We start from the raw sequence: 166647 nt of genomic DNA on the forward strand, positions 1-166647 counted from the left end.
CGCCAGCCTGGGCGGTGGCGGCTATGGCGGTTTTGCTGTCGGGCCTGTTGTGGTTTTTCCTGAATGAGACCGAAACCGAACCCGTTGCGCAGCTTGCTGCGGTGACCAGCGATGAGAAAGTCGAAAAAGTTCTGCCCGATGGCAGTACGGTTTTGCTCAATAAAGGCAGTAAGTTAACGTATCCCGAAAAATTTGACGAAGACAGCCGCGAAGTTCAGCTGGTTGGTGAAGCGTTCTTCGATATAAAACCCGATCCGTCAAAACCGTTCCGGATTCACGTTCGCAACACCACCGTGCAGGTTTTAGGTACTTCGTTCAGTATTCGGGCGTATACCAACGACGTGCGCGTGGCCGTCCGCACCGGGAAGGTGAAGTTTTCGGCAAAAAATAAGGAGATTACCCTGGTCAAGAACGAGCAGGCTACGTTCGATGCGGTCAAGGACACGCTCATTCGGGCACCCAAAATCGATGCCAATGCGATGACCTTCCAAACCGGTCGATTGGTGTTTGAAAATGAGCCTTTGAGCAAAGTCGTAAAAACACTCAATGAAGTGTATCATGCCGATATCCACCTGGCCCGTGCGGAGTTAGGTGATCGTGTATTTTCCTGGACCGCAGAAAACGAGAATTTAGATTTTGTGCTCAGAATGACTGCCGAAACGATGAAGTTGAGGATTTGCCGGGATGGAGAGCGGATTATTCTGAATGATCACCCCTGTGAATAAAATCATGAAAATGCTGGTTTTCGTAGGGGTATTGGTTTTCCTGGGTGTCATCCACCCAACAATTCCACTCTATAATGTACCCTGTTCGTTTTTTACTTTTACTGATTTGTTGCGGCTGGCTGCGCACGGCATTCGCACAATCGATACCCCCGCTGGAACGGGTGGTATCGGTTGATTTTACGAATGAACGACTTGATAAAGCGTTAAAAGCAATCAGTACCAAAGGCCAATTCTCTTTTGCCTACGATGCGGCCATCATCAATTCCGCCAGTACATTAACCCTGCGCTCAACCAACTCAGTCCGAACTGTACTGAACCAGATTTTTCGCGGAACCATCACGTATAAAACGCGCGGAAACCACATCATTCTGCAAAAAGCGGAGGTGCCGGAAGAAGCGCCCAAAAGTTTTATTCTGGACGGGTACATCACGGACCGACAGACCGGCCAGAAAGTCAGCCAGGTGAGTATTTATGAAAAAACGACCCTGGCGTCGACCGTTTCGAATCCGTACGGCTATTACCGCATCAAATTGTCGACGGCCATTCCGAGTGTCAAACTGGAAGTGCGCCGGAAGTACTACTTTTCGGAAACCGTCTCGATCAACGCCCGGCAGACACATAAGCTCGACATCGGCTTAACGCCTTTGCCTTCGCAGGAAACGTTGCAACCCCTGACAGCCCGTATTTCCATTGATACCACCCGCCCCACGGTTATTATTCCGCAACCAGTGGCTGTGACTATTCCGGTCGATTCAACACCCCCGCCAGCCAGCACACCGGGCACCAAAATCTGGGACCGCAGCAAGTCGGTTTTATCGGAAACCCGGGACGATTTTGCCGATTGGTTCAAAACAACCCGGCAGGCTATTCACGACGCCAACCTGGCGGGCGATACCATTTACCGGAGTATGCAGTTTTCGCTGTTTCCCTTCGTGGGTACGAACCACACCCTGAGCGGGCGGGTCATTAATTCGGTGTCCTTCAACCTGGTTGCGGGCTATTCACTGGGTGTTCGGACGCTGGAAATTGGCGGGTTTCTGAACATGGTTCGGGGCGATGTTGACGGCGTTCAGATTAGCGGTTTTGCCAATGCGATTGGTGAAAACGTCAACGGCGTTCAGGTTGCCGGTTTTTTCAATGGCGTCCGGAAAAATGTGTTGGGCGTGCAGGGGGCGGGTTTCGGAAATACCGTGCTGGGTGAGGTGAAAGGGATTCAGGCCGCCGGTTTTTACAACATGACCATGGGCGACATGATGGAAAGTATTCAGGGGGCGGGTTTTGGGAACATCACCGTCGGCCACATGAGTGGTTTTCAATTGGCCGGTTTTACCAACGTCGCGGCCCGTTCGATGACTGGTTTCCAACTGGCTGGTTTTGGGAATATTACGGGCGGGCGAATGACCGGTTTTCAGCTGGCCGGTTTTACGAACATGACCATCGGCGAACAGGCGGGCTGGCAACTGAGCGGGTTTCTGAACTACGCGAACCATGTTGTCCGGGGGCACCAGATGGCGCTGGTCAACATTGCCGGATCATCCGAAACCACACCGTACGGCTTGTTCAGCTACGTGCACCACAACGGTTACCGGCGGCTGGAAATTTCTTCGGATGAAGTGATGACCACCAACCTGACGTTTAAGACGGGCGTTCGACGGTTCTACAACATTTTTACGGGCGGTACTAATTTTGGACAACCCGGAAAACCGCTCTGGAATCTGGGGTATGGTTTCGGAACGGCGGTGGATCTGCGACGCGGCTGGATGCTGAATTTTGACCTGACTGGCAATGTGCTCAGCGACCAGACCCGGTATTACTGGGACGCCTGGAATACCCTGATCCGGTTCAATCTGGGCGTTGAGAAAAAATTGTCGCCCCGGTTTGCGCTGGCCGTTGGGCCATCGGTCAACTGGTTCCTGAGCGATTATTACCGCACGAAACCGGTCACCCGATTTGATGTGCCGCTGTTCACCCATCCCGACGGATTGATTGATGTGTTTTCAACGGGCTGGGTTGGGGTCCAGGCGGCCATTCGGATTTGTAATCCGTAGCATCAGCCTACGCAAAAAAACGGTCGGCAAGGTGGGAATTGTCGACCGTTTTTGTTTGGTTTGAGAAATAGCACCTTAATTGTTTTACGCGAATGACAGAAGCAAGTAAGAATTTTCTCTACGCCTATTTGAACAATGCCTCGCCCACGGGTTTTGAATCGTCGGGGCAGCAAATCTGGCTGGATTACCTCAAACCTTACATTGACGAGTATATTGTCGATACGTACGGAACGGTGGTGGGCGTCATCAACGGCGGTACGGAATCTGCCGATCAACAACCGTATAAAGTAGTAATTGAAGCCCATTCCGACGAGATTTCGTGGTTTGTTAACTTCATTTCCGACGATGGCTACCTTTACGTTCGGCGCAACGGTGGTTCCGACGCCCTGATTGCTCCTTCGATGCGGGTCGATCTGCACACGGCCAACGGCATTGTAAAAGGCGTATTCGGCTGGCCTGCTATCCACGTCCGGGATCTGGCAAAAGACGCAGCTCCGAAAGTAACGGATCTGTTCATTGACGTGGGCGCGCAAACCAAGCAGGAAGTGCTCGACATGGGTATTCATGTCGGTACGGTTTGTACCTTTTCCGATGGATTGTTTGAACTCAATAACCGCTATTATGTGGGCCGTGCGCTCGACAACCGCATGGGCGGTTTTATGATTGCCGAAGTAGCGCGTTTGCTAAAAGAAAACAAGGTCCGGTTGCCGTATACGCTGTACATCGTCAATGCGGTACAGGAGGAAATTGGCTTGCGGGGTGCGGAAATGATTGCTCGGCGGCTGAAACCGGATCTGGCCATCATCACGGATGTTACGCACGATACGCAATCGCCCAAATACGATAAAAAGGAGCAGGGCGACCTGAAAGCGGGCGGTGGCCCGGTGATCTGCTACGGTCCGGCGGTGCAGAATAAGGTGCGTGACTTTATCATTCAGGTGGCACAGGACCAGGAGATTGCGTTTCAACGGCAGGCCGTTAGCCGGTCGACCGGAACCGATACCGATTCGTTTGCGTACGCAGCAGAGGGTAGTGCGTCGGCTCTGATTTCGCTCCCGTTGAAATACATGCATACTACGGTTGAAACCGTGCACATGGATGATGTACAAGCCGTCATCAAACTGATTTACGAAACGTTGCTGGCCGTTAAAGGCAACGAAGATTTCCGGTATCTGAAGTAAGAAAAAACCGGATGGAAAGCCGTCTGTTCCATTTTGGGGCAGACGGCTTTCCTTTTTGGCGAACCACCAACTGAATGATTGGTAATCAGATTGTTTACGCCATTATTATCAAATTGTTAAGATTGTGTAAACCATAGGAGTCATTCATTACGGCATTGTAAATTTGAATCGTCAACACAATGTTTACTATGAAGCGGCTCCGAGTCGTTATTGGCCTGACGGTCAGTTTATTGATACTCGCTTTCTCGTTTTCTTTCGCCCAGACCTCCTTGACGCCATCGACTCCCTGGGGAAGCTGGTTCATCGGAACGGTTCAGCTGCCGGGCGGCAACGACAAATGGGGAGGCTTTGCCGAGGTTCAGGCGAGAAGCAACGCGGCTTTCCAGCAGTTTTTCTACCGGGAATTGAAAGGTGGCATCAGCTACGACCTTAGCCAGCACTTTACGTTTACGCTGGCTGGCGGGCATTACGCTACGTACGATTACCACGAGCTTTCTGACGGTCCGCTGAACACTGAAAAACGGTTTTGGCAGCAATTGGTGGTCAATCAACACCTTTCCCGGCTGAAGTTTGAACACCGGTACCGCATCGAACAGCGCTGGTTTACCAACCGCGACGGTTCTACGCCGTTTCGCAACCGGATTCGTTACCGGCTGAACATGTTCGTGCCGTTGAACAAGCCAACCATCACGACCGGAACGGTTTTTCTGTCGCTTTTTGATGAGCTTTTCCTGAATCCCAAAGGCCCGACCTTCGAGCGGAATCGGGTGTATGCCGGGGTGGGCTACCAGCTGGACAAACACTGGATCATACAGACGGGCTGGGTCAATCAGACCAATTACAGCCCGGCTTCGTTTGAAAAAGGGATTTTTACCCCCCAATCCGCAACGGGGAAGAACAACATTCTGCTGTCGGTAACCTACCGGTTAGGGACCAAAAAGAACACGGGTCCGTCCTATAAACTGCCGTCGCAGGCCGACTGATCAGGCCAGAATCGGTTTCACTACTTTCCCGGCCACGTCGGTCAGACGGTAACGCCGTCCCTGGAACTTGAAGACCAGCTTTTCGTGATCGAGGCCCAGCAGGTGCAGAATCGTGGCCTGCAAATCGTGCACGTGAACCGGTTCCTTGACGATGTTGTAGCTAAAATCGTCGGTCTGTCCGTACGTCATGCCTTTTTTGATGCCTCCGCCGGTCAGCCAGATCGTAAAGCAGCGCGGGTGGTGATCGCGGCCGTAGTTATCTTTGGTAAGCTTGCCCTGCGAATAGTTGGTCCGGCCAAATTCACCGCCGAAAATCACCAACGTATCGTCCAACAATCCCCGTTGTTTCAGGTCTTTCACGAGGGCCGCCGTCGGTTGATCAACCGAATCAGCCATGATTTTGATGTCTTTGGGTAAATTCCCATGCTGATCCCAACCTTGGTGGTAGAGTTGAATAAACCGTACGTCTTTCTCCGCTAATTTGCGGGCTAACAGGCAATTGGCGGCATACGTACCCGGTTTTCGGCTTTCGGGGCCGTACAGGTCGAAAATGTAATCCGGTTCTTTCGAAATGTCGAGCGTTTCGGGCACGGACGTTTGCATCCGATACGCCATTTCGTACTGCTGCATCCGGCTGTTTATTTCGGGATCCAGAACGTGTTTGTATTGGTCTTCAGATAGTTTCGCCAGGTAATTCAGCATCATCCGCCGGGAGGTTTTATCGACGCCCTCGGGGTTGTTGAGGTAGAAAATCGGATCGGGGCCCGACCGGAACACCACGCCCTGGTGCGTTGACGGAATAAAACCGTTGCTCCACAATTTGGCGTAAAGCGGTTGGTCGCCGTTGCGCGCGCGCGACAGCAGCACCACAAAAGCGGGCAGATTTTTGTTCTCCGAGCCTAGCCCGTAACTCACCCACGAACCCATCGAAGGCCGTCCGCCGATCTGGTTGCCCGTCTGAATAAAGGTAACGGCGGGGTCGTGGTTGATGTGTTCGGTGTGCATTGATTTGATGAAGCACAGCTCGTCAACCATCGTCGTGTGGTGCGGCAACAGTTCACTGACCCAGGCGCGGCTTTTGCCGTACTGCGCAAACTTATACACGGATGCCGCCAACGGAAATGAGCTTTGCCCCGCCGACATCCCCGTCAGCCGCTGCCCCTGGCGGACGGATTCGGGCAGGTTCTTACCCCAGAGTTGTTCCAGCTTCGGCTTGTAATCAAAGGTTTCCAGCTGCGACGGCGCTCCGCTTTGCAACAGGTAAATGACCCGTTTTATTTTGGCCGGAAAGTGGGGCAAGCCGACGCCCGGATCGGGCGTCGCTGCGGCCAGGTTGTTGGGTAACAGGGAAGAGAGAGCCGCAGCGCCCAAGCCCAGTCCACTGCTTTGCAGAAACGTCCGGCGACTCATTTCGTCGTGAATGCGGTCTTGCAACTCGTTGGTCATGATACTTAGCGTTTGATCGTGGCTTCGTCGTAATTCAAAATCGTATTGGCCACCAGCGTGTAAGCCGCCAGTTCTGGGCCTTTCAGGCTTGGGTCGCGCTCAAATTCCCCGGTTTTCAGCAACGACTCGGCCTGCTCCGGGGCGTTACTAAAACGCTGGTAAGCTTTCTGATACAGTTCGTTCATCAACGCCAGCTCCCGAGGGCGCGGTTTTCGGGAAATCGCCGATAAAAAGAAATGCCGGATGCGTGCGTTGGGACTGGATTGGGTGCGCATGGTTTGCTGGGCCAGTACCCGCGCGGCTTCTACAAACTGCGGGTCGTTGAGCGTGACCAGTGCCTGCAAAGGGGTCGCGGTTTTTTGTCGCCGAACGGTGCACAAACTCCGGTCGGGCGAGTCGAAATTGAGCATCATGGGCGGGGGGCTGGTTCGTTTCCAGATGGTGTACAGGCTGCGTCGGTACAAACTATCGCCGTGTTGCTGCACGTAGCGGATCGTGTTGCGGGTCGCCAGCGCTTCCCAGATGCCGGCGGGTTGGTAGGGGTAAACGCTGGGCCCTCCGATCTGGCGTACGAGCAGGCCACTGGCAGCCAGGGCATTGTCGCGGACCTGTTCGGAGGATAGTTGGTAACTGCTGCCCCGGGTAAGCCACTTGTTGTCGGGGTCCCGTTCGATCTCCTCCGACGTGGCTTTGGACGATTGTTGGTAAGTAGCTGATAGCACCAGACGTTTGATGAATTTCTTGGTGTCCCAGTTATCCTGCCGGAACTGAACCGCCAGCCAATCGAGCAGTTCGGGATGCGACGGTAAATCGCCCTGGCTGCCGAAATCTTCCTGGGTTTTGACCAAACCGTTGCCAAAGTAATTCTGCCACAATCGGTTGACCATCACCCGGGCGAAAAGGGGATTACTCTCATCGAGCAGCCACCGGGCTAACCCCAAACGGTTTTGTGGATAATGGGCGGGGAGTGTCCCGAGCCGAAGCGGAGTCTGGGCTGTAACCGGTTGGCCCGGCGCATCGTAGACACCCCGGTTAAGAATGAAACTTTTCCGCTGCTGGTGAGCGGGCAGTTCCTGCATCACCATCACCTCGGGAATATCCGACAAAACCGCTACTTCCTGCCCCCGCAAGGCGGACAAATGCCGTCTGGTCTGGGCATATACCGAATCGGCCGTCAGCAGGTAATGTTCGAAAAGTGTCTGGCGTTGCGTTGCGGTTCGTTGCGGAGCCGAAACTTGGAGTAAACCGTTGACCGGATCGGGCCTGCCCGCCAGCGATTGAACTTCCAGTGCCGATAGTTGACGGTTGTAAATCCGAAGCTCGTCGACACCCACATCGTGCAGCGTTTTTTCCTGGGAGTCATGGCCGAGTTCAAACCCGTAGAACTTGCCCAGTTTGTTGGAGTTGAACTCGCCGTGCAGCAGTCCTTTGGTCAGGTTATCGGTGATGGTGCGCATCTGGGCGGGTTGGCCATCCACAAAAAAACGTACCCCGGCGGCTTTGGCGCTACCATCGTAGGTCAGCGTCAGGTTTTGCCAGCGGTTGAGCTGAAGTTTATTTGTCGTTTTGAGTTCGATGCAGTTGGCGGGCCAGACGTAACTGAGCAAAACCGTCAGCGTCTGGTCCGGATTCAACCTGACCGAATACCCCCGGTAGCCCTCATTGGCGTAATTGGTTCGGCGGAAAACCGCTCCCTCCACGCCTTTTTGCATGGGATTGACCCAAATGCTGACCGAGAATTCCTGATTCCGTTCGAAATTCAGTCCTTTGCCAAACCGCTTTGGAGACTCCACCAGTTTTCCTTTGATCCGGTCTACTTCTTCTGACAGAATGCCGATGCCACAATCGCCCCGCAGCGTTATAGCCTGACCAACCCGTCCTGTCATTGGCAGCGGTTTTCGCTCTTTATCGCCAGTAACAAAAGCGGTAAATTCTTTCTTCCCCCGATTTTCGTACGAATCGTTTACGCCAGAATCCAGCGGCAGATGAACCAGCAAGCCCTGATCCAGGGTCGAGAAAGTGGACGGGTGCGAGGCCCATTGCTCAAACGGCTTTTGGTAAAGTTCGGGCTGTAAGCGGTTTTTGGTTTGTTGAATCCGGGTGCGGATAAATTTCAACGTTTGCTCGGCCTCAGCAGACGGCAGCATCACGGTGGGGCAGGCTTCGCCGTTGTGCGTAATCTGGCCGGTTTCCTTGTTTTGGTTAAAAAACGCAAACAGCGAATAGTAATCTTTCTGACTGATCGGATCGTATTTGTGGTCGTGGCAGCGGGCGCACTCCATCGTCAGGCCGAGAAAGGCTTTGCCAAAAGTGTTGGCGCGGTCGGCGACGTATTCAATGCGGTATTCTTCCGGTACAATCCCGTTTTCGCCACTTTGGGCGTGCAGCCGATTGAAAGCCGTCGCCAGAATCTTTTCCCGCTGAATTGTCGGGGTTTTTGATGCGGGCATCAGATCACCGGCCAATTGGTACTGCACAAACTGGTCGAACGGCAGATTCTGGTTGAATGAGTTGATAACCCAGTCGCGGTACGGAAACGCGTTGCGCATCGGATCATCCTGATAACCCTGCGAATCGGCAAAACGGGCCAGATCGAGCCAGCTTACGGCCTGTTGCTCACCGTAATGCGGAGACGCCAGTAGCTTGTTTACCACTCGTTCGTAAGCGTCCGGCGATTGATCATTTTCAAAAGCCTCAACCTCGGCGGGCGTGGGCGGTAGTCCCGTCAAATCCAGGTAAATCCGGCGGAGCAACGTGGCTTTTTCGGCCTGCGGTGACGGTTTTAGCCCCAGTTCCTTCATTTTCGCCAGCGTAAACCGGTCGATTTCGTTACGAACCCACTTGGTTTCTTCATCGGATGTAAGCCCCCAGCGCGCCAAAAAACTTTGCCCGACGCGTGGCACAGTTGGTTTTTCGATCTTTGTCAGTGACCAGTGTTCCTTGTATTCGGCACCTTGCTCAATCCATTTGATGAGAACGGCTTTCTCGTCCGCGCTCAGCGTCAGGTTCGACGCAGGGGTAGGCATTACCTCCTCCGGGTTGTGGCTCAGAATCCGTTTTACCAGTTCACTTTTGGCTATGCTGCCCGGTACGATGGCCCGACGCCCTTCTTTGTTTTCGAGCGTGGCCTCCTCAAAATTCGCCAGTTGTAAACCGCCCTCTATTTTGGCTTTGTCGGGACCGTGGCACTTGAAGCAACGGTCTGAGATGATGGGTCGGACGTGCAGATTATAATCCACCGTCTGGGGTGTTTTCTCCAGCGCCACTTGCACGTCGTCCGGGAGTTGGTCAGTCTGGCAACCCATCAAGCCCAAAATCGTCAGAATTGTCAGAAAGCCAATCGTTTTCATGCGCTATCGAACCGTAAAGCACCAGGATAAAATTGGTGGCTTATTATACTAAGTTGTGCCTGGTATCTAAAGAACTGAAGCGCTCGTTCTTACTAATTTCTGATAAAGAATAACGGTATTATTGTCAATTCATTCGGTTCGATCGTAACGTTCCCCGTTGTGGCGCGTACGGATTTCTTTCCTGCCGGTTGGAACGGGATTGCGGTCCGCTGCCAAACCGCCGTAGATTGTAGGTAAAACTCAGCATGAAATACCGGTTGAGTACCTGGCTGGTGGTTTCTTCCGTATAGGTTTCGGTCACATTCCGGTTGACACTACGGTTTTGGTTCAGCAAATCATAAACCTGCAAGCGGAGTTCACCCTGTTTGTTTTTGAAAAACTGCCGCGTGAGAGCCATGTTCCAGAGGGCAAAGTTTTGTACCGATCCCGCTGATTTGCCCGAATAATTATTGTAGGTAATGTCCGTTGTAATGACCAGCCGGAACGGGAGTTGATAATAAAGGTCTCCGCTGATCGATTTGTTGAAAAATTCCGTGTTCTGGGATGACTGAAGGGAGTATGATGCTGTCTGATAACTTAGGTTTCCGCTGAGGCCAAATTCCAGTTTTTCGTCAAAGTTTGAATTAATGCGGGCGCCCTGGCTCACTGTCCAGTTTCGCGAGCGGTTGAGCTGATTATTCACCAGACTAACCCCCCGGTTGAAGTTCGCATTGCTGGTCAGGTTGACATTGGCTTTCAGTGCCTGAATGCGTCGGCCCAGCGCCAGAAAACCGGTTACATTATAAAAACCGTTGGTGTTGACGGGTTGCGTAGTTTGTGCTCCCTGACTGCTGAAGGTGCTGGCATTGACAATTTTGTTGTTCGTCTGGCTGGCGTTCAGCGTGGCAAATACGGAGCGGAAGTTTGTTGACTGGAAGTTGTTGTAATTCAGTGAGATGGTGTTGGTGAATTCCTGTTTCAGATTGGGATTGCCCAGTCGGATGTTCAACGGGTTGGTGTTGTCGGGCACTGGTTGCAGTTGCGAGACTGATGGAGCATTGGTCCGGCTGCGGTAACTGAACCGTAGTGAGCGGTTTTTGCTGAAGGTGTACGTGAACGTGGCGTTGGGCAGCAGGTTGGTGAAGCTCTTGCGTAACTCCGTATCGGTTGTCTGGTTATTGCTTTGCAAGGCCGCTTGCTGGACGTCAAAGCCGATGGCGTACGAGTACTTCAGCCGCTTTGTTTGCAGCATTGAACCAACGCGATTGGTCTGGTAGGTGTTGACAAAATTGTTGCTTAGGATTGGGTTCAAAACCGTATAGGAACCGGTTGCTTCATCGTAGTCGTTTACTGTTCGGTTGGAGGAATTGCGGTTATTGGAGTAATTGTAGTGAAATTCCAGGGTTTTGCTGAGCGACAATGGCTCCGTGTAAGCCAGATTGATCGTGTTGGTGACCGATTTACTGATTTGCTCATTTCGTTGATTAATCGTTAGCTTCCGTCCGCCCGTTTCGCCGAAAAACTCGTTGACCGACTGATTATACCCGTCGGTATGCTGGTTGTTGACGGCGATGTTCCAATTCAGTGAAAGTGTCCGTCCTCTGCGGTTGAATTTCCGCATCAGTAGGGCATTGTTGTTTCCTGAAATACCGTTTCCGGTCGAATTGTAGCGCGTGTTGCTCGCGTTGATCAGGTTGGTGGAATCCGCAAAACCACCGGTGCCAATGGCGTCGCTGGTCGCGGTTTGGGATTGGTTGCGGCTTTGATAGGCGGAGTTTTGGACGGTAAAGCCGGGTTCGATCCGCAGCGTAGTCATTGAGTCGATCCGGTAATTCAGCCGCATATTAAACCGGTGGCTGGTGGTCTGGTTGCGTGATGCCGTGTTCTGCCTGACCTGGTACGATGTATCGGGTAGAGCGTACTGGCGACGACTTTGCTGATCAATGGTCGTGTTCAGGTCGTTCAGAAAATAACTGGCAGCGAGGTCGACCTTTTTGCCCCATTCGTTGCGGTAATTTAACCCGCCGGCCAGCGTTCGGGTGATGGCATTGGAGTTGCCACCAAAACCCCCACTTCCGCGTCCATCGGCTATCATGATGCCTCCACCGCCAAAATTAGCACCCAGCCCGGCTCCGCCCCCGAACAGGCTCTGACCCGTAAAGCCCTGTTGATTTACATTATTGGCCTGGCCGACCAGCGAAATTTGTTGCGTACCATTGAACCGGTTCAGGTTCAGGCGGGCGGCATACCGTATGGCATCGTTGGTTTCATTCGGTCCTGCACCCACCGCTTGCTGGCCAAAATAGCCTTTACGTTTGTCTTTTTTGGTGACAAGGTTAATGGTTTTGCTGCGGTCGCCGTCGTCGATACCCGAAAATTGCGCCTGGTCGGACTGCTGATCAAAGAGCTGCACCTTGTCGATGATGTCGGCGGGCAGGTTGCGGGTTGCCATTTTGGGATCGTTACCAAAGAACGGTTTACCATCGACCAGCACTTTTTTCACTTCCTGCCCCTGTGCCTTGATGGTGCCGTCGCGGTCTACTTCTACGCCCGGCAGTTTTTTCAGCATGTTTTCCACCATCGCGTTGGGCTGCGTTTTGAACGAGTCCGCATTGAACTCCACCGTATCCTGTTTGATCGTGATCGGCGGACCTTCCTGCTTGACAACAACCTCTTTCAGGTCAACGGCCTGAGTGGTCAGTTCAAACCGGCCAGCCTGAACCGACGGTTGGTGGGCGGTTACCGAAATGCCCTTTGATTTGTTGCGGTATCCCACGTACGTCACCAGCAGCCGGTAAGTGCCAACGGCAATCTTATTAAACGTAAACTCCCCTTCTCGATTGGTAATCATGAACGCAACGACCGACGAATCGCGAACCGACAGCAGCGAAACCGTGGCTTCCAGGAGTGGTTTACGCGTGGTTGAGTCGATAACCGTTCCCCGAATCTGAGACTGTGCTTCTGCAACCGTAAGGCTGATGAATACCAGAAGAGTAAGGAGTAAAAAACGCATCGTTCTTTCTGACTTGTTGTTTAAGTGCAATCCGTTCGAGTTGGCGATGGCATCAGCTGATGTTAATTACGGTTTTGGAATTGATTCAGCATGTTCTGGTGCATGTCGGCCATCGCCTTCTGCCGAATCGTGTTCAATTCTTCGGACGTCACCTTTTGCGCATCTTTTGGTGGTTGCAAGGTACTTTCCTCTACCTTTTCGTCTACAATCCGGGTCGCTTGATAGGCTTCGTTATCGCTTTCAATTTGCAGCACTACCCCTTTTTCGGGCGTCAGGCTGGCCACGGGCGAATAAGTGAACGCTAATTCGGTAGTATACCATACCGTATAAGTCAGATTCCGGAACGGAACCGTTGCTTTCTGGCAGGTGTACCCCGCAATTTTTTTCGTTTTGCCCGATTCCTGCCAACCCATTGACCGATTGAGGGGCTTTTCTGTCAGGTAGTGTCTAGTCACAGAATCTTTTTGTACGCTAACCACCTCGACGGTTTTGAGGGTCGCCAGATTCCAGAAAACGCTCCGCTCAAATGGCCGTCCGCTGATATTTTGGTGGTTGCGGCTCTGCCTGCCATCAGGACCACCGGCTCCGGGGCCATCGCCCTGCGGGAATTGCCGGATCGTGATACCGCCCGTACTGCGATCCTGTTCTTCTTTGCCATAGGAGCCGGAAAAAACAAAATAATGTGCAAACAGGCGGGTGTCGGGTAGGTCGAGCTGGGGCGCATCAGCACTGCCTGGCCGGACTTCCTGCCCGTTAATTACCACGCGCATTTGTGACGGATCGACCTTTTGCATGACTTCGTACGTGATTCGGCCGGATTTAGGCTGGGCCAAAACCGTCGGTGCGCCTAGTCCCAGACCGCAGATGGTAAGGATGACAAATCGAAGAATCTTCATGAGAAAACGGAATTGAGTGGCTGACAAAATGACCGTACAAAGATGCAGCGGGGGCTTGTAAAGCACTGTTATTTAATGTTAACGTATGTTAAGGATAGGGAGCTTGCAGCAAGTGGGGGCTGATCCTTTGTTCGTTCGCAAAAACAGGAAGGTTTATTCTTGCCTTGCTAGGAGTTTTTAGTAAGTTTAGGGGTCGTTGAAGATTGAGTATAAATTCTATACTAAGTAAACGAGTCTACTTAGTATTTATTTGCATGGGGTGCAGTGCCTATTGTTTTATTTCTACTCCATTTTCAGTGCTCTGAGTCGCTGTTATACAAGTTTTTAGCTGCTAGCATCTTCCCGATGAGTTAATAGATCAACAACCACTTTTTTACTTTTTCATGAAAGCACTTATCCGTATATTCTTAGTACCACTTAGTTTGTTCATGATTCTTGGGGCTTGCTCGGTGCAGGATCACCTGGCACCCGTACCGTTATCGAATCCGTATGAAAATTGTTTGCTCTCGCAAGTGCGTGAGGTAGAAAAGCGTAAGCTTTTACCCGGAGAAGATGTAAAAATTGGGGATAACTTTTTGTCCAGTGAGTATGTCAAAGTAAGTGACATTGTGGAAATCGATGGGGAGCGGTATGCCTTGGCTTCCTCCAACGAGAATAGCTATTGGTACAACTATGACGCGAAGAAAAGGCTGGTTGAACAGACTCAATCCAAACCTTTAGTAAGAGGGCTGGAAAAAAATACGTATAACTACACGCCCGGTCAATTGAGTGTAAAATTTGTGCACGAAGGCTGGCCGAGCGAAACCCGGGAGTATACCTATACGCTGGATCAGCACGGTTTTATCCCCAAAACCGGCGTCGTCTACGACAGCGAAGGCTATGTAGTAGAAAACGAGTATGGGCAAAAAATAACAATTTCTGGAGGAAACGCAGTGAAATCAGAAGGGACTGGTAGCGTTGCCACCTCAGATTTCGATGTGACTAAAATGAATATTCCCAACCCTACACCTTTCATTAGTAAGACAGACCGGAACTTGTTGATGAAAACAGTCATTGTCAATAACAATGGTAATACAGTTGGTCTCACCGAATACAGATATACGTTTGACGGCCAGGGTAAAGTCACTCGCAGAATTCGCATCAGTCGATTTGAGCGTACTTTCATTGATATTACCGAGTATGTTTATAGCTGCCAATAACTCAGCGGAAAACTGAGCAATTGATTTAAATTGAAGGAAAATCACCACGGTAGGAGTGCGTACTTTGGAGGGATTCTTCCACCATTGCTCTTCTCCAATAAAATACCGGGAGTTGGGTTTATTTCTCTCAAGAATTCTTCGTAAGTACTCGATTTTGACATATCACTCAATTTGATTGAATGTTTGCGACCTAAAACCTAATTTTAGGAAAAACGAAACGTGTATAAAATGAACTTCTGTATTGATTTTATTCCCTTCTCTAAACCTACGGAGAAGTATCCCTGGGCTATGCTCTATGTATTTGGGCCATCGTTTCATGACGGAGTTTTTATTTCCTGGAATTAAGCGGTCGGCCAGCAAAGAAGTATTGACTATCTGATGGAACTATTATGGGGCACAGGATACTGTCACCGCTTTATGTCAGAAGAGTAATCGCTATCTGCGCCTGTGTTGGGTTGCTCGTCGTACTTCTGAATCTGGCCGTTGTTTTTTATGGAACGGTTTTGTACGGTTTTGCTTTTCTTTCCAATTACCTGAAACCCCGCTCGCCAGTGCAACAGCTAGGAGGTGTTGTTAACCTGGCGAATGTTAAAGCGGCTTTTCTGTACGTGGTCGTTTTGGTGATTGCGTTAGGGTTAATGGGCTATGAACTCAAAACGATAAACCAGGTGTGGCGCAGGAAGGATGCGTAAGACCTTACGCCTTCATGCTCATAAGCTACAGGCAGTTTACAGAGGGGGCAGATGAGCTGCCCCTTTCTTTTTTCTCTTTTAACTAGGTTCTTAACGAGACTATGCTGTGCTTTCCATCAAATGGAGGCCGTGAATTTTACTTTTTAGGAGATGGCAAGTCGCTGATATCCGCCAGTTTATCGAAGTAATTGACAAACGTAATCCCTTCTTCGCCTTTGCTGTCGGGCCAATATTCCAGCGCAATCACAATGGTTGGCTTTTCCCATACTTTGAAAAATTCGGCTTTCTCTAAAGCGGCCAGGTGATTGGCCTGGGCGGGAGCTGCCTGACTGAGTTCGGCAAGGTCAGGTGTTTGGATGGGCGGTCCATTTTCTTTAGTCAGGATTTCATCGAGCTGGTAGTAAGCCACATTCGCAGCTTTTTCGGTGGCTTTCCGGGGGACATAACGGTATTCGATCCGGACTAATTTGTTGTTTAGAAAGTGGTACGTCAACCGGCAGATATTTTCGCCGAATCGCACACTGGGGTACTGAATAAACTCCGGCTTGACAGCGATCGGTTTAAGCTTTTTTTCCGTGGTAATTACCTGTTGCCGGGACATTCCCCAGGTCGTATTTCTTAAAGAAGGATCGGTTTGCCCCCAGGTAACCAAGGGAAAGATGAGCAGCAGAAAAAAGAACCTATAGTTCATGAGGCTGAAAGCAATACACGGATAAAGCAAGCTGTACGGTAGGCCAGCACTGTCGTGCCGAAAAGCCATAGAAGACCAGCGTTGCCCAATCCCAATACGGTTGTTGTATGCAAATGAAAGGGGAAAGATAAGGATGAGAAATGAGATTTTGGCAGATTCTGGATGAATAATTGAGCGGGGCCGTTGATGGGTGCATTTACCCCGACGTTCCTCCATAAACGTACCCTAAATTCGTTGGCTGTGCGGCCAGGTAGGTCACAGTACCGCCGACGAAGTCTGCATGCCGGAATAAGGCCAAGCCGTTTTTTTCTGAAAATACACTTATCCCTGGAGTACGCGATTCTCGGAAGCTACGGTTGGGTGGAATGATCCACTATCTCTGTTCGGTTAGCAGACGCAGCTAAAAGATAGGAACCAGAAGCAGGGAATCTGATTATTTAGGCTGTTTTTTTTCGGTCATCCAGTTCGTAATGATGGAAAGCGGCCAGAAGATGGTAGACACAATTGCCTTATTCCAATTGGGTTTGCCAGGAGCCCGTAACGCTTTCATGGAATAATACGCTAATACAACGCCTGAAATGAGCCATGCAATTGCCATATCGCTGTGAGTTTTGTTAATGAAAATTGTGAAAAAAAACTCGTATTATCAATAAAGTAGCGGCCTTATTGATCCAGTATGATACGCCATTACTAAACAAATTTTAAATCTGTACGGATACGGTTTAATAACGTACCGGTGATCTAATAGTTTTGGGCATGTAGTAAACGGTTAAAAAAATAAACCCGGCGAACTAGCCGGGCGATGTTTTTGAAAATAGGACAGAGAATAAGATCCGTTTTAATTCATCCTAACCATATACTGTTCTGGTCAATTTAATTTGCTAATATCTACGAATGCAATGGGCGAATCGATTGCGGTGTCAGCAAATACGGGAAATTTCCCGGAGAACTGGCAGCGTAATCGGCTGAAACCAACCGTTTGTTAGGCTGCTGCAATGGTGTATTCCATCGGTTTTGGGAGCGTTTAGAAACAAGCAACCATGTCCGAAGGTATTTTCCAGACATGGTTGAGTTGGTGCGTTAGTTGGCCGGGTAATGCCAGTCGCCGGATACAATCCGCTTTGTCCCCATCAGGTCGGTGTATTCGAGCCGTAAATCTTTGGGGTCGCAGTCGGTGATTCCGGCGGGCAGGGTTAGCCATTCAAACGTTGTTTCGCGGCCTTTTAGCGGTAATGTCTGACTCCAGCCGGGGAGTTTAACGTGCGTGATTTTCAGTTCCCGGTTTTCATTTTCATCCTGCGCAAAATAGCAGGCATTCACCAGCACATCCCGGCCCGCCGACAGAATCCACAAGGGTGGAAACTTCTGTGCATACCCGGCATTGGCCCGGTTTGGGTCTCCGTCGAACTCGTTGAGGTAATTTTTAAAGGGAAATCCAATCCAATAGTCGGCATGTTTTTGGAAAAACGGCACCAGCAGATTTTGCGAGCGATGACGCCCTTTCAGGATAAACTCAATGGGGCCTTTGGCCGAGACGCCCCCTTTCTGATCCCGGCCAAATTCGTAGGGGCCTTCCGCCGACCAGAACCACAGCGCCGTGAAAGCCGACCGGCTGATGACTACATTTTCGATCATTTGCGGATGGAGCGGTCGGTCACCAAACTCGTTGCCGGGCGCAAAACCCAGCGTTTCGGTATCGTGCCGGAGGTATTCCGACATCTCGACGTTCTTGAAAACCGCGGTTTTCTGGGATTTGCGCCGGCGCGGCTGTCCATCGTTGAGCGCAAAACCGTAGGATTGAATGGCTGACAGGGTGTACGTTGGAAAGAGCATGGCTACGTCGGCTTCCTTTTGGTTGCTGACCTTCGGATCGATGCCTTTCAAGCGAACCTGCTGTCCGTACAAGGTTCCGGTATGGTCGGTGGTTCGCGTCCGGCGCACTCCATTTTCCAGGATGTACTTGCCGTTGGCGTCTTTGTCATACCACGATTCGTGCGACCAGGTGCAGCGGGAATAATTGCCGTTGCCCACAAAACCGCCCAGGGTTGCCAAAGCCTGGATGTAGGGATGTTCACTGGCGCTGTAGGGACGGTTTGGGTCATTGCTCGTCAGGTAGTTAGACAGCTGGCTGCGGTCTTCCTTGTTCCAGAGTCTGCCCCCGCCTTCGATCAGCCCATCGGAATAAGCCATGATGCGGATCGGCATGCCTTCCAAAGCGGCAATGCGGCCGACAGCCAGGTACAGCAGCCCGAGCATCCGGTATTGGTCGGCAATGCGTCCGTTGTGCGGAGGAATGGGACTATTGATGTTTTCAACGGCTGGATATTGCTCGGTTTCGATATCAAAACTCACCAGGTCAACACCGACGCCCTGGCCGCCCTGGGTTTTGATTTCGTCCCACATGAAGGGCGCCATGTAATTAATCGTTGCCGGGTCAATGATCATGCGGTGCTTGACTTGTCCATCTACTTTGGGACCCGCGTGCAACGCCCGCAGACGGATCACCCGCGGATCCTTCTCACCCACTTTTTGGGCCAACTGATCGGCCCAGATCCCCGCCAGTTTGTAAACGGTGGCATCCCCGATCATCACCGCCCGTTTTGACCGGGGCAGGTTTTGGCGGGTAAAATAGCCGCTCATACGCAGCCGGGGTGAGGGAAATACGTGCGTGGCGCCCCGGCTTAATACGTCAAATTCAGCAGACGGCAAAAAGAACGGACCGTCATAAACAAAGGGAAAAACCGGGGTGCTGGCGAAGGCTGGAAACCGGTTGAGGTTAACCACAAACCGGGCTTTCTGCTCGGCAAATGGGTAATTGTTCTGCAAAACCTGGCGGGCATTGGGATTGGTGCGGCCCAAGGTCACGGGGGCAGACGTGATCACGGCGGTTCCCTGGTAATCGACGGTTGGCAGTCGGGAACCGGGCCGAGGCTGGCTGCCGGTCGGATGCGCGGCTAAGGTGCCGACACTATCAATTCCTGAGTGCTGGGTGGTGAAAGCGGATTGATTGGGCCACTCGTAAATCAATGCAGCATTCGGTGGTAAAAACGGTTTAACCGCAGAACGGTCATTTTGGGGATTGGGTCGATCGGGTGTGTGGAAGGTAAGTGCCAGTAACCCAATGAGAAAAGCGGTGGAATGCATAGGATGTTGGTTTGGCGGAAAACTCATTCACCGTCGGTTAAGCGGTGAGTGGTGGCAGTTATCAGGATTGCCCCGCCCTTATGGAACGTTAAATAACCATATATACTGTTAATGAATGTTAACGGTTTTTAAGATCGACCCGAAAAGCTGATATTTTTGACTTATATGAAAAAGCGAATCCGGTCGATTTTCGTGCTGATGATGGTTTGCATCCTGGGCGTTATGGCCTTTCAGGCTTACTGGCTGTATACCAGTTATCAGCTTCACGAGCAGCAGTTTCGGCGAACGGTGCGGAGCGCGTTTATTTCGGCGGTGGAAAAGCAGCAGATCAACCAGGCCCGGCAGTTGTTTCGGGGGGAAGTGCCCGCCGATCAAAAACGCTGGCGGTTTCATTTTCGGGACCTGGAACCGGAAGATGGAGTTGAAGAACAAATTATCATAAAGCAGCGGAAGGATAGCATTTTGGTGCGAACCAACGGTTCGAAAAGCAATGTACGGGTCGTACGACAGCCCCGCGACCGTATTTTTATGGATACGCTGGCCCGAAAAATCTCCAATATGATCATTCTGGATTGGGCGGGTGGCCAACAGTTTAACCTGAAAAAGTTTGATTCAACCTACCGGGCGGAATTGCGGCTTCGGGATGTTGACGCTACGTATCAGCTTGACACCATTCAGTTGCAGCCGGAGTTACTCCAAAAGCAGATGGCCATGCTGACGCCCACAGCCTGGCCGGTAAAAACCCCGCCCATGCCGATCAACCCGGTAAAAAAACAGTTTTTGCAGGCGTCATTCAGCAGCTCATCGGGCTACATGCTGCGGAAAATGGGGTGGCCGTTGGCGGCATCGGCCCTGTTGCTGGCGCTGACCACCTGGTGCTTTCTTTACATGTTGTCAACAATTCTGAAGCAGAAAAAACTCTCGGAGATCAAGAATGATTTTATCAATAACATGACTCACGAGTTGAAAACGCCCATTGCTACGGTTTCGGCGGCTGTGGAAGCGTTGCAGAACTTTGGCGCGCTGGCTGATCCGAAGAAAACGCAGACGTACCTGGGGATTTCTAAAAATGAACTGCAACGGCTGTCGGAGCTGGTTGAGAAGGTGCTGAACATGGCGGTCGATGAAAAGAAGGAGCTGGAACTGCACCGCGAATGGATCAAACCCGCCGAATTGATTCAGGAAGTAGTTGGTAACCATCAACTGAAAGCGCGGTCGGGCGAACCGGCCAAGACGGTTGCCATTGCCGTGTCGAGCGAGCCGGACGAGAGGCCGGTACAGGCCGACCGGCTGCACGTTGCAAATGCCATTAACAACCTGATTGATAATGCAATCAAATATTCTGCGGATTCGGTTCAGATTCGGATCAGCAGCCGAATTGATGAGCAGGGCTGGCAACTGACCGTGCGAGACAACGGCAACGGGATCCCAAGTGCATACCACGAAGCCATCTTCGACCGGTTTTTTCGGGTTCCGACGGGAAATCTGCATCCGGTGAAAGGATTCGGTCTGGGACTGTCATATGTCCGGCAGGTGATCGAAAAACACGGCGGTCGCATCAGGGTGTCGAGCGAACTGGGGCGGGGAAGTGAATTTACGATCTGGATTCCTAATTTGTCGAAAAAAAGGAATAACGACGGGGGGGAACCCTTGATGAACCCTGATGATCGCTGAGTAAAAACTCGTTTAAAACATGCCAACCATTCTTTTGATCGAAGATGAACTCGCCCTGGGCATGATTGTCCGCGATAGCCTGGAGGTGCGGGGTTTTACGGTTTTGTACGCGGCTGACGGGGAAGAAGGATACGCACTGTTCAGGCAACATCACCCCGATGCCATAGTAGCCGATGTGATGATGCCCAAGCTCGACGGTTTTACGCTGGCCGAGCGCATTCGCCAAACCGACCGGGATGTTCCGATTATTTTTCTGACCGCCCGCTCGCAAACCGCCGATGTGGTGCGCGGCTTTGAGTTGGGGGGCAACGATTACCTCAAAAAACCGTTTAGCATCGATGAACTGATTGTTCGCATCAAAGCGCTGCTGAGCCGAAACCGTGGGAGTGACCCGACGATTGCCGGTCGCTTGCCTATTGGTCGCTACCAATTCGATTACCCTAAACAGAAATTGGCGTTACAAGGACAGGAAATACCGATGTCGCACCGCGAAGCCGAGCTGCTGAAACGGCTTTATGAGCAGCGCAACCAGGTGTTGGAGCGCTCTGCCGTGCTGATGGAACTCTGGGGCGACGATAGTTTTTTCAATGGTCGAAGCCTGGATGTGTTCATTACGCGGTTGCGACGGTATCTGAGGGACGATCCTCAGGTACAGATTGTTAATGTGCGGGGCGTGGGGTATAAGCTGATTGTTTGAAACTTACTCTTCCGACGACGGCAGTTGTGACAACGTTTCCTGCTCGCTTAACCAATGGCTGGCGTCGGCGTTTGGGTTTTCGCGGAGGTAGCGGGCCAGGCGATGGGCCGTTTCAAACGAAAACTGCGGCACCAGATCGACAATGGGATACTGGTAAATCAGTCCCGGTTTGTTGGTTTTAACCTTCCTGACTTTTAGCAGAAAAGGCAGGTACTGCACACTGCCAAATAGTTTTCGGTACTCATCAAACTTGTTGCGGAGGTTCGGGATGGTGGTCTGAACGGCGCGTGTGCTGAATTGCCAGTAACCCAGCAACGGGATGTCCCGGATCACAAACCGCAGGGTCAGCACCGGCAACCACTTGATGAGTTTGACTTTGGCTGGATGAAGGTTCTTTTGTAAAAAAGCTACGGTTTCGTCCATGATGAACGGCCGACGTTCGGTGGTGGTAACCACGTATTTTTTCAGTTCATCGTTCCAGATGTGAAAAGTGTGGTTGTCGCCATAACCAAATAGTTTACCATCGGCGGTGCGAATTTCCAGTCGCTCGTTGCAGACAATTTCTTCCTGGTCGGAGAAAAACAGAATGGGAAGTTCGGTAATGGTTTCTCCGTAGACTTTATGAACCACATCGGCGTAATCCCCGCGAATGCGAAAACTGTCAATGCTGCTGGGAACAACCTGTCCTGACCGCTCTACTTTCTCTCCCACGGCAATCCGCCCTAATTCTGTCAGCGCCGACGATGGCGACGGGTTGTTCTCCGATTGAATGCGCATAGTGTTGTTTACTTCTGTACGTTCAACAAATATAGAAAATTGACGAGAGGTTTTCGTACTTCAAAAGGGTACTGTTGGCCGGTTTTGCCAATTTTGACAAGATTATCCCATTTTTTTGTTCACGATAATGAAAACCGCAAATTATCCACCCCAACGCATCGTTTCGGTGGTTCCTTCCCAAACCGAATTGCTTTTTGATCTGGGACTGGATCGGGAGATTGTGGGTGTTACCAAGTTCTGCGCCCATCCGGCCAGTCAGGTGAAAAAGAAAACCGTTGTGGGTGGTACCAAAACCCTGCACCTTGAGCGTATTCATGCCCTGAAACCAGATTTTGTTTTGGCAAATAGGGAGGAAAATACCCGTGAACAGGTGGAAGAACTGCAACGGTTTTATCCGGTTCACGTAACGGACCTACAGACCGTAGCCGGAGCACTGGCAATGATCCAGGAAGTGGGCCAGTTGGTCGGAAAGGCCGGACCGGCAAACGCGTTGGCGCAGGAGATCGAAAATGCCTTCCGCTGCGCGGGATTTGTGATTTCGCGCCGGGCAACCCCCTTGGCGTCCGGCAAACTGTCAGTAGCCTATTTGATCTGGCGAAAACCGTACATGGCAGCGGCCAGTCAGACGTTCATTCATTCCATGTTGGAAACGGCCGGTTTTCAGCCTGCTTTTGGCGGATTGACCCGCTACCCTGAGGTAACCGAAGCCGATCTGCAGGCTTGTCAACCCAACTTGATTTTCCTGTCCTCAGAACCGTATCCGTTTTCCCAAAAACACACCGCCGAATTGCAGCAAATTTGTCCTGATGCGCGGATTGTGTTGGTTGATGGTGAGCTGTTTAGCTGGTACGGTAGCCGGATGCTGAAAGCACCTAATTACCTCCGGACGTTGCGGCAGGAGCTGGGTTTAGAGTAAAACTGTCTCGGTTTGGCCGTCGGAAAAGCGCGCGGATTTAACCGCCCCTGTGCCCTGGAAGTAATAGCGAAGACCAACAATTTTGCCCGGATCGCGGTTAAATTTCCCTTCATAGGCACGTTGGCCGTTGACCAGAACCGTTACTTGCCTGTCTTTTACCTCGCAACGCACGCGCACCCAATCCGAAAAATCGACGCCAAACCCAGAAAGGTCGTTGGTTTTACCCGAAACCGCATGCTCGGCAAAGGAAAGAAACAATTGGCCCACGCAGCCTTTCACCGATAGCGGAATCAGGTGGATACCATTGGAGCAAAGCAGCATAATACCCGTTTGCTGGCATACGGCCCCGTGGCGGTTGAACGTGCTTTTAAGTTCCGTTTCAAAGACAAAATTACTACCCGACAATTCGCCCAGCGGCTGGACATAGTGCAGAGTGACCTGCGGAACGGCTTGCTGGAGATCGATGCCTTGTCCGTTCAGGTTGGCTTCGGTTAGCGCAACGGTTTGGTTTCGACGAATTTGCTGGTCCGGAAAATAAACGGGTATTGAATCGTAGTTGACTGTGCCAAGCCAGCCGTCGGTAGTAATGTAGAGATCATGTTCGCGCACGATCGAATCGTTCAGAACAAGTTTGGCGCGGAAATAACCGGGGTAATAATAGGTGCTGGCGTACTGTTGCCCGTTTTTATCGACCCGAAACCGCAGTTTGGGGTTCCAGCTTTGCTGAATGAAAACACTGTCGGCGTTCGAATCGCGGGCGTCGTACCGGAACAAAACCGTGTTGGGCAGGCCCGTTGCTACAGGGTGGCTGGTAAACGAAATCGCGCCGTATTCCAGCGGTTTAACCCGGTTCTGGAACGCCCAGATACTGACCAAACCTGCCACAACCAGCGCTCCAACCCGCCACGGCCAGCGCCGGGCTACGGATCGGTTTGGCAAAGCCCGAGCGGGTGGTTCGGAAAGATCTTGGGTTGAAACAGCGGTTTGGACGGCAGAGGATGGTTGTTGAAACGACCGCCAGTTTTCGTAACCGACAAACTGCGCCAATGTATTGAGCGTCGTGGCTGTGGGCGCGCTATCGTAGCGCACCTTACCCCAGATTCGTTTCAGCGTGCTGACGCTGAGCGAGACGCCGGTTTCGGTCAATATGCGCTCACTCAGGGCTTCGAAATCCCCGTTCTGCCAATGCTGGCCGTTGCCCCAGCCCACTTTTTTTTCAATCAGGGACCGGCATCGTTGCAAACTGTCGTTTTCTGAAACCATTGATAATCAGTATGAATCAACTTGAACGGATTTGAACAAGGGCCGACGCTTCAACTCTTATGGGCTTTCTTCACCTTTGTCGGGATCATTTATTCCTTCAACCAAAGTTACGTAAACCGACATGAAAAAATTGCTCATTCTTACAACATTGCTTATGATCGCTCAACTCACTTTTGCGCAGGACGACAAGTCGAAACGACCCAGTCCGCCCGCACAAGCCCGGCAAACCGTGGGTGGTAAAACCATCACCATCGACTACAGCCAGCCATCGGTGAAAGGCCGGAACGTTTGGGACCCGGCGGGCAAGGTGGCTCCAGCCGGACAGGTCTGGCGTACGGGAGCCAATGAAACCACGACTATTGAATTCTCCGACGGCGTAACGCTAGAAGGAAAAACCGTTCCGAAGGGCAAATACGCCCTCTTTACCATTCCGGGCGAAAAGAACTGGACTGTCATTCTCAACAAAACCATCAAGTGGGGCGCGTTCAGCTACAAGCAGGATGAGGACGTGCTGCGGGTGACCGTACCGGTGAAGAAGGCATCGGCATTTCAGGAAAAATTCACGATTGCTATTAACCCCAAGGGGGTTGTTTCGCTGGTTTGGGCAGATACGAAAGTCGATTTTAAGGTAAAGTGACCCATGCGCTATATCGTTTTCTGGCTGCTTAATTGCGTGGCTATTGCGGCCACTGGCCAGCCGACCGAAAAGATTCCGTACGGATCCAACCCCAAAGCGGGACAGTATGTACAAGTGGGCGATGCCAAAATCTATTACGAGGTGTATGGGCAAGGCCGACCGCTGGTTTTGCTGCACGGCGGTTTGCTCGGATACATCGACGAGTACCGGGATTTGATTCCGCGCCTGAGCCGTGAATTTCAAGTGATTGCTATCGCAACACGCGGACACGGCAAATCGGAAGTGGGCACTAAACCGTATTCGTACCGGCTTTTTGCAGAAGACGCCCACACCGTGATCCGAACCGTCACGCAGGACAGCGCGATTGTGATTGGGTTTAGCGACGGTGCCATTGCTTCCTATATTCTGGCGGCCGAACACCCGGAACTGGTGCGAAAAAACGTGGCTATTGGCGGGGGACCGTTGGGAATTGGCGACTATACGGCGGAACAACACGATTTCTGGCTTCAGTTGACAGATGAAAAGATGGAGAAATTCTTACCGGGTTTTATAGCGCAACGCAAGAAGTTGATGCCTCAACCGCAGCAGTGGGACCGGTTTTTGAGCGAATTGAAAAAAGCCTGGAGTGAACCAACGTACATTGACAAAGCCGCTTTGAAAACCATCAAATGCCCGGTGCTGATTGCCGCCGGAGATCATGACGGTGCAACGGAAAGGTTTGTAAATATCTACAAATCATTGCCCAATGCTCAACTGGCCATCATTCCGGGTTCGGGCCATGTGGTGTTGACAACCAAACCGCAGTTGATGTACGATCTCATCCATCCGTTTATTACCCAAAAATAAAGCATCACCGCTTGCACCAAGTGCAAGTAGTGAGCTTTTTAATCGATAAGTAGTTGAAAATGAAATACAATAACAAGAAAGACCAGTTTGCCCTGTGGGTGTTTACCCTACTTACCGTATCTTGTGCCTTCGGGCAGGGACAACCAGATGAACGAAAGATTGAGCTGACGGAGCTGGCGAAAAAAGGCGCGTTTCGGCTCGAAAACCGCACGGTACAGACGTTGACGGACGGAAACCGGCATGGCGTTCGGCTGGATGAGAAACCCGGTGCCAATGAAGGCGTTGCGTGGCTGCCCAAAACGACATTCACGCAGGGAACCATCGAGGTTGATATGCGGGGTAAAGACGTTTTGCAGCGGAGTTTTGTAGGCATAGCTTTTCACGGCTCCAGTGAGCGGAATTACGACGCCATTTATTTCCGCCCATTCAATTTTCGGTCGACGGACCCTGTTCGGCGCATACATGCTGTGCAGTACATTTCGCTCCCGAACTACGATTGGCCTACTTTGCGCAAGGATTTTCCGGATCAGTACGAAAAAAGCATCGATCCGGCTCCCGACCCTAACGAGTGGTTTCACGTCCGGATTGTCGTTGATAATGAAACCATTCAAGTTTTTGTTAACGACATCGCCACGCCCAGCCTGACCGTAAAAAAGCTGGGCGAGCGTCGCGAGGGCCTAATTGGTTTGTGGGTTGGGGCCTCATCAGGTGGTGATTTTGCTAACCTGAAAATCACGCCAAACCCATAATCGCTAGCCGACACGTCTACGGACTTGATGCTGGGTAATCCCAGGCTGCAATCGGAGTTGCCCGGGGAAAGCATTTCAGGCTTTTGGGGTGCTCGGCTTTTGGCGTATCTTCGTGGGTGATGGCGACGAATAATACACTCTCGGTTGGTTCTTTTAATCTGGTTTTGTTTGCAGCCCGGCAGAAAGGCGCCGATGCTGCGGCCTTGTGCCGAACCGTGGGTGTTGATCCCGCCATGCTGCGGAACCCCGACGAGCGGATTCCGATTCGGGCGATGCAGGCGCTCTGGCGCGAGATTATCGCACTGACTAATGACCCATATCTGTCGCTTCGCATTGGCGAAATGATTAATCCGACGGCTGTGGGGGTATTGGCGTATGTGATGATGCACTGCCCGACGCTGGGTAAGGCGTTGGAAAAACTCTGCGAATACCAGGCCATTGTCTGCGAAGGCGTTCAAACTGTAGGACAGCGGGAGGGAGGGCTGTATCGCCTTGTGCTGCATATCACCTCTGAAGATATTATCTACCCCGAACACGTGCTCAATTCCGAGCTGGTGGTGTATTTGTCGGCCATCCGGGCGTTGACGGGGCATTTTGTTACACCGGAAGCGGTGACGTTTGAGTACCCACGTCCATTGGATAGCAGCGAACACGAACGGGTTTTTGCGCCGGCTACGCCGGTGTTCGATGCGAAAGAAACGGCTTTGGTGCTGGATGCTGCCTGGTTGGATACGCCGGTGCTGAACGCCAATCCCGGCCTGTTTCCGCTGTTTGAGCAGCACGCGATGGAGCTTCTGCGGAAATTACAGGAGCGGGCGTTGGTTGGGCGGGTGAAGGGTGAGATTGTCGCTTTGCTGAAAGGAGAGGAACCCACGCTGGCGACGGTTGCCGATCGGCTGGCAATGGGGGTCCGAACGCTCCAATTGCACCTGAAAAGTGAGGGCGTTACCTACCAGCAGTTGCTGGACGAAGTTCGTCATGACCTGGCTATCCGGCACCTTCGCGAACCCCATTTTAGTACCACCGATATTGCGTATTTGCTGGGCTTCTCAGAACCCAGTGTCTTTTACCGAACCTTTAAGAAATGGACGGGTTCGACCCCCGGTGCGTACCGGACCGAAGCACTTCGTCAGTCGGCTTAACGGTTCTTGCCGATGCGACCCAGGTGGGTGTTTTCAAAACCGTCGGTGTATTTCAGGCCGTAACCAAAAAGTCGGTCCATGGCCGAATGGCTAAACAGCACTACACCCGCCAGCATCAAAACCGGATTAGCCAGCAAAGCGCCCATCAAGCCAATCGTGGTGGCGACGCCCTTATGGTGGAAAAAATTATAGGTGTATGCACCAATGCGTGGATTGATGAGGTAGCCGAGCATACTCAGATCGGGCAGGAGCAGCAGGGCCGGAAACCACCACCAGGCAAACGGCAATTGGGTAAACAGACCAATGGTGAGCACGAATTGAGCACCTTCTTCGAGTTTTAAAAGCGATTTCATGATTGTAAAGGTGTCGTTTGTATGACACAAAGGTCCGCCGAAAAAACCGCTGCGAAGGTGACCGAACATGAAAACTCCCATGACCAAAAACGAAAAAGAGTCTTTCATTCACCCGTGGTAAACGGGTGAATAGCAATCGAGGATGGCCCAGGCAAAAGCGGTTGGAGCACTGGCCTAAACGAATCAGAAAGGAATAAGTACGTGTTAGAAAATCGCTTATATCTAGGCCATTAAGCTGATCGTTAGTCCCTTGCGCAGGGTGTTGTGTACTTCGGCCACCTGGTCGGTGTGGCGGATCAGCGCATCGATTTCGGTGGGTGTGGCATCGGCGGTGACCTGGGCTTTGTATTGAAAGTTGGAACCGGGTTCGCCATCGGCCCCAAACTCGCCGGTGACCTCTACTTCAACGCCCGAAATCGTCAGGTAGCGTTTGGTGGCTTCCCGGTAAATATCGTTGCAGAAGCAGGTGGCCAGTGCCAACAGCAAAAGCTCCCCACCATTGATGGATGAGCCGTAGCCCGACGGTTTCGGGGCAATTTGCACGGACCGGGCCGCGTCGTTGGTCTGGACGATGATATCGTGCTGATTCAACGTGCTATGGATGCGGGCGGACATTTTCATCGTGGAGCGATTTAGGTTATAAGGATTGTGTAATCACTTGCTGCGTTTCGGTATCAAGGAGCAGCAGACCTTCTTTGGTGCCATTAAGCTCCCCCAATAAGGCACCCTGTGTGCTCCAAATTGCGCTTTTGCCTCCTGAAACAAAGTCGTCACTTGGTCCGACGCTGTTGGCCATCAAAACCGTCATGGAATAGTTGCTAGCGATGTTGGCCAGCGTTTGGGCGGCTTTTTCGACTCCGCTGGCGGTTTTGGCAACGCTGACCAGGTAGATGGATGCGCCCAGTTGGTGCGCGTTCAGCGCGTGCTCAGGCACAGACAACTCGTAGCAGATAGCTAGTGCCACCGTTGGTTGGTTGCGCAGCAGAACCGATGCGTTCTGGCCGCTGATGAAAAACGGTTTTTCGTCGGCATGCAGGTATTTTTTGGAATACAGTTGCGAAGGCTGATTGGCAGTGAAAAGCACCATTGTGATGCAGATGCCTGCTTCGTTGCGCGTTGGCACGCCGATACCGATTGTTAGGTTATGGGCGTCGCTCAGTTGCTGAAAAACCGCAAACCGTTCGTCGTCAGGCGTTGTGGCCAGCTCATTGGCGAGGGTTGGTTCGTAGCCCGTTATTGATAACTCCGGAAAAATGATTACATCTGCTTGCAGAGAAACGGCCCGCTTAATGAACCGTTGGTGTTTCTCAATATTCTCCGAAACGGCTCCTCTGACGGGACGGGTTTGGGCGACGCAAAGTTTCATGGTAGCGTAAATGTGTTAACGAGAAGCCTCCACGGCAAGATAATTCACGATTTATCGAAGACATCCTTACTCCACCCGCGGAAATCGTAGTATTTACTTTTGGGCTCGCCGGTTAGTCCATTAACGCCTATTTTGCGGGGTAAATAATAACCGTGGATGTACAAAACCGGAAGCGTAAAAGCACCAAGAACAATGAAGGCAACCGTTCTGCCAACGAGAAGTGAAAGCGATGTGATGAATACAAGGGTAAAAAGGTATTTGCCGACTCTTCGCCATTTGGGGGTTTGTTCTTCGAACTGGCCGAACAGAATGTTGCCCAGGGCATAAATAGCGCTGACGATGGCAACTTCAACCCAAAGCGTTTCGGTGCTCCACATACAGGTAATGATTTTACGCCAATACAGTTTATTCTACTCTCAAATGGAATTTTTCGTCGCCTATCTGAAAATAATAAATCTCTTCCAGAACGTAGAAATCTCATCCTGCACCCGACAAAATCGATTGACAGCGAACCCGCTCAGTTTTCCAGCGGGTTCACAATCGGAAAACCGCTGCGACCGCCGGTTTTGACGTTATTAATTTACTCAGTAGCAGCGTGTAATGCCAAAACTATTGACGGAACGGTTCTCAACCACGAGTTTAAGGCTAGGTTCCAGCTCAATTTCCGTTCACCGTTTGTCTGATGCCCTCTGCGGGTGGAGTTGGTGGCAGGTTGAAGGCGTTCTGGAATTTGCTGCTGTCGAAAAAATAGTCGCGGTCGTACTGGTACGCCATTTCCGGAAATTCACGCATGATCGGAACAAATAAGCCAACCAGACGGATCATCCAGATCGGCAGTGCCTGAATCTTCGGTTTGACGTTCATTTCGTTTGCCATGAGTTCAATCCATTGCTGGCCGGTCAAGGGCGTTGGATCGGTGGGCAGGTGCCAGACCTGGTTGTAAGCACTGGTGGTGTTGCCGAGCAGGGCCGTAGCTTTGGCGGCATCGGGTGTATAAGTAAACGAGTGGATTTTGTCAGTTCGGGCGAACCAGTTGGCGGCTTTTTTCTGCCGAAAATTTTTCAGAACGGTTTCCACCATCAGGCTTTTTTCATTGTTTGGGCCGTAGAAATCGGCCGCCCGGGCAATGAGTGCGGTCAGGGTACCCCGTTTCACTTCGTCCATCAGCATACCGGCGATTTCGGCCCGAACGTTTCCCTTCCGGCTGACCGGATTGATGGGACTTTCTTCGGTCATGTGGCCAAGGCCCGCCGGATCATACAAATACACGTTGTCGAAGAAAACGAGTTTGGCACCGTACTGCTTGCAGGCGTCGATTGTATTGCGCATCAACGCGGGCCACTTCGCGCGCCAGACCTTGTGGTTGTACGCAAAGCCTACGGTCAGATAAACCACCTCCGAACCTTCCACGGCTTTGAACACCTGGCTGCGATCCGAGAGATCGGTGGGAAACAGCTCGTCGGTTGGGTTAGTCTTTTTCGGATTACGGCTCACGAGCCGAATCCGGTCGGTGTACCTGGGCAATTCTTTGGCCAGTTCGCTGCCAATAGTTCCTCCGGCGCCTAAAATCGTTTGCATTTTCTTTTCCTGTTACGTACAGGGCAAAGGTCAGCAGGAAACCGCAGGCAGGGTATGACGAATGATGCAAATAAAGATGACTAAAAGCGAAAGAATGAGGAGGGCGGCTCAAATGCTAGGGCAAAAGGCTTCCACCTGTTATTCGTTTGTCATGTATTTACTCTTCAGCAGGTCGGCAATGGATGTGAAAGCCACCCTGTCTTTCTGATAACCGTAGGCTTGTTGCAGCGTCTGAATCTTGTTGTTGTCGCCCATAGCCAGATCGACATCCTCCATCGTAAACTGGCAGGGATGTTCGTACCCTGCAGCGTGTGAGATGTCGAGAATTTCTTTTGTCAGGGTTTTGATGTAGTGGTAAAACCGTTCGCTTTTCAAAGCGGGGTCGATGCCGGACTGAAGCCATTTGCTCTGTGTAGCCACGCCTGACGGGCAGCGGTTGGTGTGACAGATCTGGGCCTGAATGCAGCCAATGGAGAGCATGGCTTCCCGGCCCACGTTGATCAGGTCGGCCCCCATCGCAAACGCCATTACCGCCGATTCGGGTAGCCCCAGTTTTCCGGATGCAATGAAGGTGATTCGGCTCGTCAGTCCGCGTTTCTGAAAAATCTGGTAAACTTTGGAAAAACCGTAGACGAAGGGCAGGGAAACGTGGTCGGCGAAGGCCGGAGGAGCTGCTCCCGTGCCTCCTTCGCCACCATCAATGGTGATAAAGTCTGGTCCGGTGTTTGTTTGCAGCATGTAGTCGGCGAGTTCTTCCCAAAGTTCGAGTTTTCCCACGGCCGACTTGATACCCACGGGTAACCCTGTGTTTTCGGCCATAGCTTCAATGAAGGCCACCATGCTTGGAATATCGGAAAAGGCGCTGTGAGCCGCCGGCGAAATAACATCTTTGCCCATGGGCACGTGCCGGATTTCCGAAATCTCGGCGGTGATTTTGGCCGCGGGCAACACGCCCCCTTTACCGGGTTTGGCACCCTGCGATAATTTCAGTTCCAGCATTCGGATGAAGGGATTGGTGTCCACCAGCTTCACCAATTTTTCCATCACAAAATTGCCGTCATCATCCCGGATGCCGAAATAGGAGGTTCCGATGTTTACCACAACATCCGCTCCGAATTTATGGTAGGACGATACACCCCCTTCGCCGGTGTTGTGATAACAGCCAAATTTTTTAGCGCCCTTGTTCAGCGATTCGATGGCCCGGGCCGATAGCGATCCAAAGCTCATGCCGCTAATGTTGACGATGGAGCGCGGGTGGTACGGTCGCCGGCGGTTGTGCGAAAGACCAATGACCTTGGCCGCCGGGGCGGAATACGGGTTGTGGAAATTCGGATTGCCGGAGGGCAACGTCAGGGGAAGCAGGGCCGGTTTGATAAAGATATAACCCGCGCTAGTAATGTCCTGGTCGGTGCCGAATCCCTGAAAATTATTTTCTTTTTTCGACGACGCGTAGATCCAGGCCCGTTGCTGCCGGTTGAAGGGCAATTCTTCCCGGTTGTTGGCAACAATATACTGGCGAAGTTCCGGACCAAAGCTTTCCAGAAAATAGCGGATGTTGCCGACAACCGGAAAATTATGACGAATAGTATGTTTTTTTTGGGTTACATCGTACAAAGCCACGAGGGCCAGGCCGATCAGGAGCCATCCCCACCAGGCAATGCTCCCCAGAGTCGTTAACAGCAGTTCCAAGATTGTACAGTGTTCAGTGAGCGCCGTAAAAATACGGAAAACCGCTCAGGGGTACACCCTGCAAAGGTACTTTTCTCGGCAACTACCCGTATCGTTGACCGTCGGCCCACCGACGAATCGTCTCAACCGACTGGAGTGACGGTAGCTACGCGGGCCATATCGTCCCAAAACGAAGGGTAGGATTTGGCTACTACGCCCGGTTCTTCAATTACTACTTCCTGGCGCATCGCAATCGGCGCAAAGGCCATGGCCATGCGGTGATCATCGTAGGTGGCGAAGGTGGGCGTTTGGGCGACGGTTTCGTTCTGCCGGACTTCGTACCGCGTGTTTTTTTCTACTTCCACCAATTCGGCGCCCACTTTTTTCAACTCAGTTTGGAGAGCCAAAACGCGGTCAGTCTCCTTGATTTTCAGGCTTTCGATGCCCGTTAGCGTTAGCGGGATGTTTTTGATGGCGCAGCACACGGCCACGGTTTGGGCCAGATCGGGGCAGTCTGTAAAATCCCAGGCCAATGACGGCTGCGACGGAATTTTGGTCAGAACAACACCCTGGCTGGTGAACGTACTCTCGACCCCGAGCGGGCGCATGATGTCCACAATGGCGCTGTCGCCCTGCAACGAATTTTCTTTCAGCCCCAGCAGTTCGATCTCCGAGGTTTCGTCTTCGGCCAGCGCCAGCATGCTGAACCAGTAGCTCGCACCCGACCAGTCGGACTCAATGGCGTAGTCGGTGGGAACGTAAGGGGTGGGGGGCACCGTAATGGTTTTGGTGCTCCAGTCGGCCAGCGTCGTTACGCCGAACGCTTCCATTTGCCGCAGGGTCATTTCGATGTACGGGCGTGATCCTACATCGCCGGTTAGTTCGAGAACCAGGCCGTGGGGCAGGAGGGGCGCAATCATCAGCAGGGCCGAAATGTACTGGCTGCTTACATCACCCCGGATGGACAAACGGTTGGTTCCGTTGCTTGCAAATCCATTCAGGGCCAGGGGCGGAAAACCGTCCTTGTTGACATAATCGATGTTGGCCCCCAGCGCCCGCAAGGCATCCACCAGAATACCGATCGGTCGCTCGCACATGCGGGGCGTTCCGGTCATGGTTTTGTGCTGATTAGTGACCGAAAAATAGGCCGTCAGAAACCGCATGGTCGTTCCGGCATCCAGCACATCGGCAACGGGATCTTCCGATTGTAGGAGTCGGATCATGGTCTGTGAGTCGCGGGCAGCCGATACATTATGCAGGTTTCCACGAAAACCGGTTAAGGCATTGATGATCAGGGCGCGGTTGCACTCACTTTTGGAAGATGCCAGGGGAATAGTTGCCCGAATGGGTCCGGTGGGCGGGGTCAGACGTACAGCGTTCAAAACTAGGTCGAATTGGTGAAATTTTTCGCAAAACTACGGAGAGGAAGGGAGAAATGGATGAGGAATTATGAATGATGAACGAGGAATGATGGATGGCGAATAACAAACACACTGGCCACGCCACCGAAAAGTTCTCATACTTCAGCTTTTTTAATTTGTAAACCGCTGAAAGCTAGTATGTTTCCATGACTTTTAGCCGGTTGTTCTTGTTGATTCGATAACGCGGATGGCTTAATTTATAGCAAATGGCTCCCAACGCCATCATAACGGCGGGCGTTTTTAATGCGCGGGGGTCGGCGGCCAATGATCTCCGCTCGCGGGATACATTAACCACATCCGCTACGAAAAAGATCGTTCCGGCAATCGGGAAAAGATACGTGCCCTGGGTAATGAATGGAATCTGACGGTGGATATAAATCTTCTGGATTTTGTCGAGCCGAAAATGAGTGACCTCGGGGAGAAATGTATTGGGGTCTTCCAGAATCAACACCAGCGATGTGTCGGTTACCTGATAGATGTTGTCCCGGTATTTTTGACCGTTGTAGCGAAACTTGATTTCTTCGTTCGGAAAAAAACGATGCCGCTGAAAGCCGCCGATGCGCCCGGTAACATCCAGCGCCAGGTATTTTTGCCCCGGTTTGAGCAAGGCTACGTACGGGGATTTCTGCTTGATCATCAGCGAATCAATAGAGAGCGTGTCGGTCTGGGCGTAAACCAACTGGATCAGAAAAAGCAGAAAAACCGTAGTGAGCAGGCGATGGATCATATATTATAAACCGCAAATCGAAGAAAAGTTACCCTTTGTGCCCTCTTAATTTTTGCAAAAATGGTACGACCGCGTTCCAAAATGATAACCGTAATTTGGGTGTTTTAGTGAGCTATGTCAGTACTTTTTACAAAACTGTTTTGCTTTGGGCAATGAAACAAGGGCACAAAGACGGGCCTCATGCCCTTATTCCATTGATCGATCTTTCTACTGGGCGTTGACGAGCTGCCGCCCTTTGGGGTATTTAACCGTGTAGCGGAACACCAGTTCCCGGCTTTCATTGGGCTTAAGGGCCAGATTCCAGGTCAGGCGACCGGTTTCGGCGTTGCGCTCAGCTCCGGAGCTTTCATCCAATTCCACCTCAATCCGGCTGTCGGTAGAAACCGGAATCTGGTCGTAAAGGGTTAAATTAACCGGCTCGGCCTTGGTATTCCGTACGGTTATCTTGTAACTATAGCTGTCGCGAACGGACGAGCTCAAGCCTTTGCGGCTGCTGAAATCCTGCGTTTTCTCCCGCTTTACAATAATCTTCTTATCGCGCCCGAGGCCGAGCGTCAGGGTATCGCCCGCTTGTTGCAGATTCACCTGTGATTCGCCAACGTAGGTACCTTCAAAATAGGTGCGGGCTGTGCCGTTGAGCAGATTCAATTTTTCCCAGCCCGAAAGTGTGGCCACCAAAAAGGCATCCGAGTCCATTTTGGGCGTGGCCGTATACCGGTAAGTGGCCGGAAGCTCGCCGGTTTGGATGTCAACAACCTGCGGGCGGTTGTTGGCCAGAATGGTATAAGGAATGGAAATCTGAAAGTTGACGCTGGTGGGCTGGTCACTGACCTGCGTAAAATTAGCCGTACTGGCTAAATCGGCAACCGCTGCCGGGGCCGCAGCGGCTTCATCGGCGACGGCTGATTCGGCCTGCCGGGTCAACATTTTCGGACGAGCCGATTGGGCAACCGGCACGGGACGCGGTTCGTAGAAAATCACAAATTGGGTTTCCAACTGCGGCTGGTTACCGGACAGCGCCGGGTTCGAAGTGGAAAGCGTCAGCCGGACGTTTTGCCAGTCGAAACCCGTATTCTGATATACCTGGGCTTTGTAGGCCAGCGTGGCCGGGCTTTTGGTGTCGCGTACTCGAATGTCGTAAAAAGGAACCCAGCCTGCGTTGTTGACTACATAGTTTAGCTCAAGATCAACGGCGGTACGGTTTTTTGACACCAGAGTCACTTCAATTTCGCCGACGGGTCGCTCGCGTTTGGCGTTCTGTTCGCGTACCTGCCCTTCGAGCCGGTCTACTTTTTGTTTCTGGTCCTTAAGTTGCTTTTCCAAAGCCAGCAGTTTTTTGCCCACGTCGGTCAGGCGCTGGCGGAAAAAGTCGGCCATATCGTTCACTTCTTTCACAGAGGTGCCTTTTTCGGAACCGACTTTCTGGTTGGCCAGGACCATCTTTTTCTCATTGTCGAGCACTTCTTTCTGGAGGTTGAAACCGTCGAACACATCACGGGCGATGCGCAGGGAATCTTCCAGCCGTTGCAGCGAAACCGGTTTGGTAACTTTGGTCAGAAAATTAGTCCGGAACTGAACCCCCTGAATCACCGCATCGCCTTTTCCACGGACCTGAATGCTTTGCGGATCGGTTTGGGCCGACGCATTATCGATAATCAGCCGAGTGGTGCCCGGCTGGATGGTGGTTCGGGCCTGGGCGGTCAACTGGGCGCGATTCAGGAAAACCGTTACGTGCTGAACCGTTGAGGTAATTCGCTGTTCGTCGTCCTGAGCCTGCGCAAATGAAAGCCAAAAACAGCCCCAAATAAATAATGTGAGTTTTTTCATGTGTCAATGACGGGGATAAATCAATTAAGATTTAGATGCCATCGGAAGCGGATTCGTTTAATCTGTGCTCTATTTTTGTGCAAAAACAAAACCCGTACACCGGTTTTACGGTGGATAATCCGCATCAAAACCATAAAGTCGGCTGTTGCCGGCTGCTTCAAGCGCTACCTAAATGACTCCCGTTCAGCAACTCAAGACATTTACTAAACAGATTTTTCGCCAGATTGGCTTTTCAGAAGCCGATGCTGACCTCGCCACGACCGTATTGGTGCAGGCCGATCTTCGGGGCGTCGACTCGCACGGCGTCGCCCGGCTGGCGGGTTACGTACGGTTGTACGACCACGGCCGGTTGAATCCGACCCCCGATATCCGGATTGTTCATGAAACACCGTCAACCGCTGTGGTCGATGGCGATCGGGGCGTTGGATTGGTGGTGGGGCCGAAAGCCATGCAGATTGCCATCGAAAAGGCGCGCGTGGCCGGAACGGGCTGGGTCGCCGTACGCAATTCCAACCACTTCGGTATTGCGGGTTACCACGCCATGCTAGCCCTTGAGCACGATATGATTGGGATGACCATGACGAACGCGGCTCCGCTGGTGGCGCCGACGTTTTCGCTGGATAAGTTGTTGGGAACCAATCCGATTGCTGTGGCCGTGCCTGCCCTGACGCAGCCGCCCTTTGTGGCCGACTTTGCCTCGACGGCGGTGGCCTATGGCAAAATGGAAATATTACAGCGGAAAGGGCAGGAAGCTCCACTGGGGTGGGCGCAGGATGCGCAGGGGCAACCATCGACGGATTCGAATCCGATCCGGAACGGCGGGGCGTTGTTGCCGCTGGGTTCCGACCGCGAACACGGCAGTCACAAAGGATACGGTTTGGGGGCGATTGTCGATATTTTCTCCGGCGTTTTGTCAGGAGCCAATTACGGTCCGTGGGTGCCGCCCTTCGCTACCGCCGGTTTTATGGCTGCGCAGGAAGGTGTTGGGGCCGGAACCGGACACTTTTTTGGCGCTATGCGCGTGGATGCTTTCCGGCCTGTCGACGAGTTTAAGCAGCACATGGACAACTGGATTAGGGCTTTTCGGGGCGCGCGGGCGGTGGAAGGCAGGCAGGTCCTGATTCCCGGAGATCCGGAGCGCGAGATGGAAGCCGAGCGCGAACAGCACGGGTTGCCATTGATCGAACCCGTAATGCAGAGTTTACGTGAATTGGCGGATCGGTTTGGGGTGAAATGGGAATAGGTGATAATCGCACAAAATGAACTCACCACAGCCCAAATCATTGCAGATTCTGTTGGCTTTTGCTGCCATCTATATCATTTGGGGATCGACTTTTCTGGCGGCATTGATTGGCCTGGAAAGCATTCCGCCGTTTCTGATGGCGTCACTCCGTTTTTGTATGGCGGGCGTTTTGCTGTTTAGCTGGTGTTTGCTGAACGGTAAAGCCGGGCTGACGAAGCAAACCGTGGGGCGAAATGCGTTGAGTGGGGTTCTGATGCTGTTTGGTGGAACGGTTTCGGTTATCTGGGCCGAGCAGTTTATTCCGTCCGGTCTGGCGGCCATCCTGGTTACAACCCTGCCGTTCTGGTTTGTTATTCTGGATCGTCGGCAATGGCCCAATTATTTTGCCAGCTGGCTGATCCCCGGTGGGTTGGTGATCGGGTTTGTCGGAGTGCTGATGTTGCTGGTGCAGCCGGAGCAGTCCGTGCAGCAACCGCCACCGACCGGTACATACTGGATGAGTATTGTGGTGTTACTAATCGGCGGAATATTCTGGACAACGGGTTCGCTGTATGCCAAATACAAACCGGCGTTGGCTTCGACCGAATTAAACGGGAGTCTTCAGCTGTTGTCGGCGGGTATTTTCAGCGGAGCAGTCAGTGTGATGGCCGGGGAACTCACGGACTTTCAGATTGCCCAGGTGACTATTCGGTCGTGGTGGGCATTGGGCTATATGGTGCTGATGGGATCGGTGATTACCTATATGGCCTATTTGTGGCTTTTGAAAGTTCGCCCGCCCGCGGTGGTCAGCACCTACGCGTACGTGAATCCAATCATTGCCGTTTTGTTGGGCTGGCTGTTTGCCAACGAATCCCTTTCCCTGCGGCAGGTGCTGGCGCTGGTGGTGATTCTGGCCGGGGTTTTGCTGGTCAATTTACCCAAGTACCAAACCGTTCGGCCAACGTCGGGATCAAAAGAATGATTTGTTGGTACAAAATGCCCATCCTTACTACCTTTGTAGGTCTAATCGATTGTTTAATATGTCTCGTAAGTTTGTCGCTGCCGTTCTGATTATTGTATCGGTTTTACTGGCAACGTTTTCGTTTTATGGTTGGCAGATTGTCAAAACCCCCAATTTGCAGGTTGGTGAAAATGATAAAGATTTTGAACTGCTGATTCCGCGGGGCGCTACGTTTGAAACCGTCATGGATTCGCTCAATGCCCATGAGGTGATCAATGATAAAACCTCCTTCCGCTTTCTGGCCCGTTTCATGAAATACACAGACAATGTGAAGCATGGGCGGTACGTCATCGAGAAAGAGATGACCAATCAGGACGCAATTCGTAAACTGCGGTCGGGGGCGCAAGATCCCCTGAATCTAACCTTTAACAACATCCGTCTGAAAGATGAATTGATTGGCAAGCTGGGCAGCAAATTTGAATTTGGGCCGCAGAAGCTGGATTCGTTGCTGAAAGACCCGGCGGTTTGTGCACACTATGGGTTTGACACCACCACCATTATGTGCATGTTTTTGCCGAACACCTACGAATTTTTCTGGACCACCAGTGCCGAGAATTTCCTGGACCGGATGGGCAAGGAATACAAAAAGTTCTGGACCCCCGAACGGCAACAAAAGGCCAAGGATATGGGCCTGAGCCAGACGCAGGTGCAAACGCTGGCATCCATTGTTGAGTCGGAGAGTAAAAAGAACGACGAAAAACCGCGCGTAGCCGGGGTTTATTTCAACCGGTTGAAGAGAGGAATGTTGCTGGAAGCCGATCCGACGCTGGTTTTTGCGCACCGCGATTTTACCATCCGGCGGGTGCTGAACGTTCATAAGCAGATCGATTCGCCCTACAACACCTACCGTTTCAAAGGATTACCCCCGGGGCCGATCAATCTGCCGACGCTGAGTTCGATTGATGCCGTATTGAACCACGAAAACCACGATTACCTGTATTTTGTTGCCCGGGCCGATTTCTCCGGTTATCACACTTTTGCCAAAACTTACGAAGAACATCTGAATAATGCCCGGATGTATCATGCCGAGTTGAACAAACGCGGGATTATGAAATGAGAGAAAAAGTGAGATAGGAGAAGAAAGATTGATGACCTGAAAACGGTCAGTTCTTCTGCTCTTGTCTAAGCTGGCCTGTCTATAAAAACATGTTCAAATTTGATGTTCCACCCATCCGGGTCCGTTACGCTGACACCGATCAGATGGGGTATGTATATTACGGTAATTACGCCCGGTATTACGAAATCGGTCGGGTCGAAGCGCTGCGAAGCCTGGGGTTTCATTACAAGGAAATGGAGGTTTCGGGCGTGATGATGCCGGTTTACGAAAACCGTTCACGGTATTTGCGTCCGGCCCGCTACGATGATATGCTGACCATTCGGGTGACGATCCGGGAGCTGCCGGGCGTCCGCATTACGTTTTACTACGACATTTATAACCAGCATGGCGAACACCTCAATACGGGCGAAACTACGCTGGTTTTCATGCTGGTGGGTTCCGGACGTTTAACCAAAGCGCCAACAGATCTGATGGAAAAGCTCAAACCTTTTTTTGAACCAGCGGTTTAATTTTTGTCAGTAACGATACTCCATCATGTTGGAAAAATTGATGCAGTATAACGCCGTTCAGCGCGTTATTATCTTTCTGCAAAAACGTAACGCGTTTGATTCCAAGCAAAATTGGTTTGATTTCCTTCGGAATTTCATTCCGAGAATAACGGACAACGACACCAGCGAACGGGCGTCTTCGGCTGCCTATAGCCTGATTCTGGCGGTTTTTCCGGCGGTCATTTTTTTATTTACGCTAATCCCGTTGGTGCCGATCCCAAACCTGGAAGATCAGGTAATGGATTTTTTCTCACAGGTCCTGCCAGCTTCGACTTATGAGACGGTAAAAACTACGATTTACGATATCATCAGCCGACCACGGGGCAACGTGCTTTCGTTCGGGTTTTTGCTGGCGCTGTACGCGGCTACCAACGGCGTTTTGTCGCTGATGATGGCCTTTAACTCGTCGCATACCACGGGCGGTCGTGGTTTTCTGAAAACGCGGCTCATTGCTTTTGGACTGACGATCATGCTGGCAGTGGCCCTTTTTCTGGCCATTGCAGTGCTGGTGGTTGGGGGGGTAATTACCGATTACCTGCAGCGCATCCAGATTCTGGATAATATTGTAGTGACCCGCCTGTTGGGCCTGGCTCGTTATCTGCTGGTTTTTGCGGTGTTTGTCGCGGCCATCTCGGTCATCTATAAGTTTGCCCCCGACAAGGATATGAAGTGGAAGTTTATTACGCCCGGCGGAGTGATTGCCTCGGTGCTTGTTGTTCTGACAACGTACGGTTTCTCCTTCTACGTTTCCAATTTTGCGTCCTACAACAAACTGTACGGGTCAATCGGAACCCTGATCGTTTTAATGATCTGGATTAATCTGGTCTGTTTATTATTGATTATTGGGTTCGATATGAACGTAGCCCTTTACCAGGTTGATAAAGCAAAAGTCCGTAGTCCGGCGATCGAACAATAAATGCTCCCCAAACCGCTTAGAGAGCATTTACAATAACCCTAACCCAAAAATCACAAGCCAAGCTTTTGTTGGAGCGCTGACTGTTTCTTGTACTTACTACGAGAGGAAAAACCGTGCCAGAGGCAAATGAATGTGATTATCTGGTCTTGGTTGGTAAACTGAAAAGTGGTAAAATGTTTATGCCTAAAAGGTTGGTATATAGCGTGTTGATCAGGTTTTTAAATGGAAAATAAAGTGCGAAGTCAACCTTTTTACTTACCTCGACCAGCCTCACCGTTTGCTCAATTTTAGTGCAGCAATCCGCTTAATATTGCTTAGTATTGTCTTCAAAGAGACTACACTCTTTGTTTGATAATTATTCATTCTTCATCATCATTATGGCTGAAACTCTTGAGGCTTCATCGCACGGCTTACTAGCCGATTATCTGTCGTCGATTCGGCCTTTGGTAACAGTTATCTGTACGATTTATAATCACGAACGGTTTATTACGGCTTCGTTGCAATCCGTACTGGATCAGAGTTATTCGGCGATTGAGCTGATTGTCATTGACAACAACAGTACGGATGGATCGGTTGCCCGTGTTGAGGAGCTAAGGCAAACGCATCCACAAATTAAGCTGCTGCAAAACCGGGAAAACCTCGGCATTTGCCGGGCTTTTAACCAGGGACTAAGCATAGCCAACGGGCGTTACGTCATTGATCTGTCGGCGGATGATGTGATGCATCGCGACCGGGTTGCCCGGCAGGTGACGGCTTTCGAGCGGTTGCCGGGTGATTACGCCGTTCTGTTCAGCAATGCGGCTTTTATCGACGAAGATAGCCAGTTGACGGGGTATCATTATCCCATCAATCAAAGTGGAATGGCTACGGTGAACGTCCCTTCGGGCTGGATTTTCAAAGATATTCTGACCTCTTATTTCGTATCGACACCGACGATGATGATGCGGAAAGATGTGCTGGAGAGCTTGGGCGGTTATGATGAATCGCTCAGTTACGAAGATTTCGATTTTTGGGTTCGGACTGCCCGTCATTACCGGTATTACTACCAGGATGAGGTGCTGACGAGTAAACGGGTCCTCCGGCAATCGCTTTCCACTCAGTTCAACAATCGTCATAATTTGCTGCTGGCTTCTACTCTGAAGGTCTGTTACAAAGCGTTCGACCAGTGTCAGTCGGCGGAAGAATACAGCGCCCTGGCCCAGCGGATTCGCTGGTTTATTCGCCAATGTTTTTATACCGAGCAGTTTGCGCTCGCTTTCCGGTACAAGGAGTTGCTGGAGTTCATGGAGCAGCCGGATTTTCGGACCGCTTTTGTGTTGCGGTTGTGCCAATGGCAAATTCCCGTCAATGGCGTCTACCGGCGGTACGTGCACTGGCAGCAAAACCGGCAGCGGAGCCGGAGCGAAGTTCGGACAACGTTTTGAATGCTTGAAAAGAAATCGGTTTTTGCAACCATATTGTTGCTGGTTAGTTAATTCATAAACCACCGATTGTCTATGTCAGCCGAATTTTTGCAGATTCACCCCGATACCCCGGAAGAACGAAAAATCCGTCATGTGGTCGATGTGCTTCGCGATGGTGGTGTCATTATTTATCCAACCGATACTATTTATGGATTGGGGTGCGACATTCACAACACACGCGCCATTGAACGGGTTGCGCGCATCAAAGGCATCAAACCCCAAAAAAACGATTTTTCGTTCATTTGTCACGACCTGAGCCACATCGCCGATTACGCGCGGGTGAGTAATCAGGCCTTTAAACTGATGAAACGTCTGTTGCCGGGACCTTACACTTTTATTCTGGACGTAAGCAACCGGGTACCGAAAATCCTGCACACCAACAAGCGGACCGTTGGCATTCGGATTCCTGATCACGCCATTCCGCGCCAAATTGTGAAAGAGCTGGGAAATCCGATCATCACAACAACCATCAAGGATATTGAAGACGAGATTGTTCCGTATATCACGGACCCCGAGATCATTTTTGAACGGTTTCAGCACCTGGTTGATATTGTGATTGACGGGGGAATGGGGGGGAATAAACCTTCTACGATTATCAATGCAACTACCGACGATTTCGAACTGGTGCGGCAGGGTTTGGGTGATTGGGAAGAATAAGTGCCCTGAACTAAAATAAATTAATACTCGCTCATTATTTTTTGGAATCCTGTTTCGATTTACGGTAGAGTTTCTATTTTTGGCAGCACGTACCTGCTTACGAGAACTCCATTGCCGGTTTATTCAATCGATTATAAAGAAGAGGACTGACAACCGCAGGTATAAATGATCAACATTCTATTCACAATCTTACTTAAAAAACAGTGGTAAACGGAGGGTGTAAGGCGTGCCGGATGGCATGGAAAATGGTTGCAGTAGCTTCAATTTTAATTCAATTCAATGCGTTAAGTGGTTGTTCAACCAGCACCGGTACTGGCAACGGCAACGAAACAACCAGTACTGACAGCAGCGCAGCAAGTGCAACTACCCCCGCGAAAGATTCAGGGGCAACAGCACCCGCTTCGCCGGTTACATCCGCTGATACGGTTGCCGAAACGGATCCGTTGAAAGCCGATACGCTGAGATTTAGCGGCACACTGCCCGATACACTTTTGCCGAAACACCGGATTCTGGCGTATTACGGAAATCCGCACTCGACCCGGATGGGCGCGTTGGGGGAATACCCCCGGAAAGAAATGCTTCGTCGGCTGGACAATGAAGCCGCCCGCTGGCAGAAAGCAGACCCATCAAAACCCATTGTGAAAGCATTACACCTGGTGGCGATTTCGGCCCAGGGCACTCCGCAGAAAGACGGAAAATACCGGCTGCGGATGAGTGATAAAACCATCCGGAAAGTGATTAGCTGGGGCGCGCAGCACGGTGCTATCGTTTTTCTGGATATTCAGGTTGGGCTGGCCGATCTGAAGGGTGAAATGGCGTTTCTGGAAAAATACCTGAAGTTGCCCTATGTGCATTTGGGGATTGATCCGGAATTCTCCATGAAATCGGGCGCTAAACCGGGCACGCGAATCGGGACCTATGATGCCGCGGATATCAACGATGCAGTCCAGTTTTTAAGCCGGATTGTAAAGGAAAACAACCTGCCGCCGAAAGTGCTGGTGGTGCATCGGTTTACGCAACGGATGGTGACCAATTATAAGAATATTAAGTTGGATCCGCGGGTAGCCATTGTAATGGATATGGACGGCTGGGGACCGCCTTCGCTTAAAATTGATTCGTACCGGGATTATATTGTCAAAGAACCAGTGCAGTACACGGGCTTCAAACTATTCTACAAAAACGATCTGAAGAAAGTTGATAATCGCTCAAAGCATAAATCCCCACACGTGATGGAGCCAGAAGAAGTACTGGCGCTCGATCCGAAACCCCTCTATATTCAATACCAATAAGGAGGTAGCGTTAAAATAGTAAGAGTTAGAAGTTAAAAGTAAAGGCTCCGTCTTCGTGCGTTGGCCTATCGCCAGACGGCCTACTTTTAATTTTTAACTCTTATTTATTCTTAACTCTTTTCACCATTTCACCTGCGTTTTTACATATTTCTCCCGCTGGTGTTTCCAGCGTTTGTGCGACCATAACCAGTCAGAAGGCGCTTTTCGAATGGTTTGCTCCAGCAAATCGCGATACCGATTGATAATTTCGCCCTGGGGAATAGTCTCATATGGAGGTTGGGCAATGAGGTGGAAGGTCATCGTATAAAATCCCCGTTTTACACGTACCATTTCAATATAAAAGACCGGTAGATTAAAACTGCGGGCGAGCCGCTCTGTGCCCGGGTAGAAAGGCGTTTCCTGGTGCAGAAAAGAAGTCCAGTAGCCGTATTCAGGCTGGTCGGGGATTTGATCGGCAACCAGGGCAATGAGCCGGGGTTCCTGGCGTCGGGCTACCATCTGGCGTAGCAACGTTTGCATCGGCACGGGCGTGGCTCCAAATCGGGAACGAATGTGCCGGACGATGGCCTCGGACCGTTCATTGTTCAGTTTTTTATAAACCGCATCAGCCGGCATGCCGTTAACGACCGATGCCGACGGAGCCCATTCCCAATTACACTGGTGCGAAGCCATTATCAAAACGGCTTGTCCCCGTTCCAAGTAAGAACGTACCTCTTCGGGATTGGTAAAGGTGACCCGTTTTTTGAGCTCTGCAATGGACAGGGTCGGTAATTTCACGGTTTCTACCAAAACATCAGCAAAGTTTCGGTAAAATTTTTTGGCAATTTGTTGCCGTTCCGTATCCGATTTCAGGGGAAATGAACGTTCTAAATTCGTAAGAATGACGCGTTTTCGATAGCGGATTACGTAGGCCAAGATATAAAACAAAAGGTCGGCAATTACGTAGAAAACGGTAAGCGGTAAACGAGAAAGCAATCGAAAGAAAAATAGTCCCATTAGAAAAGTAGCCTCTGATTTAGCAAAAGCACGCCAGCAAATTAAAATTTTGCCAAACCGTTTGCTTGTTCAATGCGAAATTCATTTATTTGATAGTATCAACGCATCGAGTAATATTGGAAAAGTACCACGTTGGGCATGTAAGTCAGGGCATTCGGATTGAATTACATTATCTGCCCAGTTTGACTTATTTCACCGCACTCTTACCCTTCGATACCGTTTGGCTGGAAGCAGCCGAACATTATGGAAAGCAAAGTTACAGAAATCGGTGTTATGTCCTGACGGCAAATGGCATCGACCGGCTGACGGTACCGGTACGCAATGGTACACACAAACAGTTGATCCGGGAGGTACAGATCGACGACCGGCAAGCCTGGAGAGATCGCCAGTGGCGGTGTTTGGTAACGGCTTACAGCAAAGCTCCATTTTTTGAGTATTATGCTGATGAACTGGAATCGGTACTGCGCCGAAAATGGGATTATCTATTTGACTTGAACCTGGAGTTGCTGACATTATGTCTGAAATGGCTGGGCTGGCAGAAAAATCTGGTATTAACTGAATCCTTTGATAAACAGGCTGGTACGGGTATTCTGGATGCTCATTCAAAAATAGATGGGCGCGAAGCATTACAAAATGGCAGGTTTTATCATCCGGTAGCGTACCAGCAGAACTTTGGCAGTGTATTTGTACCAGATTTGAGTATTCTGGATTTGATTTTCTGCCAGGGAACCGCAGCTTCAGATCTTTTGAGGCAGTCGCTGATACAGTGAACAATACTGAAAAAATTTTCGTTAGTACGGAAAGACGCAATTACAATACAACCCTAAGCGAATGGAAGCTAAATTTTCGAACCGAGTTAAAGAAGTTATCTCGCTCAGCAGAGAGGAAGCCCTGCGTCTGGGTCATGATTACATAGGTACAGAGCATCTGCTGCTGGGTATGATTCGGGAAGGCGAAGGGGTAGCCGTTGGGTTATTGAAAAAATTGGGCATTTCATTGGACGAGCTCCGGGTAACCATCGAGCAGGCGACCAAAGGAACCGCAACCAACAATGTCAAAAATCTGGCTAATATTCCACTCACCCGCCAGTCTGAAAAAGTACTTAAAATCACCTATCTGGAAGCCAAAATCTTCAAAAGCCCGCTGATTGGCACCGAGCACCTGCTGTTGTCCATTCTGCGCGACGAAGATAATGTTGCGACCCAGATTCTGAACAAATTTAATGTCAACTACGAGGTTATAAAGGAAATGCTGGAATATCAATCTTCTGGTACACGTCCGCATATGGGCCCCGAAACGGATGACGACGACAACGACCGCGGCATGTTCGGTGGCAGCAGCTCCGGTTCGGGCAAAGATCCGAAAGGGTCGGAGAAGTCGCGGACGCCGGTTCTGGACAACTTCGGACGTGACCTAACGAAACTGGCCGAATTAGGTAAACTTGACCCGATTGTCGGCCGTGAAAAAGAAATTGAGCGCGTGGCCCAGATTTTGAGCCGCCGGAAAAAGAACAACCCGATCCTGATTGGTGAACCGGGCGTTGGTAAAACCGCAATCGCGGAGGGTCTGGCGCTGCGTATCGTTCAGAAGAAAGTATCGCGGGTGTTGTTTGGCAAACGCGTAGTGACGCTGGATCTGGCTTCGCTGGTAGCCGGCACCAAATACCGTGGTCAGTTTGAAGAGCGCATGAAAGCGGTCATGAACGAGCTGGAAAAATCACCGGAAGTGATTCTGTTCATCGATGAGTTGCATACCATCGTGGGCGCGGGTGGTGCTTCGGGTTCGCTCGATGCTTCCAACATGTTTAAACCAGCTCTGGCGCGCGGTGACATTCAATGTATTGGTGCCACGACGCTGGACGAATACCGCCAGTATATCGAAAAAGATGGCGCACTGGCCCGCCGGTTCCAGGTTGTCATGGTGGACGCTACCTCAGTAGAGGAAACCATCGAAATCCTGAACAACATTAAAGATAAGTACGAAGATCACCACCACGTCAACTACACACCGGAAGCGGTTGAAGCGGCTGTGAAATTGTCGGAGCGTTACATCTCTGACCGATTCCTGCCCGATAAAGCCATCGACGTACTGGATGAAGTGGGGGCTCGCGTACACATCTCCAACATCTCGGTTCCCGAAGATATCCTGAAGCTGGAAGAAAGCATTGAGAATATCAAGAAGGAGAAAAACCAGGTGGTGAAGAGCCAGAAATACGAAGAAGCCGCTCAGTTGCGCGACAAGGAAAAACGCCTGATTGATCAGCTGGACCGTGCGAAACAAGCCTGGGAAGAAGAAACCAAGAAGAAACGCTACACGGTAACGGAAGAAAACGTGGCCGAAGTAGTAGCGATGATGACGGGTATTCCGACCAACCGGGTGGCTACCAACGAAGGCGCTAAACTGCTGAACATGTCGGATCAATTGACGGGTCGCGTGATTGGTCAGGACAAAGCGGTTCAGAAACTGGTGAAAGCCATTCAGCGGACGCGCGTTGGTTTGAAAGATCCGAAAAAACCGATCGGTTCATTCATCTTCCTCGGCCCAACCGGGGTTGGTAAAACCGAGTTGGCGAAGGTACTGGCTTCGTACCTCTTCGACAAAGAAGATGCGCTGGTGCGGATCGATATGTCGGAATACATGGAAAAATTCAGCGTAAGCCGTCTGGTCGGAGCTCCTCCGGGCTATGTGGGTTACGAAGAAGGTGGTCAGCTGACCGAAAAAATCCGCCGGAAACCGTATTCGGTTGTGCTGCTGGATGAGATTGAGAAAGCCCACCCGGATGTATTCAACATCCTGCTGCAAGTGCTGGATGACGGTATTCTGACTGATGGTCTGGGTCGCCGGGTTGATTTCCGGAACACGATCATCATCATGACCTCGAACATTGGGGTTCGTGATCTCAAAGATTTCGGAACCGGTATCGGTTTTGCCACCCGTGGCAAGTCCGAAAATCAGGATGAAATCATGAAGAGTACCATTCAGAACGCCCTGCGGAAAGCTTTCTCGCCGGAGTTCCTGAACCGTCTGGACGATGTGATTGTGTTTAACTCGCTGCAACGCGAAGACATTCACAAAATCATTGACCTGATGCTGGGCAAACTGCTGGGCCGGGTAACGAGCCTGGGATACAACGTTGAACTGACCGAAAAAGCGAAAGACTTCCTGTCAGAAAAAGGCTACGATCCCCAGTACGGTGCTCGTCCGCTGAGCCGGGCCATTCAGAAATACCTCGAAGATCCCGTGGCGGAAGAAATTCTGAAAGGCGATCTGAAAGATGGGGATGTAATCATGGCCGATTATGATGACAACGGAGAAAACCTCATCATCACGGTGAAGAAGCAGGAAACCGTTGCGGAATAAGCAAAATACCATACTACAATAGGAAATAGGCAGGACGAAAATCCTGCCTATTTTTTTGCGCAATCGGGAAGCGCAAATTGACCGTATTTCCCGGATGAACGGTATTATTATTGCTACAGATCGGCCGTAACTCAACTGTATGAAAATCGCTACGGCTTTTCTGAAGATTCTCTTCTTCTATTTTCTTGTGCCTGCTTCCAATGCCCAAACGGAACCAGGGCGTGCTTTCTGGAGCGGAAATGTCCAACTCAATACAACCCAACTGGCAGGCGAATACCCCAATGGCTACACGCGCCGGAGTCCGCAGCTTTCGTTTGCCTTGACGCACGGCGCTTTCCTGGATAATGGATGGTTGTTGGGGGTAACTCTGAGCGGGTCCTATTACAAACAGATCAATGCCAACACGATCCCGTTGGACCAGAAATACGGGCGGGGTGGTTTGTCGGTTTTTGCCCGGAAATACTGGGGAGCCAACAACTGGCGGATTTATGCAGGTGGTGGAATTGGCGGCAGCGTCGATCAGTTCCGCCAGCAGATGTACGATGTAACAACGAGCATTCGAACCGAAAACAAGACCAACACGCACCAGATTTCACCTTTCACGCAAATTGGCGGAGTTTATTTTCTGAACAGCCGCTGGGGCCTGGAGCTGACGACAACCAGCACGGTTTTTCCGTTTACATTCAGCAGCCTGACCGCCGGACTGATTTATATGACGGGTTCCACAAAATCCGAGCGGAAGATTCTGGACGCGACGCCACCAACGGTTGGGTCACAGGCTCGGGCGGGACGGTTTACGGTGGGGGCAAGCATTGTTTTTTCCGGGCGAACGGAAGAGTTTAACAACCGGATTTCGGAGGCCCAAAGCCTGATGGCGGCTCCGGCCATTGGCGTTTTTGTGGCCAATAATTTGTTAGTGGGAATTTCCGTACCCATCACCTGGAGCCATAACAGCGGGACGAGTAAAACGGTTGAAACCAGCCTGGGGTTCGCTCCTTACGTGCGGGCCTATCTGTCCAATACCCGTCTGCGTCCCTACATTGGAGCAACCTATAGCCACTCAGCTTATTTTTTTCAGCAGGATGATTTTCCCCGGGAAGAAATCAACCGGACGGCGGGCGGAACGCTGAACGGCGGACTAGCCTACCTGCTGGGTCAGCACTTTATTGCCGAAGCTAATTTGCTCAATCTGAATTTTAGTAAACAGACGCAAAACAATGATTTGAAAAACGGCTTGTGGCTGCAAGGGGTACAGGCTACAACTTCTCCCGCGTTTTCGGTGCAGTACGTTTTCTGATCCAATACTTGTATTTAGTACGCTAAGGCTCTGGCAGTTGCTCAAAAAGCAGCGCCTGGAGCCTTAACTATTTTTAACAACATAATTTCATGTATTTATCAATAAATTCGGTTACATTTTCTGCCATGAACCGAAAAGAAACACAACATGAAAAAAACAGTACTGATAGGATATTTGTCGGTCATCGCAACGCTCGCGTACGCTCAGACCGACAAAGGACAGGGAATCTGGACGGGAGGTTTATCATTCACCCAAGAGTCGTTGAAGGATGAAGCATCCACAAACCGGTATTTGAACCGTACGTCACAGGGTATTTTTACGGTGAGACGTGGGATTTTTTTTAAGGACAATTGGTTGGCAGGTGGTGAATTGAGTTTCGGATATAATTCTTATCATAACAGGTGGGCATACACAAATCAACCTGAAAAAACGAGCAACTCCGCTGGTTTGTATTCAGGACTTTCTGGATTTGTTCGACGTTACTGGGGAAAAGCGAAGTGGCGGGTATTTACGGGAGGGGGCGTATCGCTGAGTTATAGCAATAATAAATATGATGGTAGTAATCCACAAGGTTCAGATGGAAATTCGTTTGGAGTTTCCCCTTTTTTTCAAGTGGGCGCAAACTATTATCTGACCGATCGGATTGGATTAGAGGCATCGACAAGCTCTAATTCTTTTCCGTTTTTATTCAATGGCGTAGGAATTGGACTGGTTATCTTGACAGGAGGAGTCAACAATAATGCGACCGAAACGTACGACGCACCCCAAACGCAAAAAGGTCGGTGGGTGTTGGGGGGGACATTCCGATTTTATACGTCGGGATCGAAGCCCAATCTTCCCGGGGAGGAAGCAAGCCGCTCCAATGAGTATGAAGTAAGTCCTTCTGTCGGTTGGTTTGTGCGGAAAAATCTTCTACTTGGCGTTTCGGTGCCGTTGAAGTGGAGAACTTACCAAGGTGGTTCTAGTTTTTCCTATGGAGTGAATCCTTATTTAAAAAAATACATTACTGATAATCGATTGCGTCCGTTTATGGCTGGAGATTTATCGTATGTATCAACTACGGAAAAGTATCCTACTACTAGCATTACAAATCAACAGGCTGGAATTTCGGTTGGTGCCGGGTTAGCGTATCTGTTGGGCGAACGATTCATCATAGAAGCCCAGTTGGGTAGGCTTTCGTTCAGCAAACGGTTTGTCCCGGAAGCAGATAGTTTTAAACAATGGACAGGCGGTTTAGCCGCTACCTTACAACCTACGTTTACACTCAACTATGTTTTTGACTAACCAACGTTGCTCAAGGCCTGACAGGTTTCAACACCTGTCAGGTTTGCAGGCGATTTAAGATACCACTAAACCGCCTTCAATAACTTCATGCCAAAGCCCGGCGCTGATGACGGAATCAGCTTGCCTTTCTCAAGTCGGTGGGTCCCAAAATCCACATCTTCACTCGTGGCCGGAACACCTTCGATGGTAACCGTATTGCCCAGCGCCCCGGTCAAATGGGCGCAGTAGTACGATTTTAGCAGTTCACCAAAAGCGTGCGGAGACGACTGAATGCCCATCTTTTTGAGCTCCGGCATGATTTTCCGCCAGGGTGTGAAACCGTAGCCGATGATGTCGGTCAGGTGAACATCCAGGAGTTTTTGTTCTTCCAGTTCGCGCAGCAACTTCTGATCGGGGTTGGCTTCTCCGTCGGCCAGCAATGTTTTAACGCGATTTTCTTTCAGCCAGGTCCGGAGCTTTCGGTAATCCGCCACGGTTTCGGCAAAGGGCTCTTCCACCCAGAACAGCGGTATGTCGCCGATGCCTTTGATGTAGTCAATGATGCCATCGACCGTAAAACCGTCGTTGCCATCCACCAGAATTTCGACATCCGGAAAAGTTTTGGCCACCAGCTTTGTCACTTCGATATCGCGTTGGAGTCCGTCAGCGCGTGGCATCCAGATGTTTCCGCGCCCGATTTTCAGCTTAAACTGCCGGTAGCCAAGTTTATAATCCTGGTTGCAGGCTTCCAGAATCTTATCCATGCCGTTGGCAACGGTTTTCACCGGGCCTTCCTTCGGCTCCAGTTCCTCAAAATAGATCATACCGCTGTAACACTTGGTTGTGATGGGTTTTTTCTGCCCCATCAGTTCGTAGACGGGTTTGTTCAGAATCACACCCGCCAGATCATGCAGCGGTACATCGAAAGGAAGGGCTTTGGGGTCCGTGACGCCTTCCGACGGGAGAAAAACCTCCGATACCCGTTTCCCTTTCAGGTAAGCAATGGCTTCATCCTGCCTGCGCCCGTGCATTCCCCAGCCTTTTGCGCCCTGGTCCGTCGTGAGCTGGCAAACACTGACGTTAGGGCCGTAACCGTGAATATCCCGACGGGCATTTTTACCAACAAAGCGCGGCCACTTAAGCTGAACCTGCGTGTAAGAGATGTCCGTAATTTTATGGTTCACCAGTTCATTGGCGGCAGACTGGTGCAGTAGCCAGTTGGTAGCCTGAGCGGAAAGGGGAGAACTCAGAAGGGCGCTTGATGCGGTTCCGGCGGTTAGTCGGCGGATAAACGTTCTTCGTTTCATGAAAAGCAGGTTTAGAACTTGGGTAAACAAGTTACTGAACCCCTGGAAGATACCCAAATCGTTGCTACTGTAACCGGCAAGAATCTATTTCAAGGCCTTCGCGCATTCTTCAACTTTATCGGTATTGATAAAGTCTACACCGATTTTGTCGAGTTGTTTCCAGGCATTCGGATTATCGGGTGCACCCCAGAAACGAATCGGTTTGTCTTGATTATGAGCCCGTTTGATAAACCGTTTCAGCGTTTCCCGATCGCGGTCGGAGAGTTCCCCTTCGCCATTCCAGCGGGAGTAGCTTTGGAACGCATCGCTGAAAAGGGCGACGTGTTTGATGGTTTCGTCGTCGTACAGCTCACTGGGCCGCCCGTCGAACAGAATGTACGGAGGGTAGTCGATCCAGTTGGCAATGGGCGGGCGGTTGCCACTGATAACCAGTTGAATCGCCATTGGATTCATGTTCCGGTCGAAGCAGGTGCGGTAGGGCGCTACGGCTTTTTCCAGTTCCTTGATGGCCTCCACGCCATTGTCTTTCACGTCGATCAGCAGCTGAAAGGTGTATTTCCGGTCGTCGCTGACCGATCCGGCCGAGTAACGGTTTTTATGTTGCCCAAACAGGGCCGCAATCGGTTTTAGGTACAGAGAATCCAGCGTACGGCCGGGGCGGGTCTGGGATTTATCGTGCGCAACGAGTAACTTACCGTCAACCAGGTATACGTCGGCTTCGATCGAACCGGCGCGGTGGCGAATGGCCGCCGTGAGCGGTTCCGGCTTTTCATAGTCGTTGTGGGAATGGATTTGCTGGGCGATACTTTGCAAACTGGTGCAAATGGTCAGACAAATGAATGCAAAACGTATCATGTTGGGTAGGGTAGGAAGTACGGTGAAGCTGTGATGGGTTTGGTTTATTCCGGTACGATTCCGTTGGTTTCGGATGCATGCTTCCGGCCAGACCGGAAACTGTTTGTGTAAATACGTTGCAACGTTTCGAGCAAAAGTAGTCGGATGATCGAATATATACTACTATTTTTGCGGCCAATCTTTTTAACCCTCGTTACTCCTAAATTACTCCATGAGTTTACTGCAAGGAAAAGTTGCGTTAATTACCGGAGCCTCTCGAGGCATTGGCCGCGCCATCGCTACCCGTTTTGCCCAGGAAGGTGCCAGTATTGCGTTTACGTATCTCTCAAGTGTCGAAAAAGGGCAGGCCCTGGAAGCAGAGCTGGCGGCTTTTGGTGGAAAAGTCAAAGGTTACCGTTCGGACGCATCGGACTTTAAAGCCGCTGAAGACCTGGTTACCCAGATTTTGGCCGACTTTGGCACTATAGATGCGGTAGTCAACAACGCCGGAATCACCCGCGACGGTTTGCTGATGCGGATGACCGAAGAACAATGGGATGTTGTTATCAACGTTAATCTAAAGTCGGTCTTTAACCTGACCAAAGCTGTCATTAAGCCGATGATGAAAGCCAAAAAAGGCTCCATCATCAACCTGACTTCGGTGGTGGGACTTCGGGGAAATGCCGGGCAAGCCAATTATGCGGCTTCCAAGGCCGGCATCATTGGTTTTACCAAATCAGTGGCCCTGGAACTGGGTTCGCGCAACATCCGTTCGAACGCCATTGCTCCGGGTTTTATTGAAACCGAAATGACTGGCGAAATCAACGAAAAAGCCATGGAAGAATGGAAGCAGGCTATTCCGCTCAAGCGCGGTGGCCAACCGGAAGAGGTTGCCGATTGCGCCCTGTTCCTGGCTTCCGACCTGTCGCGCTACATCACCGGCCAGGTGTTGCAGGTTGACGGGGGAATGCTAACTTAAGTGATGAATGATGAATTATGAACGATAAATTGGAGGTCGATCAGTCGGCACTAATTCCATGAACTCATAATTCATTGTTCATAATTCATCATTCAAAAAGATGCGCTCCGAACTGTATTTTCAATCGTCTCCCTGGTGGATACTGCTCTGTCTGGCAGTGGGAGCGGCTTATGCCTTTTTCCTGTACCAGCCAAATGCGGGGTGGAGTCAGCGGATGAATCTTTCGCTGGCGGCTTTCCGGTTTCTGGTAGCCAGCCTGGTGTGTTTTCTGCTGCTCAATCCGCTGATTCGCAGTATACAAACGATTACGGAAAAACCGAAAGTCGTGCTGGCGATTGACAATTCGGAGTCGATGACCGTGGGAGGGAAAGCTCAACTGGATCGGGCGCTGGAAGCCGCAGCCGAATTGCGGGAGCGATTGACGGGCGAGGATATCGACGTGGCGGTACAAACCCTGGGTGACAGCCTGGTGAGTGGTGACCTGAAAACGATTCCGTTCAACCAGCAGTCGACGGATCTGTCGGGTATGCTGGGTGGGATTCGGAATGCGTACGAAGGTCGTAACCTGACGGACGTAATCCTGATTTCTGACGGCATTGCCAATCAGGGCCTTTCGCCGACTTTTGGCCGCTATAATTTTGCGGTACATACCGTCGGCATCGGCGATACGATTCCGAAACGGGATGTGCTGCTGAAAGATGCAGTTGCCAACAAAATTGCCTACCTCGGCAACCAGTTTCCCATTCAGGCCGATGTGGCCAGCTATGGGTTTCAGGGGGGGATTGGCACGGTGGTGTTGCGGCAAAATGGGCGGGAGCTAAGTCGGCAGACGGTAAATTTCAGCCGTCCCGAAACGTTCCAGCAACTGACTTTTCAGACCTCATCCAGTCAGAAGGGAATGCAGCACTACGTGGTGGAAGTGTTACCTCAGCAGGGCGAATTTACCCCGCGCAACAACCGCCGGGATGTGTACATTGATATCATTGACGGGAAGGAGAAAATCCTGTTGCTGGCGCTCAGTCCGCATCCGGACGTGAAAGCGTTGCGCAGCTTAATCGAGAAAAATCAGAATTACGAGCTTGATATTCGTATTCTGAACGGTGGAACGGCCGAGATTCCGGATAAAGCGTACGATTTAGTGATTCTGCACCAGCTACCCGATAACCAAAACGCCGGAGCGGCTGTTGTGCAACGGGCGTTGCAGAAAAATACACCCGCCCTCTTTATTCTGGGTAATCAGTCGGGTTTGCAATCGTTCAACGGGTTGAACCCTGTGCTTCAGGTAGTGGCCGGTGGGGGGCAAACCGATAAAGTGACAGGCCGGTTCAATGCCGATTTCCGGCAGTTGAATCTGGATGCGCAAAAACTGTCGTTGCTGGATCGGCTGCCGCCAATGATGGTTCCGTTTGGTGATTACAAACTGTTGCCGGGCAGTGAAGTCGTTTTGTGGCAGCAGGTGGGCAGTGTCCGGACGGGTAAACCGTTGCTGGCCCTGAATAGCTCATCGACCCGCAAAGCCGCCGTGTTGGCCGGAGAAGGCATGTGGGAGTGGCGGCTCGAAGAATTTGCCCTGACGGACAACCAGACCGTGGTGGATGAGTTACTCCAGAAGGTAATGCAATTGGTTTCCATCAAAGAAGATCGGCGCAAGCTGCGGGTGTATCCTATCCGCAATGAATTTCTGGCGGGTGAAAAAGTGACGTTCGAAACGGAAATGTACAATGACATTTACGAAAAGTTGTTTGACCGTCCGGTGAACCTGGAAATTACCAACGAACGGGCCATTCCGCGGAGTTTTACCTATACGCCAACGGCCAGCAATTCCCGGTTCGAAGTCAGCAATTTGCCCGAGGGCGTTTACAAATTTCGGGCAACGGCTTCGCTCAATGGACGGTCTGAAGTGGCCACCGGCGAGTTTCTGGTGCGCGAACAGCAATTTGAAGCCATCAATACCACGGCGGATCACCTGATGCTTCGGCAGTTGGCGCAGCAAACAGGGGGCCGCTTTTACAATGCCGCAACGCTGACCTCTTTGGCGAACGATCTGGTGGATCGGAAACCAGCCGGAAAGCTAAGCAGCAATGAAGAATTGAACGAACTGATCAATTTACGCTGGCTATTCTTCCTGATTGTTCTCTTAATCAGCGTGGAGTGGGGCCTGCGAAAGTATCATGGAGCATATTAACAGACGACTTGTACGAAGCAGAACGATATGGACGGTTTTAGTGCTTTTAGTATTTCTTCATTTTTCCATCCCTAACGCAATTGCCCAGGATTCTACGCGGGCCGTGCCGGAAAACGAACCCTGCTACCGGTGTCGGCTGCGGGGCCTGATTATTGGCGAAACTGTTGCCTACGGCGCCACCCTTTACGGTTTGAGCCGGGCCTGGTACAACAATCCGCTGACGAACTTTACATTTTTCAATGATAATCACGAGTGGTTGCAGATTGATAAAGTAGGGCACATGCTGACGGCTTACCAGATCGCCCGGGTCTCGGCGGAAGCTTATCAGTGGGCCGGATTATCGGATCGAAAAGCGGCCCTCTACGCCGGTTTGACGGGGATCATCTTTCAAACGCCCATCGAAATTCTGGACGGTTTTTCGCCCGAATACGGTTTTTCCTACGGTGATATGATCGCCAACGTAGTCGGGCCGGCCTTGTATACGGGGCAGTACCTGGCCTGGGGGGAGTTGCGGATTCAGCCGAAATTTTCGTTTCACCACACGCCCCTGGCCAAAGAACGGCCGAATTTGCTCGGCAAACAGTGGTACGAGCGCTGGTTGAAAGATTATAACGGACAGGCCTACTGGCTATCCGTCAATCCGTCTTTATTTGGCAGCCGTGAGTCCAAATTTCCTAAATGGTTAAACATTGCGGTGGGGTATGGTATTCATGATATGGTGTCGGCCGAATTCGACAAGAGCGTTGAAATGGGGTTTCGCCCCTATCGACAGTATTATCTTTCGCTGGATGTAGATTTCACGCGAATCAAAACCCGGAGTAAAGCGTTAAAAACGGTTTTCTTTTTGCTAAATACCCTAAAAATGCCAGCACCCACCCTCGAGTACAACGGTCGGAACGGTTTTCGTTTTCACGCGTTATATTTCTAACAAAAATGCACCTGCGGCTTAGACCCCGTGGGTAAAGACCAGTGATTTTATGAATATTGGCGATAAAGTACGAATGCTGAGGGCGAAGGAACAGGGCGTGGTGACGCGCTTTCTGCCCGGCAATCAGGTCGAAATTGAAATTGAAGACGGTTTTCGGATTCCGGTTTTGCGGTCTGAAATCGTGGTGGTATCACCGATGGAAGCCGCGCGGTTTAAGGCGGCTCCTTCGCTCGAGCCCCAGAAATCGTCGAAGTCCGACATCATTAGTAATGCCGGAATTTATCTGGCCTTTGTGCCCCAGACCGAGCGGGGGGCTACGCGGGAAGTGGCGGTATATCTAATCAATAATACCGACTGGGACCTGCCATTTACCCTCGGCGAAGAGCAGAATAATCGTTACATTGGGTTGCATTCGGGTGTTTTGAGTGCGCGATCCTTCAATAAGTTTGCCCGGCAATATTCCCTTTCTACGCTTGATAACTGGCCGACTTTTCTGATACAGGCCCTGTGGTTCCGGGCGGGGGGCGCTAACTTGCGGGAGCCGTTGATCAAACGGCTGAAGTGCCGGGCGCAGACTTTTCAGGCGCATAGCGGAGTTGTGCCGGTACTGAATCAAACCGGGCACGTCTATCAGTTGGATATTGAAGAACCGGCGAAGAAAGAAAAGGAGCCCGCAAAACCCGTAGATGCCGCAGCACTACGAAATAGTTTGTTGGGGTTGTCCGATAAAAAGGAATCCTCGGCGGTTGTGCGTCCGTCTTCCATTATTGACCTGCATATTGAAAAGCTGCTGCCCAATGGTTTCGGAAATCGAACGAATACCGAACTGCTGGATGTGCAGATTCAGGAGTTTGAGCGAAACCTGGAAAATGCGATTGCCAGCGGTATGGACGACATTACGTTTATTCACGGCGTGGGTAATGGCGTGCTGCGGAATGAACTCCACCGGCGGCTGGGCAAAAATCCGAGCGTTTCCTATTTCGAAGACGCTCAGAAGGAAAAATTTGGCTATGGGGCAACCAAGGTTAAGATTAAATAAAAATATTTTCATTACATTGGCCCCGCTACGTTGCCTGGTGTTGATCGTACTGATTGTTCAGGCTTGTAAACCATCCACCACCACCAACCCGAAGGCACCGAAAGCTGCTTATTCGGTAACCAAAATGGACGTACAGAACGACAAATTTTTATCGACTGTCAATATTCCTGTATCCATTGCGCTGGCCGATGTCGAGCGGCAAATCAATAGTCAGGTAACGGGCCTGATTTATGAAGACAACAGTCTGACTGATAACGACAATGATCAGTTTATGACCAAAGTCTGGAAGCGGGCTCCAATTCATGTATCAGCTCACGATAGTGTTTTTACGTTCCAGGTTCCGCTGAAAATTTGGGCGAAAGCCGGTATGAAAGTGCTGGGCTTTACGCAATTTCAGGAAACGGAATTCGAGTTAGATCTTCGCTTTGCAACGCGTTTCTCCATTGATCGGGACTGGACGGTTAATACCCAAACCACGGCCCAGGGGTATGACTGGGTGAAAAAACCGTCGCTCAGAATTGTGGGGTTGGCTATTCCGGTGACCAGCATCGTTGGGCGCATCATCGACAAAAATCTGGGTAAAATAAGCAAGGCACTGGATGAGCAGGTTCGCAAGGAGATTGATCTGCGGACCCCGGTGTTGAATGCCTGGAATACCGTTCGACAACCGTATCTAATCTCCGAAAAATACCGTACCTGGCTGCTGGTGGTACCCAAACGCATTCTGATTACTCCTTTTCGCTTCGAAAAAGGAGCGATTCGCTCGAGCATTGGCATCGAAGGCTATACCCTGACCCAGACGGGCACAAAGCCAGATGTTCGACCGGCGGTTACGATTCCGGAATTAGTAGTCTCAAAAGAAATTCCTGACCAGTTTCGCATTGGGTTGCTGAGTGAAGCGACTTACGCCGAAGCGACAAAGATTGTATCGGAAGAATTTGTGGGCAAGTCGTACGATTTTCGGGATGGCCGCTATAAAATTACCATCACCGATATTGATTTGTACGGACAGAACAATAACCTGATCATCAAAGCTACGTTGCAGGGCAGTTTGAACGGTGCCGTCTATTTGCGGGGGCGGCCTTATTATGATGCTCAATCCCGCACAATTTCGTTGCAGGATTTGCAGTATGATCTCGACACCCGGAATATCCTGTATCGAACGGCCAACTGGTTGTTGCAGGGAAGTTTTACACGCACCCTGGAAAAACAGCTGACAATTCCGGTTGGCGATCAGATTGATGAGGCTCGAAAATCTTTTCAGGCTCGTTTAACGAACAATCAGGTGACTAAGGGAGTTGTTATCAACGGTAAACTTGAACAAGTAACGCCCGATCAGGTTTATTTGACGCAGGAGTCACTGCTGGCAGTCGTTTATGTGTCAGGAAAGGTCAATTTGAAAGTACAGGGATTGTAGTTTGGAAGGATTCCTGCTTTTTTTTAGACAATAGGCTCGAAAAATTTGCAGTTTTTTGATGCCAGGTTTTTAAAGAACCTAAGTATTTATAGATTTGCGGTATTCACGGAATGGCAACCGACGCGAGATAAATTGTCTTATCGCTCCGGGACGTATAAACGAATCGGGGAGGAAAGTCCGGACAGCATAGAGTACCATACTTCCTAACGGGAAGGCAAACGGCGGGAAACGGTCGTTTGACAGAAAGTGCCACAGAAAATATACCGCCGAAATTTGTCTTCGGACACATTTTGGTAAGGGTGAAAAGGTAGGGTAAGAGCCTACCGACCGGCTGGTGACAGGCGGGGCATGGTAAACCTTATGGGCTGAAAGATCAAATAGGCATTGGAATGGGGGCTACTCGTTCCTGTAATTTCGGAGTAATTCGGGATGAAGCCAATGCGGGTAGATCGATAGAGTTTCGAAGTGATTCGGAATCGAGATAAATGATAAGATTCTGAAACCGTTGTTTCGACAGCGGGATCGGAAACAGAATCCGGCTTATAGATTTATTTCGCGGGGGTTGCCGCTGATAATGAAATCAGTAGTTTTTAATACAGCTTATCAACGTACGGTAGGCTGGGCGATTGTTCTACGTAAAAGGCTTATGAATTAAACCTGAGTTCTCATGAAGAAAATTTCCATTTTCGCTTCTCTGACGCTTTTGTTATTAACGCAGGCTGTCGGGTATGCTCAAACTGACACCACCAGCTCCTCCGCCGGGACATCCACACGTAACCGATCTTACGAAGGCGACTACAAAATGAATACCTGGTCTGTGACCGTCACGCCCGCCCTTACTCGTTTCTTTGGTGATCTGGACAATTACGGTTTCTTCCGGGCATTTCCGGAACGAGGCCCTCGCCAGAAAACAACTGGTGCTGTGGGAATTGCCATCAACAAACAATTGACGCATCTTTTTGGAGCATCAGCCGAATTTAATATTGGTTCGCTCCGGGGGTCTAAAGAAGCACTTTACAACGCTTGGTTCCGTTCGAACTTCCTGCAAGGAACATTGAACGCCAATGTGAACATGAAATCGCTGCTGTTTGGCACCCGGAAACTGAAGCGCTGGAAATGGGATATTCAGGCTGGTGCTGGTTTGATGTGGTTCGACACGCGGGTTTATGACCTGTCCAACGATCAGATGATTCGCTATTCGAACGACCGTCGCGATTACAGCTCTGTTACGCAGGGCCGCTGGGAAGCCGATGGTTCGGTGTACACCCGCGAATTCGTATTCCCGGTTGGTACGGCACTGCACTACGAGTTGACTCCTCGTCTGGACATTGGTTTGGATGCAACGCTGTATAACGTCAATACCGAAAAACTGGATATGACGGTAGGTGGGGTTGACAACTCAAAAGCGAACAATGTCTACGGCTGGAGACGCGGTGATTCCAATTTGGACAAATGGGCTCGTCTGGGTCTATCAATTACCTACAAAATTGGCAAATCGGCCGTGAAAGTAGGAAAAGATGGTGTTTACGATCCGGCCAAAGGCCGCTACCACCTGCGTTGGGCTGATCCTAAAGATCTAATCAAAGAACCGTACAACCCAACGATGAACGATGCCGATTCGATTGCGAAAGCCAACATGCCCAAGCCGGTCGATCCGCGTCTGTATACCGATTCAGACAACGACGGTGTTGCCGACTTGTTTGACAAAGAAGCCAATACACCCGCTGGTAGTGTAGTTTCAGGTGCCGGGGTTGCGATGAACCTGGATAGTATCATCAGCTCGATTCTGCGTGGTAAATTTGCGCCGGAATGCGAAGCGCTGTTCAGTAACATCGAATTTGATACCGACAAATCGACAATTCGTCCGGCTTCGCAGGATATCATGAAGAAAGTAGTTGAACTGCTGAACGTGAAAACTAACTGCGGTATTATTCTGGTAGGACACGCCGATTACCGTGCTTCTTACGGATACAACATGCAGCTGTCGAGACGTCGGGTTGATGCGGCAAAACGCTACCTGACGCGGGCCGGTCTGACGGATCCAAGCCGGGTAACGGTTGAATACTACGGTGAGTACCGTCCGATTGCTCCGAACACAACGGGCGACAACCTGCAGCGAAACCGCCGGGTCGAAATCAAGATTGTTCCAATGAACATGCTCCGGTCGCCGTACCAATCCGGCCAACGGCTTGACACGAGAGAGCCCCGATAAATCAAGGATTTCTTTCTGAACAAAACCCCGGCTTCGGTCGGGGTTTTTTCGTTTAAGCGGGTACGACAGCCCTTAAAAATTGATTCTATATTCTGGCGTCAATAGAAGTTATTGTAAGGAATAATGCGTACCTTTGCCCCCTAATTCAATCGAAGAACGGTAGTTCGATCAAAACGAAAGCCGCTTCTTTAAGACTAACAAACCAATAAAATGGCAGTTAAAATCCGTTTATCGCGTCGGGGACGCAAAAAACTGGCTATTTACGATATCGTAATAGCCGATGCCAGAGCACCACGGGATGGTCGCTTTATTGAAAAAATCGGTTCGTATAACCCAAACACCGATCCGTCAACGGTTTCGCTGAAAAGCGACCGGGCTGTTGACTGGTTGTTGAAAGGAGCTCAACCAACCGATACTGCTCGTTCGATTTTGTCGCATGAAGGTGTTATGTTGAAAAAACACCTGCAAGTTGGCGTCATCAAAGGAGCTATTACCCAAGAACAGGCTGATACTAAATTCGAAGACTGGAAACAGGGTAAAGAAGGCCGTAAGCAAGGCGCTGCCGATGTTAAATCACAACAGAAAGCCGATGATAAAAAGGCTCGTCTGGAAGCTGAGAAGAAAGTGAATGACGCACGTGCTGAGGCCATTGCAAAGAAAAATGTAGTTGCCGAACCCGTAGCCGAAGCACCGGCTGAAGAAGCCGCTGAGGCACCGGCTGCTGAAGAAGAAGCAGCACAGGAGTAATCCTTCTAAACGAATTGAATGGGCAACTGACAGAAATCTGTTTCTTGAAATGGATTTTTGTCAGTTGTTCTTTTATACAGACCTGTCCCGACTAATCAATCGGGATGAAAAATAGGCAGAATCGTGACTAAAGACGATTGTTTTCAACTAGGCAAAATTACCAAAACGCACGGGGTTCGGGGAGAATTGGTTTTCTTTCTGGATGTGGACATGCCTGAACTGTACTCCGGAATGGACTCAGTTCTGATTGAAGTAAAGGGTGATTTGGTTCCGTATTTTATTGAGTCGATTTCGATCAACCGCAACCGGGGAATTGTAGCACTGGAAGGCGTAGAAACGATTGAGGAAGCCCAAAAGCTCATTAACTGCGACCTGTATCTGCCCCTCGACAACCTGGATGAACTGGAAGAAGGCCAGTTTTACTTTCACGAAATTGTTGGATTTCGCGTGCACGACGAGACACTGGGTGAATTAGGAACCGTTCGAACGGTTTATAACGTGGCTCCGCAGAATCTGATTTCAATGGATTATCAAGGTAAGGAAGTGCTGATTCCGGTGAATGATGAATTGACTCCTTCGGCGGATAAAGAAAAGAAGATTCTACATGTTCGGCTGCCGGAAGGGCTGGTTGATATTTACCTGAATGAACCTTCGGCCCGGGACAAACAGAGCAAAGAAGAAGCTGACGAAGAGGACGCACTCGATGAGGATTGATATTTTAACTTGTCTGCCCCGCTTGCTGGACAGCTTTTTTGCCCATTCTATTCTGCAACGTGCGCAGCAGGGCGGTTTTGTGGAGGTCGTCGTACACGATTTGCGGGAGTATTCCCTTGATAAACACCGCCGGGTAGACGATTATGCGTTTGGGGGAGGAGCAGGCATGGTGATGTCCATTGAGCCTATTGCTCGTTGTATTCGGGCGCTACAGGCGGATCGGCAGTACGATGAGGTCATTTACGTAACGCCGGATGGCGAGCGGTTTGAACAACGTACCGCCAACCGACTGTCGTTGACTCAGAACCTCATCATTCTGTGTGGCCATTACAAGGGCGTTGACGAGCGGGTTCGCGAGCTTTTTGTCACTAAAGAGATCAGCGTAGGTGATTATGTGTTGTCGGGGGGCGAACTCCCCGCAGCCCTGATTTCTGATGCCATCATTCGGTTGTTACCGGGCGTTTTGAACGATGAAACATCGGCCCTGACGGATTCGTTTCAGGACGACTTGTTGGCTCCTCCGGTGTATACCCGGCCCGCCGACTTTGAAGGCCATGCCGTGCCCGACATCTTGCTGTCGGGACACGAGGCCAAAATTAATGAATGGCGTTTTGAAAAAGCCCTGGAACGGACCCGGCAACGGCGACCGGATTTGCTGTCCTAAGGGGTTGAGACCAGGCTAGGACGACGAGTTATTGTCTTGCTGTTCGCGTTCCCGGCGTCGCTGTTCGCGCCGTTCGCGCCGTAACTGCCGCCGTGTTTTGGGAACTGAATCCTGCTGAATGGTCTGGTTTCGGCTATCTTCCTGTACGGGTGTCACTACTTCCGGTTCGGTACGCTCCCGGCCAAAAACCCGGCGGAAAAAGTCATTGATGCCGTTCGCTCCTTCCTCGGTTTGCTCATCCGGTATCATCAGGGAATCGATTTCGACAGAATCGGCGGGGGCTACTTCCTGCCGTAATCCTTCGCGCAGCCGCACGCCATAAAAACCATAGGCGGTGGTATCATACGGCGTCAGGCCACGGGAGGCCATAATCCGGCCAATGAGCCTGAAATAACCCCGCACGTACGTTTTGACGGAGCCATCCGGATAAAAGCGACTGAGTGTTGCTTTAGGGGATGGAACGACGTACGAGAGCAGAATGCTTTCTCCAATGCTCAGGTTGGAAGGGCTTTTGGCAAAATAATACCGTGATGCTTCGCCAATACCGTAGATGTTGCGGCCCCATTCAATAAAGTTGAGGTAAATCTCGTACATCCGCTCTTTGCTGATAATTCGCTGGTTCTCGATTAGCCAGACAATCAGGATTTCTTCCACCTTGCGGGAGATCGTCTTATTCCGATTCAGAAAGGCATTCTTAACGAACTGCATGGAAATGGTACTGGCTCCCCGTTTGAATTTCTTCGTTTTGAAGTTGGTCGCAATAGAGAGCCGGAATGCCTTTTCGTTAAAACCCTTGTGGGTGAAAAAGTTGTAATCTTCTGCCGTTAGAACGGCATTGCGCAGGTTGGGCGAAATCTGGTTTAAAGGGGTGAAGTCCGGATTGGCTGGGCCGACAATGAACTTACGAACTAGTTTATCCTTTTCGTAGACCTCGTGTTCGAAAGGCTGATTAACCCGACTGAAATCTTCCTTTCCAAATTTCAGAATTTTAAACTGATCGGGCGTCAGGCCCGAGTAAAACTCCACAGAATCCGGAAGCGAGCTGTCCAGGTGCAAAACCGCATCGTATTTCAGCTTGCCAGATACCTTCATGCCCTCCAGCGATTCAAAAAGTCCCTGAGGAAACGAATCAAATACATCCTGGGCTTCGAGCGGATCGGTATGCAGTTGGACATCGTAGATTTTAACGGGCGAAACCGTGTACTTGATGAATGGACGCGCTTTGGCTTTTCCCAGGTAAATGGTCGAAGAACTGTCGATCCCGATGTAATTCTCACCGAAAAACAGATTGGCATCCATCGCGGCATTTTTCACCACCACATCGCCCAGAGCAATAGCCGGGTGGTTAATGCGCAAATTCCGAACGGCACCGGTGCCTTCAATTTTAAACTCCCCACCGGAGCTGGCTACGTCCCGCAGTTCGGCCCGCAGGGTGTCAACCTGTAATTTAAGCTTAAACCGTTGTTCGAGGTAGGGGAGCTCCAGCGGCTTTCCATCGGCATACAGCGCTACATTGGCTTCCTGATCAGCAGCGGCCACCGTTCCGGCCAGGTGCCAGACCGATTCGCCATCGTTGACCCGAATGGTCGACGTCAATTCTTCATCGTCAATGGTAGCGGTTTCGGTTAAAAACCGAATTTGCCGGTCGTCGTCCGTCAAACGAAGTTCCAGATTCTGGATGTCCATATTATCCGGAATTTTGGACAGCAGGTTGTCAACCAGGTTTTCGGCTACCACGGCCAGATCAATGCGCCGGGAACTGATTTCCGGCGCAGACGTTGCAGCTACGGACGAATCTTTCTTTTGTGATTTGGAGAGGAAATCAACATTGGTGGTGCTATCGCGTCGGACGACGTGGGCGAGGCCATTTTGCAGCGTGAGTGACGAAACCGCAACCCGTCCAACAAGTAAAGGCCAGATGCTGACGCCCACTTCGGTTTTTTCAATCCGCAACAGACTATCCCGGTCCTGGGGAACAACCGCGACATCAGAAAATGCAACGGTCGATAAACCGGTGAACTGCGCTTTGCCAATAGTGATATTCAGATCATAATCTCGCTTGGCTTTTCGGATGGCTTTTTCGAGCCCTTCCTTCAACAATACTTCGCGTTTCGTATAAGCGATTCCGGCGCCAATTCCGCCCAGAACCAGGATTCCCAGCAGTACCCAACCTGATATAATCAGGACTTTTTTCTTGTTAATTTGCATTGTATGCGAATAAAGTGGCGCGTATGCGGTACGGCACTTTTAAGGTATGGTGCGAATTTACGGCTATTTGTCAAAATCCAGGTGGCAATTCCACCATCCGGTATCAAATCGGGTACCGAACTGCTTATAAAAATTGATGGCGGGTTCGTTCCAATCCAGTACCTGCCACATCATTCCTGTGCAATTCGATTGGTGAGCTTCGGCAATGGTGGCTTCAAACAATGCCTTGCCCAGGCCCTGACCCCGGTGGGCTTCGTTCACGATGATGTCTTCGAGGTACAATCGCTTGCCTTTCCAGGTCGAATAACGATAGTAGTATAACGACATTGCCACGATCTTGTTTTTAACTTCGGCCACCAGGACGCTGAAAAGCGGATTTTCGCCAAATCCGTCGATCAGCATCTGTTCGGGTGTGTTCGTAACCTCGTGGGGAGCCTTTTCATACAAAGCCAGTTCCTGAACCAGCGCAAACAACTGCGGAACATCGGCGGAGGTGCCTTTACGGATCGTCATTCGTACTTAATAGTTTGTCTGTGGTTTATCGTTTTTAATATACGGTTTACAGTACCTTATTAGACTGGGGAAATAGCGTGGCCAGCTATCGAAGACAGAAAACCGTGTATCTTTTATTATTGTCGGTTTTCGAGGTATTTTTCCCATTTTTCCAGGGCCGACCGGAAATCGTCGGGCAGCTGGGAATCAAACTGCAGCCACTGGCGGGTGCGCGGATGTTCGAACCCCAGCGACTTGGCATGCAGGGCTTGCCGGGGTATCAGGGCAAAACAGTTTTGTACGAATGATTTGTAGGAACCGTTGATATTGCCGCGCAAAATACGGTCCCCGCCATACGTAGCATCGTTAAAAAGAGGGTGCCCCAAGTATTGCATATGGGCCCGGATCTGGTGCGTCCGACCGGTTTCCAGCTTGCATTCCACAAGGGAAACGTAGTGCAGTGGTTTCAGAACTTTATAGTGCGTAACGGCGTGTTTACCCTGGCTGCCATCGGGAAAAACCGCCTGCACTTTACGGTCGCGGGGGCTACGACCAATGTGGCCCCGGATGGTTCCTTCCGATTCTTTGGGTTCTCCCCAGACCAGCGCGTGGTAGGTTCGCTCAATGGTATGTTCGAAAAACTGCCGCGCCAGGTGCGTCATTGCAAATTCCGTTTTGGCAATCACCATCAGACCGGACGTATCTTTGTCGATCCGATGAACCAAACCGGGCCGAATGGCCCCGTTGCGCGAAGTAGGCAGGTTTTGAAAGTGGTAGACGAGCGCATTGACGAGGGTACCGTTCCAGTTGCTGTAGGCGGGGTGGACCACCATACCGGCCGGTTTGTTCAGCACCAGCAATTCATCATCTTCGTAAACAATGGTGAGCGGAATGTTTTCCGGCAGGAGATCGGTTTCGCGGGGAGGATGCGGTAGCGAAACCGTGACCAGATCCCGGGGTTTAATTTTATAACTCGCCTTGATCACGTTGCCGTTGACTTTGACAGATTCCGTGTCGATGGCGTTCTGAATTTTCGTGCGGGTCGCATTGGGCAGGCGCTCGGTCAGGAAGCGGTCTAGCCGCATCAAATTCTGGCCGGGGTCCACCACAATTCGGTAATGTTCGTAAAGTTCTTCTTCGTCCGGATCAGTCAGGATTGGCTCTTCATACGGCTGGCCGGGGGTATCAGCTGGTAACATCTTACAAAAATACCAAGAATCACACGTTTTAGCGAACGGTCGCTGGTTTTTGTTAAAATATCCGCTATCCTTTTTACTTTTGTAAGTGCGTAAGGACCATTGCGCTCCACAACCTGAAAACAATGAACCATTCTGTCCCATTTAACATGTGGCCAGGGAGAACTTTGATCCTGGCTTTGCCCATCCTACTAGCCATTCTGTGCAGCTGTGAACCCGAACGAGTGTTGCCGAAACCACTGATCGTCGACGGAGTCTATACCGTTAAAGAGGCTAACCAGGCGCAGAATTATTTGTTGACGTTGAAGAAAAAGGAGAACCAGACCAATCGGGTTACCGTCGAAAACCTGGCTAACCTCATCAAAAATCCACTGGAGGCTACGGTTTCGGGCAATAAACTGATCATTTACGAGCAGCCTTTTGTTAATTACCTGGGCGATCAATACACGATCACGGGCGAAGGGGAAGTGTACGAAAACACCTTGCGATTGCGCTACACCATTAAAGGCTATAACGGCTATAACGGATCGGTTTTAGCCCAGAAACAGGCCGACGAGTAGGTTTATTTTGGAGGGTTTACTTCGTAACACGGGGCCATCCCGCCTGCAATTCCTGCCCGATCCTTTTCCGGAACCGGTTCCCATTCGGTTGTTTCTGAAGCGGGATGACGAGTTGCATCCGTTAGTTTCCGGCAATAAATGGCGTAAACTCACCTACAATCTGGCCGAGGCCCGGCGGCTGGGCTATCACACCCTGCTGACCTACGGTGGGGCTTACTCCAACCATATTTACGCCGTTGCCGCGGCCGGGCGCGAGTGTAGGTTTGCCACCGTCGGCATTATCCGGGGTGAAGATCACCGCCAGCGTGATTCGCCCACACTGGCTTTTGCCCGGGAGCAGGGTATGCGGCTTCACTTTATTACACGCCACCAATACCGCCATACCGCCGATCCTGCCTTTCAATCTGATCTCCGGCAGCAGTTTGGGGATTTTTACGAACTCCCGGAAGGGGGCACCAACGAACTGGCAGTGTGGGGAACGGCCGAAATTATTCCCGAACTACTGCGTCAGGCCGAGCGCCCGCCCGATTACGTCTGTTGTCCGGTTGGAACAGGGGGAACCCTGGCGGGGTTGATACGCTCAGTTCCTGCTGGGGTAAACGTTTTAGGCTTCTCGGCCTTAAAAGGCTATGGTTCGGAGCATCCGACGGGAAGCCTGGTTGTCACCGACTATCATTTTGGCGGTTATGCCAAAACCTCTCCCGACTTGCTGGCCTTCATCCGTGCTTTTGAGCATCGAACGGGCGTTCGTCTGGAACAGGTTTATACCGGCAAAATGCTTTACGGAATTTATGACCTGGCCCGAAACGGTTTTTTTGGACCGGATGCCGATGTGGTGGCCATTCATACCGGCGGATTGCAGGGGCGGAGTCCGGTTTTGGATTCGTAGATTCCGTTGCGCAATCGGAAAACGATAAACTGTCATTCGAATACCGTAAAATTTAGTAATATTGGCCCGTAAGCACAATCAACATGAGAATTATCTTTATTACGCAGGACGAGCCTTTTTATCTGGCAAAAAATCTGGATTATTTGCTAAAAAAGATGCCGCCCTACGCCAAAGTGGTCGGAACTGTAGTGGCCGACGTGTCGCCGTTCGGTAAGAAAGAAACGATGACCGAGAAGGCCAAGAAGACGTACGACATATTCGGTTTGCCCTTTTTCATGCGTTACGGACTGAAGTTCGTAACCTCTAAAATGAGCAAAGAAAACAGTGTGAAATACGTACTGGATAAGTACCAGATTCCACTGATTCAGCTGGAAAACAACATCAATAAGCCGGATAGTTTGGAGAAAATTCGTTCCTACAAACCTGATTTGCTAATCTCCATCCTCGGCAATCAGATTTTCAAGCGTCCGTTGCTGGATCTGGCTCCGCAGGGGTGCATTAATCTGCATACGGCATTATTGCCAAAATACCGCGGCTTAATGCCTTCCTTCTGGGTAATGCGCTACAATGAGAAATATACGGGGGTATCGGTATTTTTTGTGGATGAAGGCATCGATAGTGGCCCGATTCTGGTGCAGAAAAAAGTGGAAATTGGCAACCGCTCCCAGGCCGAACTGATTGAATACACCAAGCAGATCGGGATGGATTGCATCATTGAATCCATCGAGAAAATCCACGAAGGTAATTACAAACTGATTGAAAATGATGCATCGCAGATGACGTATTACTCATTTCCCACGCGCGAGGATGTAAAAGCATTTCTAGCCGCCGGAAAGCGCTTTTATTAATGAATATTCTGACATTTGATATTGAAGAGTGGTTTCACCTGCTTGACAATCCCTCCACCCGAAACGAACAGGATTGGGGAAAGTTCGAATCCCGGATTCATCACAACATGGACCGGATTTTCCGGCTGCTGGACGATACCAATACCCGGGCCACGTTTTTCTGCCTGGGTTGGGTGGCCCGCAAATATCCGGACGTGATTCGCCGGATTGACGAGGCTGGGTATGAGGTCGGAACGCACTCCGACCTGCATCAACTGGTGTATGAGCAGTCACCGGCGGAATACCGCGCGGATCTGGAACGGTCCATCAAGTCGTTGCAGGATGTTACCGGAAAAAAGGTGCGGTCGTACCGCGCGCCCGGATTTTCGGTCAAAGAACAAAACCGCTGGGTGTTTCCGCTGTTGCTGGAGTTGGGGGTCGAGATCGACTGTTCGATGTTTCCGGCCCGCCGGGCCCACGGGGGCGATTCGTCGTTTGGCATTGCCCAACCGTGTTACATCGACGTGAACGGTGCCTTGTTGAAAGAATTTCCAATCAATACCGTTGGGGTGCTGGGCAAAGACCTCATCTTTTCCGGGGGGGGGTATTTTCGCCTGTTTCCGTTATCGGTTTTGCGGTATTTTATGCGCCAGTCGCCCTACGTGATGACGTATTTTCACCCCCGCGATTTCGATCCACAACAACCAATGGTGCCCGGTCTGAGTCGGACACGCCAATTCAAATCGTATTACGGGCTGGCGGGCTGTTGGGGAAAATTGCAGCAACTATTGCAGGAATACGAATTCATTGACCTGGCCGAAGCCGACCGGCGCGTGAACTGGGCGGATAGCCGCACACAGCGATTTGTCGTGAAAACCTGAAGGGAGTAGAAAGTACAGCATCAGAGGCCGACCGAAAAGAGTTGATTACGTATTATAAATAGATTGACGGAATGGACTATCGAAAATTAGGGGAGACGGATGTTACGGTTTCGGCGATTACGTTCGGAGCCTGGGCCGCTGGTGGCTGGATGTGGGGTGGAACGGAGCGCAAAGATGCCGTGGAAGCCATTCGGGCCTCCTACGACCTGGGCGTCACCTCCATTGATACGGCTCCGGTATACGGTCAGGGAACGAGCGAAGAGATTGTCGGCGAGGCCATTAAGGGTATTGCGCGCGACAAGGTGCAGATTCTGACCAAATACGGAATGCGCTGGGATTTGGCGAAAGGTACGCTGGCGTTTCATACCCAGAATAATGACGGAAACCCCATCGATGTTTATAAGTACGCAGGAAAGGAGAGCGTTATCAAAGAATGCGAAGATAGCCTCAAACGGTTGGGAACGGATTATATTGATTTGCTCCAGATTCACTGGCCGGACGTAACAACGCCGATTGCGGAGACGATGGAGGCCGTGAGCCGGCTGATTGAGCAGGGAAAAGTACGGGCCGCCGGAGTTTCGAATTACAGCCTGGAGCAAATGAAAGAGGCTGAACAAACGCTGAAACTGGCTTCGAATCAGGTGTCGTACAGTATGGTGAAGCGCGACATCGAAGCGGAATTGGTGCCCTATTGCCTCGAAAATCACAAGTCAATTCTGGCGTACAGCCCACTGGAACGGGGCTTGCTGGCGGGCAAAATAAAGCCGGGCCATCAGTTTGCGGAAGGGGATCACCGGGTTAATTATAAGTCGTTTAAAGACGGTAATATCGACCGGGTGTGGGCCTTCCTGGAAAAAATAAAACCGGTGGCGGAGCAAAAACAAATCACCCTTAGCCAGTTGGTAATCCGCTGGACGATCGACCAGCCGGCCATAACGGCCGCACTCGTGGGCGCTCGCAACGCCGAACAGGCTGTTCAAAACGCCCGGGCCATCGACGTACAGTTGACGGCGGAGGAAACGGCTTTCATCAACCAGCAACTGGCAACTGTACAGCTGGTCTGACAAGTGCGTTAGAAACCTGACAGGTCGCTCAGACCTGTCAGGTTTGAGAAGTAGTTTAAAACTCCTGGTTACTTCGAAGCACGGCTGCCTTTTCTGTTCCCCAGCCACAATAAACCGTCGATAATGAGTTGATTTTGAATACGGTTTTCGAACGTAAATGAAAGCTCTTTATTGGTTTTATTCTCGTAATCGATGTCGTTGTGCCCCATGTTAATGTAGAGCATGTTGTACTTTTTATTCGTCCAGACAACGGGGTAATAACCGCTGTGCCAGATTTCGTGGGGTTTGGGGCCCGTACCGAGTGGAAAGCTGGCCGGGTCAATTGACAGGAGGATTTTGATGTTCGGATTGGCCGTCAAATCATTGGTCCAGCGGTACCATTCATTGGGTGACGATTGAAATGTGGCGGGCAAGTTTCGGGTGGCCGGATGCTTACGGTCTTCCACCCGCAGGACGGCCGAAGTGGGCCGCCAGGTATTGCTATGATACGAACCGGACCCGATGAATTTATGGTGGTACCAATCCCAGTTCTCAGGGTAAGCCGAAGGCGTGAGAGCGAAAGCCGCAAAGTGAAACCCCATCCAGGCCCCGCCATTTTCCATGTACTGCTGAAAAGCTGCCCGCTGTTCCGGTGCTTCAGGGCGTGTATCCAGAAAAACCACAACCTGATACTGAGCCAGGAAATCGGCATTCAGGTTGGCCCAGTTTGAAGTAGAATCATACGTAAAATTGTATTGAGCGGCTATTTTCGGGAACCACCGATTGGCCTCGTGCACGTAACTGATGTGGGCTCTATCGTTTTGGCCGGTATAAAAAGCAATGACCTTAAAAGAAGGACGGTTTTGCGCCAGTAGGTTCAGAGCAAGCAGAAAAAAAACAGCCAGAAGCAGCAGGGTGCGCGTTTTGGTGAACACAGGCATGGACATTTGACAAGTAACTACACCGGCAGATAAATGGTGAAAGAAGCACCTTGATTGGGAACACTTTCGGCCAAAATCACACCTTGGTGGTTTTCAACAATCTTTTTACATAATGCCAGCCCAATACCGGTTCCACTGTACGATTTCCGTCCGTTTAAGCGGTGAAAAATGGTAAAAATCTGTTCGGCATAATGCTGCTCAAATCCGATACCGTTGTCTTTAAAACGAAGCTTCAGGTATTTCTGGGATGGCAACAGCTGAGGGATTGTTCGCACCCTTTCCGGATCGAGAAATTCGGCAGAAATCTGAATGTGGGGATTTTGCTCGGAAAACTTGAGTGAGTTGCCGATCAGGTTGTAAAATAGTTGATTGAGCTGGAGCGGAATGGCGTTGATAACCGGCAGGTCAGTTTGGGAAATCACGGCCTCTTTTTGTTCGATCAGCAGTTCAAAATCAGTTTTGACATTATTCAGAATCTGGTTGAGGTCGGTGTTGACAAACAGTTCGTCTGTTTTGGAAAGCCTTGAATAATTCAATACGTCCCGAATCAGGGTGGACATGCGTTGGGCGGATGAAGCGATTTTTTGCAGAAGAGGCTCCGTGGTTACATCATGTTGGATGCTGTCCTGCAGTAGTTCGGCAAAGGTTTGGATTTTACGGAGCGGTTCCTGCAAATCATGACTGGCGATATACGCAAATTGCTCCAGCTCATGGTTGGTGCGCATGAGTTCCTGGTTGGTATTTTGAAGTTCCAGCGTTCGTTGTTGCACACGCTTGTCGAGATCTTCCGCAATTTCCTCCAGGTTTTTTCGGGCCTCCATTTGTTGGGTAATGTCCATGGCCGCTCCCAGCAAACGGATCGGTTTTTGTGACTGATCAAATACAACCCGTCCCACTACTCGCACCCATTGCACGGCATGATCAGTTCGGGCCAGGCGAGCCTCGTACATCAGGCGACCGGTTTTAAAGGCTTCCTGGTGCGCCCTGGCCCGGATGGGTTGGTAGTCAGGGGATATTGCATCGCCAAAGTCCTGGTGTTGGTAACGCTGGCCAGCCGGGAATCCAAAAATAGTGGCGAGCCGTTCAGAATGCTGAAAGGCTTTTTTTTCCATATCCCAGTCATACGTACCCATTTCGGCGGCTTCAATGGCCATGCGGGATTGCAGTTCAGCTTCTTTAATCGCCATGCGGGCTTCCACCTTTTCGGTGACATCACTAACGGTAACCATGATGCCCGAAACGCTGTTATCCGTTTCAAATAAAGGAGCGTACTCAAAATCCAGGTAATATGTACTCATCCCAAATCGGGTATTGACTTGGGCAATGGCTTCCTTTTCCCGGTAAGCGATTCCGGTTTTGAGCACGCCCTCCAGCAAGCGGGGGTATTGCTGATTATTTAATTCCGGAAAAACCTCCAGCAGCTTTCGGCCCTGCACCTCGTCGATGGATCTACGCCAGATGTTGCGCAGCAGCGTCTCGTTGGCAATTTCAATGATGTATTCTGGCCCCCGGAAAATCGTCATGGCGATTGGCGACTTCATGACCAGATTTCTGAATTGTCGCTCGCTTTCCTGAATGGCGTGCTTGGACTTCACAAGCTCGGTGATGTCGTTGGCTACCACAATCACTCCGCTCACCGCCTGATTGGATTCCCGAAGAGGTTGGTAAATAAAGTTAAAATAAACAGTTTCGTCCCTGCCGTACCGGTTAAGTGTAACCGGAAACTCATTGCCGACGAAAGGCTTTCCGGTTTGAACGACCCGGGTCAGCAGCTCAAAAATTCCCTGATTTCGGAGTTCTGGTAAGACGTCAAAAATAGACCTGCCAACGGCGGCCTGGGGCGTTTTGCCAATCAGCATGAGGTAGTTATCGTTGACGGCTTCAAACACGAACTCCTCGCCCTGTAGAACCGCAATGCCGACGGGCGCCTGATCAATGATACTGCGAACATGCGCTTCGGCCCTGGCGCGGTTTTCGGCAATCGAGACTTGAGCCTGCTGATCAATCTCGGCCAGGAGTTTGGCGCGATGGAATTCGTTTTCGTGGGCCTCAAGGTTTCCAATGGCTGCCGCAATCTGGCTGCTCGCTACTTCCAGAAAGTGACGGTATTCGGTGTCAAATTCCCGGTGGGGGCTGAGTCCAGCGACCAGAATGCCGACCAGTTTGTCGACTCCGGATTTCTGAACGGGAAGGACCAGGGCACGAGTGGGAAGCTGGTGGCTCAGCGATTGGGTAAGTCTGGCTATTTTTTGAGAAACATCCGGTACCACCGCCGGTTGACGGGTTTGGCTCACGGTTTGTACCAACCAGAAATCATCCGGCCCAGCCGCAGACAAGGAAACGGTTTGGGGAAAGGGCCTGTCGCCCGCTACAATCCCCGAATGATTGATCAGCCGAAGGGTTGATTCATCCGGGTCAACGAGGTAAAACGCCGAAAAAGGAATGTCCTTAAAATTTGCCCCCAATATGTTGATGGCAACCTGACCGATTTGCGGCTTTTTTTTAACCGGTGCAATCGCGCTGTTCAGTTCATTGAGCGTCTGTAGCCGGCGTTGGAGCAACACCTTATCCGTGTCTTCGTGGCAGGCGCAGAACAAACCGCCCACCTGACCGCTTTCGTCAATGATGGGGCTGTAGGAAAAATTGAAGTAGCCTTCTTCCGCAAACTCTTTTCGTTCCAGCAGCAACATTAAATCCTGGCCGTAAATGGATTCCTGCTGGTTGAAGACCCGGGTTTTCATGGGAAGAAGAGTCGATTCCCAGATTTCGGACCAGAGTTCGTTGGCTGGCTTCCCCAGAAAAGCCGGATGCTTATTGCCCATCAACGGTACGTAGGCATCGTTGTGGATGTTGATCAAGTCAGGTCCCCACCAGATGAACATGGGATAGCTGGAGCGCAGAACGATGCTGACGGCGGTTTTTAAGCTCTGGGGCCATTGTTCGGCAGGACCAAGCGCGGTGTTCGACCAGTCACAAGCCCGCATGAGTTGGCCGACCTCTCCGCCACCGGTCAGAAAGCTGGGCGGTGTTCGATCCGCTGTATTCATAAAATTGGCTCCATGCTAGAGAATGTGAGGATAAAATGCCGGAAACTGTTTCGCGGCTTTACCGGCGAACTTCCTTAAAGTCCAGTTGCTGAATCAGGCCCGGATTTTCGGGCGTCAGCGTAAAAAATACCTCAATGCTGGTGTTTTCTCCTTCGATCAGAAAACGACCCCGCAATTGATTGTCGGGCCGTAATTCGCCAATGCGAATGATTTTTCCGGCTTTGGCGTACAACGCTTGCAGGTTTTTTCGCCGGTGCCCGAGTGATTGATCCGGAAAAAAGTTTTCCGCAAAAATAGCAGTTTCCTGCTTCCAGTCGGGGAGGAGTTGAACCAGCTCGCTTTTGCGTTGCGCCAGAATCGGGGAAATCGGTAGGGCCCGTGGTTTCAATCCGGCGGTGGTAACCAAGGTATCCAGTACGGCCCAGTTGACCGGAGTCATGCCCGCGTAGGTTAGGTTACCGTACGCAACCACGCCAATGCCGTATTCGGGCATGATCCACCACTGACTGCCAAAACCGGGCAAACCACCCGTGTGACCGGTATACACGCGCCCTTCGCAATCGCGGCTCCAGCGCAATCCGTAGCCGTAGCCGCCCACCATCGCACAGGCGCGGCCATTGGGGTATTTGAAGTTGCCCACCAGACTTTGAAAGGTCCACGGCTGCTGCATTTCCCGCACCGAACTGCGCTTGATGGGCGGTCCGTCGCTACGGCCAGTTTCCGCGTTGCTGCGGGGGGGCCAGGCCGCCTGGTGAAAAGCCATGTATTTGCTGAAATCTTCAATGGACGTCAGGATACCACCCATGGCACCGTGCGAACCGTCGTGCAGAAGCGGTTCTTCTACCCACTCATTGTCCAGGAATCGATAACCGTGGGCCAGCAGGTCCGCCGGAACTTTGGTGTATTCCCAAACGGTATGCGTCATCCCCAGCGGTTTGAAAATGGCTGCGTCGATGTATTGCTGGTACGGTTTGCCGGAGACTTTAGTAATAATGGCGCCGAGCATGGCAAACGCCAGGTTGCTGTATTCGTAGGTAACGCCTGGTACGTTGGACAGCGAAATACCGCCCGCGATGAGTTGGGTCAGGTCGGCGGGGCTGTCGTCGAGTTGCCGGTCACCCCAGGGGTTGTCTTCGGGAAAACCCGCCGAATGCGTCATCAGGTGACGAACGGTAATGAGCGGAGAATCCGACGTCAGATAGGGCTGCTTTTTAAACTCCGGAATATAAAGCTGCACCGGATCGTCGAGCCGCAGTTTACCTTCGTCGCGCAGCTTCAAAATCGCCATCGTCGTGACGCTCTTGCTCATCGACGCGATGCGAAACAGGGATTGGGATGTGACGGCAGTTTTCTTCGCCACATTGGTATACCCGTAGCCCCCGGAATGGACCAGTTGCCCGTCTACCACCACGCCGAACGCCAGCCCCGGATAGTTATTGTTCTTGGCGTGATCGCGGTACAGTTGTTCGACGGCCGGTAAAACCGCCCTGATTTTCTCCAGTCGTTGCGGATCCGTAAAAACCGGTGCCTGATACGTTGTTGAATAGAAAGTTGGAGTCCGGTCGCTGGCGACGGGTTTAGGCTGACTTTGGGCGATTGATGCCCCAAGCAACGCGTAGAGCAGGAGCTGGTTTTTCATAATTGGATTACGGTTACGCTAAAATAGGGCGCAATTCTGAAAAGAGCTATTTCTGACAAACAAGAAGTACCTTTGCTGGAAACAAAGACCCGGCGATTGTTGGAACCGACCATTCTTTTTATTACTCCACCTTTCACGCAGCTGAATACGCCCTATCCGGCCACGGCTTATCTGAAAGGTTTTCTGAACACCAAAGGGTTTTGTTCGCACCAGGCCGACCTGGGCATTGACGTTATTCTGGCGTTGTTTTCCCGTAAAGGGCTGCGCGAATTATTTGCCGAACTGGATGCTTCCGACAGTGAATTGTCGGAGAATAGTTTCCGGATTTTTTCACTCCGCGATGAGTACATCAGCACCATCGACCCGGTCATCCGCTTTTTACAAAATAAAAATCCGACACTGGCTCACAGCATCTGCGACCGCTCTTATTTGCCGGAAGCTGGGCGTTTTGCCGAGTTGGACGATCTGGAATGGGCGTTCGGCACCATGGGAATTCATGACAAAGCCCGACACCTGGCGACATTGTACCTCGAAGACCTGAGTGACCTGATTACCGAAGCGGTTGATCCGCACTTTGGATTCAGCCGCTACGCCGAACGGCTGGGGCGCTCGGCTACGCAATTTGACGAACTGAACACGGCTCTGCAGGCACCCGATACCCTGATTGCACGAAGCCTGCTAAACGAGCTCGAACGACGGCTTCAGCAGTGGAAACCGGCTGTGGTCTGTCTGACGGTGCCGTTTCCGGGCAATCTGTACGGTGCACTGAAGTGTGGACAGTACCTCAAAAAACACCACCCCAATATTGCCGTGGTGATGGGGGGCGGCTACGCCAATACCGAACTCCGCTCGCTGCAAGAACCACGGGTTTTTGATTACGTTGATTACATCTGTCTGGACGATGGCGAAGCGCCCCTGCTGTCGTTGCTGGATTTTTTGGCCGGAAAGCGCGGTCGCGATGGCCTGAAACGGGTTTATGCCCGTATTGATGGAGTAGTGACGTACCACAACCAGAATCGGGAGCGGGACGTAGCCCAGCGTGATACCGGCACGCCGGATTACCGGGATTTGCGACTGGACGAATACCTGTCTGTCATTGAGCTGGTTAATCCGATGCACCGGCTCTGGAGCGAAGGTCGATGGAACAAGCTGACGCTGGCGCACGGCTGTTACTGGGGCAAGTGCTCGTTTTGCGATATTACGCTCGATTACATCAAGCGGTATGAACCGCTGACAGCGGCCTTGCTCTGTGATCGCATCGAGGAAATTATTGAGCAGACCGGCCAGAACGGTTTTCATTTTGTGGATGAAGCGGCCCCGCCCGCCCTGATGCGTGACCTGGCGCTGGAGATCATTCGCCGGAAGCTGACAGTGACCTGGTGGACCAACATCCGGTTTGAAAAAAACTTTACGCCCGATCTCTGCCAGTTGCTGAAAGCCTCGGGTTGCATTGCGGTTTCGGGTGGGCTGGAGGTGGCTTCGGATCGGTTGCTGGAGCGCATGAAGAAAGGAGTGACGGTGGCGCAGGTGGCCCGTGTGGCCGACGGTTTTACGCAGGCCGGTATCATGGTGCATGCGTATCTGATGTACGGTTTTCCGACGCAGACGGCCCAGGAAACCATCGATTCGCTGGAAATGGTGCGGCAACTGTTCGAAACCGGGGTGGTGCAATCGGGATTCTGGCACCGTTTTGCGATGACGGCCCACAGCCCAGTTGGACTGCATCCGGCGGGGTTTGATGTGATGCGGATTGGCCCCGAAACCGGTTTGTTTGCCGACAATGACCTGGATCACGATGACCCCTTGGGTTGCGACCACGGCCTGTTTGCGGAAGGGCTGCGGAAGTCGCTGTTCAATTACATGCACGGCGTTGGTTTCGAATTTTCGCTCAAAAGCTGGTTCGATTTTCGGACGCCACCGACGACCATTCCACCGAATTACATCGAGAAAAGCATCCGGCAGGTGCCCGATCAGGAATTTCGGCCCAATGCCGTAGTAATCTGGCTGGGAAGTTTGCCAACGGTTTCGGTGCTTGAGGTCCGGAAAGGGAAGAAAGTAAGTGAAGTGACTGAATTGATTTTTTATTCGAAGAAGAGCGAATGGGCGCTGGAAACAAGCGTACCCATGGGCGAGTGGCTGGGAGAAATGATGCCTAAATTGATTATCGGGAAGCACGAACCCTATTCCCTGGGCACCTTCAAAGCGGACTTTGAAGGTGCTGGATTGGGAAGTTTCGGGGCATTTATGCAGTCGGCGGTCTGGCGGAATCTGCGGCAGAACGGACTGTTAATCGTCTAAATCAATAGTCTTTTTTGTTGTCGCGTTTGGCCTGCTTGTCGGCCCGTTTTTCTTTCAGCGTCTTCGCTGCCTCTTTTTTCGTGCTTCCTTTTGTTGGAGCTTTCTGCTGGGCCATGATGGTAAGGAGTATGGTTAGCATGTAAGGTACCGCTAATAAGTAAGGAATAAAAAAAGAATTAAAAGAAAGGCCGCGACAGGTGTGTCATTACCCTGAGCTATACCCGTAATTAAATTTATTGATGATGAATGCCCCCCAGCCCAATAATCCGCTGCACGGAAAAACGCTCGAAAACATCCTGACAGAACTGGTCGACCGGTACGGCTGGGAGCGGCTCGGGCAGCGCATTCCCATCCGCTGTTTTACGTTCGATCCGAGCATCAAATCCAGCCTGACCTTCCTGCGAAAAACGCCCTGGGCGCGCCAGAAAGTAGAAGAATTGTATTTGAAAATGAATGCATAGTACGGCTGTTCGGGCTTTGCTGCCTTGAATAGCATTGTCGCGGATATAAACCGTAGATCAAAAACCTAACCCTAAAAATCTGTGAAAAAAGCACTCCTAACCCTTCTGAGTATCCCCTTTTTCTTTGCCGGAACTGTTTCCGAAAAAAACGTTCCTGATCCCGAGTTTCCGGTTGAGCTCGTTCAGTTCAAGCCATACCCAACTAATCCGGTTTTTGCCGGAACCGGCGCGGCCACCTGGGATCAGAAAATTCGGGAACGGGGATTTATCCTGAAAGAAGGAAGGGCCTGGTATATGTGGTATACGGGGTATCAGAATGGGGCAGACAAGACAAAATACCTCGGCTACGCAACCTCTTCGGACGGCTTAAACTGGAAGCGGTACGAGCAAAATCCGATTCACAAAGCCAATTGGGTAGAAGATATGTCGATCCTGAAAGTCGGCAAAACCTACTACATGTTTGCGGAAGGCAAAGACGATATTGCGCATTTGCTAACGTCGACCGACCGTCTCAACTGGCAGGAGCAGGGCCCCATTGCCATTCACTACGTGGATGGAAAACCGCTCAGTAAAGGGCCGTACGGTACGCCGGCGATCTGGAAAGAGGGCAATACGTGGTATCTGTTTTACGAGCGGAACGATGCCGCCGTCTGGCTGGCTACTTCCAAAGACCTTAAAACCTGGACGAACGTGCAGGACGAGCCGGTTTTGAAATGTGGTCCTGAAAAATACGACCAGTTTGCGGTGGCGGCCAACCAGATCATCCGGCACAAAGGGCGGTATTACATGTATTACCACGCATCGGCGTTTAAGGACTGGCGCGAGTGGTCGACCAATATTGCGGTTTCCAGCGATCTGATTCACTGGAAGAAATACGCGAACAATCCGATTGTGGGCGACAATACCTCCAGCGGAATCGTAGTACCGGATGGGAGCAACTTTCGGTTGTACACCATGCACCCGGAAGTCAAGGTTTTTCTGCCTGCAAATCAGGCTAATAAATAGTGAAAAGTCGGCCAGTAGTTGGTTTTTGAAGTCTGCTGGTCGTTCTGCGTTATAGGGTTAAATGGCCGGAAACGGTCTTATAAAAAGCCGTCGTAGCGCGCTATGGATTCAATGAGTTCGGGTACCGTTAGCTGTCTGCTCCGGGTCGTGGGCAGAATTCGGTTCGCAGCCGGGCCCAGCGCCTTGCGGACTGATTTTTTCGACAGGGTGATCAAACGGGGGGCTTTGCCATCTAACTCAATGAAATAGCGCTCCTGTCGGCTATAGCTTCCTTCGTACGAAACATCCAGGCTATACGGTTCGCGTTTCGTCAGCCGTAATGTATTCTTCAGTTGGGCCAGTACCCTGGATTTGCCCGCGTATAAAACCTGGTAATAGCCCTGCTCGCCTTTGTTGTTTCCGGTTCGGACAAAACGCCGACCTCCAACAACAAAAGCGTCGGGGTGAACCTCGTGTACCAGCGAGTCGCCTGTAAATTGACAAAATACCTGACTGGTGACCAGATTGAACGCTATTTTGCCCGGTATTTTCTGGTTTGTTGCCGTAAGCTCCAGGGCGCCGTCTTCATAGACCGGAAAGGATAAAAAGGGACTTCCTAAATAAACCGTGCGAGATTTTGCCTGACTGCGATCGGGGCGGTTCATAAAAAGTCCCTCTTTTGAAGAAAAGCCTTCACAGATGGTGATCAACTGCCCCTTGCTATCTTTGGTAACGCTGCATTGACCGTAACCGGCAGTGGAAACAAGCGTCAATATCCATAGAAAGATTGATCGGCTGACCATGATTAGAATTGATCAAAGAAGTCGCTGGCGGAATGGATAGCCCCACACCCTGCTGATTGATCCTGCCGCATCCGGCAAGAAAGGTTGACTATGCCGTTCCAAATTAAAACGAAAACGGCGACATAGGAGGAGTGGTGAAGCAATCTTTCGAAGAAGTTGTTTATTCTTTGAAGAAAGCTAACAGCTCGCGGGAACACGTTTGTATATCGCCGGTGCCGCGATACGTTTCAAGCAGGGTTTTAGCCTGCTGATAAAAGGAGTTGTAGCCATCCAGGCAGTGCTCCATTTCGATGTGATGTATTTGCCGGTTGATCTCATGATCCAGGGGTGCATCAGCAGAAATGGCTACTTCCTGTGCGATCAGGCCTGGATGTTGGTCATGCCGAAAAGGGTGACTGCTTTTTTTGCCGAACAGCTGCTCCCAATCGTGTATTTTTTGCTGCTGGTGGGTGCTGAAATTGATCTGTAGTTGGTAGAGTTCTTCATATTGTTCAATGCAGGCAGGCAATGCATAAGCAGAGCCGTCATCAAAATGATGGAACAACTCGTCGAAGGGATCGAAGGGAAATTCACCTTCTTCATCAATCCACTCGTGCATTTCCTGGTGGTATTGAATGGCGTTGGTGGCCATGTCACGGCAATAAAGGTAAATCTGCTGCAAGCGTTCGTACAGGTTTTGTGCCTGCAGACTCGCCTTGAAAATTTGCGTGAACGTTAGCGCATCCAGCTGAGTGGTCTGCCACGGATTGTTAAACGCACACCGTTGGGCCAATGACTGGGTAGCGAGGGCTTCTTTTACCAACGCTCTAATCAGAGCAAGATTAAGAAGATTCATTTGTTGACAATTATCAGGGAGCAAGGAGAATGATCCTACTGAATAAAATTGGTGGTCGTGACACCGCAAACCAAACGGTTTTGGCCCATTGCGGAATTCTGGGGGCCGAACGGCCAATATTTAGGGTCGAATGTTTCACACGAGCAAGAGGCATTCTTCGGCTTTTATTTTCCCAGCCACGTTTTAAAATCATTGACGCGATTCGTGCTGACAAAGATCTCCTGCCGGGCGGGCGGGTTTAATTCCAGCTTCAATTTGCTGCCCGAAAAGGTATGGATGGATTGGATAGCCCCCAAGGAGACCAGGTAAGCCCGGTTGACACGGAAGAACTGATGAGGATTGAGCAGACTGCTTACTTTGTCCAGACTGTACTCGATGACCAGGTTTTGCCCATGCTGGGTGGTCAGGTAAGTCGTCTTATCTTCGTAAAAAAAGTACGCAATCTGGGTCACATCAATGCTTTTGATTTTGGGTCCAACCGTGACCATGAAGCGGTCTTTGTAAACGATCGGCTCCGAATGGTTCCGCCAGTTTAGCAGCGCCGACCAGCTCGGTTGTCCGGTTGCGGCAATTTCCGGTTTTTGCTGCATCCATTTGAACTTATCGATGGCGGCTCTCAGCTCCTGCTCATCGATGGGCTTGAGTAAGTAGTCAACGCTGTTAGCCTTAAACGCCTGAATGGCGTAGTTTTCAAAAGCCGTGGTGAAGACGATTGGAATGGTCAGACGGGTTTTCTCAATAATGTGAAAGGCGCTTCCGTCTTCCAGGTGTATATCCATAAAAATCAAATCCGGTTGGTCGGCCACGGGTTGATTGGTAAACCACTGAATCGCTTCGATTACCGAGGGGAGTACGGCAAGCACCTGAATTGACGGTTCATATTCCCTCAAAAGTATTTCCAGTCGCTGGGCGGATAGTGATTCGTCTTCTACAATAACTACATTCATGATAAAAGAGGGATTCTGACGGTAAAGGTATTATCCGATTGGCTGACCAGCACCGGGCGCTCGGTGAGCAACCGGTAGCGACTGGCAATATTCTCCAGGCCAACGCCGGTAGAAGGCGCGGTTGGTGGTCCCTCGGACAGGCGCAATCGAATTGCATTGCTAACCAGTAAGTAGTCGGACTCAATGGTAAGCGAAACAAGCAGGGGCAGCTTCTGCGACATCTGATTGTGCTTGACGGCATTTTCGATCAGGAGTTGCAGCGTCAGGGGAGCAATACTGAATCGAACGGCTTCCTCCGCCGAAACGTGGTTGACGACCTGTAACTTCCCATCAAACCGGATATTCAATAAAAAACAATACGTTTCGAGAAACTCCAGCTCCGTTTTTAGCGGCACTTGTTTGTGCTCTCGCTGCTCCAGAATATAGCGGTACGCTTTAGAAAGATGGTTGATAAACTGAATGGACAATTTAGGGTTCACATCCACCAGGGCCGATAGAATGCTGAGGCTATTGAATAAAAAATGGGGGTTCACCTGATTCTTTAAGGCCTCAAATTGCGCCTGTGAGGCTTCCCGTTTTAATTGTTCGGCACTCACCCGTAGCTCGGCCATTACCTTGTCTCCCCGGCGGTTGGCCGCCAGATAGAACGCCATGAGCAACGCCATGACGGTCAGGGCCGTCGTTGCTTTTCGATTTCGATGCCGGTCTGCCTTGAAATTGAAGTAGCGTTTGCCGTCCTTTTCGGGCGACGGAAACGAATGGACGGTGGCAATCGGAATTTCTGTTTCTTGAAAGGCCATCCGCACCTGATGCAGCCCTCCGAAAAATGCCCAGTCGAAACCGACGGACAGGGTTCCGGCAATCAAAAGGGTCGCCAGCTGAACGGGAAGTTTGACATCCAGCTGAAACAGCCGCCCGGGACGACCATACAGTTTGTTTTCTATCCATTCGGTAATGCTCAACCAAAAGGTAAAGAGAGAAACCGTAATCGGGATTTCGAGGAGCCAAATAATCCAGTAAGCACGAAAAAACGCCCAATCCAAATAATTCAGGTTAATATAAAAGCGGAGAGGCCAGTATATGGCAAATACGCTGGCGGCCAGCCGGATTTTTTGGGGGAGGGTTAGGTTTACGTTATCGGATGTTTCCATAAAACGAGCTGCCAATTCATTCGAAGAATGATCGCACTGGCGCATCATTACAAATGAGCAATATAGCTATTTTAACGGTTTTGAACGAGGGCCGAAGGCGGATTTACTTTCTTCGGAACGGCAACAGGCAACCTGGTAAGCGGTTTTGTATCCATCCCGTTCATTGCTGGCAGGGCTATGGATTTAGCGGAGAAAAGAAAGATGATGATTGTGCTGAACCTGAACGGTTTTGCCCGTCTGTCTTCAAAAGATCAATCCGTTCCGCAGGAACAAAAGATGTTAATTCGTACCTTGCCCGGCCGTATTGCCCGTTCCCAACGGGTATTACGATCGTAAAAATAAACCAACCTCGATGAAAAAAATACTTCTGATTGCCATACTCCTGAGTTCGACCCTGACGGGTTTTTCACAAACGGGCCCCGCTTCGTCCGGAAAATCAAAGAAAAAAACCATGTCCGGCAACCCTGTATTCCCGGGCTGGTATGCCGATCCGGAAGCGGTGATTTTTGGCAAGAAATACTGGATATACCCCACTTATTCAGCTCCGTATAATCAGCAGGTATTTATGGACGCGTTTTCGTCGCCCGATCTGGTGAACTGGACCAAGCACCCCCAAATCATTGATACGACAGCCGTCAAGTGGGCCTGGCGGGCCATGTGGGCACCCTCCATTGTGGAGAAAGGAGGCAAGTACTACCTGTTTTTCGGCGCTAACGATATTCAGGATGACAAAAAGGATGTGGGGGGCATTGGCATCGGCGTGGCCGACAATCCCGCCGGACCGTTCAAAGATTACCTCGGCAAACCGCTGGTTGACAAAATCATCAATGGTGCACAGCCCATCGATCAGTATGTTTTTAAGGACAAAGACGGCCAGTATTATCTGATCTACGGCGGCTGGCGGCATTGCAACATTGCCAAACTGAAAGACGACTTTACCGGTTTTGTGCCATTTCCCGACGGCACAACGTTCAAGGAAATTACGCCCCAAGGGTACGTGGAAGGACCGATCATGTTTATTCGCGACGGCAAATACTATTTTATGTGGTCGGAAGGGGGCTGGACCGGTCCGAACTATTCTGTGGCCTACGCCATCGCCGATTCACCGTTTGGACCCTTTGAGCGCATCGATAAAATTCTGCAGCAGGACCCAACCGTAGCAAGGGGCGCGGGTCACCATTCGGTCATCCAGGTGCCGGGCAAGGATCAGTGGTATATCGTGTACCACCGTCGTCCGCTGACCGAAACCGATGGCAATCATCGGGAAACGTGCATCGACCGGATGGAGTTTGACGAAAAAGGACTCATTAAACCGGTGAAAATAACCGTGGAAGGCGTGAAGCCACAACCGCTGCGGTAGCGAATTCACCGCGCTCAACAAAAAAATCCGACCGTTTACGGTCGGATTTTTTTGTTCTGATGGACGCTGACGGATGTTGGCGTAACGTGGTTTCAACAGCATCCATTTAGGCACAATCGCCGTCGGGCGTGCAGACTGGCCCGTCAATGGTAACCGGTTTTGTCGTGGTGTTCGCGTCCTGCCATTCGCCAAATGCTTTGTTCAGCGCACCCAGAAACGTTTCGGGAGCCTGCGCGCCGGAAACCGCGTATTTGTGGTTAAACACAAAAAAAGGAACGCCGGTAACCCCAATCTGCCGGGCTTCGTTCACATCCCGTTTGACCTCGCTGGTGTACTGGTCGCTCGCCAGCACCTGCTGAACGTCGTCGGCATTCAGGCCGATATCAGTACCCAGTTTCAGCAACGTTTCGTGATCGGCGGTATTCAGCCCTTCGGTAAAATAAGCCTTGAAAAGCCGCTCCTCCATGTCATCACCCTTGCCGTGTTTTTTGGCGAGTTGAACCAGCCGGTGCGCGTCAAACGAATTGGCCACCACCGCATTGTCGAAATCATACTGTAGCCCAACTTCGTTTGCCATGTTAGTAACGTAATCGTTCATCTGCCGGGCGTAGCCGATGGTCCAGCCTTTGGTTTCGGCCAGGTATTCCGAGATGTTTTTGTCCGGCTGTGTTTCCATCGCCGGGTTGAGCTGAAAGCTCTTCCAGACAATTTCGATGGCTTCCTTTTGTTCGAAGTTTTCCAGAGCGGCTTCGAATTTCCGCTTTCCGATGTAGCAGAACGGACACATCACGTCCGACCAGATTTCAACTTTCATTTTCTGATAGTTATATGAAAAAAAGTTGTTTCGATGGGGTTAAATACGCATTTTTCCTCAACGGAATCATGTTGTTACATCAATAAGGATTTCGATCCGGAATTGGTTCAGTGCTATGCAAGACAACGGTTTTCAAGGCCGCCGAGGCAAGGAGCCAGCACGGCCGAAGCCATCGCTGAATTGTGTGACTTTTTTGTACATTTACGGTAATTCCAGCGATAAAACTCAGCAACAAATTCTATATGAAATGACGTACGAAGCCTTGTCTCCTCTCTTTTGGGGGATGGTGGTGGCGATGTTTTTGGCCAACTCCATCCAGTGGCTGATGTACCGGGAACGGATTTACGGTTTGTACACCATTTACACCCTAATCTGGGCTCTTTATTTTGTCATCAATCACCTGCAGTTGCCGACCAACATCAGCAATTTCTACAAGCTGTCGTCGTACCTGGGGTATATCCTGTACCTGGAGCTGGCCAAACTGTTTTTGAATCTCCGGGAGCGACCGCGTTTTCTGCGCTGGGTAGTAGTGGTGCAGTGGATGTTGGCAGTTTACTGCGTTGCCAAAACGTACATTTATCTTTTTACCGATTTCTGGCAGTTTCCGCTGCACCATATTCTATTGCAGCCCATCCGGTTTGCCATGCTGGCGGTGGGTGGGTACATCGTTTATTCATTTTTCCGTTCCAAAGACGTAGTGGCGCGTTTTTTTGTGGCCGGAACAGCTTCTCTGCTGCTCAACCACGCCATCACGGCGGCTTTGCTGATTCATTCCCCCGACCTCCGTCTTTCGCTGCCGTTTTGGAAACACCCCGATTTGTTTCTGCAAATTGGCGTGGTGCTGGACCTGATTTTCTTTTCACTCGGTATTTCGTACCGGCACCGCCGGGAGGCCGTGCGCAAAGCCGTGGTGGAAAAAGACCTGGAACGGGAACGCGAACAGCGCCACCGTGAAAATCTGGAAGCCGATCTGGCTTTGCAGCGGATGCAGCAGGAAAAAACCGACGTGCAGATGCGGGCTTTGCAAAGCCAGGTGAATCCGCATTTTCTGTTTAATGGACTCAATGCCCTGTCGTCGCTGATCGACGAAAATCCCCGACAGGCCGGAGAGTTTGTGGATGAGTTGTCCAATGTTTACCGGTATTTGCTGCGGAGCAACGAAAACGAACTGGTCAGGCTGGAAGATGAACTTCGGTTTATCCGCTCGTATTTCCATTTGCTGCAAACCCGTTTTGGCCGTAATGTTAACCTGGAGGTTTCCGTTGCCGATGAATATAACGAAGCCCTGCTGCCGCCCCTGACCTTGCAGCTGCTCGTCGAAAATGCCGTCAAGCACAACATTATTTTGCCCGACCAGCCGTTGACCATCCGGATTCGGACCACGAGCCAGAACCTGCTGATTGTCGAAAACAATTTGCAGCGGAAAAACCTGCGGATCGAATCGAACGGGGTTGGGTTGTCGAACATCGATCACAAATACCGGTTGCTGAATCAGCCCGTGCCCCTCATTGGTGAAGCCGACGGCTGGTTCCAGGTGATTTTGCTGTTGTTGAAAAATCCACAGACGCAGTTTGTAAATCCGGTCAATTAGGAACATGAATGAATTAAAAATGCCGTTAGCGCAGTTGAAAAAGGCGGCTTTTCAGGGAATAGACATCGCAGAAACGGAATGGAACGCTTTTGCCGCCTGTTGGCATCCGGTTGAACACAAGCGAAAAACGATCCTGACCTCGGCCGGGGAAGTCGAACGGTATTTGTACTTTGTCGTCGATGGCGTGCAGCGGGCTTATTATCTGGGGGATAAAAAACGGGATGCGACCCTCATTTTTTCGTATGCCGGTTCGATGTCAGGCATTGTCGATTCGTTTCAGTTGCAGCAACCGTCGCGGTATTATCTTGAGACGCTGACTGCCAGCCGGTTATTGCGGCTTTCATACGCCGACTTTGATCGCCTGCTTGCCACGTACCCGGCGCTCGAACGGTGGGGGCGACTCGGGACAGCCGCGGCCATGTCGGGGTTGATGGAGCGGTATATTGAGTTGATGACGTTCAGCGCCGAAGAGAAATTCCGGATTTTGCTGACCCGCAGTCCGCACGTCTTGCAACTGATTCCGCACAAATACTTGGCTTCTTATTTGAACCTGGACCCGACGACGTTCAGCAAACTGCTGGCTTCGGTGAAACTGTAAAAACCGTTTCGGAAATCTTGGTCTGGCCCAACAATTTTTCGTGAAATCCGCTTTACGTTTAGGGCTAAAACCCTTCAACTGCCATGCCGACGTTTGAAACCCGTTCTTTGCTGGGTCAATTACAGACCGAAACCCGCAAGCTGGTCCGCATCGTTGAGCAGGAATTCAAGATGTTGTCGGACGAAGCGTTGAACCGCCCGCCCGCGCCGAACCGCTGGAGCGTAGCCCAATGCCTGGAACACCTGAACAGCTATGGCGCATACTACCTGCCGTTGCTCGAAGCTGAAATAAAACGGGCCGAAACCCATTCAAAGGCCGCTTTGCCCCACTTTCGAAGCAGTTGGCTGGGAAATTATTTCGCCAAGTCAATGCAGCCCAACGCCGACGGTTCAATTGGGTTGAAAATGAAAGCTTTCAAAAACCATACCCCCGCGCCGGTCCTGGATGCCCGGACGGTTTTAACGGATTTTCTGAAACAGCAAGACGATCTGCTGAACCTGCTGGAACGGGCAGAACGTGTAAACATTCAGTCTCCCCGCGTGCCCATTTCCATTGCCCGGTTCATTCGCCTGTCGGTGGGCGACACCTTCCGGTTTTTACTGGCTCACGAACAGCGGCACGTTCTTCAGGCGCAGCGCGTCGTAGCCGAAGCAAAACTTTGTTCAAATTCTTCGGTTCAATTGTAATATTTTCTAAGTTTGGTCATGCTCCTGACCATAACCATCCTTGGCATTCTTGCCCTCATTGCGCTTATCTCGTTTGTTCGTCTACACACCTTTTTAGCCTTTCTGGCCGTTTCGCTGGGGGTCGGGCTGGCGCTGGGCCAAAAACCGCTGGAAATCCTGGATTCCGTTCAGAAGGGAATCGGTGGCACGCTGGGTTCCATCACCGCCATTATTGCCCTGGGGGCCATGCTGGGCAAACTCGTGGCCCAAAGTGGGGCGGCTCAGCGCATTGCCATTCAATTGATGGACCTGGTCGGGACGAAGCACGCGCGCTGGGCCTTTATGGTAACGGGTTTCATTGTTGGGCTACCCCTGTTTTATTCCGTTGGGTTTCTTTTACTGGCTCCGCTGGTCATTACGGTTTCGTACCGTTACAAACTTTCTGCGCTGTACATCGGATTACCCATGCTGGCGTCGTTGTCGGTCACGCAGGGCTATTTGCCTCCGCACCCGGCGCCGTTGGCCATCATGAAGCAGTTTAACGCCGATATGGGGCTGACGCTTTTTTACGGCATTATCGTCTCCATTCCGGCGATTCTGATTTCCGGGGCGCTGTTTGGGTCAACGGTGAAGCGCATTACCACCCCGGCCAACCCGGCCTTTATCTCCCCCGACCTGAGCGAAGACCAGATGCCGTCGGCCACCACTAGTTTTCTGACGGTTTTACTGCCCATTTTGCTGATCGGTCTGAGTACGTTTGTTGGGCCTTACTTGCCGACCGGTTCCCTCGTTCAGCAGATCATTCTTTTCGTGGGAGAACCCGTCGTGAGCATGTTTCTGTCGGTGCTGATGGCGTCGTATACGCTGGGGCTTCGGCGGGGAAAAACCATGCCGGAAATTACCGGTTTGTTCGGTGATGCGATCAAGGATGTGGCCATGTTATTTTTGATTTTTGGCGGAGCGGGCGCCCTGAAACAGGTGTTAACCGACGGCGGAGTGAGCCAGTCCATTGCCCAGATGATGGAAGATTCGACTTTGCACCCGTACGTGCTGGCCTGGGGCATGGCCGCGCTCATCCGGGTTTGCACGGGGTCATCAACGGTTTCGGGCATCACCACGGCCGGTTTTGTGGGGCCGATGCTGACCGCTACGGGTGTGGAACCCAACTTGATGGTGCTGAGTATTGGCGCCGGAAGCATGATGTTTTCCCACGTGAACGACACCGGTTTCTGGCTGTTTCGGGAGTATTTTCAGTTGTCGATGACCGATACCCTCAAAACCTGGTCGATGATGGAAACGCTGGTTTCCGTGACCGGTCTGATGGGCGTCATGGCGCTCAGCTGGTTTCTGGGGTAAAATGGATACTTTCGCACCGGGTAAAAACGGGAAACCGTATTGTTGAGCAGGTCTAAATGAATAAATTCTATGCGTTCTTTAGTATTGATTACCGTATTGTTGTTACTGTCCCAACTGGGTTTGGCTCAAACTACCGCCAAAGGCAAGGGCTGGATTGAGCTTTTCAACGGCAAGGATTTGAAAGACTGGTCGGTTAAAATAACGGGCCGTCCGCTCAACGATAACCGGGGAAACACCTTCCGGGTTGAAAACGGGAACATGGTGATTCGCTACGACCAATACCAGAATTTTGACGAGCAATACGGCCACATTTTTTACACAAAACCGTTTTCGGCCTACCTGCTGGTGGTCGAATACCGTTTTGTGGGCGATCAGGTTGCGGGTGGTCCGGGCTGGGCCATCCGCAACAGCGGAGCCATGCTGCACGCTCAGGCACCCGAAACGATGGGCGTCGATCAGGATTTCCCCATTTCGCTGGAAATGCAATTGCTGGGGGGCGACGGAACGCACGAACGGCACACGGCTAATCTGTGCACACCGGGTACCAACGTGGTGATGAACGGCAAGCTATTTACACCCCATTGCCTGGATTCAAAGTCCAAAACGTATCCCGCCGGTCAGTGGGTACACGCCGAAGCCCTGGTGCTGGGCGATTCGCTGGTGAAGCATATCGTGGAGGGTGATACCGTGCTGACCTACGAAAAACCGCAGATTGGCGGTGGTAACGTCATTCACTACAATGCCGACCTCAAAAAAGACGGTCAGCTGCTGCGCGAAGGCTATATTGCGCTCCAGAGCGAAAGCCATCCGGTGGAGTTTCGCCGGGTAGCCCTATTTGATCTATCACCTTACCTGAATAAACCGAAACAACTGGCGGCTGTTCTCCGGAAATTGCAGACCCGGAAGTAAACCCGCGTACGTTGTATGAATCATTTCCAATGATCAACGATATGCCCCGATTGGTGTTCGTCAGTTTGCTGGTGGCTTTCCTAAGTAGCCCGGTACTGGCTCAGCGAAAAACCGTTCCGAAGAAACCTCCGGTTGTCAGCGACCGGCAGATTTGGCTGACCGAAATGGATAAAATGGTTCGGCCGGTGCTCCAAAGTCTGGCACATGATAGCCTGCGCATCGTCATGCCCAAGGAAGTTTCCAAACGATCGGATAACAAAGAGCAACGCGTTCAGGTCCAGTACGTGGAGGTGTTGGGGCGGGTGCTGAGCGGGATGGCACCGTGGTTGCAGGGTGAGGGCGGAAGCGCCGAGGAAGTGACTCTTCGAAATAAATACCGGCAATGGGCCATTCAGGGAATCACCAACGCGCTCGATTCGACGGCCCGGGATTACATGCGGTTTGATCTGGGCGGTCAGCAACTGGTGGATGCTTCGTTTGTCGCGCTGGCCTTTATCCGGGCACCCTGGTTGTGGGAAAACCTGCCTGAAACCGCCAAGGAGCGGTGGGTGAACGCCTTGAAAAGCACCCGGCGGTACAAACCCGGTTTTTCCAACTGGCTGCTTTTCTCGGCCCTGAACGAAGCCTTTTTCTGTCGGTTTGGGTATGAGTGGGACCCCATGCGGGTCGATTATGCACTTCAGCAACTGGAGCAGTGGTACGTCGGTGATGGGATGTATACCGATGGGCCTTCATACGCCTTTGATTACTACAACAGCTATGTGATTCACCCTTACCTGACCGCCATCACGGAAATTGTCGGCAAAAAGACAAATGCCTACAATGGCATGATCGCCAAAATCAAAAAGCGGAATGAACGGTACGCCGTTATTCAGGAGCGACTCATCCATGCCGACGGGTCGTTTCCGGCTACTGGCCGTTCGATTGTGTACCGGGGGGCAGCTTTTCAGCACCTGGCCGACATGGCCCGGCGGGGTGCGTTGCCGGAACAATTAAAACCCGCTCAGGTGCGTTGCGCTCTGACCGCCGTAATCAAAAAAACGCTGGAAAGTCCGTCCACTTATAAAAATGGCTGGCTAACCTTTGGTCTGTACGGTTCTCAGCCAGACCTGGCCGATGTGTATAACAATCAGGGTAGTATGTACCTGGCCACGAACATTTTCCTGCCGCTGGGCTTGCTCGCATCCGATCCGTTCTGGGCCGATCCGCCGGAGAAATGGAGCGCTCAGAAAATATGGAGTGGCGACGATTTTCCGAACGATCACGGAGAAAGTCTCCGCTAGTTAACGAACCATCATGCGTAACTTTTTCTCGCTACTGCTTTCCGTCGGTTACTTAACGGTGGCGGCCCAAACCGCTCCCACGGCGTTACGAACGGATTTATTACTGCATACCGACAAGGTATGGCACAACGGTTTTCTGACCAACCTGACTCTCGAAGCTGCGGATTCAGCACGCTTTCCCGGTCAGCTCGCCCTGGTTCGCAGCCATCGACCTTCCTTCAGCTGGGTGATGCCCGGTGCGCGGCCCCATAGCCGACAGACTGCCTACCGCTTGCTCCTCAGTTCTTCCCGGGAAAAGAGCCTGAACAATCAGGGTGATGTGTGGGACTCGGGCAAAGTTACCAGTAGTCAAAGTGTGGGTGTTTTGCTGCCTGCCGATCGTCGGCTGGACACCAACCGGATCTATTACTGGAAAGTTACAATCTGGGATGATCAGGATACCGAAAGCGGTTTTTCGCAACCGAAAGGATTCCGAACCGCTCCCCAACTGACAGCCTACGAAACACCCTATTATCCGTTGGTCAAAACCGAAGAGAATCCGCAGGCACAACGGTCGCTGGGGCGAAATCGGGTTTTGTATGATTTTGGGAAGGATGCCTTCGGACAGATTTACCTGACCGCCAACACCCTGGCCGAGCAGGATACGCTGATTTTGCACGTTGGGGAAGCCATAACCCCCGAGGGACGTGTGAACGCCAGGCCCGCTGGAACCTTACGGTATCGCCGGATTCCGGTTTTGTTGCAGAAGGGGTTGCATCGGTACGCCATTCAGTTTAAACCCGACAAACGAAACACCGGGCCGAAAGCCATTCTCATGCCCGAGTATATTGGTGAAGTGCTGCCATTCCGGTATGTCGAGCTGGAATTGCGCAGCGGCAATGTGCGGGTCAACCAACTGGTGCGCCAGACGGTTACCTATCCGTTTGACCAAACCGCCACAACGTTCACCAGTTCCGATACAACGCTGAATCAGATTTGGGAACTCTGCAAACACACCATCCGGGCCACGACATTCAGCGGTTTTTACGTGGACGGCGACCGGGAGCGGATTCCGTACGAAGCGGATGCGCTGATTAATCAGCTTTCGCATTACGCAACGGATGCCGAATACAACATCGCCAAGCGGTCGTTGAACTACCTGATCTTTCACGCAACCTGGCCGACGGAATGGTCGTTGCAGAACGTACTGATTGCCGGTTACGACCAGTTGTACTCCGGTGATGCGCGCACCCTGGAGGCACTTTATCCCGAACTGAAAGCAAAACTACTCCTGCCGCTCGCCCGACCGGATGGCTTGATCAGTACCCGGACGGGGTTGCAGACACCGGCCTTTACCAGGTCCATTCATTACGATACCTTCGATGGGCGACCCACCATTCAGGATATCGTCGACTGGCCGCAGCAGGGTGTCTTAGGGCTGGGAAAAAAAGAAGTGGGCGAAACCGACGGTTTTGTTTTTCGGGATTACAATTCGGTGGTAAACGCATTTCATTACCAGGGGCTGGTTTTTATGGCGCAACTAGCGGAGCGATTAGGGAAAACCGATGACGCACTAGTTTACGCAAACCGTGCCAATCAGGTCAAAAAAGCGTTTCAGGCTACCTTTATGAATCCTAAAACCGCTCTGGTGCGCGATGGCGAAGGCACCGATCATGCCTCGTTACACGCAAACATGATGGCCCTGGCGTTTGGGCTGGTGCCGGCAAAAAACCAAGCGAAGGTATTGGCCCACATCCGGTCGAGGGGCATGGCGTGCAGTGTCTACGGTTCGCAGTTTATGCTGGAGGCACTCTACAACGCCAACGAGAGCGCTTATGCCTTGGCCCTGATGACATCAACCGACGAACGGAGCTGGTACAACATGATTCGCACGGGATCGACGATGACCACCGAAGCCTGGGATACCCGTTATAAACCCAATCAGGACTGGAATCACGCCTGGGGGGCGGCCCCCGCCAACATCATCGTACGGAAGTTAATGGGCATTGAAGCCTTGACACCGGCTTTTGAAACCGTGCAGATCAAACCCCAGCCCGATACACTGCGAAAAGCCACGCTGCAACTGACCACCCTGCGTGGCCCGATCATTGCTTCGTTTGAGAATTCTCCCGAGCGGTTTTCGTTCCAGCTTATCTTGCCCGCCAATACAAAAGGCGTGGTGTATTTGCCCCGGAAAAAAGCCAAAGGGCAAGTTCGACAGAATGGCGCGGTGGTTAAGGCGATTGCGGACGGCGGTTTCTGGAAAATTGAAAATGTGGGGGCGGGGAAGCATGAATGGGCGGTTGAATAAGACCTCAGAAAACGCCGAACCCAATTCAGCCGCTCCTTCTTTTTAGGTAGTCAACGACTGTGGAGCAACTCATTCAACGGATAAACAAAGCCGTTTTTGACCACCGTCTGCACCTGACAGGCGTCTTCAATCCGCGTGAGCGGATCACCCTCCACAATCACCAAATCGGCTAACTTTCCGGCTTCGATGGAACCCAGATCGCGGCCCACTCCAACAGCTTCCGCTGACCAGAGCGTGGCCGCCCGTAGGGCTTCAAACGGACTCAGGCCCGCATCGACAAACGATCGTAGTTCGGCGTGGAGGCTGGTACCGTACGGAATAAACGGGCTGTCGGTACCGGTCGTGACCCGCCCTCCCGCGGCTACTAGGGCTTTCAGGGTTTTCTGGATGGCGTTGAACGTGGTCAGGTAACCGGGGTCCAGTTTTTTCATTGTAGCGGCCCCGGCCAGTAACGAATTGGTGTAGTCTTCGGAGAAAAAGGCCCGGTATTGGCGGTTCTGGAGGAGCGTGGAATCCCGGTTTGCCATGATGTAAAAACCACCGTGCATGGAAATGGTGGGCGTAATGTTCATGCCGGATTTGGCCACCAGTTGAATCATGTCCTGGTAGCTTCGGCTCGTAGACGAAATTTTCGGCGAATACCCCCGGCGGCTCGTTCCAACAATGTGTTCGACGGCATCGACTTCATAGCGCATGGCCGGATAGATTTCGTGCGACGATACCGGAATGCCGTGGGCGTGCGCAAAAGCCGTAATCCGTTGCTGCATGGCGTCGGGCATTCGTACATACGTTTTTATGAGATCGAAATTCAGTCGGATGGCGCGGTCGAGCTCGAGTTCCAGTTGTGCACCGGAGCCGATGCTGGTGGCCAGACCGTAAAAAATTCGGCCGCCATCGGTCAGGCCGCCCGTGAAAAACTGCCGGGGGCCAATGCGCCGACCGCTGGCCCAGGACTCCTTGCGTTCAAGTGCATCGTACGGGTCGGCGCCCGGTTCCCGCACGGACGTAATGCCGTACGCCAGCCACCGGCGACCGTGCATCTCCCCGCTGAGGTTGCTCTGGTGAGAGTGCATCTCAAAAAGCCCCGGGATGATGGTCTGGCGGGAAGCGTCCAGTTTTTTGCCGGGCCGGTTGGGTTGGTGATCCACGATGGCTTTGATCCGGTTGCCTTCAATCAGAATATCGACATTCTGGCGGTACGTAGCCGCCCGGCCATCAAAAACCCGCCCGGCGTGGATGGTGAGTTGATCCGAAGGCTGGGCCGTTTTCCAATTGAATTGCAACGGAATCGGTGTGACTTCTCCGCTTTCTACGGATACCCGTTTCACCTGATCGATGGCCAGAAAGACAACGGTTTTCGAGTCGGCAGTCCAGCTGGGGGAATCGGCCAGTTCATTGGTCAGGCGTTTGGGTGGGCCGAGTGGGTTGCCCAATCGGTCAACGGAAACGGTCCAGAGCAAGCCGTCGTGGATGTAGGCCATCTGCGTGCCATTGGGCGACCAGACCGGCCCGTTTTTGCCGCGTGTTCCGAGCGATCGGTCGGGAACGGGGGATACGTGCCGGTCGGGCTGACCCGTGAGCGACACCAACAAAATGTCGTTGATACCTTCCCGGTAGCGCGACGAAAAGTTGTCCAGGGCCGAAAGAGCCAATGTCTGACCGTCGGGCGACCAGCTGGCCTGACCCGGTACAAACAGCGCGCTATGCCGCTTTTCGATGTGGCCGGTTTGTACGTCTACGGTCATGAGGGTGCCACCACCCCAGACGTTCCGGGCGTCGACCTGGTAGAAGGCAATCAACCGGCCATCGGGCGACCACACCGGGTAGCTCAAATCGTCTTTCTGGTTTACCAGCTGCCGATCCTGGCCGGTTTTTAAGTCCCGTATCCACAGATCCATGTTGCCGTTTCGGTCGGAGATAAAAGCTAACTTTGTACCGTCGGGCGACCAGGCCGGGTCCATATCCAGGTATGCATCGTTGGTCATTGCTTTCGGCGCTGGATTGCCCAGAGTAAGCAGCCATACATCCCCCAGCGCAGCAAAAGCAATCTGCTTTCCATCGGGAGAAACGACCGGGCCGCGAATGCCGCGCACCGGTTGGGGAGCGGTTTTGTCAAACGCGTACAGCTTCCGGGTATAGGCAGGGCGCGCCAGTGAAATCGTAGCATGAAACGGAATCGCTGTGGATTCGGAGCTTCCCCAACGCTGTTTTTTCACCTGGCCGTCGGCGGTATACAGGTATTCATCGGCCGATAACCAGTTGACCCGAAACGGAAAAACATCGCTGTCGGAGGGAGTCAGTACCTGCGGTGTTGGATCCGTCAGCTTGACAACGGCCAGGCGGCTGCTCTGGTTGGAGCTTTGCACGGTGTAAAGAATCTGATTATGATCCGGGTACCAGGTCGGGGATGATAGCCGCGCCGGACTTTCAAGAACGAGCTGTTCGCGGCCATTGGCGTCGATTCGGTACAGACCGGGGGCCTCGGTACGGTCGGAAATAAACGCAATTTGCTGGCCATCGTGTGAAAAACTCGGATTGAAGTCGTTGGCGGTATGGTGCGTCAATGGGGTGAGTGCACCACTTTCGACGGTCAGCTGCCAGATGTCGTAATTCCCGCTGCGGTCGGACGAAAACACCAGCCGTTTGCCGTCGGGCGACCAGTGCGGTTCGCGGTCGTCGTGAACGCCAAAGGTGAGTTGTTTCCGCTGGCGGCCGGTTTTGTCAATGATCCAAACATGGTATGTGCCGTCCCAGTAAGCGTGGAAAGCCAGCCAGTTTCCGTCGGGCGACCAGGCCGGTTGTCGGCAGTCGCCCAAGGCATCTGTGATGGGCCGCGCCATGCCGCCGGAGATGGGTATAAGCCAGAGTGTTCCTTGCAGGTCGATGGCGATCGTCTGGCCGTCGGGGGAAAGAGCGGAGGCAATGTTAGTCCCTTCGTGGACGCTGATTCTTAGGGAGTCGGTCCGGGGAGAGCTACGTACGGTTTGGACGTGAAATAACCAGAAAAATCCAAGATACAGGGAAACGACAATGCGAAGTATAGCGGTTGGCATTACAGAAAAAGTACAATAACGGTGAGCAACCAGACTTAACGGCTTTTCTGGTTTTGAGGGATTATTTAAACGGCGAAGTGGCGTAAATATAGTTCAATTTGATTACCGAATGCGAGAAGTCCTAATTTTTAGTCAGTCATTTGGCGGATTTGCCAAAGAACCTGGGGGTTGAAAAGTAGCTATTTGTCCCTTAAAATTCTATCTTTACGTTTTACACATTTCAGATTTTATTCACCCATTGACCTTATGCAATCCAATCGTCGCGACTTCATTAAGGGACTGACAGCGGCTTCCGCGCTGGTAGCTACCCAGAGCGTCGCCAAACCCTTCAACATCATTAGGGACCTGAAAAAAATCAGTCCCAATGACAAAATCCGGATTGCCACCATCGGAATGGGCATTCAGGGTAATTATGACACCCAGGCGGCCCTGCGCAACCCCGATGTAGAACTGGTGGCCGTCGCCGATTTGTACTCGGGTCGTCTGGAGCACGCCCGAACGGCTTTTGGCCAGCAACTGTTTACCACCCGCGATTACCGCGAGATTCTGGCTCGTCCGGATGTGGATGCCGTACTGGTGGTAACGCCCGACCATTGGCACGATCACATTACCATTGCAGCTCTGAAAGCCGGGAAACACGTGTATTGTGAAAAACCGATGGTGCAGCACCTGAACGAGGGCAAAGCCGTGATCGATGCCTGGAAAAAGTCGGGAAGAACCATGCAGGTAGGTAGCCAGCGCATTAGCAGTGCGGCTTTTCAGGAGGCCAAACGGCTGATTCAGGCGGGGGAAATCGGTGCCATCAACTACATCGAGTCGAACAGCGACCGGTTTAATGCGATTGGTGCCTGGAACTACTCCGTGCCACCCGATGCTTCGCCCCAAACCGTTGACTGGGATCGCTTTCTGGGCGATGCACCCAAGCGGCCGTTCGATCCGATCCGGTTTTTCCGCTGGCGGAACTTCAAAGATTACGGCACGGGCGTAGCCGGTGATTTGTTCGTCCACCTGATTACGGGCGTTCATTTTGTAACCAATACGTTGGGGCCAACCCGGATTTATTCGTCGGGCAACCTGGCGTACTGGAAGGAGCACCGCGATGTGCCCGATATCATGACCAGCATCATGGACTACCCAAAAACCGATCAGCACGATGCTTTCCAGATGGTGCTGCGGGTCAACTTTGCCAACGCTGGCAAGATCAGCAACGTCACCCGGATCATTGGCAACGAAGGCACCGTTGAGTTTTCGCAGGACAACCTGATTCTGACCAAGAAAAAGCTGCCCATCGCGCCGGGCTACGGCAATTACGACAGTTTCTTTACCTTCACGGAGGATGTGCAGAAGAAGTTTGTGGAGCAGTACGACGCCAAATATCCGCCCGAAACCCGCACCGCCGAACCGGTGAAGGAGGTGAAATTTGAAGCACCGAAGGACGACGATGCGCACGCCAAGCACTTTGCCGACTTCTTTACGAATGTTCGCAGCGGGAGCCAGGGAACCATCGAAGACCCCGTTTTCGGATTCCGGGCGGCCGCTCCGGTGCTGGCCTGCAACGAGAGTTATTTCGAGAACAAGGTGGTTCATTGGGACCCGGTGACGATGACGCAAAAGAACCCACAGGCATCGAAAGGCAAAGCACCAGCTACCGGTGGCAAGAAGCCCGTAACGACCAAAAAAACGGTTGCGGTGACGAAGAAAACGTAAAAGTAGGTTTCTTGAATGTTTCGAATGGCCCGTATATTCATGCGGGCCATTCGAGTTTATGGCCTAACGGGAACGGTATTTGCTCGTTCAAGGGTTGTCTGACGAAAGGCTATTCGAGTCAGTTCGAAAGCTGCAAAAAATAAGCGCGTGGAAAATTATAGCATCGTATTGTTTATCATGGCGATCATGATCGTGTTATCGGCGGTCGCCAGTCGAATTAAAATCCCGTATCCCATTCTGCTGGTATTAACCGGAATCGGCATTGGCTTTCTTCCCAACATTCCCGCTATTACCATCAATCCGGAGGTAATTTTCCTGATTTTCCTGCCGCCCCTTTTATACGATGCATCGTTCAACATCTCGTTCAAAGAGTTGAGAAGCAACTGGCCGACGGTTAGCTCGCTGGCTATTTCGCTGGTATTTCTGACCACTACCGCTATTGCCGTGGTCACTTATTTCCTCATTCCGGGCATGAACTGGCCCCTGGCGTTTACCCTGGGTGCGATCTTATCACCTCCCGATGCCGTGGCCGCTACCAATGTGACCAAAGGGCTGGGGCTTTCTCACCGGACGCTGACAATTCTGGAAGGGGAAAGTCTGGTAAACGATGCTTCTGGACTGACAGCTTATCGGTTTGCGGTGGCGGCCATTTCGGGGGCGGGATTTACGCTCTGGAAAGCGTACGGCCAGTTTCTGATTGTGCTGATCGGTGGTTGTGTGGTCGGGTTGGTATTTGGCCGGGTACTGGTGTATTTTCTCCGGCGCATTTACGGAAACGGTGTCATCGCCATCAGTGCAATGGCTTTGGCGCCCTTTGTGGCGTATCTGCTGGCGGAAGAAATCCACGTGTCAGGCGTTCTGGCGGTGGTGGTGCTGGGCATAACCTTGTCCTACTACACCAACAAGCTGTTTCCGACCTCCGTTAAAAATCAGAACAAATCCTTCTGGGACGTGATCATTTTTCTGCTCAATGGACTGGTTTTCATCCTGATTGGGCTGGAATTTCCGCAGGTCGTCAGCAGTATTGACCACGAAACCATTTTGCCGCTCATCGGCTACAGTTTTCTGCTCAGTTTGATCATGCTGATTATCCGAATTCTGTGGATTTTCGGGCATAACAATAATCTGGAAAAAGCGATTGCCCGGCGCAACTACTTTCCCGAGCGTCAGCCGCGGTTCCGGTTTTATTCCGACGAAAAAATTGATTGGCGCGATGCCCTGGTTATTGGCTGGTCGGGGATGCGCGGAATTGTCTCACTGGCGTCGGCCCTGGCGCTGCCCCTCACCCTGGACGATGGAACAGTGTTTGCAGAACGGAATACCCTGATTTTTCTGTCTGTTGTTGTGGTATTGATCACGCTGGTGGTTCAGGGGCTGAGCTTGCCGCTCTTGGTGCGAACATTGAAGAATGGTGAAAAAAAAGCCGCCTAATGGCGGCCAAACGCAGAATCGGAAAGCACGCTATACAGCGTGCTTTCCGACGGAGAAAATAGGTAGTGGTTACACCAGTTCGCCACCCATGGCCGGATCGGTGAAACTGGGCTTACCGGTTTCGACCCGCCCCGCATAGCGTTTCTCAAACACGGTATTGCCGGAAACCTTAACACTGAAATCGTACCAGCCGTAGCTTTTGCTCAAATCCAGCACCACGCTGGCCCGACCACCTTTCGGAATCACCTTGGTTCGCGCTGCGGTTTTGTACGCATTGTCTGTGATCTCAACCGTAATTGGTTTGGCTGCATCCAGGTTGCTGAATTTCAATTCAACCGCGCCCGTCAGGACGTTGGATTGGGGCGTTTTACGCTGGTACTCGCACTGAACCGTAACCTGCGGGTCGTTGGCATTACCGATGAATTCGCGGAAAAAACCGTTGGGGCCATTCACCCGGAACTGGTAGGTGCCCTGTTCGAAGTCGGTCAGGTTCCAGCGGTCCGTCAAGGTGTCGCCAGCGCTCACGGCGTAGTCGCGGATGGATAGCTTCCGCTCCGGTTTTTCGCGGGCCGACACATAGTTGTCGAACGCATAAACCGTAAAAGGTGAACCCGCGGATTTTGGGCCAAAAACTTCATTTTTAGCCTGCATCGTGATTCCGAATGATTTTTTATCGGCACTTAGTTTTCCATCAACGTATAGTTGGTAGGGAAGGGCACAGGCGGCCCGAATGCCTTTTTCTTGCCGGGGAACCACTGATGAAACCGCCCCGCCCCGCTTGAGTTGGTCAATCTCCGCTTTCGACAGTTGTTTATACCCCGAAGGCAGTTCTTTAAACTGGGCTTTGTGAATGCTCTCGACAAATTCATTGCGGGCCACAAAAGTTGGCAACGGAATTTTCTCACCACTGTACGGACGGAACACCGATGTCAAATCCCCGCAGACCGTTCGGCGCCAGGCACTAATGTTGGCTTCCTCGACTTTTTTGCCCGTTTTTTTGCTCAGAAATACTTCCAGGAATTGCAAAATGGACGTGTGGTCGAACACCTCCGACGAAACCATACCACCCCGGCTCCAGGGGGAAGCAATTACGAGCGGCACTCGGTAACCAAGACCGATGGCACTCGCCCGGGCTTCTTTTTGGGCATTGTTGCTTTTCCGCTGCAACTCGTGCTCCGTATAAACGTGCTCGATGCTGGTGTCAATTCCCTTGGATGTAAAACCAGTTTCGGGTTTGTCGGGGTGCGGGGCTACAAACGGCGGAACATGGTCAAAATAACCGTCGTTCTCGTCGTAACACAAAATAAAAACCGTCTTTTTCCAGACTTCCGGGTTTTGCGTCAGGATGTCGAGCATCTCGGAAATGTACCAGGCGCCGTACCAGGCCGAACTGGGGTGATCGGAAAAGTTTTCGGGGGCCACCACCCACGAAACCGTTGGTAATGAATTGTTTTTTACGTCGGTCCGGAATTGGTGCAGCACGTCACCTTTCGGGATTTCTACTTCCCGCTCTGTGGTACCATCGTGGTACTTCAGCTTCGCCAGGGAGTGATAATTCGGATCATTTTTATTCGTGGTGAACGCTTTTTCGTGCAGGTTTTTCGAGCGTTGTGTCAGCTTTTCAAAGTTTTCGCGGCTAAACTTCGCGCGGTGTTCCCGACCGGTTTTTAACTCTGCTTCCTTCCGGGCCAGTTCTTTTTTGAGCTTTTCGGTTTCCGCACCGGTTTCGGGCAGGCCTTTGATTTTTTCGGTCAGCGCCTGAATCTCCGCCGGCAGCGCTGCGATTCGTTGTTCCAGGTTCTTCTGGTAGGCTTCCGAAAAACCGACATTGTATTGTTCAAACCATTCGATGGGGTTGTCGGTAAAGTTGGCCAGCCAGCTTTCTTCCTCCCCCTTAAAACCGACGGGCAAGCTCAGTTCGTTTTGGTAGATCCGCCACGAAATACCGTGGTCTTCCAGCCGCTCGGGGAAGGTGGTCCAGCGGGCTACATCGTCATAATCTACATCTTCGTTCCGGACGTTGGCTTTTACCGATCGGTCGGGCTTTTCCCGGATTGTACCGGTCCAGAGATACAGCCGGTTGGGAGTAGTACCGGTAAGTGACGAGCAGAAATTCTGGTCACAAACCGTAAAGGCATCGGCCAGGGCGTAGTAAAACGGAATGTCTTCCCGGTTGTAATACCCCATCGTTAAGGGCATTTTGGCGTATTGCTTGTTGCCAGAACGTTTGGAGTCCAGCCACTTATCGTATTTGCCATCATTGCGGGCGTCCACCTGATTCGTCCACGAGTGGGGCAGCGAACTCATCCAGGTTGCTTTGGTATCTTTCAGGTTCAGCCGAAACGGAGCGTAGGTTTCGCCAGCTCCGTTGGTTTGTAGCCAGACGGGATGCTGGTTGGGTAGTGTGATGGCCCGCGGATCGTTGAAGCCCCGAACGCCCTGAAGCATTCCGTAGCAATGGTCGAAAGAACGGTTTTCCTGCATGAGAATGACGACATGTTCGGCGTCAAAAACCGTACTGCCCGGTTGGGGGTCGATGGCCAGGGCTTTTTGAATCGATTCGGGAAGGGCCTGAAAAAGGCTGGTGCCGCTGGCGAGAAGCGCGGCTTTTTTGAGAAATTCTCTGCGGGTATCGGTCATGGCGGGCTGGGTAGTGAGTACTCAGTAAAATTAGCTTTTTTTCGGCCCCCTGCTAAAAAATGCCGCTCAATTTAACAGAATGATAACTTTTTTCGGTTCGTGAATGTCGTTTTGACTACGTAAATAAGGTTACGGTTTGGGGAAATGGATTGCATCAATCTTCCGGCAGGCGTTAACGCAGCAATCCGACTCAGTTGAGTCGGATTGCTGCGTTAACCTTACTTGGTGTGCCCTTCGCACCACGTTCTCGCATTGACGAAGGCTTCCAACCAAGGGCTTACCTCGTCTTGACGGCCGTTTGGATAGTTCGCCCAGTTCCACTGGAAGATGGAACGCTCAATGTGCGGCATGGTTACAAGGTGACGACCGCTTGCATCGCAAAGCATTGCCGTGTTGAAGGCCGATCCGTTCGGGTTGTGCGGATAACCTTCGTACGCGTATTTCGCCACGATGTTGTATTGATCTTCCGTATTCGGCAGGTTGAACTTTCCTTCGCCGTGCGAAATCCAGACGCCCAGCGTTGAGCCCGCCAGCGTTTTCAGCATGATCGAATTGTTCTCCTGCACCTTCACCGACGAAAAGCTCGACTCGTGCTTACCCGAGGTATTGTGGTGCAGTTTGCCGTGTTCAGCGTGGTCCGGGTTGATTAGCTCCAGCTCCATAAACAACTGGCAACCGTTGCAAATCCCTACCGACAGCGTGTCCGGGCGGGCAAAGAAATTGTCCAGCGCTTTTTTCGCTTTCTCGTTGTAGAGGAAGGCACCCGCCCAGCCTTTGGCCGAACCTAACACATCCGAGTTGGAGAAACCACCTACGGCACCGATAAACTGAATATCTTCCAGCGTTTCGCGACCGGAAATCAGGTCGGTCATGTGTACGTCCTTCACGTCAAATCCGGCCAGGAACATCGCATTGGCCATTTCGCGCTCCGAGTTCGACCCTTTCTCACGGATGATGGCCGCTTTAGGACGCGGTTTTGACGCGTCGATGGCTGGTTTTTTTCCGTCGAAATGCGCCGGGAAATTGTACTGCAAAGGCTGCACCTTGTAATTGGTGAAACGCTCCTGCGCCATGCCATTTCTGGACTGCTTCTGATCCAGCAGGAAAGAGGTTTTGTACCACGTATCGCGCGTTTCGGCAACGTCAAACGTGAACGTGTCCGCGTTGTTAGTGAACGTCACTTCGTTGCCCTCCTGAACCGCTCCGATCTTCACCGCGTCAACACCGGCATTTTTGAGAGCTTGCTCGAAAGCTGCATCATCTTTCGCCTGCAACACAACCGCAATGTTTTCGTTGAAGAGCGCCTTGACGGTATCGGCTTCGTTCAATCCGCTTAAATCGTAATTAGCGGCCAGGTTGATATCCGCAAAGCACATTTCGAGCAGCGTCGTAATCAAACCGCCCGAGCCCACATCGTGACCAGCCGCCAGTTGATCGGCGTGGATAAGATCCTGAATGGCGTTGAATGCCTTAGCGAAATAATCCGCATCCTGAATCGTCGGTACCGAAGAACCAATCTTATTGTTGATCTGCGCAAACGAAGAACCGCCTAGTTTAAACGCGTCTTTCGACAAGTTAATGTAGTAAACAGAACCCCCGTTTTTCTGCAATACCGGCTCTACGACTTTGCGAATATTGGTACAGTTACCAGCCGCCGAGATAATCACTGTACCCGGAGCAATGACATCGCCCGTCGGGTATTTCTGTTTCATCGAGAGCGAATCTTTACCGGTCGGAATGTTGATACCCAGCGCAATAGCAAAATCCGAACAGGCTTTCACAGCTTCGTACAGGCGGGCATCTTCCCCCTCGTTGTTACAGGCCCACATCCAGTTGGCCGACAGCGAAACACCTTTCAAGCCGTTTTTAATCGGCGCAAAAACAAGGTTGGACAAGGCTTCGGCAATGGCGTTGCGAGAACCGGCTGCCGGGTCCACCAGGGCGGTCAACGGCGAATGGCCGACGGTCGTTGCGATCCCCTCGGTCGATTTATAGTCCAGCGCCATAACCCCTACGTTGTTGAGGGGCAATTGCAGCGGACCGGCGCACTGCTGTTTCGCCACGCGGCCACCCACGCAGCGGTCTACTTTATTGGTCAACCAGTCCTTACAGGCAACGGCTTCCAGTTGCAGCACCTGATCCAGATAGGCGGGAATGTTTTGTACCTCGTAAGAAAGGTCCGCATACGTACGGTTCACTTTCTTATCGTTCATGATGGTTTTGGGCGACGAACCAAAGAAGTCTTCCAGCGCGTAATCCATGGGTTTTTCGCCCGTCGATTTCGATTGGAAGGTAAACCGATGGTCGCCCGTCACGTCACCCACGGTATACATGGGAGCGCGTTCCCGATCCGCTACTTTCTGTAACGTTTCGAGGTCTTTTTCACCAATCACGAGGCCCATCCGTTCCTGTGATTCGTTTCCGATGATTTCTTTGGCCGAAAGCGTCGGATCGCCCACGGGTAATTTATCCAGATCGATCAAACCGCCAGTTTCCTCCACCAGTTCCGACAAACAGTTCAGGTGCCCGCCCGCGCCGTGGTCGTGAATGGAAACGATAGGGTTGTTGTCCGACTCCACGAATCCGCGAATCGCGTTGGCTGCGCGTTTCTGCATCTCGGGGTTCGACCGCTGGATGGCGTTTAGCTCGATGCCCGAACCAAACGCGCCGGTCTCCGCCGAAGAAACGGCCGCACCGCCCATTCCAATCCGGTAGTTTTCGCCACCAAGCACCACGATTTTGTCGCCTTCTTTGGGCGTATGCTTTTTCGCCTGATTCAGCTTACCGTAGCCAACGCCACCGGCTTGCATGATCACCTTGTCATAACCCAGCTTACGACCGTTTTCTTCGTGTTCGAACGTTAGAACGGAACCCGTAATCAGAGGTTGACCAAACTTATTGCCGAAATCGGTCGCCCCGTTGGACGCTTTGATCAGGATGTCCATAGGGGTCTGGTAGAGCCACTTACGCTCATCCATCGCTTTTTCCCACGGGCGGTCTTCCATCAGCCGGGAGTAAGCCGTCATGTAGATGGCCGTTCCTGCCAGCGGCAACGCGCCCTGGCCACCCGCCAGACGATCCCGGATTTCACCCCCCGAACCCGTCGCAGCCCCGGCGAAAGGCTCCACGGTGGTCGGGAAGTTGTGCGTTTCTGCCTTCAGCGAAAGCACGGATTCAAATTCTTTTTCCTCGTAAAAATCGGGCTTGTCGGCCGACTTGGGAGCGAACTGCGTCACCGTCGGTCCTTTAACAAACGCCACGTTATCTTTATACGCCGAAACAATATCGTTCGGGTTCGTTTCTGAGGTTTTTTTGATGAGTTTGAACAGGGAAGTCGGCATTTCCTCACCGTCGATCACAAACGTTCCGTTGAAAATTTTGTGTCGGCAATGCTCCGAGTTAGCCTGAGAAAAAGCGAAAACTTCGGAATCCGTCAGCTTCCGGCCAATTTTTGCCGATAGCCTGTTCAGGTAGTCTACTTCGTCCGGACTCAAGGCCAAGCCTTCCTGTTTGTTATAAGCATTAATATCGTCAATCGCCAGAACGGGTTCCGGCGTGATATCAATGGTGTACATATCCTGGGTCAAAGCCGTGTATTTCTGCGAGATCATCGGATCGAAACCGTTGAAATCAGCGGGAACCGGCTCAAATTCTTCAATCCGAATAATACCGGAAATGCCCATGTTCTGGGTGATTTCGACGGCGTTGGTGCTCCAAGGCGTAACCATCGCGGCACGCGGCCCCACAAAGGACCGGTTCACCGTGGTTTCGTCTAATTTTTTAGCGTTGCCGAAGAGCCAGTTGAGCTTTTGGATGTCTTCCGGAGATGGAGTATTTTCTGTTTGAACACCATAGACGTAATCTTTTGGGTTCGCGAAGAAATGAATCATTACGATGCGATATGAAGTCTGTGTAAGTAAAGTACAAAATTACGAAATAAACCGTTCCTCCTAACCAAGGCAGCGCTAGGTATCCCCAGCATTTATTTCCATAATTTTTCTTTTGAAACACAGCTTTGTCTTAAACAACAGCTCCGGCAGAGTGCTTCAGCAGGAATAGCCCTGATACTGCACTCCGCCGGAGCTAAGTATGATAATCGAATCGAATGGCGGTTTTTTAGGCTTCCATGGCCTATCCTTTGGGTTTTTCCTCCCGGGGTTTAAGCGTGCCGCGAGCGATGGGTTCCGGTTTGGCTTTCGGGTCGGAAAACCGTAGCAGGGTAGCGGTCGAAAATTCGGCCTTGGGTGATTTGGTGATCAGCAACTGGTAGGAACGGGTTCCCACAACCAAGTTGTAATACGTCATCGCGCCGGATTCCTGCGGCAACCCCCAATTGGCAACCGGTTCTTTGGCAAGCACTTTCTGGTCTTCATCCGACAGCGTTGCGTAGGCGGTGTCGGGCTGGAATTTTTTGTTGGTAACGCCTTCAATTGTCGAGACAACCGCGGGTGGGGTAGTGCCCGCGGGTTTGGTCTGTGCCATTACCGACGCTCCCGTCAGCAACAACAATAAAAAACCTGTTTTCATGTGGTGTGATTTATAGTTCAACGACCAGCTTCCCTTTGACGCGGCCCGCTTCACTATCGGCGTGAGCCAGCGCAAGTTCGTCCAGGCGGTAGGTTCGTTCGATAACCGGAAGCAGCTTTCCGTCCGTAACTTGCTGAAGCAGCCAGTTCATCTCCTCCTGCTTAAACGAAAAGATGAGTGATTCGGCTTTTTGTTTGGTAAAAACCGTTACGACCTGTTCCAAAATCTGCTTTGCGGATGGAATGGTTGTCACATAAATACCCTCTTCAGTCAGGATTTCCCGGCAATCGTCGAAAGAGCTTTTGCCGATGGCATCAAAAACCAGGTTGTACTTCTCCAGGCTTTTGGTAAAATCGGCGAGGTTGTAATCAATGATGGCATCAGCCCCGAGCTGGCGCGCCAACGGCGCTCCTTCCGTGCTGCAAACGGCGGTGACATGAGCGCCCAGAATTTTGGCAATCTGGATTGCAAAAGTACCAACACCGCCCGTGGCCCCGTTGATGAGAACCCGTTCTTCTGGCTTCAGAAGACCTTTGTTAAGCAGCGCTTGCAAGGCCGTTCCGGCGGCAATGGGCATTGATGCGCCCTGGACAAAATCGACAGAATCGGGCAGTTTGGCGACGTTGGTGTCTTTTGCTACCACGTATTCGGCATAACCGCCCCCTTCCGCCCCCAGCGAAGCCACCACCCGGTCGCCGGGTTTCACGTCTTTGACCATCAGGCCAATTTCTTCAACAATTCCGGCACATTCACCCCCCAGTATTTTGGGGAAATGGCCCGACAACAGAATCTTCATGTCGCCCTTTCGCACTTTGGCGTCCATCGGGTTGATGCCAGCCGCATGAACGCGAATCAGCACCTTGTGCGGATCGTCGTTGTAATCAATGGTGGGTTTGGGAACCTCCTGAACGTGTAACTCGTGGCTTTCGCCGTATTGGTTGATGATGGCTGCTTTCATATCAGAGCGTCAGTTGATGATTCGTTAAATTTCTCCGCAGAGAGCGGAAAAGGGGCGTCACTGATCAGAAGACGACTGGGGTGGTTCGGTCTGCCGAATGATGAGACGGTCGACTTCCAGTTCGCCAATTCGTAGTTTACGAATGGAGCCGCGCCCCACGCGCAGTTGGCCAATGGCCAGAGCGCCCACGGCCAGTGCACCTACTGCAAAGGCCCCCAGTGCGAGCGCTCCAAGGGCCAGTTGCCCGACCGCCAGCCGTCCGACGGCGGCTTGTCCGATGCTGCGGCTACCCATTTGCAGCGGAAACGTGAATTTCTTTGATGACATGACGACACGCATTTAAATGAGCAAAGGAAACGTTTTTGGGTATTTCCATTTGCTAAACCGTTTTGCCGGAAGGGAGTTTGGGCGTCTTAGGCTACGGTACGAATTTGACCGGGTAAAAACCGTCTGAAACTGCCCCAAATCAGCCTCCGAAACATTCTGTCTGCACACGCAGTTAAGCGCATTTCAACTTAGTCACACAACGGTTATGGTCAAAAAAGGAGATACGGTGCGTTGGAAATACGCCAGTGGGCACGCCGAGGGGAAGGTGGTGGAAATTCACAAAGAAGACGTGGAGAAAACCATTAAGGGGTCGAAAATAAAACGAAAGGGTTCGGACGACAATCCGGCACTGGTCATCGAACAGGACGATAAGGATGTGGTTTTGAAACTGGAAAGCGAAGTTGAGAAAATTCACTAATCCGCTAAACGCTATGAATGAGGAGGAAAAAAAGAAGTGCTCGACGCGTTCAATGAACTGGTGAACATGAGTCCGTCGGAACTGGAAAAATGGCTAACAACCGAGGAATCGAAATCGGTGGGCTGGGACAGCGGTGATGGCGAGTCCGTAGGCCATAAGTCAGGCGAAAAAATCATTCAGATCAAACGAAAGAAACGAGCCGATCTGACCAATCCTGACTTTGAGCATATGCGCAAGGTAGTGGGTTACATTAAACGCCATAGCGCCCAGCGACCAAAAGACGTGAAAGGTAGCAACTGGGAATATTCGCTCAAAAACTGGGGCCACGATCCAGCGTAGGGGCTACGGTTTATAGTTTACGGTTACAACCTAACGCCCGCCAGTGGGCGTCAGCAACCGTAAACTATGAACCGCAAACTGTAAACCGTTACTTATCCCGCACCAGGCGAACGGGCAGGTGTGGTGGGTTGTAGCCAACGGGATAAATGCCAAACTTGGCGTAGGTGTCGCTGGGCAGCTGGATGATTTCGAAAGCAACCTGAATTTCGTTTTCATCCACTTCCGAAGTCCAGAGCAGGCAGTTGGTCCCTTCCCCGTTCGGATTGCCGTTCAGGACCCGCAGGTTGCCGGGAACAGCGTTGAAGCCCGACCGGTTGTTGGCATAACCGTCCTGTTTTTTCCAGCCCGTGGCTGCCATCAACTGTCCCAGTTTTTTCTTGGATGCCAGGTCGGCACCGTCGGTCGAGCCCCAGTCGTTCAGGGTTAAGCCTTGTGATGCCAGCAGTTTCACAAAATCCTGCTTGGACGGCAGCCGCCAGCCCGCCGGAATCTGGAGTAGAGTGGGCAAGTCTGCGTGTTTATAATAGGTGCCGTACTGCGGTTTTGCACCGTCTTTCAGGCCTCCAACTCCGCCGTCGTAATTGACCGACATCCACTCCTGATTGCCAATGGTTACCGTTGGGTAATACTGTTTGCCGATCTGGACGTAGGTGCCGGAGGTTGGCGGTTTGGCGTAGCTGCCATCGCCCCCCGGCGTTGATGGAATGGTGTTACCAACTTTTGTATACTCCACTGAATACTGGTTGCCGCCGTCGAACCGTTGCGCTTTCAGGTAATTGGTTTGGTTGGAATACGTGGTTCCCTGCGGGTTTCGCAGGACGCTGTAATAGCTTTTCAAATCTTCCGTTTTGATGGGAGACTCTTTGTAGCCCGTTGCCTTGTTGCTGAAGATCCGCATGACACCGGATTGAGCATGGAATGTCAGCTGGGCCGGATTGGCCTGGTATTCGAGGGTCCCCGTGATTTTGTAGAGGTATTGTTTTTCTTCTCCACCGCTTCCACTGTACACTTCGGACGTATATTCGATGGCGTTTTTGCCGTCCTTGGGGAAGATCATGGTGCGAAATTCACGGAAACCGGCTTCGCCCTGAAAGGTCTTTTTCTCCCAGTTATCAATTAGCGGGCCTGCATTGTGGCTGGCGTACCAGGTGCCGACCAGGTGATCGGGAATGGATGTGGAAGGCGTGGTGGGAACCTCCTGCCCGCCATTGCCGCCTTCTTCAGGATTGACTTTTTCGTGATTGCAACTGGCCAATGTGCTGATCACCAGAGCCAGCAGGGCTGCTTTTGATAGCAGACGTTTTCCTAATTTCATCTTGGTTCTTTTGTAGTTGTTGTTTGGTTACCCTATGCGATTGGGTGCCGCAAAATTGATAGCCCGAACGAACGAATGGAAAGCACTTGTGCGTCAATTGCGAAAGACAGGTAATTAATTGTTCAAAACGCGTCGCAAAGTGGTTTTTGAGTAAATTTGTGGATTCACTATTCTGGTCCCAGTATGCAACGCAGAACATTTCTTCAACATACCGGCTTGCTGGCGGCTGCCGTCAGCGCGGCTTCTCCTACGGTTTTAGCCGCTTCTTCGGCTCCCGTGGCCAAGAACAAACTACCGAAATGGAAAGGCTTCAACCTGCTGGATTTCTTTTCACCTAACCCGGCCCAAAACCGTCCGGCTACGCAGGAGGAGTATTTCAAATGGATGCGTGACTGGGGTTTTGATTTTGTCCGGCTACCGATTGCTTACCCGGCCTATGTTAAATTTGACCGCAGCCGGAACATTACGCCCGAAGAGGTGTATCAGATTGATGAACAGGCCGTGGAGCGAATCGAAAAGCTGGTGGCGATGGCCCACAAAAACGGGTTACACGTCAGCCTGAATCTGCACCGGGCACCCGGTTATTGCGTCAATGCGGGTTTCCACGAACCGTATAATCTCTGGCGCGATCAACAAGCGCAGGACGCGTTTTATTTCCACTGGAACATGTGGGCTAAACGCTACAAGAACATGTCGCCAGAAAAAATCAGCTTCGATCTGGTGAATGAACCGAGCATGCGGGAAGACATGAACGACCAGCATTCCAGGCGCGGCCCGGTGCCGGGCGATGTGTATCGAAAAGTAGCCAAAGCCGCTGCGGAAGCCATCCGGAAAGAAAATCCGAAGCATTTGGTAATTGCCGACGGCAACAACACCGGCTCGACCATCATCCCCGAAATTACGGATCTTAACATTGGCCAAAGTTGTCGGGGTTATCATCCGGGCATTATTTCGCACTACAAAGCGCCCTGGGCCAATAAAGATCCTGAGAATTTGCCACTGCCCAAATGGCCGGGTCAGGTGGGTGATAAATACCTTAGTCGCGCGATGCTGGAAGAATTTTACAAACCCTGGATCGGGTTGGTCAACCAGGGCGTTGGCGTACACTGTGGCGAGTGCGGTTGCTGGAACAAAACACCCCACGATGTGTTTCTGGCCTGGTTTGGCGATGTACTCGATATCCTGACCAGCAACGGCATTGGGTTTGCTCTCTGGGAGTTCAGTGGTTCATTTGGTGTGTTAAATTCCGACCGCGCCGATGTGGCTTACGAAGACTGGCACGGCCATAAGCTGGACCGAAAGTTGTTGAACCTGATGGCTAAATATTGATGGGAGAGGAGCTGCCGGAAGCCGGCCTGATGCGTTCGCAGAAGCCACTGGAGATTCTTTACCAGACCGACGATCTGATTGCGGTCAATAAACCGCACGGGTTGCTGGTTCACCGCTCCATGATTGCCAGCGACGCCAGCGAATTTGCCGTGCAACTGCTGCGTGACCAGCTGGGGCAGCGGGTGTATCCCGTGCACCGGCTGGATCGCAAAACCGGCGGTGTTCTGCTGTTTGCCCTCAATGAAAGGATGAATTCACTCATGCAGCAGCAATTTGCCGAAGGGAAAGTAGCAAAAACCTACCTGGCCATTGTGCGTGGGTATACGCCCAATACCCTGGACATTGATTACCCACTCCGGCTCGACGACAAGCTGGCGGGTGCCCAAGACAGCCGATTGGATAGTTTGCAGGATGCGTTTACCAGCTTAAACACCCTCCGGCGCACCGAAATCCCGTTGCCGTTCGGAAAACACCCCACGTCCCGGTATTCACTCGTGGAGTTGGCCCCAACGACGGGTCGGTTTCATCAGCTTCGGAAGCATATGGCGCACATTCTCCACCCAATCATTGGCGACCGGCCCCACGGCTGTAACAAGCAAAACCGGTTGTTTAAGGAGTATTTTGGGATGGATACGATGCTGTTGCACGCGCATCAAGTCTGGTTCCGGCATCCGTTGACCAACGACGAAATTGGTATTATAGCACCCTGGCAGGCTGAATTCAGTCGGATGCTGACGGTTTTGTTCGGATCAGAAAAATTGCACGAAGCTCTTTCTTACCACGGATGAATATTGCGGTTTTAGGCGCAACGGGTCTAATCGGAAAACCCGTTACGGAGCAACTCATTGCCGCCGGCTACACCGTCACCCTATTGGCCCGTAACCCCGCTAAGGCGAAAGCCGTTTTTCCTTCGGTTCGGGTGGTCAGGGCGGATTTACGGAATCCGGAAAGCCTGCGGGCCGGATTGCATAACCAGCAGGCGGTTTACCTGAATCTCTCGGTTCGACCGAACGAAAAGCCGGATGAATTTCACACCGAAACCGATGGGTTGAAAATCCTGTTGGCTGAAGCCCGTCAGGCCGGAATCCAGCGAATTGGTTATCTGTCGTCGCTGGTGATGCGCTACCAGGGCATGAATGGTTTTCATTGGTGGGTGTTTGCGGTAAAGCACGAAGCCGTGCGGCTGCTGAAAGAATCCGGCATTCCGTCTACGATCTTTTATCCGTCGACGTTCATGGAAAGCTTTTCGATGCAGACGCAGGGGCCAGTATTGCCGTTGGCCGGTACGTCTGTTGCACCCATGTGGTTCGTGGCGGGTCAGGACTACGGTCGGCAAGTGGCGCGGGCGTTGCAACTGCCCGGCAATCAAAACCGCGACTATGTGATTCAGGGCCCGGAAGCTCATACTTACGAAGCCGGAGCGAAGCTGTTTGCTGGTCAATATCCCAAACGAAAGTTGGTGATCGTCAAAGCGCCCCTGGGTGTTCTGAAATTTCTGGGCCGCTTTAGCCAGACGGTTCATTACGGTGCCCACATTATCGAAGCGTTGAACAACTATCCCGAACGCTTTGAAGCTGGGCAGACCTGGACGGAATTGGGAAAACCGGCTTTGACGATTGTGGATTACGCCCACCAGGCCCCCTGAACGAAGCGTTGAAGGTTAAAAGTTAAAAAAGCCGCACGGATTACGCTTTCGCACGGCTCTTCAAACAGGCCCTTTCCTCGATTCAGGACAGCTTGCTGGAAGGGAAAAAGATGGTTTGATCGCGCAGGAAAGCCGAAATCCAGATGAGCGCCATCGGCAGAAAGGCATTAAAGGGCGTGCCGTGGGAAAGTTCTGTCGCCAGGGCACCCGCGAAATAGCAGGATAGGAGAATAAAACCCAGTTTCATAGTTTTAGGGTAAAGATACAGCAGAGCGAAACTGATCTCCATCATTCCTAGTCCCTTGAGGTAAGGCGCTATGCCCATTTTAGTCATGTTGGCCATCATCTCCGGCGATTGGGGCAGAAACTTCATAATACCACTGAAGATGGTCATACCGGCGGCTAACACCGTAAAAAGGATGGTTGCAATTCGTTTAATTTGAGGATTCATCGCAGTAATTTTGTTTGATAGGTTCACAATTGGGCCCGTGTAGCACCCGGTCTGATCTGTAATTTGAATACAATCCCGGCGCTCGCCAGTGATTTACTGCGACAAAATTATGTATATTTGCTTTCCATAATATAGCAGTTACCCAAAGGTAACCATATGATTTTTTACGATGAAACAGCGACCTCATTCGGATTGCCAGGCCAGGCTACTGCCTATTCGGGATGCCCTGGAGCTAATCAGCGGGAAGTGGAAACTCCAGGTTATTATTTCGATATCCGCCGGAAATCAGCGATTTCGGGAAATCGAGCGGAGCATTCCTGGGATCACCTCCAAAGTATTGGCCAAAGAATTAAAGGATCTGGAAGAAAATCAGCTCATCAAACGAACCGTACACGATACAACGCCGGTGACGGTTTTGTATACGGCGGAGCCTTATGCCTGTTCGCTGGATAACGTCATCACGGCTTTGCACGACTGGGGGCTGGGTCACCGGAAGAAGATCATCCAGCATGAAACCAGGGAATTGCCGGTGGAAGAATAATCGTTTTACCGGATTTGAATCCATCAAAATGAAAAATGGCCCGTAATGGGCCATTCGTTTGTTGGAGTTATTCAAAGATCTTGAACCGTTCGTGGGCCTGCCGTTCCAGGTTCTCGCGGTGGTCGGGGTGGGCGATGTCAATGAGGGCCCGGGCCCGTTGGCGGAGATTCTTGCCGTAGAGGTACGCAACGCCATACTCCGTCACGATGTAATGGACGTGGGCGCGGGTAGTGGTTACGCCGGCTCCCTCTTTTAGGAACGGTACAATTTTACTGTCGCCGTATTTGGTTACCGATGGCAGCGCAATGATCGGTTTTCCGCCTTCCGAGAGCGATGCGCCCCGCACAAAATCCATTTGCCCGCCCACACCAGAATACTGGTAGGTTCCGATGGTGTCGGCGCAGACTTGTCCGGTCAGGTCCACTTCGATGGCGCTATTGATGGCCGTTACCTTCGGATTGCGCCGGATGATGGCCGTATCGTTGGTGTAGGTGACCTCCTTCATCACGACGCTGGGGTTATCGTTGATAAAGTCGTACAGCCGTCGGGTACCCATCGCAAAGCACGAAACCAGTTTATACGGAATCGCTTTCTTGTTTTCATTGGTAATGACACCCCGCTCCACCAGATCAATCACGCCATCGGAAAACATTTCGGTATGAATGCCCAGCTTCTGGTGGTGAACCAGTTCCGCCAGCACGGCGTTCGGAATACCGCCAATGCCCATTTGTAAGGTCGCCCCGTCTTCAACCAGTTCGGCCACATAGCGGCCAATTTTCTGTTCCGTAACCGTTGCGGTTTTTAACGCCATTTCGTACAACGGATCCTCGCATTCGATGGCTGCGTGCAGGGTGCTGACGTGGATAATGCCGTCGCCGTGCGTGCGCGGTACATTCGGATTGATTTGCGCAATCACGTATTTGGCCGTTTTGACGGCACTCAAGGAGATATCCACCGACGGCCCCAGCGAGCAAAAACCATGTTGGTCAGGTGGTGAAACCTGAATCAGGGCCACGTCCAGTGGCAGGATATGGCGTTGGAAAAGCAACGGTATTTCACTCAGAAAAATCGGGACGTAATCGGCAATTCCGGCGTTGACCTGTTTGCGCATATTCGCGCCGATAAAGAAGGCATTGGGGTTAAAATGAGGGGCATATTGTTCTTCGCAATACGGCAGATGACCTTCCGTATGCATATGACATACTTCAATATTGCGCAGATCGGCACTGACGGCGCGCTCCACCATCGCGGCAATGAGCCGGTGGGGAGTTTGAGCGACGCTATGGATAAAAACACGGTTGCCGGATTGAATAACCTGCACGGCCTGCTCCGGACTAACAATAGGAACTAAATTGCTCATAACGCGGAAAATCGATGGATGCGGACGAAATAGGATTTTATTTCGGGCAAAATTACGGGCAAAAAGGGTTGGATGAGGTGAGGAAAGTCAGCTCATAACCGAAATCTTATTCTGGGAAATCCGTAATTAAACACCAGTGAACGGCAAGTTGATAAATAATGACCAGAAAATCATATAAAATGCCGAATTCTCTTGTCGCCTGATTACGGCCATTGATCCCTTCAATCCGGGTTTTTGTCCGGTCGCTGGCGGGTGTATGACGACGAAAAGGCACTGGCCGCATATTTGTAACGCGCAGTCAAGCCAATCCCGTTGAGTTGGCAAACTTGACCGGGGGCTACCCAAACCGCCGGGGCACAATGACTGATGAAAAGAAAACGAAGCAAATTCCTTGGTTGAGCTGGGCTCCTGCTGGCTCATTTAACCAAACATTGCCTTACTGACAAGGTTATAAAACCGGCGATCCGGACGGACCGCCAGTTTTAATGTTAATTCAAACTACTTCATCGTTATGCAGAATTTGCCTTTTTCACGCCGGAGTTTCATGCGCCAGGTCGGAATGGCGTCATTGGCCGTGCCGGGAATTGTTTCGTTGGCAGGATTACAAGCTTGTGGCGGAGGAGAAAACAAGTCGTCTGAAAAAGAAGAATCGGCGGCTAAGGAAAGCGCCGGCAACCGCAAACTGGGTATCGCCCTGGTGGGTTTGGGGAAATACAGTGAAGGAGAACTGGCCCCGGCGCTGGAAAAAACCAGTTTTTGTCGGTTGGCGGGCATTGTCACGGGTACGCCCGAAAAAGCCGATAAGTGGAAGAAGAAATACGACATACCCGATAAGAACGTCTACGATTATCAAACCTTCGACCAGATTGCCGACAATCCGGAGATCGACATCGTGTATGTGGTGTTGCCGAATTCAATGCATGCCGAGTATGTCATCCGGGCGGCTAAGGCCGGTAAGCACGTCATTTGCGAAAAACCAATGGCCACCAACGCCGAGGATGCGCAAAAAATGATTGATGCCTGTAAAGCCGCCGGGAAGATGCTGTCGATAGGATACCGGCTGCACTTTGAGCCTCACAACCTGGAGATGATGCGCCTGGGGCAACAGAACGTTTACGGACCGGTCAAGAAAATCTATGCCCAGAATGGACAGGTGCAGAGCAATGATACGCCCTGGCGCCTGGACCGCAAGCTGGGGGGCGGTGGGCCACTGCCGGATGTGGGCATTTATGCGCTTCAGGGGGCCATCTACACCAAAGGTGAGATTCCAATTTCGGTCACCGCCAAATTTCATCCCGTGACCGACAAAGAGAAATTCAAGAATGTGGAAGAAGGCATGGATTTTCAGTTGCAGTTTGCCGATGGAACCGTGGCCGAATGCAAAACCAGTTATAACGATAAGTACAGCCTCTTGCGGGCCGAGACGGACCAGAGCTGGTTTGAACTGTCACCCGCTTACGCTTATTCAGGGCTGGAAGGCAAAACCAAGGAAGGAAAAATGGACGTAGAAAACGTGCCCCAGCAAACCCGGCAGATGGATGCTTTTGCGGATTGCATTCTGAATAATAAAAAGACGACGGTTCCGGGTGAGATGGGCCTGCGGGATGTGCAGTTGATCGAAGCGATTTATCGGGCGGCTGAAACGGGCCAGAAAGTATCGACTAAAGACGTGAAGCAGGTGCTGGACCCTACGCCAAAACAGCATGCATAAATCCGGGTGAACGATGAGTGGTTGTGTGTGGGCACTCATCGTTCATGCCATTCAGGGGGATGTATTCAAAACCGTCAGCAGGAGAAGGCGCGTCTCCGGAACTGGTTGGTTGAGTAAAAATGACCAGTGCCGCAAAGCAAATGCTCAAAATGGTTCGAACGTAATCAGGAGAAAGCCGTATACCCTCGCATCATTCATTGGCGGGGCTATTGCTCAGATTGTTGCAAGAAAGAGCCGGTATGGTGTAGTAATAAAGCCAAGTGGTGGAAAAACATCAACCATTTACTCATTAGAATACGTAACATATGTTCCGATACGCTTAACTTGCGCAAGTAAAATTGGCGAGGTAATGAGGAAAATTTTACTTCTTCTTTTTTGGGGGATGAGCGGTTGGGCGATGGCCCAGCAGAGCAAACGGGATAGCTTAGAGGCATTGCTGAAGAATAGCAGGCCGGATACCAATCGGGTTAAACTGCTGATAGAAACCGCAAGCGTATATTGGAGCAGTAACCCGCCAAAAGTAAAGGAGTATGCTGAGAAAGCCAGACAGCTTTCCGAAAAGTTACAGTATCCGGTTGGGGTAGGACGCAGCTACGGCAACCTGGGAATTTACTACTGGGTGCAGGGCCAGTATCAGCAGGCAATTGAGTCGATTAAAATAGGTTTACCATATCTTGAACAGGAGAACCACGTACAAGGTATCGCTTCGGCCTACCACAACTTGGGCATTAATTACGCTGCGTTAGGCGATTTTTCACAGGCCATTGATTACTATTTCAGAGCGCTGAAATTTTACGAGAAAATGGGGAAGGCGGCCGAGGCAAATGCAGCGGGCACGTACAATAGCATTGGGGTTATTTTCGAGCACCAGCAGAAGTACGATCAGGCCTTGCGCTACTATTGGCAATCGTACCATAAAAATGCCGGTATTGATCCCCGGAGTCAGGCTGGGGTGTTGATCAATATCGGAACTATTCACCAGCTCAAGGGTGATTTGCCCAAATCCATTGCTTATCTGAATCAGTCCAGGAGCCGCTTTCAAACGCTCAAAGAACCGATCGGAATCGCGATGAGCAGCAACCATCTGGGCGATGTTTACCTGAAAATGAAGCAGCCCGCCCGGGCCGAAAGCTATTTCCGGCAGGCACTGCAACTGGCTGAACGTGAAAAATATCCATCGAGCATTTTGACGAGTCTGCTGGGATTGGGGAAGGTACAATCTGAAACGGGACACAGTGCCCAAAGTCTCAATTTTTTTGGCAAAGCCGTTCAGTTGGCCGAGCAACTCCATCAGAAGGAAGAACGGCTGCTGGCGTACAAGGGGCTGGCAACGGCGTATGCCGCCACGGGCAATTACCTGAAAGCGTACGGATTTCAATCGAAATGGGCGGCCCTGAACGATTCGGTATTTAATGAAGAAAGTACGAAGAAAATAGCCCGCGTGCAGGCTGAATACCAGACCGAAAAAAAACAGGCTGAAATCGAATTGCTGCAAAAAAAACAGGAAGTTTCGGAGTTGTGGCGCAATGCGATTGGCACGGGCCTGCTGTTTACCCTGGTTGTTGGGGCATTGGTGGTAAGCCGACAGCGGTTAAAAATTCAGAAAAATCAGGCCCTGCTGGCACAGAGCCAGGAAGTGGCCGCGAAAAATGAACAACTGCAAAACCAGACCCAGCAACTGGAACAACAGGCTGGCACGCTGACGATTCAGGCCCGGCAATTGCAGGAGATGGATGAGGTGAAATCCCGCTTTTTTGCCAATATCTCGCACGAATTTCGCACCCCGTTGACGCTCATTATCGGAACGTTGGCCGACAAAATGCGTGCGCTGACGGATGAAACCAATATCCTCTTTCACTGGAGCGAAGTAACGGTTATGCACCGGAATGCCCAGCGGTTGCTGCAATTGATCAATCAGTTGCTCGACTTGTCGAAGATTGAATCCGGCAACATGGAGCTTGCTCTCCGGCCCGGGTCGATCAATCAGTTGCTGGCGGTAACCACAGCTTCGTTTTCGTCAATGGCCGGGCAACGCCACGTGCAGTATATCGTCCGGATTGCACCCGAGCCGCTTTCGTTGCGCTACCACGCCGATCAACTGGAAAAAGTTATCACCAACCTGTTATCCAACGCCTTCAAGTTTACGCCCAGCGGAGGTGTGGTTCGTCTTCTGGCCCAGCAGGTTATGCGGGATGAAAAACCGTACGTGCAGATCGCGATAGAAGATACCGGCGTGGGCATCGCTCCGGAGCAGATTGATCGGGTTTTTGAACGGTTTTACCAGGGAAGTTCGTCGCTGATCGGCGATCAGCCCGGAACCGGCATTGGGTTGTCGCTGGTCAAAGAAATTGTTCAACTGCACGGTGGAACCGTTCGGGTGGAAACTAACGACGAGCCCGGCAGCCGGTTTGTGGTGGAGCTGCCGTTTGAAGCGATGACGGAACCGGATGACGAGGCTGTTGTACCAAAGCGGGAGTTCGTTGAGACGGGAGCATTGACCATGCGGCCTGCCCTGGAAAGATCGGAAACGCTGGTGGAAGGCGAAGCAAACCGGCCAACGCTGCTGATTGTGGAAGATAACGAAGACTTGCGAATGTTTATCGGTAACCAGCTCCGCAAACATTACCGGATTCTGGAGTGCGAAAATGGGGCTCGTGGATTGGAGGTCGCCATTGAAAATACGCCGGATTTGCTGATTACTGACTGGATGATGCCCGAAATGGACGGAGTTGAGCTGTGTCGTCGGATCAAAACCGATGAGCGTACCAGCCACATCCCGATTATTATGCTGACGGCACTGGCAACGCAGGACAACAAGCTGACGGGGCTGGAAACGGGAGCCGACGATTACCTCACCAAACCGTTCGATTCGCGGGAACTGCTGGTGCGGGTGCAGAATCTGATCGAAACCCGTCGAAAACTCCGCGAGCGGTTTGGCCGCGAATTGCGGATCGAACCCACCGACATGGCCGTCACATCCGCTGACGAGAAATTCCTGAAGCGTGTCCTGAAGATTGTGGAAGACAATATGGGTAATTCCGAATTTGGGGCCGAAGACTTTGGGCGTGAAGCTGGGTTTAGCCGGATGCAATTGCACCGCAAACTGACGGCCCTAACGGGCCAGTCGGCGGGGGATTTCCTCCGCGTCATGCGCCTGAAACGGGCCGCCCAGTTGCTGGAGGGTCAGGCGGCTTCGGTCTCAGAAATCGCCTACGAAGTGGGTTTCAACTCCCTTTCTTATTTTTCCAAAACGTTTCGTGAGCAATTTGGCGTATCGCCGAACGAATACGCCAATCGCTCCAATGCCTCGGTATCGCCGTTAGGGCAGCAGCCGACCTAACAGCTTGTTGCTCTTTTTCCAGGTTATGATTCCACCCGGTCTACGACCTGGACGCGTTCGATGGCTGGTCCTCGTTTAGACAGGATCGTTATTTCGTAATCGTGAAGAAAAATAGTCTCGCCAACATCGGGCAAACGACCGAAGGCATTGAGTAGCAAACCGGCCAACGTTTCGTAATCGCCCGCTTTCTGTAACTCGCGCGGGAGAAAATCATTGATTTCGTCGAGCGAATAGGTGGCCTGAACGGTGTATGTACCGGGGGCGGTTTCCTCCACAGCGGGTAGTTCTTCGTCGGATTCATCCTGAATTTCGCCCACCAGTTCCTCCAGAATATCTTCCATCGTAATCAGGCCTTCGGTACCGCCGTATTCATTGACGACGATGGCCATTTGTTTGCGTTGCCGCTGAAAATCCTTCAATAGCGGGCGAATTCGCCGGGTTTCGGGCACAAACATCACCGGTTTGATGAATTGCCGAATGTCGACATCGGGCGATTGATGCAGCGCGATCAGCAGTTCTTTCAGGTGAATCACACCCAGGATGTTATCAAAATCATCCTGGTAACAGGGCACCCGCGAATACCGTTCCTGCAACAGGCTGTAGAGTTTGTTTTCGTTAAAATTGTCGATTTCAATACCAAACATCTGGGTGCGGGGCACCATGATCTGCCGAACGGTTTTTTCCGAAAACTCGAAAGCGCGTTCCACCAGCGTCAGATCGGCGGAGTCGTTGCTGTCTTCGATATGGCCCTCTTCGGTGCTCTGGTGTACGAGGTATTTCAACTCGTCGGCGCTGTGTACTTCGCTGCTGTGGACGGCATCAATGCCAAATCCGCGCAGCAGCATGGCCGCAATGTTGTTTAGTACCCAGATGAAGGGGCGAAAGATGAAATAGAAACCCTGCAAGGGATACGCGATGAGCAGGGTCGTTGTTTCCGAGCGTTGAATGGCGAGTGATTTGGGCGCCAGCTCTCCAAACACAATGTGGAGAACCGTAATCAAGGTAAAGGCAATGGGCAATGAAATCTGGTGGGTGGTTTCTTCACTCAATTGCAGGTTGAACAAATCGAACAACGCCGACAACATGGAGGCAACGACAGGCTCGCCGATCCAGCCCAGGCCCAGGCTGGCCAGCGTAATGCCCAATTGGGTTGCCGCCAGATAACCATCCAGTTGGGAGACAATCTGGACCGCCAGCCGGGCGGCTGCGTTGCCCGACTGCGCTTTCAATTCGAGCTGCGAAGCCCGTACTTTAACAATGGCAAATTCAGCCGCGACAAAAAAACCGTTCAGTGCGACCAACAACAGGGTAATCAGAAAATTTACTAGCATGACAAGGAAATAAAAACCGTTGTGCAATCGCAGTCTTCACATACTGCCAATGGGGCGTAGTGAGCTAAATACGCTGCGATCAACAAACCGTTGATTTCAGAATGTACCGATAAGAAATGACGATGGTGTCAGAAATGAGGAATCAAAAGTCATTTCAGGCAGGTTGGCCTGAATAAGCAGGCAGGAGTTCGGGGGGAAGCGCAATCACCTCGGTCGCTTTGGAAAGCAATCGAATGGGGCGCATGGCAATAAAAAGAAGGGCATAGCCCACCAGCCACCTGATTGGGTACAGGATGGAGAGTGAAGAAAGCATCCAGTTGAAAAAGGGTTTGGGCAGGTGGCTATTCTCGTCGGGGTCCGCGTGTTCCGGAATGATATTGGAAAACCCCAGCCATTCTTCCAGAACCAGTTCGCCGACGCTTTCCATTTCGTTGAACGACTCATCTTCAGCATATTGGCCGTACATATCGAGCCGAACATCGTCGGGCGCATCAATACTCAAATTGATAACGTGAAATGCCATTAGCAGGCAAAGCAGCCGGTGCAAAAAGGGCATCATTCCACGGTTAGACTCCATTAACTCGTTTCTCAGGTTGTTAGACCAAATATAACCCGATTTGCGGAAAACATGTTTCAGCTTGGCCATTACCGCACAAGTTGCTATTTTAAGTCAATTTTTTGCTGGTATAGTTTAAACTCTGTTCCTCTGAACGCATGAAAAAGCACTGGATTTTATGGATCATTCTTGGAATGGCGATCCCGGCAAAGGCGCAAAGTTCGGAGGCCAGCCGTTTTGTCCAATATACGCTCCGAAATTTTGACAAGTTCATCTTTACAAAACTCGATGATCATTGGATTAAGCATATAGCGCTGGCGTTGGAAGCCGATACACTGCGTTCGGAAGAACAGCGTTTTCTTTACCACGAACCGGAGCGAATCCTGATTTTAAGTGAATCGGAACGGAAATATGTTCTCAGAGAGTTGCGCAAAAGCCGGACTGTGCAAGACTAAAGTCAATTGCTGGAATCGGGAACGGTTTTTGCCGTTGATAGCACAAGTGGTAAAATTTACCACAACAAGGGACGAACCCGACCGAAACTTGCCGGAATCAATGACGAATCCTGGTGCGGTTTTTCGATTCCCATTTTTATCCGGGATAATACCCTGTGCATTTTTACAGTGACACAGGCCGACAGGGGCGCCTGGCTGTTTACCGAAAAACAAGCGATGCCGCCTGGCTCCCCTGGTTGATTGTCTTTACCTGGATCAGTTGAGCCAGACAATGGGGAGGGCCGGACGGCATCGTCGGAACAAAAAGGTGCTCTAAAATTCCCAGCGGTAACTCGCAATCGGAATCAGGCCCAACTGGTACTTCTGAATAACCTTGCCCTGGAATGCATCGAAGTAACTATAGGCGGCATTTTGCGCACCGGTCAGGTTTTGCAGGTCGAGAGCGAGGGTTCGGCTGTAGCGGGCTTTGCTTTTCTTCCAGTATATACGCAGGTCGGTGCGGAAATAGGCGGGAAGCTGGACCGTGTACTCGTTGCTGCCGTACACCGTGGTGTTGCGCTGCCGGGATTGATCCACATCGATAGGCCGGTCGCGGAAACCGCCCGCGTAGGTCAATCGGCCGTTGATTCCCCAGGTTCGGCTGCGGTTTTCGCGGCTGCGGCTCCATTCTTTTCCGGCGGTCAGGTTGCTGCTAAACTTGCCATTGAACCGCGTGTCACGCCAGATTCCGTCCTGAACCTGATACTGGGAGTTGTAAACCGAACCGGATGCAAGCAGGTAAAAGCTTTTGGACAAATATTTCTGGTAGGTCAGTTCGATGCCCCGGTTGCGGCCTTTTCCGGCGTTGACCAGTCGTTCGCTGACGTAGGCTTCCATGACGTTCAGCGCCGAGAACGTATTCCCGATGATTGGGCTGATCGGTACATCAAATAACAGCTGAGAATAAGCTTCAATTTTCGCGTAGCTGTCCGGGCCAAACTGGTGCGTGTAGCCCAGTGCGAGGTGATGCGCCTTCGTAAAGCCCAGCGATTTGTTGTCGTAAGTAGCTCCTCCCGGCACAATTTGTCCCAGATTGTTAGACAGATATACTTGCGGCAGTTGTTGCTGGCTATGCAAACCGTACGCCATCGTTATGGCTTTTCCGGGCAGCAATTCCCATCGGACCGAAGCGCGTGGCTCCAGCGATTGGCTATTGTTGTAGGTGAAGCTATTGTAAAACAAGCCAGCGTTAATGGTCAGATTGTCAATAGGTAACCACTGGTAGTTGACATAAGGTTGAATCATCCAGCCTTGAAGAGAACCTTTGAAAAGGACACCGTTCCGGACACTCGTCGAGAAGGGGTTGGTGTCCCTGCGAATATCCACCCAATTGGCTGCATGAGTCAGGTAAAGACCAGCCTTAACGCTGTTTCGTGCATTAATCCGGTAGTTTAGCGATGTGGTAAGAGTGGTCCGGGAGCCCGTTTGGTCGTCTTTCTCATAATTGGATGGAAAGCGATCATCGCCTGGGAATCCCTGATCCCGACCACTGTTGTTGGCCGACAGCACCAGCGCTGTTTTCCACAGCAGCCGATTGCCCAATGGCTGGGTCAACGTCAGCCCACCGGCGGCCATTGCGGTTGTAAAGGAAATGGTATTGCGGTCTTTGTCTTCGACTTGTTCGTCGGTGGCTTTGGCGATAAAGTCATTGCTGCTATTGCCCGCAAGACCAAAAACCGTAAACCGGCCTCCTTTGCGGGTCGGAAAATTCAGGTTGAACGATAAATCCTGAAACCGGATGTCTTCTCCGCCAAAGGTGACGCCCATCGCGGCCAGCAAACCCGTAAAGGAATAGCGGTAATTAACAAGGTAAGAAGATCCTTTCTGCTTCGAAATCGGCCCTTCGGCGGCCAGGTCCAGACCGATCAAACCCGCCTGAGCAACAAACTCATGGCGCTCGTTGTTGCCCGCTCGCAGGCTCATGTCCATCACCCCGCCAACGGTGTTTCCGTATTCGGGCGTAAAGGCCCCGGTCAGAAAACGGGTTGTGCCGAGCAACTGAGCACTTAACATGGTGACGCCCCCACCGCCCGCCGTGGGTCGGTCGCCGATGGTTCCGGCGTTGCTCTGATGGTTGGGATTCACGATCTCAACCCCTTCCAGCCGCCAGATCAGGCTGTTGGGTGAGTTACCGCGAATCGAAATATTGTTTGTGCCGTCGTAAGCGTTGACCACACCGGCGTAAGCCGTTGCCAGCCGGGCCGGATCAAGGTAAGTTGCCGGAAACCGCAACACCTGCTCGGTTGTGATGTATTCGGCGCTGAGCGTCCGGTCGGTGCGGGTACCAATGGCGGTGGCTTCGCCCAGTTGCTGTACACCCGGCTGTAGCTGAATTTCGAGTACCTGCTCTTTGCCGGATTCCACCAGTACTTCGTTGATGATCGTGGATTCGTAGCCGATAAACGAAACGCTAAGTTGCTGGCGTCCAACCGGTACGTTACGTAGCCGAAAATGCCCTTGTTCGTCCGTAATCGCGCCCGAATTGGCTGCTGTCGAGTTTTGCAATTGAACGGAAGCGCCCACCAGCGGTCGTCCCTGACTGGCATCCATGACGGTTCCGCGGATGGTTTGGGTGGGGGTTTGGGCCAGTGCGGCCAAGGCCAGTAGCCAGCAACAACAGAAGATTAGGGATTTGGAAAATAAAGCTGTCTTCATCTGATCATTTACGAAACGAAACCGTAAAAATACAACCACAAATAACCAATTCGAGTAACATTCCGTTGTTCTGACAAAAATCATTTTTGGATGACAACGTTGGATGCGACCCAGAAGACGGTTTTGGTGCATGAACTGCTCAATCAGCACTACGGGATTCAGGAAATTTATGCCCGGCTGGACCCGATGCACGAACTGATTGCCACGGTTTTGTCGCACCGGACCACGCACGCCAACGAGGTAACGGCTTTCCGGCGGATGCGGGAGCGGTTTGGTACCTGGGAAGCCATTCGGGATGCTCCCGTGGCAGAATTGACCGAAGCCATCCAGACCGCGAATTACCCAGAAGTCAAAGCGCCCTACATCAAGCAAATTCTAACCCGTATCATTGCTGAACGCGGGGAAGCCAATATTGATTTCCTGTGGGAGCTAAGCACCGAAGAGGCCTTGGCCTGGTTGACGGCGCTGCCCGGTGTTGGCCCCAAAACGTCGACTTTGTTACTGCTGTTTAATTTTCAGAAACCGGTGTTGCCCGTCGATACGCACGTGCACCGCGTGACGCAGCGGCTGGGCATTATCGGTCCCAAGGTGAGCGCCGACAAGGCCCACGCCATTTTGCTGGCGTATCTGCCGCAGGATGCCAAAGTCCTTTTCAATTTTCACAAGCATTTCTACTGGCACGGCCAGCGGGTTTGCACCTGGAGTTATCCCAAATGCGATCAATGCGTACTGAAAGACTACTGCGATTACTACGCCGAACGGCGGTCAGGGCGGGGAGCTGAAACACGGGGGTAGGTATTATTAAAACGCGATTAGGCCGTTTTTTTGCCGATGTTACAGCAGTGATAGAGGATGTTACAGCAGCGTTAGCCCGGACCGTGGCGGGGTATCTACCTTTGTTGAGTCGATCCGCGAATCGATGATGCCACATAACAACAAATACCGTCATGATTTCTAAACCAACTACCACGATGCCAACCGTTGCTTCTTTTTCCTGGGGGCTGTTTTTGTTCAGCATTCTGTCTTTTTTCTGTCTGCTGTTGTTTAAGTACGAAACCAGTCGGAAAATGAAGCGGAAATTGCGCCGGATTTTGTGCGCAACGCCAAACCGTTCGGCGGGGATTCCGGTTTATGAACCGAAGGCTGGGCAGCCGCTTTACCGACCCGTTTTTTTGCCTTTCCAGAGCCGGATTCCGGTAATCGTAAATGGCAACTGAAATTTGGGATTTAAGCTCTATCTTGCCTTCGTTTTTTGACTGTGCCGCAGTACCTGAAACCTGAAATGAGCAACGTAGAGTATTTTCTGATTGGATACGCCATTCTGATTACCGTCATTTCTTTTATACACCTCCTCCGGGTCGACTACTGGTGGATTCGGATCTGGGATTTTCCGCACCTGCAACTTACGGTTCTGGCGGGCCTTGGCCTGGTGGGGTGGCTGACCCTGAGCCGAAGTACGGAGTGGCCGATGCTGGCGGCCATGCTGGGGTTGCTGGCGGCTTTGGTGTACGAAAGCTGGCTGATTTACCCATTTTCTCCGCTGCACCGTAAGCAGGTGAAGTTCGCCGGAAAAGGACCTGGTAAAAATAACCTGGACGACAACACCATTCAGATTCTGAACGCCAATGTGTTCATGGACAATACCCAATGCCCGGACGTTCTAAAATTGGTGCAAAAGCACAAACCGGATGTGGTGCTGGTGCTGGAAGCCAATCAACGCTGGAAAGAAGCCCTGAAAACGTTGGAATCCGATTTTCCGCACCAGATTCTTCATCCGCTCGAAAACACCTACGGGTTGCTTTTTTATTCGCGCTTTCCGATTCGTCACCACGAAATACGGTTTCTGGTTGAAGACGATATTCCGTCCATTTATGTACAACTGGAATTGCGATCGGGGCAGCGCGTGCATTTTTACGGAATCCACCCGATGCCGCCCAGCCCAACCGAACATTACCGTTCAACCGAACGCGACGCCGAGCTGGTGATTGTCGGAAAGGAGGTTCGGAAGCAGAAAGAGCCGGTGATTGTGGCGGGTGATCTGAACGACGTGGCCTGGTCGCACACCACGCGGCTGTTCCAACGGATCAGCGGTCTGCTTGATCCGCGAATTGGCCGGGGATTGTTCAATACCTTTCATGCCCGATATTTCTTTTTGCGCTGGCCGCTCGACCATATTTTCGTTTCGCATCATTTCAAGCTTCGGAAAATCCGCCGGTTGCCCAACTGCGGTTCCGATCATTTCCCGATTCTGGTTTCGATGGTATACGCACCGGAAGCCGTCACCCGGGACGTTCCGGAGCCGGAAAAAGACGACCTGGAAGAAGCCGCAGAAATTGTTGATCGAGCAAACGACTAACGACTTCAGGCAACTCTGGGGAGAGTTGAGCCGCGAATTTGGCGTTTCCGGTTCGATTGTTGGCGATAAGCCGTTGCGGTTTTCCTAGTTGCAGGATGTATACTCATTTTTCATTTCGGCAAATAGCGGCAGTTGCGTCTCTGGTGGTGGCCTCGTTGGTCAACCTCCCCATGCTCACCCTGGCCAATCGACCCCTCTGGCCACCCGTGCCGGGGCTGCCCGACGTTTTCTACCAATTGACCCGTTTGCTGTTTCATCTGGTATTCACGTATTTTTTTATTGAGCTGAACTGCTACGGGTTGAGTGAAAAAAAGTACCGGACGTGGAGCAACCTGTCGGGCTGGTATGGTTTCAATTTCGTTTTATTCGTAGTGATTACCGGCGTTTTTGTGGCGATGCTGCTGCCGTGGTACCCGCAGCGTCCGGTGCTGGTGATGGTAGCGACTTATTTTCGAACGTTTTTTGTTTGGGGAACGGCTTTACTAATCGCCAACTTCCTGACGGTTGTGCAGCAAAACCGGCGGTTTCAGTCCGAAAATGAGCGGTTAAAGCAGGAAAAGCTACAGGCGCAGCTGGATGGATTGCGGGCGCAATTGAATCCGCATTTTCTGTTCAATTCGCTGAATGCGCTGAGCTCGCTCATTCGGGAGGGGAGCAGCAACACCCAGCCTTACCTGAGCCGGTTGTCGCAGGTGTTGCGGTATTCGTTGCAGGTGCAGCACCGTCCGCTTGTTTCATTTGCCGAAGAAATGCAGTTTACAACCGCGTATTTGTTCTTACTAGCCATCCGTTTCGGCGATAATTTGCGGATTGAGAATGCTTTGCCTACCCAGGCCGCCTGGTTACTGCCGCCCATGTCGATGCAGTTGCTGATCGAAAATGCGGTCAAGCACAACGTTATTTCCCGCGCCAAACCGCTCACCATTCACTTGCTACCTGGTCCGGCCGGATCATATATTGAAATCCGGAATAATTACCAACCCAAAGCCGAGTTTGTTGATGGAACCGGGCTGGGGCTGTCCAACCTAGAAAGTCGATTTCAGTTACTAGGCGGGAAGTCGATCCAGATTTTCCGGTCAGAGCACGAATTTTGTGTACGTTTACCCATTATTCCGGCAACCCATGCACGTACTGATCATTGAAGACGAAGTAACGGCCGCGGCCCACCTGACAGCATTACTGCGGGAAGCTGAACCCAATCTTTCGGTGGTGGCCGTGCTCGACAGCGTGGCCGAAGGGCGCGAGCGCTGGCATAGTTTTCCTGTTCCTGATCTTATTTTCTCGGATATTCAACTGGCGGATGGCCTTTCCTTTTCGCTGCTGGAACAGGTGACGGTTTCGTGTCCGATCATCTTTACGACCGCTTACGACGAATACGCCATTCGGGCGTTTCGGCACAACAGCATTGATTATCTCCTGAAACCGATTGACCGGGAGGCCCTGGAAGCCAGCCTTCAGAAATACCGGGCGCTGACCCGGTCGGCTACTGATGGACTGATTCGGCAGATGCAGTCGATGTTGGCTCAGCGAATAGGGGAGCCCCGAACCTACCGAAACAGCTTCTTACTTCCGTTTCGAGACAAATTGCTGCCCATTAAAACGAGCGATATTGCCTATTTCGAAATTGAGGGTGGCGTGGTATCGGCGACGTTGTACACCAAAATCCGCTACCCGCTGGACCAAAAACTGGACGAGTTGGAAAGCCAACTTGATCCCGCTCGGTTTTTCCGGGCCAATCGGCAGTTTATTGTTGCGCGTCAGAGCATTCGGGAAGCTGAATATTATTTCAATGGCCGGCTGCGGTTACGGTTGCAGCCCGAACCGGCCGGATTGGTTCTCATTAGCAAGGACCGTGCTCCGCTTTTTAAAAAGTGGATGGAAGAATACTGAGGCTTCAGGTCGGGTTTTAGCCGATCGGCATTCCATTATGCCGGCTTGACTTCAGATTTTCAGCATCCCAAGCATTGGCGCTTTAGGTTTGTATCATCATCATTCATCGAGCAAGCCAATGAAAACCAGTGTTTTTAAAACCGTACTTCTGATGGCCGGTATAAGCCTGTCATCCCTTACGTTCGCCCAACAAAAAGACCTCAGAACGCCGGAAGAGCGTGCTTCATTCCAGACGGCCCGGATGACGGAAAAGCTCAAGCTATCGTCTGGACAGGAAAACACAGTGGCTAGCATCAACCTGACCTACGCGCGGCAGAATCAGGTTTTGCTCGAAACCGGTGGAAGGAATTTGCGCACGGCCCGACAACTTCAGACGCAGATGAAGAAAAAAGATGGGGAGCTAAAAACCGTACTGAATCAGGAGCAGTATCAGCAGTATCTGGCCATGAAGGAAAGCATGAAAAGCGAATTAAAAACACGGCGCAGGCAAAACTAAATGGTTGGGGCGCTTAGCCACGCTGAGTGCCCCAACCGTTTTACTACCGTCGGGTAAAACCGATGCCCATATGGTTGGAGCGGGTGGCGGATTCCCGGCCGAGGAAATCGAGCGTAACCGATTCTGTATACTTCAGATCATCGCCCCAGGGATCGGTAACCAGGAGTTTTTCGCCCGTCGGTTTGTAAACCGCCGTTATGGTGTAGCGACCGATGGGAACATCTCGTATAAAGTCGTCGTAACGCTTCTTCGTTTGCAACGTCAAGGTCTTCCCGGTCGAACCGTCAATCAGGGGGCCAACGGGCTTGAAGGTAAACTCAATTTTTTCGTTATCCAGATCCAGTTCATTGGGGTCGCGATACAGTTCAACCAATCCGCCATAGTACAAATCCAGGCTCAGGTCGGGTATGTGGCCGGTCAGTTTCCATTGAAAATTCCGCACGGGTTTTTCGTCTTCTGAGAAGCTATCCGGATTTTCGGGATCAAGCTGGATTTTATAAATCCGGTCGTTGTAGGATTTCAGAATGTATCCTTTGGCCAGCCATTGGCCGAGGTTTTTTACCAACTGAATTTTATAAGACCCATCGGCTCCGGTGCTGATCTCAGCGCCCCGATCTTTGATTACCGTATTTTCGGTAAATATCGTAGCCCGGGGTAGCGGCTTTCCCTGCGGGTCAGTAACGTGGCCCGTTAGATAACCCGACTGACCCTTGGTGCCGGTTCCGGAGTCGGGTGGCGTCGTACCGGGTTCGGGTGATTCAGATTTACAAGAGGTTAAGGATGCAAGTGTCCCCAGCAAAAAGAGGGTAGTTCCAAGCAGTGCTTGAAAGGTTTTTCGTGCGTTCATCGTAGTCGTGTTGTTCTTGGTAATGCTCAAAGGTAAGCGCAGTAGCCCGCACGATTCAAGCTACAGCGGTATAGGATGCGGCAACCTTCGACTGAATTGTGAAAAAAACGACCTGATTTGAGGGGAAAAACCAGACCCGGGGTAGCTGACCCAGCCCTAGAAGGAGAACGGCGTTGTATATACGATACTTCAATTGGGAATCGGCCTTACCGAATCAGGAAAGAGCGGCCTGAGATGTGATCCGACTATTTACAAGAAAATTATTTGAGGTACGGCTGGCTTTTCGCCTACGGGCGTGCATTGACAACCGTACCTCAGAGCGGTGTTTAATCCAGCTTTGTATAGATGCGCTGAATCGCCTGTTCAATTTTCTGCCAGCCTTCATCCGATTGCAGGTCAATCTGCATAAATAGACTTTGGTTGGCCGCCATCAGAATGAGCATCGTTATCCCCGAAACCAGAATGGCGGTCACGGCGTTGAGGTCTTCTTGTTCCGTGGCAAAGAACTCGGTCATAATTTGCTGGTACGATTCATTGCGCGCCAGGGCAAGCTGCTGGCTGAAAAACAAACCGGGATTGCTGATTTCCCACTTCAACATTTCCTGGGCGGACGTCCGCGAGCGGAGTTCACGCAGCAGCCCGGTCAGGTACTTGATGCGGTTTTGCTGGGGAGATTCCGGGTCCGGCGTAGCTTGATTTTCCAGAAACTTTTTATTGTAATCGGTCAGGAAGCTCCCTTCGTGCAAAAACTGCTGCATCAACCCTTCCCACCCGCCGAAATACCGATAAATAAGCACTTTGTTAACACCGGCTTTTTCGGCTACTGCATTAATTCCCACTCGATTGGTACCTCGCTCAGAAATGACTTCACCGACAGCCTGAAGGATGCGGGCCATCGTTTGGGTTCGACTCCTTTTTCGGACTTCTAACATTGATTATAAATAATAACCGCCGGGACCAGAACGGACCGGCTCTGGTTTACGTGAATTGACCTGAAGAGAATCGCTTCTCTGACCAAAATTACCGAGAACTTGGCGAAAAAGGATTCATATGACGAATTATCATTTGTGAAATAAGCAGAAAAACTAGAAAACGGTTCGCCTGATACGTTACTCACCGTTCCGGAAAAAGATCAAGTTGCCGAACTAAATCCCGGATGGCTTCGCGCAGCTGAAATCGGGTGAGGGTGACATCCAGTAAACAGGGGAATTCGGGGTAGGGGTGCCAGGACGGTGTTAAGGCGTGATCCAGCTGAATCTGCAGGTGATATTGTTCGTTGGGCAGTGAGCTGGCTTCGACATTCAGCCCCGGTTCGGCAAAGGAAACGGTGACGTGAGGAATGGCCCGGTTCCAGAGCAGTTTGAGGCCATTGATGAGTCGTTTGATTTCCCAGGTTTGCAGGGGAGTCAGCTGGGTATGCAGTTTTTTCTGGAATTCGGTCGAAAGCTCACACTGCAGGCTGTTGCGATCCCGCCAGTTGCTGCCTTGAATGCCATATCCTTTTATGGCTAGTTCAAAAGAACCGGTAGAGTTGATTAATTTCATAACATGGAGTGGTTTAAAAATAGGGAAACATTTTGCCTATTAATCAAATATAGTATCTAGGTTGTTTTTGTCCTAACGGATAAACGGAATCTTTTTTAGGAAGCGGCCTATCTTTTCTTTTTCTTTTCTGGTATCAACGGGATGGGTCTTTCTATCTTTGCGCGATTTTGTTCAACTAAATTTGTCAGGGTGCCCGGCGCAGGGCCCGTGACAAACCCTAAACAGTCTTTGATCAAATGGCTAAAGTGCTGATTATTGGCGCCGGAGGGGTCGGCAGTGTTGTCGCCCACAAGTGTGCGCTAAATGCAGATGTTTTCACTGACATTATGCTGGCTAGCCGGACGGTTGCCAAATGTGATAAAATTGCCGCCGAGATTCGGGAAATGCACGGCGTAGACATCAAGACAGCCCAGGTCGACGCCGATATTGTGTCGGAAGTGGTCATGCTGATCAAACGGTTTCAACCGGTACTGGTGATTAATGTGGCCCTGCCGTATCAGGATTTGCCGATTATGGATGCGTGTCTGGAAACGAAAGTACATTACCTGGATACGGCCAATTACGAGCCAAAAGAAGTGGCTAAATTCGAGTATAGCTGGCAGTGGGCCTATCAGGAGCGGTTTAAAGAAGCCGGTATTATGGCGCTGCTGGGCTGCGGCTTTGATCCGGGCGCTACGCAGGTGTTCACCGCGTATGCGGCCAAGCATCAGTTTGACGAAATGCATTACCTCGACATTGTCGATTGCAACGCCGGGAACCACGGCAAAGCTTTTGCTACCAACTTCAACCCCGAAATCAACATCCGGGAAATCACCCAGCCCGGACGGTATTGGGAGAACGGCGAATGGATTGAAATTGAAGCGATGTCGATTCATAAACCGATCGAATACCCCGAAATTGGCCCCAAAGAATCTTATGTTCTTTACCACGAAGAACTGGAATCGCTGGTCAAAAATTTCCCAACGCTGAAGCGGGCCCGCTTCTGGATGACCTTTGGTCAGCAATACATTACCCACTTACAGGTTCTGGAAAACGTGGGAATGACCAGCATTCAGCCCGTCAAATTCCAGGGCATGGATATTGTTCCGCTGGAATTCCTGAAAGCCGTTTTGCCAGCTCCCGACACGCTGGGCGAAAATTATACGGGCCAGACGTCGATCGGTTGCCAGATCAAAGGCGTGAAAGATGGGCAGGAAAAAACGTATTTCATCTGGAACAATTGCGACCACGCGGAGACGTACAAGGAAGTACGCGGACAGGCTGTTAGCTACACAACGGGGGTTCCGGCCATGATCGGTGCCCTATTGATGCTGAAAGGTATCTGGATGAAACCGGGGGTCTGGAATTGTGAAGAAATGGATCCTGATCCTTTCATCGAGCAAATGAACCGGCAGGGCCTCCCGGTTCAGGAGCAAGTCAACCAACCGCTCAGCGTAGAAAATTAAGCATTACGAGTTGGCTGATGCACTCTTTTTAGCTCGCGTCAGCCAACTCGTAATGCTTAACTCCTCAGCCAGCCTCCCCGAAAACCCGCCCGCAGCAAACCCCGACGCAGGGTGGCGTTGCGCATCATCAGGTTCCAGATCATATTCGTACGGTAATTTTCCGTCATCAGCAGGATTGGCCCACTGTCAATGCCCAGGTAGTCTTGATCGAACCATTGCCCCGGGTAGGTCAGATTGAAGGCATCCTTAAAGCCGTACGTTCCGTAAATTTTTTTGCCATACCGGTATTTCATCAGCTGGAGCGCCCGAATGCTTTCTTCGGGGGTAAACGGCATGGAGCCACCGGCTGCGGTGGGGGCAATCGTACCGTCGTCGACAACCTGTGTCGCTGCGGCTCCACGGGCACGATAGGAGAAAAAACGTTGCCCATTGATTACCGTGTCTTTGGGCCCGTCGCAGGCGGTCAGTCCCCAGATATCAGCCTCATATTCCTTAAATTTTCCCGGATTGGCCACGCAATAGGCGCGGTTGGCCAAGGTAGCCCGGCGGCTGTTTTCAAAGTAATCGATTTCTGCGGTGCGCATGTACGCATCTTTAATGCTGCGGAAGTCGATCCAGATGTGTGAGTACTGGTGCCCAAATAAAGGTTCAAAATTTACGTACGAAAAACCCTGAAATTCTTTCCACGCATACGTGGACGTCCAGGCCGCCCAGGCCTCGGATTCCACCGGAAACGTGGGCGATGCGAGCGCCAGGACATATAAGATCATGGCTTCATTGTAGCCTTTCCAGTCGGATTGAATAAAACCGTGTTCGGGGTGCCAGCCCATTGCGAGCAACGGTTTTCGGGTCTGCATCCATTTCCAGTCCACGCGCCGGTAAATACGATCGGCCAGCGTCCGGATTTCTTTTTCTACAGCGGTATTTTGGTTGAAATACGATTGGCTGCTCAACATGCCGGCCAGCAGCAGGGCTGTATCAATGCTGGATAATTCGACTTGTTTATACCGGTGCCCGGTTTTCATGTCCAGGAAGTGGTAGAAAAAACCACGGTATCCAGTCGACCCTTTTTCGCTGGTCGACTGGGGGGCATTGTGAAAGAAACGGAGCGTTTTCAGGGTGCGTTCGGCGGCCTGCTGGCGGGTGATGTATCCTCTTTCGACACCGATCAGATAGGCCGTCAGGCCAAAGCCGGTGGCGGCAATGCTCGCAAAAGAGGGCGTTGGATACCGATCAGGAATCAGGCCGTGCGGATTGTTACCTAAATCCCAGAAATAGTGAAACGTTTCCCGCTGGAGTGAATCCAGAAACCGTTTTGAGGTGGCTATTCCCCGACGCTGTGCCATGGCTTGCGTCATGAGCTGACTAATAAGCAGTAGTACCAATCCGGATTGTAGTATTCGGATGCAGCGAACCAAATTGGGGATAAAGGAGCCTTCCGCGTTCATCATAGGCATTGACTAGAAACCAGCGTGTGAAATATAAGTGAAATAGCCATAGAATATACTTGCAATAACTTGTATATATAATTTTCTGATATATATTTGTTCCATACTAATTCTACACTGGCTATGACACCTGAGCAACTGAGAATGGCTTCATTGGACGACATCGTATTTGAAAACCGCAACCAACTGTATGGGGCCTACGATCTGCGTCGCCATTACAACCGAAGCGCTAACCGCGCTCTTTGGTTGGGAATTGCCCTGTTTGGAGCAGCTTTGGCAACTCCCACGCTGTACAATCGGTTCAAACCCGCTGCGGCACCGGATCAGTTTATGAAAGAAGTGACGCTGGAAGACATTAAAACGTTACCGCAGGAAGAACCGCCCGTAGTGGTGCCGCCCCCGCAGCAAGTGGCCCCGCAGGTATCGACCATTCGGAACCTGCCGGTTGAAGTGGTAACCGAAGCCCCCGACGACGTGACGGTACCAACGGTTGATGAGTTGAAGGACAAGGTGTCGAGTGACAAAACGCAGGAAGGAGATCCCAACGCCCTCGAAGCGATTGAGGCTCCCTCCGAAACCGCTGGCCCGGCGCGGGTGGAAACGGCGATTGATGTAGAACGAAAACCCGATGAAATCTTTATTGCAGTTGAACAGGATCCGCAGTTTCCGGGTGGGGCGCGTCAAATGGCTGATTTCCTTCAGAAAAATTTACGCTATCCGCCCCAGGCTGCGCGAGCCAGTATTTCCGGCAAAGTTTACCTACAATTTGTCGTTAATACCGATGGCAGTATTGTGGATGTAACGGTTGTGAAAGGAATTGGCTTTGGCTGCGATGAGGAAGCCATGCGGGTAGTGAAGAAAATGCCGAATTGGCAACCGGGCAAACAATCCGGTCGGCCGGTACGGGTGCGGTTCACTTTACCGGTTGTGTTTGCGCTTGAATAACCAACACGGTTGAGCCTGACAACGTCCCCCGTTGGTTCGGAACTAGCGGGGTATTTTTATGGTTAGCAAAACTACGGTTTTCCCTATTTTTGTGGTTCAAAAGCCATTTTCTGACGTTTTCATTTGCTGATGATCGACTACGCACCCATTCCATCTCCCTGTTTTGTCCTGGACGAAGCCAAACTCCGCGCCAACCTGGAATTGATCAATACCGTCCAGCAGGAAGCTGGTATTCAGATTATATTGGCCCTAAAAGGGTTTTCGATGTACAGCGCTTTTCCGTTGGTGAAAGAGTACCTCTCGGGCGCGACGGCCAGTTCGCTGAATGAAATAAAGCTGGTCAATGAATACCTGGGTGTGAAGGCACATACCTACATTCCGGCCCTACGCGATGATGAGTTTGACGAAGTGCTGGAAAGAAGCAGCCACATCACCTTTAATTCGCTCAACCAGTGGGAGCGCTTCAAAGAGCGGGCCATCCGCTCGGGTATTTCGTGCGGAATTCGGGTCAATCCGCAGTATTCGGAAGTAGCAACGGATATGTATAATCCCTGCGTACCGGGGTCCCGGCTGGGCGTGACGCGGAATCTGCTGGGTGAAACCCTGCCCGAGGGGATGGAAGGTATTCATTTTCATACGCTTTGCGAAAACGACTCCTACACGCTGGAACGAACACTTGAAGCGCTCGAAAGCCGGTTTGGCGATCTGTTGCACCAAGTCAAGTGGGTTAATATGGGCGGGGGGCACCTGATGACGCGCGAAGGCTACGATACCAATCATTTGATTAAGTTGCTGACCGCTTTTCGGAAAAAATACGATGTGCAGGTCATCCTGGAACCCGGTTCTGCCATTGCTTGGCAAACGGGCGTGCTCGTCTCCTCAGTTCTGGATATTGTTGACAGCCAGGGTATTGATGTGGCTATTCTCGATACTTCCTTTGCCGCCCACATGCCGGATACACTCGAAATGCCGTACAAACCCCGGATACTGAATTCATACCATGAACCCGTAGCGGGAAAACCCACATACCGGTTTGGTGGAATGACCTGCCTGGCGGGGGATTTTATGGGCGATTACAGCTTTGACGAACCGTTGAAGGTGGGTGACAGGATTGTTTTCGACGATATGATTCACTACACCATGGTGAAAACCACCACCTTTAACGGTGTTAACCTGCCCTCTATTGGAATCTGGAAGGAAAATAACACCTTTCAGTTGGTGAAAACCTACGGCTACGAAAGCTTTAAAGACCGGTTAAGTTAAGCTCGAAACCATCATTTCGGTAAGGCAAAGGCCATAATATAACCGGCCGGGTTCTCCTTGCTACCTCCGACTGAGAGCGCCACAAATTGACGACCACCGCTGAGATACGTACAGGCGGTGGCGTTGGCAATTCCGGGCAGTGTGGTTTCCCAGAGAAGCTTGCCGCTCGTTTTGTCGAACGCTTTCAGTTTGCGGTCGTTAGTGCCGCTGATAAAGAGTACTCCACCGGCCGTAATGATTGGTCCGGCGGATCCTTCCTGACCGGTTTCGGGGGCACCTTTTTCCTGTAGCTCTGGCTCATTGCCCAATGGAATTTGCCAGGCGTAGTCACCCGTCGTCAGGTTGATGGCACTCAGTGTTCCCCAGGGCGGGCGGAGAGCCGGACGACCTTTTGAGTCGCGGAAGTGGCCGTAGGCCGTTAGATTCAGGTATTTATCGGCCCCTTTCAGCGTCTGGCCTGTTTCCAGTTTGGTGACCTTGCTGGAGTTGCGAACGCGGTCGAACAGGAACGAGATAATGCCTTGCTCCTTGCCCTGAACTACACTGGCGAAAGCGGGCATTTTGCCACCTCCACGCTTGATCTTGGCCAGAGCGGCTTCCCGACTCATGCGGTTTCGCAGACCGATCAGGGAAGGATAATTGGGCTCGTCGCCGTTTTTATCTTTACCATGACAACTCGCGCAATACGTCATGTACAGCGTCTGTCCCTGATCAAAAACGGTCTGATCCTGGGCTTCTTTTTCCAGGTCCACTTTTTGCATCGACTGGATTTCCGGCGAGTCGTTGGATTTAACAAACAAGACACTGGTAGCCGGGTCGTAGGCTGCTCCGCCCCATTCGGCACCACCCCGGGTACCGGGCAGCATGAGCGTACCTTTCAGATCCGGCGGGGTAAACAAGCCTTCGTACCGCATCGACCGGAACTTTTTGACGATCGAATCATGGCTGGCCGGGGAGTAGTTATTTAGGTCGGCTTCGGTCATCCACTGGCGAGCAAACGGTTTGGGCTTGAGTGGAAAAGGCTGCGTGGGCCAAGCCTCTTCGCCGGGAATACGGGAAGCTGGAACGGGGCGTTCTTCAATTGGAAATAGCGGTTCGCCGGTTTCGCGGTTGAACACAAACACAAAACCGTGCTTGGTGATCTGGGCCACGGCGTCAACTTTTTGTCCATTCCGTTCTACTGTCACCAGGTTTGGAGGGGCTGGCAGGTCATAGTCCCACAAATCATGGTGCACGATCTGGTAATGCCAGCGGTATTTTCCCGTTCGGGCGTCGAGTGCCACTACGGAGTTGCCGTATAAGTTTTTTCCTTTGCGGTCGGCTCCGTAAAAGTCGTAGGAGGGAGATCCCAGGGCCAGAAATACCGTGCCACGTCGCTGATCGACGCTCATGCCTGCCCAGTCATTAACTCCCCCAGCATATTTATACGCTTCCTTCGGCCAGGTTTCGTAACCGGGTTCTCCGGGCAGCGGTATCGTGTGAAAAGTCCATTCCAGCTTGCCGGTTCGGACGTTGTAAGCCCGGATGTAGCCCGGTTGAGCGCCGTACAATTCGGACACTTCGGCACCCATGATCAATAAATCCTGGAAAATAATGCCGGGCGACGTTGGGATGACGGAGATGGTTTCCGGGTCGTCGCGCAGGCCAATATTCATACTCACCTGCCCCTTTTTACCGAAACCAGGAATCGGTTTTCCCGTGCGGGCGTCGAGCGCAAACAGCACGTCGCCCCCCGTGAACAGAATTCGTTGATCCGTTCCGTCCTCCCAATACGTAACACCCCGGCTGACACCGCCCCCAACTGCGCCATCGAAAGGATCAAACGTCCATTTCTGCTCGCCCGTAGAGGCATTCAGGGCGTAAACCCGGTGGCGGGCTGAAGTGGCATACAGAACCCCATCGACAATAATGGGATTGCACTCACTGCTACCCGCCCGGGCGCCGGGCATGGCATCGTTCAGCGTAAAGGTCCAGGCGGGTTGGAGCTGGTTGACGTTTGAAACCGTAATCTGGTTGAGGGGTGAATAACTGGTGCTTTCGGAGTCGGCTTTGTAGATACTCCAGCTGCGGTCTTTTTCTTCACGGGTTTGATAGGCCACCAGCAAAAGGAAAGCCGCGATGGCAAGAAATAAGAATCGTTTTGGATAAAACGAACGGATAAACCGGCTGTAAAGGTGGTGCATAGGAGGGTCGGAAGCTAGTGGGCCCCGAATATGCAATAATAGCAAAACAACCCGAAAGTTAATACAGGATCGAAGCCGTAGAAACCTCATCGGGAAGTACTTCCGCCCGAAATCCAAACTCTTGTAAAAGGCCGATGATCCGCGATGGGTCGACCGGAGTTCCGGTGGCTACAACGCGCAGAATTCTGTCGCAATCCTCCAGGTCAAACGTGGCGGTATGGTACGGCAGCCTTAGCTGAATTTGCTCAACAATTCGGTTAGCCTGCCGGGTTTCGGTTACATTGGTTACAAACACTTCAACCATGATTTGAACGGTTTTGGGGAGCCGATTTCCGGAATAGTCCTCATCTGATCGGTTTCTCACGTTGGAATAGGTGTCGATTAATCCCAAAAAAACCGGGATTGACCGAGCGTAGGGCAGAGAGTTCCAGGTTCAATGAGTTGTTGTTACTGGTTGCTTGTAGGGCAGGTTATTCGGCGTATTCTTCGTTGTAGCTAACCATCCACTGGATGCCGAATCGGTCGGTCAAAGCACCAAAATAATCGCCCCAGAACGTATCCTCCAGGGGCATGTCTACCAGGCCTCCATCGGAAAGGGCGCTGAAAAGCCGGTTGGCTTCGTCTTTGGTGTCGGTACTGATCGAAATGGAGAAGTTGTTGCCGACGACTAGTTTCTGACCCATTGACTCCAGTGCGTCCGTAGCCATTAAAACAGTGTCTTTACTCAACGGAAGAGCAATGTGCATAATTTTGTCAGCTTCCTCGGCCGAAACCTTGTCGGCTTCCGGCGTATCTTTAAACCGTAGCAACATGGCAAATTCTCCGCCAAATACGGATTTGTAAAAGTTGAAAGCCTCTTCGGTGTTTCCGTTAAAATTGAGATAGGGGTTGAAGCGCGCCATTGTATCGGTTGGTTGAAGGAAAGTAACTGGGTGATTTTCTGAACAAATTTACGTGGGAAAAGAACGACGCCGAAGGCCCGAATGCGGCAAAATGCAGGGGGAATTACGACAATGTTAACCCGTACTTTTCAGGCTCCCAGCGATCTAGGCGACCTCAGCGGCTTCCGCATCCTGGGTTTTTCCAAGAGCTTTTTAATGGCGTCGGCCAGTTCGGCGCATCCATTGCTGAATAGATGTCCGCGGTTATCCAGTTCGCGAACGCGGGCTTCGGGAAAAATTGCGGCATACTGACGGAGGTGAGCAACCGGTACTACTTCGTCATCGCGGCTGTGGAAAAGAATGATGCGCGGAACCGGATTTAGGGTTGACCGATTTGATCGCAGGGCAAAATCCCGGCTTTGCCAGCCACTCGAACCCCAAAACGGAGCCGCCACCAGGCAAATGCCCACAATGGGTTTCGGCAGTTTTTCCTCGGATACGTATTTCAATAAAACCGAACCGCCCAGCGAGTGGCCAACGAGCACAATTTCTCCGTTGAGTTTCGTGAGTTCGTTTTCCAGTTGTTGCTTCCAGCGGCTATACTGAGGATTTTCGGGATCCGGCATTTTCGGGTGGATTACCCGGTATTGAGTGCCTAGTGTTTCCTGCAAATAAGCCACCAGGTCGCCACTGCCCGCGTGATTTCCCTGCGGGCCCGCGCTGTGTATAAATAGAATGTGTTTCTTCATTTCAGACGGGTTCAGGTGATAACCTGGGCTTGGCCGGTCAAGTCGCTGGATCGATTCCAGGTCGGCAGTCGATCGGCTCAGTCTATCATTTGCATCCGATTGACGATCAGACGTTCCGGCAAAACTAACAGAATCGGCGGGCCGGAGCAGGGGGCAAACGCGGCAATCCAAGGGGTTGATTACGACATTCCATTCGCTTACTTTTGGGCTATGAAGCACATATCGATCTTAGTTCCCAAGGGAGCTATTTTAGGTAGCCTGGAAGGTACCCGCCAGCTCTTTACACAAGTCAATCAATTTGTGGCGGCCAAAGGCGCTCCTCCGATGTTTCAGGTACAATTGGTAGGCCTGACCAGGGAGACTCCATTGAGTGGAGGCTTGTTTACGGCCCATGCGGATGTGTTGATCGATGACGTGAAAAAAACCGATCTGATCATCATTCCGGCGTTGGATGGTGATTTGCAGGTTGCCGTTGAGCGGAATCGGGATTTTCTTCCCTGGATAACGCATCATTACAAGAATGGCGCGGAGGTAGCCAGCCTGTGTCTGGGCGCTTTTCTGCTGGCATCAACCGGTTTATTGAAAGGCCGGAGCTGTGCTACCCACTGGATGGCCGCCAACGCGTTCCGGCAATGGTTCCCGGACGTAAATTTGGTCACCGAGAAAATCATTACCGATGAGTTCGGCATTTATTCCAGCGGTGGAGCCTTTTCGTACCTGAATCTGATCCTGTACCTGATCGAAAAATACGCGGGCCGGGATCTGGCGGTGCTGTCAGCCAAGGTCTTTGCCGTTGAAATAGATCGCGATACACAGTCTCCCTTCACTATTTTTCAGGGCCAGAAGGAGCACGAGGATGAGCCGGTAAAGAAGGCCCAGGAGTTTATCGAGAATAACTTTCAGGACAAAATTACGATCGATCAGCTGGCAGAAATGAATGCGCTGGGCCGTCGGAATCTGGAACGGCGGTTTAAGAAAGCGACCTCCAATACCGTGGCCGAATACATCCAGCGGGTGAAGGTCGAAGCGGCCAAAAAGAACCTGGAAATCACCCAGAAGAATATCAATGAGATCATGTACGACGTAGGCTATTCCGATACGAAAGCCTTTCGGACGATCTTTAAAAAAATTACCGGATTGTCGCCCATTGAATACCGCAACAAATACAATAAGGTCGCAGCCGTTGCCTAAAAAAAGCGCATCCTGACTTTCAGGTGTTTATCGTAAAATTATAACTTTTTATAGAGCGTAACCCCGTTTTTCTCAATAAGTTTCCCTACCTTTATATCCCGTAACAATCCCAATTCGTTTTCAGACATGGCTTTATCCGGTCAGAAAACCGCTAAGTACATTTTCGTTACGGGCGGTGTAACTTCATCATTAGGCAAGGGCATTATTGCTTCTTCGCTGGCAAAATTGCTTCAGTCTCGCGGCCTGTCGGTCACGATTCAAAAGTTTGATCCTTATATTAATATTGACCCCGGTACGCTCAATCCGTACGAGCACGGCGAGTGCTACGTTACCGACGATGGTGCTGAAACTGACCTCGATCTGGGGCACTACGAACGTTTCCTGAATATTCGGACGTCACAGGCCAACAATGTCACCACAGGCCGAATTTATAACAACGTTATTACCCGCGAACGCAAAGGCGATTTCCTCGGACGGACGGTACAGGTTGTGCCACACATCACCGACGAAATAAAACGCAATATCCGGTTGCTGGGTGAAACCGGTGAATACGATATCGTTATTACGGAAATTGGTGGTTGTGTGGGCGATATCGAATCGTTGCCGTTTGTAGAAGCCGTTCGTCAGCTAAAGTTTGAGCTGGGCGAGCAGGATACACTGGTGGTACACCTGACGCTGGTGCCGTACCTGGCCTCGGCGGGTGAGCTGAAAACCAAACCAACGCAGCACTCCGTTCGAATGCTGCTCGAAAATGGGGTACAGCCCGATATCATTGTCTGCCGGACGGAGCATCCGCTTCCCCCCGACATTCGCCGGAAAATCGCGCTGTTCTGTAACGTACAGGTCAATTCCGTCATCGAAGCCATCGATGCGGAAACCATCTACGATGTGCCGCTGCTGATGCGGAAAGAAAAGCTGGATCAGCGGGCGCTGTACATGCTGGATTTGTACAACGACCAGGACGCCGACCTGGATAGCTGGAAGGAGTTTCTGGGGCACCTGAAAAATCCGACGGACAGTGTGACCATTGGATTGATCGGGAAGTATGTCGAACTGCGCGATGCCTACAAATCGATTGCCGAAGCCTTCATTCACGCCGGGGCGCAGAACGAATGCAAAGTCAACATCGAATGGATTCAGTCCGAAACATTAGGTGATTATGAGCAGGTTGCTGAGCGTCTTCGCGACCTCGACGGTATTCTGGTTGCTCCTGGTTTTGGCGAACGCGGCATCGAAGGCAAGATTAACGCCATCCGCTACGCCCGCGAAAATGGGGTGCCGTTTTTCGGTATTTGCCTCGGAATGCAGTGTGCCTGCATCGAATTTGCGCGGAACGTACTGGGCTGGAACGAGTCCCACTCGGCTGAAATGAACCCAAATGCGTCGCACCGGGTTATCGACATGATGGAAAGCCAGAAAAAGGTGACCAACATGGGCGGCACGATGCGGCTGGGCGCGTACCCCTGCAAAATCAAGAAAGATTCCCTCGCTTTTCAGGTGTACGGGAAAACGCAAATCAGCGAGCGGCACCGGCACCGGTACGAATTCAATAACGAGTACATCAGCCAGTTTGAGAAGGCGGGAATGATTCCTACCGGCATCAATCCGGAAACCGGTCTGGTGGAAATTGTCGAGCTGAAAAACCATCCCTGGTTCGTCGGCGTACAGTTTCACCCCGAATTACGCAGCACGGTTATGGATCCTCATCCGTTGTTTGTGCAGTTTGTACGGGCGTCGTTGGCGCATTCGCAGGAGAAACGTATGGTAGACAGCCCGGCGAATGTTGGTTAAGGATTCGCTTATCCGTATTTTTACGGACTAAATTAATACGTTTAAGGTTTGAAGGGTAACGTTTAAAGCGCTTGATGGCCACGTTACCCTTCAAACCTTGGACTTTAAACCAGAAAAATGGATCGGAATCAAATTATTGGTATTGTGTTGATTCTGGGGATGTTGCTGGGCTATCAGCTGCTAATGCCGAAGCCTGCCCCGGAACAAAAACCCGAACAGGAAAAAGCAACTGCTACGACTGCCCAACAAGCTGCCCCAAAAACCGGTAGCAGCCCCGCCGAACAAACGCTTGACTCAGCCGCTTCCCGGAAATTATACGGTGATTTTGCCGTAGCCGCCACCGGCCAGAGCCGGGATATCGTGGTGGAAAACCCCGACATTCGGGTGACGTTTAGTACGCAGGGTGGACGTGTCAAGGAGGTTGTCCTGAAACATTATAAGCCGTATGGCGACTCCAAACCGCTCGTGCTGATCAACGAGCAAAGCAGCCAGATGGTGCTGGAATTGCCGACCAACCGTGGCAAAGTCAATGTTGAGAAGCTTTATTTTGAAACCGATGCCGCCGAACAGCAGACGGTTCAGGGAAAAGGACAAACCATCACGTTTAAACTGGCCCTGTCGCCAACCCAGCTGATTGAGCAGACGTATACCATACCGGCCAGCGGTTATGTAGTTGATTACGACCTGAAACTGAATGGGCTGGACAATATCGTTTCCAACAATGATATCCGGTTCCTGTGGCAGGACAAGATGCGGCAGTTTGAAAACGACATGACCGAAAACCGGAAATCGGCTACGATTAACTACCTGTCGGCTGACGAGAATTTTGATGGGTTGACGGAAGGAACCGGGGATCAGGAAGCCACCCTGGAAGAACCCGTGCAATGGTTTACTATTAAGCATAAATACTTTCTGGCGGGCTTCATTTCCGAAGGACGTCCCTTCAAAAGCGCGGTATTTAAAACCATTGTGGACCCGAATGATACGCAGATTGTAAAAACCGCCATTGCCGATGTGCTGATTCCGATGGCTGACGTGAAAGGCGGAAAAGGAAACTACCGGTTTTATTTCGGCCCCAACGACTACCAGTTGCTCGACGAAGTAGCTCCCGAATTTGACCGCAACGTTTATTTGGGCTATGCGTTTCTGAAACCAATCAATAAATACTTCTTTGTGCCGGTTTTCAACCTGCTCGAAAACTTCATTTCCAACTACGGTTTGCTGATCATCGCCCTGGTGATTTTCGTGAAGCTCTTGTTGACGCCGTTGACCTATCGTTCGTACGTCAGTATGGCTAAAATGCGGGTGTTGGCTCCTGAAGTAAACGCCATTCGGGAGAAGGTGGGCGATGATATGGCCAAGCAGCAGCAGGAGACCATGAAATTGTATCAGCAGGTGGGTGTCAGTCCATTAAGCGGCTGTATTCCGGTGCTGGCCACGATGCCCGTTCTCATGTCGTTGTTCTTCCTGTTTCCAAACCTGATTGAACTGCGGCAGAAAGAGTTCCTGTGGTCGACGGACCTTTCAACCTACGATTCCATCATTCGCTTTCCGTTCACGATTCCGTTTTTGGGGTCTCACCTGAGTCTGTTTACGGTCATCATGACCTTGTCGAGTTTGGGCTACGCGTATTACAACAACCAGATGACGCCCGCCCAACCGAATAGCCCGGTCAATATGAAAGCGATGAGCTACGTGTTTCCGGTGATGTTCATGTTTGTGATGAACTCCTTCCCGGCTGGTTTGGCGTTTTACTATTTCGTTTCGAACGTGGTGACCATTGCGCAACAACTCATGATTCGTAAGTTCGTGAACGAAGACAAAATCAAAGCGGTGCTGGAAGAAAACCGTAAAAAGTTTGCGAAAGGCGACGTGAAAAAATCGAAATTCCAGGAAATACTCCAGCGTTCCATGCAGCAGGCCGAAGACGCTAAGAAGCAAGCTGAAGAAGCTAAGAAACGCACCAAAAAATAAGCCACCTTTTAAGAAAGTACCTTCAGCGCTTTATTAAGCCTGTTTTTACCAAAAAATATAATGATCACGTTGATCTGAAACTAACAAAACCAACGCGTCTGCGTTGGTTTTGTTAGTTTTGTGCACGCTTCTTACTCGAATCAGATGAACAGGTATTTTGGTCCTTACGCCGGTTTTCGGGGGCTCGGTCTGGCGCTTTTTTTATGGACGACCGCGCACGTGGCGCTGGCCCAGGTCGACAATGCCGAACGGCGGCTTCAGTATGCAATACGTTTCATTCAGCAGCAAGACTACGCAAAGGCAAAAGCAGAGCTTCGGCCATTGACTGAGAACCGGACGAGTGCTGCGGCTCCCTATGCGCATTATTATCATGCGTTGGCGGATTTCAATCTCAAGCGGTTTTCGGAAGCAAGGCTGATGCTGAAACAGTTGCTCGAGCGCTATCCCGACTGGAAAAAAAAGGACGATGTGTATTACCTGCTCGGCGCAACCTGTTTTGAAAACGGTCAACTAGAAGAGGGAATCGAAAACCTGACTTCCATCGGCGATCAGGCGCTAAAACCGGAAGTGAACAAGCTGGAAACGTACCATTTTAGCCAGATTACCGACCTAAACCGGCTCAAACAACTGCAAAAAGAGTTTCCCAGCAACCGAAATCTGGCGCTGGCCTTGATTGATTTGATTCAGCGGACGTCGACGGCAACGGCTGACCTGGAGTTGTCGGATCGGCTGACCAATCGGTTTGGGGTTCCGGTAACAACGCGGCCAGTGTCAACCGAGAATAATGCGGCAACCGGCACGGTGGCTAAGCCCCCAAAAAACCGTAACAAGGGATACTACAACGTAGCGGTATTATTTCCGTTCCGGATCAACGATATCAATCCCGGTGAAGCGGCCCGCTCCAACCAGTATGCGCTGGACCTATACAACGGGATGCGGCTGGCCAAAACGAAACTCCAGTCGGAGGGCATCACCGTAAATCTGTTTGCCTACGACGTGGATAATGATCCGTCGAAAATGACGGCATTGATCAACAATCCGGGGTTTGCACAAAATGATTTGCTCATCGGGCCATTGTATGCCGAGCCAAACCGCATGGCCACCGAGTTTGCCAGCCAGAACAACATCTGGTTGGTCAACCCTATTTCAACCAGCAGTGAACTAGTCGCCAACCAGCCGCTGGCATTTTTGGCGGCTCCCTCGCTGAATCAGCAAGCTTTAAAAACGGCGGCTTTTGCCCGGACGCTTTCGATGGCTAAAAAAGCCGCCGTTTATTACGGAAACTCCCGCAAGGATTCAACGCTGGCAGCCTTGTACCAAACAGAATTGAAACGAAGCGGATACACCATTTCCGAATACCGGAAAGTGGGCGCCGACCTGGAATCCATCAAGGTGTCGGAAATCAATCAGCCGGGGCATATCTTCCTGGCTAGCAGCGATAACAGCATGGGTGCGAAGTTTGTACGACTGCTGGCCCAGCGGAAAGTTACGGTGCCGGTCGTGGCAACCGCGTCTGCCTTTGATCTGGTGAAAAACCCGCTGTCGACCTTCACGCGCAACGATTTGTATTTGGTTGACCCCGAATTTGTGGATAACCAGCGTCCGGAAACGAACGAGTTTGGGGAGCAATACCTGGAACAGCGCAACCTGATTCCGTCAACCTACGCTTACCAGGGATACGACATGTTGTTGTTCTTTGGCCGGGCGCTGGCACGGAGCCGCGGGCAGCTTACGAACCGTTCCCAACTTAAAACCGTTCCCGAAGAAGGCTATCTGCTGTCGGGATACGATTATACCACTAGTAATGAAAACCAGGTTGTTCCGATTATCAAATTTGACGGAACCCGGTTTGTGTTGGCTAAATGAGAGAACTAACTTAATTGCGAATGAGCGACTGAGCCGACAAGTGAATAATTTACCGATTATTTACTTCCATCGAAGCTATTCACTCATTAGCTCAGTCGATCGTTTGCTCATTTCCATATGACTACGAGCGAGCAACTTTTCGAAAAAGCAAAGACATTGATTCCTGGTGGAGTGAATTCACCGGTTCGGGCTTTTCGGGCCGTGGGGGGCAATCCATTATTTATCAAGTCGGCTAAAGGACCGTACCTGTTTGATGAAGACGGCAATCGGTATATTGAGCTGATTAATTCCTGGGGGCCTATGATCCTGGGTCATGCCTTCGAGCCGGTTGAAGAAGCCGTTCGGGAAGCTATTCAACATTCGTTTTCATTTGGTGCTCCCACACGAAAGGAAGTCGAAATGGCGGAGTTGATCATCGATATGGTGCCATCAGTTGAAAAGGTTCGAATGGTGAATTCCGGTACGGAAGCCACGATGGCCGCTATTCGGGTCGCACGCGGGTTTACCGGGCGTGATAAGCTAATCAAGTTTGAGGGCTGTTACCACGGGCACGGTGATTCATTCCTGATTGCGGCCGGGAGTGGAGCCATAACAATGGGAACGCCCGATAGCCCCGGCGTAACGAAAGCCACAGCACTGGATACGCTGACCGCAGCGTTCAATGATCTGGGGGCGGTGGAGAAGCTGATTGATGCCAACACCAACCAGATTGCTGCCGTGATTCTGGAACCGGTTGTGGGCAACATGGGCTGTGTACTTCCAGATCCCGGTTTTCTGCAAGGCTTGCGGGAATTGTGTGACAAACACGGTATTCTACTGATTTTCGATGAAGTCATGACCGGTTTTCGCCTGGCCAAGGGTGGAGCCCAGGAGCGGTTTGGTATTCGTCCAGACCTGACTACAATGGGTAAAATCATTGGTGGTGGGATGCCCGTTGGCGCGTACGGTGGTCGGCAGGACATCATGGATCTGGTTTCACCCGCCGGTCCGGTCTACCAGGCCGGCACGCTGTCGGGCAACCCAATCGCCATGTCGGCCGGTTTGGCCATGTTACGGTATCTCAACGAGCATCCGGAAGTGTATAGCCAACTGGAAGCTACCGGCGCTAAACTGACCGACGGCTTCCGCAGCAGCATGGTTAAACTGGGACTGGATTTTACAATCAACCACCTTGGTTCCATGTACACTCTGTTTATGACCGAGCGCCCGGTTTATAATTTCGTGGATGCTAAAACCGCAGATTTGCCGTTGTTTGGGCGTTATTTTCAGGCCATGCTAAAGCGTGGTGTTTACCTGGCTCCCTCGCAGTTTGAAAGCCTGTTCCTTTCAACCGCGCTGACCGACGAACTGGTCGACCAGATCATCTGGGCCAACGAAGAAGCCCTGAAAGAAATCGTTTAAGTCAACTAAAGTGCGAAATCCCGGATGCTGAAAGCCGTAATTTTTGATTTTGATGGTACGTTGGCGGATACGCTTCCACTTTGCATTAAAGCGTTCCGAATGGCCATTGAGCCGCATGTAAGCCGATCCATCAGTGATGCCGAAATTATTGCAACGTTTGGCCCGTCGGAAGAAGGGACGATTCAGCAACTGATCCCGGAGCAGTTTGAAACCGGTGTAGCCGCTTACCACGACTATTATACCCAGTTGCATCCAGACTATCCGGCTCTTTTTGACGGCGTCGACGACCTGCTGAAACTGCTCCGGCAGCGGCAGGTTCGTCTGGCGCTGGTGACGGGTAAAGCGCTCAAAAGTGCGTTAATTTCGCTGGAGTTTTACCACATTAAGGATTATTTCGAGCAGATTGGGCACGGGGATTTAACGAAGGAGCATAAAACCAAAAATATTCGGCGTATTTTGACGGAATGGCAATTGAAGCCTGACGAGGTGGTCTACGTGGGCGATGCCCCAAGCGATATTATGGCCTGTCGGGCTGCGGGCGTTCCAATTGTTTCGGCGGCCTGGGCCGAGACGGCGGAGCCTGAGTTGCTCCGTTCGCTGGAACCCGATGCCCTGCTGTTTTCCGTGTCGGAGTTGCAAAGCTGGCTGGAAGAAAGACTGGCCCTTTCCTAACCATATTCATCGTTTCTGGCTAGATTTATTTGACATGAGTCACCGTTTCTCCGTCATCATACCCGTTTATAACCGACCAGACGAGCTGCGCGAACTGCTCGATAGCCTGGTCCGTCAGACCCGCATTCCCGACGAAATTGTAGTAGTCGAAGACGGATCTGTGACGCGGGCGGATGCGGTAACGGAATCATTTAAAGACCGCTTGAATATTCACTATTTTTTCAAACCCAACGGCGGGCAGGGATTTGCCCGAAATTACGGTTTTGAACGGGCAACCGGCGATTATTTTGTGATTTTCGATTCCGATGCGCTCGTGCCTCCGCATTATTTCGAAACCGTTGAAAAGCGGTTGGAGTCCGACTGGCTCGATGCGTACGGCGGCCCGGATGCAGCTCACCCCAATTTTACCCCTATTCAGAAAGCCATCAGTTATTCGATGACTTCGCCGTTTACGACGGGCGGTATTCGGGGGAGCAAGAAAAACCTGGGCGGCAAATTTCATCCGCGCAGTTTCAACATGGGATTTTCCCGGAAAGTCTACGAAACAATCGGCGGCTATAAAATTAGCCGCATGGGAGAGGATATTGAATTTGCCATTCGGATTATTGAAAACGGCTTCCAAACCGGTTTACTGCCAGAAGCGTTTATTTACCACAAACGCCGGACTAACTTTCGCCAGTTTTACCGCCAGCTTCGGTTTTTTGGCCGCGCCCGAATTAACATTGCCCGCTTTTTTCCGTCGGAACTACGACTGGTGCATACGTTTCCGGCCTTGTTTACCTTGTTCGTTTTCTCTGTTCCGATCTGGTACCTGATTCATCCCGTGTTATTCGGGCTGGCAATAGGTTTTTTACTTCTTTTTTCGGTGCTGATCTTTATGGATGCCGTCCGGAAAGAAAAAAGCCTTCGAGTTGGTTTCCTGAGCGTGGGGGCAGCTTTTGTGCAGTTGATGGGTTACGGGACTGGTTTTTTGAGGGAAGGCTGGAAGCGGCTTCGCGAGCCCAAAGGTCATCAAGAAACCGGGGCTAATCTGGAATATCCGTCCTGACGGGCAGTCTTTTGTCCGCGTCTTAACAGGGTTTTTAACACCTGGAAACCTATCGTCATTCATCCAAACCGTTGATTTCAAACGGAAACCAACGTGTTCACCAGAACGTTGAAAACGCTTCTTAATCAAGCGAAACGCTCGTAGATCAACTTATTTTTTGCACAGGTAGATCACCTCACCGGCGGGCAACGAAAACCGTTTCACTTCTTCTTTCGGCAAGTCAAACACAAAACGATCTTCTACCACCGTAAAACCGCCCTGGGCGAGCCGTTGTGCGTAGTCGCGGCCAAAAAGCCGGACGTGATCACTCTGCCAGAAAAGCCGTTCCCGCTCTTTGGGGTCCGTAATGGTTGGGTCTTCGAAAGTGGTGGCCCGGTTGTAATCAATAGGCGACTGAATAATGGCCCAGCCGCCGGGCTTCAGTACGCGGTGGAGCTCGCTACTGGCTTTGATGTCATCGTCGACGTGCTCCATGACGTGGTTGCAAAAAGCCACATCAAACGTGTTGTCGGGAAATGGAATCTGGTGGATATCCATTTTAATTTTAGCCAGTGGCGACTCAATATCAGCCGTAATGTAATCGAGGTTGGGTAATTTCTCAAAACGGTCGATGAAGCAGTGTTCTGGTGCAACATGCAGGACTTTCAGCCGGTCGTGGTAAAAATTCGTTTTCCGCTGCAAATACAGATTCATCAGTCGGTGCCGTTCCAGCGCCAGGCAGTTGGGGCATAGGGCATTCGGGCGCGGGTTGATCCGGCCAAACGGCATAAATTCCCGAAAGTGTTTGCTACAAACCGTACATTCGACGTTGTTACCCCGGTAGAAAACCATCATCGCTTTCATGGCGTAATGGCTGACACGCTGCAATACCGGACGCGGGACCGTTCGTAATATAAAACTGATGAGGTGTTTCATAAAACAGAAAGCACAAACAAAATAAACCGTTGCGGGTTTCTAACAGATTCAGAAGCGGAATAATTAACAACTAAACGGGCAAAATGCGATTTAGTCTGTTAATTTAGAGCTTTGATTACTGGTATAACCTAATAGAAAATGGCCGTAGCTCCTTCTAAACCTCCGGGTCGGCGACTCCTCAAACGGATGAGTACGCGCACGAAATGGCTTTTGCTGGCACCTTTCAGCTTAATGCTGATTGGATACGGCTTGTGTGTTTTCAGCGAAGCCGCTAACCTGAAACATTCGGGTGAGCCTTTTGATCGGTGGTTTTTGCTCGGAACGTATAGCCTGATCGTCATTAATACCGGGATTGCGCTGTTTGGGCAGTCCATCGTATTTCGAACAATCATCGAAAACCGTCGAATGATCCGCCGGTATCTGAAAAAAAATCTTCGGAACCATAACCGGCAAAAAAAAGAAAACCCCGTCCGTCGAGCGTAACGAGGCAATCGATTGATAACCGGTCCCTGCAAGCGGACAGCTCAACGGAAACGGTCGGTCATTAAGACGCAGCCTGTTCTTTCTTTTCAGCGAACGAAGCTTTGATGGCGTCTACGTCCACATTTTTGATGTCGGGACGACGCAGCAACTGCTTGATGCGTGCGGTTTTGTTGTTCGCACGGGCTTTATTTTTGCGGTCTTTACGTTTCAGTTCAGTAACTCCCATGATTGTATAAATTAGTATGTTGGTTCCAAATGGTCCGCAAAATTAGCGGAAAAACCGCAGAAAACCAATATTCATCAGCAAGTTAAGCGACACAGGGAAAGGAAGTCAGGTAAATGCTCAGGATCATCGTTTAAAATCGGGAGCCGGGCCGGTAAAAAACTCCGTTTAGCTTGCTATTTTTGCGGCATGCAAAAACCGAGTTTAGCCCGCGGCACCCGCGACTTTGGGCCGGAACAAATGAGCAAACGGCTTTTTTTGCTGGAAACCATCCGGCAAACGTTTCGTCGTTACGGCTTTCAACCCATCGAAACTCCCGCCCTCGAAAACCTGTCTGTACTGATGGGGAAGTACGGCGAGGAAGGCGATCAATTGTTATTTAAAATTCTTAATTCCGGTGATTTTTCGAACGGTTTGACGGAAGCCGACTGGCAGGATAACGCCCGCAAGTTGACCCTCAAAATTTCGGAAAAAGGGCTGCGCTATGACCTGACGGTGCCCTTTGCCCGCTACGTGGTGATGAACCGCCATGCCTTAACGATGCCCTTCAAACGGTACCAGATTCAGCCGGTTTGGCGGGCCGATCGACCTCAGAAAGGCCGTTACCGGGAATTTGTGCAGTGCGATGCTGATGTGGTGGGAACGGACTCGCTACTGTGTGAAGCCGAGATCGTGCTGATGTTGCACGAGAGCCTGCGAAACCTGCGGATTGACGATTTTACGGTGAAAATCAATAACCGCAAGATTCTGACCGGCATTGCTGAAGTGGTCGGTGCGGAAGGGCAGGAGGGGCCCCTGGCGGTAGCCATCGACAAACTGGATAAAATCGGGAAAGAAAAAGTGGTTGAAGAGCTAAAACAGCGCGGTTTTTCCGACGAATCGATTGCTAAACTGGAGCCTATGTTTCAGTTTCCGGACGATTCGCAAGCCGCGTTTGCTCAACTGAAGAGCTGGCTGGCCGATTCGGAGGTTGGGCTAAAGGGAGTGAAGGAGCTGGAAGAAGTCTGGCAACTGGTGGCGCAATACGGTTTGGAAAACCCCCGCATTCAACTGGATGTAACCTTGGCGCGCGGACTGTCCTATTATACAGGTGCTATTTTTGAAGTCAAAGCCAATGGCGTGCAGATTGGTAGCATCAGCGGAGGGGGGCGATACGATAACCTGACCGGTGCCTTTGGTATGCCGGGGTTGTCAGGCGTCGGAATTTCGCTCGGCGTCGATCGGATTTATGATGTCATGGAAGAATTGAACTTGTTTCCGCAAACGGGCCTGCAATCGACGCAGGTGTTGATTGTTCATATGGACCCGGAAGCGCGTTCGCTTGGGTTGCCATTGTTGAGCCAGTTGAGGGCCAATGATGTAGCCGCTGAGGCCTACCCAGACACGGCAAAGTTGAAAAAGCAACTGGATTATGCCAACGCAAAGCGAATTCCGTACGTGGTATTGATTGGATCGGAAGAACTTCAGACCGGTCAGTTGACCTTCAAAAACATGGTAACGGGTGAGCAGGAAAAGCTGACGGGCGGAGCAATCATTGAGCGTCTTGCCCAGAAAGTGGTATAAGCTCCGGCATATCATAAAAAAACGGTGCCGCAAATTTGAGCTGCGGCACCGTTCACATTTGAAAACAGCACTCTACTTAGAATTTGAAACCTACGTTGACCCCAACGGCCCGACGCTGTGAGTTGTTGAACCCTTCGATGGCATCGGAAAAACCGTGGTGATAAACCAGGTCAATCAGGACGGGACCAATGTCGAAGCCTAAATTAACCAGGCCGAGGAAAGCTCCGCTCTTAATTTCGTTATTGTCAATGTCAATGGTGTTGCTACCACTCAGCCGATTGGCGTATTCAGCACCAACGGCCAGACGTACCGCTGAAATACCGCGCTCTGACTGCGCCAGTTTTACCCCGACATAGGCCGGGATCTGCAGCCATTTCGTGTTGATACGTCCCGAAATGTCCGAAAGGGATGCGCCATCGCCAGGCCGGAAGTAGTTTGAGCTGGACGCGAAGTATTCAACGCCCAATTGGCCGTAGATGCGGCCACCGCCCCGAACAAAAGCGCCAATCTGGTAACCCAGGCGTCCTGCCGGATTGTCCCCATCAATGTCTTCACCCCGGTAACGGGTTGAATTTGCACCGACGTAAAACCCGCCCGTAAAGGCTTTGTAAGGTCTGTCGGCTTTGGAACGACCTTCCCGGCTGCGGTATTCGGTGGTCGAACTGGATGAATACGACGAGGTGTTGCTCGGCATTGTTGCATCCGTCGTCGTGGTCGCTGGCGTTGTGCTCGATGAATTGTCTGTCGTAGAATTCATCGAATTAGAGCGGTAAGTGGTATCAGTTCCGGATTCTCTGATCGTCGTAGTCGTGGTCGTCGGTTGTACTCGGTTAGAGCTATCCGACGCGATTTCCTGAGCATAAGCGCTCCACGTTCCCAAAAGGCAAAGCGCAAACAATGTACTTTTGCGTTTCATGATCACAATGGTGTTGAAGTTGTAAAAAAATAAGGTGCATGTTCAACATGCACCTTATTAACAAGGGGGCACTTGGATTGTTTAGGCTTTGCGTAATTCTTTAAAATAATTAATTAAGCCATTCGTGGAGCTATCATGGGTCGAAACAGGCTGGTCGTCGGCCAGCTCGGGAAGAATCCGATTGGCCAGTTGCTTGCCTAATTCAACTCCCCATTGATCAAAGCTAAAGATATTCCAGAGGACACCCTGGGTGAAGATCTTATGTTCGTACATCGCAATCAAACTGCCGAGGGTTCGGGGCGTTATTTTTTTGACCAGAATGGAATTGGTAGGGCGGTTGCCTGAGAAAACCTTGAAAGGCATCAGCAGGGCTACTTCTTCTTCATTTTTGCCCGCTTTTTTCAGTTCGGAGACCACTTCCTCGCCGGATTTACCATTCATCAATGCCTCGGTTTGTGCGAAGAAATTGGACAGCAACATGGTGTGATGATTGCCCAGGGGCCGTTGGCTAATTGCCGGAGCGATGAAATCACACGGAATCAATTTAGTGCCCTGGTGAATCAGCTGATAAAACGCGTGCTGGCCGTTAGTGCCCGGTTCACCCCAGATAACTGGCCCGGTTTGGTAAGCCGCTGGTTGCCCATTGCGGTCTACGGACTTGCCGTTGCTTTCCATATCGCCCTGCTGAAAATAGGCCGCAAACCGGTGCATGTACTGGTCGTAGGGTAAAATGGCGTGCGACTCGGCACCAAAGAAATTATTGTACCAGATCCCGATGAGAGCCAGCGTAGCCGGAATATTTTCTTCAAGCGGGGTATTCCGGAAATGCAAATCCATTGCATGGCCGCCTTCTAGTAATTCGGCAAAATTGTCGAAACCAATGTAGCAGGCAATCGATAAGCCAATGGCCGACCACAGCGAATACCGCCCACCGACCCAATCCCAGAATCCAAACATATTGTCGGGATCAATGCCGAATTTTTCAACCTCCGATTGGTTCGTTGAAATGGCGACGAAATGCTTCGCGACCGCCGACTGCTCATGGGCGTGATTCAGAAACCAGTCGCGGGCTGAGTGGGCATTCGCCATTGTTTCCTGCGTCGTAAATGTTTTCGACGCAATCATGAACAGGGTAGTTTCCGGATCAAGTTGCTGGAGGGTTTCGTAAATATGAACGCCATCCACGTTCGACACAAAATGAACCTCCAGTTGAGGTTTGCCGTCCTGCTGAACTGCGTACGGTTTTAAGGCTTCGGTAACCATGACCGGGCCCAGATCCGAGCCGCCAATACCGATATTGACGAGTTGGGTGATGGGCTTGCCCGTATATCCTTTCCATTCACCCGAAGTAATGCGTTCGGAAAAGTGTTTCATTTTCGCCAGTACCTCGTTCACATCCGCCATCACGTCCTTGCCGTCGACCAGAACGGGCGTATTCGAACGGTTTCGGAGGGCTGTATGTAAAACCGCACGGTCTTCAGTTACATTGATGTGTTCGCCCGAAAACATTTTTTCGATGGCGTCGTAAATCCCGGCTTCACCCGCCAAATTCCGGAGCAAACGCAGGGTTTCATTGTCGATCCGATTTTTGGAAAAATCGACCAGCATGTCTTCAAACCGCAGCGAAAAATGCTCGAACCGCTTGGGATTTTCAGCAAATAATTCGCGCAGATGACGATCTTTAGTTTGCTGGTAATGATTCTGGAGCTGCTGATAAGCAGGGAGTTGTAGAAAAGAATGAGTCGGTAACATTGGATTTGGGGGTCAAAGACAAACTTCTTTCAGGCGCTCAGGTTCACAAACAAACACATTAAAATCGACTTTGCCGCGAATTCCGTCAACGGAGCCTTTTTCATTGTGTTGCCAAAAATACAAACGGTCAGCTTTAAATTGCCGGTGATGATCCGACGAGTAATCGGCAAGCCATAGTGGATAATCATCAAAATTACCATCAATATAAAGCAGGTAAAAATGGCGATTGACATAAATGATTGGTTTCATGCCGTAGTGATCTTCAACCAGTTGTAGCCATACCCGGATGTCGGCAATTAATTGATCGGCCGGTACGCGGCCTTTATCGTTGCGCTCCAGGTCCAGTACCGGAGCCAGGTCGCCGGGCTTGAGGCTAACGGTTTTGATGAAATTCCGGGCCTGTTTGGCCGGATCCCGTCTGGGATGATAAAAATGATAAGCACCGCGTTTCAGACCTGCTTTCCGGGCTTCCTGCCAGTTGTGTTTAAAACGGCGGTCAACAAGGGTAGCACCCTCAGTAGCCTTAACGAATACAAACTGAAGCGCAACCCCATCGGCCTGAGCCTGGCAAACCCGTTGCCAGTTGATCCGGTTGTTGTGGTGGGATACATCAATGCCGTGGATAGTGTATTTCAGTGGCATCCGGATGCCGTAACCGTTCACAAACTGCCATTGCAGTTCATTCACTTTTTCCAGGGAACGGTTCCACCAAAACGCAACCAGCAACAGACAAAGGACCAGAAATGGCCAGATCAGATACTTCCTCTTCCGGTATATATACAGAACAAACTGGCTCATACCGGGCAAAAATAAGGAGAAAAAATAAAGTAGAAGAGCAGGATTGAAAAGAGAAATTAACTTTCCTCTTTTCAATCCTGCTCTTCTACTTCTTTCTTAGAATGGACTAATTAGTCGTGGCCTTCCAGCTTCACAATTTTGTTATACAAACCTAATAACAGGAACGGAGCGGCCCACTGACCAACAAAAAGGGCCTTGTCATTTTCGCCCTGGAATTTGTAAAACAATGATACACCCATTGAGGCAATGGATGCCCACAGAAATACATCAGAAGGCAATTTCGCGGTTTGCTCTTCGATGGCTTCGGCCACTGGGCCTTCTTTGTGCGTGGGATTCGGGTTTTTAACCGATCCTTTAGGGCGGTTGCTTTCTAAAACATTCATAACGTTGTTTAACTTTGATTACACAAAATTAACTTAGTTAAGGCCGGATTGTTCCAAAAATGAGACAAAGGCCCGCGCCTTAAAAACAACGAAGCCCAGAATGCGCATTCTGGGCTTCGTTGTTTTTAAGAATAACCTTATTTATTCGGTTGGGGCGTTGTGCGCAAATAAGGCTTAACAATATTGACACCTTTCGGGAATTTTTTGATGGCATCTTCCGTGCTAACCGCCGGAACCACAATGACATCGCCACCTTCCTGCCAATCGGCGGGAGTGGCTACCTGGTAGTTGGCCGTCAGTTGCAGGGAGTCGATAACTCGCAGAATTTCAAAGAAATTCCGGCCCGTTGAAGCTGGGTAGGTCAATGTCAGCTTAATTTTTTTATCGGGGCCGATGATAAATACGGAACGCACCGTTGCTTTTTCCGACGCATTCGGGTGAATCATGTCGTATAGCTCAGCTACTTTCCGGTCATGGTCCGCGATGAGCGGGAAGTCAACCGTCGTATTCTGAGTTTCGTTGATATCTTTCACCCATTCCTGGTGCGAATCCAGCGGGTCAACACTGACGGCAATCACCTTAACACCACGCTTGGCAAACTCGTCTTTCAGTTGAGCCGTACGGCCCAGTTCGGTAGTACAGACGGGGGTAAAGTCAGCAGGGTGTGAAAAAATCATCCCCCAGGAATCGCCCAGCCATTCGTGGAAATTGATCGTGCCCGCGGTGGTCTCAGCCGTAAAGTCCGGAGCAATGTCGCCTAATCGGAGTGCCATAGTAAAAATGGTTTGGTTAAAGTACTATACTAATGCTATAGTCTTTGTTACACAAATGTATAAAAATACAGGTTGTCTTTGTAAAGACTCACAAGTATAACACTACCGCTGTCCAAAATAGTTTTTTAAATCAATTTTTCTTCGACGGCCATTTTTACTAATTCGGCGGCATTTTTTACCTGAAGCCGACGCATCATGTTGGCGCGGTGATTATCAACGGTTCGGACCGAGAGCTGGAGTTTTTCCGCAATTTCGCGGCTGCTCATCCCGTCGACCAGGAATTGCAGAATTTCTTTTTCCTTTTTCGAGAGCTTCGAGCGTCGAACTTTTGTGGTGCGTTCGGTTTTCTTCAGCTGATGCATATAGCCATTCAGGATAATGGTGGCCACAGGCGAGCTGAAGTACTTTTCTCCGCTGGCAATGGTGCGGAGGGCTTTCATCATTTCGTCGCTCGACGAGTCTTTCAGAATATACCCAAAGGCGCCAGCTTCTACCGAACGAAGAATGTAATCTTCATTGTTGTGCATCGACAGCATCAGGGTTTTGATATTCTTGTACAGACGTGAAATAATCTGGGTGGTTTGAATCCCCGACATACCCGGCAGCGAAATGTCCATCAGAACAACATCTGGTTGCTGGCTTTTCAGTTTTTCAAGGGCTTCTTCGCCGTCACCGGCTTCATCAACGATTACAAATTCATCGTTTTGTTCCAGCAGTGAGCGAATTCCGTTACGGACAATCGAGTGGTCATCAACCAGCATCAGTTTGAGTGTACTCATATTCCTGGTGTGCGAGTTTAAAAGGTATACTAACTTGTACTTTGGTGCCTTTATCAGGGGCCGACGAAATTTTGAATTTACCATTGATCAACGCAGCTCGTTCATTCATATTGTGAATGCCCTGCGAAGGCCGTTTGGTATCTTCTTTCCGACTACGGTGGATGCGGAACCCCTTTCCGTCATCGTTCACAATCAAATGTAAGTAATTATCTTTTTCAAAAAGATCAATTGTAATCTGCGTCGGTTCGGCGTGGCGCAGGGCGTTGCTAACGGCCTCCTGTGCAATCCGGTAAACGCCGATTTCCACGCTTTTATCCAGCCGGGTATTTTTCAGATTGGTGTGAAAAATGATGTCCGTTTTGCTGTTTTTGTCGTGGGTGTCGGCCAGCATTTTTACGGCCGGAATCAACCCGAAATCGCTCAAGACCGTTGGCATCAGGTTGTTAGAAACGTTGCGGGTTTCCTGAATGGTTTGGGCAATAAGGTTTTTCAGGACGACAAAACTTTTGATCTCTTTTTCTTTTCCGTTTAAACTTTTTTCAAAGCTTTCGACCTGCAATTTAATGGCTGTCAGCATTTGTCCAATACCGTCGTGCAACTCGCGGGAAAGCCGCTTGCGCTCTTCTTCCTGACCCGCTACCAGATACGAGGTTCGGAGTTTTTGTTCGTCCATCTGTTGCTGGTACTGCTGGCGGGTAGCGTCGAAAAGCTGTTGGCGGGTTTCTTTCAGGGCCCGGTTCAACGACAGCAGCTTGCGATTGGTGGTGGCCGTTCGGGTCTCTGCTTCGACTAACTGAACGATGATAGCCTCAAATTTATTGACTGCCGGCCGCAAAATAAACCAACCGGCAAACACCAGTGCCAGCACCGTAAAAATATAGATGATCAGTTTTAGCCAGCGGGTCATCTCAACGTTTGCCAGCGTTTCTTTGGTATACTGCTGGATAACCTCTTCCATACCATCCAGGTACGGTTTTTCGTTGGCCAGCAAATCCGTCAGAACGGCTTGGGTGGTAAAAGCCTCCGGGCTGCCAGCCTGATCGGCCTGCTGAATAATCCGTTGCATGCTGGTCCGGAAGCCGAAGAAGTACGGTTTTAGCTGTCGGTAGCGAAAGTTGACGCTGTCACTGTTTTGCAGCATAACCGGATACCCCGGTACGGTGCCCTGCTCGATGTTTAGCTGATTGGTCTCAAACTGCGCAAATAGCTTTTTGATTTCGGCCAGATTATGCTTAAATCGCTCATGCTGACCCGGATGGCTCAGTTGTACGGCTTTACTAACCAGCCGCTGGCTGTACGGGCGCTGAGCCGAAGCCATTCGAATCACCATCACCCGTTCCGCTTCACGCCGGGTCTGGTATTGGGTCACAATTTCGGCCGCCGTCAATAAAACCGCAATAAACACCAGGGTGAATACAAATGGGCGGTTAAAATGGCGAGCCGAAGGCTGAGTGTTCTGGGGTATAACGCTGATTACTTCCGACACGGTTTTAGTAAGACAACCACGTTGATTAAGGTAAAGGTAGCAAAAATTGCAATAATTGGAGAGATGGCGGGTCAACTTATGCCGGATAGGCTCTAAAAACCGAACCAAACCGCGGTTTGTCTTGTTTTTTAAGCTCAAAACGACGTAGATTTGTACGTATCTGAACGCGATCTGATCATGAAAAAAAATGTCTGCTTCATCGCTTTATTGGGATTGCTGACGCTGGCGGCTTTTACACCCGGAAACCGGGCCAATGTGCGTCCGGCAGCGGTTGTTGCCGAACCGGTCAAATTGTCCTGGGAAACACTGCGCGATGTTACTTTCAAGAAAAAGTGGTACCCGGAAGAGTCCGTTTATATGCTATATCCGACCTTTGGCGCGGGAATTCAAAAACTGAGCGGCAAACCCGTTGAGTTAACGGGCTACGTACTGCCGGTTGATATCGAATCCAATACTTATGTTCTTTCGGCTTTTCCTTACAGTGCCTGTTTCTTCTGTGGTGGAGCCGGACCGGAATCGGTTGTGTCGTTGAAATTCAAAAAAAGCGGCTTAAAGTTCAAGACCGATGAACGGCGCACGTTCCGGGGCACGCTCAAATTGAACGCGGATAATATATACGAGCTCAATTATATCATCGCGGATGCCGAGATGGTGCAACAGTAAAAGAAATCTTTAGAAGCTGTATTGTTTTTTCTTCCGGTTTTCTTCATCTTTGCACCACGAAAAACGGGGGTATAGCTCAGTTGGCTAGAGCGCTACAATGGCATTGTAGAGGCCGTCGGTTCGAATCCGACTATCTCCACCAAACAGACCCGAATGCTGTTTTCTGCCCAGAAAACAGCATTTTCTATGTATAGCCACCTTAACTTAACAAAACGCTTAACATATACGCTGATGGAGTTGCCTAAAAAGGGCTTAGAATCCATTCCCCCTTACCGTCTCTGTAAACTCTACCATTTTAATTATGACACCTCAAAAACTTGGCTACTGGAATTCTACCAGTGGAATATTGTCTCCCAAGAATTAGAACGCCGATTTTTTAGCCGCTTTAACAGATCAAAGGATAGTAAAGAAAGATTGAAAGAGGCCCAACGCTGGGAACGGTTCATTAATCAGCAACTTGAAAATGGAGCCGTATATAATGGATCAAGAGCAAAAGTTGGGGGGAAGTTAGGCATAAAGTTTGGTCAATCGGAACAGAAAGAAAGCAATGTCTCTGACTCCTCTGGATGATGCCCGAAATGCCTTGATTTTCGCGTTGAAGGATTCCGCCGAGGCATTGGTAC

143 protein-coding genes, 1 tRNA gene and 1 other RNA gene (1 of these 145 cut by a window edge) are annotated in these 166647 nt (G+C 51.3%); 83 read left to right on the forward strand and 62 right to left on the reverse strand.

Annotated elements, in window-relative coordinates; all coding sequences use genetic code 11:
- From ACYVH9_RS10625 to ACYVH9_RS10640, 4 genes are all read left to right on the forward strand, one after another.
- Nucleotides 1-725 carry the 3' portion of a FecR domain-containing protein gene (locus tag ACYVH9_RS10625; RefSeq protein ID WP_460636291.1) on the forward strand. Its footprint begins 370 nt before the window's first position, so the window shows 725 of its 1095 coding nt (coding positions 371-1095); its start codon lies beyond the left edge, outside the window; its stop codon occupies nt 723-725.
- Between the two features lie 74 nt (nt 726-799).
- Nucleotides 800-2773: an STN and carboxypeptidase regulatory-like domain-containing protein gene (locus ACYVH9_RS10630; RefSeq protein ID WP_460636292.1), complete on the forward strand. Its 1974-nt coding sequence runs from the start codon at nt 800-802 to the stop codon at nt 2771-2773.
- 92 nt (nt 2774-2865) lie between these two features.
- Nucleotides 2866-3954, forward strand: a complete 1089-nt coding sequence (locus tag ACYVH9_RS10635) for a M20/M25/M40 family metallo-hydrolase (RefSeq protein WP_460636293.1) — start codon at nt 2866-2868, stop codon at nt 3952-3954.
- A 188-nt stretch (nt 3955-4142) separates the two neighbouring features.
- A complete protein-coding gene (locus ACYVH9_RS10640) occupies nt 4143-4937 on the forward strand; it encodes a DUF2490 domain-containing protein (RefSeq protein WP_460636294.1) in 795 nt (264 codons plus the stop codon).
- Here ACYVH9_RS10640 and ACYVH9_RS10645 read toward each other — a convergent pair whose 3' ends face one another.
- The 4 genes from ACYVH9_RS10645 to ACYVH9_RS10660 form a co-directional block, all read right to left on the reverse strand.
- Entirely contained in the window at nt 4938-6383 is a 1446-nt protein-coding gene (locus ACYVH9_RS10645) for a DUF1501 domain-containing protein (protein WP_460636295.1), read from the reverse strand. It lies immediately after the preceding gene.
- A 5-nt stretch (nt 6384-6388) separates the two neighbouring features.
- The gene (locus ACYVH9_RS10650; RefSeq protein WP_460636296.1) at nt 6389-9733 is read right to left on the reverse strand and encodes a DUF1553 domain-containing protein; all 3345 of its coding nucleotides are present in this window, start codon (nt 9731-9733) and stop codon (nt 6389-6391) included.
- A gap of 124 nt (nt 9734-9857) precedes the next feature.
- Nucleotides 9858-12725, reverse strand: a complete 2868-nt coding sequence (locus ACYVH9_RS10655) for a TonB-dependent receptor domain-containing protein (RefSeq protein WP_460636297.1) — start codon at nt 12723-12725, stop codon at nt 9858-9860.
- Between the two features lie 62 nt (nt 12726-12787).
- Nucleotides 12788-13621: a GLPGLI family protein gene (locus ACYVH9_RS10660; protein WP_460636298.1), complete on the reverse strand. Its 834-nt coding sequence runs from the start codon at nt 13619-13621 to the stop codon at nt 12788-12790.
- 383 nt (nt 13622-14004) lie between these two features.
- Between ACYVH9_RS10660 and ACYVH9_RS10665 the strand changes: the two genes are divergently transcribed.
- Both ACYVH9_RS10665 and ACYVH9_RS10670 read left to right on the forward strand, forming a co-directional pair.
- The gene (locus ACYVH9_RS10665) at nt 14005-14820 is read left to right on the forward strand and encodes a hypothetical protein (protein ID WP_460636299.1); all 816 of its coding nucleotides are present in this window, start codon (nt 14005-14007) and stop codon (nt 14818-14820) included.
- Nucleotides 14821-15275: 455 nt separating this feature from the next.
- A complete protein-coding gene (locus ACYVH9_RS10670; RefSeq protein WP_460636300.1) occupies nt 15276-15512 on the forward strand; it encodes a hypothetical protein in 237 nt (78 codons plus the stop codon).
- A gap of 136 nt (nt 15513-15648) precedes the next feature.
- Here the strand turns inward: ACYVH9_RS10670 and ACYVH9_RS10675 are convergent, their stop codons facing one another.
- The 3 genes from ACYVH9_RS10675 to ACYVH9_RS10685 form a co-directional block, all read right to left on the reverse strand.
- Nucleotides 15649-16203: a hypothetical protein gene (locus tag ACYVH9_RS10675; RefSeq protein ID WP_460636301.1), complete on the reverse strand. Its 555-nt coding sequence runs from the start codon at nt 16201-16203 to the stop codon at nt 15649-15651.
- Between the two features lie 433 nt (nt 16204-16636).
- Nucleotides 16637-16801 carry a hypothetical protein gene (locus tag ACYVH9_RS10680; RefSeq protein WP_460636302.1) on the reverse strand — a complete coding sequence of 55 codons (165 nt, stop codon included), beginning with the start codon at nt 16799-16801 and terminating at the stop codon, nt 16637-16639.
- 482 nt (nt 16802-17283) lie between these two features.
- Nucleotides 17284-19347 carry a hypothetical protein gene (locus ACYVH9_RS10685; RefSeq protein ID WP_460636303.1) on the reverse strand — a complete coding sequence of 688 codons (2064 nt, stop codon included), beginning with the start codon at nt 19345-19347 and terminating at the stop codon, nt 17284-17286.
- Between the two features lie 165 nt (nt 19348-19512).
- Between ACYVH9_RS10685 and ACYVH9_RS10690 the strand changes: the two genes are divergently transcribed.
- Nucleotides 19513-21021 carry a sensor histidine kinase gene (locus tag ACYVH9_RS10690; protein ID WP_460636304.1) on the forward strand — a complete coding sequence of 503 codons (1509 nt, stop codon included), beginning with the start codon at nt 19513-19515 and terminating at the stop codon, nt 21019-21021.
- 19 nt (nt 21022-21040) lie between these two features.
- Nucleotides 21041-21718, forward strand: coding sequence for a response regulator transcription factor (locus ACYVH9_RS10695; protein ID WP_460636305.1), 678 nt, complete (start codon nt 21041-21043; stop codon nt 21716-21718).
- 3 nt (nt 21719-21721) lie between these two features.
- Here ACYVH9_RS10695 and ACYVH9_RS10700 read toward each other — a convergent pair whose 3' ends face one another.
- A complete protein-coding gene (locus ACYVH9_RS10700; RefSeq protein ID WP_460636306.1) occupies nt 21722-22495 on the reverse strand; it encodes a recombination directionality factor in 774 nt (257 codons plus the stop codon).
- 127 nt (nt 22496-22622) lie between these two features.
- Here ACYVH9_RS10700 and ACYVH9_RS10705 point away from each other — a divergent pair, with 127 nt between their 5' ends.
- Nucleotides 22623-23411 (forward strand): ABC transporter substrate-binding protein, encoded by a 789-nt coding sequence (locus tag ACYVH9_RS10705; protein WP_460636307.1) that lies wholly within the window; start codon nt 22623-22625, stop codon nt 23409-23411.
- Here the strand turns inward: ACYVH9_RS10705 and ACYVH9_RS10710 are convergent.
- A complete protein-coding gene (locus ACYVH9_RS10710; RefSeq protein WP_460636308.1) occupies nt 23403-24674 on the reverse strand; it encodes a hypothetical protein in 1272 nt (423 codons plus the stop codon). The two genes, ACYVH9_RS10705 and ACYVH9_RS10710, sit on opposite strands and share 9 nt — an antisense overlap.
- A 154-nt stretch (nt 24675-24828) precedes the next feature.
- On the opposite strand from ACYVH9_RS10710, the gene ACYVH9_RS10715 reads away from it, so the two are divergent.
- The 4 genes from ACYVH9_RS10715 to ACYVH9_RS10730 all read left to right on the forward strand — a co-directional run bounded on the left by ACYVH9_RS10715 (nt 24829) and on the right by ACYVH9_RS10730 (nt 28048).
- On the forward strand, nt 24829-25311 hold the full coding sequence (locus ACYVH9_RS10715) for a DUF2911 domain-containing protein (RefSeq protein WP_460636309.1): 483 nt from the start codon (nt 24829-24831) through the stop codon (nt 25309-25311).
- A 3-nt stretch (nt 25312-25314) separates the two neighbouring features.
- Nucleotides 25315-26157, forward strand: a complete 843-nt coding sequence (locus ACYVH9_RS10720; RefSeq protein ID WP_460636310.1) for an alpha/beta fold hydrolase — start codon at nt 25315-25317, stop codon at nt 26155-26157.
- Nucleotides 26158-26216: 59 nt separating this feature from the next.
- On the forward strand, nt 26217-26906 hold the full coding sequence (locus tag ACYVH9_RS10725; protein WP_460636311.1) for a family 16 glycoside hydrolase: 690 nt from the start codon (nt 26217-26219) through the stop codon (nt 26904-26906).
- A 119-nt stretch (nt 26907-27025) separates the two neighbouring features.
- Nucleotides 27026-28048 (forward strand): AraC family transcriptional regulator, encoded by a 1023-nt coding sequence (locus ACYVH9_RS10730; RefSeq protein ID WP_460636312.1) that lies wholly within the window; start codon nt 27026-27028, stop codon nt 28046-28048.
- Here the strand turns inward: ACYVH9_RS10730 and ACYVH9_RS10735 are convergent.
- The 9 genes from ACYVH9_RS10735 to ACYVH9_RS10775 all read right to left on the reverse strand — a co-directional run bounded on the left by ACYVH9_RS10735 (nt 28045) and on the right by ACYVH9_RS10775 (nt 36988).
- Entirely contained in the window at nt 28045-28401 is a 357-nt protein-coding gene (locus tag ACYVH9_RS10735) for a DUF4260 domain-containing protein (protein WP_460636313.1), read from the reverse strand. The genes ACYVH9_RS10730 and ACYVH9_RS10735 overlap by 4 nt on opposite strands.
- 222 nt (nt 28402-28623) lie before the next feature.
- Nucleotides 28624-29022 (reverse strand): OsmC family protein, encoded by a 399-nt coding sequence (locus ACYVH9_RS10740; RefSeq protein ID WP_460636314.1) that lies wholly within the window; start codon nt 29020-29022, stop codon nt 28624-28626.
- A gap of 16 nt (nt 29023-29038) precedes the next feature.
- Nucleotides 29039-29767, reverse strand: coding sequence for a carbon-nitrogen hydrolase family protein (locus ACYVH9_RS10745; protein WP_460636315.1), 729 nt, complete (start codon nt 29765-29767; stop codon nt 29039-29041).
- Nucleotides 29768-29811: 44 nt separating this feature from the next.
- Nucleotides 29812-30144: a hypothetical protein gene (locus tag ACYVH9_RS10750; RefSeq protein WP_460636316.1), complete on the reverse strand. Its 333-nt coding sequence runs from the start codon at nt 30142-30144 to the stop codon at nt 29812-29814.
- Between the two features lie 280 nt (nt 30145-30424).
- Nucleotides 30425-31345 (reverse strand): NAD-dependent epimerase/dehydratase family protein, encoded by a 921-nt coding sequence (locus ACYVH9_RS10755; protein WP_460636317.1) that lies wholly within the window; start codon nt 31343-31345, stop codon nt 30425-30427.
- A gap of 138 nt (nt 31346-31483) precedes the next feature.
- Nucleotides 31484-33034 (reverse strand): FMN-binding glutamate synthase family protein, encoded by a 1551-nt coding sequence (locus ACYVH9_RS10760; protein WP_460636318.1) that lies wholly within the window; start codon nt 33032-33034, stop codon nt 31484-31486.
- A gap of 122 nt (nt 33035-33156) precedes the next feature.
- Nucleotides 33157-34395, reverse strand: a complete 1239-nt coding sequence (locus ACYVH9_RS10765) for a 3-phosphoshikimate 1-carboxyvinyltransferase (protein WP_460636319.1) — start codon at nt 34393-34395, stop codon at nt 33157-33159.
- 172 nt (nt 34396-34567) lie between these two features.
- Nucleotides 34568-35161, reverse strand: a complete 594-nt coding sequence (locus ACYVH9_RS10770) for a hypothetical protein (RefSeq protein ID WP_460636320.1) — start codon at nt 35159-35161, stop codon at nt 34568-34570.
- A gap of 207 nt (nt 35162-35368) precedes the next feature.
- The gene (locus ACYVH9_RS10775) at nt 35369-36988 is read right to left on the reverse strand and encodes a DUF4139 domain-containing protein (RefSeq protein WP_460636321.1); all 1620 of its coding nucleotides are present in this window, start codon (nt 36986-36988) and stop codon (nt 35369-35371) included.
- 172 nt (nt 36989-37160) lie between these two features.
- Here ACYVH9_RS10775 and ACYVH9_RS10780 point away from each other — a divergent pair, with 172 nt between their 5' ends.
- From ACYVH9_RS10780 to ACYVH9_RS10815, 8 genes are all read left to right on the forward strand, one after another.
- On the forward strand, nt 37161-38231 hold the full coding sequence (locus ACYVH9_RS10780; protein WP_460636322.1) for an Ldh family oxidoreductase: 1071 nt from the start codon (nt 37161-37163) through the stop codon (nt 38229-38231).
- Nucleotides 38232-38247: 16 nt separating this feature from the next.
- Entirely contained in the window at nt 38248-39192 is a 945-nt protein-coding gene (locus tag ACYVH9_RS10785; RefSeq protein WP_460636323.1) for an EamA family transporter, read from the forward strand.
- A gap of 58 nt (nt 39193-39250) precedes the next feature.
- Entirely contained in the window at nt 39251-40288 is a 1038-nt protein-coding gene (mltG, locus tag ACYVH9_RS10790; protein WP_460636324.1) for an endolytic transglycosylase MltG, read from the forward strand.
- 89 nt (nt 40289-40377) lie between these two features.
- Nucleotides 40378-40797, forward strand: a complete 420-nt coding sequence (locus tag ACYVH9_RS10795; RefSeq protein WP_460636325.1) for an acyl-CoA thioesterase — start codon at nt 40378-40380, stop codon at nt 40795-40797.
- Between the two features lie 25 nt (nt 40798-40822).
- Nucleotides 40823-41752, forward strand: coding sequence for a YihY/virulence factor BrkB family protein (locus ACYVH9_RS10800; RefSeq protein ID WP_460636326.1), 930 nt, complete (start codon nt 40823-40825; stop codon nt 41750-41752).
- Nucleotides 41753-42129: 377 nt separating this feature from the next.
- On the forward strand, nt 42130-43176 hold the full coding sequence (locus ACYVH9_RS10805) for a glycosyltransferase family 2 protein (protein WP_460636327.1): 1047 nt from the start codon (nt 42130-42132) through the stop codon (nt 43174-43176).
- Nucleotides 43177-43248: 72 nt separating this feature from the next.
- Nucleotides 43249-43872 (forward strand): L-threonylcarbamoyladenylate synthase, encoded by a 624-nt coding sequence (locus ACYVH9_RS10810; RefSeq protein ID WP_460636328.1) that lies wholly within the window; start codon nt 43249-43251, stop codon nt 43870-43872.
- A 245-nt stretch (nt 43873-44117) separates the two neighbouring features.
- Nucleotides 44118-45161 (forward strand): hypothetical protein, encoded by a 1044-nt coding sequence (locus tag ACYVH9_RS10815; RefSeq protein WP_460636329.1) that lies wholly within the window; start codon nt 44118-44120, stop codon nt 45159-45161.
- Between the two features lie 120 nt (nt 45162-45281).
- Here the strand turns inward: ACYVH9_RS10815 and ACYVH9_RS10820 are convergent, their stop codons facing one another.
- Complete coding sequence (locus ACYVH9_RS10820; protein WP_460636467.1) at nt 45282-46205, reverse strand: lysophospholipid acyltransferase family protein; 924 nt, start codon at nt 46203-46205, stop codon at nt 45282-45284.
- 68 nt (nt 46206-46273) lie between these two features.
- Between ACYVH9_RS10820 and ACYVH9_RS10825 the strand changes: the two genes are divergently transcribed.
- The 4 genes from ACYVH9_RS10825 to ACYVH9_RS10840 all read left to right on the forward strand — a co-directional run bounded on the left by ACYVH9_RS10825 (nt 46274) and on the right by ACYVH9_RS10840 (nt 52098).
- Nucleotides 46274-46927, forward strand: a complete 654-nt coding sequence (locus ACYVH9_RS10825; RefSeq protein WP_460636330.1) for a WbqC family protein — start codon at nt 46274-46276, stop codon at nt 46925-46927.
- A gap of 61 nt (nt 46928-46988) precedes the next feature.
- Nucleotides 46989-49517, forward strand: coding sequence for an ATP-dependent Clp protease ATP-binding subunit (locus ACYVH9_RS10830; protein WP_460636331.1), 2529 nt, complete (start codon nt 46989-46991; stop codon nt 49515-49517).
- A gap of 139 nt (nt 49518-49656) precedes the next feature.
- Complete coding sequence (locus tag ACYVH9_RS10835; RefSeq protein WP_460636332.1) at nt 49657-50814, forward strand: hypothetical protein; 1158 nt, start codon at nt 49657-49659, stop codon at nt 50812-50814.
- Between the two features lie 147 nt (nt 50815-50961).
- Nucleotides 50962-52098, forward strand: coding sequence for a hypothetical protein (locus ACYVH9_RS10840; RefSeq protein WP_460636333.1), 1137 nt, complete (start codon nt 50962-50964; stop codon nt 52096-52098).
- Between the two features lie 65 nt (nt 52099-52163).
- On the opposite strand, the gene ACYVH9_RS10845 is transcribed toward ACYVH9_RS10840, so the two are convergent.
- Together ACYVH9_RS10845 and ACYVH9_RS10850 are read right to left on the reverse strand one after the other, a co-directional pair.
- Nucleotides 52164-53384, reverse strand: coding sequence for an enolase C-terminal domain-like protein (locus ACYVH9_RS10845; protein WP_460636334.1), 1221 nt, complete (start codon nt 53382-53384; stop codon nt 52164-52166).
- 84 nt (nt 53385-53468) lie between these two features.
- Nucleotides 53469-54239, reverse strand: coding sequence for a phosphatidylinositol-specific phospholipase C/glycerophosphodiester phosphodiesterase family protein (locus tag ACYVH9_RS10850; protein WP_460636335.1), 771 nt, complete (start codon nt 54237-54239; stop codon nt 53469-53471).
- A gap of 211 nt (nt 54240-54450) precedes the next feature.
- On the opposite strand from ACYVH9_RS10850, the gene fabG reads away from it, so the two are divergent.
- From fabG to trmD, 10 genes are all read left to right on the forward strand, one after another.
- Nucleotides 54451-55197: a 3-oxoacyl-[acyl-carrier-protein] reductase gene (fabG, locus tag ACYVH9_RS10855; RefSeq protein ID WP_460636336.1), complete on the forward strand. Its 747-nt coding sequence runs from the start codon at nt 54451-54453 to the stop codon at nt 55195-55197.
- Between the two features lie 100 nt (nt 55198-55297).
- On the forward strand, nt 55298-57382 hold the full coding sequence (locus tag ACYVH9_RS10860) for a vWA domain-containing protein (protein ID WP_460636337.1): 2085 nt from the start codon (nt 55298-55300) through the stop codon (nt 57380-57382).
- A gap of 40 nt (nt 57383-57422) precedes the next feature.
- Nucleotides 57423-58310, forward strand: a complete 888-nt coding sequence (locus tag ACYVH9_RS10865; protein WP_460636338.1) for a DUF2279 domain-containing protein — start codon at nt 57423-57425, stop codon at nt 58308-58310.
- A 49-nt stretch (nt 58311-58359) separates the two neighbouring features.
- Nucleotides 58360-59349, forward strand: coding sequence for a Smr/MutS family protein (locus ACYVH9_RS10870; RefSeq protein WP_460636339.1), 990 nt, complete (start codon nt 58360-58362; stop codon nt 59347-59349).
- A gap of 16 nt (nt 59350-59365) precedes the next feature.
- Complete coding sequence (locus tag ACYVH9_RS10875) at nt 59366-60766, forward strand: DUF4403 family protein (protein WP_460636340.1); 1401 nt, start codon at nt 59366-59368, stop codon at nt 60764-60766.
- 124 nt (nt 60767-60890) lie between these two features.
- An RNA gene (gene rnpB / locus ACYVH9_RS10880) (RNase P RNA component class A) lies at nt 60891-61325 on the forward strand.
- A 108-nt stretch (nt 61326-61433) separates the two neighbouring features.
- Nucleotides 61434-62978 carry an OmpA family protein gene (locus ACYVH9_RS10885; RefSeq protein WP_460636341.1) on the forward strand — a complete coding sequence of 515 codons (1545 nt, stop codon included), beginning with the start codon at nt 61434-61436 and terminating at the stop codon, nt 62976-62978.
- Between the two features lie 210 nt (nt 62979-63188).
- Nucleotides 63189-63725: a 30S ribosomal protein S16 gene (locus tag ACYVH9_RS10890; protein ID WP_460636342.1), complete on the forward strand. Its 537-nt coding sequence runs from the start codon at nt 63189-63191 to the stop codon at nt 63723-63725.
- Nucleotides 63726-63848: 123 nt separating this feature from the next.
- Complete coding sequence (rimM, locus tag ACYVH9_RS10895; RefSeq protein ID WP_460636343.1) at nt 63849-64439, forward strand: ribosome maturation factor RimM; 591 nt, start codon at nt 63849-63851, stop codon at nt 64437-64439.
- Complete coding sequence (gene trmD, locus ACYVH9_RS10900; RefSeq protein WP_460636344.1) at nt 64429-65103, forward strand: tRNA (guanosine(37)-N1)-methyltransferase TrmD; 675 nt, start codon at nt 64429-64431, stop codon at nt 65101-65103. The genes rimM and trmD overlap by 11 nt, the downstream gene beginning before the upstream one ends.
- 15 nt (nt 65104-65118) lie before the next feature.
- Here the strand turns inward: trmD and ACYVH9_RS10905 are convergent, their stop codons facing one another.
- The 3 genes from ACYVH9_RS10905 to ACYVH9_RS10915 all read right to left on the reverse strand — a co-directional run bounded on the left by ACYVH9_RS10905 (nt 65119) and on the right by ACYVH9_RS10915 (nt 69002).
- Entirely contained in the window at nt 65119-67311 is a 2193-nt protein-coding gene (locus ACYVH9_RS10905) for a transglycosylase domain-containing protein (RefSeq protein WP_460636345.1), read from the reverse strand.
- 63 nt (nt 67312-67374) lie between these two features.
- Nucleotides 67375-67824, reverse strand: coding sequence for a GNAT family N-acetyltransferase (locus ACYVH9_RS10910; protein ID WP_460636346.1), 450 nt, complete (start codon nt 67822-67824; stop codon nt 67375-67377).
- Between the two features lie 116 nt (nt 67825-67940).
- Nucleotides 67941-69002, reverse strand: coding sequence for an RluA family pseudouridine synthase (locus ACYVH9_RS10915; protein ID WP_460636347.1), 1062 nt, complete (start codon nt 69000-69002; stop codon nt 67941-67943).
- Nucleotides 69003-69124: 122 nt separating this feature from the next.
- On the opposite strand from ACYVH9_RS10915, the gene ACYVH9_RS10920 reads away from it, so the two are divergent.
- From ACYVH9_RS10920 to ACYVH9_RS10940, 5 genes are all read left to right on the forward strand, one after another.
- Nucleotides 69125-69559 carry a hypothetical protein gene (locus ACYVH9_RS10920; protein ID WP_460636348.1) on the forward strand — a complete coding sequence of 145 codons (435 nt, stop codon included), beginning with the start codon at nt 69125-69127 and terminating at the stop codon, nt 69557-69559.
- A 7-nt stretch (nt 69560-69566) separates the two neighbouring features.
- Nucleotides 69567-70448: a 1-aminocyclopropane-1-carboxylate deaminase/D-cysteine desulfhydrase gene (locus ACYVH9_RS10925; protein ID WP_460636349.1), complete on the forward strand. Its 882-nt coding sequence runs from the start codon at nt 69567-69569 to the stop codon at nt 70446-70448.
- 83 nt (nt 70449-70531) lie between these two features.
- Nucleotides 70532-71296, forward strand: coding sequence for a methionyl-tRNA formyltransferase (locus ACYVH9_RS10930; protein WP_460636350.1), 765 nt, complete (start codon nt 70532-70534; stop codon nt 71294-71296).
- Nucleotides 71296-72156, forward strand: coding sequence for a polysaccharide deacetylase family protein (locus ACYVH9_RS10935; protein ID WP_460636351.1), 861 nt, complete (start codon nt 71296-71298; stop codon nt 72154-72156). Before ACYVH9_RS10930 ends, ACYVH9_RS10935 begins: the two co-directional genes overlap by 1 nt.
- Before the next feature lie 71 nt (nt 72157-72227).
- The gene (locus tag ACYVH9_RS10940; RefSeq protein ID WP_460636352.1) at nt 72228-73220 is read left to right on the forward strand and encodes an aldo/keto reductase; all 993 of its coding nucleotides are present in this window, start codon (nt 72228-72230) and stop codon (nt 73218-73220) included.
- A gap of 68 nt (nt 73221-73288) precedes the next feature.
- Here the strand turns inward: ACYVH9_RS10940 and ACYVH9_RS10945 are convergent, their stop codons facing one another.
- Genes ACYVH9_RS10945 through ACYVH9_RS10955 form a run of 3 tightly spaced genes read right to left on the reverse strand, consistent with a single transcriptional unit; the run spans nt 73289 to nt 78826 of the window.
- On the reverse strand, nt 73289-74140 hold the full coding sequence (locus ACYVH9_RS10945) for a ThuA domain-containing protein (RefSeq protein WP_460636353.1): 852 nt from the start codon (nt 74138-74140) through the stop codon (nt 73289-73291).
- A 17-nt stretch (nt 74141-74157) separates the two neighbouring features.
- Nucleotides 74158-77187 (reverse strand): PAS domain-containing protein, encoded by a 3030-nt coding sequence (locus ACYVH9_RS10950; protein ID WP_460636354.1) that lies wholly within the window; start codon nt 77185-77187, stop codon nt 74158-74160.
- 58 nt (nt 77188-77245) lie between these two features.
- Nucleotides 77246-78826: a serine hydrolase domain-containing protein gene (locus ACYVH9_RS10955; RefSeq protein WP_460636355.1), complete on the reverse strand. Its 1581-nt coding sequence runs from the start codon at nt 78824-78826 to the stop codon at nt 77246-77248.
- 99 nt (nt 78827-78925) lie between these two features.
- On the opposite strand from ACYVH9_RS10955, the gene ACYVH9_RS10960 reads away from it, so the two are divergent.
- Nucleotides 78926-81124, forward strand: coding sequence for a B12-binding domain-containing radical SAM protein (locus tag ACYVH9_RS10960; protein ID WP_460636468.1), 2199 nt, complete (start codon nt 78926-78928; stop codon nt 81122-81124).
- A 1-nt stretch (nt 81125) separates the two neighbouring features.
- Here the strand turns inward: ACYVH9_RS10960 and ACYVH9_RS10965 are convergent, their stop codons facing one another.
- Entirely contained in the window at nt 81126-81263 is a 138-nt protein-coding gene (locus ACYVH9_RS10965) for a hypothetical protein (RefSeq protein ID WP_460636356.1), read from the reverse strand.
- A 103-nt stretch (nt 81264-81366) separates the two neighbouring features.
- On the opposite strand from ACYVH9_RS10965, the gene ACYVH9_RS10970 reads away from it, so the two are divergent.
- Nucleotides 81367-81585 (forward strand): VF530 family protein, encoded by a 219-nt coding sequence (locus tag ACYVH9_RS10970; RefSeq protein ID WP_460636357.1) that lies wholly within the window; start codon nt 81367-81369, stop codon nt 81583-81585.
- 81 nt (nt 81586-81666) lie between these two features.
- Nucleotides 81667-82590, forward strand: a complete 924-nt coding sequence (locus ACYVH9_RS10975; RefSeq protein WP_460636358.1) for a family 43 glycosylhydrolase — start codon at nt 81667-81669, stop codon at nt 82588-82590.
- A 77-nt stretch (nt 82591-82667) separates the two neighbouring features.
- On the opposite strand, the gene ACYVH9_RS10980 is transcribed toward ACYVH9_RS10975, so the two are convergent.
- The 4 genes from ACYVH9_RS10980 to ACYVH9_RS10995 all read right to left on the reverse strand — a co-directional run bounded on the left by ACYVH9_RS10980 (nt 82668) and on the right by ACYVH9_RS10995 (nt 86305).
- Nucleotides 82668-83234 (reverse strand): hypothetical protein, encoded by a 567-nt coding sequence (locus tag ACYVH9_RS10980; protein ID WP_460636359.1) that lies wholly within the window; start codon nt 83232-83234, stop codon nt 82668-82670.
- 298 nt (nt 83235-83532) lie between these two features.
- Entirely contained in the window at nt 83533-84207 is a 675-nt protein-coding gene (locus ACYVH9_RS10985; protein ID WP_460636360.1) for a hypothetical protein, read from the reverse strand.
- Between the two features lie 164 nt (nt 84208-84371).
- Nucleotides 84372-85154, reverse strand: a complete 783-nt coding sequence (locus tag ACYVH9_RS10990; protein ID WP_460636361.1) for a LytR/AlgR family response regulator transcription factor — start codon at nt 85152-85154, stop codon at nt 84372-84374.
- On the reverse strand, nt 85151-86305 hold the full coding sequence (locus ACYVH9_RS10995; protein WP_460636362.1) for a sensor histidine kinase: 1155 nt from the start codon (nt 86303-86305) through the stop codon (nt 85151-85153). Before ACYVH9_RS10995 ends, ACYVH9_RS10990 begins: the two co-directional genes overlap by 4 nt.
- Nucleotides 86306-86657: 352 nt before the next feature.
- On the opposite strand from ACYVH9_RS10995, the gene ACYVH9_RS11000 reads away from it, so the two are divergent.
- Nucleotides 86658-87665 (forward strand): glycoside hydrolase family 43 protein, encoded by a 1008-nt coding sequence (locus tag ACYVH9_RS11000; protein ID WP_460636363.1) that lies wholly within the window; start codon nt 86658-86660, stop codon nt 87663-87665.
- Nucleotides 87666-87771: 106 nt separating this feature from the next.
- On the opposite strand, the gene ACYVH9_RS11005 is transcribed toward ACYVH9_RS11000, so the two are convergent.
- Entirely contained in the window at nt 87772-88479 is a 708-nt protein-coding gene (locus ACYVH9_RS11005; RefSeq protein ID WP_460636364.1) for a DsbA family oxidoreductase, read from the reverse strand.
- Nucleotides 88480-88726: 247 nt separating this feature from the next.
- On the opposite strand from ACYVH9_RS11005, the gene ACYVH9_RS11010 reads away from it, so the two are divergent.
- The 7 genes from ACYVH9_RS11010 (at nt 88727) to ACYVH9_RS11040 (ending at nt 97171) form a co-directional block, all read left to right on the forward strand.
- Entirely contained in the window at nt 88727-90070 is a 1344-nt protein-coding gene (locus ACYVH9_RS11010) for a sensor histidine kinase (RefSeq protein WP_460636365.1), read from the forward strand.
- Nucleotides 90071-90074: 4 nt separating this feature from the next.
- Nucleotides 90075-90668: a Crp/Fnr family transcriptional regulator gene (locus ACYVH9_RS11015; RefSeq protein ID WP_460636366.1), complete on the forward strand. Its 594-nt coding sequence runs from the start codon at nt 90075-90077 to the stop codon at nt 90666-90668.
- An 83-nt stretch (nt 90669-90751) separates the two neighbouring features.
- The gene (locus tag ACYVH9_RS11020; protein ID WP_460636367.1) at nt 90752-91354 is read left to right on the forward strand and encodes a DinB family protein; all 603 of its coding nucleotides are present in this window, start codon (nt 90752-90754) and stop codon (nt 91352-91354) included.
- A gap of 18 nt (nt 91355-91372) precedes the next feature.
- Nucleotides 91373-92689, forward strand: a complete 1317-nt coding sequence (locus ACYVH9_RS11025; RefSeq protein ID WP_460636368.1) for a gluconate:H+ symporter — start codon at nt 91373-91375, stop codon at nt 92687-92689.
- Between the two features lie 69 nt (nt 92690-92758).
- Entirely contained in the window at nt 92759-93598 is an 840-nt protein-coding gene (locus ACYVH9_RS11030) for a 3-keto-disaccharide hydrolase (protein ID WP_460636369.1), read from the forward strand.
- Between the two features lie 41 nt (nt 93599-93639).
- A complete protein-coding gene (locus ACYVH9_RS11035; protein ID WP_460636370.1) occupies nt 93640-94881 on the forward strand; it encodes a DUF2264 domain-containing protein in 1242 nt (413 codons plus the stop codon).
- Between the two features lie 13 nt (nt 94882-94894).
- Nucleotides 94895-97171, forward strand: a complete 2277-nt coding sequence (locus ACYVH9_RS11040) for an alpha-L-rhamnosidase-related protein (RefSeq protein ID WP_460636371.1) — start codon at nt 94895-94897, stop codon at nt 97169-97171.
- A 50-nt stretch (nt 97172-97221) separates the two neighbouring features.
- Here the strand turns inward: ACYVH9_RS11040 and ACYVH9_RS11045 are convergent, their stop codons facing one another.
- Complete coding sequence (locus tag ACYVH9_RS11045) at nt 97222-100224, reverse strand: DPP IV N-terminal domain-containing protein (protein ID WP_460636372.1); 3003 nt, start codon at nt 100222-100224, stop codon at nt 97222-97224.
- Between the two features lie 246 nt (nt 100225-100470).
- Here ACYVH9_RS11045 and ACYVH9_RS11050 point away from each other — a divergent pair, with 246 nt between their 5' ends.
- Both ACYVH9_RS11050 and ACYVH9_RS11055 read left to right on the forward strand, forming a co-directional pair.
- On the forward strand, nt 100471-101931 hold the full coding sequence (locus ACYVH9_RS11050; RefSeq protein ID WP_460636373.1) for a Gfo/Idh/MocA family protein: 1461 nt from the start codon (nt 100471-100473) through the stop codon (nt 101929-101931).
- A 177-nt stretch (nt 101932-102108) separates the two neighbouring features.
- On the forward strand, nt 102109-103362 hold the full coding sequence (locus ACYVH9_RS11055; protein WP_460636374.1) for a Na+/H+ antiporter: 1254 nt from the start codon (nt 102109-102111) through the stop codon (nt 103360-103362).
- A 69-nt stretch (nt 103363-103431) separates the two neighbouring features.
- Here the strand turns inward: ACYVH9_RS11055 and ACYVH9_RS11060 are convergent, their stop codons facing one another.
- From ACYVH9_RS11060 to ACYVH9_RS11080, 5 genes are all read right to left on the reverse strand, one after another.
- Nucleotides 103432-106002, reverse strand: a complete 2571-nt coding sequence (locus ACYVH9_RS11060; RefSeq protein WP_460636375.1) for a phosphocholine-specific phospholipase C — start codon at nt 106000-106002, stop codon at nt 103432-103434.
- A gap of 218 nt (nt 106003-106220) precedes the next feature.
- Nucleotides 106221-109892, reverse strand: a complete 3672-nt coding sequence (gene purL / locus ACYVH9_RS11065; RefSeq protein ID WP_460636376.1) for a phosphoribosylformylglycinamidine synthase — start codon at nt 109890-109892, stop codon at nt 106221-106223.
- A 241-nt stretch (nt 109893-110133) separates the two neighbouring features.
- The gene (locus ACYVH9_RS11070; protein WP_460636377.1) at nt 110134-110529 is read right to left on the reverse strand and encodes a hypothetical protein; all 396 of its coding nucleotides are present in this window, start codon (nt 110527-110529) and stop codon (nt 110134-110136) included.
- A 10-nt stretch (nt 110530-110539) separates the two neighbouring features.
- On the reverse strand, nt 110540-111487 hold the full coding sequence (locus ACYVH9_RS11075) for an NAD(P)-dependent alcohol dehydrogenase (RefSeq protein WP_460636378.1): 948 nt from the start codon (nt 111485-111487) through the stop codon (nt 110540-110542).
- Between the two features lie 57 nt (nt 111488-111544).
- Nucleotides 111545-111814 carry a hypothetical protein gene (locus ACYVH9_RS11080; RefSeq protein ID WP_460636379.1) on the reverse strand — a complete coding sequence of 90 codons (270 nt, stop codon included), beginning with the start codon at nt 111812-111814 and terminating at the stop codon, nt 111545-111547.
- Nucleotides 111815-112019: 205 nt separating this feature from the next.
- On the opposite strand from ACYVH9_RS11080, the gene ACYVH9_RS11085 reads away from it, so the two are divergent.
- Together ACYVH9_RS11085 and ACYVH9_RS11090 are read left to right on the forward strand one after the other, a co-directional pair.
- Nucleotides 112020-112232 (forward strand): hypervirulence associated TUDOR domain-containing protein, encoded by a 213-nt coding sequence (locus ACYVH9_RS11085; RefSeq protein WP_460636380.1) that lies wholly within the window; start codon nt 112020-112022, stop codon nt 112230-112232.
- 36 nt (nt 112233-112268) lie between these two features.
- On the forward strand, nt 112269-112571 hold the full coding sequence (locus ACYVH9_RS11090) for a DUF3140 domain-containing protein (protein ID WP_460636381.1): 303 nt from the start codon (nt 112269-112271) through the stop codon (nt 112569-112571).
- Between the two features lie 88 nt (nt 112572-112659).
- On the opposite strand, the gene ACYVH9_RS11095 is transcribed toward ACYVH9_RS11090, so the two are convergent.
- Nucleotides 112660-113886 carry an FISUMP domain-containing protein gene (locus ACYVH9_RS11095; RefSeq protein WP_460636382.1) on the reverse strand — a complete coding sequence of 409 codons (1227 nt, stop codon included), beginning with the start codon at nt 113884-113886 and terminating at the stop codon, nt 112660-112662.
- A gap of 183 nt (nt 113887-114069) precedes the next feature.
- Between ACYVH9_RS11095 and ACYVH9_RS11100 the strand changes: the two genes are divergently transcribed.
- The 3 genes from ACYVH9_RS11100 to ACYVH9_RS11110 are packed head-to-tail and all read left to right on the forward strand — an operon-like array spanning nt 114070 to nt 116860.
- Entirely contained in the window at nt 114070-115215 is a 1146-nt protein-coding gene (locus tag ACYVH9_RS11100; RefSeq protein ID WP_460636383.1) for a glycoside hydrolase family 5 protein, read from the forward strand.
- A complete protein-coding gene (locus tag ACYVH9_RS11105; protein ID WP_460636384.1) occupies nt 115215-116003 on the forward strand; it encodes a pseudouridine synthase in 789 nt (262 codons plus the stop codon). Before ACYVH9_RS11100 ends, ACYVH9_RS11105 begins: the two co-directional genes overlap by 1 nt.
- Nucleotides 116000-116860: an SDR family oxidoreductase gene (locus ACYVH9_RS11110; protein ID WP_460636385.1), complete on the forward strand. Its 861-nt coding sequence runs from the start codon at nt 116000-116002 to the stop codon at nt 116858-116860. Before ACYVH9_RS11105 ends, ACYVH9_RS11110 begins: the two co-directional genes overlap by 4 nt.
- Before the next feature lie 82 nt (nt 116861-116942).
- Here ACYVH9_RS11110 and ACYVH9_RS11115 read toward each other — a convergent pair whose 3' ends face one another.
- Complete coding sequence (locus tag ACYVH9_RS11115; RefSeq protein WP_460636386.1) at nt 116943-117311, reverse strand: DoxX family protein; 369 nt, start codon at nt 117309-117311, stop codon at nt 116943-116945.
- A 169-nt stretch (nt 117312-117480) separates the two neighbouring features.
- Between ACYVH9_RS11115 and ACYVH9_RS11120 the strand changes: the two genes are divergently transcribed.
- Nucleotides 117481-117852, forward strand: coding sequence for a winged helix-turn-helix transcriptional regulator (locus ACYVH9_RS11120; RefSeq protein ID WP_460636387.1), 372 nt, complete (start codon nt 117481-117483; stop codon nt 117850-117852).
- 67 nt (nt 117853-117919) lie between these two features.
- Here ACYVH9_RS11120 and ACYVH9_RS11125 read toward each other — a convergent pair whose 3' ends face one another.
- Nucleotides 117920-119212: an acetyl-CoA hydrolase/transferase family protein gene (locus ACYVH9_RS11125; protein ID WP_460636388.1), complete on the reverse strand. Its 1293-nt coding sequence runs from the start codon at nt 119210-119212 to the stop codon at nt 117920-117922.
- A 511-nt stretch (nt 119213-119723) separates the two neighbouring features.
- On the opposite strand from ACYVH9_RS11125, the gene ACYVH9_RS11130 reads away from it, so the two are divergent.
- Together ACYVH9_RS11130 and ACYVH9_RS11135 are read left to right on the forward strand one after the other, a co-directional pair.
- A complete protein-coding gene (locus tag ACYVH9_RS11130) occupies nt 119724-120923 on the forward strand; it encodes a Gfo/Idh/MocA family protein (protein ID WP_460636389.1) in 1200 nt (399 codons plus the stop codon).
- A gap of 349 nt (nt 120924-121272) precedes the next feature.
- Nucleotides 121273-124263, forward strand: coding sequence for a hybrid sensor histidine kinase/response regulator transcription factor (locus ACYVH9_RS11135; RefSeq protein ID WP_460636390.1), 2991 nt, complete (start codon nt 121273-121275; stop codon nt 124261-124263).
- A 23-nt stretch (nt 124264-124286) separates the two neighbouring features.
- Here the strand turns inward: ACYVH9_RS11135 and ACYVH9_RS11140 are convergent, their stop codons facing one another.
- Both ACYVH9_RS11140 and ACYVH9_RS11145 read right to left on the reverse strand, forming a co-directional pair.
- Nucleotides 124287-125594, reverse strand: a complete 1308-nt coding sequence (locus ACYVH9_RS11140) for a hemolysin family protein (RefSeq protein ID WP_460636391.1) — start codon at nt 125592-125594, stop codon at nt 124287-124289.
- Nucleotides 125595-125748: 154 nt separating this feature from the next.
- Entirely contained in the window at nt 125749-126171 is a 423-nt protein-coding gene (locus ACYVH9_RS11145; protein WP_460636392.1) for a hypothetical protein, read from the reverse strand.
- A 137-nt stretch (nt 126172-126308) separates the two neighbouring features.
- Between ACYVH9_RS11145 and ACYVH9_RS11150 the strand changes: the two genes are divergently transcribed.
- Nucleotides 126309-126605 carry a hypothetical protein gene (locus tag ACYVH9_RS11150; protein ID WP_460636393.1) on the forward strand — a complete coding sequence of 99 codons (297 nt, stop codon included), beginning with the start codon at nt 126309-126311 and terminating at the stop codon, nt 126603-126605.
- 312 nt (nt 126606-126917) lie between these two features.
- Here the strand turns inward: ACYVH9_RS11150 and ACYVH9_RS11155 are convergent, their stop codons facing one another.
- Nucleotides 126918-129299: a TonB-dependent receptor gene (locus ACYVH9_RS11155; RefSeq protein WP_460636394.1), complete on the reverse strand. Its 2382-nt coding sequence runs from the start codon at nt 129297-129299 to the stop codon at nt 126918-126920.
- A 90-nt stretch (nt 129300-129389) separates the two neighbouring features.
- Between ACYVH9_RS11155 and ACYVH9_RS11160 the strand changes: the two genes are divergently transcribed.
- The 6 genes from ACYVH9_RS11160 to ACYVH9_RS11185 all read left to right on the forward strand — a co-directional run bounded on the left by ACYVH9_RS11160 (nt 129390) and on the right by ACYVH9_RS11185 (nt 134041).
- Complete coding sequence (locus ACYVH9_RS11160; protein ID WP_460636395.1) at nt 129390-130094, forward strand: endonuclease III domain-containing protein; 705 nt, start codon at nt 129390-129392, stop codon at nt 130092-130094.
- A 152-nt stretch (nt 130095-130246) separates the two neighbouring features.
- Entirely contained in the window at nt 130247-130516 is a 270-nt protein-coding gene (locus ACYVH9_RS11165; protein WP_460636396.1) for a hypothetical protein, read from the forward strand.
- Nucleotides 130517-130581: 65 nt separating this feature from the next.
- Nucleotides 130582-131655 (forward strand): endonuclease/exonuclease/phosphatase family protein, encoded by a 1074-nt coding sequence (locus tag ACYVH9_RS11170; protein WP_460636397.1) that lies wholly within the window; start codon nt 130582-130584, stop codon nt 131653-131655.
- A gap of 95 nt (nt 131656-131750) precedes the next feature.
- Entirely contained in the window at nt 131751-132797 is a 1047-nt protein-coding gene (locus ACYVH9_RS11175; RefSeq protein ID WP_460636398.1) for a sensor histidine kinase, read from the forward strand.
- Nucleotides 132778-133545, forward strand: coding sequence for a LytR/AlgR family response regulator transcription factor (locus ACYVH9_RS11180; protein ID WP_460636399.1), 768 nt, complete (start codon nt 132778-132780; stop codon nt 133543-133545). The genes ACYVH9_RS11175 and ACYVH9_RS11180 overlap by 20 nt, the downstream gene beginning before the upstream one ends.
- Before the next feature lie 118 nt (nt 133546-133663).
- On the forward strand, nt 133664-134041 hold the full coding sequence (locus ACYVH9_RS11185; protein ID WP_460636400.1) for a hypothetical protein: 378 nt from the start codon (nt 133664-133666) through the stop codon (nt 134039-134041).
- A gap of 43 nt (nt 134042-134084) precedes the next feature.
- Here ACYVH9_RS11185 and ACYVH9_RS11190 read toward each other — a convergent pair whose 3' ends face one another.
- The 3 genes from ACYVH9_RS11190 to ACYVH9_RS11200 all read right to left on the reverse strand — a co-directional run bounded on the left by ACYVH9_RS11190 (nt 134085) and on the right by ACYVH9_RS11200 (nt 136433).
- Nucleotides 134085-134888, reverse strand: coding sequence for a carboxypeptidase-like regulatory domain-containing protein (locus tag ACYVH9_RS11190; RefSeq protein ID WP_460636401.1), 804 nt, complete (start codon nt 134886-134888; stop codon nt 134085-134087).
- A 326-nt stretch (nt 134889-135214) separates the two neighbouring features.
- A complete protein-coding gene (locus ACYVH9_RS11195; protein ID WP_460636402.1) occupies nt 135215-135784 on the reverse strand; it encodes a TetR/AcrR family transcriptional regulator in 570 nt (189 codons plus the stop codon).
- Nucleotides 135785-136001: 217 nt separating this feature from the next.
- Nucleotides 136002-136433: a WapI family immunity protein gene (locus tag ACYVH9_RS11200; protein ID WP_460636403.1), complete on the reverse strand. Its 432-nt coding sequence runs from the start codon at nt 136431-136433 to the stop codon at nt 136002-136004.
- Between the two features lie 236 nt (nt 136434-136669).
- On the opposite strand from ACYVH9_RS11200, the gene ACYVH9_RS11205 reads away from it, so the two are divergent.
- Nucleotides 136670-137878 (forward strand): saccharopine dehydrogenase family protein, encoded by a 1209-nt coding sequence (locus tag ACYVH9_RS11205; protein WP_460636404.1) that lies wholly within the window; start codon nt 136670-136672, stop codon nt 137876-137878.
- Nucleotides 137879-137934: 56 nt separating this feature from the next.
- Here the strand turns inward: ACYVH9_RS11205 and ACYVH9_RS11210 are convergent, their stop codons facing one another.
- Entirely contained in the window at nt 137935-139236 is a 1302-nt protein-coding gene (locus tag ACYVH9_RS11210; protein WP_460636405.1) for a glucoamylase family protein, read from the reverse strand.
- 234 nt (nt 139237-139470) lie between these two features.
- On the opposite strand from ACYVH9_RS11210, the gene ACYVH9_RS11215 reads away from it, so the two are divergent.
- Entirely contained in the window at nt 139471-140271 is an 801-nt protein-coding gene (locus ACYVH9_RS11215; RefSeq protein WP_460636406.1) for an energy transducer TonB, read from the forward strand.
- Between the two features lie 129 nt (nt 140272-140400).
- Nucleotides 140401-141534, forward strand: coding sequence for a carboxynorspermidine decarboxylase (gene nspC / locus ACYVH9_RS11220; protein ID WP_460636407.1), 1134 nt, complete (start codon nt 140401-140403; stop codon nt 141532-141534).
- A gap of 11 nt (nt 141535-141545) precedes the next feature.
- Here the strand turns inward: nspC and ACYVH9_RS11225 are convergent, their stop codons facing one another.
- The 4 genes from ACYVH9_RS11225 to ACYVH9_RS11240 form a co-directional block, all read right to left on the reverse strand.
- Nucleotides 141546-143717: an outer membrane protein assembly factor BamB family protein gene (locus tag ACYVH9_RS11225; protein ID WP_460636408.1), complete on the reverse strand. Its 2172-nt coding sequence runs from the start codon at nt 143715-143717 to the stop codon at nt 141546-141548.
- 58 nt (nt 143718-143775) lie between these two features.
- Entirely contained in the window at nt 143776-144081 is a 306-nt protein-coding gene (locus ACYVH9_RS11230; RefSeq protein WP_460636409.1) for a hypothetical protein, read from the reverse strand.
- A gap of 106 nt (nt 144082-144187) precedes the next feature.
- On the reverse strand, nt 144188-144619 hold the full coding sequence (locus ACYVH9_RS11235) for a VOC family protein (RefSeq protein WP_460636410.1): 432 nt from the start codon (nt 144617-144619) through the stop codon (nt 144188-144190).
- A 128-nt stretch (nt 144620-144747) separates the two neighbouring features.
- Nucleotides 144748-145347: an RBBP9/YdeN family alpha/beta hydrolase gene (locus tag ACYVH9_RS11240; RefSeq protein WP_460636411.1), complete on the reverse strand. Its 600-nt coding sequence runs from the start codon at nt 145345-145347 to the stop codon at nt 144748-144750.
- 210 nt (nt 145348-145557) lie between these two features.
- On the opposite strand from ACYVH9_RS11240, the gene ACYVH9_RS11245 reads away from it, so the two are divergent.
- The 7 genes from ACYVH9_RS11245 (at nt 145558) to ACYVH9_RS11275 (ending at nt 155290) form a co-directional block, all read left to right on the forward strand.
- Entirely contained in the window at nt 145558-146538 is a 981-nt protein-coding gene (locus tag ACYVH9_RS11245; RefSeq protein WP_460636412.1) for a GlxA family transcriptional regulator, read from the forward strand.
- A gap of 126 nt (nt 146539-146664) precedes the next feature.
- Nucleotides 146665-148329: a CTP synthase gene (locus ACYVH9_RS11250; RefSeq protein ID WP_460636413.1), complete on the forward strand. Its 1665-nt coding sequence runs from the start codon at nt 146665-146667 to the stop codon at nt 148327-148329.
- Between the two features lie 117 nt (nt 148330-148446).
- Nucleotides 148447-150303, forward strand: coding sequence for a membrane protein insertase YidC (yidC, locus tag ACYVH9_RS11255; protein WP_460636414.1), 1857 nt, complete (start codon nt 148447-148449; stop codon nt 150301-150303).
- A 144-nt stretch (nt 150304-150447) separates the two neighbouring features.
- Entirely contained in the window at nt 150448-152169 is a 1722-nt protein-coding gene (locus ACYVH9_RS11260; protein WP_460636415.1) for an ABC transporter substrate-binding protein, read from the forward strand.
- A 117-nt stretch (nt 152170-152286) separates the two neighbouring features.
- Entirely contained in the window at nt 152287-153570 is a 1284-nt protein-coding gene (gene hemL, locus ACYVH9_RS11265) for a glutamate-1-semialdehyde 2,1-aminomutase (protein ID WP_460636416.1), read from the forward strand.
- A gap of 24 nt (nt 153571-153594) precedes the next feature.
- On the forward strand, nt 153595-154242 hold the full coding sequence (locus tag ACYVH9_RS11270; protein ID WP_460636417.1) for an HAD family hydrolase: 648 nt from the start codon (nt 153595-153597) through the stop codon (nt 154240-154242).
- 34 nt (nt 154243-154276) lie between these two features.
- Nucleotides 154277-155290 (forward strand): glycosyltransferase family 2 protein, encoded by a 1014-nt coding sequence (locus ACYVH9_RS11275; protein WP_460636418.1) that lies wholly within the window; start codon nt 154277-154279, stop codon nt 155288-155290.
- A 150-nt stretch (nt 155291-155440) separates the two neighbouring features.
- On the opposite strand, the gene ACYVH9_RS11280 is transcribed toward ACYVH9_RS11275, so the two are convergent.
- Complete coding sequence (locus tag ACYVH9_RS11280) at nt 155441-156205, reverse strand: class I SAM-dependent methyltransferase (RefSeq protein WP_460636419.1); 765 nt, start codon at nt 156203-156205, stop codon at nt 155441-155443.
- Between the two features lie 186 nt (nt 156206-156391).
- Here ACYVH9_RS11280 and ACYVH9_RS11285 point away from each other — a divergent pair, with 186 nt between their 5' ends.
- On the forward strand, nt 156392-156688 hold the full coding sequence (locus ACYVH9_RS11285) for a hypothetical protein (RefSeq protein WP_460636420.1): 297 nt from the start codon (nt 156392-156394) through the stop codon (nt 156686-156688).
- A 61-nt stretch (nt 156689-156749) separates the two neighbouring features.
- Here the strand turns inward: ACYVH9_RS11285 and ACYVH9_RS11290 are convergent, their stop codons facing one another.
- On the reverse strand, nt 156750-156914 hold the full coding sequence (locus ACYVH9_RS11290; protein ID WP_460636421.1) for a hypothetical protein: 165 nt from the start codon (nt 156912-156914) through the stop codon (nt 156750-156752).
- Nucleotides 156915-157100: 186 nt separating this feature from the next.
- On the opposite strand from ACYVH9_RS11290, the gene hisS reads away from it, so the two are divergent.
- A complete protein-coding gene (gene hisS, locus ACYVH9_RS11295) occupies nt 157101-158474 on the forward strand; it encodes a histidine--tRNA ligase (protein WP_460636422.1) in 1374 nt (457 codons plus the stop codon).
- Between the two features lie 76 nt (nt 158475-158550).
- Here the strand turns inward: hisS and ACYVH9_RS11300 are convergent, their stop codons facing one another.
- From ACYVH9_RS11300 to ACYVH9_RS11330, 7 genes are all read right to left on the reverse strand, one after another.
- Complete coding sequence (locus tag ACYVH9_RS11300; RefSeq protein ID WP_460636423.1) at nt 158551-159390, reverse strand: outer membrane beta-barrel protein; 840 nt, start codon at nt 159388-159390, stop codon at nt 158551-158553.
- Between the two features lie 81 nt (nt 159391-159471).
- Nucleotides 159472-161142 carry a glucose-6-phosphate isomerase gene (pgi, locus tag ACYVH9_RS11305; protein ID WP_460636424.1) on the reverse strand — a complete coding sequence of 557 codons (1671 nt, stop codon included), beginning with the start codon at nt 161140-161142 and terminating at the stop codon, nt 159472-159474.
- A 12-nt stretch (nt 161143-161154) separates the two neighbouring features.
- On the reverse strand, nt 161155-161940 hold the full coding sequence (locus tag ACYVH9_RS11310) for a glycoside hydrolase family 25 protein (RefSeq protein ID WP_460636425.1): 786 nt from the start codon (nt 161938-161940) through the stop codon (nt 161155-161157).
- A 110-nt stretch (nt 161941-162050) separates the two neighbouring features.
- On the reverse strand, nt 162051-162323 hold the full coding sequence (locus tag ACYVH9_RS11315; protein ID WP_460636426.1) for a hypothetical protein: 273 nt from the start codon (nt 162321-162323) through the stop codon (nt 162051-162053).
- Between the two features lie 137 nt (nt 162324-162460).
- Entirely contained in the window at nt 162461-163096 is a 636-nt protein-coding gene (locus ACYVH9_RS11320; RefSeq protein ID WP_460636427.1) for a peroxiredoxin, read from the reverse strand.
- A gap of 125 nt (nt 163097-163221) precedes the next feature.
- Entirely contained in the window at nt 163222-163857 is a 636-nt protein-coding gene (locus ACYVH9_RS11325) for a response regulator transcription factor (protein WP_460636469.1), read from the reverse strand.
- Nucleotides 163847-165361, reverse strand: a complete 1515-nt coding sequence (locus ACYVH9_RS11330) for a sensor histidine kinase (RefSeq protein WP_460636428.1) — start codon at nt 165359-165361, stop codon at nt 163847-163849. The genes ACYVH9_RS11325 and ACYVH9_RS11330 overlap by 11 nt, the downstream gene beginning before the upstream one ends.
- Nucleotides 165362-165538: 177 nt before the next feature.
- On the opposite strand from ACYVH9_RS11330, the gene ACYVH9_RS11335 reads away from it, so the two are divergent.
- The 3 genes from ACYVH9_RS11335 to ACYVH9_RS11345 all read left to right on the forward strand — a co-directional run bounded on the left by ACYVH9_RS11335 (nt 165539) and on the right by ACYVH9_RS11345 (nt 166594).
- Nucleotides 165539-166024 carry a DUF3299 domain-containing protein gene (locus tag ACYVH9_RS11335; protein ID WP_460636429.1) on the forward strand — a complete coding sequence of 162 codons (486 nt, stop codon included), beginning with the start codon at nt 165539-165541 and terminating at the stop codon, nt 166022-166024.
- A 65-nt stretch (nt 166025-166089) separates the two neighbouring features.
- Nucleotides 166090-166166, forward strand: a tRNA-Ala gene (locus tag ACYVH9_RS11340).
- Between the two features lie 11 nt (nt 166167-166177).
- Nucleotides 166178-166594, forward strand: a complete 417-nt coding sequence (locus ACYVH9_RS11345) for a hypothetical protein (RefSeq protein WP_460636470.1) — start codon at nt 166178-166180, stop codon at nt 166592-166594.
- Nucleotides 166595-166647: the final 53 nt, after the last annotated feature.

It is taken from the genome of Larkinella harenae (assembly GCF_054780515.1).

Bases quoted from the DNA above. Each gene is read 5' to 3' on its own strand.
- ACYVH9_RS10630 (WP_460636292.1), top strand. From the start codon at position 800: ATGTACCCTGTTCGTTTTTTACTTTTACTGATTTGTTGCGGCTGGCTG.
- ACYVH9_RS10635 (WP_460636293.1), top strand. From the start codon at position 2,866: ATGACAGAAGCAAGTAAGAATTTTCTCTACGCCTATTTGAACAATGCC.
- ACYVH9_RS10640 (WP_460636294.1), top strand. From the start codon at position 4,143: ATGAAGCGGCTCCGAGTCGTTATTGGCCTGACGGTCAGTTTATTGATA.
- ACYVH9_RS10645 (WP_460636295.1), bottom strand. From the start codon at position 6,383: ATGACCAACGAGTTGCAAGACCGCATTCACGACGAAATGAGTCGCCGG.
- ACYVH9_RS10650 (WP_460636296.1), bottom strand. From the start codon at position 9,733: ATGAAAACGATTGGCTTTCTGACAATTCTGACGATTTTGGGCTTGATG.
- ACYVH9_RS10655 (WP_460636297.1), bottom strand. From the start codon at position 12,725: ATGCGTTTTTTACTCCTTACTCTTCTGGTATTCATCAGCCTTACGGTT.
- ACYVH9_RS10660 (WP_460636298.1), bottom strand. From the start codon at position 13,621: ATGAAGATTCTTCGATTTGTCATCCTTACCATCTGCGGTCTGGGACTA.
- ACYVH9_RS10665 (WP_460636299.1), top strand. From the start codon at position 14,005: ATGAAAGCACTTATCCGTATATTCTTAGTACCACTTAGTTTGTTCATG.
- ACYVH9_RS10675 (WP_460636301.1), bottom strand. From the start codon at position 16,203: ATGAACTATAGGTTCTTTTTTCTGCTGCTCATCTTTCCCTTGGTTACC.
- ACYVH9_RS10680 (WP_460636302.1), bottom strand. From the start codon at position 16,801: ATGGCAATTGCATGGCTCATTTCAGGCGTTGTATTAGCGTATTATTCC.
- ACYVH9_RS10685 (WP_460636303.1), bottom strand. From the start codon at position 19,347: ATGCATTCCACCGCTTTTCTCATTGGGTTACTGGCACTTACCTTCCAC.
- ACYVH9_RS10690 (WP_460636304.1), top strand. From the start codon at position 19,513: ATGAAAAAGCGAATCCGGTCGATTTTCGTGCTGATGATGGTTTGCATC.
- ACYVH9_RS10695 (WP_460636305.1), top strand. From the start codon at position 21,041: ATGCCAACCATTCTTTTGATCGAAGATGAACTCGCCCTGGGCATGATT.
- ACYVH9_RS10700 (WP_460636306.1), bottom strand. From the start codon at position 22,495: ATGCGCATTCAATCGGAGAACAACCCGTCGCCATCGTCGGCGCTGACA.
- ACYVH9_RS10705 (WP_460636307.1), top strand. From the start codon at position 22,623: ATGAAAACCGCAAATTATCCACCCCAACGCATCGTTTCGGTGGTTCCT.
- ACYVH9_RS10710 (WP_460636308.1), bottom strand. From the start codon at position 24,674: ATGGTTTCAGAAAACGACAGTTTGCAACGATGCCGGTCCCTGATTGAA.
- ACYVH9_RS10715 (WP_460636309.1), top strand. From the start codon at position 24,829: ATGATCGCTCAACTCACTTTTGCGCAGGACGACAAGTCGAAACGACCC.
- ACYVH9_RS10720 (WP_460636310.1), top strand. From the start codon at position 25,315: ATGCGCTATATCGTTTTCTGGCTGCTTAATTGCGTGGCTATTGCGGCC.
- ACYVH9_RS10725 (WP_460636311.1), top strand. From the start codon at position 26,217: ATGAAATACAATAACAAGAAAGACCAGTTTGCCCTGTGGGTGTTTACC.
- ACYVH9_RS10730 (WP_460636312.1), top strand. From the start codon at position 27,026: ATGGCGACGAATAATACACTCTCGGTTGGTTCTTTTAATCTGGTTTTG.
- ACYVH9_RS10735 (WP_460636313.1), bottom strand. From the start codon at position 28,401: ATGAAATCGCTTTTAAAACTCGAAGAAGGTGCTCAATTCGTGCTCACC.
- ACYVH9_RS10740 (WP_460636314.1), bottom strand. From the start codon at position 29,022: ATGAAAATGTCCGCCCGCATCCATAGCACGTTGAATCAGCACGATATC.
- ACYVH9_RS10745 (WP_460636315.1), bottom strand. From the start codon at position 29,767: ATGAAACTTTGCGTCGCCCAAACCCGTCCCGTCAGAGGAGCCGTTTCG.
- ACYVH9_RS10750 (WP_460636316.1), bottom strand. From the start codon at position 30,144: ATGTGGAGCACCGAAACGCTTTGGGTTGAAGTTGCCATCGTCAGCGCT.
- ACYVH9_RS10755 (WP_460636317.1), bottom strand. From the start codon at position 31,345: ATGCAAACGATTTTAGGCGCCGGAGGAACTATTGGCAGCGAACTGGCC.
- ACYVH9_RS10770 (WP_460636320.1), bottom strand. From the start codon at position 35,161: ATGATCCATCGCCTGCTCACTACGGTTTTTCTGCTTTTTCTGATCCAG.
- ACYVH9_RS10775 (WP_460636321.1), bottom strand. From the start codon at position 36,988: ATGAAAAAACTCACATTATTTATTTGGGGCTGTTTTTGGCTTTCATTT.
- ACYVH9_RS10780 (WP_460636322.1), top strand. From the start codon at position 37,161: ATGACTCCCGTTCAGCAACTCAAGACATTTACTAAACAGATTTTTCGC.
- ACYVH9_RS10785 (WP_460636323.1), top strand. From the start codon at position 38,248: ATGAACTCACCACAGCCCAAATCATTGCAGATTCTGTTGGCTTTTGCT.
- mltG (WP_460636324.1), top strand. From the start codon at position 39,251: ATGTCTCGTAAGTTTGTCGCTGCCGTTCTGATTATTGTATCGGTTTTA.
- ACYVH9_RS10795 (WP_460636325.1), top strand. From the start codon at position 40,378: ATGTTCAAATTTGATGTTCCACCCATCCGGGTCCGTTACGCTGACACC.
- ACYVH9_RS10800 (WP_460636326.1), top strand. From the start codon at position 40,823: ATGTTGGAAAAATTGATGCAGTATAACGCCGTTCAGCGCGTTATTATC.
- ACYVH9_RS10805 (WP_460636327.1), top strand. From the start codon at position 42,130: ATGGCTGAAACTCTTGAGGCTTCATCGCACGGCTTACTAGCCGATTAT.
- ACYVH9_RS10810 (WP_460636328.1), top strand. From the start codon at position 43,249: ATGTCAGCCGAATTTTTGCAGATTCACCCCGATACCCCGGAAGAACGA.
- ACYVH9_RS10815 (WP_460636329.1), top strand. From the start codon at position 44,118: ATGGTTGCAGTAGCTTCAATTTTAATTCAATTCAATGCGTTAAGTGGT.
- ACYVH9_RS10830 (WP_460636331.1), top strand. From the start codon at position 46,989: ATGGAAGCTAAATTTTCGAACCGAGTTAAAGAAGTTATCTCGCTCAGC.
- ACYVH9_RS10835 (WP_460636332.1), top strand. From the start codon at position 49,657: ATGAAAATCGCTACGGCTTTTCTGAAGATTCTCTTCTTCTATTTTCTT.
- ACYVH9_RS10840 (WP_460636333.1), top strand. From the start codon at position 50,962: ATGAAAAAAACAGTACTGATAGGATATTTGTCGGTCATCGCAACGCTC.
- ACYVH9_RS10845 (WP_460636334.1), bottom strand. From the start codon at position 53,384: ATGAAACGAAGAACGTTTATCCGCCGACTAACCGCCGGAACCGCATCA.
- ACYVH9_RS10850 (WP_460636335.1), bottom strand. From the start codon at position 54,239: ATGATACGTTTTGCATTCATTTGTCTGACCATTTGCACCAGTTTGCAA.
- fabG (WP_460636336.1), top strand. From the start codon at position 54,451: ATGAGTTTACTGCAAGGAAAAGTTGCGTTAATTACCGGAGCCTCTCGA.
- ACYVH9_RS10860 (WP_460636337.1), top strand. From the start codon at position 55,298: ATGCGCTCCGAACTGTATTTTCAATCGTCTCCCTGGTGGATACTGCTC.
- ACYVH9_RS10870 (WP_460636339.1), top strand. From the start codon at position 58,360: ATGAATATTGGCGATAAAGTACGAATGCTGAGGGCGAAGGAACAGGGC.
- ACYVH9_RS10885 (WP_460636341.1), top strand. From the start codon at position 61,434: ATGAAGAAAATTTCCATTTTCGCTTCTCTGACGCTTTTGTTATTAACG.
- ACYVH9_RS10890 (WP_460636342.1), top strand. From the start codon at position 63,189: ATGGCAGTTAAAATCCGTTTATCGCGTCGGGGACGCAAAAAACTGGCT.
- trmD (WP_460636344.1), top strand. From the start codon at position 64,429: ATGAGGATTGATATTTTAACTTGTCTGCCCCGCTTGCTGGACAGCTTT.
- ACYVH9_RS10905 (WP_460636345.1), bottom strand. From the start codon at position 67,311: ATGCAAATTAACAAGAAAAAAGTCCTGATTATATCAGGTTGGGTACTG.
- ACYVH9_RS10910 (WP_460636346.1), bottom strand. From the start codon at position 67,824: ATGACGATCCGTAAAGGCACCTCCGCCGATGTTCCGCAGTTGTTTGCG.
- ACYVH9_RS10915 (WP_460636347.1), bottom strand. From the start codon at position 69,002: ATGTTACCAGCTGATACCCCCGGCCAGCCGTATGAAGAGCCAATCCTG.
- ACYVH9_RS10920 (WP_460636348.1), top strand. From the start codon at position 69,125: ATGAACCATTCTGTCCCATTTAACATGTGGCCAGGGAGAACTTTGATC.
- ACYVH9_RS10930 (WP_460636350.1), top strand. From the start codon at position 70,532: ATGAGAATTATCTTTATTACGCAGGACGAGCCTTTTTATCTGGCAAAA.
- ACYVH9_RS10935 (WP_460636351.1), top strand. From the start codon at position 71,296: ATGAATATTCTGACATTTGATATTGAAGAGTGGTTTCACCTGCTTGAC.
- ACYVH9_RS10940 (WP_460636352.1), top strand. From the start codon at position 72,228: ATGGACTATCGAAAATTAGGGGAGACGGATGTTACGGTTTCGGCGATT.
- ACYVH9_RS10945 (WP_460636353.1), bottom strand. From the start codon at position 74,140: ATGCCTGTGTTCACCAAAACGCGCACCCTGCTGCTTCTGGCTGTTTTT.
- ACYVH9_RS10950 (WP_460636354.1), bottom strand. From the start codon at position 77,187: ATGAATACAGCGGATCGAACACCGCCCAGCTTTCTGACCGGTGGCGGA.
- ACYVH9_RS10955 (WP_460636355.1), bottom strand. From the start codon at position 78,826: ATGAAAAACCAGCTCCTGCTCTACGCGTTGCTTGGGGCATCAATCGCC.
- ACYVH9_RS10965 (WP_460636356.1), bottom strand. From the start codon at position 81,263: ATGCTAACCATACTCCTTACCATCATGGCCCAGCAGAAAGCTCCAACA.
- ACYVH9_RS10970 (WP_460636357.1), top strand. From the start codon at position 81,367: ATGAATGCCCCCCAGCCCAATAATCCGCTGCACGGAAAAACGCTCGAA.
- ACYVH9_RS10980 (WP_460636359.1), bottom strand. From the start codon at position 83,234: ATGAACCGCCCCGATCGCAGTCAGGCAAAATCTCGCACGGTTTATTTA.
- ACYVH9_RS10985 (WP_460636360.1), bottom strand. From the start codon at position 84,207: ATGAATCTTCTTAATCTTGCTCTGATTAGAGCGTTGGTAAAAGAAGCC.
- ACYVH9_RS10990 (WP_460636361.1), bottom strand. From the start codon at position 85,154: ATGAATGTAGTTATTGTAGAAGACGAATCACTATCCGCCCAGCGACTG.
- ACYVH9_RS10995 (WP_460636362.1), bottom strand. From the start codon at position 86,305: ATGGAAACATCCGATAACGTAAACCTAACCCTCCCCCAAAAAATCCGG.
- ACYVH9_RS11000 (WP_460636363.1), top strand. From the start codon at position 86,658: ATGAAAAAAATACTTCTGATTGCCATACTCCTGAGTTCGACCCTGACG.
- ACYVH9_RS11005 (WP_460636364.1), bottom strand. From the start codon at position 88,479: ATGAAAGTTGAAATCTGGTCGGACGTGATGTGTCCGTTCTGCTACATC.
- ACYVH9_RS11010 (WP_460636365.1), top strand. From the start codon at position 88,727: ATGACGTACGAAGCCTTGTCTCCTCTCTTTTGGGGGATGGTGGTGGCG.
- ACYVH9_RS11015 (WP_460636366.1), top strand. From the start codon at position 90,075: ATGAATGAATTAAAAATGCCGTTAGCGCAGTTGAAAAAGGCGGCTTTT.
- ACYVH9_RS11020 (WP_460636367.1), top strand. From the start codon at position 90,752: ATGCCGACGTTTGAAACCCGTTCTTTGCTGGGTCAATTACAGACCGAA.
- ACYVH9_RS11025 (WP_460636368.1), top strand. From the start codon at position 91,373: ATGCTCCTGACCATAACCATCCTTGGCATTCTTGCCCTCATTGCGCTT.
- ACYVH9_RS11030 (WP_460636369.1), top strand. From the start codon at position 92,759: ATGCGTTCTTTAGTATTGATTACCGTATTGTTGTTACTGTCCCAACTG.
- ACYVH9_RS11035 (WP_460636370.1), top strand. From the start codon at position 93,640: ATGCCCCGATTGGTGTTCGTCAGTTTGCTGGTGGCTTTCCTAAGTAGC.
- ACYVH9_RS11040 (WP_460636371.1), top strand. From the start codon at position 94,895: ATGCGTAACTTTTTCTCGCTACTGCTTTCCGTCGGTTACTTAACGGTG.
- ACYVH9_RS11045 (WP_460636372.1), bottom strand. From the start codon at position 100,224: ATGCCAACCGCTATACTTCGCATTGTCGTTTCCCTGTATCTTGGATTT.
- ACYVH9_RS11050 (WP_460636373.1), top strand. From the start codon at position 100,471: ATGCAATCCAATCGTCGCGACTTCATTAAGGGACTGACAGCGGCTTCC.
- ACYVH9_RS11055 (WP_460636374.1), top strand. From the start codon at position 102,109: ATGGCGATCATGATCGTGTTATCGGCGGTCGCCAGTCGAATTAAAATC.
- ACYVH9_RS11060 (WP_460636375.1), bottom strand. From the start codon at position 106,002: ATGACCGATACCCGCAGAGAATTTCTCAAAAAAGCCGCGCTTCTCGCC.
- purL (WP_460636376.1), bottom strand. From the start codon at position 109,892: ATGATTCATTTCTTCGCGAACCCAAAAGATTACGTCTATGGTGTTCAA.
- ACYVH9_RS11070 (WP_460636377.1), bottom strand. From the start codon at position 110,529: ATGAAAACAGGTTTTTTATTGTTGTTGCTGACGGGAGCGTCGGTAATG.
- ACYVH9_RS11075 (WP_460636378.1), bottom strand. From the start codon at position 111,487: ATGAAAGCAGCCATCATCAACCAATACGGCGAAAGCCACGAGTTACAC.
- ACYVH9_RS11080 (WP_460636379.1), bottom strand. From the start codon at position 111,814: ATGTCATCAAAGAAATTCACGTTTCCGCTGCAAATGGGTAGCCGCAGC.
- ACYVH9_RS11085 (WP_460636380.1), top strand. From the start codon at position 112,020: ATGGTCAAAAAAGGAGATACGGTGCGTTGGAAATACGCCAGTGGGCAC.
- ACYVH9_RS11095 (WP_460636382.1), bottom strand. From the start codon at position 113,886: ATGAAATTAGGAAAACGTCTGCTATCAAAAGCAGCCCTGCTGGCTCTG.
- ACYVH9_RS11100 (WP_460636383.1), top strand. From the start codon at position 114,070: ATGCAACGCAGAACATTTCTTCAACATACCGGCTTGCTGGCGGCTGCC.
- ACYVH9_RS11105 (WP_460636384.1), top strand. From the start codon at position 115,215: ATGGGAGAGGAGCTGCCGGAAGCCGGCCTGATGCGTTCGCAGAAGCCA.
- ACYVH9_RS11110 (WP_460636385.1), top strand. From the start codon at position 116,000: ATGAATATTGCGGTTTTAGGCGCAACGGGTCTAATCGGAAAACCCGTT.
- ACYVH9_RS11115 (WP_460636386.1), bottom strand. From the start codon at position 117,311: ATGAATCCTCAAATTAAACGAATTGCAACCATCCTTTTTACGGTGTTA.
- ACYVH9_RS11120 (WP_460636387.1), top strand. From the start codon at position 117,481: ATGAAACAGCGACCTCATTCGGATTGCCAGGCCAGGCTACTGCCTATT.
- ACYVH9_RS11125 (WP_460636388.1), bottom strand. From the start codon at position 119,212: ATGAGCAATTTAGTTCCTATTGTTAGTCCGGAGCAGGCCGTGCAGGTT.
- ACYVH9_RS11130 (WP_460636389.1), top strand. From the start codon at position 119,724: ATGCAGAATTTGCCTTTTTCACGCCGGAGTTTCATGCGCCAGGTCGGA.
- ACYVH9_RS11135 (WP_460636390.1), top strand. From the start codon at position 121,273: ATGAGGAAAATTTTACTTCTTCTTTTTTGGGGGATGAGCGGTTGGGCG.
- ACYVH9_RS11140 (WP_460636391.1), bottom strand. From the start codon at position 125,594: ATGCTAGTAAATTTTCTGATTACCCTGTTGTTGGTCGCACTGAACGGT.
- ACYVH9_RS11145 (WP_460636392.1), bottom strand. From the start codon at position 126,171: ATGGAGTCTAACCGTGGAATGATGCCCTTTTTGCACCGGCTGCTTTGC.
- ACYVH9_RS11150 (WP_460636393.1), top strand. From the start codon at position 126,309: ATGAAAAAGCACTGGATTTTATGGATCATTCTTGGAATGGCGATCCCG.
- ACYVH9_RS11155 (WP_460636394.1), bottom strand. From the start codon at position 129,299: ATGAAGACAGCTTTATTTTCCAAATCCCTAATCTTCTGTTGTTGCTGG.
- ACYVH9_RS11160 (WP_460636395.1), top strand. From the start codon at position 129,390: ATGACAACGTTGGATGCGACCCAGAAGACGGTTTTGGTGCATGAACTG.
- ACYVH9_RS11165 (WP_460636396.1), top strand. From the start codon at position 130,247: ATGATTTCTAAACCAACTACCACGATGCCAACCGTTGCTTCTTTTTCC.
- ACYVH9_RS11170 (WP_460636397.1), top strand. From the start codon at position 130,582: ATGAGCAACGTAGAGTATTTTCTGATTGGATACGCCATTCTGATTACC.
- ACYVH9_RS11175 (WP_460636398.1), top strand. From the start codon at position 131,751: ATGTATACTCATTTTTCATTTCGGCAAATAGCGGCAGTTGCGTCTCTG.
- ACYVH9_RS11180 (WP_460636399.1), top strand. From the start codon at position 132,778: ATGCACGTACTGATCATTGAAGACGAAGTAACGGCCGCGGCCCACCTG.
- ACYVH9_RS11185 (WP_460636400.1), top strand. From the start codon at position 133,664: ATGAAAACCAGTGTTTTTAAAACCGTACTTCTGATGGCCGGTATAAGC.
- ACYVH9_RS11190 (WP_460636401.1), bottom strand. From the start codon at position 134,888: ATGAACGCACGAAAAACCTTTCAAGCACTGCTTGGAACTACCCTCTTT.
- ACYVH9_RS11195 (WP_460636402.1), bottom strand. From the start codon at position 135,784: ATGGCCCGCATCCTTCAGGCTGTCGGTGAAGTCATTTCTGAGCGAGGT.
- ACYVH9_RS11200 (WP_460636403.1), bottom strand. From the start codon at position 136,433: ATGAAATTAATCAACTCTACCGGTTCTTTTGAACTAGCCATAAAAGGA.
- ACYVH9_RS11205 (WP_460636404.1), top strand. From the start codon at position 136,670: ATGGCTAAAGTGCTGATTATTGGCGCCGGAGGGGTCGGCAGTGTTGTC.
- ACYVH9_RS11210 (WP_460636405.1), bottom strand. From the start codon at position 139,236: ATGACGCAAGCCATGGCACAGCGTCGGGGAATAGCCACCTCAAAACGG.
- ACYVH9_RS11215 (WP_460636406.1), top strand. From the start codon at position 139,471: ATGGCTTCATTGGACGACATCGTATTTGAAAACCGCAACCAACTGTAT.
- nspC (WP_460636407.1), top strand. From the start codon at position 140,401: ATGATCGACTACGCACCCATTCCATCTCCCTGTTTTGTCCTGGACGAA.
- ACYVH9_RS11225 (WP_460636408.1), bottom strand. From the start codon at position 143,717: ATGCACCACCTTTACAGCCGGTTTATCCGTTCGTTTTATCCAAAACGA.
- ACYVH9_RS11235 (WP_460636410.1), bottom strand. From the start codon at position 144,619: ATGGCGCGCTTCAACCCCTATCTCAATTTTAACGGAAACACCGAAGAG.
- ACYVH9_RS11240 (WP_460636411.1), bottom strand. From the start codon at position 145,347: ATGAAGAAACACATTCTATTTATACACAGCGCGGGCCCGCAGGGAAAT.
- ACYVH9_RS11245 (WP_460636412.1), top strand. From the start codon at position 145,558: ATGAAGCACATATCGATCTTAGTTCCCAAGGGAGCTATTTTAGGTAGC.
- ACYVH9_RS11250 (WP_460636413.1), top strand. From the start codon at position 146,665: ATGGCTTTATCCGGTCAGAAAACCGCTAAGTACATTTTCGTTACGGGC.
- yidC (WP_460636414.1), top strand. From the start codon at position 148,447: ATGGATCGGAATCAAATTATTGGTATTGTGTTGATTCTGGGGATGTTG.
- ACYVH9_RS11260 (WP_460636415.1), top strand. From the start codon at position 150,448: ATGAACAGGTATTTTGGTCCTTACGCCGGTTTTCGGGGGCTCGGTCTG.
- hemL (WP_460636416.1), top strand. From the start codon at position 152,287: ATGACTACGAGCGAGCAACTTTTCGAAAAAGCAAAGACATTGATTCCT.
- ACYVH9_RS11270 (WP_460636417.1), top strand. From the start codon at position 153,595: ATGCTGAAAGCCGTAATTTTTGATTTTGATGGTACGTTGGCGGATACG.
- ACYVH9_RS11275 (WP_460636418.1), top strand. From the start codon at position 154,277: ATGAGTCACCGTTTCTCCGTCATCATACCCGTTTATAACCGACCAGAC.
- ACYVH9_RS11280 (WP_460636419.1), bottom strand. From the start codon at position 156,205: ATGAAACACCTCATCAGTTTTATATTACGAACGGTCCCGCGTCCGGTA.
- ACYVH9_RS11285 (WP_460636420.1), top strand. From the start codon at position 156,392: ATGAGTACGCGCACGAAATGGCTTTTGCTGGCACCTTTCAGCTTAATG.
- ACYVH9_RS11290 (WP_460636421.1), bottom strand. From the start codon at position 156,914: ATGGGAGTTACTGAACTGAAACGTAAAGACCGCAAAAATAAAGCCCGT.
- hisS (WP_460636422.1), top strand. From the start codon at position 157,101: ATGCAAAAACCGAGTTTAGCCCGCGGCACCCGCGACTTTGGGCCGGAA.
- ACYVH9_RS11300 (WP_460636423.1), bottom strand. From the start codon at position 159,390: ATGAAACGCAAAAGTACATTGTTTGCGCTTTGCCTTTTGGGAACGTGG.
- pgi (WP_460636424.1), bottom strand. From the start codon at position 161,142: ATGTTACCGACTCATTCTTTTCTACAACTCCCTGCTTATCAGCAGCTC.
- ACYVH9_RS11310 (WP_460636425.1), bottom strand. From the start codon at position 161,940: ATGAGCCAGTTTGTTCTGTATATATACCGGAAGAGGAAGTATCTGATC.
- ACYVH9_RS11315 (WP_460636426.1), bottom strand. From the start codon at position 162,323: ATGAATGTTTTAGAAAGCAACCGCCCTAAAGGATCGGTTAAAAACCCG.
- ACYVH9_RS11320 (WP_460636427.1), bottom strand. From the start codon at position 163,096: ATGGCACTCCGATTAGGCGACATTGCTCCGGACTTTACGGCTGAGACC.
- ACYVH9_RS11325 (WP_460636469.1), bottom strand. From the start codon at position 163,857: ATGCTGGTTGATGACCACTCGATTGTCCGTAACGGAATTCGCTCACTG.
- ACYVH9_RS11335 (WP_460636429.1), top strand. From the start codon at position 165,539: ATGAAAAAAAATGTCTGCTTCATCGCTTTATTGGGATTGCTGACGCTG.
- ACYVH9_RS11345 (WP_460636470.1), top strand. From the start codon at position 166,178: ATGCTGTTTTCTGCCCAGAAAACAGCATTTTCTATGTATAGCCACCTT.